General features: G+C 63.7%; 198 protein-coding genes and 1 tRNA gene (1 of these 199 cut by a window edge). 76 read left to right on the forward strand and 123 right to left on the reverse strand.

Annotation, left to right across the window (positions count from 1 at the left end; all coding sequences use genetic code 11):
• Positions 1 to 99: 99 nt before the first annotated feature.
• The 6 genes from glf to NX775_RS05690 form a co-directional block, all read right to left on the reverse strand.
• On the reverse strand, positions 100 to 1,254 hold the full coding sequence (gene glf, locus NX775_RS05665) for a UDP-galactopyranose mutase (protein WP_183555481.1): 1,155 nt from the start codon (positions 1,252 to 1,254) through the stop codon (positions 100 to 102).
• A gap of 319 nt (positions 1,255 to 1,573) precedes the next feature.
• Entirely contained in the window at positions 1,574 to 2,731 is a 1,158-nt protein-coding gene (locus NX775_RS05670) for a serine hydrolase domain-containing protein (RefSeq protein ID WP_258835118.1), read from the reverse strand.
• Complete coding sequence (locus NX775_RS05675) at positions 2,728 to 3,207, reverse strand: CYTH domain-containing protein (RefSeq protein ID WP_258835119.1); 480 nt, start codon at positions 3,205 to 3,207, stop codon at positions 2,728 to 2,730. Before NX775_RS05675 ends, NX775_RS05670 begins: the two co-directional genes overlap by 4 nt.
• Before the next feature lie 4 nt (positions 3,208 to 3,211).
• On the reverse strand, positions 3,212 to 4,333 hold the full coding sequence (locus tag NX775_RS05680; RefSeq protein ID WP_258835120.1) for a M14 family metallopeptidase: 1,122 nt from the start codon (positions 4,331 to 4,333) through the stop codon (positions 3,212 to 3,214).
• Between the two features lie 90 nt (positions 4,334 to 4,423).
• Entirely contained in the window at positions 4,424 to 4,828 is a 405-nt protein-coding gene (locus tag NX775_RS05685; RefSeq protein WP_258835121.1) for a hypothetical protein, read from the reverse strand.
• Between the two features lie 152 nt (positions 4,829 to 4,980).
• Positions 4,981 to 5,295, reverse strand: a complete 315-nt coding sequence (locus NX775_RS05690) for a KGG domain-containing protein (protein ID WP_258835122.1) — start codon at positions 5,293 to 5,295, stop codon at positions 4,981 to 4,983.
• Positions 5,296 to 5,632: 337 nt separating this feature from the next.
• On the opposite strand from NX775_RS05690, the gene NX775_RS05695 reads away from it, so the two are divergent.
• From NX775_RS05695 to NX775_RS05705, 3 genes are all read left to right on the forward strand, one after another.
• The gene (locus NX775_RS05695) at positions 5,633 to 6,457 is read left to right on the forward strand and encodes a hypothetical protein (protein ID WP_258835123.1); all 825 of its coding nucleotides are present in this window, start codon (positions 5,633 to 5,635) and stop codon (positions 6,455 to 6,457) included.
• A 78-nt stretch (positions 6,458 to 6,535) separates the two neighbouring features.
• On the forward strand, positions 6,536 to 7,291 hold the full coding sequence (locus NX775_RS05700; RefSeq protein ID WP_258835124.1) for a glycosyltransferase family protein: 756 nt from the start codon (positions 6,536 to 6,538) through the stop codon (positions 7,289 to 7,291).
• 28 nt (positions 7,292 to 7,319) lie between these two features.
• Positions 7,320 to 7,883, forward strand: a complete 564-nt coding sequence (locus NX775_RS05705; protein ID WP_258835125.1) for a D-glycero-alpha-D-manno-heptose-1,7-bisphosphate 7-phosphatase — start codon at positions 7,320 to 7,322, stop codon at positions 7,881 to 7,883.
• On the opposite strand, the gene NX775_RS05710 is transcribed toward NX775_RS05705, so the two are convergent.
• Entirely contained in the window at positions 7,880 to 8,527 is a 648-nt protein-coding gene (locus NX775_RS05710) for a cation efflux transmembrane domain-containing protein (RefSeq protein WP_258835126.1), read from the reverse strand. The genes NX775_RS05705 and NX775_RS05710 overlap by 4 nt on opposite strands.
• 73 nt (positions 8,528 to 8,600) lie before the next feature.
• On the opposite strand from NX775_RS05710, the gene cadR reads away from it, so the two are divergent.
• Positions 8,601 to 9,002 (forward strand): Cd(II)/Pb(II)-responsive transcriptional regulator, encoded by a 402-nt coding sequence (cadR, locus tag NX775_RS05715; protein WP_258835127.1) that lies wholly within the window; start codon positions 8,601 to 8,603, stop codon positions 9,000 to 9,002.
• A gap of 41 nt (positions 9,003 to 9,043) precedes the next feature.
• Here cadR and NX775_RS05720 read toward each other — a convergent pair whose 3' ends face one another.
• Positions 9,044 to 9,283 carry a hypothetical protein gene (locus NX775_RS05720; protein ID WP_258835128.1) on the reverse strand — a complete coding sequence of 80 codons (240 nt, stop codon included), beginning with the start codon at positions 9,281 to 9,283 and terminating at the stop codon, positions 9,044 to 9,046.
• Between the two features lie 231 nt (positions 9,284 to 9,514).
• Here NX775_RS05720 and NX775_RS05725 point away from each other — a divergent pair, with 231 nt between their 5' ends.
• The 6 genes from NX775_RS05725 to NX775_RS05750 all read left to right on the forward strand — a co-directional run bounded on the left by NX775_RS05725 (position 9,515) and on the right by NX775_RS05750 (position 18,356).
• Complete coding sequence (locus tag NX775_RS05725; protein WP_258835129.1) at positions 9,515 to 10,561, forward strand: transporter; 1,047 nt, start codon at positions 9,515 to 9,517, stop codon at positions 10,559 to 10,561.
• Positions 10,562 to 10,639: 78 nt separating this feature from the next.
• Positions 10,640 to 13,471: a hybrid sensor histidine kinase/response regulator gene (locus NX775_RS05730; RefSeq protein ID WP_258835130.1), complete on the forward strand. Its 2,832-nt coding sequence runs from the start codon at positions 10,640 to 10,642 to the stop codon at positions 13,469 to 13,471.
• A gap of 85 nt (positions 13,472 to 13,556) precedes the next feature.
• Positions 13,557 to 14,735 (forward strand): sensor histidine kinase, encoded by a 1,179-nt coding sequence (locus NX775_RS05735; protein WP_258835131.1) that lies wholly within the window; start codon positions 13,557 to 13,559, stop codon positions 14,733 to 14,735.
• 51 nt (positions 14,736 to 14,786) lie between these two features.
• Positions 14,787 to 15,332 carry a GNAT family N-acetyltransferase gene (locus NX775_RS05740; protein ID WP_258835132.1) on the forward strand — a complete coding sequence of 182 codons (546 nt, stop codon included), beginning with the start codon at positions 14,787 to 14,789 and terminating at the stop codon, positions 15,330 to 15,332.
• A 91-nt stretch (positions 15,333 to 15,423) separates the two neighbouring features.
• On the forward strand, positions 15,424 to 16,038 hold the full coding sequence (locus NX775_RS05745; RefSeq protein ID WP_258835133.1) for a response regulator: 615 nt from the start codon (positions 15,424 to 15,426) through the stop codon (positions 16,036 to 16,038).
• 209 nt (positions 16,039 to 16,247) lie between these two features.
• On the forward strand, positions 16,248 to 18,356 hold the full coding sequence (locus NX775_RS05750; RefSeq protein WP_258835134.1) for a hybrid sensor histidine kinase/response regulator: 2,109 nt from the start codon (positions 16,248 to 16,250) through the stop codon (positions 18,354 to 18,356).
• 60 nt (positions 18,357 to 18,416) lie between these two features.
• Here NX775_RS05750 and NX775_RS05755 read toward each other — a convergent pair whose 3' ends face one another.
• Positions 18,417 to 21,623, reverse strand: coding sequence for an ATP-binding protein (locus NX775_RS05755; RefSeq protein ID WP_258835135.1), 3,207 nt, complete (start codon positions 21,621 to 21,623; stop codon positions 18,417 to 18,419).
• A gap of 296 nt (positions 21,624 to 21,919) precedes the next feature.
• On the opposite strand from NX775_RS05755, the gene NX775_RS05760 reads away from it, so the two are divergent.
• The 4 genes from NX775_RS05760 to NX775_RS05775 all read left to right on the forward strand — a co-directional run bounded on the left by NX775_RS05760 (position 21,920) and on the right by NX775_RS05775 (position 26,225).
• On the forward strand, positions 21,920 to 23,584 hold the full coding sequence (locus NX775_RS05760; RefSeq protein WP_258835136.1) for a methyl-accepting chemotaxis protein: 1,665 nt from the start codon (positions 21,920 to 21,922) through the stop codon (positions 23,582 to 23,584).
• The gene (locus NX775_RS05765) at positions 23,581 to 24,141 is read left to right on the forward strand and encodes a DUF3391 domain-containing protein (protein ID WP_258835137.1); all 561 of its coding nucleotides are present in this window, start codon (positions 23,581 to 23,583) and stop codon (positions 24,139 to 24,141) included. Before NX775_RS05760 ends, NX775_RS05765 begins: the two co-directional genes overlap by 4 nt.
• Before the next feature lie 165 nt (positions 24,142 to 24,306).
• Complete coding sequence (locus tag NX775_RS05770) at positions 24,307 to 24,846, forward strand: serine acetyltransferase (protein ID WP_258835138.1); 540 nt, start codon at positions 24,307 to 24,309, stop codon at positions 24,844 to 24,846.
• 779 nt (positions 24,847 to 25,625) lie between these two features.
• A complete protein-coding gene (locus NX775_RS05775; RefSeq protein WP_258835139.1) occupies positions 25,626 to 26,225 on the forward strand; it encodes a DUF4114 domain-containing protein in 600 nt (199 codons plus the stop codon).
• Positions 26,226 to 26,483: 258 nt separating this feature from the next.
• On the opposite strand, the gene NX775_RS05780 is transcribed toward NX775_RS05775, so the two are convergent.
• The 4 genes from NX775_RS05780 to NX775_RS05795 all read right to left on the reverse strand — a co-directional run bounded on the left by NX775_RS05780 (position 26,484) and on the right by NX775_RS05795 (position 31,334).
• Positions 26,484 to 26,560, reverse strand: a tRNA-Pro gene (locus NX775_RS05780).
• A gap of 89 nt (positions 26,561 to 26,649) precedes the next feature.
• Positions 26,650 to 28,536: an MFS transporter gene (locus tag NX775_RS05785; RefSeq protein WP_258835140.1), complete on the reverse strand. Its 1,887-nt coding sequence runs from the start codon at positions 28,534 to 28,536 to the stop codon at positions 26,650 to 26,652.
• 214 nt (positions 28,537 to 28,750) lie between these two features.
• A complete protein-coding gene (locus NX775_RS05790) occupies positions 28,751 to 30,070 on the reverse strand; it encodes a homoserine dehydrogenase (RefSeq protein ID WP_258835141.1) in 1,320 nt (439 codons plus the stop codon).
• Between the two features lie 40 nt (positions 30,071 to 30,110).
• Complete coding sequence (locus NX775_RS05795) at positions 30,111 to 31,334, reverse strand: aminotransferase class I/II-fold pyridoxal phosphate-dependent enzyme (RefSeq protein ID WP_258835142.1); 1,224 nt, start codon at positions 31,332 to 31,334, stop codon at positions 30,111 to 30,113.
• Positions 31,335 to 31,481: 147 nt separating this feature from the next.
• On the opposite strand from NX775_RS05795, the gene NX775_RS05800 reads away from it, so the two are divergent.
• The 5 genes from NX775_RS05800 (at position 31,482) to NX775_RS05820 (ending at position 36,151) form a co-directional block, all read left to right on the forward strand.
• A complete protein-coding gene (locus NX775_RS05800) occupies positions 31,482 to 31,862 on the forward strand; it encodes an Mth938-like domain-containing protein (protein ID WP_258835143.1) in 381 nt (126 codons plus the stop codon).
• 179 nt (positions 31,863 to 32,041) lie between these two features.
• Positions 32,042 to 32,509 carry a redoxin domain-containing protein gene (locus NX775_RS05805; RefSeq protein WP_258835144.1) on the forward strand — a complete coding sequence of 156 codons (468 nt, stop codon included), beginning with the start codon at positions 32,042 to 32,044 and terminating at the stop codon, positions 32,507 to 32,509.
• A 256-nt stretch (positions 32,510 to 32,765) separates the two neighbouring features.
• Entirely contained in the window at positions 32,766 to 34,604 is a 1,839-nt protein-coding gene (locus NX775_RS05810) for a PhoH family protein (RefSeq protein WP_258835145.1), read from the forward strand.
• A gap of 156 nt (positions 34,605 to 34,760) precedes the next feature.
• Positions 34,761 to 35,729 carry an IS1595 family transposase gene (locus NX775_RS05815; protein WP_258835146.1) on the forward strand — a complete coding sequence of 323 codons (969 nt, stop codon included), beginning with the start codon at positions 34,761 to 34,763 and terminating at the stop codon, positions 35,727 to 35,729.
• A 188-nt stretch (positions 35,730 to 35,917) separates the two neighbouring features.
• Positions 35,918 to 36,151, forward strand: a complete 234-nt coding sequence (locus tag NX775_RS05820; RefSeq protein WP_258835147.1) for a hypothetical protein — start codon at positions 35,918 to 35,920, stop codon at positions 36,149 to 36,151.
• A gap of 87 nt (positions 36,152 to 36,238) precedes the next feature.
• On the opposite strand, the gene NX775_RS05825 is transcribed toward NX775_RS05820, so the two are convergent.
• From NX775_RS05825 to rpsF, 7 genes are all read right to left on the reverse strand, one after another.
• Positions 36,239 to 37,249: an inorganic phosphate transporter gene (locus tag NX775_RS05825; protein WP_183555510.1), complete on the reverse strand. Its 1,011-nt coding sequence runs from the start codon at positions 37,247 to 37,249 to the stop codon at positions 36,239 to 36,241.
• A 20-nt stretch (positions 37,250 to 37,269) separates the two neighbouring features.
• On the reverse strand, positions 37,270 to 37,896 hold the full coding sequence (locus tag NX775_RS05830; RefSeq protein WP_183555511.1) for a DUF47 domain-containing protein: 627 nt from the start codon (positions 37,894 to 37,896) through the stop codon (positions 37,270 to 37,272).
• A gap of 113 nt (positions 37,897 to 38,009) precedes the next feature.
• Positions 38,010 to 39,398 carry a replicative DNA helicase gene (locus tag NX775_RS05835; protein ID WP_183555512.1) on the reverse strand — a complete coding sequence of 463 codons (1,389 nt, stop codon included), beginning with the start codon at positions 39,396 to 39,398 and terminating at the stop codon, positions 38,010 to 38,012.
• 119 nt (positions 39,399 to 39,517) lie between these two features.
• A complete protein-coding gene (gene rplI, locus NX775_RS05840) occupies positions 39,518 to 39,970 on the reverse strand; it encodes a 50S ribosomal protein L9 (RefSeq protein ID WP_183555513.1) in 453 nt (150 codons plus the stop codon).
• Positions 39,971 to 40,006: 36 nt separating this feature from the next.
• On the reverse strand, positions 40,007 to 40,297 hold the full coding sequence (gene rpsR, locus NX775_RS05845; RefSeq protein WP_183555514.1) for a 30S ribosomal protein S18: 291 nt from the start codon (positions 40,295 to 40,297) through the stop codon (positions 40,007 to 40,009).
• Positions 40,298 to 40,325: 28 nt separating this feature from the next.
• Entirely contained in the window at positions 40,326 to 40,625 is a 300-nt protein-coding gene (gene priB / locus NX775_RS05850) for a primosomal replication protein N (protein ID WP_258835148.1), read from the reverse strand.
• Between the two features lie 37 nt (positions 40,626 to 40,662).
• On the reverse strand, positions 40,663 to 41,070 hold the full coding sequence (rpsF, locus tag NX775_RS05855; protein WP_183555516.1) for a 30S ribosomal protein S6: 408 nt from the start codon (positions 41,068 to 41,070) through the stop codon (positions 40,663 to 40,665).
• Between the two features lie 223 nt (positions 41,071 to 41,293).
• On the opposite strand from rpsF, the gene NX775_RS05860 reads away from it, so the two are divergent.
• Entirely contained in the window at positions 41,294 to 41,521 is a 228-nt protein-coding gene (locus tag NX775_RS05860; RefSeq protein WP_258835149.1) for a DUF6289 family protein, read from the forward strand.
• A gap of 188 nt (positions 41,522 to 41,709) precedes the next feature.
• On the forward strand, positions 41,710 to 42,339 hold the full coding sequence (lexA, locus tag NX775_RS05865; protein ID WP_183555517.1) for a transcriptional repressor LexA: 630 nt from the start codon (positions 41,710 to 41,712) through the stop codon (positions 42,337 to 42,339).
• Positions 42,340 to 42,401: 62 nt separating this feature from the next.
• On the opposite strand, the gene NX775_RS05870 is transcribed toward lexA, so the two are convergent.
• The 20 genes from NX775_RS05870 to NX775_RS05965 form a co-directional block, all read right to left on the reverse strand.
• The gene (locus NX775_RS05870) at positions 42,402 to 43,106 is read right to left on the reverse strand and encodes a tetratricopeptide repeat protein (protein ID WP_258835150.1); all 705 of its coding nucleotides are present in this window, start codon (positions 43,104 to 43,106) and stop codon (positions 42,402 to 42,404) included.
• Positions 43,107 to 43,243: 137 nt separating this feature from the next.
• Positions 43,244 to 44,485 (reverse strand): cystathionine gamma-synthase family protein, encoded by a 1,242-nt coding sequence (locus tag NX775_RS05875; protein ID WP_258835151.1) that lies wholly within the window; start codon positions 44,483 to 44,485, stop codon positions 43,244 to 43,246.
• A 2-nt stretch (positions 44,486 to 44,487) separates the two neighbouring features.
• Positions 44,488 to 46,008 carry an amidophosphoribosyltransferase gene (gene purF / locus NX775_RS05880; protein WP_183555519.1) on the reverse strand — a complete coding sequence of 507 codons (1,521 nt, stop codon included), beginning with the start codon at positions 46,006 to 46,008 and terminating at the stop codon, positions 44,488 to 44,490.
• 62 nt (positions 46,009 to 46,070) lie between these two features.
• Positions 46,071 to 46,559 (reverse strand): CvpA family protein, encoded by a 489-nt coding sequence (locus NX775_RS05885; RefSeq protein WP_258835152.1) that lies wholly within the window; start codon positions 46,557 to 46,559, stop codon positions 46,071 to 46,073.
• Positions 46,560 to 46,572: 13 nt separating this feature from the next.
• Complete coding sequence (locus tag NX775_RS05890) at positions 46,573 to 47,586, reverse strand: SPOR domain-containing protein (RefSeq protein WP_258835153.1); 1,014 nt, start codon at positions 47,584 to 47,586, stop codon at positions 46,573 to 46,575.
• A 12-nt stretch (positions 47,587 to 47,598) separates the two neighbouring features.
• Positions 47,599 to 48,897, reverse strand: a complete 1,299-nt coding sequence (gene folC, locus NX775_RS05895) for a bifunctional tetrahydrofolate synthase/dihydrofolate synthase (RefSeq protein ID WP_258835154.1) — start codon at positions 48,895 to 48,897, stop codon at positions 47,599 to 47,601.
• A gap of 139 nt (positions 48,898 to 49,036) precedes the next feature.
• Positions 49,037 to 49,909, reverse strand: a complete 873-nt coding sequence (gene accD, locus NX775_RS05900; protein ID WP_183555523.1) for an acetyl-CoA carboxylase, carboxyltransferase subunit beta — start codon at positions 49,907 to 49,909, stop codon at positions 49,037 to 49,039.
• Between the two features lie 386 nt (positions 49,910 to 50,295).
• The gene (locus tag NX775_RS05905; protein WP_258835155.1) at positions 50,296 to 50,580 is read right to left on the reverse strand and encodes a hypothetical protein; all 285 of its coding nucleotides are present in this window, start codon (positions 50,578 to 50,580) and stop codon (positions 50,296 to 50,298) included.
• Between the two features lie 320 nt (positions 50,581 to 50,900).
• On the reverse strand, positions 50,901 to 51,701 hold the full coding sequence (trpA, locus tag NX775_RS05910) for a tryptophan synthase subunit alpha (protein WP_258835156.1): 801 nt from the start codon (positions 51,699 to 51,701) through the stop codon (positions 50,901 to 50,903).
• A 75-nt stretch (positions 51,702 to 51,776) separates the two neighbouring features.
• On the reverse strand, positions 51,777 to 53,030 hold the full coding sequence (gene trpB / locus NX775_RS05915; protein ID WP_258835157.1) for a tryptophan synthase subunit beta: 1,254 nt from the start codon (positions 53,028 to 53,030) through the stop codon (positions 51,777 to 51,779).
• Complete coding sequence (locus NX775_RS05920) at positions 52,999 to 53,706, reverse strand: phosphoribosylanthranilate isomerase (protein WP_258835158.1); 708 nt, start codon at positions 53,704 to 53,706, stop codon at positions 52,999 to 53,001. Before NX775_RS05920 ends, trpB begins: the two co-directional genes overlap by 32 nt.
• A gap of 8 nt (positions 53,707 to 53,714) precedes the next feature.
• Positions 53,715 to 54,515 carry a tRNA pseudouridine(38-40) synthase TruA gene (truA, locus tag NX775_RS05925; protein ID WP_183555528.1) on the reverse strand — a complete coding sequence of 267 codons (801 nt, stop codon included), beginning with the start codon at positions 54,513 to 54,515 and terminating at the stop codon, positions 53,715 to 53,717.
• On the reverse strand, positions 54,512 to 57,583 hold the full coding sequence (locus NX775_RS05930; protein ID WP_307732141.1) for a motility hub landmark protein FimV: 3,072 nt from the start codon (positions 57,581 to 57,583) through the stop codon (positions 54,512 to 54,514). Before NX775_RS05930 ends, truA begins: the two co-directional genes overlap by 4 nt.
• Before the next feature lie 298 nt (positions 57,584 to 57,881).
• A complete protein-coding gene (gene asd, locus NX775_RS05935; RefSeq protein ID WP_258835160.1) occupies positions 57,882 to 59,009 on the reverse strand; it encodes an aspartate-semialdehyde dehydrogenase in 1,128 nt (375 codons plus the stop codon).
• Positions 59,010 to 59,035: 26 nt separating this feature from the next.
• Entirely contained in the window at positions 59,036 to 60,106 is a 1,071-nt protein-coding gene (leuB, locus tag NX775_RS05940; RefSeq protein WP_258835161.1) for a 3-isopropylmalate dehydrogenase, read from the reverse strand.
• Between the two features lie 40 nt (positions 60,107 to 60,146).
• Entirely contained in the window at positions 60,147 to 60,794 is a 648-nt protein-coding gene (gene leuD / locus NX775_RS05945) for a 3-isopropylmalate dehydratase small subunit (protein ID WP_183555532.1), read from the reverse strand.
• A gap of 10 nt (positions 60,795 to 60,804) precedes the next feature.
• The gene (locus tag NX775_RS05950; RefSeq protein WP_258835162.1) at positions 60,805 to 60,927 is read right to left on the reverse strand and encodes a hypothetical protein; all 123 of its coding nucleotides are present in this window, start codon (positions 60,925 to 60,927) and stop codon (positions 60,805 to 60,807) included.
• 66 nt (positions 60,928 to 60,993) lie between these two features.
• Positions 60,994 to 62,394, reverse strand: coding sequence for a 3-isopropylmalate dehydratase large subunit (gene leuC, locus NX775_RS05955; protein WP_258835163.1), 1,401 nt, complete (start codon positions 62,392 to 62,394; stop codon positions 60,994 to 60,996).
• A gap of 260 nt (positions 62,395 to 62,654) precedes the next feature.
• Positions 62,655 to 64,568 carry a chemotaxis protein CheA gene (locus tag NX775_RS05960; RefSeq protein WP_258835164.1) on the reverse strand — a complete coding sequence of 638 codons (1,914 nt, stop codon included), beginning with the start codon at positions 64,566 to 64,568 and terminating at the stop codon, positions 62,655 to 62,657.
• On the reverse strand, positions 64,568 to 65,461 hold the full coding sequence (locus NX775_RS05965; RefSeq protein ID WP_258835165.1) for a protein phosphatase CheZ: 894 nt from the start codon (positions 65,459 to 65,461) through the stop codon (positions 64,568 to 64,570). The genes NX775_RS05960 and NX775_RS05965 overlap by 1 nt, the downstream gene beginning before the upstream one ends.
• Positions 65,462 to 65,616: 155 nt before the next feature.
• Between NX775_RS05965 and NX775_RS05970 the strand changes: the two genes are divergently transcribed.
• The 4 genes from NX775_RS05970 to NX775_RS05985 all read left to right on the forward strand — a co-directional run bounded on the left by NX775_RS05970 (position 65,617) and on the right by NX775_RS05985 (position 68,314).
• Positions 65,617 to 65,835, forward strand: a complete 219-nt coding sequence (locus NX775_RS05970) for a hypothetical protein (protein ID WP_258835166.1) — start codon at positions 65,617 to 65,619, stop codon at positions 65,833 to 65,835.
• Positions 65,836 to 65,846: 11 nt separating this feature from the next.
• Positions 65,847 to 66,311 (forward strand): universal stress protein, encoded by a 465-nt coding sequence (locus NX775_RS05975; protein ID WP_258835167.1) that lies wholly within the window; start codon positions 65,847 to 65,849, stop codon positions 66,309 to 66,311.
• A 141-nt stretch (positions 66,312 to 66,452) separates the two neighbouring features.
• Positions 66,453 to 67,097, forward strand: a complete 645-nt coding sequence (locus NX775_RS05980) for a response regulator (RefSeq protein WP_183555538.1) — start codon at positions 66,453 to 66,455, stop codon at positions 67,095 to 67,097.
• Between the two features lie 422 nt (positions 67,098 to 67,519).
• Positions 67,520 to 68,314, forward strand: coding sequence for a Crp/Fnr family transcriptional regulator (locus tag NX775_RS05985; RefSeq protein ID WP_258835976.1), 795 nt, complete (start codon positions 67,520 to 67,522; stop codon positions 68,312 to 68,314).
• A gap of 69 nt (positions 68,315 to 68,383) precedes the next feature.
• Here NX775_RS05985 and NX775_RS05990 read toward each other — a convergent pair whose 3' ends face one another.
• The 20 genes from NX775_RS05990 to NX775_RS06085 form a co-directional block, all read right to left on the reverse strand.
• Entirely contained in the window at positions 68,384 to 69,136 is a 753-nt protein-coding gene (locus tag NX775_RS05990; RefSeq protein ID WP_258835168.1) for a hypothetical protein, read from the reverse strand.
• Between the two features lie 83 nt (positions 69,137 to 69,219).
• Complete coding sequence (gene pdeM, locus NX775_RS05995) at positions 69,220 to 69,870, reverse strand: ligase-associated DNA damage response endonuclease PdeM (RefSeq protein WP_258835169.1); 651 nt, start codon at positions 69,868 to 69,870, stop codon at positions 69,220 to 69,222.
• Entirely contained in the window at positions 69,867 to 72,326 is a 2,460-nt protein-coding gene (locus NX775_RS06000) for a ligase-associated DNA damage response DEXH box helicase (protein WP_258835170.1), read from the reverse strand. Before NX775_RS06000 ends, pdeM begins: the two co-directional genes overlap by 4 nt.
• Positions 72,323 to 73,957 (reverse strand): ATP-dependent DNA ligase, encoded by a 1,635-nt coding sequence (locus tag NX775_RS06005; RefSeq protein WP_258835171.1) that lies wholly within the window; start codon positions 73,955 to 73,957, stop codon positions 72,323 to 72,325. The genes NX775_RS06000 and NX775_RS06005 overlap by 4 nt, the downstream gene beginning before the upstream one ends.
• Positions 73,950 to 75,026: a ligase-associated DNA damage response exonuclease gene (locus NX775_RS06010; RefSeq protein WP_258835172.1), complete on the reverse strand. Its 1,077-nt coding sequence runs from the start codon at positions 75,024 to 75,026 to the stop codon at positions 73,950 to 73,952. Before NX775_RS06010 ends, NX775_RS06005 begins: the two co-directional genes overlap by 8 nt.
• An 8-nt stretch (positions 75,027 to 75,034) precedes the next feature.
• A complete protein-coding gene (locus NX775_RS06015) occupies positions 75,035 to 76,741 on the reverse strand; it encodes a RecQ family ATP-dependent DNA helicase (protein WP_258835173.1) in 1,707 nt (568 codons plus the stop codon).
• 463 nt (positions 76,742 to 77,204) lie between these two features.
• Entirely contained in the window at positions 77,205 to 78,779 is a 1,575-nt protein-coding gene (ahpF, locus tag NX775_RS06020) for an alkyl hydroperoxide reductase subunit F (RefSeq protein ID WP_258835174.1), read from the reverse strand.
• Positions 78,780 to 78,879: 100 nt separating this feature from the next.
• Positions 78,880 to 79,443, reverse strand: a complete 564-nt coding sequence (ahpC, locus tag NX775_RS06025) for an alkyl hydroperoxide reductase subunit C (RefSeq protein WP_258835175.1) — start codon at positions 79,441 to 79,443, stop codon at positions 78,880 to 78,882.
• Positions 79,444 to 79,590: 147 nt separating this feature from the next.
• On the reverse strand, positions 79,591 to 80,793 hold the full coding sequence (locus NX775_RS06030) for a hybrid sensor histidine kinase/response regulator (RefSeq protein ID WP_258835176.1): 1,203 nt from the start codon (positions 80,791 to 80,793) through the stop codon (positions 79,591 to 79,593).
• Positions 80,790 to 81,395, reverse strand: a complete 606-nt coding sequence (locus NX775_RS06035) for a chemotaxis protein CheB (protein WP_258835177.1) — start codon at positions 81,393 to 81,395, stop codon at positions 80,790 to 80,792. Before NX775_RS06035 ends, NX775_RS06030 begins: the two co-directional genes overlap by 4 nt.
• Positions 81,392 to 82,183: a CheR family methyltransferase gene (locus tag NX775_RS06040; protein WP_258835977.1), complete on the reverse strand. Its 792-nt coding sequence runs from the start codon at positions 82,181 to 82,183 to the stop codon at positions 81,392 to 81,394. Before NX775_RS06040 ends, NX775_RS06035 begins: the two co-directional genes overlap by 4 nt.
• Before the next feature lie 35 nt (positions 82,184 to 82,218).
• Complete coding sequence (locus NX775_RS06045; protein ID WP_258835178.1) at positions 82,219 to 85,731, reverse strand: response regulator; 3,513 nt, start codon at positions 85,729 to 85,731, stop codon at positions 82,219 to 82,221.
• 154 nt (positions 85,732 to 85,885) lie between these two features.
• On the reverse strand, positions 85,886 to 88,429 hold the full coding sequence (gene uvrA / locus NX775_RS06050; RefSeq protein ID WP_258835179.1) for an excinuclease ABC subunit UvrA: 2,544 nt from the start codon (positions 88,427 to 88,429) through the stop codon (positions 85,886 to 85,888).
• Between the two features lie 95 nt (positions 88,430 to 88,524).
• On the reverse strand, positions 88,525 to 89,436 hold the full coding sequence (locus NX775_RS06055; protein ID WP_258835180.1) for a phytanoyl-CoA dioxygenase family protein: 912 nt from the start codon (positions 89,434 to 89,436) through the stop codon (positions 88,525 to 88,527).
• Positions 89,387 to 90,556: a TIGR03088 family PEP-CTERM/XrtA system glycosyltransferase gene (locus tag NX775_RS06060; RefSeq protein WP_258835181.1), complete on the reverse strand. Its 1,170-nt coding sequence runs from the start codon at positions 90,554 to 90,556 to the stop codon at positions 89,387 to 89,389. The genes NX775_RS06055 and NX775_RS06060 overlap by 50 nt, the downstream gene beginning before the upstream one ends.
• The gene (locus NX775_RS06065) at positions 90,543 to 91,769 is read right to left on the reverse strand and encodes a glycosyltransferase family 4 protein (RefSeq protein ID WP_258835182.1); all 1,227 of its coding nucleotides are present in this window, start codon (positions 91,767 to 91,769) and stop codon (positions 90,543 to 90,545) included. Before NX775_RS06065 ends, NX775_RS06060 begins: the two co-directional genes overlap by 14 nt.
• 116 nt (positions 91,770 to 91,885) lie before the next feature.
• On the reverse strand, positions 91,886 to 93,148 hold the full coding sequence (locus tag NX775_RS06070) for a glycosyltransferase (protein WP_258835183.1): 1,263 nt from the start codon (positions 93,146 to 93,148) through the stop codon (positions 91,886 to 91,888).
• 19 nt (positions 93,149 to 93,167) lie between these two features.
• Entirely contained in the window at positions 93,168 to 93,704 is a 537-nt protein-coding gene (locus tag NX775_RS06075) for a pyridoxamine 5'-phosphate oxidase family protein (RefSeq protein WP_183555553.1), read from the reverse strand.
• A gap of 135 nt (positions 93,705 to 93,839) precedes the next feature.
• Positions 93,840 to 94,322, reverse strand: a complete 483-nt coding sequence (locus NX775_RS06080; RefSeq protein ID WP_370660561.1) for a cyanophycin metabolism-associated DUF1854 family protein — start codon at positions 94,320 to 94,322, stop codon at positions 93,840 to 93,842.
• The gene (locus tag NX775_RS06085; protein ID WP_258835184.1) at positions 94,319 to 96,598 is read right to left on the reverse strand and encodes a cyanophycin metabolism-associated ABC transporter; all 2,280 of its coding nucleotides are present in this window, start codon (positions 96,596 to 96,598) and stop codon (positions 94,319 to 94,321) included. The genes NX775_RS06080 and NX775_RS06085 overlap by 4 nt, the downstream gene beginning before the upstream one ends.
• A gap of 300 nt (positions 96,599 to 96,898) precedes the next feature.
• On the opposite strand from NX775_RS06085, the gene NX775_RS06090 reads away from it, so the two are divergent.
• The 6 genes from NX775_RS06090 to NX775_RS06115 all read left to right on the forward strand — a co-directional run bounded on the left by NX775_RS06090 (position 96,899) and on the right by NX775_RS06115 (position 107,426).
• Entirely contained in the window at positions 96,899 to 99,076 is a 2,178-nt protein-coding gene (locus NX775_RS06090) for a cyanophycin synthetase (protein ID WP_258835185.1), read from the forward strand.
• Between the two features lie 87 nt (positions 99,077 to 99,163).
• Positions 99,164 to 101,737, forward strand: a complete 2,574-nt coding sequence (cphA, locus tag NX775_RS06095; protein ID WP_258835186.1) for a cyanophycin synthetase — start codon at positions 99,164 to 99,166, stop codon at positions 101,735 to 101,737.
• A gap of 51 nt (positions 101,738 to 101,788) precedes the next feature.
• Entirely contained in the window at positions 101,789 to 102,640 is an 852-nt protein-coding gene (locus tag NX775_RS06100) for a MaoC family dehydratase (RefSeq protein ID WP_258835187.1), read from the forward strand.
• A gap of 337 nt (positions 102,641 to 102,977) precedes the next feature.
• On the forward strand, positions 102,978 to 103,493 hold the full coding sequence (locus NX775_RS06105) for a helix-turn-helix domain-containing protein (RefSeq protein ID WP_258835188.1): 516 nt from the start codon (positions 102,978 to 102,980) through the stop codon (positions 103,491 to 103,493).
• A 298-nt stretch (positions 103,494 to 103,791) separates the two neighbouring features.
• Positions 103,792 to 106,461 carry a DNA mismatch repair protein MutS gene (gene mutS / locus NX775_RS06110; protein WP_258835189.1) on the forward strand — a complete coding sequence of 890 codons (2,670 nt, stop codon included), beginning with the start codon at positions 103,792 to 103,794 and terminating at the stop codon, positions 106,459 to 106,461.
• Positions 106,461 to 107,426 carry a hypothetical protein gene (locus NX775_RS06115; RefSeq protein WP_258835190.1) on the forward strand — a complete coding sequence of 322 codons (966 nt, stop codon included), beginning with the start codon at positions 106,461 to 106,463 and terminating at the stop codon, positions 107,424 to 107,426. The genes mutS and NX775_RS06115 overlap by 1 nt, the downstream gene beginning before the upstream one ends.
• Positions 107,427 to 107,484: 58 nt before the next feature.
• On the opposite strand, the gene NX775_RS06120 is transcribed toward NX775_RS06115, so the two are convergent.
• On the reverse strand, positions 107,485 to 108,018 hold the full coding sequence (locus tag NX775_RS06120) for an FKBP-type peptidyl-prolyl cis-trans isomerase (protein ID WP_183555563.1): 534 nt from the start codon (positions 108,016 to 108,018) through the stop codon (positions 107,485 to 107,487).
• 77 nt (positions 108,019 to 108,095) lie between these two features.
• Between NX775_RS06120 and NX775_RS06125 the strand changes: the two genes are divergently transcribed.
• The 3 genes from NX775_RS06125 (at position 108,096) to NX775_RS06135 (ending at position 110,271) form a co-directional block, all read left to right on the forward strand.
• On the forward strand, positions 108,096 to 109,217 hold the full coding sequence (locus NX775_RS06125) for a cupin domain-containing protein (protein WP_258835191.1): 1,122 nt from the start codon (positions 108,096 to 108,098) through the stop codon (positions 109,215 to 109,217).
• A 2-nt stretch (positions 109,218 to 109,219) separates the two neighbouring features.
• The gene (locus NX775_RS06130; protein ID WP_258835192.1) at positions 109,220 to 109,696 is read left to right on the forward strand and encodes a DUF7931 domain-containing protein; all 477 of its coding nucleotides are present in this window, start codon (positions 109,220 to 109,222) and stop codon (positions 109,694 to 109,696) included.
• 293 nt (positions 109,697 to 109,989) lie between these two features.
• Positions 109,990 to 110,271, forward strand: a complete 282-nt coding sequence (locus NX775_RS06135) for a hypothetical protein (RefSeq protein ID WP_183555566.1) — start codon at positions 109,990 to 109,992, stop codon at positions 110,269 to 110,271.
• Between the two features lie 255 nt (positions 110,272 to 110,526).
• Here NX775_RS06135 and bamC read toward each other — a convergent pair whose 3' ends face one another.
• The 10 genes from bamC to NX775_RS06185 form a co-directional block, all read right to left on the reverse strand.
• On the reverse strand, positions 110,527 to 111,720 hold the full coding sequence (gene bamC / locus NX775_RS06140; protein WP_258835193.1) for an NlpB/DapX family lipoprotein: 1,194 nt from the start codon (positions 111,718 to 111,720) through the stop codon (positions 110,527 to 110,529).
• 40 nt (positions 111,721 to 111,760) lie between these two features.
• Positions 111,761 to 112,645 (reverse strand): 4-hydroxy-tetrahydrodipicolinate synthase, encoded by an 885-nt coding sequence (dapA, locus tag NX775_RS06145; protein WP_258835194.1) that lies wholly within the window; start codon positions 112,643 to 112,645, stop codon positions 111,761 to 111,763.
• A gap of 55 nt (positions 112,646 to 112,700) precedes the next feature.
• Complete coding sequence (locus tag NX775_RS06150; protein WP_258835195.1) at positions 112,701 to 113,288, reverse strand: class I SAM-dependent methyltransferase; 588 nt, start codon at positions 113,286 to 113,288, stop codon at positions 112,701 to 112,703.
• 4 nt (positions 113,289 to 113,292) lie between these two features.
• Positions 113,293 to 113,946, reverse strand: coding sequence for a site-2 protease family protein (locus tag NX775_RS06155; RefSeq protein ID WP_258835196.1), 654 nt, complete (start codon positions 113,944 to 113,946; stop codon positions 113,293 to 113,295).
• Between the two features lie 81 nt (positions 113,947 to 114,027).
• Positions 114,028 to 114,651: an L-threonylcarbamoyladenylate synthase gene (locus tag NX775_RS06160; RefSeq protein WP_183555570.1), complete on the reverse strand. Its 624-nt coding sequence runs from the start codon at positions 114,649 to 114,651 to the stop codon at positions 114,028 to 114,030.
• Between the two features lie 14 nt (positions 114,652 to 114,665).
• The gene (gene htpX / locus NX775_RS06165; RefSeq protein ID WP_258835197.1) at positions 114,666 to 115,547 is read right to left on the reverse strand and encodes a protease HtpX; all 882 of its coding nucleotides are present in this window, start codon (positions 115,545 to 115,547) and stop codon (positions 114,666 to 114,668) included.
• An 88-nt stretch (positions 115,548 to 115,635) separates the two neighbouring features.
• The gene (locus NX775_RS06170; protein ID WP_258835198.1) at positions 115,636 to 116,769 is read right to left on the reverse strand and encodes an extracellular catalytic domain type 1 short-chain-length polyhydroxyalkanoate depolymerase; all 1,134 of its coding nucleotides are present in this window, start codon (positions 116,767 to 116,769) and stop codon (positions 115,636 to 115,638) included.
• Positions 116,770 to 116,810: 41 nt separating this feature from the next.
• Complete coding sequence (locus NX775_RS06175; RefSeq protein ID WP_229424778.1) at positions 116,811 to 117,227, reverse strand: ribbon-helix-helix domain-containing protein; 417 nt, start codon at positions 117,225 to 117,227, stop codon at positions 116,811 to 116,813.
• 153 nt (positions 117,228 to 117,380) lie between these two features.
• Complete coding sequence (locus NX775_RS06180; RefSeq protein ID WP_258835199.1) at positions 117,381 to 118,214, reverse strand: 3',5'-nucleoside bisphosphate phosphatase; 834 nt, start codon at positions 118,212 to 118,214, stop codon at positions 117,381 to 117,383.
• Positions 118,215 to 118,256: 42 nt separating this feature from the next.
• A complete protein-coding gene (locus NX775_RS06185) occupies positions 118,257 to 119,144 on the reverse strand; it encodes an alpha/beta fold hydrolase (RefSeq protein ID WP_258835200.1) in 888 nt (295 codons plus the stop codon).
• A gap of 163 nt (positions 119,145 to 119,307) precedes the next feature.
• Between NX775_RS06185 and NX775_RS06190 the strand changes: the two genes are divergently transcribed.
• Entirely contained in the window at positions 119,308 to 119,832 is a 525-nt protein-coding gene (locus NX775_RS06190) for a gamma carbonic anhydrase family protein (protein WP_258835201.1), read from the forward strand.
• Between the two features lie 3 nt (positions 119,833 to 119,835).
• A complete protein-coding gene (gene hslO / locus NX775_RS06195; protein ID WP_258835202.1) occupies positions 119,836 to 120,816 on the forward strand; it encodes an Hsp33 family molecular chaperone HslO in 981 nt (326 codons plus the stop codon).
• A gap of 27 nt (positions 120,817 to 120,843) precedes the next feature.
• Here hslO and NX775_RS06200 read toward each other — a convergent pair whose 3' ends face one another.
• Positions 120,844 to 121,242, reverse strand: a complete 399-nt coding sequence (locus NX775_RS06200; RefSeq protein WP_258835203.1) for a VOC family protein — start codon at positions 121,240 to 121,242, stop codon at positions 120,844 to 120,846.
• 236 nt (positions 121,243 to 121,478) lie between these two features.
• Between NX775_RS06200 and NX775_RS06205 the strand changes: the two genes are divergently transcribed.
• Entirely contained in the window at positions 121,479 to 121,994 is a 516-nt protein-coding gene (locus NX775_RS06205) for a Dps family protein (protein ID WP_183555578.1), read from the forward strand.
• Positions 121,995 to 122,182: 188 nt separating this feature from the next.
• On the opposite strand, the gene NX775_RS06210 is transcribed toward NX775_RS06205, so the two are convergent.
• The 5 genes from NX775_RS06210 to pyrG form a co-directional block, all read right to left on the reverse strand.
• Positions 122,183 to 122,458 carry a helix-turn-helix domain-containing transcriptional regulator gene (locus NX775_RS06210; protein WP_258835204.1) on the reverse strand — a complete coding sequence of 92 codons (276 nt, stop codon included), beginning with the start codon at positions 122,456 to 122,458 and terminating at the stop codon, positions 122,183 to 122,185.
• Positions 122,459 to 122,468: 10 nt separating this feature from the next.
• Positions 122,469 to 122,828: a cell division protein FtsB gene (gene ftsB, locus NX775_RS06215; protein WP_258835205.1), complete on the reverse strand. Its 360-nt coding sequence runs from the start codon at positions 122,826 to 122,828 to the stop codon at positions 122,469 to 122,471.
• A gap of 74 nt (positions 122,829 to 122,902) precedes the next feature.
• Positions 122,903 to 124,189 carry a phosphopyruvate hydratase gene (eno, locus tag NX775_RS06220; protein ID WP_258835206.1) on the reverse strand — a complete coding sequence of 429 codons (1,287 nt, stop codon included), beginning with the start codon at positions 124,187 to 124,189 and terminating at the stop codon, positions 122,903 to 122,905.
• Between the two features lie 97 nt (positions 124,190 to 124,286).
• Entirely contained in the window at positions 124,287 to 125,141 is an 855-nt protein-coding gene (kdsA, locus tag NX775_RS06225; protein WP_183555582.1) for a 3-deoxy-8-phosphooctulonate synthase, read from the reverse strand.
• The gene (pyrG, locus tag NX775_RS06230; protein ID WP_258835207.1) at positions 125,138 to 126,835 is read right to left on the reverse strand and encodes a CTP synthase; all 1,698 of its coding nucleotides are present in this window, start codon (positions 126,833 to 126,835) and stop codon (positions 125,138 to 125,140) included. The genes kdsA and pyrG overlap by 4 nt, the downstream gene beginning before the upstream one ends.
• A gap of 286 nt (positions 126,836 to 127,121) precedes the next feature.
• Here pyrG and NX775_RS06235 point away from each other — a divergent pair, with 286 nt between their 5' ends.
• Both NX775_RS06235 and NX775_RS06240 read left to right on the forward strand, forming a co-directional pair.
• Entirely contained in the window at positions 127,122 to 128,933 is a 1,812-nt protein-coding gene (locus NX775_RS06235) for a methyl-accepting chemotaxis protein (protein ID WP_258835208.1), read from the forward strand.
• A gap of 359 nt (positions 128,934 to 129,292) precedes the next feature.
• Positions 129,293 to 130,630, forward strand: coding sequence for an MFS transporter (locus NX775_RS06240; RefSeq protein ID WP_258835209.1), 1,338 nt, complete (start codon positions 129,293 to 129,295; stop codon positions 130,628 to 130,630).
• A gap of 21 nt (positions 130,631 to 130,651) precedes the next feature.
• On the opposite strand, the gene NX775_RS06245 is transcribed toward NX775_RS06240, so the two are convergent.
• The gene (locus NX775_RS06245) at positions 130,652 to 131,944 is read right to left on the reverse strand and encodes a DUF2254 domain-containing protein (protein ID WP_258835210.1); all 1,293 of its coding nucleotides are present in this window, start codon (positions 131,942 to 131,944) and stop codon (positions 130,652 to 130,654) included.
• A 235-nt stretch (positions 131,945 to 132,179) separates the two neighbouring features.
• On the opposite strand from NX775_RS06245, the gene NX775_RS06250 reads away from it, so the two are divergent.
• Positions 132,180 to 133,556 (forward strand): MFS transporter, encoded by a 1,377-nt coding sequence (locus NX775_RS06250; RefSeq protein ID WP_258835211.1) that lies wholly within the window; start codon positions 132,180 to 132,182, stop codon positions 133,554 to 133,556.
• Positions 133,553 to 135,922 carry a GH36-type glycosyl hydrolase domain-containing protein gene (locus tag NX775_RS06255; RefSeq protein WP_258835212.1) on the forward strand — a complete coding sequence of 790 codons (2,370 nt, stop codon included), beginning with the start codon at positions 133,553 to 133,555 and terminating at the stop codon, positions 135,920 to 135,922. Before NX775_RS06250 ends, NX775_RS06255 begins: the two co-directional genes overlap by 4 nt.
• A gap of 1 nt (position 135,923) precedes the next feature.
• Here the strand turns inward: NX775_RS06255 and NX775_RS06260 are convergent, their stop codons facing one another.
• Both NX775_RS06260 and NX775_RS06265 read right to left on the reverse strand, forming a co-directional pair.
• Positions 135,924 to 137,705: a glycoside hydrolase family 16 protein gene (locus NX775_RS06260; RefSeq protein ID WP_258835213.1), complete on the reverse strand. Its 1,782-nt coding sequence runs from the start codon at positions 137,703 to 137,705 to the stop codon at positions 135,924 to 135,926.
• 301 nt (positions 137,706 to 138,006) lie between these two features.
• A complete protein-coding gene (locus NX775_RS06265; protein ID WP_258835214.1) occupies positions 138,007 to 138,519 on the reverse strand; it encodes a gluconokinase in 513 nt (170 codons plus the stop codon).
• A 234-nt stretch (positions 138,520 to 138,753) separates the two neighbouring features.
• On the opposite strand from NX775_RS06265, the gene cynS reads away from it, so the two are divergent.
• Positions 138,754 to 139,203, forward strand: coding sequence for a cyanase (gene cynS / locus NX775_RS06270; RefSeq protein ID WP_258835215.1), 450 nt, complete (start codon positions 138,754 to 138,756; stop codon positions 139,201 to 139,203).
• 6 nt (positions 139,204 to 139,209) lie between these two features.
• On the opposite strand, the gene gntR is transcribed toward cynS, so the two are convergent.
• Both gntR and NX775_RS06280 read right to left on the reverse strand, forming a co-directional pair.
• Positions 139,210 to 140,238: an HTH-type transcriptional regulator GntR gene (gene gntR / locus NX775_RS06275; RefSeq protein WP_258835216.1), complete on the reverse strand. Its 1,029-nt coding sequence runs from the start codon at positions 140,236 to 140,238 to the stop codon at positions 139,210 to 139,212.
• Positions 140,239 to 140,523: 285 nt separating this feature from the next.
• Entirely contained in the window at positions 140,524 to 143,715 is a 3,192-nt protein-coding gene (locus NX775_RS06280) for an error-prone DNA polymerase (protein WP_258835217.1), read from the reverse strand.
• A gap of 208 nt (positions 143,716 to 143,923) precedes the next feature.
• On the opposite strand from NX775_RS06280, the gene NX775_RS06285 reads away from it, so the two are divergent.
• Both NX775_RS06285 and NX775_RS06290 read left to right on the forward strand, forming a co-directional pair.
• The gene (locus NX775_RS06285; protein ID WP_258835218.1) at positions 143,924 to 146,329 is read left to right on the forward strand and encodes a TonB-dependent receptor plug domain-containing protein; all 2,406 of its coding nucleotides are present in this window, start codon (positions 143,924 to 143,926) and stop codon (positions 146,327 to 146,329) included.
• A 126-nt stretch (positions 146,330 to 146,455) separates the two neighbouring features.
• Complete coding sequence (locus tag NX775_RS06290; protein WP_258835219.1) at positions 146,456 to 147,190, forward strand: hypothetical protein; 735 nt, start codon at positions 146,456 to 146,458, stop codon at positions 147,188 to 147,190.
• Positions 147,191 to 147,216: 26 nt separating this feature from the next.
• On the opposite strand, the gene NX775_RS06295 is transcribed toward NX775_RS06290, so the two are convergent.
• The 5 genes from NX775_RS06295 to NX775_RS06315 all read right to left on the reverse strand — a co-directional run bounded on the left by NX775_RS06295 (position 147,217) and on the right by NX775_RS06315 (position 152,724).
• Entirely contained in the window at positions 147,217 to 148,347 is a 1,131-nt protein-coding gene (locus NX775_RS06295; RefSeq protein ID WP_258835220.1) for a branched-chain amino acid ABC transporter substrate-binding protein, read from the reverse strand.
• Between the two features lie 62 nt (positions 148,348 to 148,409).
• Positions 148,410 to 149,762, reverse strand: coding sequence for an ATP-binding protein (locus tag NX775_RS06300; protein ID WP_258835221.1), 1,353 nt, complete (start codon positions 149,760 to 149,762; stop codon positions 148,410 to 148,412).
• On the reverse strand, positions 149,759 to 150,421 hold the full coding sequence (locus NX775_RS06305; protein WP_258835222.1) for a response regulator: 663 nt from the start codon (positions 150,419 to 150,421) through the stop codon (positions 149,759 to 149,761). The genes NX775_RS06300 and NX775_RS06305 overlap by 4 nt, the downstream gene beginning before the upstream one ends.
• Before the next feature lie 52 nt (positions 150,422 to 150,473).
• Positions 150,474 to 152,024, reverse strand: coding sequence for a Do family serine endopeptidase (locus NX775_RS06310; RefSeq protein ID WP_258835223.1), 1,551 nt, complete (start codon positions 152,022 to 152,024; stop codon positions 150,474 to 150,476).
• 229 nt (positions 152,025 to 152,253) lie between these two features.
• Positions 152,254 to 152,724: an Hsp20 family protein gene (locus NX775_RS06315; RefSeq protein WP_183555607.1), complete on the reverse strand. Its 471-nt coding sequence runs from the start codon at positions 152,722 to 152,724 to the stop codon at positions 152,254 to 152,256.
• Between the two features lie 211 nt (positions 152,725 to 152,935).
• Here NX775_RS06315 and NX775_RS06320 point away from each other — a divergent pair, with 211 nt between their 5' ends.
• The 3 genes from NX775_RS06320 (at position 152,936) to NX775_RS06330 (ending at position 156,422) form a co-directional block, all read left to right on the forward strand.
• Positions 152,936 to 154,843 (forward strand): M61 family metallopeptidase, encoded by a 1,908-nt coding sequence (locus NX775_RS06320; protein WP_258835224.1) that lies wholly within the window; start codon positions 152,936 to 152,938, stop codon positions 154,841 to 154,843.
• 235 nt (positions 154,844 to 155,078) lie between these two features.
• The gene (locus NX775_RS06325; protein WP_258835225.1) at positions 155,079 to 155,615 is read left to right on the forward strand and encodes an REP-associated tyrosine transposase; all 537 of its coding nucleotides are present in this window, start codon (positions 155,079 to 155,081) and stop codon (positions 155,613 to 155,615) included.
• A gap of 162 nt (positions 155,616 to 155,777) precedes the next feature.
• Entirely contained in the window at positions 155,778 to 156,422 is a 645-nt protein-coding gene (locus NX775_RS06330; RefSeq protein ID WP_343828989.1) for an AAA family ATPase, read from the forward strand.
• 55 nt (positions 156,423 to 156,477) lie between these two features.
• Here NX775_RS06330 and NX775_RS06335 read toward each other — a convergent pair whose 3' ends face one another.
• The 11 genes from NX775_RS06335 to imuA form a co-directional block, all read right to left on the reverse strand.
• Positions 156,478 to 156,840: a hypothetical protein gene (locus NX775_RS06335; RefSeq protein ID WP_258835226.1), complete on the reverse strand. Its 363-nt coding sequence runs from the start codon at positions 156,838 to 156,840 to the stop codon at positions 156,478 to 156,480.
• 131 nt (positions 156,841 to 156,971) lie between these two features.
• Positions 156,972 to 157,292, reverse strand: coding sequence for a monovalent cation/H(+) antiporter subunit G (locus NX775_RS06340; protein WP_258835227.1), 321 nt, complete (start codon positions 157,290 to 157,292; stop codon positions 156,972 to 156,974).
• On the reverse strand, positions 157,289 to 157,555 hold the full coding sequence (locus tag NX775_RS06345; RefSeq protein ID WP_258835228.1) for an MrpF/PhaF family protein: 267 nt from the start codon (positions 157,553 to 157,555) through the stop codon (positions 157,289 to 157,291). The genes NX775_RS06340 and NX775_RS06345 overlap by 4 nt, the downstream gene beginning before the upstream one ends.
• On the reverse strand, positions 157,552 to 157,899 hold the full coding sequence (locus NX775_RS06350) for a Na+/H+ antiporter subunit E (RefSeq protein WP_258835229.1): 348 nt from the start codon (positions 157,897 to 157,899) through the stop codon (positions 157,552 to 157,554). The genes NX775_RS06345 and NX775_RS06350 overlap by 4 nt, the downstream gene beginning before the upstream one ends.
• Complete coding sequence (locus tag NX775_RS06355) at positions 157,896 to 159,365, reverse strand: proton-conducting transporter transmembrane domain-containing protein (protein ID WP_258835230.1); 1,470 nt, start codon at positions 159,363 to 159,365, stop codon at positions 157,896 to 157,898. Before NX775_RS06355 ends, NX775_RS06350 begins: the two co-directional genes overlap by 4 nt.
• Positions 159,362 to 159,748, reverse strand: coding sequence for an NADH-quinone oxidoreductase subunit K (locus tag NX775_RS06360; RefSeq protein WP_258835231.1), 387 nt, complete (start codon positions 159,746 to 159,748; stop codon positions 159,362 to 159,364). Before NX775_RS06360 ends, NX775_RS06355 begins: the two co-directional genes overlap by 4 nt.
• Complete coding sequence (locus NX775_RS06365) at positions 159,745 to 160,170, reverse strand: MnhB domain-containing protein (RefSeq protein ID WP_258835232.1); 426 nt, start codon at positions 160,168 to 160,170, stop codon at positions 159,745 to 159,747. The genes NX775_RS06360 and NX775_RS06365 overlap by 4 nt, the downstream gene beginning before the upstream one ends.
• On the reverse strand, positions 160,167 to 162,419 hold the full coding sequence (gene mbhE, locus NX775_RS06370) for a hydrogen gas-evolving membrane-bound hydrogenase subunit E (RefSeq protein ID WP_258835233.1): 2,253 nt from the start codon (positions 162,417 to 162,419) through the stop codon (positions 160,167 to 160,169). The genes NX775_RS06365 and mbhE overlap by 4 nt, the downstream gene beginning before the upstream one ends.
• Positions 162,420 to 162,428: 9 nt before the next feature.
• Positions 162,429 to 163,529, reverse strand: a complete 1,101-nt coding sequence (locus NX775_RS06375) for a calcium/sodium antiporter (protein WP_258835234.1) — start codon at positions 163,527 to 163,529, stop codon at positions 162,429 to 162,431.
• 369 nt (positions 163,530 to 163,898) lie between these two features.
• Positions 163,899 to 165,440 (reverse strand): Y-family DNA polymerase, encoded by a 1,542-nt coding sequence (locus NX775_RS06380; RefSeq protein ID WP_258835235.1) that lies wholly within the window; start codon positions 165,438 to 165,440, stop codon positions 163,899 to 163,901.
• Complete coding sequence (gene imuA, locus NX775_RS06385; protein WP_183555614.1) at positions 165,370 to 166,077, reverse strand: translesion DNA synthesis-associated protein ImuA; 708 nt, start codon at positions 166,075 to 166,077, stop codon at positions 165,370 to 165,372. The genes NX775_RS06380 and imuA overlap by 71 nt, the downstream gene beginning before the upstream one ends.
• 213 nt (positions 166,078 to 166,290) lie before the next feature.
• On the opposite strand from imuA, the gene hepT reads away from it, so the two are divergent.
• The 4 genes from hepT to NX775_RS06405 all read left to right on the forward strand — a co-directional run bounded on the left by hepT (position 166,291) and on the right by NX775_RS06405 (position 172,166).
• Entirely contained in the window at positions 166,291 to 166,734 is a 444-nt protein-coding gene (gene hepT, locus NX775_RS06390; RefSeq protein ID WP_258835236.1) for a type VII toxin-antitoxin system HepT family RNase toxin, read from the forward strand.
• 121 nt (positions 166,735 to 166,855) lie between these two features.
• Positions 166,856 to 167,446, forward strand: a complete 591-nt coding sequence (locus NX775_RS06395; protein WP_183555618.1) for a DUF2760 domain-containing protein — start codon at positions 166,856 to 166,858, stop codon at positions 167,444 to 167,446.
• A 5-nt stretch (positions 167,447 to 167,451) separates the two neighbouring features.
• On the forward strand, positions 167,452 to 169,347 hold the full coding sequence (locus NX775_RS06400; RefSeq protein WP_258835980.1) for an Hsp70 family protein: 1,896 nt from the start codon (positions 167,452 to 167,454) through the stop codon (positions 169,345 to 169,347).
• Complete coding sequence (locus NX775_RS06405) at positions 169,344 to 172,166, forward strand: Hsp70 family protein (RefSeq protein ID WP_258835237.1); 2,823 nt, start codon at positions 169,344 to 169,346, stop codon at positions 172,164 to 172,166. Before NX775_RS06400 ends, NX775_RS06405 begins: the two co-directional genes overlap by 4 nt.
• Before the next feature lie 18 nt (positions 172,167 to 172,184).
• Here the strand turns inward: NX775_RS06405 and NX775_RS06410 are convergent, their stop codons facing one another.
• Complete coding sequence (locus NX775_RS06410; protein WP_258835238.1) at positions 172,185 to 172,856, reverse strand: class I SAM-dependent methyltransferase; 672 nt, start codon at positions 172,854 to 172,856, stop codon at positions 172,185 to 172,187.
• Positions 172,857 to 172,978: 122 nt separating this feature from the next.
• On the opposite strand from NX775_RS06410, the gene NX775_RS06415 reads away from it, so the two are divergent.
• Together NX775_RS06415 and NX775_RS06420 are read left to right on the forward strand one after the other, a co-directional pair.
• Entirely contained in the window at positions 172,979 to 173,635 is a 657-nt protein-coding gene (locus NX775_RS06415; protein WP_258835239.1) for a DUF4230 domain-containing protein, read from the forward strand.
• A gap of 129 nt (positions 173,636 to 173,764) precedes the next feature.
• Complete coding sequence (locus NX775_RS06420) at positions 173,765 to 174,742, forward strand: Bug family tripartite tricarboxylate transporter substrate binding protein (RefSeq protein ID WP_258835240.1); 978 nt, start codon at positions 173,765 to 173,767, stop codon at positions 174,740 to 174,742.
• Between the two features lie 98 nt (positions 174,743 to 174,840).
• Here the strand turns inward: NX775_RS06420 and NX775_RS06425 are convergent, their stop codons facing one another.
• The 5 genes from NX775_RS06425 to NX775_RS06440 all read right to left on the reverse strand — a co-directional run bounded on the left by NX775_RS06425 (position 174,841) and on the right by NX775_RS06440 (position 177,718).
• The gene (locus NX775_RS06425; RefSeq protein WP_258835241.1) at positions 174,841 to 175,737 is read right to left on the reverse strand and encodes a KfrB domain-containing protein; all 897 of its coding nucleotides are present in this window, start codon (positions 175,735 to 175,737) and stop codon (positions 174,841 to 174,843) included.
• A 10-nt stretch (positions 175,738 to 175,747) separates the two neighbouring features.
• Positions 175,748 to 176,236 carry a hypothetical protein gene (locus NX775_RS06430; protein ID WP_258835242.1) on the reverse strand — a complete coding sequence of 163 codons (489 nt, stop codon included), beginning with the start codon at positions 176,234 to 176,236 and terminating at the stop codon, positions 175,748 to 175,750.
• 33 nt (positions 176,237 to 176,269) lie between these two features.
• Positions 176,270 to 176,878: a hypothetical protein gene (locus NX775_RS06435; RefSeq protein WP_258835243.1), complete on the reverse strand. Its 609-nt coding sequence runs from the start codon at positions 176,876 to 176,878 to the stop codon at positions 176,270 to 176,272.
• Positions 176,875 to 177,108, reverse strand: a complete 234-nt coding sequence (locus tag NX775_RS24150) for a TrbM/KikA/MpfK family conjugal transfer protein (protein WP_370660562.1) — start codon at positions 177,106 to 177,108, stop codon at positions 176,875 to 176,877. The genes NX775_RS06435 and NX775_RS24150 overlap by 4 nt, the downstream gene beginning before the upstream one ends.
• Before the next feature lie 133 nt (positions 177,109 to 177,241).
• Positions 177,242 to 177,718, reverse strand: coding sequence for a hypothetical protein (locus NX775_RS06440; RefSeq protein WP_258835244.1), 477 nt, complete (start codon positions 177,716 to 177,718; stop codon positions 177,242 to 177,244).
• 822 nt (positions 177,719 to 178,540) lie between these two features.
• Between NX775_RS06440 and NX775_RS06445 the strand changes: the two genes are divergently transcribed.
• The gene (locus NX775_RS06445) at positions 178,541 to 179,581 is read left to right on the forward strand and encodes an SDR family oxidoreductase (protein ID WP_183555629.1); all 1,041 of its coding nucleotides are present in this window, start codon (positions 178,541 to 178,543) and stop codon (positions 179,579 to 179,581) included.
• A 279-nt stretch (positions 179,582 to 179,860) separates the two neighbouring features.
• Here NX775_RS06445 and NX775_RS06450 read toward each other — a convergent pair whose 3' ends face one another.
• Positions 179,861 to 181,702, reverse strand: coding sequence for a DEAD/DEAH box helicase (locus tag NX775_RS06450; protein ID WP_258835245.1), 1,842 nt, complete (start codon positions 181,700 to 181,702; stop codon positions 179,861 to 179,863).
• A gap of 243 nt (positions 181,703 to 181,945) precedes the next feature.
• Between NX775_RS06450 and NX775_RS06455 the strand changes: the two genes are divergently transcribed.
• Positions 181,946 to 182,620, forward strand: coding sequence for a PRC-barrel domain-containing protein (locus tag NX775_RS06455; protein ID WP_258835246.1), 675 nt, complete (start codon positions 181,946 to 181,948; stop codon positions 182,618 to 182,620).
• A 54-nt stretch (positions 182,621 to 182,674) separates the two neighbouring features.
• Here NX775_RS06455 and hrpA read toward each other — a convergent pair whose 3' ends face one another.
• Positions 182,675 to 186,802, reverse strand: a complete 4,128-nt coding sequence (hrpA, locus tag NX775_RS06460) for an ATP-dependent RNA helicase HrpA (protein ID WP_258835247.1) — start codon at positions 186,800 to 186,802, stop codon at positions 182,675 to 182,677.
• A gap of 54 nt (positions 186,803 to 186,856) precedes the next feature.
• On the opposite strand from hrpA, the gene argA reads away from it, so the two are divergent.
• Both argA and NX775_RS06470 read left to right on the forward strand, forming a co-directional pair.
• On the forward strand, positions 186,857 to 188,170 hold the full coding sequence (gene argA / locus NX775_RS06465; RefSeq protein ID WP_258835248.1) for an amino-acid N-acetyltransferase: 1,314 nt from the start codon (positions 186,857 to 186,859) through the stop codon (positions 188,168 to 188,170).
• Between the two features lie 48 nt (positions 188,171 to 188,218).
• Positions 188,219 to 188,491, forward strand: coding sequence for an oxidative damage protection protein (locus tag NX775_RS06470; RefSeq protein WP_183555634.1), 273 nt, complete (start codon positions 188,219 to 188,221; stop codon positions 188,489 to 188,491).
• A 76-nt stretch (positions 188,492 to 188,567) separates the two neighbouring features.
• Here NX775_RS06470 and NX775_RS06475 read toward each other — a convergent pair whose 3' ends face one another.
• Both NX775_RS06475 and rpiA read right to left on the reverse strand, forming a co-directional pair.
• Positions 188,568 to 188,894 carry a hypothetical protein gene (locus tag NX775_RS06475; RefSeq protein ID WP_258835249.1) on the reverse strand — a complete coding sequence of 109 codons (327 nt, stop codon included), beginning with the start codon at positions 188,892 to 188,894 and terminating at the stop codon, positions 188,568 to 188,570.
• A gap of 13 nt (positions 188,895 to 188,907) precedes the next feature.
• Positions 188,908 to 189,585, reverse strand: a complete 678-nt coding sequence (rpiA, locus tag NX775_RS06480) for a ribose-5-phosphate isomerase RpiA (RefSeq protein ID WP_258835250.1) — start codon at positions 189,583 to 189,585, stop codon at positions 188,908 to 188,910.
• Positions 189,586 to 189,757: 172 nt separating this feature from the next.
• Between rpiA and NX775_RS06485 the strand changes: the two genes are divergently transcribed.
• The 3 genes from NX775_RS06485 to NX775_RS06495 are packed head-to-tail and all read left to right on the forward strand — an operon-like array spanning position 189,758 to position 192,920.
• Positions 189,758 to 190,969: an efflux RND transporter periplasmic adaptor subunit gene (locus NX775_RS06485; RefSeq protein ID WP_258835251.1), complete on the forward strand. Its 1,212-nt coding sequence runs from the start codon at positions 189,758 to 189,760 to the stop codon at positions 190,967 to 190,969.
• A complete protein-coding gene (locus NX775_RS06490) occupies positions 190,966 to 191,700 on the forward strand; it encodes an ABC transporter ATP-binding protein (RefSeq protein ID WP_258835252.1) in 735 nt (244 codons plus the stop codon). The genes NX775_RS06485 and NX775_RS06490 overlap by 4 nt, the downstream gene beginning before the upstream one ends.
• Entirely contained in the window at positions 191,697 to 192,920 is a 1,224-nt protein-coding gene (locus NX775_RS06495) for an ABC transporter permease (protein ID WP_258835253.1), read from the forward strand. Before NX775_RS06490 ends, NX775_RS06495 begins: the two co-directional genes overlap by 4 nt.
• A 29-nt stretch (positions 192,921 to 192,949) precedes the next feature.
• Here NX775_RS06495 and NX775_RS06500 read toward each other — a convergent pair whose 3' ends face one another.
• Positions 192,950 to 193,423: an RES family NAD+ phosphorylase gene (locus NX775_RS06500; protein WP_258835254.1), complete on the reverse strand. Its 474-nt coding sequence runs from the start codon at positions 193,421 to 193,423 to the stop codon at positions 192,950 to 192,952.
• Positions 193,420 to 193,959 carry an Xre family toxin-antitoxin system antitoxin gene (locus tag NX775_RS06505; protein ID WP_258835255.1) on the reverse strand — a complete coding sequence of 180 codons (540 nt, stop codon included), beginning with the start codon at positions 193,957 to 193,959 and terminating at the stop codon, positions 193,420 to 193,422. The genes NX775_RS06500 and NX775_RS06505 overlap by 4 nt, the downstream gene beginning before the upstream one ends.
• 348 nt (positions 193,960 to 194,307) lie before the next feature.
• Here NX775_RS06505 and NX775_RS06510 point away from each other — a divergent pair, with 348 nt between their 5' ends.
• A complete protein-coding gene (locus NX775_RS06510) occupies positions 194,308 to 195,984 on the forward strand; it encodes a methyl-accepting chemotaxis protein (RefSeq protein ID WP_258835256.1) in 1,677 nt (558 codons plus the stop codon).
• A gap of 260 nt (positions 195,985 to 196,244) precedes the next feature.
• Complete coding sequence (locus NX775_RS06515; protein WP_258835257.1) at positions 196,245 to 197,909, forward strand: methyl-accepting chemotaxis protein; 1,665 nt, start codon at positions 196,245 to 196,247, stop codon at positions 197,907 to 197,909.
• A 45-nt stretch (positions 197,910 to 197,954) separates the two neighbouring features.
• Here the strand turns inward: NX775_RS06515 and NX775_RS06520 are convergent, their stop codons facing one another.
• Entirely contained in the window at positions 197,955 to 198,896 is a 942-nt protein-coding gene (locus NX775_RS06520) for a LysR family transcriptional regulator (protein WP_258835258.1), read from the reverse strand.
• Between the two features lie 129 nt (positions 198,897 to 199,025).
• Here NX775_RS06520 and NX775_RS06525 point away from each other — a divergent pair, with 129 nt between their 5' ends.
• From NX775_RS06525 to NX775_RS06540, 4 genes are read left to right on the forward strand one after another with little or no spacing between them, the layout of a single operon-like run.
• Positions 199,026 to 200,345, forward strand: a complete 1,320-nt coding sequence (locus NX775_RS06525; protein WP_258835259.1) for a CitMHS family transporter — start codon at positions 199,026 to 199,028, stop codon at positions 200,343 to 200,345.
• Between the two features lie 32 nt (positions 200,346 to 200,377).
• Positions 200,378 to 201,715: an acyclic terpene utilization AtuA family protein gene (locus NX775_RS06530; protein WP_258835260.1), complete on the forward strand. Its 1,338-nt coding sequence runs from the start codon at positions 200,378 to 200,380 to the stop codon at positions 201,713 to 201,715.
• A 1-nt stretch (position 201,716) separates the two neighbouring features.
• A complete protein-coding gene (locus NX775_RS06535; protein ID WP_258835261.1) occupies positions 201,717 to 202,019 on the forward strand; it encodes an AtuA-related protein in 303 nt (100 codons plus the stop codon).
• Positions 202,020 to 202,065: 46 nt separating this feature from the next.
• Positions 202,066 to 203,142 carry a porin gene (locus NX775_RS06540; protein ID WP_258835262.1) on the forward strand — a complete coding sequence of 359 codons (1,077 nt, stop codon included), beginning with the start codon at positions 202,066 to 202,068 and terminating at the stop codon, positions 203,140 to 203,142.
• A gap of 61 nt (positions 203,143 to 203,203) precedes the next feature.
• On the opposite strand, the gene NX775_RS06545 is transcribed toward NX775_RS06540, so the two are convergent.
• The 4 genes from NX775_RS06545 to edd all read right to left on the reverse strand — a co-directional run bounded on the left by NX775_RS06545 (position 203,204) and on the right by edd (position 206,974).
• A complete protein-coding gene (locus tag NX775_RS06545) occupies positions 203,204 to 203,881 on the reverse strand; it encodes a penicillin-insensitive murein endopeptidase (protein WP_258835263.1) in 678 nt (225 codons plus the stop codon).
• Positions 203,878 to 204,372 (reverse strand): Rhs element Vgr protein, encoded by a 495-nt coding sequence (locus tag NX775_RS06550; RefSeq protein WP_258835264.1) that lies wholly within the window; start codon positions 204,370 to 204,372, stop codon positions 203,878 to 203,880. The genes NX775_RS06545 and NX775_RS06550 overlap by 4 nt, the downstream gene beginning before the upstream one ends.
• Before the next feature lie 62 nt (positions 204,373 to 204,434).
• Entirely contained in the window at positions 204,435 to 205,058 is a 624-nt protein-coding gene (gene eda, locus NX775_RS06555) for a bifunctional 4-hydroxy-2-oxoglutarate aldolase/2-dehydro-3-deoxy-phosphogluconate aldolase (RefSeq protein ID WP_183555656.1), read from the reverse strand.
• On the reverse strand, positions 205,055 to 206,974 hold the full coding sequence (gene edd, locus NX775_RS06560) for a phosphogluconate dehydratase (RefSeq protein ID WP_258835265.1): 1,920 nt from the start codon (positions 206,972 to 206,974) through the stop codon (positions 205,055 to 205,057). The genes eda and edd overlap by 4 nt, the downstream gene beginning before the upstream one ends.
• Before the next feature lie 230 nt (positions 206,975 to 207,204).
• Between edd and pgi the strand changes: the two genes are divergently transcribed.
• Together pgi and NX775_RS06570 are read left to right on the forward strand one after the other, a co-directional pair.
• The gene (gene pgi, locus NX775_RS06565; protein WP_258835266.1) at positions 207,205 to 208,848 is read left to right on the forward strand and encodes a glucose-6-phosphate isomerase; all 1,644 of its coding nucleotides are present in this window, start codon (positions 207,205 to 207,207) and stop codon (positions 208,846 to 208,848) included.
• A 24-nt stretch (positions 208,849 to 208,872) separates the two neighbouring features.
• Positions 208,873 to 209,769, forward strand: coding sequence for an SMP-30/gluconolactonase/LRE family protein (locus tag NX775_RS06570; RefSeq protein ID WP_258835267.1), 897 nt, complete (start codon positions 208,873 to 208,875; stop codon positions 209,767 to 209,769).
• 53 nt (positions 209,770 to 209,822) lie between these two features.
• On the opposite strand, the gene NX775_RS06575 is transcribed toward NX775_RS06570, so the two are convergent.
• Positions 209,823 to 212,231, reverse strand: a complete 2,409-nt coding sequence (locus tag NX775_RS06575) for a TonB-dependent receptor plug domain-containing protein (RefSeq protein ID WP_258835268.1) — start codon at positions 212,229 to 212,231, stop codon at positions 209,823 to 209,825.
• Positions 212,232 to 212,385: 154 nt separating this feature from the next.
• Entirely contained in the window at positions 212,386 to 213,819 is a 1,434-nt protein-coding gene (locus NX775_RS06580) for a methyl-accepting chemotaxis protein (protein WP_258835269.1), read from the reverse strand.
• Positions 213,820 to 214,078: 259 nt separating this feature from the next.
• Here NX775_RS06580 and zwf point away from each other — a divergent pair, with 259 nt between their 5' ends.
• From zwf to tal, 4 genes are read left to right on the forward strand one after another with little or no spacing between them, the layout of a single operon-like run.
• Positions 214,079 to 215,548: a glucose-6-phosphate dehydrogenase gene (gene zwf / locus NX775_RS06585; protein WP_258835270.1), complete on the forward strand. Its 1,470-nt coding sequence runs from the start codon at positions 214,079 to 214,081 to the stop codon at positions 215,546 to 215,548.
• A gap of 9 nt (positions 215,549 to 215,557) precedes the next feature.
• Positions 215,558 to 216,412, forward strand: a complete 855-nt coding sequence (locus tag NX775_RS06590; RefSeq protein WP_258835271.1) for an SIS domain-containing protein — start codon at positions 215,558 to 215,560, stop codon at positions 216,410 to 216,412.
• A gap of 35 nt (positions 216,413 to 216,447) precedes the next feature.
• A complete protein-coding gene (gene msrC, locus NX775_RS06595) occupies positions 216,448 to 216,945 on the forward strand; it encodes a free L-methionine (R)-S-oxide reductase MsrC (protein WP_258835272.1) in 498 nt (165 codons plus the stop codon).
• A 19-nt stretch (positions 216,946 to 216,964) separates the two neighbouring features.
• The gene (tal, locus tag NX775_RS06600; protein WP_258835273.1) at positions 216,965 to 217,894 is read left to right on the forward strand and encodes a transaldolase; all 930 of its coding nucleotides are present in this window, start codon (positions 216,965 to 216,967) and stop codon (positions 217,892 to 217,894) included.
• Positions 217,895 to 218,253: 359 nt separating this feature from the next.
• On the opposite strand, the gene NX775_RS06605 is transcribed toward tal, so the two are convergent.
• Entirely contained in the window at positions 218,254 to 218,910 is a 657-nt protein-coding gene (locus NX775_RS06605; RefSeq protein WP_307732143.1) for a TetR family transcriptional regulator, read from the reverse strand.
• A 125-nt stretch (positions 218,911 to 219,035) separates the two neighbouring features.
• Here NX775_RS06605 and NX775_RS06610 point away from each other — a divergent pair, with 125 nt between their 5' ends.
• The 4 genes from NX775_RS06610 (at position 219,036) to NX775_RS06625 (ending at position 226,054) form a co-directional block, all read left to right on the forward strand.
• On the forward strand, positions 219,036 to 220,358 hold the full coding sequence (locus NX775_RS06610; RefSeq protein WP_258835275.1) for an efflux RND transporter periplasmic adaptor subunit: 1,323 nt from the start codon (positions 219,036 to 219,038) through the stop codon (positions 220,356 to 220,358).
• Positions 220,359 to 220,382: 24 nt separating this feature from the next.
• Positions 220,383 to 223,571, forward strand: coding sequence for an efflux RND transporter permease subunit (locus NX775_RS06615; protein WP_258835276.1), 3,189 nt, complete (start codon positions 220,383 to 220,385; stop codon positions 223,569 to 223,571).
• The gene (locus tag NX775_RS06620; protein ID WP_258835277.1) at positions 223,568 to 225,016 is read left to right on the forward strand and encodes an efflux transporter outer membrane subunit; all 1,449 of its coding nucleotides are present in this window, start codon (positions 223,568 to 223,570) and stop codon (positions 225,014 to 225,016) included. Before NX775_RS06615 ends, NX775_RS06620 begins: the two co-directional genes overlap by 4 nt.
• Before the next feature lie 210 nt (positions 225,017 to 225,226).
• On the forward strand, positions 225,227 to 226,054 hold the full coding sequence (locus NX775_RS06625) for a zinc-binding metallopeptidase family protein (protein WP_258835278.1): 828 nt from the start codon (positions 225,227 to 225,229) through the stop codon (positions 226,052 to 226,054).
• A 15-nt stretch (positions 226,055 to 226,069) separates the two neighbouring features.
• Here the strand turns inward: NX775_RS06625 and hemW are convergent, their stop codons facing one another.
• The 5 genes from hemW to NX775_RS06650 all read right to left on the reverse strand — a co-directional run.
• Positions 226,070 to 227,320 carry a radical SAM family heme chaperone HemW gene (gene hemW / locus NX775_RS06630; protein ID WP_258835279.1) on the reverse strand — a complete coding sequence of 417 codons (1,251 nt, stop codon included), beginning with the start codon at positions 227,318 to 227,320 and terminating at the stop codon, positions 226,070 to 226,072.
• A 1-nt stretch (position 227,321) separates the two neighbouring features.
• Positions 227,322 to 227,912: an RdgB/HAM1 family non-canonical purine NTP pyrophosphatase gene (gene rdgB / locus NX775_RS06635; protein WP_258835981.1), complete on the reverse strand. Its 591-nt coding sequence runs from the start codon at positions 227,910 to 227,912 to the stop codon at positions 227,322 to 227,324.
• 80 nt (positions 227,913 to 227,992) lie between these two features.
• Positions 227,993 to 228,724 carry a ribonuclease PH gene (gene rph / locus NX775_RS06640; protein ID WP_258835280.1) on the reverse strand — a complete coding sequence of 244 codons (732 nt, stop codon included), beginning with the start codon at positions 228,722 to 228,724 and terminating at the stop codon, positions 227,993 to 227,995.
• An 11-nt stretch (positions 228,725 to 228,735) separates the two neighbouring features.
• Complete coding sequence (locus NX775_RS06645; protein ID WP_258835281.1) at positions 228,736 to 229,665, reverse strand: PP2C family protein-serine/threonine phosphatase; 930 nt, start codon at positions 229,663 to 229,665, stop codon at positions 228,736 to 228,738.
• Between the two features lie 8 nt (positions 229,666 to 229,673).
• Positions 229,674 to 230,686, reverse strand: partial view of a serine/threonine-protein kinase gene (locus NX775_RS06650; protein ID WP_258835282.1) — the 3' portion only. Its footprint extends 1 nt past the window's final position; 1,013 of the gene's 1,014 nt are visible here — the last part of the coding sequence; only part of the start codon is in view: it crosses the right edge, with 2 bases visible at positions 230,685 to 230,686; the stop codon is at positions 229,674 to 229,676.

Consider the following 230,686-nt stretch of genomic DNA (forward strand, 5'->3'; position numbering starts at 1 on the left):
TTTCACGCTGGTGGGATGTTTAAACGGCGCTGTGCATTAGCGCAAAAAAGGCCGGCCACGTTGATCGTGGCCGGCCTTTTTTACGACTGCACTAGCGCATTACGCCATTGGGTCGATGGTGAATGCTGGCATGCGCGCGTTGGTGCGGGCGCTTTCCAGGAACTTGTCGGACGTGGCCAGTGCTTCGGCGATCGTGACGTCCATGTCCAGATAGCGGTAGGTGCCGAGGCGGCCGACGAACGTGACGTTCGGTTCGTTCTGCGCCTTGTTCACGTACAGCTCGAGCATGGCCTTTTCGCGGTTCTGGCGGATCGGATAGTACGGGATATCCTTTTCTTCGCACTGACGGCTGTACTCGGCGTAGCAGATCGTCTTTTCGTGCTTTTCCCACGGCGAGAAGTGCTTGTGCTCGGTGATGCGGGTGTATTTCTTTTCGTTGTCGCAGTAATTGATGACAGCGTTACCCTGGAAGTCGCCGTCGGCGCGGAAGACTTCGAAGTCCAGCGTGCGGTAAGGCAGGCGGCCTTCAGTGTGCTTGAACCACGCATCGATCGGGCCGCTGTAGAACACGTGCTCGTACTCGCCCTTGGTGGCCGGATCGAACGTGGTGTTCAGGTGCACCGTCACGCCCGGCGTGTCGATGATGTTCTGCACCAGCTGCGTGTAGCCTTCAGCCGGCATGCCCTGGTATTTGTGGTTGAAGTAGTTGTCGTCGTAGTTGAAACGCACTGGCAGGCGCTTGAGGATGCTCGCCGGCAGTTCGCTTGGCTCCAGGCCCCACTGCTTGATCGTGTACGTCTTGAAGAACGCTTCGTACAGGTCGCGGCCCACGAAGCGCAGTGCCTGCTCTTCGAAGGTGGTCGGGTTTTCGATCGTCTTGTCGCCCAGGTTCGCGAGGAACTCCTGTGCTTCGGCCGGGCCCATCGTCTTGTTGAAGAACTGGTTGATGGTCAACAGGTTGATCGGCAGGGTGAAGACTTTGCCGTCGGTGATGGCCTTGACGCGATTGACGTATGGCTTGAATTCGGCGAAGCGGTTGACGAATTCCCACGCGCGCTCGTTGTCGGTATGGAAAATGTGCGGGCCGTAGACGTGCACCATGACGCCGGTCTCGGCATCACGCTCGGAATAGCAATTGCCGGCCACGTGCGGGCGCGACTCGAAAACGTCGACGGTATAGCCGGCCTGTGCCAGCTGGTTGGCGATCACTGCCCCGGAGAAGCCTGCGCCAACGATGGCGATGTTCTTTTTCATTCCTGTGTCCTGGTGATATTGGCAATGCCGGGGGGAGGCTTGAGCTTGACTGGAACGGAAGATGACATCATCGCCTTCACATCACAGCCGGTACACGCGTCGCCGCATCGCGATTGTAATTAGTGGCAAAAGAATATCACTCAAACCCCCTTTTGCCCCGCACAATTGGACAACGGTGTTTGTACGAAAAGACGGATGCAGCCATGCGGTTGAAGGACCTCCGCATGACTGCCGGGTTACTGCTGGGTTACTGCTGGGTTACTGCTGATTCATTACCAACTTCATGCTGATTTGCTGTTGGCCAGCGGCCGGCGAACGTCTATTTGCGGATCGCCCCCACCACGCGCGTGGCGAACTCGGCGGCATTGCCCGCATGCCAGCGCCAGACGATGACCAGGTCGTGCTCGGGCGAAACGACGATGTCGTTGCTGCCCGCACCCAGCGCGGCAAACGTCGTAGCCGGCATGCCCGGCAGATTCTTGCCCTTGGTATTGAGCCACCACAGGTAGCCATAGTCCGGGCCATTCGCGCTCGGCGTGAGCGCCGCCGTGACGTAGGCCGGCGGCAGGATCTGCTTGCCGGCCCAGTTGCCCTGGCGCAGCCACAGGTAACCGAAGCGCGCCATGTCCCAGCTGTCGATCCACATGCCGCCACCCCAGCGCGTGCCGCCGCTGACCGAGGCCACCTGCTTGCCGTTCAGTTCGACGTAGCTGTTGTGGTACGGGACCCATTTCCAGGTCGACGAGGCGCCGATCGGGTCCATGACCTGCTGCTGGAACACGTCCGGCACCGACTGCCCAAACACGCGCAGCAGCGATAGCGCCAGGCGGTTCACGCGGGTGTCGTTGTACTCATAGAAGGTGCCCGGCGTCCTGATGGCGCGCGGCTTCTTTTCACCCTTGCCGAAGGCAGCCTTGCCAATGAAGTTGCTGTGCTTGCCCCACAGCTCGCCGTCCCATTCGGACTCTTGCTGCAGATGCTGTTTCCACGTCACTACCGCGTTGTGCGGCGTCGCGTAGCCGCCGTCGGTGACGCGCTGCGCCACCGGCTCGTCGACCTGCAGGCGCCCTTCCCGCACGGCCACGCCCGCCACGGTGGCCAGCATGCTCTTGGCCACCGAGTAGGTCGGATCGACAAAGCGCGTGTCGCCGAACTCGGCCACGACATAGCCCTTGTAGATCACCACGCCATTGGTCGCGGCGCGTTTGGTCGGCATCGAGCCCAGGCGCGTGCCGAAAATAGCTTCCTGGTCGGACAGGTCGAGCGGCCGCTCGGTCTCGCGCGATTGTGCGAACGCGATGGCGGCGGCGAGCGCCACCGGATCCATGCCGAGCGCGGCGGGATCCTTGCGGGCCCACTCCCCGGCAGGCGGGAAGTAAGCGGCGTCGGCTGCAAGCGCCAGCGTGGCCGGCAGCGCCAGGCTCAACGCGGTGACAATGGAGAGTGCGAGAACGCTGCGGCGCGCGCGATGGGTCATGTCGGGGTATCGGTCCAGGTGGAATATGGCGCCTTGATCAGGCTCGAGTTGTAATAGCGTTTTTCGCCAGTGACTTCCTGACCGATCCAGTCGGGCTTGTCGAACACGGCGTCCTCTGACGGCAGTTCGATTTCGGCCACGACCAGGCCCGCGTTCTCGCCCAGGAATTCATCGACTTCCCAGGTAAAACCGGCGTGCTCGATGCGGCGCCGGGTCTTTTCGACCAGCGGCCGCTCGCACAGGCGCTCGAGCAGTTCGGCAGCCTCGGCCGGCGGGATCGGATACTCCCACTCGCCGCGCGAAGCGCCTTCGCTCTTGCTCTTGATGGTCAGGACGCCCTGCTCGCCTTCGATGCGTACACGCACGGTGCGCGTCGGGTCGGCGCACAGATAACCCTGGCGCAGCAGCGTGGCCGTACCCAGCGTGCGCCAGCCGTCGCCTGCCAGCAGGAACTTGCGTTCGATCTCGATGCCCATCGCGTCAGCCCAGCGCTTGCAGGATCGGCTGCAGCATGGCGGCGCCCAGGCCCGCGCTGCGCGCGCCGTTCCAGCCGGTGTGCGCGTCGGGCAGGTTGGCGTTGTCCTTGAACGGCATTTCCAGCGTCAGGGACAGGCATTTGTAGTGGTGGCCGACATACTTCGACGCGAGCGTGAGCAGTTCGTCGTTGTACTTGCTGGCGGCGTAGCCGAATTCTTTCTGGAAGTCCGGGCTGCAGGCGATGTAGCGGTCGATGAAGGCGGTTTGCTCCATTGCCCGCTCGGCCGTGAAATCGGCCAGCATTTCGCAGCCGGCCACGAAGTTGTACGGCAGCGCTTCGTCGCCATGGATGTCGAAGAACATGTCGATGCCGACTTCTTCGATCTTCTGCTTCACGCACAGGACTTCGGGGCTGCGCTCGAGCGATGGGTTCATCCATTCGCGGTTCAGGTTGGCGCCGGCGGCATTCGTGCGCAGGTTGCCGCGCACCGAGCCGTCCGGGTTCATGTTCGGCACGATGTAGAACACGGCGCGCTGCAGCAGCGTGCGCGCCACCGGGTTGGCGCTGTCGAGCAGCGCATCCATCATGCCTTCGACGAACCATTCGGCCATCGATTCGCCCGGGTGCTGGCGCGCGATGACCCAGATCTTTTTCTCGGCCTGCGGATTGCCGATCACGACCAGGTTCATGTCGCGCCCTTCGACCGTGCTGCCAAGGTCGACCACGCGTGCGATCGGGTTCTCGGCCACTTCGCCCAGCAGGCGCAGATGGCGCTCCCAGCTGTATGGCTCGAAGTAGGCGTAGTAGATGCTGTCCGATTCCGGCGTGTGCTCGATCGTCATCACCTGGCCATCGAACGTGGTCGGCACGCGGAACCAGTTGTCGAGGTCATAGCTGGCCACTGCCTGGTAATCCTCGAACCCCTTCGGGTACGTGGCCTGGCCGGCGTTCAAGAAGCGCATCGTCACCGCCTGGTCACGCGCGCCCTGCAGGCGAAAATGAAACCACTGGTGGATGTCGGCGTGCGAGTCGGCGCGCAGGTTCAGGTCGATCCGGGACGGATGCTCGGCATTGACGACATCGATCGATCCGGCGTCGAACATCGTGCTGATCTTGATGGACATGGTGATCCTTTCATGGCCCGCCGTGGAAGGCGGCGCTGGGTGACGGAGCGCCGGGCGCCAGCCCGGCAAGACCCCCGGACAGATGATTGTTTACTGCGCGTCGAGGTCGATCAGGTCCTTCGTGTACATCGCCATGATCTGACGCATCAGCTCGACATTGCCGCGATCGAGCACGACGGTCAGGTCCGGCTTGGTCTCCAGCGCAAAAGTCATGCGGATCATGCCTGGCAGCTCTTTGCAATTGACGTACTGGACGCGCGGCGTGTTCGGGTTTTGCCAGTCGGCCTCACCGATCACCGGGCCGGCCGGGGGCGCCTTGAGTTGCGGATCCTTGTTGACCGGCAGGTGTTTGAGCAGCCAGAACACGACGTTGGCCGGAATGTGGACGGCGACATCGCTCGCACCGATGGTGGAGAACTTGGTCAGCAACAGGTTACCAACCCGGTCGCAGGACATGGACAGGCTCTTGACTTGACGAATGACCGCTGGTTTCACGACGTTGATCCTTGGGGGAAGGTTGAAAAAGGCGCTGCGATTCTACCGCATCCCCCCGGCCTTTTGGGCAGTTTGCACCACCGGACAGCAAAACGGGGAGCATGAGGCTCCCCGTCGATGACTGCGCCGGCGCGCTGCCGGCAACCTGCCGATTATTCCTTGGCGCCGCCGCTGCGGCTGCCGCTCCCGGCGCTCTGGCGGTTGCCGCTTCTGGAAGAGCTACGCACCATATCGCTGGCGCTGGCCGACTGGCGGTTGCCATGGCTCAGGCTCCCTGCGCGGCGGGCTTCTTCGGACGTGAATTCGTGCGCCGTCCCTTTGGCATGGGCGGCCTTGCCACCCTGGCTGGCGATTTCGCGCTGGCGTGCCGGATCCATCGATGCGAAGCCACGGTTGCGCGTACCACCGGCGCTCTGACTATTGCCGGCCGCGCCCGATTGCTTGTTTCCTTGATTGTTTGAGGCCATGATGAGGTTGCTCCCATACTTACACGGTTGGAAACCGCCGCGTCCTGCGGCAGGCTGAGGCCTACCGACACCAGAGTGGCGACGACGATGAGCCCAAATCCCATATTAGGCACGCAATTTGACAACCGCTATAGGAGTAGTCCAGATGACTTTGTAGGACAACGCGTGAGAATTAGTGCAGTTACGAAATTAAAGTTTCGGTAGTAAATTTCACAGTTAGCATGAGTCCTACACGCACCCCCTACGTCTTCCTATTCTGTGTGGCCTTCGATGCGCGCATGATGGGCCCATGCGGCAGGCATCGACCTGCCAGTTCACCAATGCACAGGAGACGACCATGGATGCGAACCAGCGTAGCGAAGTGAATAACCAGACCAACAACGGCGCCAACGAAAAATGGAATCCGGACGCCAAGGGCGACACGCGCGACGGTGCCAGCGAACAGCGCGCGCCATCGGGCACCGGCATGGCGCAGCCTGACCTGCCGAGCGCATCGCAAGGCCAGCTTGCCAGCACCGGCGCACAGCAGGGCACGACCGACAGCCACCAGCGCGCGATGGAAGCGCATTCCGGTGAGTGGGGTCAGTTGAACGAGCCCGTGGGCAATCGCCAGGGCGAGACACGCACTGCCGATAACGTGAATGCGCCTGCTTCGGTCCAGCCGGCACATGCTGGCGGCACCACCATTGGCACGGGCGTGGACACCGGCATCCTCTCCGGCACCGCCACCGAAGATCGTCATGCACGTGGCACCGAAGCCGGCGTGCCTGGCGTGCAACATGGCGATATCTATGGCAACCGCCAGAGCGTGGACAATGCCAACGGCGAAAACCGCGCCGATACCCAGGACGCCAGCTCGAGCAAGATTCAGGAAAGCACCGACCGCCAGGGCTCGCAAACGGGCGAGACCCGTCGCGAGGTGCCGGCCGATGAGTTCCACCAGTCCAACGATCTGGCTGGCGGCCTGCCGCGCAGCGGCGGCAACAGCGGCCCGCGCACCGAGGACGAGGGTTACCAGACCGGCGGCAGCATGAACGCCGAACCGAACCCGGTGCATGAATCGAACGATGCGGCAGGCGGCTATCCGCGCAGCCCGGGCGGCGCCAACAAGCTTGCTGGCGACCGCAAGATGGATGACGACACGGGCTTTTCGCGCCAGTGATCGCGCCCGTAATCCTTTGAAAGCAGGTCAGTAACACCTAACGGGGCGCCATTGGTGCCCCGTTCTGCATTGCGCTTGATGCAGCTCCAAGCCCCCCTGCCCGGCTGGAACCGGCCATCCAAACAGCAGTCGAACCGCTCGCCATCGCCACCCTTGCGCGGTGGCGCACCACCTGCGGAGACCTGCCATGTCAGCGATGCACGACGCTTCCTGCCTGCCGCCGTGCCACGCTTTGGCGCGCGCATGACGCTGCATCCCTTTGACAATGACACGGGGCGCGACCTCGCGCGGCGCCAGTTGGCCATCCGTGACACATGCTTTGTTGTGCTCGCCCTTACGCTGGATACGCGGCGCCTCACGCCATGCGCCGGCATCGATACCGTGATCCGGGGCGCTGCCCGGCTGCGCCAGCGGCATGGTGTCGATGCGATGCTGCTCGTCGCCGCGGGCGCCGTGGGCGATGGCGATGTCGATGTCGATGCAGAGGCCGAGCTGGCGCGGCTGCACGAACTGGTGCGCGCGCTGGCCATGACACCCCACGTACGCTTCCTGACCGCCGCGTCGATGAACGTCCTGCGCGACTGCCATGCGGCGGCCAATGTGCTGGTCAGCACGCCGTGGCGCGCGGCAGATGCCGGCAGTGCCGTCGGCAACGGCTGCACAGCGATATGCAGCCCCTGCACCGGCGCCGTCCTCCCGCCACATGATGCAGAGGCGCTGGCGGCGTGCCTGGCCCGGTTGCAACGCCTTCCGCGCCTGGCGCAGGCAACGGCCCACGCCGCTTGCATGCACCTTGCCGACCTGCCGGCGCGACACAAGCCGGCCTTCCAATGACCATTACCGCACCGTGAAAGGCGCCCGCATGAAAGCCATCTTCCTCGACAACGACGGTACGCTGGTCGACGACATGCCCTTTGCTGCAGAGCCGCGCCGTAATCGCCTGGTGAATGGCGCCGGACCTGCGCTGCGGTTGCTGTCTGGCCTGGACTACCGATTATTCGTGGTCGCCAACCAGTCCGGCATCGCGCACGGCTGCTTTGGCGAAGACGCGATGACACCGATGTCCGACCGCTTGCGCGACCTGCTGTTTCGCGAGCAGCTCACGCTCGACGGTTTTTACTATTGCCCGCACCATCCGCTGGGCACCGTCAGCAACTATGCCCACGCCTGCACCTGTCGCAAGCCGTCACCGGGCATGCTGCTGCGCGCTGCGCACGAGCATGACATCGACCTGCGCGCTTCATGGATGATCGGCGACATCCTGCACGATGTCGAAGCCGGCAACCGCGCCGGTTGCCGCACACTGCTGATCGACAACGGCAACGAAACCGAGTGGCGCCTGGGCCCGCGCCGGCTGCCCACGCGCATCGCGCCCGACCTGTACCACGCGGCCATGCTGATCGCCGGACATGGCGACCCGTGCTAGCGGGTGGGCACGCCAGCGCGAGCGTCCGAGCGCTGGCGCAACTCGCCCCGCGCCTGCAGGATGATGTCGCGCGCCGCATGCAGCCCCAGCAGCGCCATGATCGACGCCACCACGATGTCGGGCCAGCCGGCCCCGGTGCCGAACACACCAAGGGCCGCGAGCATGACAGCCACGTTGCCGATCATGTCGTTGCGCGTGCACAGCCAGACCGAGCGCATGTTCGCGTCGCCGTTGCGGAACGCATACAGCAGCGCCGCTACCGCGCCATTGGCCGCGAACGCCACCACGCTGACCACGCCCATGGTCTGGGCATGCGGCACCTGCTCACCCGTGCCAAGCCACAATGCCCGGCCCAGTACCAAAAGGCCAAATGCGCCCATCACGAGACCCTTGGCGTACGCCGCGCGCGAGCGCCAGACGACCGCCAGGCCCAGCACGAACAGCGAGACGCCGTAGTTGGCGGCGTCGCCCAGAAAATCGACCGAGTCCGCCAGCAGCGACACCGAGCCGGCCGCCAGGCTGCTGACGATCTCGACGCCGAACATGGCGAAGTTGATGACAAGCGCCGCCCACAGCACCTTGCGGTAGCGCCCGTCGGGCGGCGGGGCAGCAGAACTGCACGATCCTGAACAGCATGACGACATACGCACCTCCAAAGACGATGGATGCATTAGAATCCCTGTAGTAACTACAAGGTCAATGCAAACGTCAAGGTGGATGAAGATGCGAATTGGTGAACTGGCGAAACTGACGGGGTGTCAGTCCGAAACGGTGCGGTTCTATGAACTGAAGGGTCTGTTGCCGCCGCCGGTGCGTTCGCAGGCGAACTACCGGGTCTACGATGCGGGCCACGCCGAGCGGCTGCATTTCATCCGCCGTTGCCGGGCGCTGGGCATGTCTCTGGCGGAAATCGCCACGCTGCTGGGTTACCAGGACCAGCCGGAGCGCTCATGCAGCGGCGTCAATGCGCTGGTCGACCATCAGTTGTCCGAAATCGATCGCCAGATCACCGAATTGCAGCAGCTGCGCACCGCCCTGTCGACCGTGCGCGCGCGCTGCGACTCGGTGCAGACCGCCGGCCAGTGCGCGATCCTGCGCGAGCTGACCGACCCCGCCTGAGAGGGCGCCGGCGGTCGCCACCGTCCATCGTCCATCGTCAATCACATGCGTGGATTCTCGATCACGAGCTGGTCGTCCATGCGCACGTGCTCGCCCATCAGCACGCGGTGGATCACCGCGCCATGCACGCCATGCTGCTTGAGAAATTCGACGGCACTGAGGGTGCCCAGGCTGGCCTGGATCTGCATGCCCTGGCGCACGATGTGAGTGGCGTCCGCGTACGGGTTCGACTGCATGTACGGCAGGCCTGCGTAGCGGCGATTGATCTGTGAAGCTTGCATCTGATTTCTTTCGTTGGGCACCAGCACAAAAAACTCCGTCGACATCAACGCCGACGGAACAACGCAAAATCCTTCGGGATCACGCGAGAGAGAGACACAGCGCCGATCTTAGCGGCCCTGTATTTCAGCTTGATGACATCGCAGCACCACGCCCGCATGGCGCCGGATGTTCCACCGGGCGCACGCCGATGGCTCTACAATTGCCCATCGTTGATTCAACCTGGACAGCAGATGGCAGTATCCGGCGCGGCATCTGGCTTCAATTACGGCTCCGACAATTCGGGCCTGGTGTGGGGATTCCTGATCGACCCGGGCGCAACCGCCGCGCCTGGCGCCGTGCCTACCGCTGTGCCCATCGGCGCAGCCGACGCCCTGCGCTGGATGGCCGCGCCGCAGCCGGGCCAGTTCATCTGGCTGCACTTCAACCTGTCGAACACGGCCAGCGAGCGCTGGTTGCGCCAGCACGCCGGCCTGGCCGACGAGTTCTATGCCACGCTGCACCAGGGTTCGCGCTCGACCCGTATCGAGATCGCCGATAACGCGCTGATCGCCGTCGTCAACGATGTGCTGCATGGCTTTTCGCTCGACAGTGCCGAGATCTCGACCCTGTGGGCCCACGTCACGCCGCATGCTGTCATCAGCGCCCGCCGCAAGCCGCTGGCGTCGATCGAGCGTCTGCGCCAGGACGTCTTGCAGGGCGCGCCGCTGCGCTCGTCGAGCGAGCTGCTCGTGCACCTGCTGCGCGACCAGGCCGACGTGCTGGTGAACATCGTGCGCGATGCAGTGGCACGCGTCGACACCATCGAAGACCGCCTGCTGGCCGGACGCCTGACACGTCAGCGCGAAGACCTGGGCGCCTTGCGGCGCGTGCTGGTGCGGCTGCAGCGCCTGCTGGCGCCGGAACCGGCCGCGCTGTTCCGGCTGCTGCAGCGCCCGCCGGTCTGGGTCGATGGCGACGATCGGCAAGACCTGCGTCAGGCCACCGAAGAATTCACCGTGGTGCTGAGCGACCTGGCCGCGCTGCAGGAACGCATCAAGCTGCTGCAGGAAGAAATTGCCGCGCGCGTCAACGAAGACAACGCGCGCAGCCTGTACCTGCTCACGATCGTCACGGTGATGGCGCTGCCGATCAATCTGATCGCGGGCCTGCTCGGCATGAACGTGGGCGGCGTGCCGCTGGCCGAAAACGGTCATGGGTTCTGGATCGTGTGCGGTCTGATCGCGACCTTCACCACGGTGGCGGCCTGGTTGCTGCTGCGCCTGCAACGCAACACATGATTGCCGCGCGCCATTGGTCTTGCGCATGGTACAGCCAGCCCGTATCGTGTCTGTTCGTACATGCCACCATCGAACCCCTTGAATTCACCTTTCAGCTTCCTGGTCGGCGGCGGCGAGATGGGCGCCCTCATGCGCGCCTACGACTGGCAAGCCACCCCGCTGGGGCCGCCCGACACCTGGCCCATGGCGCTCAGGACCATCGTCCGGCTCATGTTGTCCAGCAATCACCCGATGCTCATCTGGTGGGGCGACGAGCTGATCCAGCTCTACAACGACAGCTACCGCCAGACCCTCGGTCATGAACGCCATCCGTCCGCGCTGGGCCAGCCTGGCCGGGTCTGCTGGGCCGAAGCCTGGGACCTGATCGGCGCCGAGATCGAGCACATCATGTCTGGCGGGCGCGGCGCCTGGCACGACGACCGGCTGATTCCCCTCACCCGCCATGGCCGGCGCGAAGACCTCTGGTGGACCTATGGCTGCAGCCCGATCGAGGACGAGGACGGCGTGCGCGGCGTGCTTGTCATCGTCAATGACGTCACGCACAACCATTTGCTGCGCCAGCGCCTCGAGCAAACCCACCACGTGCTGTTCGACACGATGGACGAAGGCTTCGGCATGATCGAGATGATCGACGATGCCAACGGCAAGGCAGTTGATTATCTGTTCGTCGAAGCCAACCCCGCGTTTGCCCGCCACACGGGTCTGGTCGACAGTGTCGGCCAGACCGCGCGCGAGCTGGTGCCCGGCATCGAACAAAGCTGGATCGACATCTACGACGACATCGCCCGCAGCGGCGTGCCACGCCGCTTCGAGCAGGGCTCCGAAGCGATGGGGCGCTGGTTCACCGTCTACGCCAGCCGCATTGCGCACCCGACCCGGCGCCGTGTGGCGCTGCTGTTTACCGACATCAGCAACCAGAAGAACGCCGAGCGCGCCCTGCAGGCAAGCGAAGCGGCCGCGCGCACCGCCCTCGCCCAGGCCGAGGCCGACCGGCGGCGCCTCGATGCGCTGCTCAGCTCCGCACCCGTGGGGATTGTCTACGCCGACGCCCGGGGCGCGCTCTCGTCGGCCAACCCGATGATGCACGTGCTGTGGGGCGAGCACCCGATGACCACCAGCCCCGAAGGTTACGCCGACTGGCGCGGCTGGTGGGCCGACGGTTCGCAGCGCCATGGCCAGCAGGTCCAGGCCCGCGACTGGTCGCTGGTGCGCGCGCTGCGCGGCGAGCAGGTCGATGCCGACTTTGTCGAGATCGAACCGTTCGGCCGGCCGCATGAGCGGCATACCCTGCTCACCCGGGCCGCACCAATTCTCGACGATGCCGGCAATATCACCGGCGCCGTGGCCGTGTCGATGGACATGACGGCGCAGGTGCAGGTCCAGCGCGCGCTGCGCGAGAGCGAAAACAAGTTCCGCACGATGACCGAAGCGATGCCGCAGATGGTGTGGTCGGGCCTGCCCGATGGCACCAATGATTACGCAAACGGGCGCTGGTGCGAATTCACGGGGATGTCGAGCCAGGCGCTGGCCGGCAGCGGCTGGACCCGCGCCATCCATCCCGACGACTTGTCGGCGCTGCGGGCGCAGTGGATGGCCAGCCTGGCCAGCGGCGCGCTGTTCGAGATCGAGCACCGGCTGCGCCACCACAACGGCGACTACCGGTGGGTGCTCAACCGCGCGTTGCCGGTGCGCGACGAGGCCGGCGCCATCATCCGCTGGATGGGCACGGTCACCGACATGCACGACCACCGGCTGGCCGCTGAAGAGCTCAAGGCGGCCAATGCACGCAAGGATGAGTTCCTGGCGATGCTTGCGCATGAGCTGCGCAATCCGCTCGCGCCGATCAGCACCGCCGCCCAGATGCTCAAGCTCTCGGGTGTCGATCCGAAACGCACGGCGCATGCGGCCGACGTGATCGGCCGCCAGGTGCGGCACATGGTTGAACTGGTGGACGATCTGCTCGACGTCTCGCGCGTCACGCGCGGCCTGGTCGAACTCGAGCGCCTGCCGGTCGATCTCAAGACTGTCATCCACAGCGCCATCGAACAGGCGCGCCCGCTCATCGAAAAAAAGGGCCACACGCTCGCCACGCGCCTGGGCGCGGCAAACGTCACCGTCACGGGCGACCGCAAGCGGCTGGTGCAGGTCATGACCAACCTATTGGGCAACGCGGCCAAGTACACGCCGGATGGCGGCGAGATCACCGTGTTTGCCCAAGCCGACGCTGCTACCGATTGCGTGACCCTGTCGGTCAGGGACAACGGGATCGGCATCGACGCCAGCCTGCTGCCCGACATCTTCGAGCTGTTCACGCAGGCCCGGCGCACGCCCGACCGGGCGCAGGGCGGACTGGGCCTGGGGCTGGCCCTGGTGCGCAGCATGGTGACGCTGCACGGCGGCAGGGTCGAGGCGCACAGCGACGGCCCCGGCCAGGGCAGCTGCTTTGCCGTCACCTTGCCGCTCGGCCCGGGCGGGGCCGGCCCCGCCGCCGCCACGCGCGAAGACCGCGCGCTGGCTTCGCACACGGCGCTGCGCGTCATGATTGTCGACGACAACCGCGACGCTGCCGAGTCGCTGGGCATGGTGCTCGCGGCCGTGGGCCACACGGTGCAGGTCGAGGAGTCGCCGCAGGGCGCTCTGCGGCGGGCCGAATCTGCGGCATTCGATGTCTGCCTGCTCGATATCGGCCTGCCCGACATGGACGGCTACCAGCTTGCGCGCCGGCTGCGGGCCGCGCCGCGCCTGGCAGACGCAGTCTTGGTGGCACTCAGCGGCTATGGGCAACCGCAGGACCTGGCTGCGTCGCAGGCTGCCGGGTTTTCGCGGCATCTGGTCAAGCCGGTCGACATTCCCTACCTGCTGGCGCTGCTCGACACACTGGCGCCGGACCCGGGAGCCATGCCGGCTTGACCACAATCGTACGGCATGTGTCCGTGCCCCGGCGTAAGATGGCCGGACGTCAAGACACACGCCACCATCGAAGGGACAGCATCCAGTGAGTTTCGCCACCGACCAGCAAGCCGGTTCCGACCACCTGTCGGCCAATGCACAGCGGATGCTGGGCCTGCGCGGGGCCGTTTTCGCGACATGGGAAGCACGCGTGCGCGAACGCGTCGCTCAGGCGCGCAATGTGCAGCATCCGATCCTGATCGATACGCTGCCGCTGTTCTACGACAACATCGTCCAGAGCATCAGCCCCGACTACCCGCGCACCTCCGCCGTCGACGGCACCACGGTCGCGGCCGAGCATGGCGGCGAGCGCGCGCGCATCACGTCGTACGATCACACGGCGCTGATCGAGGAGTACCAGATCTTCCGCTGGGCGATCTTCGATGTGGTCCACCGCGAACAGGTCATGCTCGATCACCGCGAAGTCCACACGATCCATTCATCGATCGATTCCGGCATCCAGGAAGCCGTGGAAGCGTTCTCGCTGGTGCACAGCGGCTTCCGGGAACGCTTCGCTGCAGCGCTGACACACGATATGCGCGGCCCGCTGGGCGCCACGGTCACTGCGCTCGAACTCATCCTGCGCAGCAACGACCTTGACCAGATCAAGAAGGTGGCCGGCAAGGCGCTGGCCAATACCCGGCGCATGAGCAGCATGGTCGACGAATTGCTCGATACGATGGCGTTTCACAGTGGCGAGACCATTCCGCTGACCATCACGACCTTTCCGATGGACGAACTCGTGGCCGAGGTGCTGGCCGACGCACGGACCGCGCACGGGTCGCGTTTCGAGCTGCACGCGCATCCTGTCGATGGCTGGTGGGATCGCCAGGTGTTCAGGCGGGCGATCGAGAATCTGGTGTCCAATGCCGTGAAATACGGGGCGCCTGACACGCCGATCAGCATCAAGGTCGACCAGCTCCACGAACGCCTGCTGGTGTCGGTACACAACGACGGTCCGCCGATTCCGCCACACGAGCAGGAATGCATTTTCCAGATGTACCGCCGTGCCGAGCTGGCCCAGCGCGGCGATCCGCAAGGCTGGGGCATCGGCCTGCCCTATGTGCGCGCCGTGGCCGAAAGCCATGGCGGCAGTATCGGCCTGGACAGTAGCAATGACCGTGGGACGACGTTCTTCATCAATATCCCGATTGATGGACGACCCCATGCCGGGTCACGTACACTGGTTGCCGGACAGGCGCCGGGAGCAGCGACGATCGACTGAATCATTGCCGGGCCTGGCCGGCACGTCACAACCATCTCCAGGAGAACCCGCATGCCTCATGACATCACGCTGCGCACCCTTTCGCATGCCGACGTCCGCGCCTGCAGCGGGCAACTGGCCGATGTCCTGATCGATTGCGTCGAAGGCGGCGCATCGGTCAGCTTCATGCTGCCGCTGTCTCGCACGACAGCGCTGGACTACTGGCATGACATAGCAGGCGGCGTGGAGCGCGGCGAGCGTACGCTGATCGTGGCGCAGGACAGGGCTGGCATTCTTGGCACCGTCCAGCTGATCACCGCCATGCCGGACAACCAGCAACATCGTGCTGATGTGGCCAAGCTGCTGGTGCGGCGCCAGGCACGCGGCGTGGGCATCGGCCGACGGTTGATGGAGGCAGTCGAAAAAGCTGCGCGTACGCAAGGGCGCAGCGTGCTGGTACTCGACACGGCTGACAGCACGGCCGAACGCCTGTATGCACGGTCGGGCTGGCAGCGCGTCGGTAGCGTCCCTGATTTCGCCTGTTTGCCCGACGGCCCGCTGTGTGCAACCACCTTCTTCTACAAGCACTGCGGGCCTGCCAGCGCGATTGAGCGCTGATCCGTCGTGCGCCGGTACGATACAATACGAGCAATTAAAACGAATTCAATGAATTCTCATTGAGGCGACGGATAGTGCGGGAGCGGTTCAGGTGGTAACCAAGCAAAGTGCAGTAACGTCCGACGAGGTATGCACCACGCAGGTGGCGGCGCAGATGCTCGGCGTCTCGGTGTCGCTGGTGCAGCAGCTGGTGGAAACAGGCGTGCTGGATGCCTGGAAGACCCAAGGCGGGCACCGCCGGATTCCGATCAAGGCTGTACTGGACTACAAGCACAAGCTGGCGGGCAGCATGGGGCGTGACGCCGGCGGACGCGCGACTATCCTCGTGATCGAGGATAACGCCATCCAGCGCGCCCTGTACCAGCGCCAGTTTGCTGCGTGGGACTTGCCAGCGGACTTTATCTTTTGCGAAAACGGCTACCAGGCGCTCCTGCAGATCGCCCGCCGCCCGCCTGACATCCTGCTGGCCGATATCGTCATGGAAGGCATCGACGGCTTCGAAGTGGTGCGCACCGTCATGACCGACCCGGAACTGGCGGACGTCAGCATTGCCATTCTGTCGGGGCTGCCTGCCGACGAGCTCGCCGCCCGCGGCGGCGTCCCGGAGGGTGTCGTGTTCTTCCCCAAACCGATCAATTATGACGAGCTGCGCGGCTACCTGCGGGCGAGCGTCGCGCAGCGCGCCCGCAAGCCCGGGCCAATGTAGCGCTCCCCTGCCGCGCCAGCAATCACCATATTCAATACTTTAATTTCAAATAAATTAAATTAACGAATTTAAAGGTTTTGATGTAGACTCATTGCCTGCCAGACGAGCCGGCTCGAGTGCGTCATCCGCCGTCCCCATGCCATACGCCGATCCCCTCGCAGGCTACCGACCAATTCCAACGGAGGGTGCGGGTGAGCGCGGATACATTGATGAACGACGTGCCACGGTGGCAGCACCTGCAGCGTCTGCAGCGTCTGGACACGCGCACCGTCAGCGCCATGATCTGCGCGGGCCTGGTGCTGCTGCTCACACTCGCGCTGGCCGGTTCAGCCTGGGTATTGCACTTTCGCGAGATCGACGACTGGGCCAGCGATCTCGACAACCTGACGCTGGCGCTGGCCGAAAGCACGGCGCAATCGATGGCCTCGTCCAGCCTGGCGCTCGACAGCATCCTCGCTGCGCTGCCGGCCGACGACGGCGATCCGGCGCTGGGGAGCGAGGCGCTCCATCGCACCATGAGCGACAAGATCAGCGGCCTGCCCCAGGTGGCCGTGGCCAGCATCATCGGCGCCGACGGCGCGCTGCTCAGTTCCACACGCGTCTGGCCAACGCCCGCCATCAACTTGGCCGAGCGCGATTATTTCGTCTATCACCGCGCGCACCGCGACCCCGCCCCCTACGTCAGCCGTCCGGTACGCAACAAGATCAACGGGGCCTGGACGTTTTACCTGAGCCGCCGTCGCGAAACGCCCGATGGCCGCTTCGCGGGCGTGGCGGTGGTGGGCATCTCGTGCGCCTCGTTCACCGACTTCTTTCGCTCCGTCAGCCCGAACCAGCAGGCGGCGATCTCGCTGTTGTCGAGCGAGAAGGTTCTGCTGGCCTCCTGGCCGCAGCGTGACGCCTTGATGGGACTGCCGCCGGCCGACGCTGCCACGAATGCCGAGGCACGCATGGTGGCGCAGCGCCCCGTACGCAATTACCCGCTGGTCATCGAAGCATCCGTGCCCCAGGCGCTGCTGACCGGCGACTGGTGGCGCAATCTGCGTCCACTGGGCGCCATTGCGATGACCGGCATGCTGGGCGTGGCGCTGGCCTTTGCCACGGTGCTGCGCATCGTCCGCCAGCGCGAACGGGATGCGGTCGAGGCGCTTGCGCTCAAGGCCCAGGCCGATGCGGCCAACCAGGCAAAGTCGCGTTTCCTGGCGATGATGAGCCACGAGATCCGCACCCCGATGAACGGGATCGTCGGCATGTCCGAACTGCTGTTCGGCGCCGGGCTGCCGGCGCCGCTGGACACGTATGCACGCACCGTCCACCAGAGCGTGCTCGAACTGCTGCGCACCATCAACGATATCCTCGACTTCTCGAAGGTCGAGTCCGGCAACCTGGAACTGCTGCCGCAGGCGTTCGATCCAATGCGCCATGCCGCGCAGCGGGTCGACTCGTACCGCATGAGCGCAGAACGCAAGCGCCTGGCGATCGTGCTGCGTTCGGGCGTGCTGCCACCGGCCGTCATGGCCGACCCCGACCGCATCGGCCAGGTGCTGGGCAATTTGCTCAGCAACGCAATCAAGTTCACCCCGGTTGGCGGCGGCCCGGTCGAACTGACCGTGGTGGCGCGGCGAGATCCAGATACGCGCGGCGGGTGGCTGCTGCTGTACCAGGTGAGCGATCACGGCATCGGCATCGATCCGGCTGCGCAGGCACGCCTGTTCCAGCCATTCAGCCAGGCCGACAACACCATCAGCCGCGTGTACGGCGGCACCGGCCTGGGACTGGCTATCTGCCGCCGCCTGGCCGACCTGATGGGTGGCAGTATCGACCTGGTCCCGCGCACCGGGGCCGGCGCCTGTTTTCGTCTGGTCGTCCCGTGCAGCCTGGCGCCGGCGCCGGCGCCCGACACCGTCGGCGCATCGGGTCTGCGGGTGACCGTGGGAACGCCGCGCGTGCTCGTCGTCGAGGACACCGAGATCAACCGCGAACTGCTGCGCATCCTGCTTGAAAAACTTGGTTGCCGGGTCGACGAAGCGGTGAATGGTGCGGTCGCGCTGGCAGCGCTGGAGACCAGCACTTATGATTTGGTGCTGATGGACTGCATGATGCCGGTACTCGACGGCTACGAAGCCTGCCGCCAGCTGCGCCAGCGTGAACAAGCCACCGGCGCCCCGCGCATGGCCGTGGTGGCGCTCACTGCCAGTGCCATCGACGGCGACCGTGAACGCTGCCTGGCAGCCGGCATGGACGATTACCTGAGCAAGCCGTTCACGGCGGAGCAGCTTGGCGACCTCGTGCGGCGCTGGACACAGCCGGTCCGCTGACGGGGCGCGGCCAGACGCTGCCCGCCCTGCCCGGCTTGTCGACGGCCAGCGGCCCGGTGATTAGGAGGTTGCCGGCACGGCCGCCGTCAACAGGCGCACGGCGGCCTCGGCGGCGCGGAAATCGAAGCGCCGCAGCGGGTTCCACACCCGATCGAGTGTCACCGCCGGCAGCAGCGGCGCCAGTGCGGCAAGGCATGCTTCGGCCTGTTCCAGCGCCCCGGCGTCGAGCGCTTCGAGCAGACTCGTCAGGTGCGCTTGCAGCACCGCCGGCGACGCTGCCACGGGCAAGGCTGCCGGCGCCAGCGCAGGCGCCGGCCCAAGGTACTGCTCGATCGCGCGCCGCGCCTGTGCCAGCACCTGCGTCAATGGCCCCAGGTCGACCGCGACGCCGTCGGCGCCCGGCTCGCGCATGGCGGCGTACAGCATCCGCTCGGCCTCGTGCGCGGCAACGCGTGTGGCAGGCAGGGCCAGGCTGGCGGCCACGCCGGCCAGTTTGTGCGCCAGTGCGGCCGCTTCGCCGGGCTGACCGGCAGCCAGACTGGCGCCGATCAGCGCCGCGCTATCGGCATGCAGGTCAAGGAACTGGGCCAGATACTGGCGATAAGCCGCGCCGTCCAGCCACAGGGCGAGTCCGGCAGCCACGTCGAGCGCGTCTTCATCGACCTGTGCCGGCGCCGGGACGGCCAGGGTGCCCGCGCTGCCGCCCCCGCTGTCACTGCCACTGCCGCTCCCGCTTCCGCTCCCGCACAAGCGTGCAATCAGCGCGAGCATTGCCGGCACATCGAATGGCTTGCTCAGCACATGGCACATGCCGGCCTCCAGCGCCGCCTCCTGCTGTTCCTTGAACGCCCCGGCAGTCAGCGCAATGACCGGCAGGCCGTCGAACTGCGGCATGCGGCGCAGCTGCCGGGTCGCCTCGATGCCGTCCATGACCGGCATCTGCACGTCCATCAACACGACGTCGGCCTGCTCAAGATGCGCCAGCAGCCAGTCCAGCGCCTGCCGGCCGTCGCCGACACAGACGGTCTCGGCGCCCTGGTCGCGCAAGATACGCTGCACCACCTCGCGGTTGATGTCGCTGTCGTCGACAACCAGCACGCACACATCGCGCAGCGCTTGGGCCGAGGGCGCGGCGGCCGCGCAGACGGCGGTGGCGCCCGCTTCGGTGGACGCCTGCAGCGGCAGGCTGAAGCTGAACACGCTGCCGCGTCCGGGCGCGCTGTCCACGACCAGCGCGCCGCCCATCAGCGCGACCAGCTGGCGGCAGATGGTCAGCCCCAGACCCGTGCCACCGAAGCGCCGCGTGGTGGAACTGTCGGCCTGGGTGAATGGCGAGAAGATCGCCTCCTGGGCGGCCGGGTCGATGCCGATGCCGGTGTCGTGCACGCTGAACCGGAGCACCAGGGCGTCGCCGTCGCGCCGCTCCAGCGTGCAGCGCAGCGCGACCTGGCCGTTTGGTGTGAACTTGACCGCATTGCCGGTGAGATTGAGCAGCACCTGCTCCAGCCGCAACGCATCCCCCAGCAGGATGCCGACGCCGGCCGGCGGCGTGTCGACGACCAGTTGCAGGTCCTTGCCAGCGGCGCCGATGCGCATGCTGGTGGCGACCTTCTCCAGTAACTCGCCCAGGCAGAACGGCGCGGCCTCGATGAGCATGTGTCCGGCCTCGATCTTCGACACGTCGAGGATGTCATTGACGATCGCCAGCAGCGATTGGCCGGACACGCGGATATTGCGCACCATGCTGCGGGCGTCGGCGTCGATCGCGCGCTGCTCGAGCAGATAGGCGAAACCCAGCACGGCGTTGAGCGGCGAGCGGATCTCGTGGCTCATATTGGCCAGAAACTCGGCCTTGCTGCGGCTGGCCGCCTCGGCCGCATCGCGGGCCAGGAGCATCTCGGCCTCGGCGCTCTTTTGCGCCGAGATATCCTGCGCGAAGACCAGAGTCGCCGGCCCGTCCGCCAGCCGGACCTGGGCGGTGGCCTTGTAGACCGGCACGGAAGTGCCCCACTTGCCCAGGCCGATCGCCTCGAAATGCTGCTCGGCCGGGGTATCGGCCTCGATCAGGGCCTCCTGCTGCGCGAGCCCGGCCAACGATGACGCAGCGATCATGGCGCGCCAGCGCAAGCCGGTCAGGTCGTCCGCCGCCGCGTAGCCATGCAAGGCCCGGTAGCGCGGGTTGGAATAGATGAAGCGGCCGTGCCGCAGGATGGCAACGGCCAGCGGCGCGTCCTCGATCAGCGTGCGAAACCGCGCTTCGCTGTCATACACGCCCTGCATGGCGGCGCGTGCACGGGCCTGCTCCGCATCCTGGCACGCCCACTGCGCGCGCTTGCGCTGCACCACCGCCAGCGCCCCGCAGGCGCCGGTTGCCAGCACGATGAACAGCACCGCCAGCGTCAATCCCTGACGCCGCAGTGGTGCAGCAACCGCGCTCACGTCGCGGCTCAGGCCAATCACGAGCGGATAGTCCATCGCCAGCGCCGCTGGCGCAATCGTGGCCATGGCCATGACCCGCTCTTCGCCGGTGGTGTAGACCCGGCCTTCGAGTACCCCGGCCACCCGGCCGCTGCTGCGGTGGCGCTGGTAGAACGTGCCCGCGCGCGCCAGGTTGGTGCCGTCGATCTTTCCTTTCGGCGGATAGTTCAGCAATTGCCTTCCGCCACCGTGGATAACCAGTGCCCAGACGTCGGGCGCATACATCGCTGTGCGGAACTGGCCGGTGAAATATTCGGGATCGAGGGTGGCGAGCACCATTCCCGCGAAACGGCCGGCTGCGTCCGGCACCATGCGCGCAACCGTCACCACCTGGTCGCCGCGGATCGAACGGAACGGCTCGGCCACGTACAGGGTGCGGCTGCTGGGCGCACGGCGCACTGCAGTCACATAGTCGCGCCTGGAAAAATCGCGCCCGTACAAGTCGTGTTGGCTCGCAGCACGCACTCGCCCGTCGCGGTCGAACACCATCACCGTGCGCAGGCCGGGCATCGCGCCGACCAGCGCCGACAGACGCCCCGCCAATTCTGCCTCGGCAACGACGCCATCCGGAGCGCTCAGGTAATCGCGCACCACGCCCTCGAGCGCCACATTGGTGGCCACGAGATCGGTCTGGATATTGCTGGCCAACAGCGTGGTCAGCGACAGCAACCGGGCCCGCTCGCTGCTCTCGAGGCGCCCGACCTCGGTCAGCTGCAGATAAGCGAGACTGGCGCCGATGAAGACCAGCGCTGTTGCCAGCATGGCGAACTCGATATATCGACGCCGCATGGTGGTTCCGGTGGGTAGGCGGATCATTTTTCTCATGCTACACCTGGCTGGCAAAAATACGACGGATGCGTCCATGGATTGCAGCGAAAGCGCCACTGTCCCGATGCATTCCTCCATGTTGCATCACAGAAGGCAACCAGCGATACACATCGTGACAAATCACAACACTGAATCAAAAATAAATCGATTTATTCGTTTTATTTGAGTTTTTCGTTTTTTGGTGACATAGAATTGTTGCTGGTACGAATTAAACAGGGGCCCGCCATGCCCGCCACACCTTCCAGCAGGAGTGTTTCATGCGCAATAATTTTCCGGTTACCGATGTCGAAATCGAACTGAGTGACACCGAAACGATCGTCTCGACCACGGATTTGCAGGGCAACATCACGTACGCGAACACGTACTTCATCGCCATCAGCGGCTATACCGAGGAGGAGCTGATCGGCGCGCCCCAGAACATCCTGCGCCATCCCGATATGCCGGCCGAGGCGTTTGCCGATATGTGGGCCACGATCCGCGCGGGACGATCCTGGACTGGGATGGTCAAGAACCGTTGCAAGAACGGCGATGCCTACTGGGTGATGGCCAACGCCACCCCGGTCATGGAAAACGGCAAGGCCGTCGGCTACATGTCGGTGCGCACGAAGCCGACGCGGGCCCAGATCACGGCGGCTGCCGAACTGTATCGGAATCTCAAGGCGGGTACCGCCGGTAATATCCGTCTTCAGCAAGGCGTGGTGCGCGCGACCGGATTGCGCGGTTGGCTGGCGGCCGCAGCCCATATGACGCTGCGCGGCCGCATCGCGCTGAATTTGACGGGCCAGTGCGCGATGCTGCTGGTGCTGATGGGCTTTCACCTCCTCGACGGTGCAGTCCGGTTTCCCCACCTCGAAACACCGCTCGGCATACTGACCGGAGTCGCTGGCGTGTCGTTGCTCTACTTCTGGTACGCGTTACACGCGACGCTGCTGCGGCCAATGGAGGTATCGCGCCAGGCTTGCCAGACCATGGCGGGCGGCGACCTGAGCGTCGAATTCAGCAGCAGCCGGCAAGATGAAATGGGGCAGTTGATGCGGGCCATGCATCAGCTACGCGTCAACCTGCAGTCCATCGTGGGCGACGTGCGCACCAACTTCCAGCAGATCAGCGTAGCGACTGCGGAGATCGCGACCGGCAATATGGATCTGTCGGGACGTACCGAGTCCCAGGCCTCGGCGCTCGAAGAAACCGCGTCCAGCATGGAAGAGCTGGCCTCGACCGTCCAGCAAAACAGCGCCAGCGTCGGCCAGGCCAGCACCATGGCCGAGGCCGCTGATGGCACAGCCGTGAGCGGTGGACTCATCGTCGGCGAAGTCATTGCCACGATGGACGAGATCTCGGAGGCGTCGCGCAAGATCGGCGACATCATCGGCATCATCGAAGGCATCGCCTTCCAGACCAATATCCTGGCCCTGAATGCCGCCGTCGAAGCGGCCCGCGCCGGCGAACAGGGGCGCGGGTTTGCCGTCGTCGCCAGCGAAGTGCGCAATCTGGCACAGCGCAGTAATACCTCGGCGCAGGAAATCAAGCGGCTGATCGCCGCCTCGATCAGCAAGGTCGAGGCCGGCGCCGCCCTGGCCGTGCGCGCCGGGGAAACCACGCAGCAGGTGCAGGCAGCCGTGCGCAAGGTCAGCGGCCTGATGAACGAAATCGCCTCCGCTTCGCGCAAACAGGTCGCGGGCATTGGCCAGGTCAATGACGCCGTCACGCAAATGGATGGCGTGACCCAGCAGAACGCCGCCCTGGTGGAGCAATCGGCCGCTGCTGCTGCTGCCCTGCAGGAACAGACGCTCAAGGTTGTCCAGGCGCTGGCCGTGTTCAAGCTGGCCCGCAGTGCAGCGCCAGCGTCCATGCCAGCGACACCGCCCCGCCGTTCTGCGGGCGTCAACCGCGCCACCGCACTGCAGCTGGCCCTGCCATGATCTGGAACGGTCGGCAAGCCGCGCCGGCCGCGCGTGCCGGTCTGAAGAAAGTCGCCGTCAAGCAGCTACGGCCAGGAATGTATGTGGAACAACTATGCTGCGCGTGGATCGACACGCCATTCTGGCAATCGTCCTTCCTGATCGAATCGGCAGCGCAACTCGAGCGCATTGCGACCAGTCGCGCTGTCGAAGCCTGGATCGACACCGGGCGTGGACTCGATGTCGAACCCGCGCCGGAGACGAACGCCACGGCGCCGGCCACAGCGCGCGCTGCAGACGACACCGCCTTTCGCTTCCGCCCTGCCCCGCGCGCCATGATGGCGGACGAACTCGGCCGCGCCGCCGTGCTGCTCGACCAGTCGAAGCGCGCCCTGTTCGACATGTTCAACGAGGCGCGCATGGGCTGCGCGGTCGAGGTGCGCGATGCCATGCCGATGGTCGAATCCATCGCCGCCTCGGTGCTGCGCAACTCCGGCGCACTGTCTGGGCGCGCCGGACGCGCGCGATGCCATTGTTGGATGCGAGAACGCTGCCGAGTGGGGCTTGCGGGACATTGACGGGTACCGGCTTGGGGATGGCGTCGCGAAGGCGCCGTGAATGGTATCAAACCATATCAAGCGTAACAACTGAAACGACATTCCCGGCTGATGTAATTCGATAGATTCTCAGGAGTAAACGTTAGTTATAATTTAACTAATACGAATAATGATTCTGGGGACGAAATGAATGATTGGCAATGTGATTTGGTTCGGTACGGTATGCGGCGACCATTCCTGAAGGAACAATCGATTTGGGCGGTGTGGCTGTATCGTCAAGGACGCCGCATTGACCTCCGGTCTGCAGGCCCCAGCAAAAAGTTTCAGACGACGCTGTACTGGCTGGCCTTTCGTGTGGTCGAGACGACGACGGGCGTCAGCCTGCCGAAATCTGCCAAGATTGGTCCAGGCCTGCGGATCTGGCACTTCGGCAGTATTTTTATTCATCCCGATACGAAGATCGGCGCAAATTGTACGCTGCGCCAAGGGGTCACGATTGGTAACCGCCATGTCGATGGTCCCGTGCCCATTCTTGGTGATGATGTCGAGATCGGCGCGTATGCGCAAATATTGGGTAGCGTCAAAATTGGCAACAACTGCCGCATCGGTGCCATGTCAGTCGTCCTGACGGATATGCCGGATGGCAGTACTGCAGTGGGCGCACCTGCGCGCCTGGTTTTCCAGCCTCAGGTGGACGTCCCGGCAAAGCCAGCCATTCCGGCTTGATCGCGCAGGGTCAGGTCCATGCATTCTTCCTGAAGTTCAATCGGCACTCGTCACGTGTCACGCGCATAAAAAACTGCACCCAGGCATTGGTTGTCCGGTGACGAGCTGGGCTTGTACGCGCGCATGGGCGCGGTCTGCGATGTGTACAACGCCATCACGTCGAACCACCCCTGCAAAGAGGGCTGGTGCCCGACCAATTCGCTGCGGCATGGCCGAATGGGCCCGCGCCGGGCAATTCAACGAGGCCGTGTTTGCTGGCTCGTCAAATGTCTGGGCATCTATCCCGTGAGCACGCTGGTACACCTGCAATCGGGCGCCTCGGCGTCGCGGAACAGCCCTGCGGCAAATCACTGCTGCTGCCCAGGATCACAGTGTTTTTCTCGCCACGGGGCACAGGCTTGAACAGGAAGCGCAAATGACTCATCGATGAGAATCGTCAGCCACCTTAGATAAGATAGATAAACAAGTAGTTAGTACGGCCACCATAGCGAAAAATACTCGATGCTATGCGGGAATATCATTCCGCGCAAAATAATTTCTATCCTTAAAATTAAATTTCCTTATATTACTTAGCGCGATATCTGAAAAATTAAAAAGATGCATTAAATTAACTATGGTTCACCAAGTGAAATAAATCTTCTTTGATTTTGTCGGTAAAATTTACACAAGTACGCATCGGAAACGCGCTGTATTTACAAACCATTGTAAATAAAGGATTTCATTCATGTGGCTCAGTTATTGCATACTAAAAAAGCTCATCCAACAACTGGGGAACAGTAATGAAACACTTGTTTGCTAAACTGTCAGTGGCAGCTGCTTTGGTAACGTGCGGTATTGCTCAGGCTGCGCCAATCCCGTATTCACCAGTCGGCACGCAAAACGCCGCAGTGTATACATTTACTGCAGCATCAACCGGCAGTGTGACAGGCTATTTTGCCGGGGCGGGAGCAGCGACCTATACGAATGAAGTGTCCATGCTTGTCAATGGTGTAGCAACCGGGCTATACGGACTGAACAATCAGACATCGACATATGGTCAGTCATTCGACTTCGGGCCTGTTGTTCAAGGCGACGTCCTGGTATTCGTTCTCAGAAATCTTGTACCGGGCAATGTTGGCCCTTGGTATTCCCAAACCAACCTGAATAGCGACTTTGTCAACCATGTCTACTCGTCTTACTACGCTGGTGATGCAAATATGATCGCCGGGACGTACGTCGCGTTCGAAGATCTGAATAATGGGGGTGACTTTAATTACAATGATGTAAGTTTTGTTTTCGCCAATGTCTCGGAAGTTCCTGAGCCTGCATCCGTCGCCTTGCTCGGGCTCGGTTTACTGGGTCTCGGGACGAGCCGTCGCAAGAAACAGCGCAGTGTGTAATTAACGATTGTTATATACCGTCTAGCGGCTGCGAATAGCGCTGTCATGATTTATTTCTTAAGGCTGCTCATCGTCGAGCAGCCTTTTCCGCTTTCGTTAACCCTGGATCATCATACTCACACCGGCTCTTCCTGCACTGGCCGGTGCCAGCGCTGCGTCATGACAGTTGAGTGATGCGCAAAAGTATTTCTAAGGGATATAAAAGCTTCAGAAACGAAAAAGGCCAACCTTTCGGCTGGCCTGACTCGTTGAATCTATTGGTCGGGGCGAGAGGATTCGAACCTCCGACCCCGTGCACCCCATGCACGTACGCTACCAGGCTGCGCTACGCCCCGACTAGTCAATAATTATATCAGAGCCACAAAAAAAATCTTGCGATTTTGCCATACCCATCGCGGCGGTATGGCCCGGCGCTGACTTGCGCTTACTTCCACTCGCCGCGCAACGTCATGACCTGCTGCTGCAGATACTCCGGCGTCGCCAGCTCCGGCGCCACCGGTGTGCCCACTGCCAGCGACAGTTGCGAGCGCATGCCGCGCGCGACGCGCCGGCCGAACAGATTGCCCTGGTCGCGCGTGAACCAGCTACCCCACAGGCCGCGTAGCGCCATCGGAATCACCGGCACCTTGTTGCGCTCGACGATCTTGGTGATGCCGCTTCGGAACTCGCTCATCTCGCCCGTCTTGGTCAGGCGCCCTTCCGGGAAGATGCAGACCAGCTCGCCATCATGCAGTGCATGGGCGATGTCGACGAAGGCCTTTTCCATCGTCCACGGGTCTTCCTTGGCCGGCGCAATCGGGATCGCATTGACCGCGCGGAAAATCCAGCGCAGGAACGGCGTCTTGAAGATGCGGTGGTCCATCACGAAGCGGATCGGGCGCGGGCTGGCCGCGTTGATGACGATCGCGTCGACGTAGCTCACGTGATTGCAGACCAGTACCGCCGGGCCGTCGGCCGGGATGTGCGAGGTGTCGATCATGCGCACCCGGTAGACGGTGTGGATCAGGATCCAGGCTAAAAAGCGCATCAGGAATTCCGGCACCAGCGAGAAGATGTAAATCGCCACCACCGCATTGAGAAGCGCCGTGGTCAGGAACAGTTCCGGAATCGTGAAGCCCTGCCCCAGCAGCAGGATCGCCACACCGGCCGAGGCCACCATGAAGATCGCATTCAGGATGTTCATGCCGGCAATCGTGCGCGAGACATGTTTCTGGTCGCAGCGCGTCTGGATCAGCGCGAACAGCGGCACGATGAAGAGGCCCCCGAACACGCCGATCATCACCAGGTCGAACAGGATGCGCAAGGCGCCCGGCTGGCCCAGCAGCGCCAGCCAGTCGACGATCGCCGTGCCCGCCGTGAAGCTCGAGCTGGCGAAATACAGGTCGATGCCAAACATCGACAGGCCAATCGAGCCGAACGGCACCAGACCGATCTCGACCTTGTGGCCCGACAGGCGTTCGCACAGCAGCGAGCCGGCGCCGATGCCAAGCGAAAACACGGTCAGCAGCAGCACGAACACGCTGTGGTCGCCGCGCAGGTAATCCTTGGAAAACACGGGAAACTGGGCCAGCAACAGCGCGCCATAGAACCAGAACCACGAGTTGCCGAGCATCGACAGGAACACGGTGCGGTTCTTGCGTGAGTACGCCAGGTTGCGCCACGATTCGGCAATGATGTTGCGGCTGATGCGCAGCTCGGGCACTGGCGCCGGCGATGGCGGGATGCGCCAGCTGGCCAGCAGGCCCAGCACGGCGAACAGCACCGTCGCGCCAGCCACGAGCATGATACCGTTCGGCCGGCCAACGAGCACCGCGCCGGCCACTTCGCCCAGCAGGATGCCGACGAACGTCCCCATCTCGACGACGCCATTGCCGCCGACCAGTTCATCCGGTTTCAGATTCTGCGGCAGGTAGGCGTATTTGACAGGCCCGAACAGCGTCGAGTGCATGCCCATGCCGATCACGGCCGCGATCAAGAGCCACAAGTTGTGCGTCATCCAGCCAATACCGGCCACCAGCATGATCGCGATTTCGGCGATCTTGACGATGCGCGCGAGCCGGGCCTTGTCGAACTTGTCGGCGAGCTGGCCGGCCGTGGCGGAGAACACCACGTACGGCAGGATGAACAGGCCGGGAATCAGGTTGTTGATGAGCGAGGGGTCGAGCGTGGTCCAGTTCAGCGCGTCATAGGTCATCACGACCAGGAGCGCCGTCTTGAACAGGTTGTCGTTGAACGCGCCCAGGAACTGGGTCCAGAAAAAGGGGGCGAAACGGCGCTGGGTCAGCAGGGAAAATTGGCTCGGTTGGCGCATGCTGGAGGGCTCGGGTGACTAGGATGCCGTAATGTACAACGGCAAGCACGGCCGAACAAAGCATGTTTCTCATATTCATGCTTGCGTATTCGCATCTGATACCGGAGGTCGTGGCCGGCGATACGAAACAGCCTGGAAGAATCACGCAGCACTACCCTGCCCGCATGATGCGGGTGACCCCAAGCAAAGCGGCCACCCGATGGTGCTGCGCTGCTTAGCCCAGCGACTCCAGGCGAATCCGCGTGACCTTGCCGATCACGGCCGGCATCGCCTCGATCCTGGCAATCGCCGCATCGATGCTCTTCTCCTGCGTCTGGTGCGTGAGCATGATGATGTCGATATCGGTCTGGTTGCCCGGCTCTTTCTGCAGCACGGCGTCGATCGAGATATTGCCGTCGGCCAGGATGCGCGTCAGGTCGGCCATCACGCCCAGCTGATCCTGCACGTGCACGCGCAGGTAGTAGCTGGTCGTGATGTCGGCCATCGGCATGATCGCCACGTCGCTCATCTGGTTTGGCTGGAACGCCAGGTGCGGCACGCGGCCCGATGGGTCGACGGTGGCCAGGCGCGTCACGTCGACCAGGTCGGCGATCACGGCCGATGCGGTCGGCTCTGCGCCGGCGCCCTTGCCGTAGTACAGCGTGACGCCCAGGGCATCAGCATGCACCAGCACGGCATTCATCGCACCCTCGACATTGGCGATCAGGCGCGCGGCCGGGATCAGCGTCGGGTGAACGCGCAGCTCGATGCCTTCGCCGGCGGCAGTCGTCGTGCGGCGGGTGATGCCTAGCAGCTTGATACGGTAGCCCAGCTGTTCGGCGTAGCGGATGTCCACTGCCTGCAACTGGCTGATGCCTTCCACGTAGGCCTTGTCGAACTGCACCGGGATGCCGAAGGCAATCGCCGACATGATGGTCAGCTTGTGCGCGGCATCCACGCCTTCGATGTCAAAGGTCGGATCGGCCTCGGCGTAGCCCAGCGCCTGCGCCTGCGCCAGCACGGTGGCAAAGTCCAGGCCCTTGTCGCGCATCTCGGACAGGATGAAGTTGGTGGTGCCGTTGATGATGCCGGCCACCGATTCGATGCGGTTGGCAGTCAGGCCTTCGCGCAGTGCCTTGATGATCGGGATGCCGCCGGCCACGGCCGCCTCGAACGCGACGATCACGCCCTTCTCTTGCGCGGCGGCGAAAATCTCGTTGCCGTGCAGCGCCACCAGCGCCTTGTTGGCGGTGACCACATGCTTGCCGTTGGCAATGGCTTGCAGCACCAGTTCGCGCGACAGCTCGTAGCCGCCGATCAGCTCGACGACGATGTCGATATCGGGATGGTTCACCACGGCGAACGGATCGCTGACGACTTCCACACCATCGCCGGTGACCGTGCGTGCGCGCTCGGTATTGCGCGCGGCAACCATCGTCACTTCGATGCCGCGGCCGGCGCGGCGGCGGATGTCTTCCTGATTGCGCTTGAGTACGTTAAAGGTACCGGCACCAACGGTGCCGATGCCCAGCAGGCCAACTTGAATCGGTTTCATAAAATCTGTTTCTCGTGAGGTCTGGGCGCGACGCGCTGGATCAGGCGTGACGCCGTCGGTAACCGTCGAGGAAGCGCGCAATGCGTCCGCAAGCGTCGGTCAGGTCGTCGGAATTAGGCAGGAACACCAGCCGGAAATGGTCCGGGGCGATCCAGTTGAAGCCGGTGCCTTGCACCAGCAGCACTTTTTCCTCGGTCAGCAGTTCGCAAATGAACTGCTGGTCGTCCGTGATCGGGTACATCTTCGGATCGAGGCGCGGGAACATGTAGAGCGCAGCTTTTGGCTTCACGCAGGACACGCCCGGTATATCGGTAAGCAATTTATAGGCAAGATCGCGCTGCCGGAGCAGACGCCCGCCCGGGCCCACCAGGTCGTTAATGCTCTGGTGGCCGCCCAGCGCGGTCTGGATCGCGAACTGGCCCGGCGCGTTGGCGCACAGGCGCATCGAGGCCAGCATGTTGAGGCCGTCGATATAGCCTTTGGCATGGCGCTTTTCGCCCGAGACCACCATCCAGCCGGCGCGGTAGCCGCACGAACGGTAGTTCTTCGACAGGCCATTGAGGGTCACGAACAGCACGTCGTCGGCCAGCGAGGCCATCGAGACGTGCTCGGCCATGTCATACAGCGTCTTGTCGTAGATTTCGTCAGCGTAGATGATCAGCTGATGCTGGCGCGCCAGCTCAATGATCTCGAGCAGCACTTCGCGCGGATACAGCGCGCCCGTTGGGTTGTTCGGATTGATGACGACGATGGCGCGCGTGTTTGGCGTGATCTTGCTGCGCATGTCGGCGATGTCGGGCATCCAGCCGGCGCCTTCGTCGCAGATATAGTGGCGCGGCGCGCCGCCGGCCAGGCTCACGGCAGCGGTCCACAGTGGATAATCGGGCGCCGGCACCAGCACCTCGTCGCCATTGTTCAGCAAACCCTGCATCGACATGACGATGAGTTCCGACGCCCCGTTGCCCAGGTAGATGTCGTCGATCGTCACGCCGGTGATGTTTTTCTCTTGCGTGTAGTGCATGACCGCCTTGCGCGGCGCGAACATGCCTTTAGAGTCCGTATAGCCGGCCGCGCCGTGCATATTGCGGATCATGTCGCTGACGATCTCGTCCGGCGCATCGAAGCCGAACACGGCGAGGTTGCCGATATTGAGCTTGATGATTTTCTGGCCGTCTTCTTCCATCTGGCGCGCCTGCTCCAGGGCCGGTCCGCGGATCTCGTAGCAGACGTCGTCGAGCTTGTTCGATTTGGCAATCGGTCGCACAGTATCCCCTGGAAAAACGCCTGCACTGTTGCAGTGCGCAAAAATACCCATTCTGCCCAAAGCGCACGGTTTAGGCAACCTTGCCGATCCGGTTACAATGGGCATCCGCACAGTCACCGCTTACCAGCGTCCACTTCGCCTATCGCCATGAAGCTCCATTCCGACAATACCCAGCAATACCAGACCGTCACCGGCGTCGATGCCAGCGGCGTCGAGATCAACGCCCAGCGTTACGACTACAGCCTGACGCTGCTGCCCGAGGTCCCGCCGCGCCCGTGGAACGTCACCGATTTCGACCAGCTTACCGCCGCCCACTTCGATGAACTGGCGCAGGATGCGCCGGACGTCGTCATCCTCGGCACCGGCGCGCGCCAGCGCTTCGTGCATCCGCGCCTGGTCACCAGCCTGTCGAGCCGGCACATCGGTGTGGAAAGCATGGACAACGGCGCCGCCTGCCGCACCTACAACGTGCTGATGGGCGAAGGCCGCAAGGTCACGCTTGCCCTGATCCTCGAACGCACCGCCTGAATCGCTACAAGAGCGGTTCAAGGGGGCCGCAAACGTTTCAATCCGGTTAAATATTGCGATTCTGCCCACAAGAGTACTAGCGGCGGATAGCGCCGACGGATTATCATGGGGTGCCGCTCCCCGCCATGGCGCGCCGGGAGGGTCACCTGCAGCTGCGCTGCGACCGTCAGGAGAAACCCGTGGCCGAGAGCCAACTTGCAACCTTTGCCCCATTCACCGCCCCGATGACGGGCGAGAAACCGTTCGAACTGCTCGGCCGTCCCGCCAAGTACACGGTGCTGTACTTTTACCCGAAGGACAATACCCCTGGCTGCACCACCGAGAGCATCGCCTTTCGCGAAGCGTATCCCGAGTTCCAGGCACTGGGCGCCGACATCTACGGCTTGTCCCGCGATTCGCTGCGCTCGCACGAGAATTTCAAATCCAAGCTCGGCCTGCCGTTCGAGCTGATCTCGGACGCCGATGAAGCCGTGTGCACGCAGTTCGACGTCATGAAGATGAAGAACATGTATGGCAAGAAAGTACGGGGGGTCGAGCGCAGTACGTTTGTCATTGACGCTCAAGGCCGATTGGTGAAAGAATGGCGTGGCGTGAAGGTCAGTGACCATGTGACTGAAGTGCTGGAATTTCTGAAGAGCCAGCCCTGACAATGGATGGCTCCAGTTTGTTCAACCTGCTGGATCGCTGCCACTTATTTTGAGTCGACCTGTAATTCAACCTGTCCTGCATCTGCACTACCCCCACCCGGTTGCCCGCCGGGCCGGCGCATTTCCCGGCTCGGCCGTGTTGCAACAGTTCAACCGCAATTCCCCTTATCCCTGTTTAGTCGCGTCATCTCGTGCGCCAGCGCCATGTGGCCCGCGCGCGCACGGTCTTCCAGACTTTTTTTAGATTGAGAACCTGATGCCACTGCCAAAAATACCGAATGAGCCAGCAACCATGTTGCTGATCAAAGATTACCCCAAGGCCGAACCTGGTCGTTCGCCGGTGCGTTCGATCTCGGCCAAGCCCGATCCTGAAGTCGATGACCTGATCAGCGGTCAAGCCGTGCCAACGCCGAAGTCGCGTGCACGCCGTAAAGCCGAAGACACCCTCGCCGCCGCGCAAGCGCCCGTGCGTGCTGCGCCGGTTGCCGAAGCAAAGCCGCAGGCTGCTCCCGAAGCTGCACCAAAAGCTGCCCCTCAAGCTGCACCCCAAGCTGCACCTCAGGCACCGAACGTTGCCCCGATCTCGGCCAAGCTGCGCGATCAGGATGCCGAACAGCTGCATTCCGCCAAGCAGAAGCCCGTGGAAGCGCCAGTCAAGTCGTCCACCAGCCGCAAGGCCGACCGTTCGGGCCTGACCAAGGTGTTCGTGCTGGATACCAACGTGCTGATGCATGACCCAAGCTCGCTGTTCCGGTTCGAGGAGCACGACGTCTATCTGCCAATGATGACGCTCGAGGAACTCGACAACCACAAGAAGGGCATGTCCGAAGTGGCGCGCAATGCACGCCAGGTGTCGCGCACGCTCGACGCGCTGATCGCCAACGTCGACGACGACGCGATCGAGTCCGGCATTCCGCTGTCCAAGCTGGGCAACAAGGATGCCAAGGGACGCCTCTTGTTCCAGACCCGCCTGACAAGCGCGCCGCTGCCGGAAGGCCTGCCGGAAGGCAAAGCCGACAACCAGATCCTGGGCGTCGTGCGCGCACTCGAACAGCAGCAGGCGGGCCGCGCGATCGTGCTGGTGTCGAAAGACATCAATATGCGCATCAAGGCGCGCGCCATCGGCTTGCCGGCTGAAGACTACTTCAACGACCACGTGCTGGAAGACAGTGACCTGCTGTACTCGGGCATCGTCCAGCTGCCGGACAATTTCTGGGACACGCACGGCAAGGACGTCGAATCGTGGCAGGAAAACAAGAACGGCAACTCGGCGACCTATTACCGCGTGACCGGTCCCTTGATTCCGACCCTGCTGGCGAACCAGTTCGTCTACATGGAGCCGAAGGATGGCCAGTCGCCGCTGTACGCCCAGGTCAAGCAGATCGACGGCAAGACCGCCGTACTGCAAACCCTGCGTGACTATAGCCACAACAAGAACAATGTGTGGGGCATCACGGCGCGCAACCGCGAGCAGAACTTCGCACTGAACCTGTTGATGAATCCGGAGTGCGACTTCGTCACGCTGCTGGGCCAGGCCGGTACCGGCAAGACCCTGCTGGCCCTGGCCGCCGGCCTGGCACAAGTGCTCGAAACCAAGCTCTACAACGAGATCATCGTCACCCGCGTGACGGTGCCGGTCGGTGAAGACATCGGCTTCCTGCCAGGCACCGAGGAAGAAAAAATGTCGCCATGGATGGGTGCATTCGACGACAACCTCGAAGTGCTGATGAAGTCTGATGGCGACGCTGGCGACTGGGGTCGCGCGGCAACGCAGGACCTGATCCGCTCGCGCATCAAGATCAAGTCGCTCAACTTCATGCGCGGCCGCACTTTCGTCAACAAGTTCCTCATCATCGACGAAGCGCAGAACCTGACGCCCAAGCAGATGAAAACGCTGGTCACGCGCGCCGGTCCTGGCACCAAGATCCTGTGCCTGGGTAATATCGCGCAGATCGACACGCCATACCTCACCGAAGGCTCGAGCGGCCTGACCTATGTGGTCGACCGCTTCAAGGGCTGGAACCACGGTGGCCATGTCACGCTGGCACGCGGCGAACGCTCGCGCCTGGCCGATCACGCCAGCGACGTGCTGTAATCGTTTTGCCGCCTGCCTCGTGCAGGCGCTGTCCCGCAACGCCCGCCCTCACCGGCGGGCGTTTTTTTTGGCGCAGTCAGCGTTAAATAGAGACTCGCTTTGAACTGACGAGCAGTCCAGTGGTCCAACCCCTGTCCTCAGCGTCAGGAGTCGATCATGAAAGCGCCACGTTTCAAGGGCTGGTTTGCAAAACTGCTTTTGCTGAACCAGCCGCAACGCCGGCAAGTGCTCGACGCCCTGCATCCTGCAGCCGGACTTGATCAAGTGATCGCGCTCATCAGCGAGGTCAGAGCGCCAGGCCGCTGCTGCCCCAGATGCGGCAACGAGCGCTGCTACCGGCACGGGTTCGCGAATGATTTGCAGCGCTACCGCTGCTGTGCCTGCGGCCGCACCTTCAACGACCTGACCGGCACGCCGCTGGCACGGCTCAGACTCAAGGCCAAATGGCTCGCGTATTCGCAGGTGATGCTCGATTCACTCCCCGTCCGCAAGGCCGCAGATCGGGTCGGCGTACACCGCAACACCGCCTATCGCTGGCGCCACCGCTTCCTGCATTGGGTCAAGCTCGACCGGCCCGCAGTCCTCAACGGCATCGTCGAGGCTGACGAAACATTCCTGCTTGAATCACAAAAGGGTTCGCGCACGCTCGATCGGCCACCGCGCCACCGTGGCGGCCATGCGGTCAAACGGGGCATTTCCAGCGAACTCGACTGCATCCTAGTCGCGCGCGACCGCGAGGGACGCACGGTCGACGCCGTCACTGGCCGCGGCGCACTCACCGCTGCGCAACTCGCCCGTGACTTGCTGCCCAGGCTCAACAGGCAGGCCTTGCTGGTCAGTGACAGCCATGCCGCCTACCGCGCCTTTGCACGAAAGCACAGGATCGCGCACGAGACGGTCAATCTGCGCGCAGGTATGCGTGTGCGGCGTCTGGGCAGTCTTGCCATCCATGTGCAGAACGTGAACGCTTACCACCACCGCTTCAAGGCCTGGTTACAGGGCTTTCATGGCGTGGCATCGCGCTACCTGCCCAATTACCTGGGCTGGTGCCGGGCGCTGGATGGCCAGCGGATCATTTCGCCAGCACAATTGCTCCGCATTGCTATCAGCGTCATCAACAGATAATGCTGACTGCGCCTTTTTTTTGGCAACATGTCTGCGTTATGCCGGTAACACGACCTGTCGGCGTGTGTGTCTCCCACCATTACCTGTCATTTCTGCGAGGATCGCACAGGTCGTGGCCGGCGTAGAATTGGATGCGGCTGTCGATATGGAACAGCCATCTTCCCGAGCCTCTTGCCATGACTTTTCGATTGACTTCAATCTTTACACTCTCCGCTGCCGCGCTGTTGCTGGCAGGCTGCGCCAGTACCACCCCTGACGGCGAACGCACAGCGAAGGCACAGGAAGAGCGCTACACCCCGATCGGCACCTACCTGCCGCGCAAGAAGGGTCAGACGGCCAACAATGCCGGCACTGTCAGCGAAGTCGAGCGCGAGAACATGAAAAATTCCAGCGTCGGCACTGGCGCAATGACACAGCACTGAGGCAGCACTGTGGCAGCACTGAGGCGCGGCATCAGCAAAAAGAAAACGGCGCCAACGGCGCCGTTTTCAATGGTGATCAAGCCACGATTACATGATCTTGGTGCCGATCCACCAGGCCACTGCCGCCATGAACGCCGACGCCGGAATGGTGAAGATCCATGCCCACACGATATTGCCTGCCACGCCCCAGCGCACGGCCGAGGTCTTGCGCGCAGCGCCCACGCCGACGATGGCGCCGGTGATCGTGTGCGTCGTCGACACCGGAATGCCGAACGCGCTCGACAGCAGCAGCGTCACCGCGCCGCCGGTTTCAGCGCAGAAACCGCCGACCGGCTTGAGCTTGGTGATCTTCTGGCCCATGGTCTTGACGATGCGCCAGCCGCCGAACAGCGTGCCGAACGCGATCGCCGCGTAGCACGAGATGATCACCCAGGCCGGCGGATATTCGGCCGTCGCGCTCGTATAACCGGCGGCAATCAGGAGCATCCAGATGATGCCCATCGTCTTTTGCGCGTCGTTGCCGCCGTGGCCCAGCGAATAGGCCGCCGCCGACACCAGTTGCAACTTGCGGAACAGGTTGTCGACCTTTCTGGGCGTGGACTTCACGAAGATCCAGGCCACCATCAGCATGATGATCGAGCCCAGCACAAAGCCCAGCAGTGGTGCGACGACGATGAACGCCACGGTCTTGATCAGGCCACCCGAGATCAGCGAGCCAGTGCCCGCCTTGGCCACGGCCGCGCCCACCAGGCCGCCGATCAGCGCGTGCGACGACGACGAGGGAATGCCGTAGTACCAGGTGATGACGTTCCACGAGATCGCCCCGACCAGGGCGCCAAAGATCACGTAATGGTCGACCACGTGCGGGTCGATCGTGCCCTTGCCGATGGTTTGGGCAACCTTCATGTTGACCACGAAGATCGCGATGAAGTTGAAGAATGCCGCCATTGCGACGGCGTGCTGGGGTTTCAGGACCCCGGTCGAGACCACGGTGGCAATCGAGTTTGCCGAATCGTGAAAACCGTTCATGAAGTCGAATACCAGTGCCAGGAGCACGAGCATTCCCAGCACGTAGATGCTGATGTTGAGATTATCCATGGTTATGCAGGCCGCGACGCTTACGCGTTCTCGACGATGATGCCTTCGATGATGTTGGCCACGTCTTCGCAGCGATCGGTGACGGTTTCGAGAATCTCGTAGATGGCCTTCATCTTGATCAGGTTGCGCACGTCCGGCTCGTCGCGGAACAGCTTGGACATCGCCGCGCGCATCACGTGGTCAGCGTCCGATTCCAGGCGGTCGATCTCTTCGCACAGCGCGACCATCTTGGCGGCATTGTCCATATTGTGCAGCAGCGAGACGGCTTCCTGCACCTTCAGACAGCAGGCCAGGCACAGCTCGGCCAGGCGTTTGGCTTCCGGCGTCACGGCTTGCAGGTCGTACAGCGAAATCGTCTGGGCAGCGTCTTCCATCATGTCCAGAATGTCGTCCATGCGCGTGATCAGCTTGTGGATGTCGTCGCGGTCGATTGGCGTGATGAAGCTCTTGTGCAGCAGGTCCACCGTGGCATAGGTGATCTTGTCAGCCTGCTTTTCGATCGTCTCGATTGCATGGGTGCGGGTTTCGAGGTCGTCGAAATTGGTCATCAGGCTGACCATTTCCTGCGCCCCTTTGACGCACAAGGCGGCGTGCTGATTGAAAAGATCGAAAAACTTGCCCTCGGTGGGCATGAAACGTCCAAACATAGATTCTCCGTATTGACTCTCTGGGATTACGCGGTCGCGCCGAAAATGCGGCCACGCGTAAAGGCGGCCATTAAAACATCAATGGCCGCCTTGGTGTTACTACAAATGGTTATTTAGTCACCCTGATACACAGACAGGTTGCCGCTGTAATTGCCGAACTTGGTGTACTGACCGATCCAGGTCAGACGGATGGCGCCAATCGGGCCGTTACGCTGCTTGCCGATAATGATTTCGGCCGTGCCCTTGTCGGGCGAATCGGGGTTGTAGACCTCGTCGCGGTACAGGAAGATAATGACGTCGGCATCCTGCTCGATTGCGCCGGATTCGCGCAAGTCGGACATCACGGGGCGCTTGTTCGGCCGTTGCTCCAGCGAGCGGTTCAGCTGCGACAGCGCCACTACCGGGCACTGCAGCTCCTTGGCCAGGCCCTTGAGCGAACGCGAAATTTCCGAGATTTCGGCGGTACGGTTGTCGCCCGGCTGGCTACCCTGCATCAGCTGCAGGTAGTCGACGATGATCAGGCCCAGCTTGCCGCACTGGCGCGCCAGGCGCCGCGCGCGTGCGCGCATTTCGATCGGGTTCAGCGCCGGGGTTTCGTCGATGTACAGCTGGGCGTCGTTCATCTTCTGGATGGCGTGCGTCAGGCGCGGCCAATCCTCGTCGTTCAGGCGGCCTGTACGCAGGCGGTGCTGGTCAAGCTGGCCGACCGAGCCCAGCATACGCATTGCCAGCTGGGTGCCGCCCATCTCCATCGAGAAGATCGCCACCGGCAAACCGGCCTCGATCGCGACGTTCTCGCCGATATTGACCGAGAACGCCGTCTTGCCCATCGATGGACGACCGGCGACGATGACGAGGTCGCCTGGCTGCAGGCCCGACGTCATGCGGTCGAGGTCGATGAAGCCGGTTGGCACGCCGGTGATCTCACCCTGGTTCTCGCGGCTGTAGAGCTCGTCGATACGTTCGACGACTTGCGTCAGCAGCGGCTGGATCGGATTCCAGCCCTGCTGGCCGCGCGAGCCGGATTCGGCGATGGCAAAGATCTTGGACTCCGCCTCATCAAGCATCTGCTTGACCTCTTTGCCCTGCGGGTTGAACGCATTGCCCGAGATTTCATCGGCCACCGTGATCAGCTTGCGCAGGATCCCGCGGTCACGCACGATCTCGGCGTAGCGCCGGATATTCGCGGCAGACGGCGTGTTCTGCGCCATCGCGTTCAGGTACTGCAAACCACCGACGTCATCGGCCTTGCCGAGCTGGTTGCAGGCTTCGTAGACGGTAATGACGTCGGCCGGTTTGCCGCCGTTGATCAGGCGCACCATCTGTTCGAAGATGATGCGGTGGTCGTAGCGGTAGAAGTCTTCCGCGTTCATGAAGTCGGCGATACGGTCCCACGCGGCGTTATCGCGCAGCAGGCCGCCAATGACGGATTGCTCGGCTTCGATGGAGTGCGGGGGGATGCGCAGGGCGTCGAGTTGCGGATCTGGAGATGCTGCGTTCATGGGCGGGATTATACCTTTTCCAGTCCTGTGACTGACATGGTTGGAAAGCCGAAAAGCAAAAAAGCCGGGCGAACCCGGCTTTTTCAGAACTGCGTGCTCAGCACATGTACGGCGTGTGCTTAGGCAGCTTCGCCCACAACGGCGACGGTGATTTCCGACACGACGTCGGTGTGCAGAGCGACTGCAACCGGGAATTCGCCGGTGGTTTTCAAAGGGCCGGTCGGCAGGCGCACTTGCGACTTCTCGACAGCGAAACCTTGCTTGGTCAGCGCTTCGGCGATGTCGAAGTTGGTGACCGAACCGAACAGACGGCCATCAACGCCGGCCTTCTGACCGATGGTGACGGTCATGCCGCTCAGCTTGTCGCCTTCGGCCTGGGCAGCCGACAGCTTTTCAGCTGCTGCTTTTTCCAGTTCAGCGCGCTTGGCTTCGAACTCGGCAACGGCGCCGGCGGTAGCGCGGCGGGCCATTTTTTGTGGGATCAGGAAGTTACGTGCGTAACCGTCCTTGACCTTGACGACGTCGCCCAGGTTGCCGACGTTGACTACTTTTTCCAACAGAATGATTTGCATAGTGATCTCCAGATGTCTGACTGTCGTGACCGACGATTAACCGTGGTGCAGGTCGGTGTACGGCAGCAGCGCAAGGTAGCGTGCGCGCTTGATCGCGGTGTCGACCTGACGCTGGTAGTGCGCCTTGGTGCCGGTCAGACGTGCTGGCATGATCTTGCCGTTTTCCTGGACGAAGTCCTTCAGGGTGTCGACGTCCTTGTAGTCCACCTGCTCAACGCCAGCGGCGGTGAAGCGGCAGAATTTCTTGCGCTTGAACAGCGGGTTTTGCTGTTTGCGCTTCTCTTTGAGTTTCGCTTTGTTTTTGTCGAACTTTTTACCGAATGCCATTTGAGGCTCCTGTATCTAAATTGCCGGGTTAAGCGGCACTGAAATCAATGATGTGAAACACCAGGGCTTTGCTGTTGCGATTTTTCCGTGCAAGAAATCCGTTGAACCTGTAGCTGGCGCCCAATTCGGCGCTGGCAAACCTGCCCGAAATCTCGCCCGCGGCGAATGCGGGGACTTCGAACGCGACCGACCTTTCGACTCCGGCCTCTTCCTGCTGCGATTCGTGCATCAGAACGGCTGAAACGATTGGCACACCGGCCGGGGTGTAACGCAGTACGTCGCGCTCGGCGATGGTCGCCATGAGCTGGAGGTGGTTTGCGTTATGCACCCGGTGTTACTGGTTACTACGAATAACTGGGAAAAACTTAAGCAGCAGCAGGCGCTGGCGCAGCGGCTGGAGCGGCTGCTGGCGCAGCGGCTTCGGCACGGTGGCTCTTGGCTGCGTCTTCGCGCTGCACCGATTTCATCATCGGCGACGGTGCGGTTTCAGCTTTTTTCAGCTTGACGGTCAGGTGACGCAGAACCGCATCATTGAACTTGAATGCAGTTTCCAGCTCGACCAGGGTCTCGTTGTCGCATTCGATGTTCAGGCAGATGTAGTGTGCTTTTGGCAGCTTCTGGATCTGGTACGCCATCTGGCGGCGGCCCCAGTCTTCAACGCGATGGATGTTACCGCCGCGGCTGGTCACCGTGGTCTTGTAACGCTCGATCATCGCCGGGACTTGTTCGCTCTGGTCCGGATGGACGATAAAAACGATTTCATAATGACGCATGCATTACTCCTTGAGGACGTTTAACAAATGCCCACCTCGGCGTCAAGACGAGTGTGGGAAGGGAAAGCCGGCAATTATAACCCGTCCAGGCGTTGATGGCAACTATCAGGACAGGTCTACAGGACCGGTGGCGGTCGCCATATGATGGTCCATGCAGCGACCTTCGCCGTCAGTGTCCGCCGCACCAGGAGCGTTGTTCAATCCAAATTTATTGAGGAGTTCCATGAAACGTCATCTCGCCTCTCTCGCCGTCGTTGCCGCACTGGCCATGTCGAGCGCAATTACCACGCCTGTGATCGCTGGTCCGGGAGTCAGCACGACCTGGACGTATTATTCCGACGACACATACACTCAAGAAGTTGGCTGGAGGCAGTTTACCTGCCAAGGCCGAACGATCAAATCCGGCATCCAGACGCAGTATGTCGTGACTACCGCAGAAGACTACTGCTAAGCATCGGACTCTGAGCAGCACGTAATTCACGCCAATACACGCAGCCGCGACACCGATTTGCGCCTTTTACAGGTGCTTGCCGTGATGTCGCGGTTTTTTTTGCGATTTTTTTGGAATACACCTTGCGCGCGCGAGAATACTGTACAAAAATACAGGTTACATACATAACCGGTTGCTGTAACACATTTATGCTAAAGCTCACTGCACGGCAAGAACAGATCCTGAACCTGATCAAGGAAGCGATCGAGAACACCGGTTTCCCCCCAACCCGGGCTGAAATCGCTTCTGAATTGGGTTTTCGTTCGGCCAATGCGGCTGAAGAACATTTGCAAGCACTGGCGCGCAAGGGCGCCATCGAAATTTCGCCGGGCACGTCGCGCGGCATCCGCCTGATCGGCGCGAGCGTCGAGGCGATCCCGATGCCGCCGCCGTCGTTCATGTCGCTGCCGCTGGTCGGGCGCGTCGCGGCGGGCAATCCGATCCTGGCGCAAGAGCACGTCGAAGCCACTTACAACGTCGACGCGGCCATGTTCGCGGCGCGGCCGGATTTTCTGCTGAAGGTCAAAGGCTGGTCGATGCGCGACGCCGGCATCATGGATGGCGACTTTTTGGCGGTCAAGAAAATCGACAGCGCCAAGAACGGGCAGATCGTTGTTGCGCGCCTGGGCGACGAAGTCACGGTCAAGCGTTATCGCAAGACGGGCGATCTGGTCGAACTGCTGCCGGAGAACCCCGACTTCGACATCATTGCCGTCTCGCCGGACGAAGAATTCGCGCTCGAAGGCCTGGCTGTCGGCCTGATGCGTAGCTGGAACTGATGTAACGGCGCCGGCCTCCCCGGCCGGCGCCTGCTGTACCCTGCCCTGTCCTGCCTACCCCCTCAGTTCGACGCCTTCTTCACCACCGCATTGTGCTGGTTGATGAATGCCTCAGTGGCAGTGCGCCACGCTGCAAAATCCGCCAGGATCATCTTTGAATTGACCTTTGCGCCTTCCGCGATATTCTGCCGCACCTGTTCCAGGTAGGTTGCCGAGGCGTCCGCTTCCTGCTTGTTCATCAGCTTGGCGATATCGGCCGGGATCTTCTTGGTCAGCGGCGACTGCGCATTCAGATTCGTCACCATCTTGTTGTAGCAATCCTGCCAGCCGGTCACCAGCTTGTTGACGCGATCGATCTCGTCGTTCACCTTCGATACCGCCGGGATGCGCGGTGACGGGCAGCGGTATTCGCCCGACTGCAACTCGGCGCCGTCATAGCCCTTGATCCAGTAATCGATCTCGGCGCGTTTGGTCACGCGCTGCTGCATGACGACCAGCGATTCGGCCGCGACCTTGTTGCCCTTGGCCGCCGACTTCTCGAACAATGCCCTGGCCGCCGCCTCGTCGACGGTGCCCGCTTCGCCATACCAGTACATCTGGCCCAGCTGCTGCTGCGCTTGCGGGTTGCCGGCGTTGGCCAGCTTGGTGTAGAGCTTGAGCGCGCCCGCGTAATCCTTCTTTTCGAACAGCGCGTTGGCGTCTTCCAGCTCGCCCGCATAGGCGGTGCTGGCAATAGTCAGAGAAAGGCAGAGCAGGAAACGTTTCATGGGCATCCGAAGAAAATGACAAGCTGACGATGGGGCATCATAGCCCCCTTTTACAGCAGGACTCAACCGTAAAAATGACAAGGCCGGCATCGCGCCGGCCTTCTTTGCATGGCTTTACGCCATGCGGTAACACCGCCTTACGCGTCCAGCGCCTGACGGAAGTCTTTGACCAGGTCGTCGGTGTCCTCGATGCCCACCGACACGCGGATCAACGACTCGGCAATGCCCATGCTGGCGCGGCGCTCGGCGCCCATTTCGAAGAAGATCGTGTGCGCTACAGGAATGACGAGCGTGCGGTTGTCGCCCAGGTTCGAGGCAGGAATCGCCAGCCGCAGGCGGTTGAGGTAATCGAACGGATCGATGGCCTCGTGCAGCTCGAAACTGAGCAGCGAACCACCGGCGCGGAACAGCGACGTGACGATGCCGTGCTGTGGATGCGACGCCAGGCCCGGATAGTGAACCTTCGCTACACGCTCGTCCGCCTCGAGCATCGTGGCCAGCGCGAGTGCATTGGCGCAGGTACGGGTCATGCGCAGCGCCAGTGTCTCGGCGCCAACGGCGATGTGATGCGCTGCTTCTGGCCCAAGCGAGGCGCCGAAGTCGCGCAGCGCCTTTGCACGCAGCTGCGCCATGCCCTGGGCCTGCGCCGGCTGCTTGCGAAAGTTCGGTGCGATGTTCGGGTAAGCGCTCCAGTCGAACAGACCGGTATCGGTCAGCGCGCCGCCCAGCGCAATGCCGTGGCCGCCAATCGACTTGGTCAGCGAATTGACCACCAGCCCGGCACCCACGCTTTTCGGGCGGAACAGCCATGGCGAGGTCATCGTGTTGTCGACCACGTACAGGATGCCCCGCTCACGGCACAGCTCACCGATGCGGGCCAGGTCCGCCACTTGCGTGCGCGGATTGGCGATCGTCTCGACAAACACCATGCGCGTGTTCGGCGTCAAGGCCGCTTCGACCTGGGTCACGTCGGTCGCATCGACAAAGGCGACATCGACGCCCTGCCCCGCCACCGTCTGCCACAGGCTGTTCGTGTTACCGAACAGGAAGCTCGACGAAACGATGGCGTCGCCTGCTTTGAGCAGCGCCTGGAACAGCGCGCCGATGGCCGCCATGCCGGTGCCGAAGCACAGCGTGGCGACGCCATCTTCCATCTTGCTGACCTTGTCTTCGAGCGCGCTGATAGTGGGATTGCCCTGGCGACCATAACGGAAGCCCGGCTCCTTGCCCTGGAACACGGAGGCCAGCTGACGCGCATCCGTGTAGCCGAACGCGACCGACGTGTGGATTGGCTTGTGCAGCGAACCGTGCTCGATCGGCTTGTGCCGGTCGTTGTGCAGGATCGTCGTGGTAAAGCCGTAGGTCTTTTTCTCGCTCATGCTTACTCGGCTGGAACGGCAGGGTTCAGATTCAGTTGGGTACGGACCTGGTCTTCATCCTTGGCAGCAGGATTGTGACGCGCCGTTTCCTGGCGATCGAGGTATTCCGGGGTCACGTCGCCCGTCACGTAGATGCCGTCGAAGCACGATGCCTCGAAGTTCTTCAGTGCCGGATTGACGTCCGAGATCGAACGCTTGAGGGCGTCGATGTCCTGGTAGATCACGCGGTCGGCGGTGATCTCGCGGCAGACTTCTTCGGTCGTGCGGCCGTAGGCGATCAGCTCGTCGCGGGTCGGCATGTCGATGCCGTACACGTTCGGGTACAGCACCGGTGGCGCGGCCGACGCGAAGTACACCTTGCGCGCGCCGGCTTCACGGGCCATCTGCACGATCTCGCGGCTGGTGGTGCCGCGCACGATCGAGTCGTCGACCAGCAGCACGTTCTTGTCCTTGAATTCGGAAATGATCGCGTTGAGCTTCTGGCGTACCGACTTCTTGCGCATGCCCTGGCCCGGCATGATGAAGGTGCGGCCGATGTAGCGGTTCTTGATGAAGCCTTCACGGTATTCCACGCCCAGTTTCAACGCCAGCTGGATGGCAGCCGGACGTGACGAATCGGGAATCGGCATGACGACGTCGATGTCTTCGACCGGGATTTCACTGAGCACCTTGTCGGCCAGGTATTCACCCATGCGCAGGCGCGTGGCGTAGACCGAGGCGCCGTCGATCACCGAGTCCGGACGGGCCAGGTAGACGAATTCGAACGCGCACGGGTTCAGCGACGGGTTCTCGGCGCACTGGCGCTCGGACAGCTTGCCATCGTTGGTAATGAAGACCGCTTCGCCCGGCGCAATGTCGCGCATGAACCGGAAGCCCAGGCCCTCGAGAGCAACCGACTCGCTGGCTACCAGGTATTCGTTGCCGTTTTCGGTTTCGTTCACGCCCAGGCACAGCGGACGGATGCCGAACGGATCGCGGAAGGCCAGCATGCCATGGCCGGCGATCTGCGCAACGACAGCGTAGGCGCCACGCACGCGGCGGTGTACGACAGCGACCGCTTTGAAGATCGCGTCGGCGTCGAGCGAGAAGCCATCGGCCGCTTCCTGGATTTCGTGGGCCAGCACGTTGAGCAGCACCTCGGAATCGGAATCGGTGTTGATGTGGCGGCGGTCGTTGCGGAACAGCTCATCCCTGAGCTGGGCTTGGTTGGTCAGGTTGCCGTTGTGCGCGAGCGTGATGCCGAATGGCGCGTTGACGTAGAACGGTTGCGCCTCTTCTTCGCTCGACGAACCTGCGGTCGGATAGCGGCAGTGGCCGATTCCGGTGTTGCCCTGCAGCGAACGCATGTTCCGAGTACGGAAAACGTCACGTACCAGGCCGTTAGCCTTGAACATCGAGAACATGCTGCTGTGATTGGTCGCAATGCCCGCAGCGTCCTGGCCGCGGTGCTGCAGGAGCAGCAATGCATCGTACAGAAGCTGGTTGACGGGAGACTGCGAAACGACGCCGACGATGCCACACATGAGGTGCTCCTAAAAGCTTGGGTGCAAAATGACAGAAAACTGCGAATACAGCGACTACTGATTCAGTAATTAATATGCTCCGCGAAGGCAGCGGGCAAGAATGGTTTGACGGTGCGCGCGCCGGTCTCGGCAATGGGCGACAACAGCGCATCGCGCCAGAACGCCTGCTGCGGGATTGCCGTCATCCCGCACAATATGACGCCGGCCAGCACGATCACAATGCCCCGCGCCAGGCCGAACAGGCCGCCCAGGCCCCGGTCCGCCAGCGACAGGCCGGTGGCGGCAACCACCGCACCGATTGCCATCGACAGCAGACCCATCAGGATTCGTACGCCCAGGAACAGCACGATGAAGGCCGCCATCAGGCGCGCGGACCCGCCCGGAATGACCTCGGGCAGCAAGGGGGCGAGCTGGGCGCCGTAGACATTGGCCACCACGAAGGCGACGACCCAGCCCACCAGCGACAGGATTTCCTTCACCAGGCCGCGCAGCGTGCTGATCACGACGGAGGCGATCAGCACGAACAGCACCAGGTAATCGAAAATCGTCACGCGGCAGCGAGGATCAGAGTGGCACCATCGAGCCGGACAGACCGATGCCGCTCAGTTTGGCGCGCACTTTCTCTGCTTCTTCCTTGCTGAACGGGCCGACCCGCACGCGGATCAGTTCGCCAGACTTCTGGGTAAACGATGCAACGCCGGCAGCGCGCAGGCGGCTTTGCAACTCGGTGACTTTTTCCTGGCTGGCCAGCGCGGCAACCTGCACCACGAAGCGCGGCGCCGGGCCTTCGGCCTTGACCGTCTTCGGCTCGGGCTTGTCGGCCGGCTTGTCCTCGAGAATCGCGATGGCGCGGGCGGCGTCGTCCGGACGGGCCGGCTTGTTGACGTGCTCGGCTTTCGGATGCGACTCGGCGGCTTTTTCGGCGACCTTGACCGGCTTTTTCTCTGGCTCGGGCTTTTTCTCTGGCTCGGGCTTGCGCTCGGCCTTGACCGGTTCAGGCTTCGTCACCGGTTTGGCTTCAGGTTCTGCCTTTGGCTTGGCTTCGGGCTTCGGCTTGACGGTTTCGACTGGCTTGACGGTCTCGACCGGCTTGGCTGGCTCGAGCATGCGCATCGGTGGCACCTCACTGGCGGCTGGCGCTGCGGCCACGGCGACCGGCGGCGTGCGCGTGCCGGCCGGTGGCGCCGGGACCGGATCGATGATCTCTTCGTCGCTGTCGACGCTGGCGGTTGGCGCGACCTGCTCGGACGGCACCGGCAGCGGCGCAGCCTTGTCCTTGTCGGGAATGTGGATCGCGATGTCGGTGGCCAGCGGCTTGGGCTCGGAATCGAGCAGCATCGGCAGAGCCACGACGGCGGCCAGGACCAGCGCAATGGCGCCGACCAGGCGGCGGCGCGCGCGTTTTTTCTCGGGCAGGATCGGATCGCCACGGCTCGAGCGGCGACCGCCCTCACCGGCCGAGCTGGCGCGCTTGGAGCGTGCGCGCTCGGTGTAGGCGGCCTCGTCGTCCTTGACGAAGTGACCGCTGTCGCGAACAGTTTCTTGCTTGTTTTTACTGCCGAACGAGAACAAGCCCATGCGATTGAGGTATCAGTGTAGTGAGGATTTACGGGCCGCCATCACGCCGGCAACCGTGTAGAACGAACCAAAGACCACAATTCTATCATTCTCCTCAACCCGGCTCAGCGCATTCGCGTAAGCGTCGGCGGGCGAATCGAAGGTAGTCACTGAAAAATCGCCCGCTTTCGCACCCGCTGGCTTCAATTCAGTGATCTTGTCGGCCAGCGCTGCGGGGTTGGCCGAGCGCGGCGAATCGAGGCGCGTGACGCACCAGTGATCGATCACTGAGGCCATCGGCGCAATCACGGCGTCGATGTCCTTGTCGTCCATGATGCCAAACACCGCGTACGTGAAGCGGTGAAAGCCCATATTGCCGAGGTTCTGAGCGAGCGTCGCGGCGGCGTGCGGATTGTGGGCCACGTCCAGCACCTGGGTCGGGCGGCCGGCCAGCACCTGGAAGCGCCCCGGCAGCTCGACCAAAGCGAGGCCGGCGCGGGTTTCCTGGGCGCCACACGGCAAGGTCATGCGCAGCGCTTCGAGGGCCGCCAGCGCCGCCGACGCATTGAGCAACTGGTTGGCGCCGCGCAGGGCCGGATAGGCCAGTGAATTGCGGCGCCCGGTGCGGCCGGCAAAGCTCCACTGCTGCTGGTCGCCCTGGTAGTTGAAGTCGCGCCCGAGCAGCCGCAGGTCGGCGCCGATGCTGGTGGCATGGTCGATCAGCGACTGGGGCGGCACCGGGTCGCTGCAGATTGCAGTTTTTCCGGCGCGGAAGATGCCGGCTTTTTCGAAGCCGATTTTTTCGCGCGTGTCGCCCAGATAGGCCGTGTGGTCGATGTCGATGCTGGTGACGATCGATACATCGGCGTCGATCACGTTGACGGCGTCGAGCCGCCCGCCGAGGCCGACTTCGAGGATGGCGACATCGATCTCGCTCGTCGACAGCAGATGGGCAATGGCCAGCGTGGTGAATTCGAAGTACGTGAGGTCAATCTCCCCGCGCGCGGCTTCGACAGCGTTGAAGGCGGCGATGAGGACATCATCGGACGCCATCTCGCCATTGATGCGGGCGCGCTCGTTGAAGTCCAGAAAGTGCGGCTTGATGTAGAGGCCGACGCGGTAGCCGGACTGCAGCAACACTGACTCGAGCATCGCGCAGGTCGAGCCCTTGCCATTGGTGCCGGCCACCATGATCACGGGGCATGAAAACGCGAGTTGCAGGCGTTCCTTGACGGCGCGGACGCGGTCCAGGCCCATGTCGATATGGGTTTCGGCATGGCGCGATTCGAGCAGCGCCAGCCAGTCGGGCAAGGTAGTCGGAAGTGGGGACATGGTGCTCAGAAAAGGAAAAGTCGGCGGGCAGTGCGGGAAATGTAAAAGGCGACCGCGGGGGCCGCCGTGTGGCATGCCCGCGCCGGTCGCCGCTGGCGATCATGTTCGCGGGTTGCCCTCGCGGCGGCCTGTGAATCGATCAGGCCAGGACTTCGGTCGCCTGGTTTTGCAGCAGGGCCAGCAGGCGCGCAATTTCTTCGCGCATCTTGCGGCGGTCGACGATCATGTCGACAGCACCCTTCTGGACCAGGAACTCGGCGCGCTGGAAGCCTTCTGGCAATTTCTCACGCACCGTGTTCTCGATGACGCGCGGACCGGCAAAGCCGATCAGGGCCTTAGGCTCGGCGATGACGACGTCGCCCATGAAGGCGAACGAGGCCGAAACACCGCCCATCGTCGGATCGGTCAACACGCTAATGAACGGCAGCTTCTTCTCGGACAGCTTGGTCAGCATCGCCGTGGTCTTGGCCATCTGCATCAGCGACAACAGACCTTCTTGCATGCGCGCGCCACCAGTGGCGGTAATGCAAATGAACGGCACCTTCTGCTCCAGCGCAACCTGCGCGCCGCGCACGAAACGCTCACCGACCACCGAGCCCATCGAGCCACCCATGAATTCGAATTCGAAGCAGGCCACAACGACCGGCAAGCTCATGATCGAACCACCCTGGACGATCAGCGCATCGGTCTCCCCTGTGGCTTCCATCGCAGCCTTGAGGCGGTCCGGATACTTCTTGCTGTCCTTGAACTTCAGGGTATCGACTGGCAACGTCTCCTGGCCAATGTCGTAGCGACCGCCTTCGTCGAGCAGCGAATCCAGACGCGCACGGGCGCGGATGCGCATGTGATGCGAGCACTTCGGGCACACGTGCAGGTTGGACTCGATATCCGCCCGGTACAGCACCGACTCGCACGACGGACACTTGACCCAGAGGCCCTCGGGCATGGTCTTGCGGTTAGCGGCATCGGAGCGCTGGATCCGAGGGGGCAGCAGTTTTTCCAACCAACTCATATTCTCTCCTTTGCGGCAAATCTTACAGTGGGGCGTAGTGTAGCCGCTCGGAGGCAGCTTGTCGAATCGTAGCAAGCCACCAATATTGCCAAAAATACATCACTCTTCGCCAGCACCCCGCGGCCCCGGCCACCACCACCAAACAATGAGGGTCAGAGTCGAATTGTTTGACAACTTTCGACAATTTCCCAATAAATAGAACCGATCCTCGGCTGAATGAACCCCAAGTTTGATCTCCAAAGCAAAATGAGGGGCAGAGTCACGTTGATGAGCTAAATAATCAATTTCCCAACAATTAGGGTCAGAGTAGACTTATTGGGCAATTCCTCAAAGTTGTCAAACAATTCGACTCTGACCCTAATTTATTTATGCGGCAATGTTGGCGATTATTTTGCTGGCGACGCGATTTCGTTGACCGTGTATTCAATACCACCGAGGCGGGCAGCGACGACGTTGTATATCCAGGCACTGAGCATTCCGGACAGGTACCCGATGACGATATACGCAACGGCCACCATAACGACGACACCGACACCTATGGACGGCATATCCAAGCCCGTCAGGAAAGCCAGGAGAACGATCGCCAGGATGGGTAGCGAGATAACGAAATAAATTGCCGCCAACATTTTCCCAAATTGAGCAACTGCAATGTGCTTGACACGCTTTTTCATTGGACACTCCCTCAGGTTGCGCTACGGAGAGATCAATTTACTGAGGAAAAATGAAAAAGCTTTAAGCTGGCGCAACTAGCAGGGGAGACGTGGCAATATGCCTGTGAAAAACCCATCGGCCATAACCATCGCAATGGGATATTAAAAGATTCGCCGGGCAATCACCAAAAGTTGTCAAACAATTCGACTCTGACCCTAATTGGGTTGCAAGAGCTTGGAGGCAATCACAATAAGGGTCAGAGTCGAATTAAGTGACAACATTTTCCGGAGAAATTGCTCAATAATTCGACTCTGACCCTAATTGATATGACGGCGGCGGATCAGCGCGCGTCGAGGGCGGTGCGGATGGTGGTGGTGAAGGTGCGGACGGCTTCGACGGCCTGGTCTGGCGGGCTGTTTTCGATTTCCTGGATGATGCGGCTGCCGATCACGACGGCGTCGGCCACTTCGGCGACGGCTCTCGCCGTGGCGCCGTCGCGGATGCCGAAGCCAACGCCGATCGGCAGTTTAACGTGTTCGCGGATCGCGGCCACACGGCGGGCGACGTCAGCGGTGTCGATTGTGCCGGCGCCCGTCACGCCTTTCAGCGAGACGTAATAGCTGAAGCCGCCGCCGTACTGGGCCACTTGCTTGACGCGCTCCGTGGTCGACGTTGGCGCGAGCAGGAAGATCAGGTCCAGACCGTTATCACGCATCTCGGTCGCGAACGCGGCGCATTCTTCGGGCGGGTAGTCGACGACGATGGCGCCATCGGCACCGGCTTCTTTGGCGCAGCGGATGAATTCGGTCTGGCCGATGCGTTCGATCGGGTTGGCGTAGCCCATCAGGACCACCGGCGTGTCGGGGTCGTTCTTGCGAAATTCGCGCACGAAGCCGAACACGTCTTTCAGGCCGACGTTGAATTTCAGGGCGCGCTCGCAGGCACGCTGGATGACCGGGCCTTCGGCCATCGGGTCCGAAAACGGCACGCCCAGTTCGAGGACGTTGGCGCCGCCCTCCACCAGTGCGTGCATCAGCGGGACGGTCAGTTCCGGGCCGGGATCACCTGCCGTGATGAAGGTAACGAGCGCGGTCTTGTTGTCCGCTTTAAGTGCGGTAAAAGTCTGTGCGATGCGGGACATGCTGGGTTCCTCTGAGAATCGGAAAAGGCGAATGCCCCGGCTGGCCGGGGCACGATGAGATGGTTGATGCCGGCATCAGCCGAAATCAAGCCCCATCCGCTGCGCCACCGTGTGCATGTCCTTGTCGCCGCGGCCCGACAGATTGACCAGGATGATCTGGTCCTTCGGCAGCGTTGCCGCCAGCTTCACCGCATACGCGATCGCGTGCGACGATTCCAGTGCCGGGATGATGCCTTCGATGCGGCAGCAATCGTGGAAGGCCTGCAGCGCTTCATCGTCCGTGATCGACACGTACTCGGCGCGCAGCGTGTCCTTCAGCCACGCGTGCTCGGGCCCGACGCCCGGGTAATCCAGACCCGCCGACACCGAATGCGTCTCGATGATCTGCCCGTTCTCGTCCTGCAGCAGATAGGTACGGTTACCGTGCAGCACACCCGGCAGGCCGGACGTCAGCGAGGCCGAGTGCTTGCCCGAATCCAGGCCCTCCCCTGCCGCCTCGACACCCACCAGCTTGACGCCCGGCTCGCCGATATACGGATAGAAGATGCCCATCGCGTTCGAGCCGCCACCGATGCAGGCGAGGACGTAGTCGGGCTGGCGCCCCGTCATCGCGGGCATCTGCACGCGGCACTCTTCGCCGATCACCGCCTGGAAGTCGCGCACCATCATCGGATACGGGTGCGGGCCGGCCACGGTGCCGATGATGTAGAAGGTGTTTTCGATGTTCGTGACCCAGTCGCGCATCGCTTCGTTGAGCGCATCCTTGAGCGTCTTCGAGCCCGATTCCACCGGCACCACGGTCGCGCCCAGGAGCTTCATGCGGTACACGTTCTGCGCCTGGCGCTTGACGTCTTCGCTGCCCATGTAGATCACGCATTCCAGGCCGAAGCGCGCGCAGATGGTGGCCGTGGCCACGCCGTGCTGGCCGGCGCCGGTTTCGGCGATGATGCGCGGCTTGCCCATGCGCCGCGCCAGCAGCGCCTGGCCGATCACGTTGTTGATCTTGTGCGCGCCAGTGTGGTTCAGGTCTTCGCGCTTGAGGTAGATCTGCGCGCCGCCGGCCATTTCGGACCAGCGCCGCGCGTGGTACACAGGCGACGGGCGGCCGACGAAGTGGGCCAGCTCGTAGCGGTACTCTTCGAGGAATTCGGGGTCTTGCGCGTACTTCGCGTAGGCTTCGCTCAGCTCGGCCAGCGCGTGCGTCAGGGTCTCGGCGACGAACGAGCCGCCGTAGGGGCCGAAGTGCCCCTGCGCGTTTGGCAGGGCGTAATCGGGGGTCTTGAACAGCGGCGTGGCGTTAGGCGCTGCCTTGAATGGGGTGTTCTGCATGGTATGTCTCGCTTTGAATAGTGGCATCGGCTGCCCGCACGGCCGCGACAAACGCGGCCATCTTGCGGGCGTCCTTGATACCTTTTGCGGCTTCGACACCACTGCTGATGTCGACGGCAAAAGGCCGAACGCGTACGACACCGTCAGTGGTGTTGTGTACGTTCAAGCCACCACTCAAAACGACCCGAGGCGCGAGCTCTTTTGGGATGAGAGACCAATCGAAGACCTTTCCTGCGCCGCCATAAGCGTCCACGTAGGTGTCAAGCAGAAGGCTTGAGAACCATGGACTGGCGGTGCGGTATGCAAGCTCACATTCTAGCAGCGTGCCAGGGATCGTGTCAGGCTTGACCCGAAACGCGCGCATGAACGGGCGCTGGACCACCGCCGCAATCGCTGCGCACTGCTCGACCGTCTCATCGCCATGGAACTGGATCAGCGCGAGCGGCATCGCCGCCGCGACTTCCTGCACCTCGGCCAGTGTGGGATTGACGAACAGCGCGACACCGCTGACAAACGGCGGCAGGCCGGCGCACAGGGCGCCCGCGCGCGCCGGCGTGACGTAGCGTGGACTCTTCGGGTAGAACACGAAGCCCAGGGCGTCGGCGCCCACGGCGACAGCGGCGCTCAGGTCTTCTTCGCGGGTGATACCGCAGATTTTGATACGGGTACGGTACATGAAAATCCTTACAGCCAGGGGAGCGGCGCGACCGCTTCCTGCGGCAGCTTCCAGATCGGATCGTACTCGATCTTCGCGAAATACAGGCCGTCGGGCATGAAGGTCGGCGCGGCCACGTCGCGCGAGCGGCTCTCGAGCACCTCGTGCATCCAGTCCGGCTCTTGCCGTCCCAGCCCGACATACACGAGCGAGCCGACGATATTACGGACCATGTGATGCAGGAATGCGCTGGCGCGCAGCGTGAAGACGATGATGTCGCCATGGCGCTCGATGCGCACTTCGTGCATGTCCTTGACCGGGGTCTTGGCCTGGCAGCTCGACGCGCGAAACGCCGAGAAGTCGTGCGTGCCGATCAGGTGGCGCGCGGCGTCGATCATGCGCTCGACATCGAGTGGCCGGAACATCCAGCCGGCGCGGTTCGACAGCAGCGCCGATGGCGTTGGATGGTTGTACAGCACGTAGTGATAGGTACGCGAGCGGGCCGAAAAGCGCGCATGGAATTCCAGCCCGTCCTCGCCCAGCGGCACCTCTTTGGCCCAGCGCACGACGATGGAATCGGGCAGGAAGGTGTTCACGCCGCGCACCCAGGCCTGCGTCGGGCGCACGAGATCCGTGTCGAAATGGACCACCTGCTCGATCGCGTGCACGCCGGTGTCGGTCCGGCCGGCACACGTGGTGGCCAGCGGCGTGCAGGCGAACTTCTCGAGCGCCATCTCAAGACGGTCCTGGACCGTATTGCGCTCCGGCTGTTTTTGGTAGCCGTTCCAACCGGTGCCGATGTACTGGACACCCAGAACAATACGCGTCACGCCAGCAGCTCTCGCATCGCGCTGGCACGGCCAACCTGCTCGCTGCTGCCGCCCTTGATGACTTCATCGAGCAGCTCGCGCGCGCCTTCCTTGTCGCCGATCTCCTGGTATGCAACGGCCAGATCGAGCTTGGTTTCCATTTCCATATGCTCGGGCGAGAGCGGCGCCGGCTCTGCAGCCATGTTGTCGACCCGGTCAGCATCGAATGCCGCTGGCGTCGGCGCATCGGCCGTCGCCGATGCCGGCAGATCCAGATCGAAGTCGAGCGCGTCGAGCGAGTTGCGCTGCAGCACCGGTGCATCATTGACCGGGGGCGCCGATAATTCTTCGGGCGCCGGCACGGGCGCCGGGGTGTCCGGCAGATCGAACATGTTGAACGGATCGTCCTGGCGCGCTGCGAAGTCTTTCGGCTCGGCGCCGCCCGATGCACGTGGCTCGGCCGGCACACCAAAGTCCATCGCGTCCAGATCGAACAGCGGATCTTCTGACGCACTCGCGTTCGACGAGGCGCGCACGGCAGGCAGCGGATCGTTCACGGGCGCTGGCGTGGCCGGTGTGACCGGTGCGCCGAAGTCCATCGAGTCGAGGTCGAACAGCGGATCGCTTGGCGCCGCAGTGGCGTCCGCCGATTGCGCCGGGCTGGCCGGCAGCGACGGCAAGCCGTCGAAGTCCTTGGCCAGACCGGCCATGTCGACCGGAGTGGCCTGCACTTGCGGCTGCGGCGTCAGGTCGAGCGAGAAGTCGTCACGCGCATCGGCCGGAGTGACTGCGGTAGACTGGACCGGCTGTCCGGCAGGCGGCGCATCGAAGTCCATGTCGAATTCGAGATCATTGACGTCGGTCGACAGCGTGGATTCGGGCTTGCCTGCCGCCGCTGCCGGCGGCAGCATGTCGAAGTCGAAATCCGGCACGGCCGTCGCATCCGGGTCGGGCCGGCTTGCAGGCGCCGAGGTTGGCGCAGGCTCCGTGCGTTCGGCGTCGGTCACCGGCTCGAACGTCAGCCCGCCGAGGTCGAAGTCGAGCGTGTTGTCAACAAGGGCTGACGCAGCCACCGGTTCGGCTTGCGGCGCCGCGGTGCGGTCCGCATCGTCCTTCGACAGCGAGAGCGCAGACGCACCGGCGATGGCGCCGGCAGCGGCCGCGCCGGCGATGGCGCCCGCACTGCTGTCGGTGCCGGCTGCCGGCTCGTCAGCGCGCAGCGCATCCTGGTACTGCTGCGACAGGATGGCCTGCTGGCTGCGTTCCTGCGCCGACGGCGTGTGCGCCGGGGCTGGCGCGGCGTTCGCGTACAGCGGATTTTGCGGATCGATCCCCAGGCCCAGCGCCGCAGCGTGCGCCCAGTCGTCGCCCTGGCCGTTCGTGAGCGCATGCAGCTCACGCGCCTGCAGTTCGAACGCGCGGGCGTCCTTGCGCGTGGCGTAGATCTCGAGCAGTTTCAACCGCACCGGATGACGGTCCGGATGCGTGCGCAGCGCCTCCTTCAGGATTTCCTCGGCCTGCGCATCGCGGCCATAGGCGATGTACACGTCGGCTTCGGCGACCGGATCGACTTCATTCGTATCTAGCTGGCTGGCCGATGGCGCGAAGCTCGAATTGAAGACGCTGTTGTTGGTGTCGACGCTCTGGCCGCCGCTTTCGGCGAACAGCGACTGGGCGCTGGCGCCCGGCGCGCCCAGCACCGACGGTTCGGTCGGCACCGGTTTCACTGGCGGGGCATTGCGCTTGCGGCGCTGCGCGATGCCAAACAGGATCAAGAGCAGCACCAGGAGGGCTGCAGCGATGTACAGCATATTGTCCAGCAGCGTGTCGACCAGGCCTTTTTCTGGCTCCGGCGCCGGCGCCGGCTTTTTCAGGCGTGGATGCGTGACCGGCTTGGCCGGCGTCGCCACGACGGGCGCTGCTACGGCGGCCTGCTCGGCTTCGGCGCCTGCGCGGCTCGGCACCGTCATCAGGTTTTCCAGTTCGCCGACGTTCTTTTCAAGTTCCTTGACACGGGCCTCGGCCTGTTCGAGTTCGCGCTGCTTGGCCAGCGTGTCTTCGACGCTGGCGGTGCCGGTCTGCGGCGTGCCGGCGGCGCCTGCCGTGGCCTTCGACAGGCGCAGCTTGTCCTGCGCCTCGTTGGCAGCGGTCGGTTGTTCTTCGACGCGCGCGGTCACGCGTCCGGTTGCGCTCTGGCCACCCTGCGGCGCGCTGGCCGGGGTGCTGGCGGCCACCTGGCCGGCGAGCTTGTTGCGGTAGGCGTCAAAGTCAGCCGCATGCGCCACGACCACGCCGCGCGCTTCGCTCTGGCTCGCGCCGCCACGCAGCGCGTCGCTATCGGGCACGCTCAGGATCTGGCCCGACTTCAGGCGGTTCATGTTATTGCCGATGAAGGCCTCGGGATTGGCGCGGTACAGCGCCACGAGCATCATGTCGAGCGAGATCTCGGCCGGCTTCACGCGGGTGGCGATGCCACTGAGCGTATCACCGCGACGCACTCGGTAGGTGCTCTCGGCCGCTGCCGCATCGCGCTGCGTCGCCTGGCGCTGGGCGCCTTCGCGTGCGGCGGCGATGCGGGCCCGCTCGGCCGCGTCGGCGGCCGGTGCAGCTGCAGCAGCGGCAGCGGCCGACGCCGCAACGGCTGGCTGCGACGCCGCGCGTGGCGCCGGCGTGCTGGCGACCTGCGCCGGCTGCGTCGTGCGCAGTTCGGCCGGATCGAGCAGGAACGTGTACTCGCGCACCAGGCGCCCGTTATTCCAGGTCAGCTCGAGCAGCATGTCGACGAACGGTTCGTTCAGCGGCTGGCTGGAATTGACCCGGATGATCTGGCGGCCACCGCGCTGCTCGACGGCGAAACGCAGCGACAGCAGCGCCGGATTGAAGTCGATGTTTGCACTGCGGAAGGCTTCGGGCGTGGCCAGCTTGACGGCCATGCTGGCCGGGTCTTCACCGGCGCTGGTCGTCAGTTCGATCTCGGCGCGCAGTGGCTGGCCAAGTGCCGACAACACGGTCAATTTTCCAAGCCCGGCCGCACTGGCGGCGGAAGTGACGAACACTGCACTGGCAATCGCCGCAGTGAGGGTTTTCAACGCAGGTGCCATGAGCTGAGATTGTTCCGAAAAATGCATAGTGAGCAGCGAGTAAGTTGGCCGAGGGAAAGACGGTTTCCCGGAGTCTCAACATAACATCATGCTCTAGGGCACGCAAGCGATGCGCACGTTTACAGCAGGAGGAACGGGGTGTTTTGTGGCCTGCGAGACATGCCTTTACGGGGTTCGATAACCACCAGACATGGTAGTTGCAAGGAATGCAACCGGCGATGACGAACTGGAAATAACGGGCCGGCCGCGGGGTAGCCGGCCCAAGGTATTGCAGCAGCGCAGTCGCTTAGCGCTCGAGTACGATGCGCAGCATGCGGCGCAGCGGCTCGGCCGCGCCCCACAGCAGCTGGTCGCCAACCGTGAACGCCGACAGGTAATCGTCACCCATCGACATCTTGCGCAGGCGGCCCACCGGGATGGTCAAGCCACCCGTGACAGCAGCCGGCGACAGGTCGCGCATCGATGCTTCGCGGTTGTTTGGCACGACCTTCGTCCACGCGTTGTGCGAGTCGATGATGTCGCTGATTTCGTCCAGCGGCACGTCCTTCGTCAGCTTGATCGTCAGCGCCTGCGAGTGGCAGCGCATCGCGCCGATACGCACGCACAGGCCATCGACCGGAATGGGCTTGGCATCGAAGCCCGCACCGCGACCGAGGATCTTGTTGGTCTCGGCGCCGGCCTTCCACTCTTCTTTCGACTGGCCGTTGCCCAGGTCCTTGTCGATCCACGGGATCAGGTTGCCGGCCAGCGGCACGCCGAATTGCTTCGTTTCGTCAGCCGACAAACCATGCTGCGTGGCCAGCACGGTGCGGTCGATTTCCAGGATGGCCGATGCCGGGTTGTCCAGCAGCGGCTTGATCGCGCTGTTGATCGTGCCGAACTGCGTGAGCAGTTCGCGCATGTGCTGCGCGCCGCCGCCCGATGCCGCCTGGTAGGTCATCGACGTCATCCACTCGACCAGGCCTGCCTCGAACAGGCCGCCCAGCCCGATCAGCATGCACGACACGGTGCAGTTGCCGCCGATGTAGTTCTTCACGCCGCGCGACAGCGCCGCGTCGATCACGGCGCGGTTGACCGGGTCGAGCACGATGACCGCGTCGTCGTTCATGCGCAGCGTGGATGCGGCGTCGATCCAGTAGCCGTTCCAGCCGGCTGCGCGCAGTTGCGGGAACACTTCGCTGGTGTAGTCGCCGCCCTGGCAGGAAATGATGATCTCGCATTTGGAGAGCTCGGCGATGTCGCTCGCGCTCTTCAGGGTGGTTTCATTCTTCGCCATCGCCGGCGCGGCGCCGCCCGGATTCGACGTCGTGAAGAACACCGGCTCGATGTGGTCGAAATCGCCCTCTTCCTGCATGCGCTGCATCAGGACCGAGCCAACCATGCCGCGCCAACCTACCAGACCAACTAATTTCATCGTCTTCTTTCAGTGTGATTACAGTGTTATCCGAGCGCCGCGACGACCGCGTTGCCCATCTCTTCGGTGCCCACGCGGGTGGACCCTGCTTCGTGAATGTCCGGCGTGCGCAGGCCCTGCGCCAGCACGTGCTTGACGGCGTTGTCGATGCGGTCGGCCTGCTCCGTGAGGCCAAAGGTAAAGCGCAGCATCATCGCGGCCGACAGGATCGTCGCCAGAGGATTGGCCACGCCCTGCCCCGCGATGTCCGGCGCCGAACCGTGCGACGGCTCGTACAGGCCCTTGTTGTTCGCATCGAGCGAGGCCGATGGCAGCATGCCGATCGAACCGGTCAGCATCGCAGCGGCGTCCGACAGGATATCGCCGAACATGTTGCCGGTCACGAGCACATCGAATTTTTTCGGCGCCCGGACCAGTTGCATGGCGGCGTTATCGACGTACATGTGATCGAGTTCGACGCCGGCGTATTCCTTGTGGACGTCGGTGACGATATCGCGCCAGAACTGGCCCGTTTCGAGCACATTGGCCTTGTCGACGCTGGTCACGCGCTTGTCGCGTTTCAGCGCGGCCTGGAATGCCACGTGGGCGATGCGGCGGATCTCTCCTTCGGCGTAGCGCATCGTGTCGAAGCCTTCGCGCTGGCCCTTGAACGGGCCGTCCGGGCATTCGCGCACGCCGCGCGGCTTGCCGAAGTAGATGTCGCCCGTCAGTTCGCGGATGATCAGGATATCCAGGCCCGACACGACCTCGGGCTTCAGGGTCGAGGCGCCAGCCAGCTCGGGGTACAGAATGGCCGGACGCAGGTTGGCGAACAGGCCCAGTTCGCGGCGCAGGCCAAGAATCGCCTGCTCGGGGCGCAGCGCGCGCTCGAGCCCATCGTATTTGTAGTCGCCCACGGCGCCAAACAGCACCGCGTCGGCGTCCTTGGCCAGCTTGAGCGTGCTGTCCGGCAGCGGGTGGCCGTGCGCGGCGTAGCCGGCGCCGCCCACTTCTGCGGTGTCCATCTCGAACCGCTCGCCGAGCGCGTTGAGTACCTTGACCGCCTGGGCGGTGATCTCCGGGCCGATGCCGTCACCCGGCAGGATCGCAATCTTCATGCTCGTCTTTCTTGTCTTGGTTTCTTGTCCTGGCCCGCGATCAGATCGCGTTGGCCAGCCATGGCTGGGCCGCAATATGGCGTTGTTCGAAGGCGCGGATCTCGTCCGCATGGCGCAGCGTCAGGCCGATATCGTCCAGGCCATTCAACAGGCAGTACTTGCGGAAGTCGTCGATGGCAAAGCCGAACGACAGGCTGCCGTCATGCGTGCCGATGCGCTGCTGCTCAAGGTCGATCGTCAGCTGGAAGCCCGGCTGGCGCTCGACCGCCTGGAACAATGCTTCGACTTCGTCTTCGGTCAACGCGATGGGCAACAGGCCGATCTTGAAGCAGTTGTTGAAGAAGATGTCGGCAAAGCTCGGCGCGACGACGGCGCGAAAACCGAACTGCTGCAGCGCCCACGGCGCGTGCTCGCGCGACGAGCCGCAGCCGAAGTTCTTGCGCGTCAGGAGGATCGAGGCGCCCGCAAACTGCGGCTGGTTCAGCACGAAGTCGGGATTGAGCGGCCGCGCGCTGTTGTCCTGCCCCGGTTCGCCGTGATCCAGATAACGCCATTCGTCGAACAGGTTCGGGCCAAAACCGGTGCGCCGGATCGATTTGAGGAACTGCTTCGGGATGATGGCGTCGGTGTCGACGTTGGCGCGGTCGAGCGGCGCCACCAGGCCTTCGTGTACGGTGAACTTATCCATCTTGTCGGCCTTATTTGCCGCCGGCGCCGGTCACGACCTGGCCGACTTTCGAGACATCGCGGCCGATGCCCGAGACGGTGTTGCAGCCGGCCAGCAGGATGGCGACGAGGGAGAGTGCGAGAGCTTTTTTCATGATGTCCTGAACGAGAAAATGGTCGTGGAATTGGTCGTGGAATCGATCGCGATACGCCTTAACGCATCAGAGCGCGCGTACGTCGACAAAGTGCCCCGCAATCCCTGCGGCGGCGGCCATTGCGGGCGACACCAGGTGCGTGCGGCCACCCTGGCCCTGGCGGCCTTCGAAGTTGCGGTTCGACGTCGACGCGCAGCGCTCGCCCGGTTCCAGGCGGTCGGCGTTCATCGCCAGGCACATCGAGCAGCCCGGCTCGCGCCATTCAAAACCGGCGGCCAGAAAGATCTGGTCGAGGCCTTCGCGCTCGGCCTGTTCCTTGACCAGGCCCGATCCCGGCACGACCATCGCCAGCTTGACGTTGGGCGCGCGCTGGCGGCCGCGCACGACATCGGCGGCGGCGCGCAGGTCTTCGATGCGCGAGTTGGTGCACGAGCCGATGAACACCTTGTCGATCGCCACTTCGTCGATCGGCGTGCCCGCCGCCAGGTCCATATAGACCAGCGCTTTTTCGATGGCGCCGCGGCGCACCGGATCGTGTTCATCGAGCGGGTTTGGCACGCGGCCATCGATCGCGATGACCATCTCGGGCGAGGTGCCCCAGGTAACCTGCGGCTGGATGTCGTGTGCATCGAGTTGGACGACGGTGTCGAACACGGCGCCGTCGTCGCTGTGCAGCGTGCGCCAGTAGGCGACGGCTTGCTCCCACTGGTCGGCCGTGGGCGAGAGCGGCCGGTCCTTGACGTAGGCGATCGTGGTGTCGTCGACCGCCACCATGCCGGCGCGCGCGCCCGCTTCGATCGCCATATTACAGACCGTCATGCGGCCTTCCATCGACAGCGCGCGGATCGTGGAGCCACCGAACTCAATGGCGTAGCCGGTACCGCCGGCCGTACCGATGCGGCCGATCACGGCCAGCACAATGTCCTTGGCCGTCACGCCCGGGCGCAGGGCGCCTTCGACCTTGACCAGCATCGCCTTGGATTTTTTGGCCAGCAGCGTTTGCGTGGCCAGCACGTGCTCGACTTCCGACGTGCCGATGCCGTGGGCCAGGCAGCCGAACGCGCCGTGGGTCGACGTGTGCGAATCGCCGCAAACGACCGTCATGCCGGGCAGCGTGGCGCCCTGCTCCGGCCCGATCACGTGCACGATGCCCTGGCGCCGGTCGTTCATGTTGAAGTACGTGAGGCCGAACGCCTTGGTATTGGCGTCGAGCGTTTCGACCTGCAGGCGCGAGGTGGGATCGGCGATGCCCTGGGCGCGATCGGTGGTTGGCACGTTATGGTCGGCCACGGCCAGCGTGCTCGATGTCCGCCATAGTCCGCGGCCCGCATCGCGCAAGCCATCGAAGGCCTGCGGGCTGGTCACTTCGTGTACCAGGTGCCGGTCGATATACAGGACGGTGGTGCCATCGGCGTCGGCACGCACGACATGGGAATCCCAGAGTTTGTCGTAGAGCGTTTTTTGCATGGTCAGTCCATTGATGCGGTGTGAGGGCGCACAGGGGGTGCGCGCGGTCGCCGGGACAGGGTGCCCGGCAGCCGGGTTTTCGATTATGCCATAGTTGTGCTGTGGTGCACCATGCCGGGGCAGCGCATGTTTATGCCAAGGACCATAACATGTGGCAAATTAAGTTTGCAAGGGGCTTGCCATGCACAAATAAAAAAAGCCCGGATCAGTGACCCGGGCTTTTCTCTGCGCTTTTGCCGGCGCGCGGCATTGGCGTTACTTTATGCTGCCAGGCGCACGCTGCTGCGGCAGCCGTCCATCAGGAACGACAGGCCCACGACCAGCACCAGCTCACCCTCGGCCGAACGCGCCGTGCCGGTGATGCCTTCCACCGACAATGCGGTCATCGGCTTGATGACCAGATCGGCCGTGCCATCGACCGCTTCCATCGCCAGGATGTACGGTTGTGGTGCATTGATGACGATGCCAACCTTTTCGGAACCGGCCTCGTAGCCCAGCGCCAGCGCCAGCGAACGCACCGGCAGCGGACGGCCCTGGTCTTTCAGCACCGGGGCGCCGCCGACACAGGCGAATTCGTCCGGCAGTTCGACGACGCGCTCGACGACGGCCATCGGCAGCGCCAGTTGCGCGCCCGAGGTCGACACCAGCATCGTCGGCACGATCGACAGTTCGATCGGCAGGCGGATTGCAAAGCGCGTGCCCTTGCCCATCTGCGATTCGATGCGGATGGCGCCGCGGTTTTTTTCCACCGCCGTCTTGACCACGTCCATGCCCACGCCGCGGCCCGAGACCGAGGAAGCGACTTCCTTGGTCGAGAAGCCCGGCAGGAACACCAGCTGGTAGGCGTCTTCGTCGCTCTGCGCGCCGTTTTCGCCGATCAGGCCCTTGTCCATGGCGATCTTGCGCAGGCGGCTCGGGTCCATGCCCTTGCCGTCGTCCTGCAGCACGATCATGACGCTGTTGGCTTCCTGCCAGGCTTTCAGCAGGATGAACGCCTTGGCCGGCTTGCCGTTGGCGACGCGGTCGGCAGGCGACTCGACACCGTGGTCCAGGGCATTCCTCAGCATGTGCACCAGCGGATCGTACAGGCTGTCCACGACGACGCGGTCGACTTCGGTCTCGGCGCCTTCGATGGTCAGTTCGACGTCCTTGCCCAGGTCTTTGGCCAGCTCGCGCACGAGGCGCGGGAATTTCTGGAACAGACGGCCCACCGGCTGCATGCGGGTGGCCAGCGTGGCGCGCTGCAGTTCGGCCGAATAGCGCGATGCGCGTTCCAGCGTTTCGGCCAGCGTGGCGATGAGGGTCGCAGCCTGGCCTTCGAACTTGAACTGCTGCAGACGTTCGAGCAGCACGGCAGCCTGGTTCGCGGCCTGGACCGATTCACCGGCCACTTCGAGCAGCGCGTCGAGCTTGACCGCATCGATGCGGATGCTTTCGTCCTTGGCCGGCGCATTGGCGACCGGCTTGGCGTCGTTGCGGCGTTCGGTGCCATCCCAGCCCTTGCCGCCGGCGACAGGGGCCGTCGTGGTGGCGACTGCCGTAGAAGGGGCGGCGGCTGCAGGTGCGGCTTGCGCAACCGCCGGGGCAGTCGTCGCAACTGCGGTGGTAGCAGCAGCAACAACGGCAGGTGCGCCGGCGATGGCGCTGGCAGCCGGAACCACGGTGTTGTACATGCCAACCCAGTCCAGGCCATCGTCGCCGACGACCGGTGCGACGGCTGCCGCAACCGGCGCGGCTGCAACGGGCGCTGCTACCACCGGTGCAGCGACTGGCGCCGGCGCGCTGTTGCCCTTGCCTTCGATCGCGTCCATCAGGATGCGTTCGAGGTCGGCCGGCATCTGCGCCAGGCCTTCCGGCGGCGTGCCGTTGTTCAGGTCACCCAGCTGGTCGGCCACGAAGCCCGATGCCTGCAGCGCTGCTTCGATCGCGATCGGCGTGACCGGCGCGGCGCCGGTGCGCAGCGCGTCGAACAGGTTCTCGGTCAGGTGGCAGGCTGCGACGAGCGCGGGCAGGCCCATGAAGCCGGCGCCGCCCTTGATCGTGTGGAACGACCGGAACACTGCGTTCAGGGTTTCCTTGTTGTCGGGATCGCGTTCGAGGCGCAGCAGGTGCTCTTCGACGTTGACCGCCAGATCCATCGCCTCGACGACGAAATCCTTCAGCATATCGTCCATTAGAATCCCAGATCGGCAAGAAGATCGTCAACGTTGTCCTGGTTCAGCGCCGCTTGCGGCACTGACGGGCCTTGCATCAGTGGTTCTGGTACTGCCTGCTTCTGCGCCAGCTTTTCCTTGAGGTCAGGCGGTGCGTTGTCGCGCAGCAGCTGGGCCAGCTCGCCCTCGACGGCCTGCGTGATCTTGACCACTTTCTTGATCAGCTGGCCAGTGATGTCCTGGAAGTCCTGGGCCATCATGATTTCGAGCAGGCGCGCTTTTTCGGCTTCGGTGGCGGCCGTCACGCTGGTGGCGAACTGGCGCGAATCGCCGGCCAGCGCCTTGAATTCGTCCAGGCTCAGCTTGCCGTCGAACAGGTCGCCCCAGCGCAGTTCCATGTCCTTCGACTGCTTCGACAGCACGTCCTGGGCCGGCATGCCTTCGTCGAGCGTGTTCAGGACCTTGTTGGCAGCCTGTTCAGTCAGCGTGGCAACGTACTCGAGGCGGTCCTGTGCATCGACGATCTGCGACGAGGCTTCATTGAGCGCCTTGTCGTAGCCCAGCTCGCGCAGCGAGTCGTGCAGCAGGCGCACGATGCCGCCGAGGCGCTCGAACATGCCACCGTTTTCGCTGCCTTCGTCGCCGGCAGCGGCGTTTGCCGGTGCGGCTGCTACTGCTGCTACTGCTGGTGCGGCAGGCGCAGCCGGTGCGGTGGCCGCAGCGGGGGCCGATGTGGCGGTGGCGGACACCTGGTCGAACAGCGAGTCGAGGTCGTCTTCGTCGTTGCTGGCAGCGGCTGCCGGGGCAGGCGCTGCGGCCACGGGGGCCGCGGAAGCAGGACTTGGCGAAGCGCTGGTGCGCTGCGCCGCCACTTCCTCGAATAGTGCGTCGAAATCGTCAGCGGCGTTGGTCATAATCCCTGCTTCTCCATAATATAAATTCGCAATCAGCTCTGCAATACTGGGGGTGTTGCGTCCACCGGGCCGGTCGTTTCCGCGCCCATCAGTGGGACTAGTGTTGCCTGCGAGTGTATCAGCGTGGTTGCCGTAGGTAAATCTAAGAGAAGGCAATGCAACAAAATGGACGTGAAAACTTAGTTCCGCGACAATTAAAACGTGCAATTCCTGATCGTTTTTATATGCTTGGTGTTGTATTTTGTGATCGTGCTGTTGTTTTCCGTGAGAAAGTGTCGCATCCGGACGGTGACTCGACGTTTGAGCGAACTCAACACTTTGCGTTTTCAACACTGGCCATTCGGCATATGGTTGTCAGAATGGAGATGCCCTGAGGAGAATCATCATGTATCGAAAAATTTTGATTACAACCGACGGGTCCGCCGTCTCCCAGCACACCGCCTGCGCGGGCGTCAAGTTTGCCCAGCAGCTGGGCGCCGAGGTCCTGGCCCTGTTCGTCGCGCCCGAATACCAGTACCCGGTGTACGTCGAAATCATCCCGCCCTCGTATCCCAGCGAAGAAGAATACGCAGCCCAGATGCGCCGGATGGGCGAGGAATACATGGGCAGGATCACGCGCTCCTGCGCATCGGCCAATCTTGCGCACCGCTGCCTGACGGCGTTTTCAGATACGGCAGCGCTCAAGATCGTTGAAGTCGCCGAGCAGGAAGGCTGCGACCTGATCTTCATGGGCTCGCATGGCCGCAGCGGCTGGAACCAGTTATTGCTGGGCAGTGTCACCAACAAGGTGCTGTCGCATACCGCCAAGCCGGTGCTGGTCCACCGGCTGATCGCCGAGCCGGCAGCCTGAACGAGACGAAACGGTCTGCACTTCGCACAAAGCATGTTGGGCAACCCGCAGTATTGATAGCAGGACTTACCCACGAGAACGTGTTTAACTGAACAACGGTTTTTTCGGGGTAGGAAACCTCTTAATGTATGAGGAATCGACATGGTCAGAATTGTCATCGCGGACGATCACACGATCATGCGCGAAGGTCTCAAACGTATCCTGGAGGGCGCCGAAGAAGTTGACATTGTCGGCGAAGCAACTAATGGGTTCGAGGTGCTGGCACTGGTACGCCAGGGCGGCTTCGACCTGTTGCTGCTCGACCTGTCGATGCCCGGGCGCAGCGGCGTCGACCTGATCCGCCAGGTGCGCAGCGAGGCGCCCAAGCTGGCGATTCTCATCCTCACGATGCACGAGGAAGAACAGTACGCCGTGCGCGCGATCCGGGCTGGCGCCCAGGGCTATCTGACGAAGGAAAGCGCGGGCACACAGTTGGTGGGCGCCATCCGCAAGGTGGCTTCCGGGCGCCCCTATATCAGTACCGAGGTTGCAGAGCAATTGGCCCTGAATATCATGGCGCCAAGCGAGCAATTGCTCCACAAGCAGTTATCCGACCGCGAATTTGAGGTATTTTCCCATCTCGTGGGTGGGAAATCGATTACCGAGATCGCCAATGGCCTGCATCTGTCCGTGAAGACCGTAAGCACCCACAAAACCCGCATCATGCAGAAAATGGGGATGAGTTCGCTCTCGGAAATGGTGCAATACGCCGTAGCGCACCGCCTGCTCTCGCCGATGAAAGCCTGAGTATGGCGGTCGGTGACGTCACACCGACTCCCCAATCCGATGTTGCGCAACAACTGCACCCACGAACAAGTTTGTTCAAAAACAAAGGTCTGACCTTCCTGTTTCACCCTTCCGCCAGTCGGGCAACGCCGCTTGCCAGTAGGAATTGTCCTACAAACCTACCATCTGTCCTACCTACATATTCAGGCAACGCTGATAGTCGTGCCGGGCTCGTGTTGGCATACTGAATTCGCCGCATTGACTTGCTCGCGATCCAAGTCACAGCGTCAGCCGCTAGCAATCAATGGCATGGCAGATGTACGTCAACTTCGGCTGTGCCGCCGGGGTCGCCTCAAACCCTGAGTTTCTTACCGGAGAAGAGCATGCAGTCTCAGCCACCGTCAGAACCACGCAATGCCAACCAGCCGACCCTGCATTCCCCGATGGAGGCCGGTCGCCAGCGCCAGGGCCGACTCTGGTCCAACCTCAAGGAAGTCTGCGACCTGCTGCGTATCCAGGCCAGCGTCTCGGTAAGCTCCGAAGAACTGTTGTTCCAGCACGTTCAGTTCAAGACCGGCCAGCGCGTTCACACGATCGGGCAGGCCTTCGACACGCTGTACATCGTCAACTCGGGCTTTCTCAAGACCGTGCTGATCGACGAGTTCGGCAACGAGCAGGTGCTCAGCTTCCCGATGAAGGGCGACATGCTCGGTGTCGACGGCATCCACACGCGCCACTATGCGTCAGAGGCGGTGGCCCTGTCCGATTGCGACCTGATCCTGCTGCCATTCAAGAAACTGACGGCGCTGGGCCGCGTGCACAACGAACTCGAAAACATGATGTACGGCGTCATGAGCCGCGAGCTGGTGCGTGAACAAACGATGATCGGCATGCTCGGCGCCCTGTCGGCCGAGGCGCGGGTGGCACGCTTTCTCGTGTCGCTGGCCGACCGCTTCGCCGCGATGGGCTACTCGAGTAAACTCTTCAACCTGCGCATGACCCGCCACGAGATCGGCAGCTACCTCGGCCTCACGCTGGAAACCGTCAGCCGCACGCTGTCGGCCTTCAACGAGATCGGCATGATCACCGTCGACCAGCGCACCATCGGCATCAAGGACGCCGAATCGCTCAAGACACTGCGCCGCCTGCCCCCATCGCGTTCACGCACGAAGGCAAGCGCCAAGCAAAAGGCCGAGCTCGATCAATCGGGCGACGATCAGGTGCTGGCCACGGCCTGAAACCCGTCCGCTTAACGACCAACGCCCGCCAGTGATGGCGGGCGTTGTCATTGGTGCATACGGCCTGGATTACTCTTGCTTGTCGAGCGTCAGCACGCCGTCGCTGACGCGTACCCGGTCGCCGGTCCGGTAGCCGGGATTGTTGGCAAATTCCAGCACCTGAGTGGTGTCGGTCGTATTCATGCGCACCGTCACGCGGAAGTATTGGCGCGCGGTGGCGTCACTGGCCAATGGCCGTGGATTAGGCAAGGCGCCCTGCACGGTTTCCACTTTCTCGATGATGCCGCAGCTGGTGCAGTAACGGGCCACCCGCGGGCGCTCGGTCGTGCGCGGGGCCGGTGGTGGCGCCGCGCCGGGCGCGGCGGCGGCGATGCGCGAATCCTTGGTGGCCAGCTGGCGCGTGTCGTCCGCGGGCTGCGCCACATCACCCCGCACGAGCGATTCACGCAACACGCTCGTGGCGACCTCGTTCCCCATGCGCAGCTCGGCGGTCACGCGGCTGTCGGCCTTCAGGCGATCACGCGTGCCGATCACGTACGAACCCGTGTACTGGCCAGGTTCGACTTCGGTCAGATGCAGCGCACGGTTTGCACCATCCAGGTTCAGCGTGGCGTTGCCGCCCGGCGTGCCGTACAGGTCGAACTGCAGGCGCACACCCTGGTCGAGCCGCGCGACTTCTTCGACATTGAAACCATTGATTGCTGGCGTGGCGGTGCGGCTTTGCGGCACAGGCTGCGCCAGAGCAGTGCCGCTGGCGGTCAACAGTACCGTGGCTGGCGCCATAGCGGCGGCGATGGTGCACATCATGAGGCGTAGTTTCATTGGCGTTCTCCTGGCATCAGCGGGTCAATGGCCGACCTTACGCCTCCGATCGCCCCGGGTCGGTACGCTGACGTACGAAGCTGCTAGCCGACGCCGTGCACCATGTCGCCCGAGGTCACGTAGATCCGGTCGCCCGGCCCCGGTTTGACGGCATGACCACCCGTGAAGGACCCGAACGATGGCAAGAGAAGGCCCTGCGTGCCCACGACAAAGCACGGCAGGCGCAGCGCATCGAAGCGCGTGGCGAGCACGTACACCGGGTGAACGTGGCCCGCCAGGCCATAGCCCGCCGCATCGACGCCCGGATGGTGGCAGAACGCAAACGGGCCGATCGCATGCGGCTCGTCGACCAGTTCGATGCCCAGCGCCTCGGACGGATCACCCGCATGCAGGTCGTGATTGCCGCGCACGAGCGTCAAGGCCAGGTCGGGATGGCGCCCGCGCCAGGCCAGCATCGCGAGCTGGGTCGAACTGGCATGGGCCGCGCGCGCATGCAGGAAGTCGCCAAGAAACGCAACGTGGCGCGCGTCGTGCTGCGCGACCAGCGCGTCCAGGCCGGCCAGGTTTTCTGACGTGGTCCCGCGCGGCACCGGCACGCCCAGCGAACGAAACGCTGCCGCCTTGCCGAAGTGGATATCCGCCACGATCAGCATGCGCTGGGCCGGCCAGTAGACGGCCTTCTCGGGTAACAGCAGCAGCGTCTCGCCCGCCACCTGAATGGTTGCATGGGTCATGCGGCCGCCTTCTCGAGTTCGCGCACCATGCGCGCGACGCGGTCGCTCAGTTTCTCGGTGCTGACCTTTTCGCGGAAGCGCTCGACCATCAGCGCGAAGCCGAACGGCGTGGCGCGCTTGACCTCGCGGTAGGCCACGCGGCGCGCGTGCAATTCGAGCAGCGTGTCGCGCAGGCGCGTCAGTTCCAGCTCCTGCTCCATCACTTCGCGCTCGGCCTGCGTGAGCAGCAGATTGCCGGCGTCGTGCTTGCGAAACACCTCGAAGAACAGCGACGACGATGCCTGCAACTGCCGGTTCGATTTCGGCTGGCCAGGATAGCCCTGGAACACGAGCCCCGCGATGCGCGCCACTTCACGAAAGCGCTGCTGCGACAGCTGCGTGGCATTCAGGCTGTCGATCACGTCTTCGAGCAGGCGCTCGGTATCGAACAGCGTCACGCCCGCCCCGGTGGACGCGGCGAACATGCCCGCCCAGTCCACCGGCTCGGGCGACATCAGCTCGAAGCCATAGTCGTTGATCGCAATCGAGAACGTGATCGGCTGCACGCGCCCGACGCGAAACGCCATCAGCGAGGCCAGTCCCATGTGTACCGAGCGCCCCGCGAACGGGTACACGAACAGGTGATACCCTTCGCGGCTCTTCATCGATTCGAGCACCAGCGTTTCGCTGGTGGGCAGCGCCGACCAGCGCTGCTGGATCTCGATCAGCGGCGCAATCGCCCGCATCTCGGGGCCGTCGAACACGCCCGCGTCGGCCAGCCGCAGTTCTTCCAGCGCGGCGTGCGCCAGTTCGTTCGACATCGGCATCTTGGCGCCCTGCCAGCGCGCGATGGCGCCGCGCGTGCCAGTGGCGCGCCGCACGAACGCCGTCAGCTCGTGCACGCGCACGAATTCGAGGATGCGCCCGCCGAACAGGAAGCGGTCGCCCGGTTTGAGGCGCGAGATGAACGATTCTTCGACGCTGCCAATGCGCCCGCCCGACATGTACTTCACCTGGATCGTCGCATCGGACATGATGGTGCCAATGCTCATCCGGTGCCGGCGGCCGATGGCGGCATCGGGGACGCGGTACACGCCCTCTTCGTCCGGCAGCACACGGCGGTATTCGGGATACACGGTCAGGCTCTGGCCGCCGCGCGCGACAAAGTCGAGCGCCCACTGCCATTCTTCCAGCGTCAGGTGCCGGTACGACCAGGCCTGGCGCACCTCCTCATACAGTTCTTCGGAGCGAAAGCCGCCACCCAGCGCCACCGTCACGATGTGCTGGACCAGCACGTCGAATGGCTTGTTGGGCACGTAGCGCCCCTCGATGCGGCGCGCCGCCACCGCCTTGCGCGCGCCCGCAGCTTCGAGCAATTCGAGGCTGTTGGTCGGGACCAGCGTCACACGCGAAACGCGCCCCGGCGCGTGGCCGCTGCGGCCCGCGCGTTGCAAGAGGCGCGCCACGCCCTTGGCGCTGCCGATCTGCAGCACGCGCTCGACCGGCAAAAAATCTACACCCAGATCCAGGCTCGCGGTACAGATGACGGCCTTGAGGATGCCGCTTTTCAGACCCAGTTCGACCCACTCGCGCACCTCGCGATCGAGCGAACCGTGGTGCAGCGCGATCACGCCGGCCCAGTCGGGCCGCGCCTCGAGGATGTTCTGGTACCAGATCTCGGACTGCGAGCGGGTGTTGGTAAACACGAGCGTCGCCTCGTGTTTTTCGATCTCGTCGATCACGGGCTGCAGCATCTGCAGGCCCAGATGGCCACCCCACGGAAAGCGCGATACGTTCTCGGGGATCAGGCTATCGACAACGATCTTCTTGCGCGTGTCGCCCTCGACCAAGACGCCCGCATCCGCGCCCAGCAACACCTGGCGCGCCAGGTCAAGGTTGCCCATTGTCGCCGACACGCCCCAGACCAGGAGCTCGGGCCGCCAGCGCCGCAGCCGCGCCAGCGCCAACTGCACCTGCACGCCGCGCTTGCTGCCCATCAGTTCATGCCACTCGTCGACGATGATCATGTCGAGGTTGCGGAACTGCTCGAGCGCCGCCGCATTGCTGATCATGAGCGTCAGGCTTTCGGGCGTCGTCACGAGGGTGGCGGGCATGCTGCGCGTCTGGCGCGCCCTTTCGCTGGCTTTCGTGTCGCCCGTGCGCGCGCCGATGCGCCACTCGGGCATCAGCTCGGCGGCGGAGTCTTCCAGCGCGCGTTGGGTGTCCGCCGCCAGCGCCCGCATTGGCGTAATCCACAGGACCCGCAAGCCGGCCTTGTTGCGGCCCGATGCAAGCCCCGCGCGCTGCAGCGCCGCGAACCAGACGGCGAAGGTCTTGCCGGCGCCGGTATTCGCATGCAGCAGGCCCGATTCGCCCTTGAGCGCCGCTTTCCAGACATTGCGCTGGAACGGGAACACCGTCCAGCCACGCCCGGCGAACCACGCGTCGACCCGGTCCTTGACTTCGTTGCGACTCATGCGGTGGCCGCCTCCAGCAAACCCTTGAGCGTGTCGAGCGTGTCGGCTTCCTCGACGGGTTTGTCGGTGCGCCGGCGCAGGATGCGGGGAAAGCGCACCGCGATGCCGGCCTTGTGCCGCGGCGAGAGCGCGATGCCCTCGAAGCCGATCTCGAACACCATCGTCGGCTTCACCGACCGTACCGGCCCGAATTTCTCGATCGTCGTGCGCCGGATGACATTGTCGACCTGCCCGATCTCGGCATCGGTCAGGCCCGAATACGCTTTCGCGAACGGCACCAGCTTGCGCTCCTCGCCCTCTCCGTCCCACACGGCGAACGTGTAGTCGGTGTACAGCGACGCGCGCCGCCCGCTGCCTGGCTGCGCATACAGCAGCACCGCATCGATGGCGTACGGATCGATTTTCCACTTCCACCAGGTGCCGACATCCTTCGTGCGTCCGACGCCATACTGCGCCGTGCGCGCCTTGAGCATCATGCCCTCGACGCTGCGCGCACGCGAGCCGGCGCGCAGCTCGGCCAGCGCTTCCCAGCTCTCTGCCTCCACCACCGGCGACAGCCGCAACTGGCGCCCATCGAGCTTGGCCACTTCGACTTCCAGCAGCGCGCGCCGCTCGTGCTGCGGCAAGCCGCGCAGGTCGACACCATCCAGTTCGAGCAGGTCATAACAGCACAGCACCGCAGGCAGTTCGGCCAGCAGCTTGGCGGACAAGGTCTTGCGGCCGATGCGTTTTTGCAGATCGGCGAACGGCGACGGCATTGCCGCATCGGGCTGCCAGATCAGCACTTCGCCATCGAGCACCATGCCGTCCGGCAGACGCGCTGCCGCCAGTTCAGGGAACCGCTCGGTGATCAGATCTTCGCCGCGCGACCACAGGAAACTCTGGCCGTCGCGCCGCACGAGTTGCGCGCGGATGCCGTCGTACTTCCATTCGACAATCCAGTCGGCTGGCTCGCCCAGAGTCGCCGGTTCGGCGGCCAGTTGATGCGACAGGAAGAACGGGTACGGCTGGCCGCCGCGCAGCTTGTGTTCTTCGGCCGACTGCTCGGCGATCAGCTGCAGGAAGCCGGCCGCCGTCGGTTTCACGCGGCCATCGGTCCAGCCCATCAGGCGCTGGGCAATGAGTTTGCTGTCCACTGCCGCAATCGCCGCCAGCGCACGCGTGACGAGCAAGCGCGAGACGCCCACGCGGAAACCGCCGCCAATCAGTTTGACGAGCAGGAAGCGCTCGCGCCAGTCGAGCTCATTCCAGTAGCCGAACAACGCTTCGCGAATGCGGCCCGGATCGGCGCCGCGCAACGGGCCGATGCGCTCTTCCATCCACTCGGCCAGGCCAACGTCGGAGCGTTCGGTCGGTGGTGGCAGGATGTGCGCGATGGTTTCGGCGAAGTCGCCTACGGCCGCATACGACTCGTCGAACAGCCACTCGTCCAGCACGGCGTACTCGATGGCGTACTGGCGCAGCAGTTTGGTCGGCACCGCCTGGCGCGGTTTGCCGCCGGCCAGAAAGTACACGGCCCACGCGGCATTCTCGGGCGCGGCATTGGAAAAATACGCCTGCAGTGCTTCGAGCTTGCGGGTGGTCGATGTGGTTTCATCGAGATCGGCGTACAGGCGGGCGAATTCACGCATCGGCGGCTCCTGCTGTCTTCTCTGGCGCCACCGTTTCTTCGGGCGCAGCCGATTCCTTTGGTGCACCATCCGATGCGGCCTCGCCTGCCTCCTCGTCGCCGTATTCAGTCTCGAAGCCCGACGCCTCCAGCCCGTTCTGGTTCAACCAGCGCACAAGCGTGGGAATCGAGCCGTGCGTGACGATCACGCGCTCGGCCTCCGTGGCCTTGATGGCGCTCATCAGCCCTGGCCAGTCGGCGTGATCGGACAGCACGAAGCCGCGATCGACGCCGCGCCGGCGCCGCGCGCCGCGCAGCAGCATCCAGCCGCTGGCGAAGGCATCGCTGTAATCGCCGAAGCGCTTCATCCAAGTGGAGCCACTGGCCGATGGTGGCGCGATCACCATCGCGCGCCGCAGCAGTGCCTTCTCGACCTCAGTGACGAGCACGGTCGGTGGAATGTCGACACCTTCAGCGCGGTACGCCCGGTTAAGCGGCTCGACCGAACCGTGGCAGACGATCGTGCCAATGCTCGCGTCGAGCCCCGCCAGGATGCGCTGCGCCTTGCCGAACGAGTACGCGAACACGACGCTGCAGCGGCCCTCGTCGGCATTCTTGCGCCACCAGGCGTTGATCTCTGCCATCAGCTCGGCCTCGGGCTGCCAGCGATAGATCGGCAGGCCAAAGGTCGATTCGGTGATGAACGTGTCGCAGCGCACCGGTTCGAACGGTGCGCAGGTTTTGTCGGGCTCAACCTTGTAGTCGCCCGATGCGACCCAGACTTCGCCGCCGCATTCCATGCGCACCTGCGCCGAGCCCAGCACGTGGCCCGCCGGATGCAGCGAAATCTTCACGCCGTTGTGCGTGACCGACTGGCCATACTCCATCGCATCGACCGTGATGTCGCCCAGGCGCGACTTGAGTACGCCGATACCGGGCGCCGCGGCCAGGTAGTGGCCGTGACCGACGCGCGCATGGTCGCCGTGCGCGTGCGTGATCACGGCGCGCGGCACCGGGCGCCATGGATCGATATAGAAATCACCCGGTACGCAGTACAGGCCCTCCTTGCGGACAACGACCATGTCTCCCATTTCCATCCTTACGCCAGGGTGAGGAAGTCGACCATGAAGGTCCGGCTTTCTCCATCGGCAAAATCGAGCGTGATCTGGTCGCCGGCGACGGCAGTCACGACACCTTCGCCATACTTGGCCGAGCAGGCACGCGCGCCGACGGCAAACTTCGGCGCCGGTACCTCGGCCACTGGCTCGTGGTCGAACTCATCGTCACGAATTTCAATGCCTTCGGTCAGCGACAGCGCAGGGGGATTGAGGCAGTTGTCGCACTTGCAGCAGTTCTGGAAGCCGGCCACTTTGTCGTCGAAATAGTCGAGGATCAGCTTCCAGCGGCAGAAACCGCTGACGGCGTAGCTGACCATCTGTTCGAGCGCGTGCTTGTCGTGTTCCTGCTTCTGGACGTAGACGGCAGCGAGCTTGTCGAAGATGCCATGCTTCGGTTCGGCGCTGGCGGCAGTGTATTCGAGCTTGCGGTTCTGGCGAATCAGCTTGGCATCCTTGAGCAGCTTGATGCAGACCTTGATGCTCGAGTCAGCCAGGTCGGCCAGCGCTTCGTCCAGGCGCGCCGAAGTGACGGGACCGGTATCGCCCAGTCCACGCACGGTGCAATGCACGAGTTGCAGCTCCTGCGCGCACGGGTAGTGCTTCATCAGGAAGAACTGCTGCAGGCGCTTGTCGTCCCGCAGGTACAGCAGCGTGCAGGTGGCGTCCAGCCCGTCACGCCCGGCGCGGCCGGACTCCTGGTAATACGATTCGAGATTGGGCGGAATCTGCAGGTGGATCACGAAGCGCGTGTCGCACTTGTCGATGCCCATGCCGAACGCGTTGGTCGCGACCATCACGCGACGCTCGCCGTCCATGAACAGGTCCTGATTCTGCTTGCGCTCGGCGGCAGGCAGTTTGCCGTGGTAAATCGTGACCGACTCGCCCGCTTCTTCGAGCACGGCCAGCATGTCCTCTGCCGCCTTGACGGTGGCCGCGTAGACGATGCCGACGCCTTCGGACGCCTGCACCAGGCGCAGCGCAGCCTGGTATTTCTCGGCCACGCTCGTGACCTGCTGGACCGCATAGTGCAGGTTCGGGCGGTACACGCCGGTGTTGATGACATTGAGCTTGCGGCCCAGCTGCTTGTTGATGTCGGCGACCACTTCGTCAGTGGCAGTGGCCGTCAGTGCCAGCACTGGCGGGCGGCCGATCGCTTCGATGGCAGCGCCCAGACCGATATAGGCCGGGCGGAAATCGTGGCCCCACTGCGAGATGCAGTGCGCCTCGTCGATGACGACGATGTCGAGCTTGACCTTCTGCAGCGTCGCGATGAACTCGGGCGAGACCATGCGCTCTGGCGTGCAGAACACGATCTCGCAGGTTTCCTGCTCGATGGCCGCGATTGCCGCATGTTCTTCTTCGGCGTTCAGGCAGCTGTTGACCTGCACTGCGCGCACGCCGATTTCTTCGAGCTTCTCGAGCTGGTCCTTCATCAGCGAGATCAGCGGCGAGACGACGACCGTGATCCCTTCCAGCATCTTGGCCGGTATCTGGTAGCACAGCGATTTGCCGCCACCCGTGGGCATGATCGCCAGCGTGTCCTTGCCATCAAGGACGCTGTCGATCACGCGTTGCTGGCCGTCGCGCAGCTTGGCGATGCCGAAGACACCGTCGAGAAGGCGCTGGATGGAGTGGCGACGCACGGCCATGAGGCCGCGGTGCATGAGGGTGGGGTCGTGTCGTGTCATGGTGATATCGACTGTAGGTTGACCGCCCCGCCTCGACTATAGGACGCCACCTACTTTGGGCGTAGGAGCGCCACCTTCTGAAAATATTGTCGATTAGATCTCAATTGTGCGACACAAATTCTCAAGAAGGTTTAGTCCTACAGCACGACGGAGTATTTACCGATGCCCAGGGCGCAATTGGCGACTTAAGATGTGATCCACATTCACAGTACTGTCACCACCCAGGAGATTCACCATGCGCCGCCACCCAATGACCTGGACTGCTGTCCATCTGGCCCTCGCCAGCGCTGCCACCTGGTTCTTGCTGGAGTCGGGCGCCATCGCCTCGACGGTACTGTTCTCGCTGCACTAAATAAAAAAACGCCATCTTCCACTGGGAAGACGGCGTTCATTGTCATTGCGAGCAAGCCTTTCGGCTCGCTCCAACTTTTTTGCAGGGCAGGCCTCTCGGCCCGCCCTCACATCATGCAGCTTTCTGTTCGTCCTCTTCCAGTTCCACCGGCTGGCGGATCAGGTAATCAAACGCTGCCAGCGATGCTTTCGCACCCTCACCCACTGCAATCACGATCTGCTTGAACGGCACCGTAGTCACGTCGCCAGCGGCAAACACGCCTGGCATCGAGGTGTGGCCACGGGCATCGACTTCGATTTCGCCGTGCGCCGACAGATCGATCGAACCCTTCAGGAATTCCGAGTTCGGGATCAGGCCGATCTGCACGAACACGCCTTCCAGATCGATGCGGTGGATCGCGCCGGTGTTGCGATCCTTGTAGCTCAGGCCATTGACGATCTTGCCGTCACCGTGGATCTCGGTGGTCTGCGCCGACTTGATCACTTTCACGTTCGGCAGCGAGGTCAGCTTGCGCTGCAGGACCGCATCAGCGCGCAATTCATTACCGAATTCGATCAGCGTGACTTCCTTGACCAGACCAGCCAGGTCGATCGCCGCTTCCACGCCCGAGTTACCGCCACCGATCACCGACACGCGCTTGCCCTTGAACAGCGGACCGTCGCAGTGCGGGCAGTACGCCACGCCGTGGTTCTTGTACTCTTTTTCGCCCGGCACATTGATCTCGCGCCAGCGGGCGCCCGTCGCAATGATCACCGACTTCGATTTCAACACCGCACCGCTCTCGGTGTGCACTTCGATCAGGCTGCCGCCCACCACTTTGCTGGCGCGCTGCGTGTTCATGATGTCGACGTCGTAATCCTTGACGTGCTCTTCCAGCGCGACGGCGAATTTCGGGCCATCGGTCGCCTTCAGCGACACGTAGTTCTCGATCGCCAGCGTATCGAGCACCTGGCCGCCGAAACGGTCGGCCAGCACGCCGGTACGGATGCCTTTACGGGCGGCATAGATTGCCGCAGCCGCGCCGGCAGGGCCACCGCCAACGATCAGCACATCAAACGCTTCTTTCTCGCTCAGTGCCGCGGCTTTTTTCGCGCCGCCGCTCACGTCGATCTTCGAGAGGATCTCTTCGACGCTGGTGCGGCCCTGGCCGAAATGCTGGCCATTCAGGAACATCATCGGCACGGCAAGGATCTGCTTGCTCTCAACTTCCTGCTTGAAGACACCGCCATCGATCGTCACGACCTTGATGCGCGGGTTAATCACCGACATCGTGTTCAGTGCCTGCACGACTTCCGGGCAGTTGTGGCACGACAGCGAGATGTAGGTTTCAAAGACATAGTCACCATCCAGGGCAGCGATCTGGTCGATGACCGCCTGCTCCAGCTTGATGGTGTGGCCGCCCACGTGCAGCAGTGCCAGCACGAGGGAGGTAAATTCATGGCCCAGCGGGATGCCGGCGAAACGCACGCCGATATCGGTGCCGACGCGGTTGATCGCGAACGACGGGGTGCGCTCATTGGCTTCCTGGCGCACGGTGATCTTGTTGCTCAGCTCTGCGATTTCACGCAGCAGCTCGTCCATTTCGCGCGCTTTCGGCGAATCATCCAAGGATGCAACCAGCTCGATCGGCTGCACCACTTTTTCCAGATAGGCTTGCAACTGTTTCTTGAGGGTCGCGTCAAGCATGATGGTTTCCTTAAACTCTTTGAATCAATAAATGGAGGGCGGTAAAAGCACCGGGCCGCCGCAGCGGCCCGGTCAGGGGGCTACCAGACTACCGCGTTACTTAGATCTTGCCGACCAGGTCCAGCGATGGGGTCAGGGTCTCAGCGCCTTCGGTCCACTTGGCTGGGCAGACTTCGCCTGGGTGAGCAGCGACGTACTGGGCAGCTTTGACTTTGCGCATCAGTTCCGATGCATCGCGGCCGATGCCGTTGTCATGCACTTCCATGACCTTGATCTGACCTTCTGGATTGATGACGAAGGTACCGCGCAGTGCCATGCCTTCTTCTTCGATCATGACTTCAAAGTTGCGCGACAGGGTGCCGGTCGGGTCGCCGATCAGCGGGTAGTTCACTTTCTTGATCGCGTCCGAGGTGTCGTGCCATGCCTTGTGAGCGAAATGGCTGTCGGTCGAGACGCCGTACACGTTCACGCCCAGCTTTTCGAATTCAGGCTGGAACGAGGCCAGATCTTCCAGTTCAGTTGGGCAGACGAAGGTGAAGTCGGCCGGGTAGAACATCACCACCGACCAGGTACCCTTGAAGTTTTCTTCGGTCAGGTCGATGAATTTGCCATTCGCGTAGGCGGTGGCTTTGAACGGCTTGATCTGGGTGTTGATAAGGGACATGTAAGCTCCTGTTTTGTGGTTGATGAAACGTATGACAAGCAGTGTACCGCTCAGCTCGTCTTTTGGGAAATTGATTGATTGGATACTGTTGATTGATTTTGACTATGATGCAGACGGCAGCATGCCGGTTGGCCCACGGCTATGCCGTCAGGCACAAACCGGCACGGCGGTGCACGGCAGCATCAGGCTGAATGTCGAGCCTTCACCGGGGCTGCTCGTGACCCGCAGCTCGCCGCTGTGCGAGATCGCCAGCTGGCGCGAAATATACAGGCCCAGCCCCAGGCCCTTCGGCTCGCCATTGCGGGCGCCCCGCTCGTACGGCTCGAAGATGCGCTCGAGGTCGCCCGGTGCGATGCCCTTGCCGCCGTCGCGCACGTCGATGCGCACGCACTCCCCCATCTGCTCGACACTCACCTGCACCGGCTGGCCGCCGCCGTAGCGCAGCGCATTGGTCAGCAGGTTGACGATTACCTGCTCGACGCGGAACTCGTCCCAGCAGCCACTCACGGGATCGTGCGGCTGCAAGGTCAGCGAACTGCCCGTCGTGGCCGCCTGCAGCGACAGATCGCTGACGATCCGTTCCAGCAAACTCATCAACTGCACCTGCGTCGGGCGGATCGACAGCTTGCCGCTGCGCATGCGCGACACATCCAGCATGTCGTCAATCAGACGGATCATCGACTTGATCTGGCGCTCGTCGCGCTGGACCATCGCTTCCATCTGCTGCGGCGCGAACGCGGCCGCATTACCACGCTTGATCTGCAGGCTGCGCATCTGGGTTTCCAGGAACAGCGTATTGAGCGGCGTGCGCAGCTCATGGGCGACGAGCGACATGAATTCGTCGCGCATCTTGAGCGAGCGCTGCAGCTCCTGCTGGGTCTGGTTCAGCTCGCGCAGCAGCGTTTCCTGTTCCTGCCGGCTGCGCTCGAGCGCCAGCATCTGGCGCCGCGTTTCACGGCGTTGCTGGTCGAGCGCGACGAACACGGCGACCTTGCTGCGCACCGCGCCCGGATCGATCGGTTTATAGAGAAAATCGACCGCGCCGTTTTCATAGCCCTTGAAGGCGTAGTCGAGCTCGCGCCCGGCCGCCGAAACAAAGACGATCGGGATATGGCGCGTGCGCGACGTCGAGCGCATCACTTCGGCCAGTTCAAAGCCGTTCATGCCCGGCATCTGCACGTCGAGGATGGCCAGCGCGAATTCGTGCTCGAGCAGCAAGGCCAGCGCAGCGTCGCCGGAATTGGCCTGGTGAATCACGCGCTGGTCGTGGCGCAGCAGCGCCTCGAGGGCCTGCAGGTTCTCGGGCAAGTCGTCGACGATCAGGATTTTGCTTAATTCATGGGCGCTCATGGGGTCTCCAACAGGGGCAGCGCGGCGCGAATATCGGCCAGCGGCAACACCAGGTGTGGTGCGCAGCGCCGGATGGCTTCTCTCGGCATCGTACTGGCGTGCGCTTCTTCAGGATCCTGGACAATGGTCAGCCCGCCGTGTTCGCGGATACTGCACATCCCTTCGGCGCCATCAAAGTTGGCGCCGGTCAATAGTATACCTGTCATTGCCGGCCCATACACGCTGGCGGTCGATTCCATCAGGACATCGATCGACGGCCGGGCGTACTGGACAGGCGCTTCGCAGCTGAGCGAAAAACTGCGGTCCTGCTCGATCGACAGATGGTACCCCGAGCCGGCGAAATACACGACGCCCGGTTCGATCGGGGCCTTGTCGCGTGCTTCGCGCACCGGGAGCATCACGCGCGCATCGAACAGTTCGGCCAGCCGGCTTTCACGGTCGCCCGGCACATGCAGGATGCAGACCACGGCTGGCGTATAGCCTGGCTGCAGCGACGGCAGCAAGCTCAGCAGCGCATCCACGCCGCCGGCCGAGCCGCCAATCAACACCAGCTCGATGTGCCGCTTGCCCAGTGCCGCCGCCACCTGTTCGTTCAGGTTCATGGCACGGCCTTGCGATACACCCGCTCCCGCCGCGCCAGCGGCTCGAAGCGTCCGGCGTAGCTGGAAAAGTCGATGCTTTCCTTGCTGCCCAGGCCCAGAAAGCCCCGGTAGCACAGCGATTCATGGAACAGCCCGAACACGCGGTCCTGCAGCGTGCGGTTAAAGTAGATCAGCACATTACGGCAGCTGACGAAGTGCGTTTCCGAAAACACGGTGTCGGTCGACAGGCTGTGATCGGCAAAGGTTACGTTCTCGATCAGGCTGCGCTCGAACAGCGCGCCCCCATAGGCCGCCGTGTAATAGTCCGAGAACGCGGCCTTGCCGCCGGACTTCTGGTAATTCTCGGTGTACAGGCGCATGCGGTCGATCGGGTACACGCCGCGCCGGGCCGTTTCGAGCGACTTCGGATTGATGTCGGTCGCGTAAATGATGCTGCGCTCCAGCAGCCCTTCTTCTTTCAGCAGGATCGCCAGCGAATAGACTTCTTCGCCCGTGCTGCAGCCGGCCACCCAGATCTTGAGCGACGGGTAGGTCTTGAGGAACGGCGCCACCTGCTCGCGCACGGCCCTGAAGTACTCCGGGTCGCGGAACATTTCGGTGACGGGAATCGTCAGGTATTGCAGCAGCTGGGCAAAGCCGTTCGGATCGTGCAGCACGCGCGATTGCAGCTCCGAGACGGTATTGCACCCCATCTCGCGCATGGCCACCAGCACGCGGCGCTTTTGCGAGGCGCCGGTGTAGTCGCGGAAGTCATAGTTGTATTTCAGGTAGACGGCTTCGACGAGCATCCGCAGCTCGATGTCGAAGTCGCTCGGCGTATGGCTCAAATGCGCTCCAGGGTCGGCATCCAGACCCGCAACAGGGAATACAGGCGGGACAGGTCAATCGGCTTGGCCAGGTAATCGTTGGCGCCGGCGGCCAGGCATTGTTCCTGGTCGTCCTTCATCGCCTTGGCCGTGATGGCGATGATCGGGAGGCGGTCGAAGCGGCCGTCGGCGCGAATGCGGCGCGTCGCTTCCATGCCGTCCATCCCGGGCATCATGATGTCCATCAGCACCAGGTCGATGCCCGGCACTTCATCGAGTTTTGCGATCGCTTCAAAGCCATTGCGGCCCACTTCGACCTTCGCGCCGCGCTGCTCGAGCGCCGCGGTCAGTGCGAACACATTACGCACGTCGTCGTCCACCAGCAGGATCGTGCGGCCTTCAAACACGCGATCGCGCCCGCGCACGGCCTTGAGCATGCTCTGGCGCTCGGTCGACAGTTCTGATTCGACCTTGTGCAGGAACAGCGTGACTTCGTCGAGCAGGCGCTCGGGCGAACGGGCGCCCTTGATGATGATCGAGCGCGAGTAGCGCAGCAGCTGCGCTTCTTCGTCGCGGGTCAGGTTGCGACCCGTGTAGACAATCACGGGCGGGAACGAGCACAGCTCTTCATGCGACATGCGCTCGAGCAGCTCGCCACCCTGCATGTCGGGCAGCTTCAGGTCGATGACCATGCAGTCAAAGATCTCGGCGCGCAGCAGATTGAGCGCTTCGTTGGCCGTGCCCACCGCCGAGATCTGCACGTCGTCGTCGGCGATCAGCGCCACGACGCTTTCGCGCTGGCGTTCGTCGTCCTCGACCAGTAGCACGCGCTTGATCTTCTGCGCCGACTTCTCTTGCAGCTTGCGGAACACTTCTTCGAGTTCTTCGCGGCTTGCAGGCTTGAGCGCATAACCGATCGCGCCCAGGTGCAGCGCCTCGCCGCCGTTCTCGATGCTGGAAATGATGTGCACCGGGATGTGGCGCGTGGCCGGGTTGTCCTTCAGTTGCTGCAGCACGGTCAGGCCCGATCGGTCGGGCAGGCGCACGTCGAGCAGCACGGCGTCGGGCCGCTGGCTGATGGCCAGCGCCAGGCCTTCTTCAGCGCTCATCGCCACCAGGCAGCGGTAATCGAGCTCGCGCGCCAGGTCGTACAGGATGCGCGCGAACGCCATCTCGTCCTCGACCACCAGCACGCTTCGGCGGCCATCGGCCGGACGCTCGCGGTCATCCGGGAAGCTTTCGTAGTGGTCGGTCACGACCGGCGCGGGCGCCGGTGCAGGCACCGGGGCAGGCGCGGCCGCGCGGACGACCGGGGCCGGCGCGTAGTGCGGCTGCGTGCTGGTCACCACAGGCGCCGACATCGACGAGGCCGAAGGGATCGGTGAATCCGGCAAGCCACGCGGCAGCGTCAGCGTAAACACACTGCCCTCGTTCGGCGCGCTCGAGACGGAAATGCCGCCGCCGAGCAGGCGCGTGAGGTCGCGCGAAATCGACAGGCCCAGGCCCGTGCCGCCGAAGCGTCGGCTGGTGGTGCCATCGGCCTGGTGGAAGGCGTCGAAAATCTTGTCCTGCTGGTCGGGCGCGATGCCGATGCCGCTGTCCTGCACGCGGAACGCGACGGCGCCATCGGTGGTGGTAAGCACCGACAACGTGACGGCGCCGGCATCGGTGAACTTGACGGCGTTGGAGAGCAGGTTCTTGAGGATCTGCTCCATGCGCTGGCGGTCGGTGTTGATCGCTGCCGGCACGTCGGGCGCCACGTCGATGCGGAACTCGAGCGACTTCTGGCGCGCGAGCGGCTCGAACGTGCGCGCCAGGCCTTCGACGACGCGCCGCACGGGCACGTCTTCGGGCACCAGTTCGAGCTTGCCCGCTTCGACCTTCGAGATATCGAGAATGTCGTTGATCAGGTGCAGCAGGTCATTGCCGGCCGAATAGATGGTTTGTGCGAAGCGCACCTGCTCGTCGCTCAGGTTGCCCGGCGTATTGTCGGACAGCAGCTTGGCCAGAATCAGCGAGCTGTTCAGTGGCGTGCGCAGTTCGTGCGACATATTGGCCAGGAACTCGGACTTGTAGCGGCTGGCGCTTTCCAGTTCTACGGCGCGCTGCTGCAACTGCTCCTGCGCCGACTGCAGCGCCGAATTCTTCATGTCCAGGCTCAAGGCCTGTTCGGCCAGCTGGTCGTTGGTGGTGCGTAGCTCGGCCTGCTGATTTTCGAGCGCTGACTGCGATTCTTCGAGGGCGCGCGACTGCTCTTCGAGCTCTTCGTTGGCGGTGCGCAGCTCTTCCTGCTGGACTTGCAGTTCTTCGTTGAGGGTCTGGCTTTCTTCGAGCGAATCCTGCAGGCGCTGACGGTACAGTACGGCGGCCATCGCCGCCCCCACCGCCTGCGCGATGAAGCCGAGGAATTCGCGGTCGCGTAGCTCCACCGGGCGCAGGAAGGCGATTTCGAACACGCCCTTGACCTTGCCGTGGTTGTAGAACGGCGCGATGATCAGCGCGCGCGGCTGGGTCTCGCCCAGGCTCGAGCCGACCTTCATGTAACCGGGCGGCAGTTCGTCCAGCACCATCAGGCGGTTTTCCTGCGCCGCCTGGCTGGCCAGCGACGCGCCGGGCTGGATGAATTCGGCGCGTTCGGACGGGGTGTGGTTGAAGCCATACGCGCCAATGCGGCGCAGGACGCCGTCTTCGCTGCGCACGTACATGGCGCCCACGACGCCGTCGAGATACTTGACGACGTACGGCAGCACCGCATCGGCCAGCGGCTCGAGGTGGTGGATGCCGGCGCTGCGCACGGTCAGTTCGTTCTGACCGGTGCGCAGCCACTCCTGGTGGCGCAGTTTCTCATTGTGCTCGGCTTCGTGGCCCAGCACTTCGTTATAGGTATTGGACAGGGTCATCAACTGGCGCCGGCCAAAGATGGCCAGACCGCCGCCCACCAGCGCCGAGAGCAGCAGGAACAGCGCCACCGACCAGAAGGTCGTGCTGCGCGCGTTGTCGCTGCGCTCCTGCAGCAGCCGGGCCTCCGCCGCCAGCACCAGGTCGAAGTTGCGGCGCATCTCGTCGGTGAGCAAGCGGCCGCGGCCGCTTCTGACTGCATCGATGTAGTTCAGGTCATTGGCCCGGCGCCGCGCGATCATCTCGTCGGCAAACGCTTCCCATTGCTTCTGGACCTGCGCAATGCGCGTGATGCGCTCGGCCTGCGCGCCATTGTCCTTGACCAGTTCACCCAGCGTATCGAGGCTGCTGCCCATCCGCTGCGCCGACAACAGGTAGGGCGTCAGGAACTCTTCGTCGCCCGCCAGCAGGTAGCCGCGCATGCCGGCTTCCATTTCCGCCGACAGCTTGCGGATCTCGTGCGCATTGCCGATCACCTTCTGGGAATGCTCGACCCAGGTCAGATTATTGATCAGGTAGGCGATGATGCCAACGAACACGACCGCACTGACAATGCTCATGCCTAAGGGCAGCGCGACATTGCGGGAAAGGATGCGGCGAAACGCACTGTTGTCGATGGTTGGACCGGGCATGCCTGTTGTTCTGTTAGAAAAAAAATATCCCAAGTGTAACGCAAATGTCAAATCGCGCCCACACGAAATGCGCACGGCCGTGCCAAAGCGCGACCGTGCGTAACACCCGCAATCTTAGCAAAATGCATACGCGCCGGGCGCACCGCTACGCGTGCTACCTGGCCTCGCCCAGATGCGGCTTCAGGTACTGCGCGGTGCGGCTTTTCTTGTTGCGCGCGACATCCTGCGGCGGTCCGGCGACCACGATGTTGCCGCCAAGATCGCCCGCACCGGGGCCGACATCGATCACCCAGTCGCTGCCGGCGACCACGCGCATCGTGTGTTCGACCACGATTACCGTGTTGCCGGCATCGACGAGCCGGTTCAGCTGCACCATCAGGCGGTCGGCATCGACCGGATGCAGGCCGGTGGTCGGCTCGTCCAGCACATACAGCGCATTGCCGCGCGTGGCGCGCTGCAACTCGGACGCCAGCTTGATGCGCTGCGCCTCGCCGCCCGACAGCTCGGTGGCCGGCTGGCCCAGGCGCAGGTAATCCAATCCCACTTCGTTCAGCACTTCCAGAGAGCGCTCGACCAGCGCTTCATCCTTGAAGAAGGTGATCGCCTCGCCCACCGTCATGCCCAGGACCTCGGCGATGTTCTTGCCGCGGTAGGTCACTTCGAGCGTCTGCGCGTTGTAGCGCGCGCCGTCGCAGGTCGGGCATGGCGCGTACACGCTTGGCAGGAACAGCAGCTCGACCATCACGAAGCCTTCGCCAGCGCAGTGCTCGCAGCGGCCCTTGGCGACGTTGAACGAGAAGCGGCCGGCGTCGAAACGGCGCTTTTTCGCATCCGGCGTGGCCGCAAACAGTTTGCGCACCTGGTCGAACAGGCCAGTATAGGTGGCCAGGTTCGAGCGCGGCGTGCGCCCGATCGGCTTCTGGTCGACCCGCACCAGGCGCCGCACGCCCTCCATGCCAGCCACGATGCGCCCTTCCAGCGGCAAGGCTTCGTCGCGTTCCAGGTCCGGTTCATCGGACTGCTCTTCGGCCACCGCACTGCCCTGCCCCAGGGCTGCGCTGACCAGTTCGACCAGCACCTGGCTGACGAGGCTCGATTTACCGGAGCCAGACACGCCCGTGACGCTCGTCAGCACGCCGAGCGGGAACGCGACGGCGAGATCCTGCAGATTGTTGCGGCGTACTCCCTCGAGCTTGAGCCAGCCGGTCGGTTCGCGCGGCGTGCGCGGGCCCAAGGCTGCTTCGCCAAACAGGTAGCGCCGCGTTTGCGATGCTTCCACGTCGCGCAAGCCTTCCGGCACGCCGCTGTACAGCACCTGACCACCACGCTCGCCGGCCAATGGTCCGACGTCGACGATCCAGTCCGCCTGGCGAATCACGTCCAGCGCATGCTCAACGACGAACAGCGAATTGCCGGCGGCTTTCAATTGCGCCAGCGCGTCGAGCAGCGCTTCGGCATCGGCCGGATGCAGGCCGGCCGACGGTTCATCGAGCACGTAGACGACGCCGAACAGGCTGGAACGTACTTGCGTGGCCAGGCGCAGGCGCTGCAGTTCGCCCGGCGACAGGCTCGGCGTGCTGCGGTCGAGCGCCAGGTAGCCGAGACCCAGCGCCAGCAGCACCTCGATGCGCGCCGACAGGTCGTCGGCAATGCGTCGGCGCACGATCAGCTGCTCGGCGTGCAAGCCTTTCTCGACCTTGCTCGTCGCGCGGGTGTACGGCGCCAGCAGTTCGGCCAGGCGCGCCAGTGGCAGGCGCGAGAGTTCGGCGATGTCCATGCCGGCAAACGTCACCGACAGCGACTCGCGCCGCAGGCGCTTGCCTTCGCACTCCGGACACGCGGTGCTGACCATATAGCGCGCCACGCGCTTTTTCATCGACGCGCTTTCGGTATTGGCAAAGGTCTGCATCACGTAGCGGCGCACGCCGGTGAACGTGCCCTGGTAGCTGGGCGTGTCCTTGCGCTTGAGCGCGGCGCGGGTTTCTGCAGGCGTGAGGCCGCCGTACACAGGCACGCTCGGGCTTTCTTCGGTATACAGAATCCAGTCGCGGTCTTTCTTCGGCAGGTCGCGCCACGGGGTGTCGACGTCGTAACCCAGCGTCACCAGAATGTCGCGCAGGTTCTGGCCGTGCCAGGCCGGCGGCCAGGCGGCAATCGCCCGTTCGCGAATGGTCAGGCTATCGTCCGGGACCATGGATTGCTCGGTCACCTCGAACACGCGCCCCATGCCCGAACAGCGCGGGCACGCGCCCTGCGGCGTATTCGGCGAAAAGGATTCGGCGTACAGCAGCTCTTGCCCGGCCGGATAATCGCCGGCGCGCGAATACAGCATGCGCAGCGAATTGGACAACGTGCTGACGCTGCCGACCGACGAGCGGGCCGTGGGCGTACCGCGCTGCTGCTGCAGGGCGACGGCTGGCGGCAAGCCTTCGATCGTATCGACCTCGGGCACCGGCATCTGGTGGAACAGGCGCCGTGCATAGGGCGAGACCGATTCGAGGTAGCGGCGCTGCGCCTCGGCGTACAGCGTGCCAAAAGCAAGCGACGATTTACCTGAGCCCGACACGCCAGTAAATACGACGAGTTGTCCGCGCGGGATGTCGAGGCTGACGTTTTTCAGATTGTGTTCGCGGGCGCCGCGGACATGGACGAAGCCGTCTTCGGCAGCGTTCTGGGGGGTGGTTTTCTTGCTGGGCATCTGCCCTCCGGCGTGAATAGCGATCACGCATTGAACGACGGCACGCAGACGGTGTCGGTGCGCTTGTCAACAATTGACGGGCGAATGGCGCGCGATCAGGCCCGTGGCGGCGTGCGCACAGTCGGAAACAGCCGGTGCGCCGCACGCGCGCCGGTGTCTTTCAGCCGCTGCAGGCGCGTCGGCGGCGTCAGCCGGTCCAGTCGCCGGGCAAAATGACTGATCCCGGGCAGTTCCACACCGAACAGTTGCTGGCGCTGCGGGGACGCGGCGAACTGCGTCAGATTGGCCGGCGCCGCATTCCTATGCGACTTCATCCAGAAATGTCCGTAGGTATAGATCAGAGACGTACGTACATGCGGGGACCGGTTGTCCTCGGCCATGTGGAGCACGTGCGTGTTGAACAGCACGGCGTCGCCAGCGCGGGGCACAATCCGGGCAACGGCGGCCGATCCGGACAGTGTCGCCCGGTGCGGATTGACGTGGTGCGGGGGAAAGTGCTGGCTGCCGGGGATGAATGCCAGGCAGCCCTGGTCGGGCGTCAAGTCCTCGAAAAACACATGCAGCTTGACCAGCAAATTCGGTGTGTGGGCATGATTCACGCCGAGCACATTGGCCAGATCGGAGTGAAACGGGCTGGTGAAGGTCGGCCCCGGATAGAACAGCCGCGCACTGGTTTCGTTGAGCGCCAGGTCTTCCCCCACGGTCATGCGCAGCAGCGGCAGCAAGGCCGGCAGATCTACCAGATCGACAAAGACCGGATCGGCATCGAGAATGCCCGGCAGGTCGACAAAACGGGCGCCGTCAGCGCGCTGTTGTTCGATGAATGCGCTGCTGCGCTCGCGCGCACCGGCGAACGCACCGCGCACGCGTTCGGTCATCGACGGCTCGAGAAGACCGGGCAGATGAACGAAGCCCTGCGTGTCGAATTGCAGTTTTAAATCAAGAAGATGGTCAGCGCTATACATGGGTCTGGTGTGAAGAAGGAAGCGGCCGTCGGTGCCGGCCATACAGGGTGTCGTACTGCGTCACCATCGTATCGACGCAAAAATGTGCCTGGACACGCGCGCGGCCCGCCGCGCCATGGCGCCCGGCGAGTGCCGGATCGGCGATATAGGCGCCGATGGCGCCCGCGAGCGAGTGCAGATCGGCCGGATCGGACAACAGGCCGGTCTGCCCGTCCAGCACCAGTTGCGGCACCCCGCCGACCCTGCTTGCGACCACCGGCAACCCGGTCGCCATCGCCTCCATGATCGTCACCGGCGTGCCTTCGGACAGCGAAGGCAGCACGAACACGGAAAAGCTGCGCATGATCTGCGCCACATCGTCGCGTGCGCCGGGCAGCCAGACCTGGTGCCCCCACGCCTCGCGGGCGACGCGTTCGCGCAGGGCCGGGAGCAGCGGGCCATCGCCGACGATGGCCAGGCGCAGGTCGGCCTGTTGCATCGGGAACGCGGCCAGCAGCAAGGCAAAAGCATCGAGCAAACCGTTATGGTTTTTGATGCGGTCAATCCGGCCAACCGTGCCGACCCAGATCGTTGCGAGCGCGCCTGGGTGAACTGCTTGCGCCGGGCCAGGCGTGAAGTGCGTCGTGTCCACGCCATTGGCGATCATGCGGATCTTGTGCTGCGGCACACCGACGGTATGACGCAGCCAGGCGCCCAGGTCGGCCGACACCGGGACGAATGCGTCGACGAACGGCGCGAGCAGCCGCCGGAGCATGTTGTACTTGCGATGCCTGCCGCTCATTTCAATGCTGTCGCGGCCGTGCTCGGCGTGGATGCGAAGCGGCACGCCGGCCAGCCAGGCGGTCAGGCCATACTCGATCGTGCTGATGTTGTAAGTGTGCAGGACGGCGGGACGCAGCCGGCGCAGCAGCGTCCACAGTGCCCGGTGCGACGGGAAGCTCTGCCCCGGCTGCTTGTCGAGCGTATGGAACTGGACGTCCGGCCTGTGCACGAGGTTGGCATAGGCCGTATGGCCTGCCAGGCAAATCACCGCGTGCCGGTAGTGCTGCGCCGGCATGCGGTTGATGCATTGCGCCAGCAGCGTCTGCAGCCCGCCGACCTCGAAGCGGTACAGCACATGGACGACGAGCGGGACCGTTGAATCGACGTCAGTGCAGGTCACGAATGGCATCCGTTTTGCAGGCCGCCGGACGCGTCTGCGGCAATGGGCGCATGGCCGCATTGTGGAACAAACGGATCTGGCCGCGCGTCGTCTCGCCCCAGCCGAAGTCTTGCGCATAGGCGCGCGTGGCCGCATGGTCCGGGTAATTGGCGCGCAAGCGTCGTACGCCATCGGCCACGCCCTGCGCTGTCAGCGTGTCCATCAGCACGCCGGCCGCCGGCGCGCGTACGGCCTCCGGCGTACCCCAGACATTGCTGGCGACCACAGGGGTACCGCACGCCATGGCTTCAAGCAGGACGTTGGCCCATCCTTCGCGGCTCGACGCCAGGACGAGCGCGTCCGCCGCACCGTAATACTGGCGCAGGACATCCTGGGTCAATGGCCCGAGAAAAGTAACCTGCTGCGCAACGCCAACCGCCCTCGCGAGCGCTTCCAGCCTGCCCCGCTCTGGCCCGCTGCCAGCGATCATCAGGCGCACGCCGGCCAGTTGCGGCAGCGCCTGAATGACGAGGTCATGCCCCTTGCGGGGATCGAGGTAACCGACCGACAGCAGGGTGAAGCCTTCCATGCCCAGGTCCCGGCGTGTTTCTTCGCGGCTGACGGGCTTGAACAACTGCAGGTCGACGCCGTTGCGCAAGGTCGTGATGCGCCGGCCATCGGCACCGCACCTGATCATCTCGGCTCTGAGCGCTTCACAGACGGTGATAACCTCTGCCGCCTGCGCGGCCGCCCATAGGATCATGCGCCGGGGGATGGGATAACGGAGAATCAGATTGATGTCGGTGCCCAGCGCCGAGATGACGACCGGCTTGTTGAAATACTTGCCGAGCAACGCAGCGGCGACACCGTCAGGATAAAAATAGTGGGCATCGATGACATCGAAGTCATACCCTTCGTCGAGCATACGGCCGATGACGCCTTCGGCCGCGCAGGCAAGGCTCATCGGCGCAAGATGCATGCCGATCTTGGGCAGCACGGCGAAGCGCGGGTGGTGCACGTCCACGCCAATGCGCGTTTCGGTCTTCGGCGCCCTGGCCAGCACGCTGTAGCCGCCAAACACATCGCTGCTGAACGGAAACCAGGGAACCGGCGCCACGACCTTCGCGGTGATCTGTCCCGTCTCGAGCTGATGCCGTAACGTCGTTTCGGTAAAAATCCCGTGGTGTGGCTTGGCTGCGTTGGGAAACAGTGTGCTGAAGGTCAGGATTTTCATGATCACGGATTCGGCACCAGCGCAGGACAGCTGATGCAACGGCAATCACGAATCTTCTCACCCGCTCAGGATTGTTTCAATAATTATATTTACTTTTTATAAATTTTTTAAAGTAACTATCCATGCACGTGGGATGGATGCGACAACAGGGTTTCCAGCGCTGCACACAAACCATCGATTCCAGGCCCTTGCGCCTGAGACATTGCAATCTCGGCGCACCGCCGGGTGTACTCTGCATCGTTGATCAGTGTCGAGAGTGCATCTGCCATCCGGCGTGCTGTCACCTTCGTCGCATGCAGGCTCACGCCCGCCCCCAGCGCCACTACCCGCGCCGCGTTATCGAACTGATCGTGCGCGAGCGGCACCACCAGTTGTGGCGTGCCGGCGCGCAGCGCTTCGGCCGTCGTCCCGATGCCGCCGTGGTGCACCAGCGCCGCGACATGCGGCAGCAAGGCCTTGAGCGGCACATAGTCTTGCCAGCAAATGGATGGTGGCAGCGCGCCGGGCAGCTGCTCACGGTGCGGCGTCAGGAAAATCGCCCGCAGGCCCAGCTGCGCGACCGCTTGCGCCGCGGCTTCGAAATAGCGCCCCGCCTGCCGGTTGCCGGTGCCTGGCGTGAACACGACCGGCGGCGCGCCGGCGGCGAGAAATGCCCGCAGCGTGGCGCTCGGCGCAGCGTCGGGGTCGGGATCGTAGAGGGGAAAGCCGGCCTGAACCAGCGGATGCGGCCAGTCCGGCACGGGCGCGGCAAACCAGTCGGGAAACAGCGCCAGCGACAGGTTGGGAATGGTCTGGATGTAGTCGATCAGGCTGCGCACGCGGGGCAATCCCCGCTCATCACGCGCCGCGTTCAGGCCGGGCAAGGCGACCGGATCGATGAAGCGTGCAGCGAGCGTGCGCCATAACCAGCGACGCACGCCATGCGGCACCCAGGTCGGCACGGGCCAAGGCCCCAGCAGCAGCGGATCATGCACGGTAGGAAGGTTTGACGGCGCCAGCCAGGTCGCTGCAATGCGCAGGCCAGGCCGGTTGTGACGGCACAGGTCAGCTTCGGGCAGAGCCAGCGGGTGAACGAGCAGCAAGGTGTCTTTGCCGCTGTCGAGCGCCGCCACCATGGCAGGCAATTGCGCCATCGCCGGCCGCGTTGCGTCCCACACCACGGCCAGGCCACGGGTGGGATGCCACAGGTCGGGATGGTCGAGCACGGCCGGATCGGCCGGCAACCCGTGAAAGGTCAGGCCAGCCGCATCGACGTACAGCGCATGCAACTCGGGGCCGAGAAAATCGACGCGGTGCCCGCGCTCGCGCAGGGCCCGCCCGATCCACAGGAACGGGAACAGGTCCCCGGCCGAGCCCATCGTCACCAGGATTACATGCATGGGCCCGCCCTTCCTGAAATTAGAAGGTCAGCGTGCCTTCAATGGAATCGTCCAGCGTCTTGCCGAGCACGGCGCCGATCGCCATTTTTGCACCGGCGACGATACCGCCGTGCTTGTTGTCCCAATAATAACCGGACTTCGGGGTCACCTTGATCACGATGATGCGCGGGTCGTCCTCGCCTTCGGTGAACCAGGTTTTCAGCAGCGGCTCCCACAGTTGCTTGATGCGCGCCTTGTCCTGCGAGACTTCGGCGTGGCCGTCGAGTTCGAGAAATGCGGCGTTTTCGCCTGACTGGAAGAACAGTTTGACGGTCGGATTGGCTTGCAGTTCCTGGTTCGTGTGGCTGTCGATCGCGCCCAGGTACCAGATGGCGCCGTTGTCGTCGGTCTCGCGCACACTCATCGGGCGCACGCCGCGGCTGTCGCCGGTGCCGCCGCCGGTAATGAAGAAGCCGGTCTCGGCATCGTCAATGATGTCCTTGATGCGTTCAATGGCTTCAGCGCCTGCCAGATCGCGGCGGTTTTCTTCGGGCTGGTTGCGGTTAATGGAATCCATAGTCGTCTCCTGTTAGCGAAGGCCGTGTGGCCGATGAGACAACTGTAACGTCATCTGCACTGGCGGTATGTTGGGCGACGAACGGATGGAGCCACATGTCCCCGCTGACGGGTCAAAGCGGGGACGCCCTTTGGATCACAGGAAACGGTCGAGAATCTTGCGGCTGTGCTTGTCGATCTTGAACATGTCGCGCACCAAAAAGTTGATGCCGTGGCTGTCGGCCACCAGCAGCGACGCTTCGCCGATGCGGCGGATATCCTCGTCGAGCTTGAGCACGAACTCGGTGTCGCCACGGTCAGTCGTCACATACCACGTGCACGGCGTGGCAAAGCTCGACACATCCTTGATATTGATGATCTCGGGAATGAACTCGCGTCCGCCGATTTCGTCACTGATGAGCGTACGGATATCCTCGGGCATGGTGGCCAGGTCGTCGATCCAGGCGACCTCTTTGCCGCCGTCGCGCACGAGCGAAATGCCCTTGGTCGGCGCCTGGATCGGGAAGGCACGCACGGGCGTGATGCCCACGTATTCTTCGCCAGTCTCGAGGGTGATCACCAGCTTGCCGAAAGAGTCGCGCCGCAGCTGGAACGGGGTTGTCGAAACAGTACTCATCATGCGTCCTTGTCGTCCAGGTCCTGGTCCACGTTGCGCGCTTGCGCTTCGTACAGGCGGTGATAGGCGCCTTCGCGCGCCATCAGGTCATCGTGGCTGCCCTCTTCCACCACCACGCCGCGGTCGAGCACGATCAGGCGGTCGGCGCGGTGCAGCGTCGACAGGCGGTGGGCAATGGCAATGGTCGTGCGGCCTTGCACCAGATTGTCGAGCGCTTTCTGGATTTCCTTCTCGGTCTCCGAGTCCACCGACGAGGTGGCCTCGTCCATGATCAGGATCGGCGGATCGATCAGCAGTGCGCGCGCAATCGAAATGCGCTGGCGCTCACCGCCCGACAGGCCCTGGCCGCGCTCGCCGACCATCGAATCGTAGCCCTGCGGCAGGCGCAGGATGAATTCGTGCGCATGCGCGGCCCTGGCCGAGGCGATGATGTCTTCGCGCGATGCATCCGGTTTGCCATACGCAATGTTCTCGGCAATGGTGCCGAAGAACAGGAACGGTTCCTGCAGCACCAGGCCGATATTGCGGCGGTAATCGGCGACGGCAAACGAGCGGATGTCCTTGCCGTCGAGCAGAATCGCGCCTTCGGACACGTCGTAGAAGCGGCAGATCAGATTGACCAGCGTGCTCTTGCCTGAGCCGCTGTGGCCAACCAGGCCCACCATCTCGCCAGCCTTGATGTTCAGCGAAATGCCGCGATTGACCGCGCGGTTGCCATAGCGGAAACCGACTTCGCGCAGCTCGATATTGCCTTCGACCTTGGTGACCTGCACCGGGTTGACCGGATCGGGCACGCTCGAGACGTGATCGAGGATGTCGAAGATGCGCTTGGCGGCCGAGGCCGATTTTTGCGTGACCGACACGATGCGGCTCATCGAATCGAGACGCACATAGAAGCGGCCGCTGTAGGCGATGAATGCGGTCAGCGTACCGACCGTGATGTCGCCGCGCGAGACTTGCCAGATGCCGAAGCACCAGATCACCAGCAGGCCCAGCTCGGTCAGGAACGACACGCTCGGCGAAAACAGCGACCACACGCGGTTGAGCTTATCGTTGACGTTCAGGTTGTGGCGATTGGCTTCGCGGAAACGGGCCGCTTCGCGCTTTTCCTGTGCAAATGCTTTCACGACGCGGATACCCGGAATCGTGTCAGCCAGCACATTGGTCACTTCGCCCCACACGCGGTCGATCTTTTCAAAGCCGGTACGCAGTTTGTCGCGCACCAGATGGATCATCCAGGCGATGAATGGCAGCGGCGCAAGCGTCACGAGGGCCAGCCACGGATTGATCGAAAACAGGATCACGCCCGTCATGATGATCATCAGGACGTCGGACAGGAAATCCAGCAGGTGCAGCGACAGGAACACGCAGATGCGGTCGGAGCCACTGCCGATGCGCGCCATCAGGTCGCCCGTGCGCTTGCCGCCGAAAAATTCGAGCGACAGGCGCATCAGGTGTTCGTAGGTAGTCGAGCGCAGGTCGGCGCCGATGCGCTCGGACGCCAGCGCCAGCACATAAGTCTTGGCCCAGCCCAGCGCCCAGGCCAGCACGGCCGAGGCCAGCAAGCCGCCCATATACATATACACGAGGCTCGTGTCGATCTGCTGCCCGTTCTGGTACGGAATCAGCACGTTGTCCATCAGCGGCATCGTCAGGTACGGCGGAATCATGTGCGCGCCGGTCGAGCCCAGCATCAGCAGGAAGCCCAGGAACAGCTGCCCTTGATACGGCTTGGCGAAGCGCCACAGGCGAAACAGCGTCCACGTCGACGGCGGCGTGTGCAGGACTTTTTCGCAGATCGGGCAATCGTCCTGGTCGGCATCAAGAGGCGCCTTGCAACTTGGACAAGTGTGCTGCTCGGGCGACTGGATGGCCACGCCCGTCAGCGCGCTTTCCATCTGATCCTGGAACTGGTCGGCCACGCGCACGGCATGCAGGTTCTGGCCCAGCGTGAAGCGCCAGCTTGCCAGAAGCCCGTGTGCATCGGTCAGTTCGAGATGCCCGACGCCCGCGTGGTCGTGATGGCGCAGCGCGAGTCCTTCGCGGTACGGCCAGTCGCGCCATGCCGTTTCGCCCGGCGCGCGGGCCAGCAGACGCCGGTCGGTAACGAGAACTAATCCTTTTGAGAAATGTAATTTCGCATCGAGGTCAACCTCCACGCTGCTTAAAACGTTTTCCCCTGGTGCAAGCTGTTTCGCAACATCATTTTGCCAGTGATCAGGCAAGAAATTAGCGGCTACTGCCAGCGAAGACGGACTGGCAAATTGTTGTGTTGTCATGGTTTGCGCCCGAAACGGGCTTTAATTCGGCAAAGATTCGGTATGGGTAAAGCGTGTGGCTATTGTTTTTATGCCAAGCAGCAAACGCTCTACAGAGCGCTAGAACGTTTTTGGGCAGCGTTTGGATGACACGAAATGTGTTTTGGTGAAAATATTGCGGCTAAGTAAAAGCCGCAACTGGATCAGATCAGCGCGTGATGTGCGCTGCGATTGGCGGCCTTTCGCTAACGTAGTGACACCTCAGGCATACAAGGATAAGTCGCCGGTGTGGGAGTAGCGCCAGGTGACCAACGTATTTACATGACGAAAAAGAACGACATCAAATTCCTGCGCATCAATTATCTGGCGGGACCAAACATCTGGACCTATCGTCCCGTGATCGAGGCCTGGCTCGACATCGGCGAACTGGAAGACTATCCCTCGAATCTGCTCCCCGGGTTCACGACGCGCCTGACCACCTGGCTGCCGGGCCTGGTCGAGCACCACTGCGGCGTCGGCTACCACGGCGGCTTCATCGAGCGCCTGAACGAAGGCACCTGGGCCGGCCACATCCTCGAACACGTCGTGCTCGAAGTGCAGAGCCTGGCCGGCATGAAGACCGGCTTCGGCAAGACCCGCTCCACCGGCGAACATGGCGTCTACAAGATGGCCTTCCGCACGCGCGACAACGTCGTCGGCCGCGCCGCGCTCGACGTCAGCCATCGCCTGCTGATGGCCGCCATCAACGACGAGCCGTTCGATCTGCCCACCGCCATTGCGCGCCTGACCGACATGGTCGACCGCCTGTGCCTGGGCCCGTCGACCGCGCACATCGTGGACGCCGCCACCGACCGCCGCATCCCGTCGATCCGCCTGACCGACGGCAATCTGGTGCAACTGGGTTACGGCGCCGCGCAGCGCCGCATCTGGACCGCCGAGACCGACCGCACCAGCGCGATTGCCGAAGGCATCGCCAGCGACAAGGACATGACCAAGAACCTGCTCGCCTCGTGCGGCGTCCCAGTGCCCGAAGGCGCCATCGCGCGCAGCGCCGACGCGGCCTGGGAAGAAGCGGCCGACATCGGCCTGCCCGTGGTCGTCAAGCCGATCGACGCCAATCACGGCCGCGGCGTGTCGCTGAACCTGAATACCGAAGCCGAAGTGCGCGCCGCTTACGTGATCGCATCCGAAGAAGGCGACAGCCGCTCGGTGCTGGTCGAACGCTTCATCACGGGCAGCGAACACCGCCTGCTGGTCGTCGGCCGCAAGGTCGTCGCCGTCGCGCGCGGCGAATCGCTGTGGGTGACGGGCGACGGCCGCCAGAACGTGGCCGAGCTGTGCGACAGCCAGATCAATATCGACCCGCGCCGCGGCGAAAGCGAAGAATTCCCGCTCAGCCCCGTCGAGCCGCGCAAGAGTGAAGAAAACCAGTTGCAGCTCAAGCGCCAGGGCCTCACGCCCGACACGGTGCCGCCTGCCGGCCAGAAGGTGCTGATCCAGATGAACGGCAACGTCGCCGACGACGTCACCGACCAGCTCCACCCGGAGGTCGCGCATGCCGCAGCGCTGGCCGCGCGCATTGTCGGCCTGGACATCGCCGGCATCGACCTGGTGTGCGAAGACATCAGCCGCCCGCTGGCGGAGCAGCGCGGCGCGATCATTGAAGTCAATGCCAGCCCGGGCCTGCTGGCCCACACCAAGCCGGCCAGCGGCACCGCCCGCAACGTCGGCAAGGACATCATCGAGCACCTGTTCGCGCCAAACGACACAGCGCGCATCCCGGTGGTGGGCGTCACCGGCTCTCTCGGCTGCAGCCTGATCACGCGCCTGATCGGCTGCCTGGTCAACATCACCGGCAAAGAGGTCGGCGTGGCCAACGGCGAAGGCCTGTACCTGAATGCGCGCGTGATCTCGAACCGCGACAGTACGGGCGTCGAAGCCGGCCAGCGCATCCTGATCAACCGTAACGTGCAGACGGCGGTGTTCGAATCGAACGCCCGCTCGATCCTGCAGGACGGCTTGCCGTACGACCGCTGCACCGTGGGCGTCGTGACCGACATGGCGGGTCTGGCCGACCTGGCAGAATTCCATATCCACGACGACGACGCCCTGCGCAACGTGATCCGCACCCAGGTCGACGTGATCCTGCCGGACGGCGTGGCCGTGCTCAACGCCGCCAACGAGCAGGTCGCGGCGCTGGCCGAATTGTGCGATGGCGGCGTGATCTTCTACGCCTTCGACGAACATCATGCGGTGCTGGCGGCGCACCGCGCGGCCGGCGAGCGCATCGTGTTCGTCCGTGACGGTCGCATCATGCTGGCCGAAGGCGACACCGAGACGCGCCTGAACACGCTGGACACGATGAAGCTGTCCACCGTGAAGTACCCCGAAAACGTGCTGGCGGCAGTGGCGGCGGCGTGGGCGCTTGGCGTGCCGAGCGACCTGCTGTGCGGCGGCCTGCGCGCCTTCGACGCGACACCAAAACAAACGACACATTGAATGACACTGCCCGGCAATCTGCCGGGCCTGGCGCCCGCCCCCGCGCATGTGCGCGCGGCGCGCGGCCCGCGAAAGGAATGACGGTTTATGGAAGTATCTCGCGTACGGGCCCTGCGTGGCCCCAATCTCTGGAGCCACCACACCTCGGTCGAGGCGATCGTGACGTGCACGCCTGAGGAAGAATCGATCGGCGAACTGCCCGGTTTCGAATCGCGCCTGCGCGTGCGCTTCCCGCAGATCGGCGGCCTGCAGCCGTTCGGCCACTATGAAACGATCCCGCTGGCCCACGTGCTCGAACTGGTCGCGCTGCACCTGCAGGCCGAAGCCGGCTGCCCGGTAACGTTCAGCCGCACCACCGCCACGCTGGAAACCGGCACCTACCAGGTGGTCGTCGAATACAGCGAAGAAGACGTCGGCCGCCAGGCCCTCGAACTGGCGCAGCAGCTGATCGAAGCCGCCCGCAACGACACCCCGTTCGACGTGCCCGCCGCGCTGGCGCAACTGCGCGCGACCGACGAAGACGTGCGCCTGGGCCCATCGACCGGGTCGATCGTGCAGGCCGCCGTGGCCCGCAATATCCCGTTCCGCCGCCTGACCGAAGGCAGCATGGTCATGTTCGGGTGGGGCAGCCGCGCGCGCCGCATCCAGGCCGCCGAGATCGACGCCACCGGCGCGATTGCCGAATCAATCGCGCAAGACAAGGAACTGACCAAGAAGCTGCTCGACGCGGCCGGTGTGCCGGTGCCGCAGGGCCGTGGCGTCTCCGACCCTGATGACGCGTGGGCCGCCGCGATGGAAATCGGCCTGCCGGTCGTGATCAAGCCAAAGGACGGCAACCAGGGCAAGGGCGTGACGGTCAACGTCACCACCCGCGAACAACTGGACGCCGGCTTCAAGGCCGCCAGCGAATTCCGCGACGACATCCTGGTCGAACGCTACCTGCCGGGCCATGACTACCGCCTGCTGGTGGTGGGCGACAAGCTCGTTGCCGCCGCGCGCCGCGAACCGCCGCAGGTGGTGGGCGACGGCGAGCGCAGCGTGCGCGAACTGGTCGAACAGGTCAATCTGGACCCGCGCCGCGGCGATGGCCACGGCACGTCGCTGACCAAGATCCGCTTCGACGACATCGCCATCGGCACGCTGGCCCAGAACGGCTTGACGCCGGACTCGGTGCCGGCCATCGGCCAGCGCGTTGTCCTGCGCAATAACGCGAACCTGTCCACCGGCGGCTCGGCCACCGACGTCACCGACGACGTGCACCCCGAAGTCGCAGCGCGCGCCGTCGCTGCTGCCCACATGATCGGCCTGGATATCTGCGGCGTCGACCTGGTCTGCGACAGCGTCCTCAAACCGATTGAAGACCAGAACGGCGGCATCGTCGAAGTCAACGCCGCACCGGGCCTGCGCATGCACCTGGCGCCATCGTTCGGCAAACCGCGCCCGATCGGCGAAGCCATCGTCGACACGCTGTTCAAGGACGGCGACGATGGCCGCATCCCGATCGTGGCCGTCACCGGCACGAACGGCAAGACGACCACCGTGCGCCTGATCGCACACCTGCTCACCGCTTCCGGCCTGCGCACCGGCATGACCAACACCGACGGCGTCTACATCGAAGGCCGCCGCATCGAAAGCGGCGACTGCAGCGGCCCGCGCAGCGCGCGCAACGTGCTGCTGCACCCTGACGTCGACGCCGCCGTGTTCGAAACCGCGCGCGGCGGCCTGCTGCGCGAAGGCCTGGCCTACGACAAGTGCCAGGTCGCCGTGGTGACCAATATCGGCTCGGGCGACCACCTCGGCCTGAACTACATCACCACGCTCGAAGACCTGGCGGTGCTCAAGCGTGTGATCGTGCAGAACGTGGCCGTCGGCGGCATGGCGGTGCTCAACGCCGCCGATCCGACCGTGGCCGCGATGGCCGAAAGGACACGCGGCGACGTCACCTTCTTTGCGCAGGACGTGGGCAATCCGGTCATGGCGATGCACCGCGCCCAGGGCCGCCGTGTCGTCTTCGTCGAAGAAGGCTATCTGGTGGCAGCGCAGGAGTCGTTCGTCGAACGCATCGACCTGAAGGAAGTGCCGATCACGCGCGGTGGCGTGGTGGGCTTCCAGGTCGAAAACGTGATGGCGTCGGTGGCCGCCGCGTGGGGCGTGGGGACATCGTGGGATGCGATCCGCCTGGGCCTGAAAACCTTTGTCGGCGAGAGCGACAATGCGCCGGGGCGCTTCAACGTGTTCGATTACAAGGGCGCGACCGTGATCGCCGACTACGGCCACAACCCGGATGCGATCGCTGCGCTTGTCAATGCGGTCGAGAGCATGCCTGCCAAGCGCCGCTCGGTGGTGATCAGCGGCGCCGGCGACCGGCGCGACCAGGACATCACGCAGCAGACCGAAATCCTGGGCGCGGCGTTCGACGACGTGCTGTTGTATCAGGACCAGTGCCAGCGTGGCCGCGCCGATGGCGAAGTCATCGCGCTGCTGCGCGCGGGGCTGAGCAACGCGACGCGCACGGGCCACGTCGAAGAAATCAATGGCGAGTTCGTGGCGATTGATCGGGCGCTCTCGCGCTTGGGCGATGGGGACTTGTGCCTGATCCTGATCGATCAGGTTGACGAAGCGCTGGCGCATATTACGGCGCGGGTCAAGGCAGCGAGCTGAGTATCGTTGCTGTGTTACCGGGGGCGGGCGACGACGCGGTATGCTGCGTCGATGAATAGCCCGTCCCCGTCATCTCTCCCTGCCCTGCCCAGGGCCAGTGCCTGGCCGCTGCTGCGGGCATTGTTCAAGCAGCCCGCGCGGGTGTCAGCGGGATTGATCCAGGCCAGCTACCGGCTGGACCGGCTCGATATCGATCACGTGCGGCGCTACAGCAACGCATTCGGCTACCCACCCGGCGCAGTGCCGCTGACCTACCTCTACCTGCTAGCGCAGCGCGCGCAACTGGCCACAATGCTTGATCGGGCGATTCCGTTTCGGATTGTCGGGTTGATTCATGTCGCGAACTCACTGACCATGCATTGTGAGGTTCGGCTCGAAGCACCACTGACGCTGGTGACAACGCTGTCAATGCCGGAACCTCGGCCCAACGGCGCGGTCGAATGTCTGCTGGAAACGAATGCCACGGACGGCGAACAGTTGGTGTTCACATGTACCAGTCGGTATCTGATCAAACGCGGACAACGAACCAGGCGCACAGCACCGTCGCCGATCGTCGCGCCCATGGGCAAAGCCGACGAACAATGGGTCGTGCAAGCCGATGCGGGGCGACGCTATGCGGCGCTGTCGGGTGACTGGAACCCGATTCATCTGTGGGCATGGAGCGCGCGACTGATGGGAATGAAGCAGCCCATCATTCACGGCATGCACACCGTTGCCATGGCCTGCTCATTGCGCCAGCGGTCGACAGGCCAGGTGCCGGTGACAATCGATTGTCATTTTCTTAGCACTGTTCCGCTCCGATCGATGGTCTCGCTGTCGCTGTCGGAGGCTAGCGACCCGGCGGCATTTGCTGTCATCTGCAGGCAGCGGGTCGCGGTAGAAGGAACCATGGGTTTTATCTAGCACTTGGCACATTTCCAGACCAGTGCCAGATGGCGCATCAGAACTCGACGCAATATCACGAGAAGGTGATAATTGACTCCGAAGTACAAGGGCCATCGGCTCAGAGTGCCATTCAGTTTGCGGACTGTAGGGTGGGCGGCTATACCGCCCACGCGTTCAAACTAAGCTGATTTCGCGGCGCACTAAGGTTCAACGAACGCGTGGATGGGGAATCCATCTAACAGTACGGTGCGTAACTGATCTGCACAGAAGACCATAAGTTGAATCAATGAAAACGAGTCAGCCACGGTCCACGCGCAGGCCAAGTACGTCGGTCCGCAAAAAATAGGAGATGCAAATGGGAAGAACTCTGAACGAAGTCATCGACAAACTGCCACCGGATCGGCAAGCCCGCATTGCTTCACTTGCCGAGAAGAAAATGGATGAGATGATTGCCCATGCCACAACGCTGACCGACTTTCGCAAAGCTGTTGGCAAGACCCAGGTGGAAGTGGCGAAAGAACTGGGAATAAAACAAAACGCTGTATCACAACTTGAACAACGTTCCGATACCTACGTCTCAACCTTGCGTCGTTTCTTGCAATCTCTCGGTTTGACGTTGGAGCTTTCCGTCGTTTCTAAAAATGGTACGCGGATTAACCTTCCGAACTTCCATCCATGGGAAGAGGCAGATCCGGATGTATCTGCTGCAAGGCCGGATAACGTTGCTATGGCATCTCCCGTGATGTCTGGGGATTCAACCATCAAACAGCCTCGTAAAGCGTCTACTGAAAAACAGACACGCTCAATATCGAAACTGCCGTCATCTGACCAAAAAGCTCCCACGCTCAAGAAACAGCGCGCGCGGATTTGAGCGCTCTGTCCTTCCCATGACAAGTAGTGCAAAATCACTCGGATGCAATAAGCAGTGCGTCATATTGAATCCTTCGATTCAATCGATGATGACCAAGTCAAGACGCGTAGACAGACCAGCGCCCGCTCTAGCTGCTGATTAGACGTGATGCTCCCCGTTCTTTGACGGAGCAGCAACCCTTAGCACATGCGAGAAGGCTTAGCACATGCGTTGCAGTCCTTGCCGCGCGCGCAACATCAATCGCGGTAAAATACGCAGCTCTGGCCAGCCTCTGCCTCGCCGTACCCAATCCGAAGAAATGACCACCGTTCCCACTGAAATCAACGCCGCAGCCGTCAAGAACAGCGCGACCGACAAGCACACCCCGATGATGCAGCAATACCTGCGCATCAAGGCCGACTACCCCGACATGCTGGTGTTCTACCGCATGGGCGACTTCTACGAACTGTTCTTCGACGACGCCGAAAAAGCCTCGCGCGTGCTGGGCATCACGCTGACCGCGCGCGGCAAGTCCGAGGGCAATCCGATCAAGATGGCGGGTGTGCCGTTCCACTCGCTCGATGGCTATCTGGCCAAGCTGGTGAAACTGGGCGAATCATGCGCGATCTGCGAGCAGATTGGCGACCCTGCGCTGTCCAAAGGCCCGGTCGAACGCAAGGTCATGCGCGTGGTCACGCCCGGTACGTTGACCGATTCCGACCTGCTACCCGAAAAAGCCGAGCGTCCGCTCCTGGCCCTGTGCCTGCAAACACAGCGCAAGACCGTCACTGCGGGTCTGGCCTGGCTGTCGCTGGCCAGCGGCAATCTGCGCCTGATGGAATTTTCAGGTGACGCGCGCTCCATCGAAGCGCGTCTGGCGCATGAACTCGAGCGCATCGCGCCGGCCGAAATCCTGCGCGCCGATTGCGGCGACATGTTCGACGACGGCGCATCCACCGTGCACACCCAGCGCGTGCCGGAATGGCACTTCGACGTGGTCAAGGGCCACGGCGCGCTGCTCGAACAACTGAAGGTTGCCACGCTCACCGGCTTTGGCGCCGATGGCCTGGGCGCCGCGTTCGGCGCGGCCGGCGCGCTGCTGCGCTATGCCCAGTCCACGCAAGGCCGCGGGCTGCAGCATGTGCGCGGCCTGGCGTGCGAAAACGAGAACGAATACATCGGCCTCGACGCCGCCACGCGCCGCAATCTGGAGCTGACCGAAACCATTCGCGGGCAAGAGTCGCCGACCTTGTTTTCGCTGCTCGACGGCTGCCGCACGGCGATGGGTTCACGCATGCTGCGCCACTGGCTGCACCACGCGCGCCGCGACCAGTCGATCGCGCGCAGCCGTCACCAGTCGATCGCTGCGCTGCTGCAGGCGGACGCCATCGACAATCTGTCGCCGACGCTGGCGCAGGTGCCGGACATCGAGCGCATCACCACGCGTGTGGCCCTGCTCAGTGCGCGGCCGCGCGACCTGGCGAGCCTGCGCGATGGACTCAAGGCCTTGCCGATGCTGCGCGAGCTGGTGGCGCGCTGCTTCGTGCCGGGCGATACGTCGCTGCTGCGCGAGCTGCATGACGACCTGGCCACGCCCGCCGACTGCCTCGACCTGCTCGTGCGCGCCGTGCTCGAAGAGCCGAGCGCGATGATCCGCGATGGCGGCGTGTTCGCGCGCGGCTACGACGCCGAACTCGATGAGCTGCAGGCGCTGTCCGAAAATGCCGGCCAGTTCCTCGTCGATCTCGAAACACGCGAGCGCGCCCGCACCGGCATCGCCAACCTGCGCGTCGAGTACAACCGCGTGCACGGCTTCTACATCGAAGTCACCAACGGTCAGGCGACCAAGGTGCCGGACGATTACCGCCGCCGCCAGACGCTGAAGAACTGCGAACGCTACATCACGCCCGAACTCAAGGCCTACGAAGACAAGGCGCTGTCGGCGCAAGACCGCGCGCTGGCGCGCGAGAAAATCCTGTACGACGACTTGCTGGCCCAGCTCGCGCCGCACATCGGCGTCCTGCAGACGATCGCGCGCGCGATTGCGCAGGTCGACGTGCTGGTGGCGCTGGCCAGCCACGCGCTGCGCCACGGCTGGTGCGCGCCGCAGCTGGTCGATGCGCCCTGCCTGAACATCGTCGAAGGCCGCCATCCGGTAGTAGAGAATCAGATCGAGCGCTTCATCGCCAACGATTGCCGCTTCTCCAACGAGCGCCGCCTGCTCCTGATCACCGGTCCGAACATGGGCGGTAAGTCGACCTTCATGCGCCAGGTGGCGCTGATCACGCTGCTGGCCTATGTCGGCAGTTATGTGCCGGCCGCTGAAGCGACGCTGGGCCCGATCGACCGCATCTTCACGCGCATCGGCGCCAGCGACGACCTGGCCAACGGGCGCTCGACCTTCATGGTCGAGATGACTGAATCGGCCGCGATTCTCAACGGCGCCACCGAGCATTCGCTGGTGCTGATGGATGAAGTCGGGCGCGGCACGTCGACCTTCGATGGCCTGGCGCTGGCGTGGGCCATCGCGCGCCACCTGATCGACACGAGCCGCAGCTTCACGCTGTTCGCGACGCATTATTTCGAGCTGACCCAGTTGCCGGAGTCGTACCCGAGCGCGTACAACGTGCACCTGTCGGCGGTTGAGCATAAGGACAGCATCGTGTTCCTGCACGCGGTGCAGGATGGCCCGGCGTCGCAAAGCTACGGCTTGCAGGTGGCGCAACTGGCCGGCGTGCCGCAGCCGGTGATCAAGGCCGCGCGCAAGCACCTGGCGCGCCTGGAAGCGCAGGCCGCAGGTGGTACGCCGCAGCGCGACCTGTTCGCCGCGCCCCTGCCCGAGCACGATCTCGACGACACCCCGGCGCCAGTCGTGGCCGAGGTCCAGGATGACGGCTTGCGCGATGCACTGGACGCCATCGATCCGGACGCGTTGACGCCGCGCGAAGCGCTCGAGCGGCTGTACGAGCTGAAACGGCTGGCTGCCTGATGTCGATCCCGCGTCCGGTCATTGCCTGCGCCGCACTGCTGGCCACTGCGCTTGCTTGCGCGCCGCTGGTCGGCCATGCAAAGGACAAGGACAAGGAAGCGCGCCCCACGCACCGCTTCGCCGTGGTCGGCAACGACGCGCGCGCCGACAGTGACGCGCGCCTGAAGCAGGCGCTGGCCGATTCGTCCGAAAAATCGGTGTCGTTCGTGGTCCTCACGGGCATCAAGGGCGAGAACGAAAGCTGCGGCGACAAGCTGTACCTGCAGCGGCGCGACCTGTTCGAGCACGCGAAGCGGCCCGTGATCGTGTCGCTGTCCGGCAGCGACTGGACCGGCTGCCGCAACTCGGCCAAGCGCACCAATGCGATCGAACGCCTGAACCGCTTGCGCGAACTGCTCTACGGCGAGCCCGAATCGCTTGGCGCAACCAAGATCCACCTGACGCAGCTCTCAGCCAGTCCGCGTTTTCGCAGCTATGCCGAAAACGCACACTGGAAGGTGGACAAGGTGCTGTACGCCACCATCAATCTGCCAGCTGCGAATAACCATTTCCTGCCGGCGGCGGGCCGCAACAGCGAATACGAAGACCGCGCGGTGGCCAACCGCTTCTGGCTGAACCGCCTGTTCGCGATGGCGCGCAGCGACAAGGCACAGGCGCTGGTGCTGTTCTCGGAAGGCGCCGTGCGCCCGTTCCATCTCGATCAGCCGGCGGGCCTGCGCGGCTTGCTGCGGCGTGCGCCGGTCGAGCGCGACGGATTCGAGGCGGCGCGGCGTCAGATTCAGGCGCAGGCCGTCAAGTTCGATGGGAAGGTGCTGCTGGTCGACAGTGACGCGCCGGGTGGCCACAAGCCGCAGATCGCATGGAAAGGCAATCTGGGACAGCTGTCAGTGGGAACCAGGGCGGTCGAGGTGAATGTAATGCTGGGGAAAGATGCGGCGTTCACGGTGGTGGACGCGAAGCAGTAGAACAGGAGCTCAATACAGCGCGGCCACCGCGTGATGCGGTGGCCGCGCACCAACCGGATTACTGCAGCGGCTGGGTACGGAAGTGATCGCCATCATCGCTGTCATCGATCTCGTGATGATGACCGCCAGCGCCGTGCACGTGACCGTGCTGGATTTCTTCGGCGGTTGCAGCGCGCACGTCGACAACGGACAGGTCGAAACGCAGTGCCATGCCGGCCAGTGGATGGTTGCCATCCAGCACGACCTTGTCGTCAGCGATTTCGGTCACGGTGAAAATCACCGGCTCGTCGTCGCCGTTTTCGGCCACGCCTTCGAACTGCATGCCGACTTCGATCGGTTCCGGCAGGCGCGAACGCTCTTCAACCTTGACCAGCTCTGGCTCGTAGTCGCCGAACGCGTCGTCTGGTTCCACCTGGATCGTCGAGGCGTAGCCGGTTTCTTTGCCGTCCAGCTCTTCTTCGATCTTCGGCAGGGTATTCTCGTAGCCGCCGTGCAGGTACACCATCGGCTGGGAGCCCTCCTCGATCAGATTGTTCTGGGCATCCGACAGTTTGTAATTAACCGTCACGACTGTGTCTTTAGCAATCTTCATCGTCCATCCTTTCATTGTGAGCTGCGGATTATACTCTCGATGGGTCTAGGCCCCGCTTCGGCTGGTTATAATGTCGCATGAAAAAATTACCGCTTTTGGGGAATCTTTCCCCCGCAGAATTCCTGCGCGATTACTGGCACAAGAAACCGCTGCTGATCCGTGGCGCCATCCCCGGCTTCAAGCCACTGCTCAAGTTCGAGAAGCTGGCCGAGCTGGCCGCGCTGAACCACGTCGAATCACGCCTGGTCTCGATGCGCGACGGCGAGTGGGACATGCAGCACGGCCCCCTCACCGAATTGCCGGCCCGCACCGAGCCGAACTGGACGATGCTGGTCCAGGGCGTGAACCTGCATGACGAGCGCGCCGACGAGCTGCTGCGCCAGTTCCGCTTCGTGCCGGACGCCCGCCTGGACGACCTGATGGTGAGCTTCGCCACCGATGGCGCCGGCGTCGGCCCCCATTACGACTCGTACGACGTGTTCCTGCTGCAGGCGCACGGCAAGCGCCGCTGGCGCATCGGCGCGCAGCAGGACCTGACGATCATCGAAGGCTTGCCGCTCAAGATCCTGGCCAATTTCGAGGCCGAAGAAGAGTTCGTGCTCGAGCCAGGTGACATGCTGTACCTGCCGCCACAGTACGCGCACGACGGCATCGCCGAAGGCGAATGCATGACCTATTCAATCGGTTTCCGTTCGCCGTCGTTCCAGGAACTGGGCGAATCGTTCCTGCAATTCATGGCCGATTCGATCGACCTGCCGGGCCGCTACGCCGATCCCGAATTGCAAGAAGCAAAGAACCCGGCCGAGATCCCGAAGCACATGCTCGCCACCGTTACCGAAGAACTCAACAAGGTGCGTTGGGACGAAGAAGACGTCACCATCTTCCTCGGCGAGCACATGTCCGAGCCGAAGCACAATGTGTTCTTCACGCCGCCTGCCAAGCCGCTGACTTTCGGCCGCTTCATGGAAACGGCGGCCAAGCGCGGCATCAAGCTCTCGAGCAAGACGCTGATGCTGTACCGCGGCAAGAACGTGTTCATCAATGGTGAATCGCTGGCCGCTGGCCGCGCCGACAAGGTGGTGCTGGACGTGCTGGCCAACGACCGCCGCATCGACGGCGCCACGCTCGGCAAGGCCACCGACGACGTCACCGAATCCCTGTACGCCTGGTACCAGGACGGCTGGGTCGAGCTGGGCTGACCATGGATGCGCGCGCCATCCCGTTCGACACCCGGCGCGACTGCGAGGCGCAGTTTCTCGCCGTCGTGGCGGCGGCGCAGCACAGTCTGCGCCTGTTCGATCCGGATGGGGCGGTATTTGCGCTGGGCACCGTCCAGGTGGATGCCGCGCTGCGCGCCTTCATGCAACGGGGCGGCACCTTGCGTCTGGCCCTGCACGAGCCGGGCCACATCGAGCGCCACTGTCCGCGCTTTTTGCGTCTGCTGCGTGACTACGGCCACGCCTGCGAATGCCGTCAGAGTCCGAAGAACCTGCGCCAGCTGACCGACTCGTTCTGCATCGCCGATGATCAGCACGTGGTACGCCGCTTTCACAGCGACCACATGCGCGGCGAAGCCAGCTTCGACGATCCGCGCGCCGTCGATGTTCCCCACCATCGGTTCGAAGCGATCTGGGAAGCTTCCCGACCAACGCTGCATCCAACCACCACCGGCTTGTAAGCCAGCAAGAAAAGCACGATTAGTTGCCCAAGGGTTAATTCCTAGGTGTTTCGCTATTTGCGTAGCATCTTGTAACAATATGAAGCTTATCAAAGCGGAAAATTCTTACACCAGAGCATGTGTTAGCTATTGCGAAACTGTAAAATTGTCTATAATATCAATCAGGAAGGTTCCGTTGCGCCCGTGGCAGTCTTGCTATTTGTGAAGGCACGAGAATTCCATCGAGAAATAATTACCGGTAATTATTATTCGTATCAAGTAGTTCTACTTTTGTAAATACTAAGGAAAAAACCATGAAAAAATCCCTGCTGATCGCTTCCCTGTTCGCTGTTACCCTGGCTGCTTGCGCTAAGAAAGAAGAAGCACCAGTCGCACCAGTGACCGAAACCCCAGCTGCTGTCGTCGCTCCTGCTGACGCAACCATGCCAGCTGCTGACGCAACCGCTCCAGCTGCTGCTGCTGCTGACGCTGCTGCAACCGACGCAGCTGCTGCTGCTTCGACCGCAACCGACGCTGCTGCCGCTGCTCAGACCTCGGCTACCCAAGCTGCTGACGCTGCTGCTACCACCAAGTAATTCGTTACTCGGTATGAAGAAACCGGCCTGCGGGCCGGTTTTTTTACGCCTGTCGCTTTCGTAGGGTGGACGGCTATGCCGTCCACGCGTTCGAATCAACCAAATCTGGTGGTACATCAACGTTCGTTGAACGCGTGGGCGGGATACCCGCCCACCCTACGCCGGGGCAGTTAGCCGGTTTTTTGGTGAACGAACAACCCGCACGCGCATAAAAAAACCGGCCACTTAGCCGGTTTCTTGTTGCTGCAGCGAGGGTTACTTCAGCTCGTTGTTCAGCAGCGTCAGGATCTTGGTCGTCGTCGGCGACGTTTCCGCTTTGCCGTCGTTGGTCTGCACCGACACTTCACTCACGTTCGCACCCTGTGCAGCCTTGACCAGAACTCGGTAGCGCTGGGCTTCCTTGGCGGCGTCTTCCGACTTGCCGAACGTGAACAGGCGCTTGAAGAAGCCATCCTTGGTCTCGATGGCATCCTGATCGACGTAGCGCACGAAGTAGATGCCCTGCACGCGGTCGCGGTCTTCGACAGTGAAGCCGACGCGATCCAGTGCCAGGCCAACACGGCGCCATGCTCGGTCGAAGCCTTCATCGACCTCGACCTTGTCACCCACCAGCTTGGCGTGCTGCGGCGCTAGTGGCGCGTTGGCGACCATGGCTTCCGCCGGCGCGACTTCTTTCGCGCCCGTCAGCAGAGCGACGATGCGGCTCAGGTATTGCGACTCCAGGCCCGGATCGTTGGGACGCACGGTCCAGGTCGTGGTTTCGCTTTGCGGGCCGGTCAGGACTTCTTCGGCGCCGCGGTGGCTGACCCAGATTTCGGTCGAGCCGTCAGGCAGGCGCTCGAGGCGTGTGCGGTACTTGTCACGCTCGCCGGTCGAGTAGGCGCTGTCGAATACACGGCCGATGGCGCGGCGCACGAAGTCTTGCGGGATCTTCGAACGGTTCTCGACCCAGGCGGTTTCCATGGTGCCGGTGGTGGCCGACTCGGTCTCGAGTGCAAAGCCCTGCTCTTCCCAGAACTGGCGCAGTTGCGGCCACAGCTGTTCAGGCGTTTGCTTGACCACCAGCCAGCGCTGGTCGCCGTTGCGCTGGACGCTGACGGCGTCGGTCGAGATCGGGCCGATCGGCTGGCCGGATGCCGAAACACCGGCCACCGCAGGCACGCCGCCGGCAGCTGCCGCAGCCTGGCCTTGCTGGAATTCAGACGCCGTCGCGACGCCACGGCCATCCGGGATCGCGTAGCGGTTGTCGCGCTGCAGCTTGGTCAGGTCGGGCGGCACGTCCAGCGGTGCGGCCTTCTTGGCGCCCTTGTAGTCGACTTTGTCGCCACCGAAAATCGTGGTGCAGGCTGCCAGGCTGAACGCGAGGACCGTGAGCGAGAGCACACGGGCGGCGGCAGGAGCGTTGATCAGGGATGCGCCGTTTGAATTCTTAGTCTTGCGAATAGTCATGTCGTTCGATATCAGGTCAGTAACCCGAACCCTTGCGGGTTCAGGATGGGGAATGAACGCCGGCTTCCACCAGGGCGGCACGTACGATCTCGTGGTATTGGGAGGACAGCGGCGCGAGCGGCAGGCGCAGGCCCGCCGGCATCTTGCCCATCTCGGCCAGCGCCCATTTGACGGGCACCGGATTCGGTTCGACGAACAGCCTGGCGTGCAGGCCGAGCACGCGGTTGTTGATCTCGAGCGCGCGCGTGATGTCGCCGCTCATTGCAGCCACGCACAGCTCGTGCATCGCGCGCGGCGCCACGTTGGCGGTCACCGAAATATTGCCGGCGCCGCCGCAGAACATCAGCGCCATCGCGGTCGGATCGTCGCCCGAGTACACGGCAAATGATTTGTCGACCATGCTCAAGAGTTCGATGCCGCGCCCGATATTGCCGGTGGCGTCCTTGATGCCGACGATGTTCTCGATCGGCGCCAGGCGCGCGACGGTCTCGTTGGCCATGTCGGCCACGGTACGGCCCGGCACGTTGTACAGGATGATCGGCAGGTCGACGGCTTCGGCAATCGTGCGGAAGTGGCGGTACATGCCCTCTTGCGTCGGCCGGTTGTAGTACGGCACGACTTGCAGGGACGCATCCGCGCCGACGCTCTTCGCGTGACGGGTCAGCGCGATGGCTTCCACGGTCGAATTGCCGCCAGTGCCGGCGATGACAGGGATGCGGCCAGCAACGTGGTCGACGGCCAGCTTGACGAGTTCGCAATGCTCTTCCGGCGACAAGGTCGCCGATTCGCCGGTCGTGCCCACGATGACGATCGCGTCGGTACCTTCGGCGATGTGCCAGTCGATCAGCGAGCGCAGGGAATCGCGATCGACGGTGCCATCTTCGAACATCGGGGTGACGATTGCTACGATACTGCCCTTAATCATAATCTTTGGACCGTGCCATTCATTTAAAAATCTGATTGTAGCGGATAGCCCGCCCCTATGGTTCATTCCCGACCACAATATGGTCGAGCCAGGCCTCGGTTTTGCGGTACGCATGACCGGCGGCGCACAGGCGCTGCACCTGCGCCGGATGGGGCCGCTCAACGTGGCCGTCCTCGTACGCCAGCACCTGCAGGCCGCCATCCTGGGCCAGCGCCAGCAGTTCGCCGGGCGCGAGCAGGAACGCCGGATTCGACGGTTTGCCATACACCTCGTTCCCTTGCGCGAAGGTTTCGTAGATCAGGATACCGTCGGGCCGCAGGCTGGCCGTGATCTGTGCGAACAGCGGCCGGTGCAGGTAATTGGTAACGACGATGACGGCAAAGCGCCCGGCCTCGAATGGCCAGCTTGCGCCATCGGCTTCCAGATCGCAGGCCAGTGTCGTCACGCCCTCGCCTGCGCTGGCGGCCAGCGCGGCCGGATTGCGATCAACGGCCAGCACCTGTAGACCTTGCGCCGCGAGCAGGCGCGTGTGGCGCCCGTTGCCGCACGCCAGATCGAGCGCTTCGCCCGGCCGCGCCAGGGGCGCAAAGCGCGCTACCCAGGGCGACGCGGGCAAGGCCGCCATGTGTGTGCCAGTGGTCATCGGCTCAGAGCAGGAAGAACGTGAATGGCGTGGCTGCCAGCTGCACCAGGTAGCCACCCAGCGCCATTACCGGCGTGAGCCAGTAGCCGACGACCCGGAGCATGACCAGCGCCAGCACAATAAAGAAGCCGTAGGGCTCGATGCGGGCGAACGCATACGCGGCGCGGTGCGGCAGCATCGCCGTGACGACCCGGCCACCATCGAGCGGCGGGATCGGCAGCAGGTTGAACGCCATGATCAGCAGGTTGGTGACGATGCCGGCCTGCGCCACTTTGTGCGGGAATTCTTCGCCAACCTGGAAGAACACGAGCAGCACACCCAGGATCAGCCACAGCACGGCCATGATGAAATTGGCCAGTGGACCGGCAAGCGCCACCCACGCCATGTCGCGCTTCGGATTGCGCAGGCGGCCGAATTCCACGGGCACCGGCTTGGCGTAGCCGAACACGAAACCGCTGAACAGGAACATCACAATCGGGATCACGATCGTGCCCCAGATATCGACGTGCACCAGCGGGTTGAGGCTCATGCGCCCCTGCGAATAGGCGGTGTTGTCGCCAAAGTACTTGGCGGCGTACGCGTGGGCGGCTTCGTGCAGCGTGATTGCAAACAGGACCGGCAGCGCATACACCGCGATGGTGCGAATCGTTTCTTCCATGGGGGCTGATTCTATCAGAGCGCGGCGGGTACCTGACCGGTGGAATACTTAAGGCAACCTTGAAGGCACCAGCCCGGCTGATTACAGCCCGAACGCCGCCGGGTCGCCCCGGCCCTCGCGAATCAGCACCGGCTCGGGGCCGGTCAGGTCGATCACGGTGGTGGCTTCCAGCATGCCGGCGCCGCCATCGATGATCAGTTCGATCTGCTTTTCAAGGCGCTCGCGCACTTCATCGGGATCCGACAGCATGTGCTCGTCGCCTGGCAACTGCAGCGTGGTACCGATCAGCGGCTCGCCCAGCTCTTCGAGCAGCGCCAGCGTGATACGGTTCTCGGGCACGCGCAGGCCGATCGTCTTGCGCGACGGGTGCGACAGGCGCCGCGGCAACTCGCGCGTGGCCTCCAGGATCACCGTGTACGGGCCTGGCATCGTGGCCTTGAGCAGGCGGTATTGCGTGTTGTCCACGCGCGCATACTGCGCCACTTCGGACAGGTCGCGCACCAGCAGCGTCAGGTGGTGCTTGTCGTCAACGCCACGGATGCGGCGCAGCTTCTCGACCGCGTTCTTGTCGTCCAGCCGGCAGACGAGTGCGTACGCGGAATCGGTCGGCAGCGCGACGATGCCGCCGGCGCTGACTATCTGCGCGGCCTGCTTGATCAGGCGCGCTTGCGGGTTTTCAGGGTGAATCTGGAAAAACTGGCCCATGGATGGTGTCCTTGTTATTGGTTAGGCAGCGACTGGAGCGCGGCGATACGCTGCTCCATCGGCGGATGGGTCGAGAACAGCGCGCCCCAACCGCCGCCGCTGCCGGAAATGCCCGATGCCGACATCGCTTTCGGCAACGCACCCGGCGCGAAGCCGCCCAGGCGGGCCAGCGCGTGCTGCATCGGCACCGGGCTGCCCATCAGTTTGGCAGCGCCGGCGTCGGCGCGAAATTCGCGCTGGCGCGAGAACCAGGCCACGATGATCGAGGCGAGCAGGCCGAACAGGATTTCGCAGACCATCACGGTCGCGTAATAGCCGATGCCGGGCGCGTCACCTTCTTTGCGGAACAGCACCTTGTCGACAAAGAAGCCGACCACGCGCGCGAAGAACACGACGAAGGTATTGACGACACCCTGGATCAGCGTGAGCGTGACCATGTCGCCATTGGCGATGTGAGCGACTTCGTGGCCCAGGACGGCTTCGACTTCGTCCTGGTTCATGCTCTGCAGCAGGCCGGTAGACACAGCAACCAGCGCCGAATTCTTGAAGGCACCGGTAGCAAATGCATTCGGCTCGCCATCGTAGACGGCAACCTCGGGCATGCCGATGCCGGCGCGCTCGGCCAGGCGGCGCACGGTGTCCACCAGCCACTGCTCGGTGGAGTTGGCCGGTTGTTCGATCACGCGCGCGCCGGTCGACCATTTGGCCATCGGTTTGCTGATCAGCAGCGAGATGAACGAACCGGTAAAGCCGATGACGAGCGACATCACGGCCAGCGAAGCGAAGTCGATGCCCTGCGCCGAGACGGCGCGGCCAAGACCGAGCACGTTCATAACCAGCGACAGCACCAGGACGACAGCGAGATTGGTGGCGAGGAAAAGAACAATGCGCTTCATGGCGGACAACTCCCGAATTAGTGACAGGATGCCAATATTGGGCTTCCTGTCGGAAAATTCAAGGGCACGGCCCCGCGTGCGTGCCGTATCAGCGTTTGGCGCCCAGGAAGAAGCGCAGCATCTCCTTTGACGCCGACGGCCCCGCCGCGTCGGTGTGCGATCCTGCCGCATTGCCGCCGGCCCAGGCATGTCCTGCGCCCTGCACCACCCACTGCTCGGCCATCGCCCGGCCCGCATCATCGCGCCAGACACTGCGGCGGCAACGGCGCCCACCGTGGGCGGCATCGTCGTGGCGCACGCTCAGCGGCGTGGCGTGCAGACCGGCGTGAACACCCACATACTGTTGCAGCACGGCGTCGCCATTGGCTGGCGCCACCACATGATCGGTGCTGCCATGGAACACGATGACAGGCACCGCCTCGCGCAAGGTGCGCCCCTTGGCCGGCTTTTTCATGGCCTGCAAGCCGGTAATCATGTCGCGCCCACTACCAGCTGGTAAGCCGGAGTGCACGCCTACTGCCGCGAACAGGTCCGGATACTCGGCGCCCAGTACGGCCGCCATCGCCCCGCCCGCCGACATGCCGGCCACGAACACCTGCGCCGGATCAGCGCCGTGCTCCTTGACGATCTGCCGCGTCAGCCCGGCGATGATGCCCGGCTCGCCCGCATCGCGCGCCTGGTGGCCTGACTCGAACCAGTTCCAGCACTGCGTGCGGTTCGACGCGCTGTCCTGCTCCGGATACAGCACGAGGCAGTTGGCTTCTTCGGCCAGGCGGTTCATGCCGGTGCCGAGCGCGAAATCGTCGGGATTCTGCGTGCAGCCGTGCAGCATGACGATCAGCGGACGCGGCGTGGTCGACGGCTGCGACGGAATGTACAGCTTGTAGCGGCGGCGGCCGGCGGCGTTTGAAAAGACGCCTGCCGTGAAAGTGCCACCGGCGACGTCGTCCATGACCGCCACATCGTCATCTTGAGGCACGCCAAGGCCGACACCGACGCCGGCGGCGCGCATGGCGGCCTGACCCTTGCGCAGCTGCGCTTGCCAATCGGGCGCCGGGTTGATGTCCACAAAAGCCGTGGCGTCCTTGCTGGCGGGCGCGGTGCTCTGTCCCTGTCCCTGTCCCTGCCCCGGCATCAGGCCGGCCTGCGCCAGCGCTTGCTGGATCGTGGCGGTGGCCGAGGCCACATCCTTGTTCTGCACGAGGCGGGCAGAGGTCATCATCTTGTTTATGAATTGGTCGAGCGATTTCATAGCGTTCCAGTCTAGGTAAGGGTGCGATCTGCCAGCGCGGCGCGCACGGCAGGTGATGCAACGAATGCGCCCAGGACCTGGATCGAAGCGATCGCATTCCGGGCAAGTTCAGGTGATACGTTGTCTTCGATGACCGCCAGACCCAGCACATGGATATCCAGTTGCTGACCCTCTGCCACCAGTTGCTCGAGTTCCTGCACCGAGTAGCGGTACAGGCCCATCACATAGCGCTTGCGCACAATGGTCTGGCGGATCACGTCGGCATGCTGCGTGAGCAGATTGCGAATGGCCGTGCGCACCAGATCGGTACGGTTGGAATAGAACCCTTCCTCAACGAGCAGGTCCACCTGGGCCAGGTCGACCAGGCCGACATTGACCGTGACCTTGTCGCTGTCAGGAAGTTTCTGTTGGGGTAAAACTGCTTTCATCGTGCTCTCCATACGCTGAATATACTCCAATTGGAGTATAAAACTGCTTTTACAAGAGCTGATGGGCAAATTCTTTATAAAAACAGGAAAGCAACAGGCGTGACGCGGCCAGCCGCAGAAGCGGCTGGCCGTACAGTCAAGCGCAAGGGAGGGTTAGAACCAGTCGTGCCAGACCGGCGTCACGCCGGATGGCAATGGAGGCAGTTCGGCGAACTCGACCCGCGATTCGCCGGGGGCGTGGAAGTCGGTGCCGCGCGATGCCAGAAAACCATAACGGCGCGCGACTTCGGCGTAGGTGCCGTACTGGTCCGGCGTGTGGCTGCCGGTGACCACCTCGATGGCGGTGCCGCCCAGCTGGCGGAATTCATCGAACAGTGCACCCTGGGCCGTGTCGCTAAACCGGTAGCGCCCCGGGTGCGCGATGACGGCGATGCCGCCCGCGCCCTGGATCCAGCCCATTGCTTCGCCAAGCGTGGCCCAGCGATGCGGCACATAGCCCGGCTTGCCTTCGGTGAGGAAGCGGCGGAACACGTCGGAGGTTGTCGTGCAGACGCCGATCTCGCACAGGTAGCGCGCAAAGTGGGTGCGCGACATCAGGTCGGGATTGGCGACGTAGCGCAGCGCACCTTCATACGGTGTGGGAATGCCGGCCTGTTCGAGCTGCGCCGCCATTTCGCGGGCCCGTTTTTCCCGCCCGTTACGGGTTGCTCCCAGGCCGGCGATCAGCGCAGGGTTGTTTTCATCGACCTGCAGGCCAACGACGTGCACCGTCTCGTTGGCCCAGGTGACCGAAATCTCGACGCCCGCCACGAAACGCATGCCCAGCGCCGTGGCCGCCTGCCGCGCCGCCTTCACGCCGCTGATTTCATCATGATCGGTCAGCGCCCATACGTTCACACCGCTCTTGCCGGCGTAAGCGGCAACGTCCGCTGGCGCAAGGACGCCGTCGGAGACATTGGAGTGGCAGTGCAGGTCGACTTTCAGCATGGGATATTCAGCAGGCGGGATGGACGCTCCATTGTACGCGCATCAATCTGCCGGCGCAGCGAGGAAGTCTTCGATCATGCGCGTCAGCAATTCCGGCTGGTCGTGGTGCAGCATGTGGCCCGCCTGCGGCACCATGCGCGCCGTGACGTGCTTCAGATAGCCCATGCGGCGGTCGACCTCGGCGCGCGCCTGCTCCTTCGCGCCCATCCAGCGCCACATATCGGTGTCCTCGGCCTCGACCCACAGCACCGGTGCGGTGATGGCCGACCACGCCGCCATCATTTCGTCGACGTGGTACAGCAGCGGGCCCGTCATCTTGTGCGCCGGATCGCCCAGAATGCGCCACTGGCCATCGCGGTCCTGCTCGGACCAGTGGGCAGCGAGAAAGCTCGAACGCTCATACGACAGGCGCGGATTGGTCTTGCGCAGGCGCGCCGCCACTTCGTCGAGGCTCGCATAGCCGCGCATCTCGGGTGGCGCGCGCAATTCGTCGAGCCAGTTGGCCAGCCGTTTCGGATACTGGGCCGCCTTCGTGCCCGGCAGGCCGAAACCTTCCAGATTGATCAGCTTGCCGACGCGGTGGGGCCGCACGCCAGCGTACAGGCCGGCGATATTGCCGCCCATGCTGTGCCCGAGCAGGTTCACGGCCTGGTCCGGGGCAAACCGGTCGAGCAGCGCATCGAGGTCAGCCACGTAATCCGGGAACCAGTAGGTATCGGCGCCCGAACGGTCGCTGTGCCCGAAGCCGCGCCAGTCGGGTGCGATCACGTGCCAGTCGCCCGCCAGGGCATCGACAACGAACTGGAACGAGGCCGCCACGTCCATCCAGCCGTGCAGCATGAACAGCTTGGGCGCACCCTCGTTCCCCCAATGGCGCACGTGAAGGCGCAGGCCGCGCACGGTGACAAATTCTGAACGTGAAAGTTTCATGAGGCCTCGAAAAAAGTACGATCGTTCAGGCAATTATATCGCCGGCCCGTTGAATTCGCGCAGCGTGGCCCCATCTGCCGGTCTTCGGGCGATGGCGAAGCCGGCGCTGCCCGGGGCATGGGGCGGTAAAATAGCGCCATTCCAACCTTCTGCGAGCGCATCCATGGCCATTTACCAGCTGGGCGAACATGCACCCGAGATCGATCCGTCGGCGTTTGTCGCCGATTCGGCCACGCTGATCGGCAAGGTCACGCTGGCGGCCAACACGTCGGTGTGGTTCGGGGCCACGCTGCGGGGCGACAACGAACGCATCACCATTGGCGAAAACAGCAATGTGCAGGAAGGCACGGTGATGCATACCGATATGGGCTATCCGCTCGACATCGGCCAGGGCGTGACGATCGGCCACCAGGCCATGCTGCACGGTTGCATGGTCGGCGACGGCTCGCTGATCGGCATCGGCGCGGTGATCCTCAACGGCGCCCGCATCGGCAAGGGTTGCCTGGTCGGCGCCGGCGCGCTGGTCACCGAGAACAAGACATTTCCCGATCACTCACTGATCCTGGGTTCGCCCGCGAAAGTGGTGCGGACACTGACACAAGAAGACCTGCTGCGCCTGCAGGGCAATGCCGCGAGCTATGTCGCGCGAGGCCAGCTATTCAATACACAGCTAAAGAGAATCGGATAAAGAATGACGACACCAGACACCACGCTTGACATCACGAGCACCACCGGCGACACGCTGCAAAAATTCATCTTCGACAACGCCGCCGTGCGCGGCGAGCTGGTCGAAATTTCCGACACCTGGCGCGAGATCCAGGCCCGTCACGGCTATCCGAAAGCGGTGCGCTCGGTGCTGGGCGAAATGGTGGCCGCCTGCGCCCTGCTGTCGGCCAACCTCAAGTTCAACGGCTCGATCGTGATGCAGATTCACGGCGATGGCCCGGTGCGCCTGCTCGTCGTCGAATGCGACGCCGACCTGCGCATGCGCGCCACGGCCAAGCTGGCGCCGGACGTCGACGTCACCGACGACGCGACACTCGGCCAGCTGGTCAATGTGCAAGGCACGGGCCGCTTCGTGATCACGCTCGACCCGCTCGAAAAGATGCCGGGCCAGCAGCCTTACCAGGGCATCGTGCCGCTGGACGGCGACGACGTCGCCACCGTCATCGAAAACTACATGCTGCGCTCGGAACAGCTCGACACGCGCCTGTGGGTCGCGGCCGACGACAAGGTGGCGCGCGGCATGCTGCTGCAAAAGCTGCCACGTCACAGCGGCGCCGAAGACCAGACCAAGCAGGCATCCGAAGCGGAAGACCTGGAAACCTGGAACCGCGCTGCCGCGCTGGGCGGCACGCTCAAGCACGAAGAGCTGCTGTCGACCGACATCTCGACGCTGCTGCACCGCCTGTTCTGGGAAGAGACGATCCGCGTGTTCGATCCGATGCACCCGCAGTTCCACTGCAGCTGCAACCGCGAAAAGGTCGGCAACATGCTCAAGATGCTGGGCCAGCAGGAGGTGGAAACGGCGCTGGACGAGCTGGGCGAACTGGGCATCAACTGCGATTTCTGCGGCAAGCACTACTCGTTCGACAAGGTCGATTGCGCGCAGCTGTTTGCCGTCGATACCGCAGCCCAGACCTTGATTCCGCCGAGCGGCAGCACGCACTAAAGCAATGTCCTGAAGCGCCGTAGTCCATCAGGGCTGCGGCGCCATCCACACCAGATTCCACAGATGACCATCGAGGTCTTCGAATCCCTGGTCGACCATGAAACCGTGGTCTTCCAGCGGATGCGGAATACGGGCGCCCGCAGCGCGCGCCCGGGCGATCAGTCCTTCGAGTTCTTCGCGGCTCTCGCAACTCAGGCAAATAATCACCTCGTTGGCCTGATGCGCCGACGCCACGGGTTTATCGATCAGCGAAGCGAAGAAGGCCTCGGTCATCAGCATGGCGTGGATGCAGTCGTCGACGACGACCATGTAGGCCGTGTTGTCGCTACTGTATTGCGGCTTGAAGTGAAAGCCAAGGCCGGCAAAGAATGCCTTGGACCGGTCCAGATCGCTGACCGCAAGGTTGAAGATGACCTGATTGTTCATGATGGCTCCAGTCTGACAAACGATGGGATCACGCATCCATGCCACGCACCGTGGCGCACTTTCATCGACACACCCTCGAAGGTAGCAGCGTTGCGCGCCCCTGTATTGCCCCGATTTCAGGAATTCATGCGGACTTCGACTTTTTGCGCGAAGTGATAAGCTGATGTTTGTTTGATACTGTTGCATTTTCAGACAGTGGCACCAAATACATCTCACTGACTAATGGAGAAATACACATGAACATCGATATTGGCATCAACACCGAAGACCGCGCAAAAATCGTCGAATCGCTCTCGACCGTCCTGGCCGACAGCTACATGCTGTACCTGAAGACCCACAACTTCCACTGGAACGTGACCGGTCCGATGTTCCAGACCCTGCACGTGATGTTCCAGGAGCAGTACACCGAACTGTGGACCGCACTGGACGATATCGCCGAGCGTATCCGCGCACTGGGCCACTTCGCACCAGGCACCTACAAGCGTTATGTGGAACTGTCGACCATCACCGAAGAAACCGACGTGCCGTCGGCCAAAGAGATGATCCGTCAACTGGTCGAAGGCCAGGAAGCCGTGATCCGCACCGCGCGCGCTGCCGTGCGTATTGCTGACGAAATCGACGATTTCCCGACCGCCGACATGCTGTCGACCCGCATGGAAGTGCACGAGAAAAATGCATGGATGCTGCGCGCATTCCTGGAGCAAGGCGCAGGCCACGAGCAGGGCGACGCATCGTCGCAGTCGAAAGAGTAAGCATTAACGCGGCCTTTGCAGGCCGCTGTAGTCGCGCTCAATGAGTTAGCGTAGAAACGTCGTTCCAGCGAAGGCTGGAACCCAAGCACGTCGCGCAGCCGGTAACCTTAAAAGTAACTGGTCTGCATGCAAACTTGGGTTCCCGCCTTCGCGGGAACGACGTTTTTTTGTGTGCGTGGCGAAGCGTCTTACTTCCCGCCACTCATGTGCAGGTCGACGACCTTCATGATCTCGAGCGTGAGATCCATATCGAACTCCCCTGCCGTCATTGCCGCCTGCAGCGCGTCGCGCGGCATGCCCACGCTGGCAGCCAGTTCGCCCAGGGCGGGCGCTTGCGCCACTGCCTGCAGGGCTGCGGTAATCACGGCGCCATCGCCATCTTCGAACGCTTCGGCCAGGCAGTCTGCGATCGCGTCGAGCGAATCGAGGCTGGCGGGATCGATCGGGGTAGTTTCTTCGGTCATGTTGATAGGTTCAGTGTGCGGCAGCGCCGGTGGGCTTGGCGCCCGGTTTCGGCGGCGGTGGTGGTGGCGGCACGGTCATCGATTCGACCGGGATTTCATTCTTGCGCAGCACCTGCACGAAAATCTCGTTCTGCTTGATCATGCCCAGGTCGTAGCGCGCACGCTCTTCGACGGCGCCCGTACCTTCGGTCAGGTCATCGACTTCGGAATCGAGCTTGCTGTTGCGCGCGGCGAGCTGCTCGGTCTTGATGCGCGTGGTTTCAACCTGGTTCTGCATGTCGGCCACGGACAGCCAGCCGCCTTTGCCAAGCCAGAGGGGATACTGGATCAGCACGAGCAGAACGGCCAGGGCAATCGTGATCAGGCGCATGGTGAAAAACGAAGGAGATGAAAAAGCCGACGCGCGGGTGGGATGGTCCCATCCCGCGCGCCGGCCCCAGGGGATTACTTCAGGTTGTAGAACGCGTCACGGCCCGGGTAGCTGGCGATGTCGCCCAGGTCTTCCTCGATGCGCAGCAACTGGTTGTACTTGGCCATGCGGTCCGAACGCGACAGCGAACCGGTCTTGATCTGCAGCGCGTTCAGGCCCACCGCGATATCGGCGATGGTCGAATCTTCGGTTTCGCCCGAGCGGTGCGAGATCACGGCGGTGTAGCCGGCGCGCTTGGCCATCTCGATGGCGGCGAACGTTTCGGTCAGGGTGCCGATCTGGTTGATCTTGATGAGGATCGAGTTGGCGATGCCCTTCTGGATGCCCTCTTTCAGGATCTTGGTGTTGGTGACGAACAGGTCGTCGCCCACCAGCTGGACCTTCTTTCCCAGTGCGGCGGTCAGGGTAGCCCAGCCTTCCCAGTCGCCTTCGTGCATCGCGTCTTCGATCGAGATGATCGGGTACTTGTCGCACCAGGTCGCGAGCATGTTGGTGAAGTCGGCTGCCGACAGGCTCAGGCCGCCTTCGCCTTCCAGCACGTAACGGCCATCCTTGTAGAACTCGCTGGCGGCGCAATCGAGGCCCAGTGCGATATCCTGGCCGGCGACGTAGCCGGCCTGTTCGATCGCTTCCATGATCAGCTTGATGGCTTCTTCATGGTTGGCCACCGACGGGGCGAAACCGCCTTCGTCGCCGACTGCCGTGTTCAGGCCGCGCGCATGCAGGATTTTCTTGAGCGTGTGGAACACCTCGGCGCCGTAGCGGATGGCTTCCTTGAACGATGGGGCGCCGATCGGGATGATCATGAACTCCTGGATATCCAGGTTGTTGTCGGCGTGCGCGCCACCGTTGATGACGTTCATCATCGGCACCGGCATCTGCATCGCGCCCGAACCGCCGAAGTAGCGGTACAGCGGCAGGCCTGCTTCTTCAGCGGCGGCCTTGGCCACGGCCATCGACACGGCCAGCATGGCGTTGGCGCCCAGGCGGCTCTTGTTTTCGGTGCCGTCGAGATCGATCAGGGTGCGGTCCAGGAACGCTTGCTCGTTCGCGTCCAGGCCCATGATCGCTTCGGAGATCTCGGTGTTGATATTTTCGCAGGCTTGCAGCACGCCTTTGCCGAAGTAGCGCTTCGGATCGCCGTCACGCAGTTCGATCGCTTCGCGCGAGCCGGTCGATGCGCCTGACGGCACTGCCGCGCGGCCCATCACGCCCGATTCGAGCAGGACGTCGCATTCAACGGTAGGGTTACCGCGGGAATCCAGGATTTCGCGGCCGATGATATCAACGATAGCACTCATGTTTCTCAGTCTCCAGAAGGTAGGTAATCTTGGGGGGACCACCGTGCTCCGGGTCCCTCAGGGATACCCGCAACACGGTGCATCCAAACCTGAACGGTTACTTGAAGTCGAATTCCAGGAACGGCGACTTCTTGACGACGCGGTCGATCTCGACCAGGGTCGTCAGGAGCTCTTTCATGCGCGCCAGCGGCACCGCGTTCGGGCCATCCGACATCGCATTGGCCGGATCCGGGTGCGTTTCCATGAACAGGCCGGCAATGCCCGACGCCACGGCGGCGCGCGACAGCACAGGGATGTGCTCGCGCTGGCCGCCCGACGACGTGCCCTGCCCGCCCGGCAGCTGCACCGAGTGGGTCGCATCGAACACCACCGGGCAGTTCGATTCGCGCATGATGGCCAGGCCACGCATGTCCGACACCAGGTTGTTGTAGCCGAACGAGGCGCCGCGCTCGCAGGCCATGAAATTGTCTTCTTCGAGGCCGGCGTCGCGCGCAGCGGCGCGCGCCTTGTCGATGACGTTCTTCATGTCGCCCGGGGCCAGGAACTGGCCCTTCTTGATATTGACCGGCTTGCCCGAACGCGCGCAGGCGTTGATGAAGTCGGTCTGGCGGCACAGGAACGCCGGCGTTTGCAGCACGTCGACGATGCTCGCGACATGCGGGATCATCTCGGCATCGTGCACGTCGGTCAGCACCGGCACGCCGATTTCGCGGCGCACGTCGGCCAGGATCTCGAGGCCTTTCTCGATGCCGGGACCACGGAACGATTTGCCCGACGAGCGATTGGCCTTGTCGAACGACGATTTGTAGATGAACGGAATACCCAGTGCCGCGGTGATTTCCTTGAGCGTGCCCGCCGTGTCCATCGCCATCTGGCGCGATTCGATCACGCAGGTGCCGGCGATCAGAAAGATCGGGTGCTCGAGGCCGACGTCGAATCCGGCGAGTTTCATGCTGCGTCTCCTTGGAGTGCTGGTGCGGCCAGTTCAACGTTGGCGGCAGTGTTGGTGTTCGATGCCTGGTGCGCCAGGGCGGCCTTGATGAACGACGTGAACAGCGGGTGGCCGTTACGCGGCGTCGACTTGAACTCCGGGTGGAACTGCACGCCCATATACCATGGGTGCGAGTTCGCGCCGGTGCGTGGCAGTTCCATGATTTCGCACAGGTCTTCGTTCGGCGTACGTGCCGACACGGTCAGGCCAGCAGCCTCGACCTTTGGCAGGTAGTGGTTGTTGCCTTCGTAGCGGTGACGGTGACGCTCGGTGACGACGTTGCCGTAGATTTCGGCGGCCAGCGTACCCGGGTTGACAGCGCAGGTCTGCGCGCCCAGGCGCATCGTGCCGCCCAGGTTCGAGTTGGTGTCGCGCTTTTCGACCTTGCCGTCGTGGTTCTGCCACTCGGTGATCAGGGCCACGACCGGCTGGTCGGTTTCCGGATCGAATTCGGTCGAGTTGGCGTTGGCCAGGCCCGCCATATTGCGTGCGTACTCGATCAGCGCGACCTGCATACCGAGGCAAATGCCCAGGTACGGGATCTTGTTTTCGCGGGCATAGCGGGCAGCGGCGATCTTGCCTTCGACGCCGCGCTTGCCGAAGCCGCCCGGCACCAGGATCGCATCGTACTTGGCCAGGTGGTCGCAGCCACGGGTTTCGATTTCTTCGGAGTCGAGGTACTCGATGTTGACGCGGCTTTCGGTGTGGATGCCGGCGTGGCGCAGCGCTTCGGTCAGCGACTTGTACGACTCGATCAGGTCGACGTACTTGCCGACCATGCCGATCGTGACTTCGTGCTTCGGATTCTCGAGCGTGTGAATCAGCTTGGTCCACATCGACAGGTCGGCTTTTGGTGCTTCCAGGCCGAGTGCTTCGAGGATGATGTCATCCAGGCCTTGGTCGCACAGCACTTGCGGCACTTTGTAGATGGTGTCGACGTCCCACACCGAAATGACGGCCTGCTCTTCGACGTTGGCGAACAGCGAAATCTTGGCGCGTTCGTCGTCCGGGATCGGGCGGTCGGCGCGGCACAGCAGCGCGTTAGGCGAGATGCCGATTTCGCGCAGCTTCTGCACGCTGTGCTGGGTCGGCTTGGTCTTGAGTTCGCCGGCCGAGGCGATGAACGGCACGAGCGTCAGGTGCACGAAGGCGGCGCCCTTGCGGCCCGAACGCAGCGACAGCTGGCGGGCGGCTTCAAGGAACGGCAGCGACTCGATGTCGCCCACGGTGCCGCCGATTTCGACCAGCGCCACGTCGACGCCTTCGGCGCCGCGACGGATGTAATCCTGGATCTCGTTGGTGATGTGCGGGATCACCTGCACGGTCTTGCCGAGGTATTCGCCACGACGTTCCTTGCGGATCACCGATTCATAGATCTGACCCGTGGTGAAATTATTCACCTTTTTCATGCGGGTGCTGATGAAACGCTCGTAGTGGCCAAGGTCGAGGTCAGTCTCGGCGCCGTCGTCGGTGACGAACACTTCGCCGTGCTGGGTTGGACTCATGGTGCCCGGATCGACGTTGATGTACGGATCGAGCTTGAGCATGGTGACTTTGAGACCGCGGCTCTCGAGGATTGCGGCGAGGGAGGCGGCTGCAATCCCTTTGCCCAGGGAAGAGACGACGCCGCCAGTGACGAATACGAATTTGGTCATTGTGCTGATGGTGCCGAACGGCACACGCGGGAAATAGAAATTATACCTTAAAGCGGCAAATATCGCCTCATATCAAGGCGTTAACTTCTCTGGCAAGACTGTCGCTGGCCGATCACAAAATCACGAATAACCACCCATTCTGAGTGCTTTTTTGTTTCAGTTGGGCAATAATCGGAGCCAGTAACGTCAAGCTTCAAGTCAATGGCATACCGGTCAACATAGCCGCTTGTTACCTTTTCGCCGGTGCCGGACAGCACCACATTCACACATTTCACGCAGATCACACATGGGCAACTTTATCAAACTCAATATCGGCACGCGACTGGCAGCCGGGTTCGCGCTGACCCTCATGATGACGGTCATTATCGCGACCGTCGGCGTCTGGCGGCTGAACCAGGTCGCGCAGGAAACGCAAATCATTCTGGCCGAGCCACTGGCGAAAGAACGCATGATCGCCGAGTGGTACACGCAGATTTTTGCCGCCGTGCGCCGCACCGCCGCCATCGTCAAGAGCAGCGATGGCTCGCTGACCGCCTACTTCAAGGAAGACGCGGCCGCCACCGGCAAGCTGTCGGCCGATCTGGTCAAGAAGATCGAACCGTTGATCAGCGGTGACGAAGAAACGGCCCTGTTCAAGTCGGTGATGGAGCACCGCACCGCTTACAGCAAGGCGCGCGACGGCGCCATCAAGGCCAAGGCCGATGGCAATACCGAACTGGCTGAACAGATCCTGAACCAGCAATTCACGCCGGCCGCCAAGGCGTATGAAGAGCGCGTCCATGACCTAGTCAACCTGCAACAGAAACATATCAGCGACAGCGCGGCAATGATTGCCGGCACTGCCGCACGTGGCAAGGTCGTCATCGGCTCGCTGGCAGCCGGCGCCCTGCTGCTGGGTGGCGTCTTCGCCTGGCTGCTGACCCGTTCGATCACCCGGCCGCTGCGCCGCGCCGTGCAGGCTGCCGAACAAGTCGCCGCTGGCGACCTGACCGTACGCATCGACAGCAGCGCCAGCGATGAAACCGGCGCCCTGCTGCGCGCGCTGGGCAATATGAATGCCAGCCTGGCCAAGATCGTCGACGAAGTGCGTACCGGCACCCAGACCATCAGCGGCGCCTCAGGCGAAATCGCCGCCGGCAGTTTCGACCTGTCGAGCCGCACCGAACAGCAGGCCGCCGCGCTGGAAGAAACCGCCGCCTCGATGGAAGAACTGACGGGCACCGTGCGCCAGAACGCCGACAATGCGCGCCAGGCCAACCAGCTGGCGATCGCCGCCTCGAGCGTCGCGACGCAGGCCGGCGCCTCGGTCGACCAGGTCGTCGCCACGATGGGCTCGATCAACGAGTCGTCGCGCAAAATCGTCGACATCATCAGCGTCATCGACGGCATCGCGTTCCAGACCAATATTCTGGCCCTGAACGCTGCCGTTGAAGCAGCGCGCGCCGGCGAGCAGGGCCGTGGCTTTGCCGTCGTGGCGTCCGAAGTGCGCACGCTGGCGCAGCGTTCGGCGGCGGCGGCCAAGGAAATCAAGGGCCTCATTGGCGACTCGGTCGACAAAGTCGACACCGGCACCAAACTGGTCGACCAGACCGGCGCGACGATGCGCGAAGTGGTGGACTCGATCCGCCGCGTGACGGACATCATGGGCGAGATCTCGTCGGCCAGCCAGGAGCAGATCACCGGCATCGACCAGGTCAACCAGGCCATGGGCCAGATGGACAACGCGACCCAGCAGAACGCCGCACTGGTCGAAGAAGCCACTGCCGCCACCGCGTCGCTGCAGGATCAGGCCAAGCGCCTGGCGCAGGTGGTCGATGTGTTCAAGCTCGATGCCGCGCACACGACCCCGGTCGTGGTGAGCGCGCCCGTCAAGCGTCCGCCACCGGCACGCCCGGCGCTGAGCAAGCCGGTGCCGCGTGCGGCGGCCAAGCCTGCTGTGGTGTCTGCTGCGGTGCCTGCTGCTACGCCTGCCGAAGAGCCAGTCAGCAAGTCCGCTAAAAAGCAGGCAACGAAACCAGCCAGCAAGCCGACCGTCAAGCCAACGAGCAAGCCGGTCGCCACGACCAAGATGAATGAAGCGGAATGGGAAGAGTTTTAAGCTTCCAGCTGCTGCCAGCAAAAACCGCCGTCCCCGCTCCGGGCACGGCGGTTTTTTGCATTCTGATCGTATCTTTCAACAACGTCGCACATCCGCACGAAATTCACTAACAAGTTAACACATTTGTGCAAATGTGATACTATTTGACAAGATCAACTCCGGTCTTACGCAATGGCGCGGTCACGTGTCGCTGCTTGCCGTTCCCACGGCATGTCACGGGCATCCTTGCCCTGAGTTCCTCTCCGGAACTGCCCAATTACGCGCCCCCGCTGCGCGCACTTCGCCCCTTCCGGGTCGCCCATCGCGTTCACGAACGCCACGATTTTGCAGGTGCTAATTTGTCTCCAACAAAAAACCGCATGCCAACGGCATCGCCACATCTCCCCTCTTCCCAACCGGACATCCTCGACAGGCTGTGCGACAAGCTCGGGATTCCCCGCTCACTGCTGTGGGGCTTCGTCGGCCTGCTGGTCTTCATGATCGGCGATGGCGTCGAGCTTGGTTATCTGGCGCCTTACCTGGCCCAGAAAAACATGGTTGAAGCCGACATTGCGGTCCTGTTCACCGTGTATGGCGTGACGGTGGCAATCGGTTCCTGGTGTGCCGGTGCGCTGTCGAATATCTGGGGGCCGAAGAAAGTCATGCTGATCGGCGCCGGTATCTGGGTCGTGTTCCAGGTGGTGTTCCTGACATTCGGCGTCGGCCAGATGAGCTATCCGATGATGTTGGCCGGCTACGCTCTGCGCGGCTTCGGCTATCCGCTGTTTGCCTACGGCTTCCTGGTCTGGATCGTGGCCGCCACGCCGGCCAAGAAGCTGGGCCTGGCGATGGGCTGGTTCTGGGTGGCCTATGCGGCTGGCCTGCCGACCCTCGGCGCTTTAGTCGCCAGTTTCTCGGTACCGCTGATCGGCGCGCTGGCCACGTTCTGGCTGTCGCTGGTTCTGGTGATTGCCGGCGCCGCGCTGGCCCTGCTGTGCGTGAAGGATGCCGCTGGCACGAAGCGCCTGGCGCCAGTCGGTGAAAAACCATTGACGTCACTGATGGGCAGCGTCTCGATCATGTGGGAAGAACCGAAGACCTCGCTCAGCGGCGTGGTGCGCACTATCAATACCGCATCGATGTTCGGTTTCTTCATCGTGCTGCCGGGCTTCTTCATGGAGGTGATCGGCTTCACGCTGGAGCAGTGGCTGCGCCTGGTCACCGTCATCTTTGTCGCCAATATTGCCGGCAACATCATCTCGAGCCGCCTGGCCACCCGCTTTGGCCTCCGCAACACGGTGATCTGGATGGGCGCCGTCGGCAGCGCCATCACGACGCCGCTGTTCTTCTACATGCCGCAGCTGTTCATCGGTAACTTCTACATCGCCGCGCTGTTCGGTGCGATGTACGGCATGACGCTGGGCGGCTTCGTGCCCCTGTCAGCGCTGATGCCGCTCTTGGTGCCAAAAAACCGCGCCGCCGCTTTGTCGGTGCTGAGCCTGGGCGCGGGTGCATCGACCTGGGTCGGGCCGGCCATTGTTGCCATCTTCAGCGCGTCGCTGGGCGTGGCGGGGATCATCTGGATCTTTGCCGGGCTGTATGCGCTTAGTGCGTTCCTGATGATTCCGCTGCGCGATCCGGAAGAACTGCGTGACGAGAAGACCGCCAAACGCGCGGCGACGCAGGTGGCATCGGTTTCAGCCGCACCCGCGCACTGACAGGATCAGACCCCAACGCGGTCAGGCATTACTGGCCGCGTTCTCATACCGCGCGAATTCGGCATGGTGAGCTACATGCTGTGCATCAAACGGTTCCCAGTAGTCGGCGTGCCGGCGGCGCAGTTGCGCCAGGTCCGGCGCAAAATCCAGGGCAGCCGCCGACCGCGCCAGGGCCTCGTCAGCCTGGCGCTGCGCCACGGCGCGCAGATGCGGATCGCCGCAGCGACCCAGCTCGCCGCACACCCACTGCAGGTGCAGCGCAATTTCCAGCACTCCGGCGCCATCGCGGGCCAGCGGCGGGAAGATATCGTTGAACATGTCGTCCAGCGACAGCGGCGGCACCTCGACGCGGTCATGGTCCGGCTCTACGCCGAAATCGGGATGGGTCCATGCATCGAAGATCCGGTAGACCGCGTTGAGCACGACGATGGCGGTGCCCGGATCGTTGATACCGGGGGACAGCGCGCGGCTGCCGATTTCGGTCAGCACGACCAGCCCGAAGCCCGGGTCTTCGTCGAACTGGCGCAGGGGTCCGATGGTAAATGCCTTGGCGATCAGGTCCGGTTCGATCGTGCCAGCGTCTTGCCCATCGGGCAGCACGTAACCGATGGGGCGCGAGCAGACGATCAGCGCGCCGGGTGCAACCGCCAGCGTGATGCGCAGCTTGCGTTCGGCGGCAATGCGCTGCAGGGCATCCATGTCCACCCGCTGCAGGTAGCCGCTCGCCAAGCTGTGAAAGGCCAGGCCGGCCGGTGGCCCGAAGGCCACCATGCCGCCCATGCAAGGCAGCCGGGTGCGGCGCGCCATCGCTTCGGCGGCCGCACGTTCGACCCTGGCAATGACGGCGCCCAGGCGCCCCAGGCGGGCGATGCTGTCGACCCAGCGCACGAACACGAGCACGACGATCACCAGCGTGAGCAGGGTCAACACGAACAGGGTGAAGCGGCCTGGCTTGCCAAAGTAATCGTTGGTCGTTGCACTCAGGCCGATGATGGCGAAGATGAAGGCGCCGACAAAGATCGACAGCGCGTTCTGCGAAACGTCATCGGCGATCACGAGCGGAAACGCGCGCTCGGTGGCCGACTGCCCGGTCGACGCATACGCGGCCACCATCGACGCGACGGCAAACGTCGCGACGCCCAGCATGCTGGCGGCGATCACCTTGAGCAGGTCGACGATCGAGCCTTGCGCGATTTCCGGCACCTTCCAGTCGATCGGGATGCTGTCGACCAGGTGCGCCAGCGCCACGCCGGCAACGGATAAAACGCAGGCGATCATGGGCTTGACCCACAGGCGCTCGCGCAGGCGGTTCATCAGAAATTGCATTCGGGCCGGCAGGATCATGGTGGTCAGTCAACTCCTCTAGTCAAAGCGTGTCGTCGCAGGTTGCCCCGGCAGTGTAGAGCAATGATCAAAACCACCATATTTCAGTACGGCTCGTTGGCACGTTGCGGTGTGTTGACACGCCATCAAGGCAGCGCCATACTTGCCCGATGTTAGCGTTATCACTTAATGCTGGCATCACTATAAAAATATCTGGAGACAATCAATGTTCAAGCGCGGGCCTGAGACACCTGTGGCGACGGGCGGCAACCTCGCCTGGCGAGAAAAGATCAGCTATGGCGTGGCCGACATGGGCTTCAATTTTTATTGGGCCAATATCGCCACCTTCCTGCTGATCTTTTATACCGACACTTTCGGGATCTCGGCGGCGCAGGCGGCCACCCTGCTCGCCTCGATCAAGCTGATCAACGCCTTCACCGACCCCGTGATCGGCGCCTTTGCCGACCGCACCAATACCCGCTTCGGCAAGTTCCGCCCCTACCTGATCTGGATGTCGATCCCCCTTGGCGCAGCAGCCGTGCTTACCTACACCACGCCCGACCTGGACGCCAACGGCAAGCTGCTGTGGGCCTACGGCAGTTATCTGGCGATGATGGTCTGTTACACCTGCGTGAACATTCCCTACAACGCGCTCTCCGGCGTGATCTCGAACGACCCGCAGGAGCGCTCGACGATCAACGGCCTGCGCTTCATCTTTGCCTTCGCCGGCAGCACGCTCGTCACAGCCGCCACACCGGCGATGGTGGCATGGCTCGGCGCCGGTGACGACGTGCGTGGCTGGCAGCTGACCATGCTTGCATGGAGCGTGGCGGCATCGGTCATGTTCCTGATTACCTTTCTCAATACCCGTGAGCGCGTGCTGCCCCCGCCCGGCCAGAAGAACGACGTCTGGCGCGACATCCGCGACCTGGCGTCCAACCGGCCCTGGGTCGTGCTGTTCGTGCTGGCCCTGGTGATCATGGTGACGATCACGCTGCGCACCACGACCTCGGCCTACTACTTCAAGTACGTCGTGGGCCGCCCCGAGCTGATGGCGACTTTCGTGCCGACCTATATGGTGTTTGCCGCCGTCGGCGCGGCCTGCACGCCGCTGCTTACGCGCTTCATCGACAAGAAGCTGTTGATGATCCTGTTGATGAGCTGCACCGCCGTGCTGTCGTCGCTGTTCTTCCTGATCCCGGCCGACCGGATCGACCTGATGTTCGTGCTGCAGGCGGGCCTGGGCTTCGTGCTCGGGCCCAAGTCGCCGCTGGCGTTCTCGATGTATGCCGATACCGCCGACTACAACGAATGGCGCACCGGCCGGCGCGCCACCGCGATGACCTTCGCCGCCGCGACCTTCTCGCAAAAGCTCGGCACCGCGGTGGCGGTCAGCGTCATCGGCGCCGTCTTTACCTGGCTCGGCTACGTGCCCAACGCGGCGCAGAGCGTCGGCTCGCAGGCCGGCATCGTCTGGCTGATGTCGTTCGTGCCGGCCGCCTTTGCGCTGGTGGCCGTGCTGGTGATGTGCTTGTATAACCTCGACGCCAAGGCCCTGGCGCGCATGGGCGCCGAACTGGCCGCGCGCAAGGCGGCGCCATGATTCCAATGGAGATTGCCCCGATGCTGTACCCGCAAGACGACCGCTATGTGCTCACCAGCCCGACCGCCATGCCGCAGGCAGGCGGCTTCCTGTGGAACCGCAGGATGATGATCCAGACGACCTGCCGCGGCTACGCCACCGCGCAGTTCATGCAGCCCGAACCCGGCAAGTACTCGCACGGCCCGAACATGGAAGCAAAATCGTTCATGCAGCCGGAGCAGAATTACTATGCCCACCATCCGGGCCGCTTCGTGTACGTGAAGGACGAAGACACGGGCGAGCTGTTCTCGGCGCCGTATGAACCGGTGCGCGGCGGCCTTGATCGCTATGCGTTCTCGGTCGGGCGCACCGACCTGCAATGGACGATCGAAAAGCTCGGCATCCGCATCGATCTGACGCTCGCGCTGCCGGTCGACGACGTGGCCGAACTGTGGACCGTGGCCGTCACCAATTTGTCGGAGCGCCCGCGCCGCATCAGCATCTACCCGTACTTCACGGTCGGCTACATGTCGTGGATGAACCAGTCGGCCGAGTACCGGCACGACCTGGGCGGCATCGTCGCAACCTGCATCACGCCGTACCAGAAGCTGGATGACTTTTTCAAGAACCGCCTGCTGAAAGACCGCACGGTGCTGCTGTGCGAGCAAGCACCCGATGCCTGGGAAACCGGGCAAAAAGTGTTCGAAGGCGAAGGCGGCCTGCATGCGCCATCGACGCTGACGCCCGCGCTGCTGCCCTGCGGCGACGCGCGCTACGAAACGCCAGCCGCCGTCGTCCAGTACCGCCTGACCCTGGAGCCCGGCGAGGCTGCCACGCGCCGCTTGCTGTTTGGCCCGGCGTTCGATGACGCCGAGATTGCCCAGCTGCGCCAGCGCTACCTGAGCGAAGAAGGCTTCGCCAGCGCCGCCCGCGACTACGCCGCCTACATCGCCGAGGGCGACGGTGTGCTGCAGATCGCCACGCCTGACCCCGAGCTGGATAATTTCGTCAACACGTGGCTGGCGCGCCAGGTGTATTACCACGGCGACGTCAATCGTCTCAGCACCGACCCGCAGACCCGCAACTACCTGCAGGACAATATGGGCATGGTGTTCGTCAAGCCGGCCGCTGCCCGTGCTGCCTTCCTGCACGCGCTGAGCCAGCAGGAAGAAAATGGCGCCATGCCGGACGGTATCCTGCTGTTCGAAGGCGCTGAACTCAAATACATCAACCAGATCCCGCACACCGACCACTGCGTCTGGCTGCCGGTATGCCTGCAAGCCTATCTCGATGAAACAGGCGACGCGGCCATCCTTGACATGCCGGTCCCCGCGCACGGCGGCGACGTCAAATCTGCGTTCGAGCGCATCTGCCTGGCGATGGACTGGCTGCTGGAGCGCCGCGATGCACGGGGCCTCTCCTACATCGAACAGGGCGACTGGTGCGATCCGATGAACATGGTCGGCTACAAGGGCCGCGGTGTCTCGGGCTGGCTGACTGTGGCGGCAGCGTACGCGCTGAACCTGTGGGCCGATGTCTGCGCCGCGCGCGATGATGAGGCGATGCAGGCGCGCTACCGCGATGGCGCAGCGGCCATGAACGCCTCTGCCAACGCGCACCTGTGGGATGGCAGCTGGTTCGCACGCGGCATCACCGACGACGACGTCAAGTTTGGCGTCGCGGCCGATACCGAAGGCCGCATCTACCTGAACCCGCAAAGCTGGGCATTTTTGTCGGGCGCCGCAAACGACGCGCAGCGCGCACAGATGCTGCCCGAGATCGACGCACAACTGAAGACACCCTACGGCGTGCAAATGTTCGCCCCGCCCTACAGCGCCATGCGCGAAGACATCGGCCGCGTCACGCAAAAGCATCCCGGCTCGGCCGAGAATGGTGCAGTCTACAACCACGCCGCCGTGTTCTACATCTTCAGCCTGTACACGATCGGCGAGTCCGACCGCGCCTTCGACGCGCTGCGCAAGATGATTCCCGGCCCGGACCTGGCCGACTATCTGCAGCGCGGCCAGTTGCCGGTATTCATCCCCAACTACTACCGCGGCGCGTACCACGAGTACCCGCGCACCGCCGGGCGCTCGAGCCAGTTGTTCAACACGGGCACCGTGGCCTGGGTGTATCGCTGCCTGATCGAAGGCCTGTGTGGCTTGAAGGGTGATGCGAATGGCTTGACGGTCAATCCGCAACTGCCATCCGGCTGGCCCGGCATGACGGTCACGCGGCGCTTCCGCGGTGCGACGTTCGAGGTGGATATCCGGCGCGGCGCGGTCGATCGCGTGACGGTGACGTGCGACGGCGTCGAACTGGCTGCGGCCCGCATCGACAAGATCGACGCGGGCCGCAGGTATCGCCTGCAGGTGCTGGTGCCCTAGATCACTGCATCGTGTAGGTCTGCTGCGTCGTATCGACGGCAGCGTTGCGCGCCGTGTCCCAGTACGTGACGGTGTAGCGCACCACGTTGCCGATCGCCAGACCGCCCGCCGTGAAGGTGTTCACGCCATTGGCCAGCTGCATGCGCACGTTCTGCTGCGGCCCGTTGTTGACCGTGTAGTGCACGTCGGCCCAGCTGCCGGTGGTGGTGCGGAACTGCAGCATCGTCGATGACGTCTGGCTCACCGATGTCGGCCCGGTCTGCGCTGGCGGCGTCGTGGTGCCGCCACCGCCCGACTCCCAGACGATATCGTCGAGCGCGAACTGGAAGCTGGATGTGGGCAGACTGCCGTCGATACTCGAGATCATGAAGATGTCGTACAGCGACTGCGCCGCCACCAGGGGCCCGAGCAGCGTCGACACCGGGATCGATGCCTGCGCCCACCCACCGTTGCGCACGAGGCCATAGGCAGTGGTGTTGGCCGGGAAGTTCACCCAGTTCTGGTTGGTGAACGTGTCGCCCACCCCGATCCGGAAGCCCACGTTGGCGGGGATCTTGATGCGAAACTTGACCGTGCCGTTGGTGCGGTAGTTCGACAGGTCGCGCACCTGACGCGCCTGGATGCCGCCGCCGAACCACTGGCCGGGCGCCGTGTAGTTCCAGGCGATGACGTTGCTGCCTTCGTACGGCGCCGTGTTGCCGGCGCCGCTGGACGCGGCATTCCACAGGAAGATGTCGGAACTGGTGCCCGCTACCAGCTTGGCAGTGACCGCCGTGTTATCGGTGAAGATGCCGAACTTGCCCGCCACTTCGGGCGCGCTCTGGTTGCCCAGCTTGACCTGCCCCTTGCCATCGAGCTGGTACACGCGCACATAGTCGACATACATCGTGCCCGGCAGCGGCGCCGTGACCTGGCTGGCATTGGCCGCATCGGTGAAGTTGCCGCCCACGGCCATGTTCAGCAGCAGGTAGAACGGCGCCTGCAGCGCGCTCGAATTGACCGGCAGCGGCGCGTTGTACAGATTGTGTTCGACGCCGTTGTCGACGACCGAGAAGCGCATTTCGCTCTCGGTCCAGTAGAAGCGGTAGGTGACGAAACGGTTTGCCAGCGACGTGGTCGGCACGTGCCAGTTATCGGTCTGCCACGCGGTCGATGCGGCGCAGCTCTCGTTGCCGGACACGCAGGCAGCCTGCTGCCAGGTGATCACGTTGGCACCGACGAAGTGGTTGGACGACGGCGCCCCGCCTTCGGCCCGCGCCGCGGCCTTGTGTCCCATCTCCATCATGTCGATCTCGCCGTTGCGCGGCCAGGTCTGCGGGCTCACGCCCAGCAGCCAGGCAGCGGGCCACAGGCCGGTGCCCAGGTTCGGCGTGGCCATGCGCACCTCGATCATCCCGTACTGCACCTGCACCTTGTTGCGCGAGTCGAGCCGCGCCGACGTGAACAGATTGCTGCCCACGGTCTGGCTGCGCGCCTGGATCGCCAGCGCGCGCGTGCCCGATTCGAACGGCACGTTGGCGATGGTGGCGTTGTTGGGGCTGTAGTACTGCAGCTCGGCGTTGCCGTAGCCGCACAGGCCGATCTGGCAACCGTTCCCGTCCTGCAGGTTCCAGACGCCGGTATTCACGCTGGTGCCATTGAACTCTTCGGACCACAGCAGCTGGCCGATGACGGGGTTGGTAACGCTGGCGGTGGCTTGCGCGCTCCACGACAGCGCGAGGCCGGCGACAAGCATCTGGAAAGGCTTCCATTTGGAGCGGTATTGCTGGTGTAGGTGACTCACGTTGACTCCTCTTTTCTCACGACAAGAAAATGTGGCCGTGCCGGATTGCCGTGCCACACGCCGCCAACTTTGCGTTGGTCTCGAATGGTTTTGATGCGGGATACCGAGTTGGAAACCTTTCCAATATCGTGTGAAAAATATAGTCCGATTTTTGGGGTGCGTCAAACAGATCTGCATGGCACGCAGAGATTACCCGGTGCGCATACTTTTGCTGGTTAGACGGTGACGTACGTGGTGATGGTGAAGACAGGTAACCGGCGCCCAAGCGGCGCCAGTGATGGACGAGCGTGTGCCTGTTCGCCTAGGCGCGGGCGAGAATCTGCGACACCAGCTGCGCCGGGGTATCGCGGATGTCGAGCGTGATGCCCGCTTCGTCCGGCTGCAGGGGTTCGAGCGTTGCCAGCTGGCTGTCGAGCAGCGATGGCGGCATGTAGTGGCCGGGGCGGTTGCTGACGCGCTCGGCCAGCAGGCTGCGCTCGCCGGCCAGGTGCACGAAGCGTACGTCGCCGCCGGCGCCCCGCAGCAGGTCGCGGTAGCTGCGCTTGAGCGACGAGCATGACAGCACCGCCCCGCCCTCACGCCTGGCCAGCAGGTCACGCAGCGTCACGAGCCAGTCGTGGCGGTCGTCGTCGGTCAGCGGCGTACCAGCCGACATCCGGGCGATGTTCACGTCGGAGTGGTAGGCATCGCCCTCGATGAATTCCACGCCGAGCTGGTTGCCCAGGCGCGCGCCGATCTGGCTCTTGCCGCAGCCACTCACGCCCATGATGACCCAGGCCGTTCCCTTGTTATCGCTCGTTGGTTCTGTCGTCATTGCCTTATGTTACCGCTAACAAATATACCGCGATTGTGCGCTCGCGGCCTGGAAATGTAAACCCGCCGGCCGTGCACCCAATTCGAGCGGCTGCGCCTGCGCGGTGCGTATTTCGCCGGCTCGGTACAAACTTCTTGCTGGTCGGTCTGCTTCTTCATCGACTTCGTGCATGGCACGCGCCTTGCTGAAGTAATGCGTGAACGTAGATTCCCACCACTTTCTGGAGCAGCCAACATGATTTCATGCCGTGAAGATGTCACCAAACTGATCGTATCCGCGAAAGTCCGCAAGGGCATCAAATGGCGCGACGTGACCGAGGCCACGGGCCTGTCGAAGGAATGGACCACCGCCGCCTGCCTGGGCCAGATGACGCTGACCAAGCTACAGGCCGAAGCAGTCGGCAAGCTGTTCGAACTGTCCGACGAAGCGATCGCCTGGCTGCAGATCGTGCCGTACAAAGGCTCGCTGCCGACAGCCGTGCCGACCGATCCGCTGATCTACCGCTGGTATGAGCTCGTCAGCGTGTACGGCACCACGATCAAGGAACTGATCCACGAAGAATTCGGCGACGGCATCATGAGCGCCATCGATTTTTCGATGGATATCCAGCGCACCGAAGACCCGAAAGGCGACCGCGTGAACGTGGTCTTGTCGGGCAAATTCCTGCCCTATAAATCCTACTGATCCCGCTTATGCGCTCTCGCGGTCGCGCAGCGTGAAGCCAAGGTCGATGCGCCGCTCGGCCGGCTCTTCGCCCTTGATCACCTGCAGCAGCAGGCCGGCGGCTTCGAAGCCGATCTGGTAGCGCGGCGTGTCGACCGTCGTCAGTGACGGCATCATCCAGGCCGATGCGGGCAAGTCATTGAAGCCGCATACCGCGATGTCCTGCGGGATGCGGATGCCTTGCCGCTGGCAGTGGAACACGGCGCCGTGGGCCAAGTCATCGTTGCAGCAAAAGACGGCGTCGCAGTCGGGCCGCAGCGCCATCAGTTGCGCCATCAGGCCGGCGCCCAGCGCGATCGTCGAGCGTTCCGGCACCATCAACTCCAGGCCAGGATCGGCCAGGCCCGCCGTCGCCATCGCGGCGCGGTAGCCATCGGCGCGGCGCAGCGTGCGCTCGTCGAGCTGCGCGCCGATGAAGCCGATGCGTGTGTAGCCCTTGGCGATCAGGTGGCGCGTCATGGCCATGCCGGCCTCGTACTGCGAAAAGCCGACCGACAGCACGGCCGGGTCATCGGACAGGTCCATCATGGCGACCGCCGGCACCTTCGATGCCGCCAGCATCTTGGCCACGGCGGGGCTGCGCACCTGGCTCGAGAACAGGATGCCGTCGGGGTTCGACTGCAGATAGGTGCGCAGCAGCTTTTCTTCTTCGAGCTGCGAATAATAGGTATTGCCGATCAGGAGCTGGTACTGGCCGGGCGCGACGGCGTCGTGGATGCCCTCGAGGACGGCAGTGAACACGGCATTCGACAGCGACGGCACCAGCACCACGATCACGTGCGACTGCGACGAGGCCAGCGCCCGCGCGGCGCGATTGGGCACGTAACCCAGTTCGGCCACGGCTTGCTCGACCTTGATGCGCGTGGCCTCGGACACCAGCTTCGGCTGGCTCAGTGCGCGCGAGGCCGTCATGATCGACACGCCAGCCATGCCCGCAACCTGCTCGAGCGTCGCGCGCCCCGTCCCCCTGCCCCGGCTTCGGCTTGTCTTGTCCATGCTGTTCCCGTGATATTTACGCAATGACCATTCTATCAATGCAGCGGCCTGCCGCTACAGGAAAGTTGGCGACCAGAGAAAAAGCCGGGGTCAGGTCTGACATTCGGACACGATCTCGACAGTCGAGTAGTCCAAACTAGCTGACACAGGGCCATGCTAATACTAGGCAAGACACTTTGGACGTGACTAAGGCTGAGGCCGTGTCCGAATGTCATACCTGACCCCGGCTAGAAGTGACTAAGGCTGAGGCCGTGTCCGAATGTCAGACCTGACCCCGGCTGTGCGTCAACAAAAATCCCTGCTGCGCGTATCGAGTCCACCCAGCAGGTGCGACAGATCCACCAGCCGCTTGGCGACCAGGTGGCGCACTTCGCCCTCGCGCTGCCAGACCCCGTAGACGCCGAGCAGCGGCGCGCTTAGCACCTCGCGCCGCTGCTGCTCTACCAGCGATGGCCACACGATCACGTTGACGTTGCCGGTTTCGTCTTCCAGCGTCAGGAACAGCACGCCCTTGGCGGTGCCGGGGCGCTGGCGCACCGTCACCAGGCCGCAGCCGCGCGCCAGTTGGCCGTTCTGGAAATCCATCAGCGTCGCCGCGGGCAGGAAACGCTGCGCCAGCAAACGCTCGCGCAGCAGCGCCAGCGGATGGCGGCCCAGCGTGAGGCCCTGCGCGCGGTAGTCGCCCACGATCTCTTCGCCTTCGCTTGGCGCAGCCAGCACGGGCGCTTCTTCGCGCGGCACCGTCGGACGCAGCAGGTCCTTGTCGGGCGCGGCGCCGGATGCTTCCCACAATGCTTCGCGCCGGTGCCCGGCCAGCGATTGCAGCGCGCCGGCCGCCGCCAGCACCTGCAGGTCGCTGCGGTCCAGGCCCGCGCGGCGCGCCAGGTCGGCCACATCGGCAAACGGCCGCACGGCGCGCGCCTGCTCGATGCGCTCGGCCGCATCGACCTTCATCCCGCGCTGCAGCGACAGGCCGAGACGCACCGCCGGCTGGCGCGTGCGCTCGTGCGGATCGTATTCTTCGAGCGCCGAATCCCAGCCGCTGACGGCGACATCGACTGGCCGCACCTCGATGCCATGGCGGCGCGCGTCCTGCACCAGTTGCGACGGGCTGTAAAAGCCCATCGGCTGGCTGTTGAGCAGCGCGCACAGGAAGGCGGCCGGCTCGTGGCACTTGAGCCACGAACTGGCGTACGCCAGCAGCGCGAAGCTCGCGGCATGCGACTCGGGAAAGCCGTATTCACCGAAGCCCTGGATCTGACTGAAGATCGCTTCGGCAAATTCAAGCGTGTAGCCGCGTTCGAGCATGCCGGTCGTGATGCGCTCGTGATAGTGTTCGAGCCCGCCCTTGCGCTTCCAGGCCGCCATCGCGCGGCGCAGCTGGTCGGCCTCGCCCGGTGTGAAGCCCGCACCCAGGATCGCCACCTGCATCACCTGCTCCTGGAAGATCGGCACGCCCAACGTGCGCTCGAGCGCCACTTTCATTTCGGCGCTCGGATACACAACCGGCTCGAAGCCCTGACGGCGCCGCAGATAGGGATGGACCATGCCGCCCTGGATCGGGCCGGGGCGCACCACCGCCACCTCGATCACCAGGTCGTAGAAGACGCGCGGGCGCATCCGCGGCAGCATGCTCATTTGCGCGCGCGACTCGATCTGGAACACGCCCACCGTGTCGGCCTGGCAGATCATGTCGTAGGTGGCCGTATCGTCGGCCGGGATGTCCTGCATCTCGAACACGTTGCCATAGCGCTGGCCGACCAGCTCCAGCCCGCGCCGCATCATCGACAGCATGCCCAGCGCCAGCACGTCGACCTTCATCAGCCCCAGTTCCTCAAGGTCGTTCTTGTCCCACTGGATGACGCTGCGGTCGGCCATCGCGGCGTTCTCGATCGGCACCAGGCGCGAGAGCTTGCCGCGCGCGATGACGAAGCCCCCCGGATGCTGCGACAGGTGACGCGGGAAGTTGAGCAGCGACTGCGCGAGCGTGGCCCACTGGCGCGACAGCGGCGCCTCGGGATCCAGGCCGCTCTCGGCCAGGCGGCCCAGCAGGTCGGCGCGGCTGTCGAACCAGTGGTGGGTCTTGGCGACCTTTTCGACGATGCCAAGGTCGATGCCCAGCGCGCGGCCGCTGTCGCGCAGCGCACTCTTGGGGCGGTAGCTGATCACCACCGCCGCCAACGCTGCCCGATCGCGCCCGTATTTGTTGTAGATGTACTGGATGACTTCTTCGCGCCGCTGGTGCTCGAAGTCGACGTCGATGTCGGGCGGCTCGTTGCGCTCGCGCGAGATGAAGCGCTCGAACAGCAGGCTGGCGCGGGCCGGATCGACCTCGGTGATACCGAGGCAATAGCAGACGGCTGAATTGGCCGCCGAACCGCGGCCCTGGCACAGGATGTGCTGCGAGCGGGCGAAGCGCACGATGTCGTATACCGTCAAAAAGTAGTGTTCGTAGCGCATCTCGGAAATCAGCGCCAGCTCGTGCTCGATCTGCGCCTGCACCTTGGCCGGTATGCCGTCGCGAAAACGCCGGTGCGCGCCGATCCAGGTTTCGGCGCGCAAAAAGCTCGCCGCCGTGTGGCCAGGCGGGACCACTTCGTCCGGGTATTCGTAGCGCAGTTCGTCGAGCGAGAAGGTGCACAGGCGCGCCACGCGCACCGTCTCGGCCAGCACCTGGGGCGTGTACAGGTTGGCCAGGCGCAGGCGCGAGCGCAGGTGCTGCTCGGCGTTCTGCGCCAGCCCGTAGCCGCAGTCGGCCACCGCCTTGTTCAGGCGCGTGGCGGTGAGCGTGTCCTGCAGCGGTTTGCGCGAGCGCACGTGCATGCACACGTGGCCCAGTGCCACGATCGGCAAGCCATGCTGCCAGCCGACTTCTTCGACCGTGGCGCGGTGCGCATCGTCGAACGCGCGGTGCAGCGACGTCAGGCCGAGCCAGGCGCGGCCCGGAAAGGTAGTCGCCATCCACGCCGCCTGCGCGTGCAGGCGGTCGACATCCTGCGCCTCGTGTCCCGGATACGGCGGCAGCAGGATCGCCAGGCAATCGGGCATGTGGCGCAGGTGCGCGTTCTCCGGCGCCGGGTCGGCCAGATCATCGGGGGTCAAGAGGTACGTGCCCTTCTCAGCACGCGTGCGCCCGAGCGTGATGAATTCGGACAGGTTGCCGTAACCCTCGCGGTTCTGCGCCAGGAGGATCAGCGACGGCGCCGGGCTGCCATCGAGATTCTGCAAATGGAAGTGGGCGCCGATGATGAGCGGCAGGCCTGCCTCCTTGGCCTCGGCATGTGCGCGCACGACGCCGGCCAGTGAGCATTCGTCGGTGATCCCCAGCGCGAAGTACCCGAGCTGCACCGCGCGCAGCACCAGCTCCTCGGCATGCGACGCCCCTTGCAGGAACGAGAAGTTCGACAGGCAGAACAACTCGGCATACGGCGGCAGAGTCGGAGCTGCGGGAGGCTGGTTGGTCGGAGGCTGTATCACGCCGGGCTCATGTCAAATGACAAATACTGTATAAAAACACAGTATAGCCGACCTTTTTGGCCTCACGCGCATTATTTACCGCAGGAAATTAGTTATGCACCCAACTTGATAATACAAAGTTATACAATCAGAACGTTGTGTTAATGCCACATTGCAACGGTAATCGAAGGATCCATTGATAGTATCCGAACATCCTTCGGAGAAACCAGTGCTCAAACTCAAAATCATGCCCCGTTCCGTGTTGGCCAGTCTGTATGGCAGCACCATTCTTGCTTCCCTTGCCCTCGCCCCTGGCATCGGCCAGGCGCAAACCGCACCCGCCATCACCACTGACGCCGTCGTGCCAAGCGTGAGCGTCGTCGGCTCGCGCCGCGTCGGCGCCGCGTCCAGCACCGATACCCCGGTGGCCATCGACTTCATCCCGATGACGAAAGCAGCCGAACAGAGTGGCCAGTTCGACCTAGCCCAGGTGCTGAGCAACCTGTCGCCGTCGTTCAACTCGACGCGCCAGACGGGCGCCGACGGCGCCGACCTGATCGACTCGGCCGCCCTGCGCGGCCTGGGTTCGGACCAGACCCTGGTGCTCGTCAACGGCAAGCGCCGCCACACGGTCGCGCTGGTGAACCTGTTCGGCGCGCGCAACCGCGGCAACACCGGCACCGACATGAACGGCATCCCCGTGATGGCGATCCGCGAAGTGCAGGTGCTGCGCGATGGCGCCGCCGCCCAATACGGCTCGGACGCGATTGCCGGCGTGATCAACATCGACCTGAAGAAAAGCCTGGGCTGCGAATCGGTGGCCGGCTACGGCCAGTACACCGAGGGCGATGGCGAGAACTGGCAGGCATCGGCCTACTGCGGCGTGGCCCTCGGTGGCGGCGTGCTGGGCATCACCGGCGAATACTCGGACCGCGGCCGCTCGAACCGTTCCGAGCCTGGTAACCCGCGCATCATCGGCGACACCAAAGCCGACAACCAGACCATTTACCTGAACGGCGAATTCCCGGCCGGCGCGGGCGGCAAGTTCTACTTCACCGCCGGCGTGCAGCAGCGCGACGCGTCGTCGGCTGCATTCGGCCGCGAAGGCCTGGGCTCCGAAGACATCCCGTCGCGCAATTCGGCCGCGATGTACCCGGACGGCTTCGTACCGTTCATCAACGGCAAGGTCGATGACCGCTGGGGCACCGTCGGCTACCGCTGGACGGCTGGCGAATGGAATGCCGACCTGTCGCAGACCTACGGCTACAACCGCCTGAAGTACGACATCGCCAACACGCTCAACGCCTCGATCGCCAACCTCGATCTGCTGGGCGGTGGCCAGGGCCGCAGCGCCGACCGTTTCTATGCGGGCGCGTTCTCGTTCCGCCAGGCGACCACCAACGCCGACATCAGCCGCTTCTACAGCGATGTGTTCAAGGGCATGAACGTCGCGTTCGGCCTCGAGCACCGCCGCGAGAACTACAAGATCTTCGCCGGCGAAGCCGGTTCGTACATCGACGCTGACGGCGTGGGCATCGGGGGCAACGCCGGCAGCCAGGGCTTCCCGGGCTTCCAGCCGGGCGACGAAACCGACACCGACCGTCACAGCAACGCGGCCTACGTCGACATCGAAACGGACCTCACCGACCGCCTCAAGATCCAGACCGCACTGCGCTACGAGCGCTACTCGGACTTCGGCTCGACCACCACCGGCAAGCTCGCCGCCGCCTACCGCCTGGCGCCGGACCTGCTGCTGCGCGGCTCGGCCAGCACGGGCTTCCGCGCACCGTCGCTGCAGCAGGCGTACTTCTCGTCGACCTTCACCGACTTCGTCAGCGGCCAGCCGCTGGACGTCGTGCTGGCGCCGAATGGTGGCCGCGTGGCTGCTGCCGCCGGCATCCCGCAACTGAAGGACGAAGAATCGAAGAGCTACACGCTGGGCCTGACCTGGTCGCCAACGCAGGCACTGTCGGTCACGGCCGACCTGTATCGCATCGACATCGATGACCGCATCGTGCTGTCGGGCCGCTTTGACGCCGACAACTACCCGGCGCTGGGCGCGACGCTGCAGCAGCTGGGCGTGGGCCAGGCGCAGTTCTTCGTCAACTCGGTCGACACCAAGACGCAGGGCCTGGACCTGACGGTCTCGCACCGCGCCAACGTGGCCGCGGGCCGCCTGACAACGTTCCTGGCCGCGAACTTCAGCAAGACCGAAGTGCAGCGCGTGAAAGCGCCAGCCGCACTGGCAGGCTTCGAAGACGTGCTGCTGTCCGAGCGCGAGCGTCTGTTCATCGAAGAAGGCGCGCCGCGCCGCAAGGCCACGCTGGGCTTCGACTACGTCCAGGGCAAGCTGGAAACAGCGCTACGCGTGATCCACTTCGGTCCGCAGACGCTGGGCACGTTCTCGGGTCCACCGGTGCCGAACCAGAAGTACGAAGCCAAGACGTCGGCCGACCTGGCCTTCACGTGGGCCTTCACCGAGAAGACCCGCCTGACGGTTGGCGGTACCAACATCTTCGACGTCAAGCCAACCGTGCAGGATGCGAACGAGACCGACAACGGCTTCAAGTACGAGAGCGTGCAGTTCGGCCTGAATGGCGCGGCGCTGTTTGCGCGCCTGGCGCACCGGTTCTGATCTGGGCCTGAGAGCGGTGAAACAACGGCCTGCAAGCGATTGCAGGCCGTTTTTTATTGACGCCGGCCGGGCGGCTGCGCTGTGTCAGAATGGCGCCTGTCGTCCAAGCCCCCACCTGAAAGCACCATGCACAAACTGATTGCCGAATTGATGCGGCTGTATCTTCCCGCCGATGTGCTGCCGTCCGACATCCTCGCACTGCCGGTCAGCCTGACGGGTGGCGACGGCCAGACGCGGGCCATGATGATCCCGTTTCGCAAGACCAAAGGCGCCGACAGCGAAGCACACTGGACGCGGCTGTGCGAAGTAGCCAATGCGCTGCAGACGACGCTCAAGCTGCCCGCGCCCGCAGTGAGCATCTCGGGCGGCGACGCGTATTATTTGTGGCTGTCGCTTGCGACGCCGGTGCCGGCCGAGCGCGCGCAGGCTTTTCTCGAACGCCTGCGCGATGCGTACTTCCCCGAGGTCGAGCTGGCGCCGGACGCAGTGCGCGCGCCGGTCGCCCTGCCGCCCTGCCTGCACCCGCGCACCGGCAAGTGGGCCGCCTTCATCCACCCGGGCATGGGGGCATCGTTTGCCGACGAACCGGGGCTGGACATGCAGCCGCCGCCGAACGGGCAGGTTGGATTCCTGGAGGGGTTGGAGAGTATCGATGCGGCGCAGTTCGAGCATGCGTGGCGCCTGCTCGAACCGGCCGCGGTGAGTGCGCCGGTGCCTGCACCCGCGCCCGTGCCTGCGGCTTCGTCTACACCTGCGCCGCCGGCAGGCCTGCTGCTGAAAGACGCGACGCTGGAAGACATCGTGCGCCATCTGCATGCGAAGAATATCGAGCCGACTTTCCGGCACCTGATGACTGGTTAAACGCGTGGACGGCGCAGCCGTCCACGCTACTTGGTCACCGTGATCAAGGAGCGCTTGCCGCCTTTGAACCCGTACAAGGTGATCGTCCCGTCACGCACATCGCCGCGCGCATCGAACGCCACCGGCCCGGTCACGCCCTTGTAATTGGCTTTGGCCAGGAATGGCAGGTATTTCGCAGGGACGGCCGATCCGGCCTTGACCATCGCGTCGGCCATGACCATCGTCGCGTCGTACGCATACGGCGCGTTGATCTGCACATCGATGCCGAAACGCTTCTTGTAGTCGGCGCGGAACTTGTCCATGCCGGCCTTGCCTTCACCGCGCACGCCGCCCGCTTCCGCGCACACGACCTGGCCGTCGGCCATGGTGCCGCCGGAGAGCTTGAAGATCTCGTCCGAGCAGATGCCGTCGCCGCCCATCATGCGCACGTTCATGCCCAGCTGCTTCATCTGGCGCAGCATCGGGCCGGCCGTGGCGCTCAGGCCACCGAAGAAGACCATGTCCGGCTTGGTGGCGCGGATGCGGGTGACGATGGCGCTGAAGTCGGTCGCCTTGTCGTTGGTGAATTCGCGCGCGACGATCGTGCCGCCCTGCTGTTGCAGGCTTCTGGAAAACTCCATCACCAGGCCCTGGCCGTAGGCCGTGCGGTCATCGACAACGGCCACGCGGCGCACCTTCATGGCGCCGGTCGCGTAGCGGCCCAGGGCCTGGCCCAGCTGCACGTCGTTCGCGATCGTGCGAAACGCCGTATTGAAGCCCTGCTGCGTGTATTTCGGGCTGGTGCTCGATGGTGAAATCTGCGGGATGCCGCCGGTGTGATAGATCTTCGACGCGGGAATCGTGGTGCCCGATGTCTGGTGCCCGATCACGCCATTGACCTTGGCGTCCACCAGCTTCTGCGCCACGCTGGTGGCCTGTTTCGGGTCGCCCGCGTCGTCTTCGGCCACCAGCTGAAACGTCACCTTGCGGCCGGCGATCGTGGTGCCGCGCGCGTTGAGGTGTTCGATCGCCATGCGCGTAGCGTTCTCAGTGTCCTTGCCAAAGTAGGCCACCGGCCCGGTGATCCCGGCCACGTGGCCGATCTTGACGATGTCCTGGCTTGACGCCAGGCCGGCCGTTGCCGCCAGTACGCTGGCGACCAATATGTTTTTGTTCATGGGTTCCCCGGTATGCAAACAGGCGGACAAAAAGCCGCCAAACCGGCTATTTTACCGTGCGCTCAGGCAGCTGTCTGCACAGGGGTCTTGAACGTGACGGTCGCCATCAGACCACCCAAGCGCTCGGACGAACCCAGCGTCAGCACCGCGCCATGGCGCTCGGCGATCGCCTTGATGATGGCCAGGCCCAGGCCACTGCCGGCGGCTTCGCTGCCGGCCACGCGGTAGAAGCGGTCGAACACGCGTTCGCGTTCGTCCGGCGGAATGCCGGGGCCGCTGTCTTCCACTTGCACCGCCACCGTCCCGGCGCCGCTGAGCACCGAGATGTCGACGGTGCCCCCGCCCGGGGTGTACTTGACTGCGTTGTCGACCAGGTTGCGCAGCAGGATCTGCAGCGCGTCGGGCTGGCCGTCGACGCTAGCCGGGTCGGCCTGCTGCAGGCCCAGGTCGACGCCCTTGGCAGCAGCCACGCTGGCCAGGTCGGCGGCCGTGCGGCGCGCCAGGTCGGCCAGGTCCACCGGCCGGGTCTTGGCAGCCGTGCCTTCGGCGGCGGTGGCTTCCTGCCGCGCCAGGATGAGGAGCTGCTCGACCAGGCGCGTGGCGCGGTCGATGCCGGCCGTCAGGCGGCCCACCGCGACCTGGCGCGCCTCAGGCGTGTCGGCGCGGTCGAGGCTTTGCGCCTGCAGGCGCAGCGCCGCGAGCGGCGTGCGCAGTTCGTGCGCGGCGTCGGCCACGAAATGCTGCTGGGCCTCGAACGCAGTGCGCACGCGGCCAAACAACAGGTTCAGCTCTTGCACCAGCGGACGCACTTCGTCGGGCAAGCCGGTATCGGAGACCGGCGACAGATCGTCGGCCTGGCGCGACGCCACCTGCGAGCGCACGCGCGCCACCGGTTGCAGCGAGCCGCTCACGACCCACCACACGACCAGCATCAGGATCGGCATCATGACCGCGATGGGCCCCAGCGTGCGCAGGGCCAGGTTACCGGCCATATTGCGGCGCACGGCCAGGTCCTGCGCGACCTGCACGGTTTGATTCGAGGTCTGGATCGAGAACACACGGTAGGTCGTGCTGTTGGCGCGCACGTTCGAAAAGCCCAGCACCGCGCGCTGCGGCAGGCGCGCACGCGAAACGCTGTGGAACATCTGGGCGCCGTCGGGGGACCACATCTGCACCACCATGTCGTCGTTGCCGCCAGCGCTTTCGGCTTCCTGCCGCGCGCGCGCTTCGTCGTTCGACAGCGGTGTGCTCGAGCGCAGCGACAGGGCCATCTGCTGCATGTGGTAGTCGAAGATCTGGTCGGCGTCGTGCAGCGCGGTACGGTAGGCGATCGTCGCCTGCGCCACCGCCGCGATCGTGATCGCCGCGAGCAGGAACCAGAGCAGGCGCCCGCGCAGCGAGTGCGTCATCTTCATGCTTTCGGCACCATGTAGCCGACGCCGCGCACGTTCTGGATCAGGTCACTGCCCAGTTTCTTGCGCAGGCCGTGGATGTACACTTCCACCGCGTTGCTCGAGACTTCGTCGCGCCAGCTGTACAGCTTTTCTTCGAGCTGCGCGCGCGAGAGCACGGCGCCGGGCCGCGCCACCAGCGCTTCGAGCACGGCCCACTCGCGCGCCGACAGCGACACCTGGGTGCCGTCGACCATGATTTCGCGCGTGACCGGATTGATCGTGATGTTGCGGTATTCGAAAATCGGCTCGGCGCGGCCAGCAGCGCGCCGCAGCAGCGCGCGCAGGCGCGCCAGCAGTTCGTCGAGATCGTAGGGTTTGAGGACGTAGTCGTCGGCGCCGGCATCCAGGCCCGCGATGCGCTGGGCCACCGAGTCGCGCGCGGTGGCAACCAGCACCGGCGTGCGGTCCTTGCGCGCACGCATCGAGCGCAGAACTTCGAGGCCGTCCTTGCGCGGCAGCCCCAGGTCGAGCAGCACCAGGTCGTAGTTCTGGTTCTGCAGCAGGGCCGTGTCGGCCATTTCGCCGTCCTTGACCCAGTCGACTGCGTAGTGCTCGGCCCTGAGCAGGTCGAGCACCACTTCGCCGATCATCGTATCGTCTTCCACCAGCAGCAGCCGCATACATCCCCCGTTGTAAAAGTGCGACCCGAGGACGCTACGCTATCTTAACCAATTAACCGATCCGCACCGGGATGAAGATCTTGTCGCTGCCGCGCTGGATCAGCAGGGCCACCGACTTGCTGGCCTTGCCCACCATCTCGCGCACCTGCGCCACCGAGTTCACCGGCCGGCCGTTGACCGAGATGAGCACGTCGCCCGGTTCGATACCCGCGATCTCGGCGGCGCCCGATGCATCTTCGATCAACAGGCCAGTCGCGATGCCGCTCTGGCGACGCTCGATCGGCTCCAGCGGCCGCAACGACAGGCCCAGCTTCGCGCTGTTGTCGACAGTGCCGGCCACGTCTTCCACCTGGCCGCGGCGTGGTTTGTCGGCAGCGTCGGCCAGCGTCGCATCGATGCGCACCAGCTTGCCGTCGCGCCAGACGTCCATGGCGATCTTGTCGCCGGGTTTGGCCATCGTCATCATGGCCGGCAGGTCGCCCGACGAGACGATCGGCGTGCCGTTGGCCGTGCGAATCACGTCGCCGGATTTCAGGCCCGCACGTTCGGCCGGGCTGCCACGCTCGACGTTACTCACAAGCGCGCCTTCCACCGATTCGAGCTTGAACGAATCGGCGAAACTCTGGCCGACTTCCTGCACGCCCACACCGAGCTTGGCATGCTGCACCTTGCCGGTGGCGACGATCTGGTCCTTGATGCGCACCGCGAGATCGATCGGGATCGAGAACGACAGACCCTGGTAGCCGCCGGTCTGGCTGTAGATCTGCGAATTGATGCCAACCACTTCACCGCGGGTGTTGAACAGCGGGCCACCCGAGTTGCCCGGGTTAACCGCAACGTCGGTCTGGATGAACGGCACGCTGCCGTCCGAGATGGAGCGACCGGTGGCGCTGACCACGCCGGCGGTGACGGTGCTCTCAAGGCCATACGGCGAACCGATGGCCAGCACCCACTCGCCCACCAGCACCGATTTGGATTTGCCGATCGGCGCCACGGGCAAGCCCTTGGCATCGATTTTCAACACAGCCACGTCGGTACGCGGGTCGGAGCCCAGGACCTTGGCGCGAAACTCGCGGCGATCCTGCAGCTTGACCGTGACTTCGTCAGCGCCCTGCACGACGTGTGCGTTGGTAAGGATGACGCCGTCCGGGCTTACGATGAAGCCCGATCCAGCGCCGAAAACGGGCGCTTCACGACCACCGCGCTCGCCACCGGAGCGCGGGTCCTGAAACTGCTTGAAAAACTCATACAACGGATGGCCCGGGTCGAGGCTTGGCATGCCGCCAGCACCGCCGCCACCACGGGCGGCCGTCTTGGTGCCGCCAACGACGCGGATATTGACCACTGCCTTGCCCTGCTGCGCAGCGATACGCGTGAAGTCGGGCAGCGCCACGGTCGACGACGGTGCGCCCACGGCAGCAGCCGGTGCAGCGCCAGGGGCGGCCGCGACGACAGCCGGCACGCTTGGCGCGGCGGCATTGGCAGTAGCGTTATTGTGATTGACAGCGATGGCACCGACCGCGCCGCCGATGACGCCCGCGGCACACAGGGCCAGCGTCAGGCGTTTGGCAGTGATGGCAGTAACGGCACTTGGGTTCGACATGGATGTGCTCCTGATGAAAATTCGGTAAATCGATGATCGAGATTCGATGAGGCTAGTGTCGCGCAGCCGTCTTAGACCATACTTAAGTTGACAGGCAACACTCCTTAGACACGGCTTAATGCACACGGCTTGCGGCTGCGCAGCACACAAGGCCCGCCAGATAGGCTAAGGGCGCCCCGATGCTGCAGGCGCCCTCCGTTCAAACCGTTACTGCATCATCTGCGCCAATTCAGGCAGCGCGTTGTTCCAGTGCCTGGACATTGTCGCCGCTGATCGTGGTGCCGGCAGCATCGCCGATGGCGATCTTGCGCGGCTTGAGCGCCTCTGGCACTTCACGCACCAATTCGATGGTGAGCATGCCGTTGTCGAACGACGCCGTGGTGACCTTCACATGGTTGGCCAGCTGGAAGCGCTGCTCGAAATCGCGCGCTGCGATGCCACGGTGCAGGAAGGTGCGCTGGGCGTCATCCTTCTGTTTGCGGCCGGTGACGTGCAGGCTGTCACGCTCGGTGATGATCTCGACTTCGTCGCGGGTGAAGCCAGCCAGCGCCATCACGATGCGGTATTGGTCTTCGCTCACCAGTTCGATGTTGTACGGCGGGTAGCTTGGCTGCGACTCGGCGCGTTGCTCGAGCAGGCTGGCCAGGCGATCGAAACCGATAGCGGAACGGTAGAGAGGGGTCAGGTCGTAAGTACGCATGATGTCTATCCTTGTAAAGTTAAGCGATAAGGGTGCGGACCTCAGTTGAGCATCCGCTGGTACCAATCTAATGCCATCGATCGCGAAATCAAGACAAGCAAAATACGGAATTTAAAATATTTTTCCAAATTTTGTTTGCATGATGTATCAGGGAAAATCCAGCCCGACGGGCGGTGCTACACTGCCCGGCTTCCCTTCCCTGCCTTTTCCCATGACCGCATCCCGCACCTTCTTCGCACGCGCTGCCCGTCCGGCGCGCGCTTTGGCCCTGACTCTGGCCCTGCCTGCCTCGGCCCAGCTTCCCGCCGTCGGCGACGCGCCGTATCCCGGCACGATCGCGCTGCATGTCGACGCGAGCAACTTGTCGCAGCAAGTCTTCAGGATGCGCCTGTCGATGCCCGTGCAGGCTGGCCCGATGACGCTGCTGTATCCGCAGTGGGCGCCGGGGAACCACGGCCCGAACATCCCGCTGACCCAGCTCGCCGGCCTGAAATTCCGCGCCGGCGGCAAGCCGGTCGAGTGGAAGCGCGACCCGGTCAACGTGTATGCGTTCCACGTCGTGGTGCCGGAAGGCGCAACCACGCTGGAAGCCGAATACCAGTTCCTGTCGCCGCTCGATACGACGCAGGGCCGCATCACGATGACCGACGACATCCTCGGCGTGCAGTGGCAGTCGGTGGCGCTGTACCCGGCCGGCTACCAGGCGCGCCGCATCACCGTGCAGCCGACGCTGCGCCTGCCCGCTGGCTGGCAGTTCGCCAGCTCACTGGCGGTCGAAGCGCGCACCGGCGACGAAGTGCGCTTCAAGCCGCATGATCTCGACACGCTGGTCGATTCGCCGCTGTTCGCGGGCCGCTACTTCAAGCGCATCGACCTGGCGCCGGGCGCGAAGCAACCGGTGATGCTCAATGTGGTGGCCGACAATCCCGAAAACCTCGAGGCCAAACCGGACCAGATCAAGCTGCACCGCGCGATGGTCGACCAGGCGCTCAAGCTGTTCGGTTCGCACCACTATCGCCAGTACGATTTTCTGTTTGCGATCTCGGACGAATTCGGCGGCATCGGCCGCGAGCACCAGCAGTCGAGCGAGAACGGCGTCAAGCTCGGTTACTTCACCGAGTGGAACCGCAACGAGGCCGGGCGCGAACTGCTGCCGCACGAATTCGTCCACTCGTGGAACGGCAAATTCCGCCGACCTGCGGGCCAGGATGTCGCCAACTTCAACACGCCGCTGCAGAACGAGCTGCTGTGGCTGTACGAAGGCCAGACCCAGTTCTGGGGCAAGGTGCTCGCCGCGCGTTCGGGCCTGGTCTCGCAAACCCACGCGCGCGATGCGCTGGCGGCCGACGCGGCGCGCTACGACGCCACCCAGGGCCGCGACTGGCGCGCAGTGCAGGACACCGTCAACGACCCGATCATCAACGGGCGCCGCCCGATCGGCTGGGGTAACTGGCAGCGCAGCGAGGATTACTACACCGAGGGCATGCTGATCTGGCTCGACGTCGACACGATGATCCGCGAGATGTCGGGCGAGCAGCGCGGCCTGCAGGACTTCGCGCGCGCCTTTTTCGGCATCGACAACGGCAGCACCCAGACCACCTACTACACGTTCGACGACGTGGTGGCTGCGCTGAACAAGGTGCAGAAATACGACTGGGCGCCGTTCCTGCGTGCGCGCCTGGACGGCCACGGCCCGGGCGCCCCGCTCGATGGCCTCAAGCGCGCCGGCTGGAAGCTGGTCTACGGCGACACGCCGAGCGACGCGGCGCGTGGCGCAGAAGATCGCAACAAGACCACCGACTTCACATACTCGCTGGGCTTCCAGGTGCGCGCCGACGGCGGCATCACCGGCGTGATCTGGGACGGCGTGGGCTTCCGCGCCGGCCTGGCGGCCAACACGACGATCGTTGCCGTCAACAACCGCGTCTACAAGGGCGACGTGCTCAAGGCAGCAGTGCGCGCCGCCAAGGATGGCAAGGCGCCGCTCGAACTTCTGGTACGCAAGGGGAACAACCTGCGCACGATCTCGCTCGATTACCGCGACGGCCTGCGCTATCCGCGCCTGGAACGCATTCCGGGTACGAAGGATCGGCTCGAGGTGCTGTTCAAGGCGCTGTAGGGTGGATGGCTGTGCCATCCACGCGTTCAAGGATCGGCCGATCCGAGGCGCACGTTCAAGTAGGGTGGATGGCTCCGCCATCCACGCGCTCAAGGATCGGCTGATCCGAGGCGCACGTTCAAGTAGGGTGGATGGCTCCGCCATCCACGCGTCCAACCGCCGGCAAATCCAACGCGCACGTCACGCTTGACGTGCGACATCCCATTACCCCCTGCTGCCGCATACGCTCGCCAGCATGTCCCATTTTCGCCGCGTCCGCTCTGGCCGGACTTATTTCTTCACACTGGTCGCCTTTCGTCGTCGCCCCATCCTGTGTGACGATGCGATCCGCTTATCCTTGCGCGTTGCACTCGACCGGACGCGCCTGCGGCGTCCCTTCATTATCGACGCCATCGTGTTAATGCCGGACCATCTGCATTGCATCTGGACACTGCCGGATGGCGACACCGACATCTCGACGCGATGGGCACAGATCAAGCACCATGTTTCATTTTCCTGTCGCGATCAATATGACGACATCCTGTCTACCGAGTCACGCCGCCGCCGTGGTGAAGCCGCGATCTGGCAACGTCGTTTCTGGGAGCATCAGATCAGGGATGACGACGACATGACGCGCCATGTCGATTACATTCATTACAACCCGGTCAGGCATGGTCATGTCACCAGTGCAGTGCAGTGGCCGTATTCATCGTTTGGACGGTTTGTGAAGAGTGGGCTATATCTTCCTGATTGGGGTGGCACCGAGGCAGCGCGGACAATGATGCTGGAGTAAGGTGGTGCAGGTTTTTCACCGCTTGGGCATGTGCAATGAATTTTCCGCCAACGATCACCGCGTGGACGGCGTAGCCGTCCACCCTACAGGGGAGCATCGGCCATCCACGCATCGTGCAGCAACGAGGTCGGCTTCGATGACTTCCCGTTCAACATTCCTGCCGTGCGCGAACTGCAATCGATTGAGTTCCACGCTGACGTGACCTTCTTCGTTGGTGAAAATGGCAGCGGCAAGTCGACCATGCTGGAAGCGATCGCACTGGCACTGGGCTTTGGCATCGAAGGCGGCACGCTGAACAACCGCTTGCTGAACACGTCCGGCGAGCACACCCGGCTGGCGGATCACATTCGGATGTCGCGCAGCACGCGCAAGCCCAGGGACGGCTATTTTCTTCGGGCCGAGAGCTTCTACAATCTCGCGACCTACCTCGACGGGATGCCGGAGACCACCGGCTATGGCGGCAAGCAGCTGCATGCGCGCTCGCATGGCGAAGCATTCATGAGTGTGCTGCTCGACAAATTCAGAGGCAATGGCTTGTACCTGCTCGACGAACCCGAGGCGGCGCTCTCGCCCAATCGCCAGCTGGCCGCATTGCGGGCGATTCACATGCTGGTGCAGGAACAGTCGCAGTTCATCATCGTGACGCACTCGCCGATTCTGCTTGTGTACCCTGGCGCGAAGATCCTGGCATTTGACGGCGCCGGCATTGCCGAGATCGCGTATGAGTACACGGAACATTACGCCGTAACGCGCGACTTTTTGAATCACTATCCGCGCCGGCTGGAACAGTTGCTGGCGCCGGATTGAGCATGGTGATTTAACCGGGCGACGCTATTCTCGGTTCATCGAGTGCGGGCCAGGACTACTTCCATTCGCCCCGCTGGTTCACCAGCGTTTTCTTGCCTTCGGTGACCACCAGCCGGCCATCGGCGAACACGGTGTAGTTCACGCGGCCCGAGCGAAATACATAGCCCTGGAAAGCACCGGGCGTGACGCCATCGGCTGCCATTGAATGCATGGTCTTGCCACGCAGCTTGATCGCCTTGCCGGTTTTCTTGCTGGTGCCGGTATAGCGCACGTTGTCGCAGGTGACGTTGCCCTCTTCGCACTGCTGCACGATCCTGACGGTAAAGCCGGACGTTTCCAGCGTCTGCTGCGTGGCGGCGTGGGCCGCGCCAGCGAATGTCATTGCGGCCAGAACAGCGAGGTGGATGGATCGTTTCATGGGTTCCCCTGTCGAGTGTGGACAGCGCAATGATGCCCGATCGGGCTAACCGTACCGTTCGCTGGCGCGCTTTGGGGGCGCAGAGTTTCTTTGAACAATCCATGCAGCGCCGTTGATGACGGCGTCGCGGATCAGTCCGGCGCTGAAGCATCCGGTGTTGAAGCATCCGACCTTGAGGCGTCCGGCCGGGACGCCGCGGCGCGCGCCAGCGCGTGCGACGCAATCGGCACGGTTGCGGCGAGTACTGTCACCAGCGCGCCGATCCTGATCCACCAGGCCGATCCCGGTTGCAGCACGGCGAGGCCGGCCAGCATGAGGCCAAGCGCCAACGTTGCCGCCTTGGTTGCCGCATGCTGCCGCGACAGGGCGTCCGGCAGCCTGTGCAGGCCCAACGCCGCCACTGCGAGAAGTGCTGCGCCGAGAATCATGAGCGCCCAACCCAGGGCCGTCATGGCGCGTCCCGCCCGGGCGCCTCGGCGCGCAGCGCGTTGGCCCAGCAAACGGTGGCGAGAAACGCGATCAGGGCGAAGCCGAGCGCAACGTCCAGGAAAGCCGTATGCCCGGTACGCGCAGCGGCCAGTATGCATGCCGCAAGGGCGCAGGCGCTGAGAACATCGATGACCACCAACCGGTTTGCAGCTCCAGGCAGGCGGCGCAAGGCCGCCAGGACCAGCCACAGTGTCAGCCCAAGAAACACCTCGACCAGTATTGTCATGACATCTCCTCTTGAGCAAAGAGCACCCGCACGGCAACTTCAAACAGATGACGGATTTCCTGCAGCGCCGCCTCATCGGCGCCGTTACCGGTGTCGAGCATATGCAGGCGGATTCGTCCGGCGACGGCGTCGACGTCCACCGCCGTAGTCCCCGGCGTGAGGCAGATCAGGCAGGCCAGTACGGTCGTTGCCCAAGGTTGCATCGGCTGGAACCGGTAGTCGACGAAACCGGGGGCAAAATCATGCGGACCACGCAGGATGCGCCACGAAATTTGCCAACCTGAACGCGCAATGGAGGCAAACAGGTGCCACACGATCAGGAGGCCGGCGGCGATGCGTTTCATGGTGCGGGCCTGGCCACCGGTGGCGCCATCGTGCCGGCGGCCGCCACCAGGAAATCGATGAGCGGCCCCGGCATCAGGCCCATGGCCAGGGCCAGCAACGACAGCGCCCCGCAGCTGGCCCACGCGCCCGCCGGAAGGGGCGCACCCGGCGTGGTGGTGGGCGCCGGGTGCGGTTTCCAGAACGCCTCGATCCAGATCTTGGCCATCGACAGCAGGGTCAGCCCCCCGGTGCATACGGCCACCGCCATCCACAGGTAATGTTCCTGGGCAAACCCTTCACGCAGGATCAGCAGCTTGGCCCAGAAGCCGGACAGCGGCGGCATCCCGACCAGCGCCACCGCGTTCAGCCCAAACAGGCCGGCGAGCGCTCGCTCACTGCGCGCCAGGGCGCCGATTTTGCGCAGGTCGTAGTGCCCTGCCCTGCGGGCGATCATGCCTGCGATCAGGTACAGGTTGGCCTTGACCAGGATGTGGTGGATGCTGAAGAACAGCGCCGCAGCGATCCCGGCGGCGCCGCCAAGCGCCGCCGCCAACAGGATATAGCCCATCTGGCTCACGCTATGGAAGGCCAGTATCCGGCGCAGGTCGTAGTGATACACCGCGCCCATCACGCCCGCAATCATGGTGGCACAGGCAAGCCAGCCCAGGACGGGGGTATAGGCTGGCGCGCCGGCCGGGAAGACTTCATGGAGAACGCGCAGCAAGGCGTAGGCCCCGACCTTGGTGGTCAGGGCCGTAAACAGCGCCAGTACCGGCGGCGACAGTACCGGGTAGGCGGCCGGCAGCCAGAACAAAAAGGGAAAGGCGCTGGCCTTGATGAGCAGCGCAATGATCAACAGCGCGCCCAGCAGCAAGGCCAGCGGATCGTCGCCGCGCCCGGCCAGCGCCATCCCGAGTGCGTGGTAGTCGAGCTGGCCGGTCAGGCCGTACAGGCCCGCCACAGCGGCCAGCAGGACGACCGTGCCGAACAGGTTCAGGACCAGGTACTTCAGACCAGCCTCCAGCTGCGCCGGTGTGCGGCCGGCAACGATCAGTCCGAGGGCCGCGATCAGCATCACCTCGAACCAGACGTACAGGTTGAACAGGTCAGCCGTGGCATAGGCCCCGCACGCGCCGGCCAGCAAGCTATGCACCAGCGGTGGGCCGAACGGCGTGGCCAGCGCGCTGCCCCGGCTGGGCCAGACCAGCACGGCCATGGCCAGCACGGCATTGATGGTCAGCATGAGGGCGGCGGCGCGGTCGATACGAAAGACGATCGCGAAAGGCGCGGCCCAGGCGCCGAACTGCGTTACCACCACCGCGCCGCCGGCAGCGCCATCCAGCAATGCCGCGCAGCACAGCAGCAGGATCAACGCCCCGCCCAGACTGGCGGCACGCTGGCGGCGCGGGCGCCGGGCCAGCGCAACCGTCAGCGCTGCCGTGAACAGCGGCACCAGCACCGGCGCGGCCGCTAGTAGACCACTCATGGCAGTTCCCCGGGGTCACCATCAGGCCTCGGGGGCGGTTCGGCTTGTTCGAGCGCATCGGCATCGGCGCGGTCGTCGTGAGCGGCCAGCGCCAGGGCCAGGGCGATGCCGAAACAGGCAAAGGTGAAACCGATCACGATGGCCGTCAGTACCAGTGCCTGCGGTACCGGGTTGGCCACCGCCGCCAGGGGCGCAACCGCGCCTGGCGCAATTAACGGCGGCGCTGCCTGGCCAAGGCGGCCGGCTGCGAACACGAACAGGTTCACCGCTGCACCGAGCAAGGCCAGCCCCACCGAGATTGCCACCAGGTCGCGCGAGCTGGCCAGGTACAGGCCGGCGGCAGCCACCAGGGTCACGCTCGCCGCCATTGCCCACTCGATCATCGCATGCTCCCCAGCAGCCGCAGGCAGAATCCGCTCAGCGCCCCCCAAACGCACAGCGCCACGCCAAGGTCGAACAGCATCACCGTGGAAAGCTTGAGCGCCACGGCGCCGGCGCCGAGTTCACCCCACAAGTGGGTGAGGAAAGGCTGGCCGAGCGCCAGCGCCGGCAGGCCGCTGGCCGCGGCCAGCGCCAGGCCGAGGGCGCTCAGGCTCAGTGGTCCGAGCGGTAGCCGCGCGCGGGCGGCCGCCGTGCCCCGCACGAGCGCATGGGCGACCGTCGCCGCCACCGCCACCAGCGCGGCAACGAAGCCGCCGCCGGGCGCATTGTGCCCGCGCAGCAGCAGCCATACGGCGGCGGCCAGCATGATCCAGTAAAGGAAGGACACCGTGGTCTCCAGCACGATCGCGCGCCCGGTATTCATCGGCTTGTTCTCCTGGCAGGAAGCGGGCGTGCCAGCGGCCACGTCGCCAGCGCCGCAAGCATGACCACGGCAATCTCGCCAAGCGTGTCAAGGGCGCGAAAGTCGACGATGATGACGTTGACCACGTTGCGTCCGTGCGCATTGGGCACGCTCTGCGCGAGGAAATAATCGGCCATGGCGGCGTCGAACGGCCGGCCGGACAGCGCCAGCAGCACGGCGCCGAGCAGCAGGCCGAACGCCAGTGCGACGCCGGCCCGCCAGGCATCGGCACGTTCTTCGCCCGCCCCGACGCCCTGCCGCTGGTGGTAGCGGCGCAATGCCACCGCTGCCACCACCACGAAGACGGTTTCCACGGCAAGCTGGGTCAGGGCCAGGTCGGGCGCGCCCTGGAACAGGAACACGATCGCGCTGCCGGTGCCGACCGCGCCCGCACCGAGCAATCGGCCGAGCGTGTCCCGGGCCCGCACGGCCAGCGCGGCCCCGAGGATGACGGTAGCGCACCCGACCAGTACGCCGGCAGCGTCGGGGGTGATGGCGGTGAATGGCGCAACGTCCAGGTCGAATGCCCAGGGCACGCAGAGCAGCACCGTGGCGGCGACCGTTGCGACCATGTAGCGACTCAGGCGCCGCGCCTGCAGGGCGCGTGCCAGCACGCCGGCGAGGTGTTTCAGGCCGCGCAGCGCGGCGCCATACGCGGCAGCCGAGCCGGCGCGGTCGAGAAAGCGCAGTCGGTCAAGCCCCCGGTAGAGGTGGTTCCATCCGGCATACACGAGCGCCCCGACCGCCCAGACAATGGCAAAGCTCTCGATGCGAAGCAGCCATTCGGTGTCGAGCGAGACATCGGCGCGTGTCAGCGTGGGGGAGATCAGCCGGGCGGCATCGATCAGCAGCGGTTCGGCCAGTGCAGGAAACAAGCCGAGCACGATGCCGATGCCGGCAAGCGCCAGCGGCGGGACCGTGAGCCGCCATCCACCCTCGTGTGGCGCATGGTCTGCGGGATGGGTTGGCGGGCCAAAAAAGATGCGCACGGTCGCCACGCTGGCGACCGCCACGCCGACGGTGCTCACCAGCAGGCTGGTGCCTTCGACCACCCACAAGACGTCGCTGATCTCCTTGGCGGCCTTCATGCTGTCCTTGGCAACGAAGCCGACCGTAGCCGGCAGACCGGCCATCGACACGCCGGCCAGCAACGCTACCAGCGCAGTGACCGGCATCGCGTGGCGCATCCCGCGCAGCCGGTCGACCAGGCGCGTTCCGGTCGCATGGTCGATATTGCCGGCCACGAAAAAAAGGGGCGCCTTGTACAGCGCATGGGCCAGCAGAAAGGCGACAAAGGCCAGCGCGCCCAGGTCGTTGGGCAAGCCGATGAGCACGGTCAGCATGCCCAGCGCGGAGACGGTCGACCACGCCAGGATGCGTTTCAGGTCGCGCTCGCGGGGCGCGAGCACGGCGCCCCACAAGGCGGTGAGTGTGCCGATCGACAGAAGCGTTCCTTCCCACCATGCAACCGCCCCCATCGCTTCGTCGAAGCGGGCCATCACATACACCCCGAGGTTGACCATCGTCGCCGAGTGCAGATAGGCCGAGACCGGGGTCGGCGCGGCCATTGCGCCCGGCAGCCAGAAGTGAAACGGGAACTGGGCCGACTTGGTCATGGCACCAGCGAGCACCAGCGCCACCCCCGCCTGGAAGCGCGGCTCGGCAAGCACAGCAGGATCGAGGTGCGCCAGGTCGCTCAGCCGCAGTCCGGGCGCAGCCAGCAGGATCAGGACGATCCCGGCAAGCAGCGCCAGCCCGCCGGCGCCGGTGATCAGCAGCGCCTGGCGCGCGCTTTCACGACTGTCGTGGCTGTCATGCTCGAAACCCACCAGCAGGAAGGACAGCACACTGGTCGCCTCCCAGAACAGCAACAGCAACAACAAGTCATCGGAAAGAATTGCCCCGGCCATGGCCAGCGTGAACGCGATGAGCAGGCCCATCAATTGGCCCAGGCGGGCATGGCCGCGCAGATAGCCGGGCGTATACGCGAGCACCGCCGCGCCGACGGCGCACACCAGGAGCAGGAACAGGCGCGCCAGGCCATCGGCGGCAAACCCCAGGCGGATGCCAAGCGGCGCCACCCAGGAAACCGACCAGCTTGCTGGTTCGGCTGGCAGGCCGGCCACCACCGGCAGCAATGCCAGTGGCAACAGCCAGGCCCCGCGGAGCCAGAGCGCCTGCGATGCCACAGGGAGCGCTGTCTGCACCATGGCGGGCGCCTAGCGGGATGACCTATCCTGGTGCATGCGCCGCCCCTGCCACTCGCGCCATGCAACGACCGCCAGTGTGATGGCGACCAGGGGTAATACCGCCATCGCCATGACGGTGCTGTATGGCTGCAATGCATCATGCTGCTGGGCCGCCAGCAACACGTAAGCCATGTAGGCCGCGTACAACCCCAGGAACAGCCCGCCTTCCCAACGAGCAATCAGATTGCCTGTGAAGAAGATGGGCAGGCAAGCGATTGCCACCGCGATCATGACCGGCAGGTCAAATGCGAGCACCGAAGGGGCAACCTCTATCCCCAACGACGTCACCAGCGACGGCAGCCCCAGCACGCCCAGGATATTGAATACATTGCTGCCTACCACATTGCCGACCGCAATATCGCGCTGGCCCCGCAGCGCCGCGATGATCGAGGTGGCCACCTCGGGCAGCGACGTGCCGGCCGCAACGATGGTCAGGCCAATGACGAGCTCGCTAACGCCGAGGTACTGCGCGAAGCTGACGGCCGAGTCCACCAGCCAGGTGGCGCCCAGCACCAGCAGGCCGAGTCCGGCGACAATGAGCAGCAGTTGCATTGCCGGGTGGCTGTCCCAGCCTTTGGACGGGCCGGGCACGCCGTCTGGAAGGCTGGCGTCGTCGGGCCGATGCTGGCGCCGCGACTGGTAGACCAGGAAGGCGGTGTAGCCGATCAGCAGACCCAGCAGCAGGGCGCCATCGCCACGACCGATGCGCCCGTCCAGCGCCAGTGCGAGCAGTAGCAGCGAGATGCCGATCATGAACGGCACTTCCTGGCGCACGACCTGCTGCGCCACGAGCAGCGGTGCAATCAGGGCCGATATACCAAGGATGAACAGGACGTTGAAGATATTGCTGCCTACGACGTTGCCCAGCGCCAGGTCAGCGCTGCCGGACACAGCCGATTGCAGGCTGACGGCCAGCTCCGGGGCACTGGTACCGAACGCGACGACGGTGAGCCCGATCACGAGTGGCGACATGCCGACCGACAGTGCCAGAAGGGAAGCACCGCGCACCAGCGCCTCGGCGCCGGCGACAAGCAGAATGAGTCCGAACAAGAACAAGAGCACGTCCATCATTGGCGCCTCCTTCTCACGTAACACCGGCAATGCTCCTGGCAAAACAAGGCAAAGCAAGGCTTGCCGCTGACGACTCGACGTCGCCGGACCAGCTCGCTTGCTGACTCGCCTGGAGCAGCTTTGCCGCCAATTATAGGACGCTTTGAAGCAGGACGGCACGCACACCCGAATCGATTTTACTACCCACAGCACGACTGTTGCACGGGCCCCGCGCGAGCACAAACGGCCTCACCGTGGCAGCGCGACGCGCCGGCGCGTCAGCCCCGCCGGCCGATGCCAGGCATGGTTTCCCACACCCACAGTGCGGCAAGAATTTGCATGAACCTCGCCCAGAAAGGCGTCCAACCGCGCCTGATATACAAGCAGACCTCACCCGAACAAGCCATGCAGGAACCAGCGCGGCGCCGCATCCTCGCCCGAACCGTTGATGCGCTCGCGGTAGATCCAGTACAGCGCGTGGTCCTTGCCTTCGGCGATGAAATAATCGCGCGTTTGCGTCTGGCTCCACCAACCAGCCTCGATGCGTTCGGGATTGGATGCCACCCGCAACGGCGAGCCATAGAACGGCCGGTGGTCGCGCATAAGCAGCGCGAGCGGCTTGGCCAGCAGCCAGCTTGGCCGGGGCAGGCTTTGCACATCGGGCGGCATCTGCGCGGCGCGCGCCGCCGCGCTCATTTTCTCGTGCACCGGCACCCAGGCGTTGGCGATCTCGGGCCGGTAATCGGCATGCGGCAGCGCCTGCAGCACATTGTCGGTGCCCAGGCGCGCAACCAGCAGTTCGATCATGCGCATGCGGTCTTCTTCGCTGCCACCAGGATCGGGAAACAGCGAGTCGGTCGGCGGCGCCATCGCCTGCAACTGCTGCGCTTCGAGCCGGATGCCGATCACGGGCGCGACAAGTTCGAGCTTGGCCAAGCGTTCGCGCAGCAGCCGCATCAGGTGTTCGTCGCGCCACGTGGGTTCGGCCAGCGCCACTTCGACCGCCGTGGGCGGACAGGCCACCCTGCCCCGCTCGTGCTCGAGCAGCAGCAGGATGCGTTCGACCGCCAGTTGGCGCGCGCACAGCCAGCCCGTCATTTGCAATACCAGGTGGTGGGCGCCGGCCAGCAGCAGGTCGGCATGTTCGAGCCGGTCGAACAGTTCGAGCCGGGCCTGGAACCGTTCGGGCGGCTCGATCCATTGCAAGAGTTCGGGGCTGTGGCCATACGCGGCGTCGAGCATGTCGAGCAGCGCGCGCCCGCAGCGCCGTTGCAGACCGGGCCGGGGCAGGCGCTGCAATTCGTCCAGCCAGCGGCAACCGAGGCCATCGAACCAGGCCGCGAACGGCCGCGCCGGTGGTAGCAGGCTCACCGGCAGGCGATTGAGCCGCCGCACGAGCGAGTCCATCTTGACCGCGCGCCCCGCATTGCGGCGCGCCAGCAACCAGGCGCCGCGCGCGGTGGGCGCGCAGGCAATGCAGCCCGTAAAGCCGAGTGTGCGCAGGTTGGCGCGCACGCGCTCGCACAACTGCCGGATGCCGCCGAACAGGCGCAGGCTGGCGCCGATGTCGAGCAGCAGCGTGGCTTCTTCGGCCAGCGCCACTTGCGGCGTGTACTGCAGCATCGCCATCGCCACTGCCTGCAAGGCCTCGGCCTCGCGCTCGTGGCTGCGCTGGACGATGCGCGCGTCGGGCATCAGCATCAGCACGCCACCACGCCGCATGCCGGGCAGCACGCCTTCGATGTGCGCCGCCTTCGACAAGGCCATCACCCGCTCCTGTTCCAGAACCACGATGCCGGGATCAACCGCAGCACTAGCATCGGCAGCATCGGCGCCATCGGCACCGCCGCCATTGCTGCTGCTATTGCACCAGCGTGGGCTGAAGACTTCGAGCGGTAGCTGGGGCAAATACAGGCCGATCCAGAGGCGCATGGCGTTGCAGTAGTGAAGAACCAAGGGGCAGGAACAGCGGCGCGTCGCGCTGCGGTCCCCGGCGTTTGATGAAGTCGACCGTCATGCCGCCGGCGGCCGGGCGCAGCGCAAGGCGCAGCGGCGCGGGCGACGCATCTTGCGCAGCAGACAGGGGACGGAGCATGAAGAACAGGGTTTCGCCACCCTGCGCCGCCAGGTGCAGGCGGCGCAGGCTGTCACTGCGCACGTGGTTGGCCCAGAACAGCAGCGCACCGCAACTGCCGCTGCGCAAGACCTGCTCGGCCGCCCACAGCGCATCGGCGCTGCGCGTCGAGCGCAGCCACAGCAATTGGGATGGATCGAGGCCCAGCGCGGCCAGCGCCAGCGCCTGGGGTGGATGGGGTGGTTGCAGCAGCACGATGCGGCGCGATGCGCAGGCGGCCAGCGCCGGGCGCAGCAGCCGCATTTCGCCGATGCCGGGTTGTTGCAGCAACAGGTCGACCAGGGTGCCACCGGGCCAGCCGCCGCCCGGCAACTGGCCCGACAAGGTAGCGTGACCCGTGTCGATGCAGCGCGTGTCGGCATGCGCCAGCTGCGAGGCGCGCCACAGCGATGGGTGCAATGCCTCTGGTGCAGCAAAGATGGAAGAAGGATTCATGATAGTGATAACAATGCAAGTACTGTATAAACGTACAGTACTCGTTGAAACGGGGCTTGGCAAGAGCTTTTCATTTTGTCTACATCAAGTCGCTTAGCTGGATTTATGGAGATTAAATGCCGTGCAAAGCGCCCTACGCCCGTAGCAGCACCTTGTAGACCGGCTTTCTGGCGCCATATATATTCTTCGTGTGCCCCGACCATGGAGTTGTCAATGAGCAACGTAATGAGCACCAATACCGATCTTCTGCTCAAAAAAGCCGGCATCATCGAACGCTGCTGCAACCGCGCCCGCGAAGAATACGAGCGCGATCCCACGACGTTCACCGACGACATCACGCGCCAGGATGCGGCCACCCTCAACGTGATCCGGGCCTGGGAAGCGGCGATCGAGATGGGTGACTACGTGATCGGCTGCGCGCGCCTGGGACCAGCGCAGGACGAGCGCGAGGTCATCACGCTGCTGGCCGGGCATGGCTGGATCGCGCCGGTCGTGGCCGAAAACCTCAAGCGCACCGGCGAATTCTGCCGCGCCGAATGGGATTACCAGGCCGCGCCCCTGCCCGCCCTCGTCACGATCATCAAGCGCGGCCTTGGCGATTTCACCGAATACGCAGCAGCGCTGACGAGCGGCGCGCGCGCGATCGGCCAACCCTGACCATGTCTTGTCAGTGCGCCAACGGTGCGCCTGCTGGTATCATGCGCCTCTTTTGGGAGCGGGATTCCCTGGCGCCGGATGCGCCGGGTCGCCGCTTTCGCACTGACCAATCAAAACAACCATGACCCAACAGACCAATTTGCCCGGCTTCTTCAGCCGCTTGTCGATCGCCTTCGGCGCCCTGTTCAAATCACTCGGCGATGCCGAATTCGCCGCGCGCGTGCGCGATGACGGCGTCGGCCCGACCGCTGCTCCGGCACCAGTGCCAGCCCCGGCGCCGGCGCCTGCACCTGTCGTGAAACCAGCGCCAGCACCGACGCCCCTGCGCGCGCCGACGCCCGATTCGGCCCTGCAGCTGCTGAGCCTCTTCCAGCGCGAAGCGCGCCTGATCGACTTCGCCCACGAAAACCTCACCAGCTATTCGGACGCCGACATCGGCGCCGCCGCACGCGTCGTGCACGAAGGCTGCGCGCGCGTGCTGCGCGAGCACTTCACGATCGAGCCGGTGCGCAGCGAAGCCGAGGGTGCACGCATCACGCTGAACGAAGGCTTCGATGCCGCCAGCGTGCGCCTGACCGGCAACGTGGTCGGCACGGCGCCGTTCAACGGCACCCTGAGCCATCGCGGCTGGCGCGCTGCCAGCGTCACGCTGCCGCAACTGGCCGAGCGCCACGATGCGCGCGTGCTGGCCCCGGCGGAGGTGGAACTGTGAACGACATCGTGAACAATCCGTTGAATGACTCGTTGAGCGACCCGTTGAACAACGCGGCCGAGCCGCGCTACGCCATCGGCATCGACCTGGGCACCACCCACAGCGCGCTGTCGTATGTCGACCTGCAGGCCAGTGACGGCGAACAGGCCGTCGACGCCGTGCTGCCCATCCCGCAACTGACCGCGCCCGGCACGATCGAAGCGCTGCCGCTGCTGCCATCGTTCCTGTACCTGCCGCACCCGGACGAACTGCCGGCCGGCGAACGCGCGCTGCCGTGGAGCGACACCGAAGAAACTGCGATCGCCGGTGAGATGGCGCGCAACCGCGGCGCGACCACGCCGATCCGCCTGGTCTCGTCGGCCAAGAGCTGGCTGTGCCACCCGGGCGTGGACCGCCGCGCCGCGATCCTGCCAACGGACGCGCCGGACGAAGTCACCCGTGTGTCGCCACTGGATGCATCGACCCACTACCTGCGCCACCTGCGCCAGGCCTGGAACGCTGCGCACCCCGAAGCACCGTTCGACCAGCAATCGGTCACGGTCACCATTCCCGCCTCGTTCGATCCGGGAGCACGCGAGCTGACGCTGGACGCCGCGCGCCTGGCCGGCTTCACGCCGACCCTGCTCGAAGAGCCGCAAGCGGCGCTGTACAGCTGGATCCAGGGCAGCGGCGGTCGCTGGCGCAAGCAGGTCGCACCGGGCGACATCATCCTGGTGGTCGACGTCGGCGGCGGCACCAGCGACTTTTCGCTGATCGCGATCCTCGAACGTGATGGCAAGCTCGAACCGCACCGTGTGGCCGTGGGCGACCATATCCTGCTGGGCGGCGACAATATGGACCTGGCGCTGGCCCACTTCGTGGCCCGCAAACTCGCGGCCAACGGCACGCAGCTCGACGCCTGGCAGATGCGCGCACTGACCTACGGCTGCCGCAGCGCGAAAGAAGCGCTGCTGGCCGACGCCAATGCGACGACGCACCCGATCGTGGTGCCAAGCCGCGGCTCGAAACTCATTGGCGGCTCGATCCGTACTGAACTCACGCGCGACGAAGTCACCGCCTTCATCACCGACGGCTTCTTCCCGCGCGTGGAAGCCTCGGCGCGGCCGACCGTGCGCGCCCGCGCCGGCCTGACCCAGCTTGGCCTGCCGTATGCGCAAGATGCCGCGATCACGCGCCACCTGGCCGCGTTCCTCGCGCGCCAGGCCGGCGCCACCGCCGAACTCGAAGGTTTCACTGGCCGCGTCACGGCCGACCACACCTTCCTGCACCCAAGCGCAGTGTTGTTCAACGGCGGCGTGTTCAAGTCGGGCATCCTGGCCCAGCGCGTGATGGACACCATCAACGACTGGCTGTACATGGAAGGCGCCGAACCGGCCCGCATGCTCGAAGGCGCCGATCTCGATCTGGCCGTCGCGCGCGGCGCAGCCTACTTCAGCTACGCGCGGCGTGGCGGTGGCGTACGCATTCGCGGCGGCACGGCGCGCTCGTACTACGTCGGTGTGGAGTCGTCGATGCCGGCCATCCCGGGCATGGAGCCGCCACTCGAAGCCCTGTGCGTGGCGCCATTCGGCATGGAGGAAGGCAGCGAACTCGAACTGCCGGGCCAGGAATTTGGCCTGGTGATCGGCGAGCCGGTGACGTTCCGCTTCTTCGGCTCGACCACGCGCCGCCAGGATCGCATCGGCGACGTGCTCGAATTCTGGGGCCCGGACGAGCTGCACGAAATGAACGAGATCCAGGCCACGCTGCCGGCCGATGGCCGCGCAGCAGGTGATGTTGTGCAGGTAAAACTGCATGCGCTGGCGACGGACGCCGGCACGCTCGAACTGCTGGCGGTGGCGCGTGACGGCCAGCGCTGGAAGATCGAGTTCGACGTGCGTACGGCGGCCGGGGTCCAGTGACCTGGCTCGTCGGCATCGATCTGGGCACCACGAACACGGTGCTGGCCTACGGCCGCAATGGCCCGGGCGGCATCGAGTTATTCCAGATCGATCAGTTGGTGGCGCCCGGCGAAGTGGCCGGCGCACCGCTGCTGCCGTCGATGCGTTACCACCCGGGGCCGGACGAACTCGCGCCCGGTGCCCTGCAACTGCCCTGGCAGCAGCCGGACGTCGCCGGCGTCAAGCGCGTTGCGCTGGGACGCCTGGCGCGTGTGCTCGGTGCGGCCACGCCGGGCCGGCTCGTCACGAGCGCCAAGAGCTGGCTGTCGCACGACGGCGTCGACCGCATGGCGCCGATCCTGCCGTGGGGTGTCGACAACGACGTGCCCAAGGTCTCGCCGGTGGCCGCCAGCGCCAGCTACCTTGCACACCTGCGCGCCGCATGGAATGCACGCTTTCCCAAACAACCCCTTGAACGCCAGCAGATCGTGCTCACGGTGCCGGCGTCGTTCGACGAAGGCGCCCGCGCGCTGACGCTCGAAGCGGCCAGGCTGGCCGGCCTGCCACAGGTCGCGCTGCTGGAAGAACCGCAAGCCGCGCTGTACGACTGGCTGTACCGCCATCGCGCCAGCCTGGCCGACGATCTGGGCGATGCGCGGCTGGTGCTGGTGGCCGACGTGGGCGGTGGCACCACCGATTTCAGCCTGGTCAAGGTCGATACCAAGGATGGCGAGCCGCACCTGACGCGCATCGGCGTGGGCAACCACCTGATCCTGGGTGGCGACAATATGGACCTCGCGCTGGCGCACCTGATCGAAGCGCGCATGGCCGGCGCAGACAATGACAATGCACGCACGCGCCTGTCGGCCGCGCGCCTGGCCCAGCTCACGGAACGCTGCCGCGCCGCCAAGGAACAACTGCTGGCCGACGACGCACCCGAGTCGGTCGCCGTCACGCTGCTCGGCGCCGGCAGCCGCCTGATTGGCGCCGCTCGCAAGGCCGACCTGCTGCGCAGCGACATCGAGCGCATCGTGCTCGATGGCTTCCTGCCGCTGAACGCCGCGCAGGACGAACCGACGCGTGCGCGCGCCGGCATCGTCGAATTCGGCCTGCCGTATGCGAGCGACCCGGCCATCACGCGGCATCTGGCGAGCTTTTTGCGCCAGCATGCCGCGGCGTCGCGGGAGGCGCTCGGCCTGGAAGGCGGCGTGACCCCGATTCCGGATACGGTGCTGCTCAACGGCGGCGTGTTCAGGGGCGCAGCGCTGGCCAGGCGCCTGGTCGACACGCTGAGCGGCTGGCGTGGCGCGCCAGTACGCGTGCTGCACAACGAGAATCCCGATATCGCCGTCGCCCGTGGCGGCGTCGCCTACGCGCTGGCGCGCCAGGGTCTGGCGCCGGCGATCGACAGCGGCGCGGCCCGTAACTATTACCTGCTCCTGGACGGCGAAGCACGCGCCGGCCTGCTGCGCGCCGTCTGCCTGCTGCCACGCGGCACGCCGGCCGCCACGGACGTCACGCTGGCAAACCGCAGCTTCGCGCTGCGCGTCGGCCGGCCGGTGCGCTTTCACCTGGTCTCGACGATTGCCGATGCCGGCGCGGCGCCACAGGCCGGTGACCTGGTCGATCTCGACCTGGCCGACGTGGTGCGCCTGCCGCCGATTGCGACAGTACTGCGCGCCTCGAGGTCCAGCACAACAGCCGAGATTCCCGTGCATCTGGTGACGACGCTGAGCGAAACCGGTTCGCTCGAAGTGCATTGCGTCGCCGAAGACGGCGGCGGGCGCTGGCAACTGGCGTTCCAGTTGCGTGGCAATAGCGATGATGACGGCGATATCGACGCACAGGACGAGGCCCTGCCCGCGAACCTGGACGCGGCGATCGACAAGATCGAGCGCGTGTTCGGCGCCCGCTCGAAACAGGTCGAGCCGAAGGAGGTCAAGCAACTGCGCGCTGGCCTCGAACACCTGCTCGGCCCACGCGAAAGCTGGACCACGCCGCTGCTGCGCCGCCTGTTCGACGCCCTGATGGCGCGCGCAAAAGGCCGGCGCCGCTCGGTCGAGCACGAGCGCGCGTGGCTGAACCTGGCCGGCTACAGCCTGCGCCCCGGCTTCGGCCACCCGCTCGACGAGTGGCGCATGGAGGGGCTATGGGCCCTGTTCGAAGCGGGCGTGCAGCACCACAAGGACAGCCAGGTGCGCGCCGAATGGTGGACGCTGTGGCGCCGCGTGGCCGGCGGCCTGTCGCTCGACGCGCAACTGCGCGTGCTGGACGATTTCGCCTTCAACCTGCAGGCCGATGCCGCCGAGCGTGGCCGGCGCCCCGTCACGCTGGTCGACGGCAGCGAAGAAGACCTGCTGCGCGTGGGCGCGTCGCTCGAACGCATCCCGTCGGCCTACAAGGCCGAGATCGGGGAATGGCTGTTCAAGCAGATCGCCGACATCCCCGCCGGCGGCAAGCTCGATGCCCGCGCCAGCGCGCGCTACGGCCGCTATCTGTGGGCGCTGGGCCGCGTGGGTGCGCGCCAGTCGTTCCAGTCGAGCGCGCACGAGGTAGCGCCGCCCGACGTGGCCGAGGGCTGGCTGCGCCAGCTCCTGCTGCTCGACTGGCGCAAGGTGGAGCCGGCCGGCTTTGCCGCCGCCCACATCGCGCGCATGACGGGCGACCGTTCGCGCGACATCGATGACGCGGTGCGCGGCGACGTGCTGCGCCGCCTGGCCGCCAGCGGCGCGCCAGCGGCGTGGATGGCGATGGTGCGCGAGGTCGTGGAACTGGATCAGGCCAGCGAAGCGCGCATGCTGGGCGATGCGCTTCCGCCGGGGCTCAAGCTGCTGCGCTGAACGCGGTCGATCGACGCATCACGCTTCCAGCTGCCCGATCAGGATCAGTGAGACCGGCTTGCCGGTACGTGGATGCAGCGGCTCGCGCATGGCGGTGACCCGCAGCCCGTTTGCTGCGAACAGCGCGACCCAGCTTGCGATTGTGCGGAAGTACCACGGCGGCGCATCGGCGAAGTCGCTGGAAAACCCAGCCCAGCTGCCGGCGCGCCAGCCGTCGACATACGGCGCATCGCCGCACGCCATGAGGGGATGCACCGTCTGCACGACCAGCGAGCCGCCCTCGCGCAGATAGGTCGGCGCCGCGCGCAGCAGGCCATCGACCGCCTCGTTGCCGATCAACGAGAAATTGCAGACCGCGACATCGACCGCCAGCGCCAGCCTGCCCCGCGCGATCTGTTCGAACGACAGCACGCAAAAGTCGCCGCCGCCAGCGGCATTGGCTTTCTCGACCAGTGCGGCAATCGCATCGACACCGACCATCGCCACGCCAGGCAGCGCGCGCACCAGCCAGCCTTCGCCGCAACCGAGATCGATGCCGGTGGCCGGATCGAGGCTGCGCACTGCATCGACGATGGCGGCGTTGGTGACCAGCGTGCGGGTTTCAATCTCACCGCCGCGCACGGCGGTGGTCCAGGGGTCGACGTTGCGCGACCACGCGTCAAGAACAGCAGCATCGGTAAGACCTGGCATCGGCTCCTCCTGTCATGACACCATTATGCCGCAGGTAATCATGGCACACGGTGAACGACAGCCATCCACAGGATCGGATAGACTGGCCGCCGACTCCGCCAACGCACCCGCCCCTGCCGCCCATGAAACCATCGCAACACCTGCCCATCCTGCTCGTCGCCGTCCTCGCTGCCGCCATTACCTTCGCGCTCATCAAGCGTCCGGCTGACGAAGCGCCCACACCGCCGCCGCTGGTGTCGCTCGAGAAGATGGGGCATCTGGTGTCGCTCAAGATGAATTATTCGGACGTGATCGAATTCACGCAGCCGAATGCCGTGGACATCCCGTGGTCGCAATGGGAAGTCCGGCTTGGCAGTACCCGCGTGCTGCTGGTGGCGCGCGGCGATTGCACGCTGGCCACCGATCTGCGCCAGGCGCGCTACGAAGACATCGACAACACGGCGCGCACGCTGACGGTCGTGCTGCCGGCGCCCTCGCCGCTCCAGGCGCGCATCAACCACGAACCGCGCGACAAGGGTGGCTCGTACTTCTATGCGATCACCGACCAGGGCTTGCAGGCGTTCATTCCATCGGCGCAAACGCGCACCACGGCCATGAACAACGTACTGGCCACGGCGCAGAAAGCGGTGCAGGCCGCATGCAGCCAGCCAACGATACTGAATACCGCGAGGGACAACGCCGCCACCGTGATGCAGGCCACGCTGCTGGCCACCGGCTGGACGCCGACGGTCGTGTGGGAGGCAAGCACCGGGCAGGCAAAGCCCGTTACGACGCCATAATCTGTTGTAAAAAATTCCCACTTAGAAACAAAAGATTACACCTGCGATGACGCAACCGGCCTGACCCTTCGTGTAAAATCGTCTGAGCAGGTTATCGGAACAAATCAACTATATAGAGGTGACAACACCATGCGCGTCTTCCCATCCAGCGGAAAAACCCTTGTCTTTGCTCTCGCGGCAACCGTTCTTTCCACCAGCGTCTTCGCCCAAACCTGGCCAAGCGACACCGTGACCGTCGTCGTGCCATGGCCGGCAGGCGGCCCGTCGGACATCGCGGCGCGCCCGCTGGCCAAAGGCTTGACGACCGCACTGGGCAAGTCGTTCGTCATCGATAACCGCGGCGGCGGCGGCGGCAATATCGGTTCGGCAGCGGTCACCCGCGCCAAGGCCGATGGCCAGACCATGCTGATCACCTCGAGCGCACCAATCGTGATCAACCCGAGCCTGTACAAGAAAATGGCGTTCAACCCGGCGACCGACCTGATCCCGGTCACCAACCTGCTGCGCGCGCCGCTGGTGCTGGTTGCCCACCCATCGGTCCCGGCCAAGAACGTCAAGGAACTGCTGGCACTGATCAAGTCGAAGAACGGCCAGTTCTCGTATGCATCGGCAGGTAACGGTACCCCGCAACACCTGACCGGTGAAATTTTCCGCGGCGTGACCAAGCTCGACATGGTCCACGTGCCCTACAAGGGTTCGGCACCGGCGATTTCCGACCTGCTGGGCGGCCACATCCCGATCATGTTCGACAGCACCATCGCGATCATGCCGCACATCAAGAGCGGCAAGGTCAAGCCAATCGCCATTTCGGGAAACAAGCGTTCGCCGCTGCTGCCGGACGTACCAACCTTCGCCGAAGCCGGCCTGCCGATCGAATCGTATGCGTGGTACGGCATGTTCGTGCCAGCCAAGACGCCGAAGGCCGTGGTCGACAAGATCAACGCCGAAACGCAGAAGGTCATGAAGTCGCCTGACTTCCAGCGCGTGCTGGCCGATACCGGCACCGAATACGTTGGCGACACGCCTGAGAACTTCGCCAAGTTCGTCCAGGCTGAGACCACCAAATGGTCGAAAGTCGTGAAAGACAGCGGCGCAACCGTCGACTGATTGTCAGCGATTGGGTAGCGCCCTGAAACGGGTGATGCGGCTTTGCCGGGTCACCCGTTTTTTTGTGTCAGATATAGCGCTTGACGACGACATTGGCGTTATTTTTCTAACGCTCGCTCGTGGCCTACGACATGCCCAGCACCTCGTATGTAGTCAACCTTTGTCGTCGCACCAATCTCGGGCGCACTTTTAAAAAGTGCCAGGTCATGCCGTACGATGCTCGCTTTTTCTCTTTGATTATCCTGTAACTGATACACATGCTTTTTATCGGTGTGCAATATAGTCCCTTCAAACGACTTGGAACTCGCTGACTTCGCAGGCCGTTCCGCTGCTGTAAGGTCGTATGAACCTTCTGGTAAATTTTTACTTGGACCAGCAGATCGTGATGTCCAGGCACCATCGACAACCTTGTCCAGCACTCTCTTTCCGTTAGCGACTACTAATACTTCGTGCCCTTCGGGCTTCAGAGATCTGTCCACGAGCACAATTTCGGGAATGCTTTTGCCTGAAAATTTCAGCATGATCGTAGCGTCGCCCGGCTCTAGTGGTAAACGTCCTGTTGGCTCGGCTCGCTCGATAATAGCGCGTTCCTCGACCGATCGATAAAACCACTTGTGCTGTGTGGAATCATGTATAACGCTTTTCTCTGGCTCGGGCGGGACTTGAATTTTAACAATGGCATCATGACCGATCGTCTTGTTAAGATAATCCGCCATCAAATTGAAATTGCGCGCTGGCAATCCGTTGAGCAAATACCCCCCACCAATATCACTATGCGCCCCTGCGGTGGTTACGCCAAGGAAGCGACCATCTTCTGATTTTCCTTGTGCAATGATGGTAGTCGAAGGAAACTTGGTACGGTACTCATCACCTGCGGTAATCTGAATGCCCGAAACGACTGACGGTGGAGGGCGCCTGTCATTACGTGAGGGAGTACCGGTCGCAACAGGGTCATATAAGCCAAGGGCCTGCGGGGTCGTTCCCGGAGCACGCAATACCTGTTTTTCATTCTCTACAGACCGGATATCGCGCTCGTGGAGAAGCCTGGAAAAACCGGCGGCCTGTCCCCCCCTGGCTGAACCCTACTGATAACACCTTAATATTGACATCAGGATCTTCTTCCAGCCAAATAGCTGTACGTTCTGCAAGCTTCTGATACATAAAGTCAATACGCTCTTGGTATGTGCGACCCATGGCACCATCGAGCACCCCCTTTACCCCACCCCGAGTACTTGGCCCCTCTTTGTAAAAACCACTGATGGTGGGGTCGTCTCGTTCATTCTCCTCGATTTGTTCTTTCAACAAGCCGACATTGGAAGCATGTAGCGGGTCTTTGACAACATCATTTTCCATGCCATCAAACAGCGCGACAAACAGCCGCGAATGCGGGTCTGCACGTGTGTCGTGAAGCTGCGGCGATTCAAATTGACTTACTTCTTTAGGAGCTTTGTCATAGCTTGCCAATTTTTCTGCCGAAGCTACGGCTACATCCACGCCATAGATTGAACCCTTTTTTATGACTGACCCTTAAAGAGTTTTTGAATAGGCGCGGGTAAAGTGGGTGCTGCGATCGCGCCCCGTGTCAGTCGGATCAGCGCGCACCAGTTGCAAACTGACTTTCATATAGACACTAACTGTGCGGTCATTGACTTCGACAATGATCGTAGGCTCACCACCCGAAATGGGTTTGGCTTTATAAATGCGGGCCGAGTCGGCGGTATGAAGCACCACCCTATCCTTGAATACCTCATCCAGGTCGATAGTATGAGTCAGATGTGTTCCGTCACGTGCATTCCATTCCATCTCGACCGGTCCTGCAAAAGTAGGATAAGAGCCCGATAAAAAACCCGGCACTCTTTTCTCATCAGACGGTAGTTTCTCGCGCCCTGGAGTATCGAAGCATAATTCATGCGAAGAGCCCGCATATACCAGCTCCAAGTTTGTGATCCCTCCATAGCACAATATTCCAAAATCATGCGTGCTGAATTTCAAAACTTTATTCATGTCCATTGCCCTAACCTCTAAGTTTGTAAGTGAAAAAATTGCCAAAAAAAGCGCTGACAAAATCCGTATTGCATATCGAAGATTGATAATAAAACGGTTCGCTTTGTGATACTGATTTTTTTGCAATTTCATGGATACAGAAAGGAATTTCTGTCAACACTGGTCCGTGCTGTTTGCCGCATCTTCGTTGGTGACATTTTGGCTTTACTCTGCCAAATAGCATCATATTCACTAGCAGAAATAGCATTGGCAAGGGCAGCCATTTCCAGATCTCGCATAGCAGTCGGGTAATTTTTCAAAAACTTCTTTCGTCTTTTAATAGTATTTCTCATCTTGCGAGCGCTAATTCCAAGATATTTCATTGGAGCTGGCTGGGAGCACGGCAAAAGCCAAACTAACTTACTTCATTGCCCGCTTTTTCGTAGCTCGTAAATTTTCTGCTAAACCAATCGCTACATCCATGCCATCGATTGCCCCCTTCTTCATGACCGATCTTCAAAGAGTTTTTGAGTAGGCACGGGTAAAATAAATGCTGTGATCGCGCCCCGTATCAGTCGGATCAGCGCGCACCAATATCAAACCGACTTCCATATAGACATTAACCGTACGGTCATTGACCTCAACAACGATCGTGGGCTGGCCACTTGAAATCGGATTGTCTTTATAAACAAGCGCCGGGTCAGCAGTGTGGAGCACTATTCTGTCCTTGAAAACCTCATCCAAGTCTATGGTATGAGTCAAATTTTTTCCGTCACGCGCATTCCATTCCATCTCTACCGGTCCTGCAAACGCGTGATAAGAGCCCGATAAAAAACCCGGCCCTCGTTTCTCATCGGATGGCAGTTTCTCGCGCCCCGGAGACTTAGTACATAATTTATGCGGAGAGCCTGCATACACTAATTTTAGATTGGTAATACCCCCATAACACAATATGCCAAAATCATGCGTGCTGAACTTCAAACCTTTATTCATGCCTATTGTCCCACTATGTATGTTTGTCATTGAAAGAATTGCCAAAAGAATCGCTGATATGATGTGCATTAAATATCGAGAATAATTGCCCTTTTCTTAACCATATCAATTTTTTTAGCTTGGCCCGAAATCTTAAGTTTGTTCCGACCGGTACAACTCAGCAAGAAGCGTTGACTTCTCTACTTCACGCGATGACACTCACAACAATTTTCTCACATGTCGAACCTGTTTCGGAAAATCACAACAAGCGTGCACGGATGGCGCTTTCGCGCTGTCTTCAGTTATCTTGCCGTTTGTAGCAAGCGTTAAAGGCTTCGGAGATAAGATGGTTTGGCATGCAAAAACCAGTCCGAGGATTGGACTGCCAACATTCAACATCGTGAATGAAATGTGCAAGCCAGGGGAAGGAGCAAGAATGGAACGGTACCTTGTCAGCCGACTGTCGTGCAGCAGCGCTGCATTGACTTGCCATTCGCGACGACGGCCGCGCGCCGATTGAGGCTGCCCTGCGCCTGCGGGATCGCTATAGCCAACATCGGCCGAGGATGGTCAAGCAACGCGAGAGGCGGCCCGATTTCAAGAAACTGAAGAATGTGCCGGTACCCTTACACGCCACGATTGCAGTTCAACACATGCTTACCCCACTTCAGTACTCATCAGCGCGATGAAGACCCCAGCCTGCCCTGCTTCAGGCGCCATCCACGCCCCTTCCAAGACATTGCCGCACCGCTACCGAACACCATGGCTTTTCGATAACGACTAACATCTTTATCAACGTCGTGACCGCTACCGGCACCCTGCCACCACATCCAAGGAGCAAGCATGCATTCGGAAGACAAGAAGGTCGAGAACCAGACCACGCAAGACATGGCGCCATCGCGCCGCCGGTTCGTCGGCACCGTGGCCGCCGGCGTTGCCGCTTCGGCCGCCGCCGTGCCAGCCCTGGCCCAGCAAGCCGCGGGCGGCAACCAGCCAGCCGCCGGCGCCGCGCGCGAAGCGGCCAAGCGCTATCCGCGCCCGCCGTTCCCGAATCAGGATCAGCCATGGCCAGCACTAGCCAGCAAGATGACACCGCGCCCTGACCATGGCGAAACCACCTATCGCGGCAGTGGCCGCCTGGCCGGCCGCAAGGCACTGATCACGGGCGGCGACTCGGGCATCGGCCGCGCCGCCGCGATCGCGTACGCGCGCGAAGGCGCGGACGTGGCGATCGGCTACCTGCCAGCCGAAGAGCCGGATGCACGTGAAGTGATGCAATTGATCCGCGATGCCGGCCGCAAGGCCGTAGCTGTACCGGGCGATATTCGCGATGAAGCGTTCTGCAAGAAGATGGTGGAAACGGCCGTGCGCGAACTCGGTGGCCTGGACATCCTGGTCAACAATGCCGCGCGCCAGCAGAACCACGATTCGATCCTCGACATCACCAGCGAACAGTTCGACTGGACGATCAAGACCAATGTGTATGCGGTGTTCTGGATCACCAAGGCAGCGATTCCGCACATGAAGCCAGGCAGCGTGATCATCAACACGTCGTCGCAGACGGCCTACGATCCGCCGGAAAAACTGCTCGACTATGCGTCGACCAAGGCGTTCGAAGTGGCATTCACCAAGTCGCTGGCCAAGCAGATGGCCTCAAAAGGGATTCGGGTCAATGCGGTGGCGCCGGGGCCAGTGTGGACACCGCTGCAACTGGCGGGCGGCAATTCACCGGAGGGCCGTGCAAAGTTCGGGGAAGACACGCCGATGAAGCGTCCAGGCCAGCCAGCCGAACTGGCGGCGACCTACGTCACGCTGGCGTCGGATGAATCGAGCTACACCACCGGCCATGTATATGGCGTGGCAGGTGGCGGCGGGCAGCCGTAAGCAGTCAACAGTATGTCCGCCCGGTCTTGCCGGGTGGACTAGTCAACCTGCGTGCTCAGCGGCGACGCAGCAGACGCACCAGCAACGCCGCGAACGGGCGGGTCGGGATCCGGCGGCCCAGCGGTCCGGCGTTGCTGCAGCGTGAGGTGACGGTCATGATTGTTCTCCAAAGTATTGCTTTGCAGATTAACCATTGCCATCCAGCTCTTCTGTACGCTGGTTCGCATAGTCTTACCTGCTGGCATCAAGTCGCTTCATGGCCGTGCGATTACGCAACACTCACATTGTTTCCAGCACCGTCATTGCGCGTTTGAGCTTGTCTGTATGGGCTGTGATGCCATCGCAGGTCATCACCAGCTCGTGTGTAGCGCGGGTCATGGCCACATACAGCAGGCGCGCCTCGTCTTCGACGACATCCTCATCCTTGAACTCTGCGCCAAGGCCAGGAATGCCTACCAGTGAAAACTCCAGCCCCTTGCTGCTGTGCATGGTGATCAGCTTGACGCTGTCGTGTACCGGCGAATATGCCGCACCTTTTACCTGCGGCCACTGAAACGGAATGTCGCGGCGCTTCAGCACCTCGGCCAGTACTTTAGCGACGCCATAACGCCGATAGATCAGCGCCATCTCGCCCCATGGCGTGCCGGTCTTGCTGGCCGCAGCGAGTTTATCGGCCAGAAATTCAGCTTCTTTCTGCAGACTCGGCAGTTGCACCAGAATCGGCTTCGGACCATGCCGGCCCGTGCTCATCGGCTGGACCGTCGGCGCTTCGTCGTCCTCGGTATTGTGGGCGGTGAGCAGCTCGGCGGCAAAGGCGCGCGCCACCGCCAGGATTTCGGCGGTGTTCCGATAATTGAGTTTCAGGATGGTGGTGCGCCCTGCTGCCTGCACGCCGACACTCGAGAACGAGAATTTCAGCTTCTTTGCCGTGTGATAAATCGACTGCGCATCGTCGTACAAGACCAGCAGCGACTTGGTTTCAGGATTGACCATCTGAACGATCAGCTTGAACCAGGCCGGTTTGAAGTCATGTCCCTCGTCGATCAGTACGGCGTCGTACTGCCCCCGGGGAATCAGATCGCTGTCCACGCCCCGGATCACGCTATCGATGCACGCCTCGAAATAAGCATCCAGATCGGCTGTCTTGGCGGGCTTGTCGACGTGATAGGTGTCAAGTTGACGCATGCACCATGCGTGGAAATTGATGGCCACGATTTTATCGCCCAGCCCCTTTTGCTCGATCATGGCGGCCAGCTTGGCTGCCAGGGTCTTGTTGTAGCAAAGGATCGCAATCGGCCGCTGGCTCAGCTTTGCGAGATGCTCGGCGCGATAACCCAGGATCAGCGTTTTGCCCGAACCCGCCACGCCGTGAATCACGCGATGCCCTTCACCCAGACTGCGCGCCAGCTGCTCTTGCTGCAGGTCCATGACACGGATGAGGTCAGGGATTTCCGTACTAATCTGGCCATGTTCTTCGCACTGATCGGCCTGAACGCCAATACGCACTTCAGGAAACATATGCCAGCGCACACGGTCAATTTGCGGCAATGACGGCTTCATCTTGAACTTGATGGGGAACATCCCCCATAACCGCGCCTGAAACGCTTCGTCGTCCACACTCTCCGTCATCTCGTCCTGACAAATAACGAGGTGCGCCGGAAGAACCTCGCCCAACGCGCCATCGTCAAATTGCTTGCGCGTGATATTGCTCAGCACGACCCCACAACCATAGGGAAAGAAAAACTTCCCTTTCAAGCTACCCGATGGCCAGATCAGCATCGGATCGCCCTCGAGTTTGTTGGTGACGGCATACAGATACTGGCGCGCCTGCTCCAGTGGATTCAAGACCTGCTTGGTACCGGCATCGGTCACGATCACGGCGTGCTGCTTGTCGATACTGACCAGGGTGCCGAGACGCCAGTCCTTTACTTCCAGCACCAGCAAGCCTCGTGCAGGATGAAACACGATGAAGTCGGGATGCTGATTGCGCGCGCCGATGCTCACGTCATACCAGCACAGGTAGTCATCTTCGAGTTTGTCTTCGAGGCGCACAGCGAAGCGCCGTTCACCAGAGGTCATGCGCGCCGTGCTGGCACTGAGTGATGGGATGAGAATTGCCATTAACGTATTCCTGTCGATCCATCAATGTAGCCGATCAGTGCAAGGGAAACCGGTAAAAATAGTATTTCTGTAATGCATTAGTATTGTTTGTTGCATTTTGCCGTCGCCAGAGAATGCACCCGGCCCGAAGCGCTGGCGCGCGCGCCCCAATCCAATAGCGTCCTACCATGGCGTGACAGGGCGACGGTTGGTCCAGATCGGGTTGGCCGCGGGCACTGTTCACAACGTTACATGGAGGAACATATGGGCTACGCAGATCGCGACAAATATGGCATGTACAAGGACAGCTCCATCGCAGGTCCGGGACCATCGCTGATGGGGGCTGACACTTTGATTGGCGAAAATGTTGTCAATGCCAACGAAGAAGACCTTGGTGAGATCAAGGAAATCATGCTCGACATGCAGACCGGTCAGGTTGCTTACGCCGTGCTGGCCTTCGGCGGCTTTTTGGGCATGGGCGAGAAACTGTTCGCCGTGCCATGGCAGGCGCTGCACCTCGACACGGTCAACAAGCGTTTCGTGCTGGGCGTCGAAAAAGATCGCCTGAAATCCGCGCCGGGTTTCGACAAGGACGCGTGGCCCGACATGGCCGACACCACCTGGGCCGGCGACGTCCACGATTTCTATGGCACCGACCCGCAACGTTCGGGCGCACCGTCCATGGGACCTGGCGTCCCGACGGCTGGCATGGGCGGCGCGGGCACCGGCAGCAGCACCTACGCCGGCGGCGCAATGGGCTCGAACATGGGTTCGAGCATGGGCGCAGGCTCGGCGGGTTCGGCCAGCGTGGCCGGATCGGGCAGCAGCATGAGCGACTCGTCGCTCAATCAGGGCTCGGGCGCGAGTCTGGATCCACGCGCCGGCAACCTGGGCGACGACGACGATCTGAGCCGGATCCGGGGCAGCAATATCGGCTGATTGAACGGCGACTTTCCAATGGCTGGCGGCGCCGCCGTCAGCCATGCACCGTCATTACCGCTGCATCGACTCCCACACCTTCTGCAAACGCTTGGCCGACACCGGCATCGGTGTTCTCAACTCCTGCGCGAACAGCGACACCCGCAGTTCTTCGAGCATCCAGCGGAACTCGATCATGCGCGGATCGTTGTTCTTCGACCCCATGTTCTTGAGCGTGCGCTGGAACTGCGCCGCCGCCGACTGCCACTCCGCCATCAATTGCGCATCGCGCGTCGGATTGCCGCGCAGCTTCTCCAGCCGCACGTTGATCCCCTTCAGATAGCGCGGGAAGTGCGCCAGCTGGCTGTACTCGTTGTCCGCGATGAAGCGCTTGTGCACGAGCGCCTGCAACTGGCCCATGATGTCCGCCGACACCGCCTGCGGCAGCGTTTGCACCCGCTTGGGCATGCCGTGGAATTCGGCCAGCACCTGGCCCGCCAGGCGCGCCACCTCGTTGATCAAGAGGCCAATGCGGCCCTTGCCCTGGTCACGGCGCGCGTTGAACTGCGCTGCATTGAGTGGCAGCGGATCCTGCAGGCAGGCGATGTCGATCGCCTTGGCCACGATCTGGTCACGCAGGTCTTCCTGCGAACCCAGGCTCATGAACTGCATGCCCATGCCCTGCAGGCCGGGGATATTCTTCTCGGCGAACTTGAGCTGCTCCTTGAACTGCAGCGCGAACAGGCGGCGCAGGCCCACGCGGTGCGTGCGCGCCGCCACGTTCGGGTCATCAAATACTTCCAGATCGCAGTGCGTGATCTTGTCCACCAGCGCCGGGAAGCCGATCAGCGTCAGCTTGCCCTGGTTGATCTCCAAAAGCTCCGGCAGGTCACCAAACGTCCACGCGGTCAGGCCCGTGTGCTGGCTGCTGGTCGATGCCCCTTTGGCCGAGGCCACCGCCGGCGCGGCCGGCTGGGCGCCCTTGCCCTTGGCCGCCGGCGCCGCGGCGGGTGCAGCAGCAGCGCCAGCAGCTGCGCCGGAACCGACTGCACCAGGCCGCGCCAGCCGCGCGAGCGAGCTGCTCGATGCCGGCGCCGACTCGGCCATCTTCTGGAAACTCTCGCGCGCCTGCCCGCCCAGTTCGGCCTGCAGCGTGGCCAGGTTGCGGCCCATGTCCAGCTGGCGACTGTGCTCGTCGATCACCTTGAAGTTCATGAACATGTGCGCCGGCAGCGTTTCGATCTTGAAGTCGGCCGTCAGCACCAGCGTGCCGGTCTGCGCGCGCACGTCCGCGATCAGCACGTCGATCAGGTCGCCCCGTCCGAACGTGCCGGCCGCGTGGATGCGCTCGACGAACTTGGCCGCGTAATCCGGCAGCGGCACGCAGTGGCGGCGCAGCTTTTGCGGCAGTGACTTAAGCAGCAGGTGCACCTTTTCCTTGATCATCCCTGGCACTAGCCACGCCGCGCGCTCCTGCGGAATCTGGTTCAGCGCGAACAGCGGCACGGCGAGCGTGACGCCATCGCGCACGCTGCCCGGCTCGAAGTGGTACGACAGCCCCATCTCGATGCCGGTGACGGTCATCGTCTTCGGGAACAACTCGGTGGTGATGCCAGCCGCTTCGTGCCGCATCAGTTCTTCGCGGTTCAGGTACAGCAGCTTCGGATTCTCGCGCGCGACGTCCTTGTACCACTTCTCGAAACCGGCACCATTGACGATGTCGCGCGGGATCTCGCTGTCGTAGAAGGCTGCGATCAGCTGGTCGTCCACCAGCACGTCCTGGCGGCGCGACTTGTGCTCGAGGTTCTCGATGTCCTTCACCAGCTTGTGGTTGTGGATGTAAAACGGCAGGCGCGTTTCATAGTCGCCCGCAACCAGCGCGTCGCGGATGAAGATCTCGCGCGCTTCGGTTGGATTGCGCTGGCCGTAATTGATGCGGCGCGCGCCGTAGATGACGATGCCGTGCAGCGTCGCGCGTTCGAGCGCCGTGACCTGTGCCTGCTTCTTCTCCCAGCGCGGCTCGCCCCACGATTTTTTCAGCAGGTGCGCGCCGACCTTCTCGACCCACTCCGGCTGGATCTGCGCGATCGTGCGCGCATACAGGCGCGTGGTCTCGACCAGTTCGGCCGCCATGATCCAGCGCCCTGCCTTCTTGCCCAGCGTCGAGCCGGGCCAGATGTGGAACTTGATGCCGCGCGCGCCCAGGTAGATGCCGGCTTGCTCGTCCTCGGCCTTGAAGCCGATATTGCCCAGCAAACCGGTGAGCAGCGAGATGTGCAGCTGTTCGTACGTCGCCGGCGACTCGTTCAGGCGCCAGCCCTGCTCGCGCACGATGGTCAAAAGCTGTGAATGCACATCGCGCCACTCGCGCAGGCGCACCTGCGACAGGAAGTTGGCGCGGCAGTTTTCCTGCAACTGGCGATTGGTTTTCTTGTGCTCGATCGCGTCTTCGAACCAGGCCCAGATCTTCAGGTAGCTGAGGAATTCCGAGCGCTCGTCGGCGAATTTCTTGTGCTTCTCGTCGGCCTGCTGCTGGTACTCGATGGGGCGGTCGCGCGGATCCTGCGTGGACAGGGCCGAGGCCACGATCAGCATCTCGGTCAGGCAGCCGTTGTCGAGCGCCGCGAGGATCATGCGGCCCACGCGCGGGTCGAGCGGCAGCTTGGCCAGCTTGCGGCCCAGCGGCGTGAGTTCATTGGTGTCGTCGACCGCGCCAACCTCTTGCAGCAGCTGGTAGCCGTCGGCGATCGCGCGGCCCTGCGGCGCCTCGATGAACGGGAACGTCTCCACGTCCGTCAGGCGCAGCGCCTTCATGCGCAGGATGACGGCGGCCAGCGACGAGCGCAGGATTTCGGGTTCGGTAAACTTGGGGCGCTTGAGGAAATCGTCTTCTTCGAACAGGCGGATGCAGACGCCATCGGCCACGCGGCCGCAACGGCCGGCGCGCTGATTGGCGGCCGACTGCGCGATCGGCTCGACCTGCAACTGCTCGACCTTGTTCCTGAAGCTGTAACGCTTCACGCGCGCCAGGCCGGTGTCGACCACGTAGCGGATGCCCGGCACGGTCAGCGACGTCTCAGCCACGTTGGTCGACAACACGATGCGGCGCGCATTCGTCGTGCGGAACACGCGATCCTGTTCTTCGACCGACAGGCGCGCGAACAGCGGCAGGATCTCGACATGCGGCGGATGGTGCTTGCGCAGCGCCTCGGCGCAATCGCGGATTTCGCGCTCGCCCGGCAAGAACACGAGCACGTCGCCCTGCCCCAAACGGCACACTTCATCGACGCCATCGACCACGGCATCCATCAGGTCGCGTTTGTCGCGCGCGGCTTGCGCTCTCGGCGCGAGGTTCGGTGCAGCATCGGAGGCCTGCGCAGGCTTGGGCGTATTGACGCCCGCGACCGGATCACGATCGACCGCGCGATAACGCACCTCCACCGCGTACAGGCGGCCCGACACCTCGATCACCGGCGCCGGTTTCAGGTCCGCCCCATCGCCCTTGCCGAAGTGGCGCGCGAAGCGCTCGGCGTCGATCGTCGCCGACGTGATGATGATCTTCAAGTCCGGCCGGCGCGGCATCAGCTGCTTCAGATAGCCGAGCAAAAAGTCGATGTTCAGGCTGCGCTCGTGCGCCTCGTCGATGATGATCGTGTCGTAGTTGCGCAGCAGCGGATCGGTCTGCGTTTCGGCCAGCAGGATACCGTCGGTCATCAGCTTGACCGACGCGCCCTTTTGCAGCGTGTCGTTGAAGCGCACCTTGAAGCCCACGTGCTCGCCCAGCGGCGTGCCCAGCTCCTGCGCGATGCGCTTGGCGGTGGACGACGCGGCGATCCGGCGCGGCTGCGTGTGGCCGATCAGGCCCTTACTGCCGCGGCCCAGTTCCAGGCAGATCTTCGGCAGCTGGGTGGTCTTGCCCGAACCGGTTTCGCCCGAGACGATGACGACCTGGTTCTCCTGGATCGCCTTGGCGATTTCGGCGCGCCGGCCCGAGACCGGCAAGTCTTCGGGGAAGGTAATCGGCGGCAGCGGATTGCGCTCGCGGGGAACATCCTCGCGGGGCGGGCGCTCCTGGCGTGGCTGCCCCTCGCCACGCGCGCGGCGTGGACGTGGCTGGGCAGGTGCAGGGGCCGCAGTGGCGTTGGAGGTGGCGTCTACGGCGCGCGCCGGTCGTTGCGAAGGCTTGTTACTCTGTTCAGACATTGATTTTTACAAGGTTTTGGTGCGCACATCGCGCAGCGAATTATAATGCGGCAAATGGAAACTCCTACCCAATTCGTCCAGTGGCTGCGCTCGGTCGCGCCGTACATTCACGCATTCGGCGGCAAGACCTTCGTGGTCGCCTTCCCCGGCGAGCTCGTTGCTGCCGGCGCGCTACCGGTACTGGCGCAGGACTTGTCACTCCTGGTTGGCCTGGGCATCCGGATCGTGCTGGTGCACGGCTCGCGTCCACAGGTGGCCGAACAGCTCGATCTGCGTAACGTCGAGGGGCGCTTTCACAACGGCGTGCGCGTCACCGACACTGCCGCCCTCGAATGCGCGAAAGAAGCCGCCGGCGAACTGCGCCTCGATATCGAAGCCGCCTTCAGCCAGGGCCTGCCCAACACGCCGATGTCCAACGCCCAGATCAGCATCGTCTCGGGCAACTTCGTCGTCGCCCGCCCGCTTGGCGTGATCGACGGCGTCGACTTCGAACTCACGGGCGTCACGCGCAAGATCGCCGCCGAAAAAATCCACCCGATCCTGCAGACCGAAGACAACCTGGTGCTGCTCTCGCCGCTGGGTTTCTCGCCCACCGGTGAAATCTTCAACCTCACGCTGGAAGACGTCGCCGCATCGGCCGCCATTGCGCTGCACGCCGACAAGCTGATCTTCATTACCGAAACGCCGATGATCGTCGACGCGGCCGGCACCGAGATCCGCGAGCTGTCGTCGCACATGGCCGAAGCCGTGCTGCAGGCGGGCTTCCTGTCCGACTCGGCCGCGTTCTACATGCAGCACGCGATCAAGGCCTGCAATGCCGGTGTCGATCGCGCCCACATCATTCCATTCGAGATGGACGGCTCGGCGCTGCTCGAGGTCTTCACGCACGATGGCGTGGGTACCATGATCAGCCACGAGAACCTCGAAAGCCTGCGTCAGGCCACAATTGAGGACGTTGGCGGAATTATCAAGCTCATCGAGCCACTCGAAGCCGACGGCACGCTGGTGTATCGCGGCCGCGAGCTGATCGAACGCGAGATCGACCAGTTCTCGGTGATTGACCACGATGGCGTGATCTTCGGCTGCGCCGCGCTGTATCCGTTCCCCGAATCGAAGATGGGCGAGATGGCCTGCCTGACCGTGAGCCAGGATGCGCAGACGCAGGGCGACGGTGAGCGCATCCTCAAGCACATGGAAAACCGCGCCCGCGCGGCCGGCCTGACCAAGCTGTTCGTGCTGACCACGCGCACGTCGCACTGGTTCAAGAAGCGCGGCTTCGTGCCGGCCACGGTGGACGACCTGCCGAAAGACAGGCAGCACATGTACAACTGGCAGCGCCGCTCACAGGTCTTGATCAAGACTTTATAATACGCGTCTTACATGACCGAATCACCGAACGAATAACAGGAGTACTCGATGGCCCGCACCGTCCACTGCATCAAACTGAACAAGGAAGCCGAAGGCCTGGATTACCCACCGGTCCCTGGCGAAATGGGCAAGAAGCTGTACCTGCAGGTGTCGAAAGAAGCCTGGCAGGCATGGCTCAAGCACCAGACCATGCTGATCAACGAAAACCGCCTGAACCTGGCCGACGACCGCGCGCGCAAATACCTGGCGACGCAGCTGGAGAAGCACTTCTTCGGCGAAGGCGCCGATCAGGCAATGGGCTACGTGCCGCCACCGGTGTAAGCACGCCGCGCTGTGCGCATAAAAAAAATCCCGCTCGGGGCACTGGCCGCGAGCGGGATTTTTTACGCCTGGTGTCTTACATCCGTTTGCACTGGCGCAGCTCGCAGCGCGCCATGAACACCTGGCCATTCTGGCACTGCATCCGGTAGACCTCGATCGGCCCCGGCTCGGTCACCAGCCCCGCGCCCTGCATGCTGGTGCAGGCCTGCGCCTTAGCCAGCTTCTCGACCGTGTGCGACGATTCGCCGACCTTGAACGGCGTGCGCTGGATCGCAGTCACGTCGGTCGATGCAACTGGCGCGGCAACGGCAGGCTCGGACAGATCGATCGAACTGCCAAAGACTGAACACCCTGCCAGCAAGGCAGCGAGCGAAGAAGCGGACAGCAGCAGCGCACGATTCATGGTCGGGTTCCGGTTACAGCGACAGGGTCTTGACGCCGTCCGCCGTGCCGAGCAGGCAGACATCGGCGCCGGCTTTGGCGAACAGGCCAACGGCGATCACGCCGACGATCTGGTTGATTTTTTCTTCCAGCGCCACCGGATCGGTAATCTTCAGGCCCGCCACATCGATCAGTTCACCGCCGTTGTCGGTGATGAACGCCTGATCGGTCCCCGGCTTGAGGCGCAGCTTCGGCTGGCCACCCAGCGCCGCCAGCTGGCGCATCACCGAAGCGCGCGCCATCGGGATCACTTCGACCGGCAGCGCGAATGCGCCCAGTGTCTCGACCAGCTTGGAACCGTCGGCGATGCAGACAAATTTCTTTGCCACCGACGCGACGATCTTTTCGCGCGTGAGCGCCGCGCCACCGCCCTTGATCATCGCGCCCTGCGCGTTGATTTCGTCGGCGCCGTCGATGTAGACGGCCATCGATTCGACGTCGTTCAGGTCGAACACGGGGATGCCGTGGCCGCGCAGGCGGCTTGCCGTGGCTTCGGACGACGCGACGGTGCCCTTGATGCGGTCCTTGATCTTTGCCAGTTCGTCGATGAAGAAGTTGGCGGTCGAGCCGGTGCCCACACCGATGATTTCACCTTCGACCACGTAATCGATGGCGGCGCGCGCTACGGCTTGTTTCAGTTCGTCTTGAGTCATGATGCTTCGGTAAAAAGGAAATACGCCATTCTAGCGGATCGGCGCCGCCCTTTTTCCAAAATTGGCGGGCCTTCGGCGCCGATTTCAGGCCTGCCAATGCGCCATGCATTGCCATTCGCGCACGGGTGCATCAAACTCGGCCTTTATTTGGTATTTATCTGGCATACATACAATGAACATCTTCACCAGGAAGCGCGTTGTCATCGCCGTTGCCGTCCTCGCCGCCGCCGCCGTCGCCGTTGCCGTCGTCAAGCGCAAGGACGACACCGTACCACCATCGAAATACCGCAGCACCGTCGTCGACCGCGGCGCCATCAACCAGACCGTGACCGCCACCGGCACCATTAATCCGGTCGCGCTGATCAATGTCGGCTCGCAGGTGTCGGGCACCGTGGCCGAACTGAACGCCGACTTCAACGACCGCGTGAAAAAAGGCCAGGTGCTGCTCAAGCTCGAGCCGACCATCTTCAACGCGCAGGTGCGCCAGGCCGAAGCGAACATCGCGTCGGCGCGCGCCAGCCTGCGCCTGGCCCAGGCCACGTTCGAGCGCAACGAGCAGCTGGTGGCGCAGAACTTCCTGTCCGGCCTCGCGCTCGACCAGTCCAAGCGCGAGATGCAGGTCGCGCAGGCGAATCTGACGCTGGCACAGGCGCAGCACGACCGCGCCAGGGCGGACCTGAACAACAGCGTGATTCGCTCGCCGATCGACGGCGTCGTGATCAAGCGCACGATCGACCTGGGCCAGACCGTGGCGGCGTCGTTCAACACGCCGAACCTGTTCCAGATCGCGCAAGACCTGACCAAGATGCAGATCGATACCAGCGTGTCCGAAGCCGACGTCGGCCAGCTCAAGGACGGCCTGCCGGCGCGCTTCGTCGTCGATGCCTATCCCGACCGCGAATTTGCCGCCACGATGCGCCAGTTCCGCCTCGCGCCGAACGTCGTGCAGAACGTCGTCACGTACAACGTGGTGCTCGACGTCGACAACGTCGACGAACTGCTCAAGCCCGGCATGACGGCGCAGGTGCGGCTGGTGGTGGCGAATCGTCCGGACGTGCTGCGCATCCCGACCACTGCGCTGCGCTTCCGCCTGTCGGAAGAAGAGCAGGAGGCCGAGCGCAAGCGCAACAAGGACGCCAAACCGGGCGCTGTCGCTGCTCCCCCGCCACCGGTGCCGGTCAAGGACGACGACATCGCGTTTCGCAACGCGAGCGACACCACGCGCATCTTCAAGATTTACAAGCTGGACGCAATGAACCACCCGCAACCGGTCGATATCCGCGCCGGCCTGTCGAACTTCCGCTATACCGAAGTCGTCTCGGGCGACATCACGCCGGGCGACCGCGTCGTCACCCGCTCACTGGCCACGCCGGAGAATCCATGACAGGGCCGCTGATCGACATCCGCGGCGTGGTGAAGACTTACCTGAGCGGCGCGGTTGAAACCCCGGTGCTGCATGGTGTCGACCTGCGCGTGGAGCACGGCGACTTCGTCTCGGTCATGGGCCAGTCGGGTTCTGGCAAATCGACACTGATGAACATCCTCGGTTGCCTCGACCAGGCGACCGGCGGCACCTACCTGCTCAATGGCGTCGACACGCGCACGCTGGGCCGCGCCGAACTGGCCGACATCCGCAACCGCACGATCGGCTTCGTATTCCAGAGCTTTAATCTCATCAAGCGCATGAGCGTGGCGGAGAACGTCGCCCTGCCCCTGATCTATGGTGGCATGGGCCGCGCGAAGGCGCAGGCGCGCGCGGTACAGGAACTCGAGCGCGTGGGCCTGGGCGAATTTGCCAGACGCACCCCGAGCCAGCTGTCGGGCGGCCAGCAGCAGCGTGTGGCGATCGCACGCGCGCTGGTGACCGATCCGCCGCTGCTGCTGGCCGATGAACCCACCGGTAACCTCGACACCCACACGAGCGACGATATCATGACCAGCTTCGGCACCCTGAACCGCGAGCGCGGCATCACGATCGTGCTGGTGACGCACGAACCCGATGTCGCCGCTTACAGCCGGCGCCTGGTGCGCCTGAAGGATGGCCGCGTGCTGTACGACGGCCCGGCAGCCGAAGGCCTGCAACTGGCGAACAGCCAGGCGGGAGTCGCGCGATGAACCTGGTCCAGGTCCTGATCGAGTCGTTCCGTTCAATGGCGGCCAACCGGCTGCGCACTGCCCTGACGATGCTGGGCATCGTGATCGGCATCGCATCGGTCGTGCTGCTGCTGGCACTGGGCGACAGCATGCAGCGCTTCATCGGCAAGCAGTTGCAGATGCTGGGCACGAACATGGTCTACGTGATGCCGGGGGGCGACCGCACGGCCGCCCAGCGCGCCCGCGAAGGCAAGGTCGCGGTGCTCACGCTGGACGATGCCGAAGCACTCAACGCGCTGCCCAGCCTGACCGGCGCCGCGCCGGCGCTGCAGGGCAGCTTCAAGGTCACGGCCGGCAACGAGAACGCCAGCAGCATGGTCATCGGCGTGACGCCGGCGATGTTCACGATCCGTAACTGGAAGGTCGACCAGGGCACACTGTTCAGCGAAAGCGACGTGCGCGCCAGCGCGCGCCTGGTGGTGATCGGCCAGAAGGTGGCGGACCAGTTCTTTTACCGCGCCGACCCACTCGGAAAGCTCCTGCGCATCGAGAACGTCGCGTTCCAGGTGGTGGGCGTGCTGGCCGGCGAAGGCCGCCAGACCGACGGCACCGACCTGGCCGAACAGATCCTGGTGCCGATCACGGCGGCCAGCGCCAACCTGGTCAAGTCGCCGTTTCCGCAGAATGTCCACTACATCAATGCGCAGGGCCGGCCCGGGGTGGCGATGACGGATGCGATCGAGGACATCAAGGAAGTCATCCGCAGCCGGCACCGGATCCGCGTCGACGATCCCGACGACTTCCGGGTACAGAACCTCAATACCATCGCCGAGACGGCCAACAAGATCACGGCCGGCGTGGCGCTGCTGCTTGGTCTGATCGGCGCGATCTCGCTGCTGGTTGGCGGCATCGGCATCATGAACATCATGCTGGTGTCGGTGACCGAGCGCACGCGCGAGATCGGCATCCGCATGGCCATCGGCGCGCGGCCCAACGACGTGCTGATGCAGTTCCTGGCCGAGGCGGTGGTGATCTGCCTGGCCGGTGGCCTGGTCGGCATTGCCATTGCCGCCGGCGGCGCGGCGCTGATCACGAAGTTTGCCGATTTTGAGGTCTATCTCACCATCAGCGCGGTGATGGTGGCGTGCGGGTTTGCCACGGCGGTGGGCGTGTTCTTCGGCTTTTATCCGGCCCGGCGCGCCTCGCGTCTGCTGCCGGTGGATTGCCTGCGCTATGAATGACATCCTCCCGGAACAACAGGAGTCCGGGATCAGGAAAAGAAGCGCGGGTCGTACGTCCAGCGCTTGAGGGTCGTTGCGACGATCGTTCCGGCATCGCCGTGGTGCGGATTGATCAGCACATTGTATTCGTCCGGCACGATGACGGAAGGGACAAGCAGGAGCGCCGAGTCGCCCGATGCAATCCAGGCGTCGCCAGTGGTCCGGGCGGCCAGGCCTGCCGGAATCGCATCCCAACCGCCGGGCAGCGGATCGAGCACCCGACGCGCATCCCACACCCGGTCCGGAATGTCGATCCGCACCAGATAGCGATTGAACGGCAGGCCGCCGCTACGCAGGTAATGTACGGTTTCGAGCGTGGCCAGCGCGATATTCATGGCGCAGTACACGACGGGTGTTCCTTTGCTGTTCCAGCGCCCGCCCGTCATCTTGGCGCCGGTGCCATTCAGATCATTGGCGGCATAGGTCGGCGCTTCGACTGCAATGCGCCACACCGCCACGGTCACGCGTACGCCCCGCTCTGGCTCATGGACAGCAGTTCGGCGACGAGTTTCTGCCCCTCGAATGTATCCATGTAGCTGGCCGGAGTTGCGCCGGCCAGCGCCGGCAGTGGACTGGTCAGCCAGTCGGAAACCCAGCGGGCTGCATTAAATCCGGCCGGATCGCCGGACTGCTCGACCATGGTCTGCACCATGCCAATCAGGGCTTCGACGCCCAGTACCCGTTCAGACTCGTCGCTGGACAGCAGCGTCGCGTCTTTTTCCTTGCGACTGATGGTGGCACGGGACAGCCCGAGGCTGGACAACAGATACTCTTTGCTCATGCCCATGCGCGCCGACAGGCTGCTGATCGTTGCGGCAGAGATACCCTGGCGGATGACCGCAATGCGTGCCTGAGGATCGAGGCGATAGACTTGCACGCCGTCGCTGACTGTGGCGTTGCGGGCAACCGTTTGCGGCTGAACGCGCTTCACCATGCTGGCGCCGGCACGGGCTTTGCGAGGTGCCGGGGCGACTTCTGCCAATACCTTGGGATTTGACATGATCGTCTCCTTTAAGACGGAAGTATAGATCAAATGAGTCAAAATGCAAATGCCGGGCGGTCTGGGCTGCGTGTTGAATAGATCCACCTTCCATAGCCCCGCGTTATGGCCGATCCATTCTCCGGCATTGGTTCGTCGATAACTCAGATATGCAATCGTTATCGAATAATAACAACCAAGTATCATATTGTTTCGCACAAGCAACAATTATCGATATTACCGGATTTATTGATGTCCAACCGGCGTGCCTGCGTTTACGCTTGCCGCTGTGCACCTGCGTTCCCGGCACGATGCACACCCCGGCTTCATCAGATTGTCGGGGCATCACTTGCTACCTGAACGGATACTATGAAAATCAATGATCTTAAAATCGGCGTTCGCCTTGGCGGCGCTTTTGCCGCCGTTCTCGCCCTGATGGTCCTGATGCTGGGCGTCGCCTTCTGGCAGCTCGAGCGGATCGCCGACGCCAAGCAGACCATGGCGCAAACGTCCTACCGCGCCAAGCTGGCCAAGGAGTGGAGCCAGGGCACCGTCACCAACAGCGTCAGCACCGTTGCCAAGTACAAGAGTGTCGATCCGGTCGACGAGAAGTACCACGACGCGCAGATGAAAGTCATCAGCGACAAGGCAGGCAAGCTGCAGAAAGAACTCGAATCCCTGATCCAGAGCGAACAGGGCAAGGCGCTGCTGGCGGAAATCGCAACCGAACGCGCCAAGTATTCGGTCATGCGCAACGAGGGCTTCAAGATGAAGAGCGCGCTTGGCGCCGACAACGCCGAGGTCAAGGCGTTCTTCGAGACCAAGGTCATTCCCGAAATGCGCATCTACGTTGCCACCATCGAGAAACTTGCGGCCTACCAAGAGCAATTGTTCACTGATGCGGACACCAGCATCGACGCCATCGTCGTGTCGGCAACGCGCATCCTGATCGGCCTGGGCATCGCTGCGCTGGCCATCGGTGCAGCCTGCGGCTGGCTGCTCACGCGCAGCATCACGCGTCCGTTGGCGCATGCAGTGGGCCTGGCGCGCCAGGTGGCCTCGGGCGACCTGACAGCGGATATCCGCGCCGAATCGCGCGACGAAGTGGGCGACCTGGTGCTGGCGCTCAAGACCATGAACGACAACCTGCTCAAGACCGTGACTGAAGTGCGCGCCGGCACCGAGACCATCGTCACCGCATCGCAGCAGATCGCCTCGGGCAATCTCGACCTGTCGTCGCGTACCGAGCAGCAGGCCAGCTCGCTCGAAGAGACGGCGTCGTCAATGGAAGAACTGACCAGCACCGTGCGTCAGAACGCCGACAATGCACGCCAGGCCAATGTGCTGGCCAAGAATGCATCGCAGATCGCCGCGCATGGCGGTGAAGTCGTGTCGCAGGTGGTATCCACGATGGCGTCGATCAACGCGTCGTCGAAAAAGATCGGCGACATCATCGCCGTCATCGACGGCATCGCGTTCCAGACGAATATCCTGGCCCTGAATGCAGCAGTGGAAGCCGCGCGCGCCGGTGAACAGGGCCGCGGCTTTGCCGTGGTGGCGAGCGAGGTGCGCAACCTCGCGCAGCGCTCGGCCGCGGCGGCAAAGGAAATTCGCGGCCTGATCAGCGACTCGGTCACGAAGGTCGAGGCCGGTGGCCGCCTGGTCGATGAAGCCGGTGTGACGATGCAGGAAATCGTGCAGGGCATCGGGCGCGTGACTGAGATCATGGCGGACATCACGTTGGCCAGCGCCGAACAGTCAACAGGCATCGAGCAGGTCAACGAAGCGATCACGCAGATGGATGGCGTGACGCAGCAGAATGCGGCGCTGGTGGAAGAAGCCGCGGCGGCCGCCGCATCGCTGCAGGAACAGGCGACGACACTGGCGCAGTTGGTCAGCGTGTTCAATGTCGGTCATGGCAGGCCGGGTGCTATGCGCCAGGCTGCGCAGCCGACCGTGGCCGGGCGTTCGCTGGCCGTGCGCAGCGCAGCACCATCGCGCACCAATGTCGAGCGAGTCGAGGACGAAGAAGACGCCATCGCCTGATGCTGTCTGCTACAACGGGCCGCGCCGGCCCGTTATGGCGCCTGAAATAACCATCTTTACAACGTTATTATGCGCGTTACCTGCCCAAGGTAATGTTCACATATTATTTCGTTTACTCCCAGCAACACATTCAACGAATTTTTCATTCCCACTGTCAATACGCCTCGATCAGGGATTATTCTGAAACAAGGATTGCCTGTAAGTACAATTATCTGAAGGCATCCACGATCGTCTCCCCCATTGTCAGGAATGGAATAGAAATGAATATCAAGGACCTCAAGATTGGCACCCGCCTGGGTGCGACGCTCGCCATTATCGTGGGCCTCATGGCCCTCATGGCAGGCAACGCACTATGGCAACTCTTCCAGATTTCAAATGCGAAGACAGAGATGTCGGAGGCCTCTGAAAAATTCATGCTGGCCACGGAATGGCGCCAGGGTGTGGCAGTCAACCGCGTCAGCACCATCGCCCGCTTCAAGAGTACGTCCCCCGAAGACGAGACCTACCACGAGAAGGAAATGAAGGCGGTCAGCGCCAACGTGAGCAAGGTACAGGACGAGCTGGAATCGCTGATAAAAAGTGACGAAGGCAAGGCATTGATCGCCACCGTGGCGACCCGCCGCACGACCTACATTGACGCGCGCAACACGGCTTACAAGCTCAAGCGGGAACTGGGTCTGGACAATCAGCAGGTCCAGTCACACTTTGAACAAAAAGTAATCCCGGCGATGCTCGCCTACACCGAGAGCGTCAATAAAGTCGCGGCCTTTCAGCAGACGCTGTTCAAGAATGCCAATGATCATATCGAGGTTCTTGACCAGTCTGCACGACGCTCGCTGATCGTACTGGCAGTGGTCGGGCTGGTCGTCAGTATCGTGCTCGGGATGATGCTGGCCCGCAGCATCACCACGCCACTCAAACGCGCCGTGAGCCTGGCGCGTCAGGTTGCTTCCGGCGACCTGACAACTGAAATCCGCGCCGAATCGCGTGACGAAGTCGGCGACTTGCTCGATGCGCTCAAGACGATGAGCACGAGCCTGCGCAAGACCGTGACCGAAGTGCGTACCGGGACTGAAAACATCGTCACTGCGTCGCGTCAGATTTCGTCGGGCAATCTGGATTTGTCTTCCCGCACCGAGGAGCAGGCCAGCTCGCTCGAAGAAACCGCGTCCTCGATGGAAGAGTTCACCAGCACCGTGCGCCAGAACTCCGACAATGCGCGTGAGGCCAATGTCCTGGCCAAGAACGCATCCCAGATCGCGGCGCATGGTGGTCAGGTGGTGTCGCAGGTGGTCTCGACGATGGCGTCGATCAATGCTTCGTCGAAGAAGATCGGCGACATCATCGCCGTCATCGACGGCATCGCGTTCCAGACCAATATTCTGGCCCTGAATGCCGCGGTCGAAGCGGCGCGTGCTGGCGAACAGGGTCGTGGCTTCGCGGTGGTGGCAAGCGAAGTGCGCAACCTCGCGCAGCGCTCGGCCGCTGCAGCGAAAGAAATCCGGGGCCTGATCAGCGACTCGGTCACGAAGGTCGAGGCCGGTGGGCACCTGGTGGACGAAGCCGGCGTGACGATGCAGGAAATCGTGCAGGGCATCGGGCGCGTGACCGACATCATGGCCGACATCGCGTCGGCCAGTGCCGAGCAGACCACGGGCATCGAACAGGTCAACGAAGCCATTACGCAGATGGATGGCGTCACGCAGCAGAATGCGGCGCTGGTCGAAGAGGCAGCAGCGGCGGCGGCGGCGTTGCAGGAGCAGGCGACAGCGCTGGCGCAACTGGTCAGCGTGTTCAATGTGGGGCATGGCGAAGCGCCGCGCGCTGGTGGTAGCCGCTCGTTGGTCGTGCGCGCGCCGGCGCCGGCACGCGCCAGTACACGGCAAGCCGGACCGGTCAGGCTTGCAGAAGAAGCGCTCGCCTGACGGGCTGTGCTCCTGCCCTGCAGGCGCACGCGTGATACGGGTTGCCTAGAGTCGCAACCCCGCATCGACCGGCTTCGCACCACGCTGCCTGCCATTGGCCGACAGCCGCGCCTCGATCAATTCGAGCATGCCCTGCGCGGCGTGCGATAACGCCCGGTCCTTGCGCTGGACGATCAGGATCGGGCGCACTACGGCATCCGCATCGAGCGGGATGGCAATCAGGTCCAGGCTGCGGAACTGGAACAGCGTCAGCTCCGGTACGAGGCTCACCCCGAGTCCCTGCCCGATCAGGCCCGCCACCGTGGCCAGGTGCTCCACCTCAAGCCCGGAATGGCGTACGTCGAGCCCCCGCGTGAGCTGGTCGACGTGCTGGCGCACGCTGGTCGATGGCGCAAGGTGAATCAGTTCGCAGCCCACCAGATCGGGCATCCGGATTTTGCGCTTGCGCGCCAGCGGATGGTCGCGCCGGCAGACAAAGAAAAACGGATCGCTGCACAGCGTACGGGTTGAAAATTCAGCCAGATTCGCCCCGGGCGCCGTCAGCGCCAGATCGACCCTGCCCTGGCGCAGCAGGTGCAGGCATTGGTCCGACAGCGCGTCGAACAGCTGCACCGTGATGCCGGGATAGGTGGCCTTGTAGTGTGCGATGACCTCGGGTATGCCGTTGGCCGCCAGCGATGGCAGCACGGCCAGCGCCACCCTGCCCTTGCGCCGCGCGATGAAGTCGCCCATGTCGGTGAAGGCCGCATCAAGGTCGGCCAGCAATGCGCGCGCCACTTCCACGAACAGTTCGCCTTCGGTGGTCAGGGTGACGTTGCGCGTGTCGCGCTGGACCAGCTTGGCGCCGACGGTAGCCTCGAGCTTCTGGATCACGGCGCTGAACGCCGATTGCGACAGATGGCAGCGCTCGGCCGCCTGGGTGAAATGCCGGTGCTGCTCCAGCGCCAGGAACGCCTGCAACTGCTTGGTGGAGATATTCGGAAGCATCGCGCCTGCCACTTATCGAAAAAGCCGCACAATCAATCGGAAAAATCCATTTTACAACAAAAAGCAAGGCCCCCCAGAATGGCCTCAAGTGCTGCATCGATCAGCACATACAATAAATTGGAGACTTTCATGCTGGCCTTCCTCGGCTTTTTGACTATTTTCGCCCTGCTGTTCGTTATCCTTGGCAGGAAGATGTCTGCGCTTGTCGCGCTGATTGCGATTCCCGCACTGACTGCACTGATTGGCGGCTTCGGCGCCGAGATCGGCACCTTCATCACCGACGGCATCAAGGCGATCGCACCGGTGGCCGGCATGCTGCTGTTTGCCATTCTGTTCTTCGGGATTCTGACCGACGCCGGCATGCTCGACCCGATCGTCAACCGCATCCTGAAAATCGTCGGCACCCACCCGGCCCGCATCACCCTTGGCACTGCGGTGCTGGCGGCGATCGTCCACCTCGACGGTTCCGGCGCAGTGACCTTTCTCGTCACCGTGCCGGCGATGCTGCCGCTGTATATCAAGCTGAAGATGGACAAGCGCATCCTGGCCTGCATCGTCGCCATGTCGGCCGGTGTGGCCAACGCGCTGCCATGGGGCGGCCCGACGCTGCGCGCGTCGGCCGCGCTGCATATTCCGATGACCGAGCTGTATCTGCCGATGGTGCCGGTGCAGATCGCCGGGATGCTGTTCGTGTTTGCCTGTGCCTGGATGATGGGCGTGCGGGAACAGCGTCGTCTCGGCCTCACCGGGGCCGCGCTTGCCGGCGCCGGTGGCAGCATGGGAAGCCATCACGTCCCCGAGATCGACGAGGCACAACAAAAGCTGCGCCGGCCCGGGCGCTTCATTCCCAACCTGCTTCTGGTGGTGATCGTGCTGGCAACGATGATCAGCAATGTGCTCAATCCGGTCGCCTGCTTCATGTTCGGCACCGTGCTGGCCCTGATGATGAACTACCCGGATGTCGCCGAACAGCGCGCCCGCGTCGATGCGCATGCCAAGGCCGCCCTGATGATGGCGAGCATCCTGTTTGCCGCCGGTGTCTTCACCGGCATCATGAAAGGCAGCGGCATGCTGACCGCAATGGCCCAGGTGCTCGCGGCCAGTATCCCGGTCAGCCTGGCGAGCCACCTGCCGTTCGTCACCGGCGTGGTGTCCATGCCGCTCAGTTTGGTGTTCGACCCGGATTCGTTCTATTTCGGCGTACTGCCGGTGCTGGCCGAGGCCGGCAATACCCTCGGCGTGCCGCAGGTGCAGCTGGCCCAGGCCGCGCTGCTTGGCCAGATGACGACCGGCTTTGCCGTCAGCCCGCTGACACCGGCCACGTTCCTGCTGGTCGGACTGGTGGGCATCGACCTGGGTGAACACCAGCGCTTCACGATTCCGTATCTGCTCGCCACCACGGTATTCATGACCTGCGTCGCCGCGCTGATCGGGCTGTTCCCGTTCTGACGCACCCATTGACCCTTTCGAAAGACTGCACCATGAAAACCCTACGCATCGGCTGCGGCGCCGGCTATTCGGGCGACCGCATCGAACCGGCGCTCGAACTGGCCGAGCATGGCGACCTCGATTACCTCGTGTTCGAATGCTTGGCCGAACGCACCATCGCCCTGGCCCAGCAAGCCCGGATGAAAGACCCGGCGCTCGGTTACGACCCGCTGCTCGAAGCGCGCATGCTGGCAGTGCTGAAGCCCTGTGCCGACAGGGGCATCAAGATCATCACGAACATGGGCGCCGCGAATCCGCTCGCGGCGGCCGCCAAAACCAGACAGATCGCGGTCTCACTCGGCCTTGGCCACCTGAAGATCGCCGCCATCACGGGCGACGACGTCCTCGAGCAGCTGCGCCAGGGCGACTACCTCGACGACACGGGCGAGCCGGTGGCGGCCTTGGGCAGCCGGCTGCTGTCGGCCAATGCCTATCTGGGCGCGCAGCCGCTGGTCGACGCGCTGGCGCAAGGCGCCGACATCGTCATCACCGGCCGTATCGCCGATCCGGCGCTGGTGCTAGCGCCGGCCATCCACGCCTTCGGCTGGGCGATGGACGACTGGCAGCGCCTGGGCCAGGGCACGCTGGCCGGACACCTGCTCGAATGCGCCGGCCAGGTGTGCGGCGGCTACTTCGCCGATCCCGGCGTCAAGGACGTACCAAGCCTGGCGCGGCTGGGTTTCCCGCTCGCCGTGATCGGCGAGGACGGCAGCGTCGAGATCACCAAGGTGGCCGGTTCGGGCGGCTACGTGACCCGCGCCACCTGCACCGAGCAGCTGCTGTACGAAATCCATGACCCGGCCGCCTACCAGACGCCGGACGTCGTGGCCGATTTCTCGGCGGTGACGATGACCGAGTGCGCACCGGACCGCGTCAGCCTGCAAGGCGCCAGCGGCCATCCGTGCAGCGGCCTGCTGAAAGTATCGATCGGCTACATCGACAGCTACATCGGCGAAGGCCAGATCTCGTACGCCGGACCCGGCGCGCTGGCGCGCGCGCGCCTGGCGCAGGCGATCGTCGCCGAACGGTTCGCACTGACGGGCGTCGCACTGACCGAGGTGCGCTATGACCTGATGGGCGTGAATGCGCTGCATGGCGACCGTGAGGTGCCGGGCGAGGCCGAGCCGCGCGAGGTGCGGCTGCGCGTCATCGGCCGCACCACAAGCCTGCAAGAAGCGATCCGCATCGGCAACGAAGTGGAAACCCTGTACACCTGCGGGCCGGCGGGCGGCGGCGGCGCCACCCGATCGGCGCGCGAAGTGATCGCGATCCGCTCCACGCTGCTGCCTGCCGCGCAAGTCAGCGCGACGATCCATTTCGAGGAAACCTGACATGAAACTTCGCGACATCGCGCATTCGCGCGCCGGCGACAAGGGCGACATCTCCAACCTGTCCCTGATCGCGTTTCACGCGGCCGATTATGCGCTGCTGGAACAGCAGGTCACCGCCGAACGGGTGCGCCTGCATTTCGCCGGCATCGTGCACGGCGAGGTAGCCCGCTACCTGCTGCCGCAACTGGGCGCCATGAACTTCGTCATGCAGCAGGCACTGGGCGGCGGCGTGACGCGCTCGCTGGCCCTGGACGCCCATGGCAAATCGCTCAGCTCGATGCTGCTCGATATGGAACTCGACTAAGTCGACATTCCATCACGCTGTACCCCATAAAAATACGGAGACAAACATGAAACCATTCGCGGCGATTCCGATCGTCATGCTGCTTGCTGCCAGCGGCGCAGCCACGGCCCAATCCAATATCACGATCTATGGCATCGCCGACGCCGGCATCGTTTCAGAACGCGGCGGCGCAGCCGGCAACGTTACCAAAGTCAGCAGCGGCGTCGCATCCGCCTCGCGCCTGGGATTCAAGGGATCGGAAGAACTGGGCGCGGGCGTCTCGGCGCTGTTCGTGCTCGAGGCCGGGATTTCGATCGACACCGGTGCGTTGGCCTCGTCCGGCCAGGCCTTCAACCGCCAGTCTTTCGTGGGGCTGGCCAGCAAGGACGCCGGCAGTCTGACGGTCGGGCGCCAGTACACCCTGACCTACAATGCCCTCGGTCAGGTCGGCGATCCATTCGGCAGCGGCCTGTCGGGCAGCGCCAAGAACTTGTTCCCGGTCGCGGGCGCCAATCTACGCGCGAACAATTCGATCATCTACACGACGCCCGTGAAGAATGGCTTCAGCGCAGGATTGCTGTACTCGCTGGGCGAGACCGCCGGCGACAGCGAAGCCGGAAGCCAGTACAACGTCAGCATCAACTATGCCAAGGGACCGGTCAACGCCCGGCTGGCGCACAACCATCGCAACAACGACAGCGCCACCCTCACCGGTACCGACAGCGGGCGCAACACGCTGTTCGTGGCCAACGTCGACTTCAAGGTGGTCAAGGTGTTCTTCGCCTACAGCAACGACAAGGGGCTCAACAGCGCGCCACTGAACAATGCAACGCCACTACCCTACGGCAAGGTGTTCAGACCGAGCCTGCGCGGCGACGACACGCTGGTCGGCGTCACCATCCCGGTCGGCCCGGCCGGCACCATCATGACCTCGTACATTCGCAAGAATGACAAGACCGCGCTGAACCAGGATGCGGCCCAGTATGCGGTGGGCTACGTGCATGCGCTGTCCAAGCGCACTAGTGCCTATACCTCGTACGGCATGATCGACAACCGGAATGGGGCTGGTTATACGGTGGGTAACAATGCCGAGGCGGGTTCGGGCGACCGGGCTTTCAATATCGGGTTGCGGCATACGTTCTGAACGAGGCATGCTGGCGAGCGGTTCGATGGCGCAACTGGCAACGGTCGCTCTCGCCGCCGATCTACCTGACGCACTTGACCGCGAAATCGACGTGGTAATGCTCGTCATGCCGAACCCAGGGCCTGGTCTTCATGAACGACAGCGATTTGATTGGCTGGCCTGCCGGTGTCGCGAGAACCTTCGGAATGTACTCTGGTGCCAGAATGACGCGCGCGATACCGAACCCATGGCGCCGCGCCTCTACATCCAGCTGCGCCAGATGCGCGGCAATGGCGGCGAAGTCGATGCGCAAGTCGGCAAGCCGGCCTGCACTGTCGAATTCCAGATCGTACCCGTAGTGGTTTTGCGCGGTGCGCGGCAACGGCGCCGGCTGGCTATCCCGGCCGCGCACCGGCACCATGAAATCCACCGATGTCCCGTTCTCGTGCGTGCGATGGGGCGGCATCGGGCCGCCGGTGCGCAGGCCCGTCTCGCCATAGACGTACTGCACGTCTGGCGTGGTGCGGGCCAGTGTCGCATACGCGCCCAGCACGACGTCGCGCACCTGCGCATGAACGTAGGTGCGGCCAAGCTTGAGACCGAGTTCCGAGTAGGCCGCGAAGTTGGCGCCCGCAAGCGGCAGGGCAACCGCGCCTTCGATGCGCCCGCTCCCGCTATTACCGAAGCAGGTGCTGGCCAGCGCGGGCGCGCACAGGACCGTGGCGGCCAGCATCGCGCCCACGGAAAACGGGCGCATCATGCGGCCAGCCAGCGCGCTGGCCCACGGGGCAGACTGGCGCGGCTGCCAGGGTCTCCCAGGAACAGCGCCAGTACCTTCTCGTACAACGCCAGGCTGTCGCGATAGCGCTGCTGGCGCATCGCCTCCGGCCGGCGCAAGTGCTTGAGCACGAAATAATCCGCCAGCAAATCGCCCTGTGCTTCCATATTGAAATCCTCCAGCGTCGAATCTTCGGTCAGCGTGTAGCCATAGGATAGCCCGATCCGGAACGCGCCGCGCAGACGCACCGGATACCCGAGCTGATGCTGCCAGACGTGCACCATCTCGTGCATGAACCAGTGGATCGCGGGCGGATCGCCGCGTGCATAGTCGGGGAGAAAACAGGAATGGTGAAAATACATGCTGCCGTTTGGCGTCATGCAGCAGTTCCGTGGCTGGAACGGCATGTAGCGGCGGTTGTGGATCCGCACGCGCGAATAATCGATGGCGTCGCCGAACAGCAGCGACGCCAATCTGATTTCACTTTCGCTCAGTGGGCGAAAGGACGAGCGCACGATGTGTCGCCCGTCGCCAGTCAGCTGGCGCGCAGCGCCGCAGCGGCTTTGGCCAGCGCGGTGATGTGGGCCCAGTCGCCGGCCTCGATCGCGTCCTTCGGCGTGAGCCACGAACCGCCGACGCAGGCGACGTTCTTGCAGGCCAGGAAGGCCGGTGCGGTCTCGATCGTGATGCCGCCGGTCGGGCAGAACGTCATGTCCGACAGCGGGCCGCGGATCGCATTAAGCATGCCCACGCCGCCTGCCTGCATGGCCGGGAACAGCTTGACCTGGCGGAAGCCCGCTTCGCGCGCGGCCATCACTTCGGATGGCGTCATCACGCCTGGCAGCAGCGGCAGGCCGCTTGATTTGGCGGCGGCGATCAGCGCTGGCGTCAGGCCCGGCGAGACGCCGAACACGGCGCCGGCGTCGCGCGAGGCGACGAATTCTTCGGGCGACGTCAGGGTGCCGACGCCGACGATGGCGCCTTCGACTTCGCTCATGGCGCGGATCGCGCCCAGGCCGTGCTCCGTGCGCAGCGTGACTTCAAGCACGCGGATGCCGCCGGCGACCAGCGCCTTCGCCAGTGGCACGGCGTGCGCCGGATCGTCGATGGCGATGACAGGGATCACGCTCGCCGAGCGCATAATTTCAAGTAAGGTCATTTCTGCGTCCTAAAGAGAAAGTCTTCGTCTGAACCCGGCACGACTTCATTGGCGTCCAGGCCTTCGTGCAGCGGCACGATGGTGGGGATCGGCGACGGCAGCGGGAACGTCGCCGCGCCCTGCTCCGCGGCGCTGATCGAGGCGCGGAACATCGTAAACAGTTCGCGGCCCATGCCGATGTGGCTCTTGCTCAGGTCGGTCGTGGCCTGCTTGCGCGCGGCCCATTCTTCGGCCGGCACCAGCGCCTGCAGCGTGCCGGTGGTAGCGTCGACGCGGATGATGTCGCCGTCGCGCACGAGACCCAGCGGGCCGCCGGCCAGGATTTCAGGCGACACGTGGATCGCGGCCGGCACCTTGCCCGACGCGCCCGACATGCGCCCGTCGGTGACCATCGCCACCTTGAAGCCGGCATCCTGCAGGTTTGACAGCGCTGGTGTCAGGGCGTGCAGTTCCGGCATGCCGTTGGCACGCGGGCCCTGGAAGCGGACCACCGCCACGAAATCGCGATTGAGCTGGCCGGCCTTGTAAGCGCCCATGAAATCTTCCTGCGAATCGAACGTGATCGCCGGTGCTTCGATCACGTGGTAATCGTGCTTGACGGCCGAGATCTTCATCACGGCGCGGCCCAGGTTACCCTGCACCAGCACCATGCCGCCGTTGGGGCTGAACGGGTTCGATGCCGGGCGCAGCACGGTTTCGTCGCCGCTCTGGGCCGGCGTGTCGCGCCAGATGGTCTTGCCATCTTCGCCCAGGAACGGCTCCTTGCAGTGGGCGCGCAGGCCGTGGCCCAGGACCGTGTTGACGTCTTCGTGCGCCAGGCCAGCGTCCAGCAGTTCGCGGATGATGAAGCCCGGGCCGCCGGCGGCCTGGAAGTGGTTCACGTCCGCTTCGCCGTTCGGGTAGATGCGCGTGAGCAGCGGCACGACCTTCGACAGCTGGTCGAAGTCGTCCCAGTCGATCACGATGCCGGCCGCGCGCGCGATCGCCACCAGGTGCAGCGTGTGGTTGGTCGAGCCGCCCGTCGCGTGCAGCGCGGCGATGGCGTTGACGATGCATTTCTCGTCGACGATGCGGCCGATCGGCATATAGGTGCCGCCCTGCTGCGATATCGCCACTGCCTGGCGCGCTGCGCTTTTGGTCAACGCGTCACGCAGTTCGGTGCCAGGCGTGATGAACGCGGCGCCCGGCAAGTGCAGGCCCATCACTTCCATCAGCATCTGGTTGCTGTTGGCGGTGCCGTAGAAGGTACAGGTGCCGGCGTCGTGGTACGACGCGGCTTCGCATTCCATCAGTTCTTCGCGCGTGGCCTTGCCCTGCGCGTAGAGCTGGCGCACGCGCGCTTTCTCTTTGTTCGACAGGCCCGACGTCATCGGGCCGCCCGGCACGAAGATGCCCGGGATGTGGCCGAAGTGCAGCGCGCCGATCAGGAGGCCCGGCACGATCTTGTCGCAGATACCCAGGTACAGGCTGGCGTCGAACATATTGTGCGACAGGCCGACGGCGGTGGCCATGGCGATGGTGTCGCGCGAGAACAGCGACAGTTCCATGCCAGGCTGGCCCTGCGTGACGCCATCGCACATGGCGGGCACGCCGCCGGCGAACTGGGCCACGGCGCCGATCTCGCGCACGGCGTCCTTGATGATCTTTGGATAGCCCTCGAACGGCTGGTGCGCCGACAGCATGTCGTTGTAGGAAGAAACGATGGCCACCGACGGCTGCTTGACTTCGCGCAGCTTCAGTTTGTCGTTGGCGGGGAACGCGGCGAACCCGTGGGCGAGGTTCGTGCACGACAGCGCGCCGCGCTGCACGCCCTGGATACGGGCGGCCTCGAGGTGCGCCAGATAGGCAGCGCGCGACGGGCCGCTGCGCTTGATGATGCGGTTGGTAACCTGTTCGACTACGGGGTGGAGCGCCATGTTCGTTCCTTCCTGAATTTAGTATCTGAAATTTTACTACAAATCGGACCATTGCGCTCTTTAGCGACTCCCGATGCTGTATGGATGAGCGTGAACGCGCGTCACGAAATGCGCCGGTCCTTGGTATCCTGGGGGCGCACACGCGCTTTTATGTAGTGAATTTACGCGCAGATAATTGTATTATTCGATAATCTGTTAACGACAACATTGTGCCACGCACCCCGGACCCCATGCGCCAGCCATCCTTGACCAGTACCGCCAGCTTCCAGGCCCTCGCCCAGCACGCCGACATCGCCACCACGTGGCAGATGCGCGATCTGTTTGCCGCCGACCCGCAGCGCTTCGAGCGATTCAGTGACGAGGCTGCAGGCCTGTTCCTAGACTATTCAAAAAATCGCCTCGACGGGCGCACGCTTGAACTGCTGATGCAGCTGGCGCGCGAGCGCGGCGTCGAAGCGAGGCGCGATGCGATGTTCCTGGGCGCGCGCATCAACAACACCGAAGGCCGCGCCGTGCTGCACACCGCCCTGCGCGCCCCGCGCGGTGCGTCGCACGTCGTCGACGGCGTGGACATCAACGCCGACATCCACGCCGTGCTCGATCGCATCAAGACCTTTACCGATGCGGTGCGCAGCGGCGAATGGCTGGGCTACACCGGCAAGCCGATCACGGACATCGTCAACATCGGCATCGGCGGCTCGGACCTGGGCCCGAAGATGGTCGTGCTGGCCCTGCGCCACTACGCGCATCCGCGCCTGCGCATGCACTTTGTCTCGAACGTCGATGGCCATGACATGGACGCCGCCCTCGGTCAGGTCGATCCCGAAACGACGCTCTTCATCGTCGCTTCCAAGACCTTCACCACCACCGAGACGATGATGAACGCGCAGACCGCGCGCCGTTGGTTCCTGGCGCACGCGCCAGAAGAGGCGTTGGCGAAGCACTTCGTTGCCGCATCGACCAACACCGAAGCAATCAAGGCCTTCGGCATCGACCCGGCCAATATGTTCCCGTTCTGGGACTGGGTTGGCGGGCGCTATTCGGTCTGGTCGGCGATCGGCCTGCCGGTCGCGCTGGCCGTGGGCTTTGGCTACTTCAAGGACTTCCTGGCCGGCGCGCACGAGATGGATGAACATTTCCGCAGCGCGCCGCTCGAGCAGAACCTGCCGGCGCTGCTGGGCCTGATCGGCTTCTGGAACCGCCAGTTCCTCGAGTGCAGCTCGGTCTCGATCGCGCCGTACCACCAGGACCTGAACCGCTTCCCGGCCTATCTGCAGCAGCTCGACATGGAAAGCAACGGCAAGCGCGTCACGCGCGACGGCCAGCCAGTCGACACGCCAACCTGCCCGGCAATCTGGGGTGAGTGCGGCACCAACGGCCAGCACGCCTACTTCCAGCTGCTGCACCAGGGCACCGACGTAACGCCGATGGACTTCATCGCCGCCCTGCGCCCGGCGCACGAGATGGACCACCACCACACTGCCCTGCTGGCGAACTGCTTCGCGCAGTCGGAAGCCTTCATGAAGGGCAAGACCGCCGACGAAGTACGCACCGACCTGACGGCGCAAGGCTTGCCGGCGGACGAAGTCGAGCGCCTCACGCCGCACAAGACCTTCCCCGGCAACCGCCCGAGCAACACGATCCTGATGGAGCGCCTGACGCCCACCACGCTGGGCGCCCTGATCGCGCTGTACGAGCACAAGACGTTCGTCCAGGGCGTGCTGTGGGACGTGAACAGTTTTGATCAGTGGGGCGTCGAGCTGGGCAAGGTATTGGCCAAGAAGATCGAGGCCGAGCTGGCAGGTGAGCCGGCGCCTAACCTGCACGACAGTTCCACCAACGGCTTGATCGCGCGCGCGAAAGCCGCCGTCTGATCCCGAACTTGCGAGACCGAGACTATGGCAACCGAAAAATTTGAAGTGGTACACGATGCGCCGATGCTGGTGGGCGAATCGGCGATCTGGCACGAAGTCGAATCGGCCCTGTACTGGGTCGACATCGAAGGCCTGACCGTCAACCGCCTGCACGCGGCCAGCGGCAAATTCAGCTCATGGAAGATGGGCTCGAACCCGTCGGCGCTGGCCATCGACGACAACAATTTCCTGGTCGTGGCCACGCGCGACAAGCTGCTGCGCCTGAACACGACCGACGGTGCGGAAACCCCGATCGCCGACGCGCCCTACGATACGTCGAAGGTGCGCTTCAATGATGGCCGCGTCGACCCGGCGGGCCGGTTCTGGATCGGCACCATGTACGAGCCGCGCGACCAGCCGGCCGCCGAGATGTACGTGCTCGCGCGCGACAACCTGCGCTGCGCCTGGCGCGGCGGCATGACCAACTCGAACGGCCTGGCCTGGAGCCTGGACGGCCGCACGATGTTCCATGCCGATACCACCACGCACCGCATCGACTGCTACGACTTCGATGTGGCCACCGGTGAGCACAGCAACCGCCGCACGATCCTCACCTTCCCGACCGATAAAACGGCGCCGGACTACGGCGGGCGGCCCGATGGCGCAACGATGGATTCTGAAGGCATGTACTGGGTCGCGATGTTCGAAGGCGGGCGCGTGCTGCGCATCTCGCCAACGGGCGAGATCCTGCGCGAGATCAAACTGCCGGTACGCTGCCCGACGTCGGTCTGCTTCGGCGGGCCCGACCTGCGCACGCTGTACATCACCAGCGCCAGCCAGGGCCGGTCGAGCGAAGAAATCGCGCAGTATCCGCACACCGGCAAGGTGCTGTCGGTGCGGCTCGATGTCGCCGGCCGCGAAGAGCCCGAGTACGCGATCTGAACCCGGAGCGCGATCTGAGGCCCGGGTCGCGCTGAACCCGGGCCCGCACCTGCTTACCAGGTGTAGCCGGCCTTCACATAGAAGTAGCGGCCATTGAAGCCGTTCGGCGCCCACACGCTGTATGGCTGGGTGCCGTTCACGTTCAGGTTGGCCCGCGACGTGACCTGCGCAGGATAGCGATTGGTCACGTTGTCGATGCCGGCCGTCAGGCGCCACTGGTTCAGGCGCACGCTCGCTGCCAGATCGAGCACCCACTGCGGGTCGTAGTTCTGGTCCAGCGCCGGATCGTTCTGCGGCACCGTGAATTCACCGTAACGCGTCACGACGGCGCGGCCATTCCACGCACCCTTTGTAAAGTCACCCGTCAGACCGAGCTTGTCCTTCGGCGAACCCACCGTCAGGCGGTTGATGCTCTGGCGGTCCACCAGCGACAATCCCTGCCCCGACAGCACCGCCGGCGACGCCGCCACACCTTGCACCTCGTTGTCGTTATGGTTGTAGGCCAGCGTCAGGTCGGCGCGCGCGCCCTGCGCGAAGTTCAGGCGGTACGTGCTGACCACGTCGACACCCTTGGTGCGCGTGTCGACTGCATTGGTGAAGTAGCGCGCCGCGCCGACGAACACGCCCTGGGCCGCAAGCGCGCGTGACAGCGCCGGTGCATTGGCCAGTTGCAGGTTCGACGAGAACACGATGCGATCGTCGATATCGATGCGGTACAGATCGACCGTCGTGGTCCAGTTGCGCGTTGGCTGCCACTGCGCACCGATGCTCAGGTTGCGCGCCTTTTCGGCCTTGAGCGGCTGCGCGCCCAGCGCACGGGCGGCGGCGCTGCCGACCGGGAACGTGCCCGTCTCCACCAGCGCGCTGGCGCCGTTCACGAGCAGCGTGTTGGTGGTGGTGATCGTGTAGAACGACTGGGCCAGCGACGGCGCCCGGAAACCGTTCGAGGCCGTGCCGCGCAGCGCGAACGTTGGCGTGAATGCATAGCGCGCCGATGCCTTGGCCGAGTTCGTGCTGCCAAAGTCGCTGTAGCGTTCATGGCGCAGCGCCAGGGCGCCCGACAGTGCGCTCGTGATGTCGCCTTCCAGATTCAGGTACACCGATTTGTTGTTGCGGCTATTTTCGCCTGCATTCTCAGGACGGAAGCCCGAATAGCCCTGGGCGCCGGAACCGAAGTACGAACCGGCTTCGCCCGCGCCGATCTCGTAGGATTCATGGCGCGCTTCCAGACCCAGCGCCACCGTCAGCGGGCCGCTCATGAACGACACGGGAATCTCGCGCGCCACGTCCAGGTTGGCCAGACTTTGCTTCGAGGTCAGTTCGCCCGCATAGAAGCTGGTCGGGCTGGCTGCGCCCAGGCTGTAGTTGACCGTATCGTTGACGTCGAGCGTGAAGCGGTTGCGGCCGTGGTTCAGGCTCGCATCCCAGCGCCAGCCGGCGGCCACGCCGCGCAGGCCCGTCACGATCGAGGCATCGACCGAGGTGCTGCCCAGCAGCGGCTGGAAGCCTTCCGGATACAGCGGCGAGCGCAGCGTGGTGCGGTTGTTGTCGGTGAACGCGGTGCGGAAGGTCGCCGCCGACGAGGTGTCGCGCTCGCCGTAGCTCGCAAAGGCGTACCAGTCGACGTCGTCGTTGATGCGCACTTCGCTGTTGACGAACAGCGTGCGCGGGCGGCTGTCCGGGTCACCGTAGCGCTGGGTGATCAGGCCCTGGCGTGGGCCGGCGGACGGGCGCGGGTCGGCAAACGAGCGATTGGTGGCGTTGCGCTCGGCCGCTTCGACGGCGATGCGCACCCAGCCATCCTGGCCCAGGTTGAAGCCCGCCGAGCCGCGCACGGTGCCCTGCTCGCCGTCGCCCGCGTCATACTGGCCGTACACCACTTCCGCTTCGCCGCCCTTGGCGCCGCGCTTGAGGATGATGTTGACCACACCGGCGATGGCGTCCGAGCCGTATTGGGCTGCGGCGCCGTCGCGCAGCACTTCGATACGCTCGATCGCTGCCAGCGGAATCGCATTCAGGTCAACCGGGGCCGAGCCGCGGCCCAGCGTGCCGTTGACGTTGACGACGGCCGACGTGTGACGGCGCTTGCCGTTGACCAGCACCAGCGTCTGGTCGGGCGACAGGCCGCGCAGCTGCGCCGGACGCACCGCGTCGCTGGCGTCAGCGCCGCTCGGACGCGGGAAATTCATCGATGGCAACAGGCGCGACAGCACGGTGGCCAGCTCGCCCGAGCCGGTACTAAGCAGTTCCTTGTTGCCGATGACATCGACGGGCGACTCCGAATCCAGCGTGCGGCGGTTCAGTGAACGGGTGCCGGTGACGACGATCGTCTGCACGTCCTGGGCGACCGGCGCCGGTGGCGGCGTCTCCTGGGCCAGCGCGGCGGTCGGGGCCAGGGTTGCGATCAGGCTCAGGATCAGGACCGCGCGATGCGGGTTGGCGTGATGGTGCTTGCAGCTCATGGGGACTTCTCTTCTTCTGGTCGGTGACGGCGGTACCTCGACCGCCGAAGGGACGCGAAGCTTAACAGGCCTCCAATTGCGTTGCCAATATCGATTTTGCCTATGCTTATATCGGGAACCGGCAGATAGGAGCAGATGACAGCAGATGCCCCGCTCAGCCCATCATCCGGGCCGAATCGTAGCCGATCCGCACCGCGCCCCAGTGCTTCCCGTCGATCACGATGGGCATCGACAGATCGTTGATCACCTCACCGGTATCGCGCAGATAGGTCTGCAGCAGGAACGGCTCGCGGTTCTTCGCCAGCCGGATGCCCACCGGATCGTCGAAGATCCGCTTGTTGCGGCAATACACCAGGTCGTGCTCGCGCTGCCCGTTGGGCGGGCGCGAAAACTTGGTGTTGTGGGTCGGCGCAAAGCCGCGGTTGTCCACGGCCAGCGCGTAGGCAGCGCCCGGCAAATCGGTCAGCACGCGGTCGAACAGGATTTGCAGGTCGCGCTCGACGATGCGGTCGTAGGACGTGGTAAAGCGCGGCGGATCGGATTGTGCGATCGGCTGGTAATTCTGATCGAACACGTTGGCGCCACTCCCGGCATGCCGCTTCAGGCAAGCCAGCACCTCTTCGCGCAGCACGGTGGTTGCGTCGACCAGCGCGTCGAACGGCGTGCCGCCGGTGCGAAAACCCGCCAGCACGCCTTGCAGCTCCTCGGTGGCCAGCCGCACCTCGTCGACCCGGCGCGACGCATCCTGCATCGTTGCCGCCGCCCCCGATGCATTGCTCGCCACCTCGCCGACGCGCGCCCCGATCTGCTGATTGACGCCGTCGAGCGACTGCATCGCCAGCGCCATCTGGTCCACGGTCGCGGTCATGCGCTCGAAATCCGCCACGAACGTCGTCAGGTGGCTCGCCGCGCTGCCGGCTTCGCGCGCCGAGACGTTCACGCCATCGAGGATACTGGCCGTCGCGCTGGAGGTCGATGCCACCAGCCCGCGCATCGCACTGCTGGCGGTCGCGATCTTCACGGCTTCCGTGTTGACCACCTGCGACAGGCGCCGCACTTCTGACGCCACCACGGCGAACCCGCGTCCGGCCGGGCCGGCGCGCGCCGCCTCGATCGCGGCATTGATCGCCAGCAGATTGGTCTGGTTGGCGACGTTTTCGATGACGGTGCCGAATTCGCCGATCTCGTGCAGGTGCCCGACCAGTTGCGAGACGGTGTCCGAAAAACCGTGCACCTGCGCCTCGATGGTGCGCATGCGCGCTTCGAGGCGCGTCAGTTCATCCATCGATTCGCGCGCCGTATGCAGGTTGCGCGCGGCCGTGTCGGCGATGCGCAGCGTACCGGCATTGACGTCGGCCGACAGCTCGGTGACTTCGCGCGCGGCAGCGGCCAGCGCGCCGGCCGCCTGGTGCTGGCTCACGGCCTGGGCCTGTGCCTGGCCGACTTCCTTACGCAGGCGTGCGGCATTGATCGCCGTGCGGATACTGCCATCGCGCGCCTTGACCACCAGCGCGCGCATGCTGCCGCCCACGGCCCCGCCACCGAACGGCGACAGCGCCCGTCCCCAACTTTGCATCCAGCCCATCATGTCTCCCTCGTCTTCGCAGCTCGCACGGCTACGATATTTACGTGTGGAAACTATAGTCCTGATCCCCTGCCCTGTCATGTTCCAATGTCTGGTCGTCGCATTCCCACCACTTGGGGCGCGCCGGTGCGTCCTCAACTATGTCAACATACACTGCGGCACCGGCCTTTCGTAGTATATTTTCTTGTAAGGCGCCAGTTTATGTAGTAAATTTACATACAATCTCTTCCTGTTTTCATTCTCTTCACGTACCCGGCTCATCATGGCGATTCCCGATTTCGACCTCGTATTCTTTGGCGGCAGTGGCGACCTTGCGATGCGCAAGCTGTTGCCTGCCATGTTCGCGCGCGACGTGGCCGGCGACCTGCCGGCCAGCGCCCGCATCATCTGCGTCGGGCGCGACGACGCCACGCAGGAAGAATTCCTGCACATGGTCGAGACCAACTCGAAGCCGCACATCAAGGAAGCGCCCTCTAGCGTCAACTGGGACAAATTCCTCGGCCGCATCACCTATGTGGCACTAAACGCCACCGATGCGGGCACCTTCGGCGACCTGGTCGCGGCCCTGCGCGCCGATGATTCGCTCACGCGCGTGTACTACCTGGCCACGCCGCCGCAGATCTTCGCCAAGATCTGTGACAACCTGGCCGCCACGGGCCTGGCCACGCCTAATTCGCGCGTGGTGCTCGAAAAGCCGCTGGGCCGCGACCTGGCCTCGGCCAAGCAGATCAACCTGGACGTCGGCAAAGTCTTCGCCGAATCGCAGATCTACCGCATCGACCACTACCTGGGCAAGGAGACCGTGCAGAACCTGCTGGCCCTGCGCTTCGGGAACATCCTGTTCGAGCCGCTGTGGCGCCGCGAATGGATTTCGGACGTGCAGATCACCATCGCCGAGAAGATCGGCGTGGGCAACCGCATGGGCTACTACGACAACTCGGGCGCGCTGCGCGACATGCTGCAAAACCACCTGCTGCAACTGCTGTGCATCGTGGCGATGGAGCCGCCGGCCTCGATCGCGCCGGACGCCGTGCGCGACGCCAAGCTGCAGGTGCTGCGCTCGCTGAAACGCTTCACCCCGACGACGCTGACCCACAATATCGTGCGCGGCCAGTACCGCTCGGGCTATATCGATGGCCAGCCGGTCCCCGGCTACCGCGATGAACCGGATGCGCCAAAGAGTTCGCGCACCGAGACCTTCGTGGCGATGAAGGCCGAAATCGACACCTGGCGCTGGGCCGGCGTGCCGTTCTATCTGCGCACCGGCAAGCGCATGTCCGACCGCCTGGCCGAAATCGTCGTGCGCTTCAAGCCGATCCCGCATTCGATCTTCAACCAGCCGACGTCGAGCTTCCAGCCCAATAGCCTGGTGATCCGCCTGCAGCCCGATGAAGGGCTGTCGATGAACCTGATGGCCAAGACGCCGGGCGACTCGATGCGCCTGAAACAGGCCGAACTCGAACTCGATTTCCGCGAGCAGTTCACGTCGCCGCGCATGGAAGCGTACGAGCGCCTGCTGCTCGACGTGCTGCGCGGCCAACTGACGCTGTTCATGCGCGGCGACGAGCTGGAAGCGGCGTGGGAATGGGTCGAGCCAATCCTGGAACACTGGGAACAGGACGACAGCTCGCCCGCCCCGTACACGTCCGGCACCTGGGGGCCGGCCGCGGCCAGCGCCCTGATCGGGCGCGACGGTTTGCAGTGGCGCGAAGAATCGCTGCCCGAAGACTAAGGCTGACCCATGCTGCTCGACTCGATCCGCACCCAGCTCGACACGCTCTCCAAATCGGAGCGCAAGGTGGCGCTCGCGGTGCTGGCCGCGCCGTCCGGCACCGTGAGCCAGAACATCACGGCGCTCGCGCGCAACGCGGGCGTGTCGGAACCGACCGTCGTGCGCTTTTGCCGCACGCTGGGTTACGACGGCTGGCACGAGTTCAAGCTGAAAATGGCGCAAGGTCTGGCGCTGGCCCTGCCCGGCGCGAACGAGGCGCCGCACCAGGACGACCTGGCGTCGGACCTGATCAACAAGATCTGCAGCCGCTCGATCAACACGCTGCTCGACCTGCGCAACAACCTCAAGCCGGAGCTGGTTCAGCAGGCCCTTGAGATCCTCGCGCGCGCCAACAAGATCGAGTTCTACGGCCAGGGCACGTCCGGCTTCGTGGCGGCCGACGCGCAGCACAAGTTCTTCCGCTCGGGCGTGCCGACGGTGGCCTATACCGACCCGGCGATCCACTCGATCGCCGCGGCCCTGCTGCGCGAAGGCGATGCGGTGGTGGCCATTTCGCAGCGCGGCAACAACCCCGCGCTGACCCGTTCGGCCAAGCTGGCCAAGGCGGGCGGCGCGCAGGTGATCGTGCTGGCGCCATCGGGCACGCCACTGGCCGAGATGGCCACGCTGCTGATCCCGATCGACCTGGTGTTTGCGACCGACCCCTACACGCCCATCTCGGCGCGCCTGGCCTACCTGGTCGTGATCGACGTGCTGGCGGTGGGCCTGGCGCTGCGGCGCGGGCCGGAGTTTCGCAAGAAAATGCAGAACGCGCAGAAGGCGCTGCAGGAGTTCGACATGCAGTTCGATTCGTTCATCGGCTAAAATAGTTTTTTTATTGACCGCCAAATGGCAACGCCATGCACATCAACCCAGAACGCAGCGACCGCCCCGATTACGACCTGCTGGTACGCCAGGTCACGAGCATCCTCGAAGGTGAACGCGACCTGACGGCCAATGCGTCGCAGTTCTCGGCCCTTGTCTACGACACCATCGCCGACCTGAACTGGGCTGGCTTCTACTTCACCGTGCCGTCCAAAAAAGGCGAAGGCAACGATCTGCTGGTCGGCCCGTTCCAGGGCAAGCCCGCCTGCGCGCGCATCCCGTTCGGGCGCGGCGTGTGCGGTGCCACTGCCGTCAAGCGCGAGACCATCGTCGTCGCCGACGTGCATGCGTTCCCGGGCCATATCGCCTGCGATTCGGCGTCGGCCTCCGAGATCGTGATCCCGGTGCTCAAGGACGACCGGTTGATCGGCGTGTTCGATATCGACAGCCCGAAGCTCGAGCGCTTCAGCAACGAAGACCGCGCCGGCCTGGAAGCCATGCTGGCCGCGTTTGTCGCGGGCACCGATTTCTAAGAATATTCAAGAGACCACCATGAACCAACTCGAACAGCTCAAGCAATTCACCACCGTCGTTGCCGACACCGGCGACTTCCAGTCGATCAAGGCGTACACACCGCAGGACGCGACCACCAACCCGTCGCTGATCCTGAAGGCCGTGCAAAAGCCCGAGTACCGTCCGCTGCTTGAAAAAGCCATTGCCAATGCGCCCGACGCATCGATCGACGGCATCATCGACAGCCTGTTGATCGCCTTCGGCGTGGAAATCCTCAAGTTCGTGCCAGGCCGCGTGTCGACCGAGATCGATGCCGCGCTGTCGTTCGATACCGAGGCCACGGTGGCCAAGGGCCGCGAACTGATCGCGCTGTACGAAGCGGCCGGCGTGTCGCGCGAGCGTGTGCTGATCAAGATCGCCTCGACCTGGGAAGGCATCCGCGCCGCCGAGATCCTGGAAAAAGACGGCATCCACTGCAATCTGACGCTGCTGTTCTCGCTGTGCCAGGCAGTGGCTTGCGCCGAAGCGGGCGTCAAGCTGATTTCGCCGTTCGTCGGCCGCATCTACGACTGGTACAAGAAGTCGACCGGCACCGAATACCAGGGCGCCGAGGATCCGGGCGTGCAGTCGGTCAAGGGCATCTACCAGTACTACCGCAAGTTCGGCTACGCCACCGAAGTGATGGGCGCGAGCTTCCGCAACACGTCGCAGATCCTCGAGCTGGCCGGTTGCGACCTGCTCACGATCTCGCCGGACCTGCTGCAAAAGCTGGCCGACAGCGACGCGCCATTCGAGCGCAAGCTGGTCAAGGACGACAGCGCCGATATCGAGAAGATCGCGATCGACGAAAAGACGTTCCGCTTCATGCTCAATGAAGATGCAATGGCGACCGAAAAGCTGGCCGAAGGCATCCGCGCGTTCGTGGCCGATTCGATCAAGCTGAAAGTAATGATCGAAGGCATGCGTTAAGCGCACCAGTTGCGCAAACGACAAACCCGGCTGCGGCCGGGTTTTTTGTTGTTTCTACATCTGTACAACCAGACGTCTCACAGCCGGGGTCAGGTCTGACATTCAGACACGACCTCAGCCTTAGCTACTATCAACGGCGTCTTGCCCGATACCAACATCGTCCGATGCCAGCTAATCCCGGCTGCCCGACTGTCGAGATCGTGTCCGAATGTCAGACCTGACCCTCGCTTTTTTGATCGACTGTCGAGATCGTGTCCAAATGTCAGACCTGATCCTCGCTTTTTTGATCGACTGTTGAGATCGTGTCCAAATGTCAGACCTGACCCCCGCTTTTTTTTTTACGTTTGTAAAACCAGGGCTCAGCGGGCGCGCAAGCCTGCCATGTAGGTATCGATCAGCTCGGCTCCCAGGTCGACCAGCTCGAATGCCCCTGGCTCGAAGATCCAGTTGCGGATCAGCCCGTCGAGCATCACCCAGACCGACATCGACGCCTTGCGCGGATCGACCGTGGCCGGCAGCGTGCCGTCGGCCATGGCCTGCGTGAACTGCTCCTGCAGCCGGCCGCGCCAGCGCGCCACGGATTCGCGCTTGTGCGCGCGCGCCGAATCGACCTCGTCGGTAAATTCGGTCTTGAGCGTGGCGATCTCGAACACGCGGCGCGCCTTTTCGTCGCCCTCCACGATCTGCAGCACGGCCAGCATTTCGTTGCGCAGGCTTTGCAGCGGATCGGTGTCCGCGCGTTCGCCTGCCAGCTTCACGGCGGCATCCATCGGCATCGTGGCGCGTTGCATCATGGCGCTGAACACGGCGCCCTTGTCGACAAAATGCCAATAAATCGCACCGCGCGTCACGCCCGCCGCGGTAGCGATATGCTGTAAAGTCGTTCTTGAAACGCCATTTTTTGCGAACAAAATTTCTGCTGCGTCAAGGATGCTGTCGCGTGTTGCGGCGGCTTCTTCTTTCGTCCTGCGGACCATATTCGGGGGATACTCCAAAATTCCAAGGGGGCAAAACATTTTACATACAGTCGTGATAGTATATAAAACTATTTGCAAAAGCCAGTGTTGATATCACCCTCCGCCATATTTGCATGACGGGCGTGTGACGTCGACGCGTTACTAACTAGAAGGAAGCACACGTAATGCGCCCTGCCCAATCCTCGTCCCCGTCCCTGACCCGGGTCGCTGCCGCCACTCTGGCAGCCCTGGTTCTGTTGTCCGCCTGCGGCAAGAAAGATGCAGCCCCAGCCGGCGCCGCCCCTGGCGGCCAGCAAGCTCCAGCCGTCCAGGCCGGTGTCATCACCACCAAGATCGAAACCGTCGCATTGCAGACCGAGCTGCCAGCCCGCGTCGAGGCAATCCGCACCGCCCAGGTTCGCGCCCGCGTCGATGGCAACGTCCAGAAACGCCTGTTCACCGAGGGCAGCATGGTCAAGCAGGGCCAGGCGCTGTATCAGATCGACGCTGCGCCGTACCAGGCCCAGGTCGCTTCCGCCCAGGCTGACCTGGCACGCGCCCAGGCCAATCTGGTCGCGGCCAAGTCGATTGCCGATCGCTACAAGCCGCTGGTCGAAGCCGCTGCTGTCAGCAAACAGGAATTCGACAACGCCGTCGCGGCGCAACGCCAGGGTGAAGCCGAAGTGGCCGCCGCCCGCGCGCAGGTCCGCGTGGCGCAGATCAATCTGGGCTACACCAACGTCAATGCGCCGATCTCCGGCCGTATCGGCCGTTCGCTGGTGACCGAAGGTGCGCTGGTCTCGGCGACCCAGTCGACCGAACTGGCCCTGATCCAGCAGACCGACCGCATGTACCTGAACATCACGCAATCGGCCAACGATCTGCAGCGCCTGCGCAAGCAGGCCGGCGGCAAGATCGATGCCGAGCTGCCCGTCACGGTCGTGCTCGACGACGGTACTGTGCTGCCACGCAAGGGCAAGCTGCTGTTCTCGGACGTGACTGTCGACGAAACCAGTGGCCAGGTCACGCTGCGCGCTGCCATCGACAATCCGGACAACGCCCTGCTGCCAGGCCAGTACGCACGCGTGCGCCTGTCGCAGTCGGAAACGCGCGGCATCCTGGTGCCACAGCAAGCGGTCACCCGTGGCGGCCAGAACGGCGACACCGTGATGGTCATCGGCGCCGACAACAAGCCAGTGTCCCGCACGGTCAAGATCGCGTCGCAGCAAGGCGAGAGCTGGATCGTCATTGACGGCCTGAAAGAAGGCGAACAAGTGATGGTCGACGGCTTCCAGAAGCTGCAGATGCTGCCGCCAGGTACCCCGGTCAAACCGGTGCCATGGACCCCGGCCGGCACCCAGGCGCCGGCCCAGGCAGGCGCTCCGGCGGCTCAGCCAAATGCTGCCGGTGCTCAGGCCGCCGCTGGTGCGAATGCTTCCGGTGCACGCACCCCGAGTTCCGGTTCGCCGGCAGCGGGCGCAACGACCCCGGCCAACAGCAGCCGCTAAGAATAAAACGAACAGGACTTTTCAATGGCACGTTTTTTTATTGACCGCCCAATTTTTGCATGGGTGATCGCGCTGTTCATCATGGTGCTGGGTACTGTTGCGATCAAGCAGTTGCCGATCGCCCAATACCCATCCGTGGCGCCACCCGCGATCGTCGTCAACGTCACCTACCCGGGTGCGTCGGCGCAGACTCTGGAGGATTCCGTCATCTCGATTATCGAACGCGAGATGAACGGTGCCCAGGGCATGATCTACATGGAATCGACCAGCCAGGCCAACGGCACTGGCTCGATTACCATTTCCTTCGAGACCGGCACTGATCCGGAACTGGCCCAGGTTGACGTTCAGAACCGCCTGTCGCGCGCGACCCCGCGTCTGCCGCCGGCGGTGACGCAGCAAGGTGTGCGCGTCGACAAGTCGCGCTCGAACTTCCTGCTGTTTACGATCCTGTCGTCGGATGACCCGAAGATGGACAATATTGCGCTGGGCGACTACGCCTCGCGCAATGTGCTGCCTGAAATTCAGCGTATTACCGGCGTTGGCCAGGCCCAGCTGTTCGGTACCGAGAAGGCAATGCGGATCTGGATCGATCCAACCAAGCTGGTCGGCTACAACCTGTCGCCAGCCGACGTCACGGCTGCGATTTCGCAGCAGAATGCCCAGGTCGCATCGGGCACGATCGGTGACTTGCCGATTGCGCAAGGCCAGCAGATCAGCGCCACCGTCATCGTGACGGGCCAGCTGTCGAACGTTGAACAGTTCGGCAACATCGTGCTGCGCGCCAACCAGGACGGCTCGACCGTGCGCCTGAAGGATGTCGCCCGCATCGAAGTCGGCGGCCAGTCGTACAGCACCACGGCGCGCCTGAACGGCAAGCCATCGGCCGGTATCGGCGTGCAGCTGGCGCCATCCGGTAACGCTCTTGAAACCGCGGAACTGATCAAGGCCCGCATGGCAGAGCTGCAGAAGCTCTTCCCGAACGGTATCAAGTACTCGATTCCTTACGACTCCACCACCTTCATCTCGATTTCGATCGAACAAGTGGTCCACACACTGATCGAAGCGATCGTGCTGGTGTTCCTGGTGATGTACCTGTTCCTGCAGAACTTCCGCTACACGCTGATTCCAACCATCGTGGTGCCAATCGCACTGCTGGGCTCGTTCGCCTGCCTGCTGGCGATGGGCTTCTCGATCAACGTGCTGACCATGTTCGGCATGGTGCTGGTGATTGGTATCGTCGTCGATGATGCCATTGTGGTGGTCGAGAACGTCGAGCGCATCATGAGCGAAGAAGGCTTGCCGCCGCTGGAAGCCACGCGCAAGGCAATGGGCCAGATTTCGGGCGCCATTATCGGCGTGACCGTCGTCCTGATCGCGGTGTTCGTCCCGCTGGCGTTCTTCGCCGGCGCGGTCGGTAACATTTACCGCCAGTTCTCGGTCGTCATGGTCACCTCGATCGCCTTCTCGGCGTTCCTGGCACTGTCGCTGACCCCGGCGCTGTGCGCGCACCTGCTCAAACCTATCGAAGCCGGCCACAATCACACCAAGAAGGGCTTCTTCGGCTGGTTCAACCGCAAGTTCACCACCGGCGCCAAGAAATATGAAGGCTTCGTCGGCGCCCTGATGAAGCGTGCCGGCCGCTGGATGGTCGTGTTTGCCGTGCTGGTCGTCGTAGTCGGCGTGCTGTTTACGCGCCTGCCGAATTCGTTCCTGCCGAACGAAGACCAGGGCTACGTGATCGCCAACGTCCAGCTGCCGCCAGGCGCGACTGCCGAACGTACCGGCGCCGTCCTGCGTTCGATGGAAGAGTTCGTGATGAAGCAGCCGGAAACGGCCAACATCGTGGCGATTACCGGCTTCTCGTTCTCGGGCCAGGGCCAGAACATGGGTCTGGCGTTCATCCCGATGAAAGCATGGGACGAGCGCAAGGGTGACGGCCAGGACGCGCAATCGTTCGCCGGCCGCATCACCGGCCACATGGGCGCGCTGCGCGACTCGTTCATCTTCGTGGTGAGCCCGCCGCCGATTCCGGAACTGGGTACCGGCACCGGCTTCTCGTTCCGCCTGCAGGATCGTGCCGGCAACGGCCACGCTGCCCTGCTGGCCGCGCGTAACCAGATGCTGGGCATGGCGTCGCAGAGCAAGATCCTGACGGGCATGCGTCCGGAGGGTCTGGAAGATGCACCGCAGCTCAAGCTGAACATCGACCGCGACAAGGCGCAAGCCCTGGGCGTGACCTTCGCCGCGATCAACACGGCGCTGTCGACATCGATGGGTTCGTCGTACGTGAACGACTTCCCGAACGGTGGCCGCCTGCAGCGCGTGATTGTGCAGGCCGATGCGCCCCAGCGTATGCAGCCGGACGATTTGCTGCGCATCAATGCGATGAATACCCAGGGCCAGCCGGTGCCGATGTCGTCGTTCGCGACGACCGAATGGACCACCGGCCCGATGCAGACCAACCGCTATAACGGCTACCCTGCAATGAAGCTGACCGGTGAACCGGCGCCTGGTTACTCGAGCGGCGAAGCGCTGGACGAAATGCAGCGCCTGGCCGAGCGCCTGCCGCCTGGCTTCTCGTATGAGTGGACCGGCCAGTCGCGCGAGGAACTGCTGTCGGGTTCGACCGTGTTCATCCTGATCGGCTTCGCGCTGCTCGCGGTGTTCCTGGCCCTGGCCGCACTGTATGAAAGCTGGACCATCCCGGTGGCGGTCATGCTGGTGGTGCCGCTGGGTATTCTCGGCTCGCTGCTGGCAGCCAATATGCGGGGCTTGTCCAACGACGTCTACTTCAAGGTCGGTCTGATTACCATTATTGGTCTGGCGGCGAAGAACGCGATTCTGATTGTCGAATTCGCCAAGGACCTGCAAGCCGAAGGTAAATCACCGTTCGATGCGGCACTCGAAGCGGCCCACCTGCGCTTCCGTCCGATCATCATGACCTCGCTCGCCTTCATCCTGGGCGTGCTGCCACTGGTGATCGCCAGCGGCGCCGGTTCGGCATCGCAGCGCGCCATCGGTACCGGCGTGATGGGCGGTATGATTACGGCAACCGTGCTGGGCGTGATCTTCGTGCCCGTGTTCTTCGTCGTTGTCCGTACGCTCTTCAAGGGCAGCGAGCGCCAGAACAAGATGTACGCCCATGCGCAGGAAAAGCAGCATGAGCTCGAGAAACAGGAACGCCAGGCCGCAGAAGAAGGGAAAAAAGTATGATCAAGCACATCAAACTGATCGTCACGCCACTGGCGCTGTCGATGGCACTCGCTGGCTGCATGTCGCTGGCGCCGGACTATGAGCGCCCTGCTGCCCCGGTGGCAAGCGCCTTCCCGGCCGTGCCACAGGCCGCCACGGCATCGACCAGCCCGGTGATCAACCAGGCGCCTGCCACGCTTGCCTGGCAGCAGTTCTTTGCCGATGCGCGCCTGCGTCAGCTGATCGACCAGTCACTGGTCAACAACCGTGACCTGCGCATCGCGATTGCCAACATCGAGCAGGCGCGCGCCCAGTACCGCATCACGCGCGCCGATCGCCTGCCATCGGTGGGCCTGGGTGTTAGCGGCAACCGCCAGACCGTCGGTGAAGATCAGCCAATCAACAGCACCTACCAGGCCGGCCTGCAAGTCTCGTCGTTCGAGCTGGACTTGTTTGGCCGGGTGCGCAACCTGAGCGAAGCCGCGCTGGCGCAATACCTGGCCACCGAAGAAGCGCGCAAGACCACGCAGATCAGCCTGATCGCGTCGGTTGCCAACGCGTATCTGCAATTGCTGGCCGACGAAGAGCTGCTGCGCATCACGCAAGATACGCTCAAGACGCGCCAGGATTCGGATCGCCTGACGCAGCTGCGTTTCGAGAACGGCGTCGCGTCGCGCCTGGACATCCAGCAATCGCGTTCGCTCGTTGAAACGGCCCTGGCCACGCTGGCGCAGCAACAGCGCTTCCGCGCCCAGGACATCAACCTGCTGACGCTGCTCGTCGGCCAGCCACTGCCGGCCGACGTCTCGACCGGCGCCACACTGGCCAAGACCGAGCTGCCCGACCTGCCGGCCGGCCTGCCATCGGACCTGCTGGCCAACCGTCCGGACATCCGCGCGGCCGAGCAAGATCTGATCGCGGCCAATGCCAATATCGGTGCAGCGCGCGCGAACTTCTTCCCGCGCATCTCGCTGACGGCCAGCGCCGGCAGCGCTAGTAGCGAGCTGTCGGGCCTGTTCGAGAGCGGCACCTGGGGCTGGTCGTTCGCACCGCAGGCGATCCTGCCGATCTTCGACTACGGCCGCAACACCGCCGCGCTGGGCGCCGCCCGTGCCCAGCGCGACATCGCCGTGGCGCGCTACGAGCAATCGATCCAGACTGCGTTCCGCGAAGTGGCGGACGCCCTGGCCGGCCAGGCGACGTACAGCGAACAGCTGCGCGCGCAAGCAGCCGTGACCCAAGCCGAAGCCGACCGCTTCAACCTGTCCGACCTGCGCTTCCGCAGCGGCGCCGCCAGCCAGCTCGACCTGCTCGATGCACAGCGCTCGCTGTTCCAGTCGCAGCAGTTGTCGGTGCAGGCCAATCTGCTGCGTCTGCAGAACCAGGTCGCGTTGTATCGCGTGCTGGGCGGCGGCTGGGTGGAACCGGCGGCGCAAGCTGACGGGACGCCGGTGGCGGCGAGGTAAGTTGTGACGCTGCTGCTGAAGTGAATGAGAACCGGGCCTGCGTGGCCCGGTTTTTTTTCGTGTGAGCGGTCATCCTTCCCGCTGTGGCATCCACGCCGCAGTACGTTGTAGCGCGGCATTGCCCTCCGCTGGCGCCGCAGATATTGGCGGGATTGGCTACACTGGCTGCATCGATTGCCGACGACGCGCCGCAAGGCGCCGTGTGACGCCATGAGACATTTCTTCAGATCGCACTGGAAAGTCATCCTCGCGATATTGCTTGCGATCGTGCTGGCAACGCTGACCGTTGAGACCCGGTCCGACGCCACGCCGTTGGCGGCACGCCTGCAAGTCCATGCCCGGGCTCTGGCGCCGAGCGCGCCAAGCAGCCCCATGCAATACGTCGACACATCGCTGCGCCGGTATGGCTATGTGCTGCACAGGCAGCAGATCGACGGCGACAGCGCCAGCCATCCCGCCCACAGCATCGAAACAACGCTTGCAAACGTGATGCCAGGCGCCATGCCAGAACGCACATTCGTGATCGGCGCCCGCGTCGGGCCAGGCGGCGATGTCGGCGCAGCGGCCGTGCTCGAACTGGCGCGCACCGTCAAGGATCTGCAGCCCGCACCCGGGACGGAGATCCGCTTCGTGTTCTTTATGGGGTCTGAGGAGTCAGGCGCGGAGGAGACTGGCGCCGGCAACTTCATTGCATTCACCGGCACGCCCGATGCGGCGCAGCGCGTGCATCAGGCCTTTGCAGCACTGCGCAGCGACCCGCAGCTGATGCACCATGGACTGGCGACCTCGGCCCACGTGATGGGCTTGACGCTCTCGCGCGGTGGCAATAGCGATGACGATGCCGATGGCAGCCCAGCCACGACTACTCTCTTGATCACCGGCAGCGACTTTCTCGGCTACCCCTATTTCTACACCGCGCCGTTGCCCGCCGATGAAACCGACGAGGCGCAGCAGCCCGGTGAATTCGACGGCCTGGCGCGCGTCGTGGCCGGCCTCACACGCACGCTCACCGCGATGGCAGGCGTCGTGCAGGCCTGAACAAACGGCCGCATCCTACTCGGCCAAAAACATTTCCTGCAAATCGTTCAGAAAACGCTGGCCCAGTTCCGTTGGCTTGATCAGCTTGTGATCGCGGTAGATCAGCCCCTTGGCCTCGGCCTCGTTGAGGGACTTCGTGATCGTGTTGATGCTCATCCCGGTGCGCTCGCCGAACAGGTTCGGATCGAAGCCACCGGTCAGGCGCAGCGTGTTGAGCATGAACTCGAAGCCCATGTCGTTGCGGCCGATCTCGTGCTCTTCCTGCACCGGGTTGCCGCGCTTGGCTGCTTCGATGAACGATGCCGGCTGCTTGTAGCGGGCCTGGCGCAGGATGCGGTGCGGGAACGAGATCTTCGAATGGGCGCCGGCGCCGATGCCCAGGTAGTCGCCGAACTGCCAGTAATTCAGGTTGTGGCGCGCGCGCCGGCCGGCCCGGGCGTAGGCCGACACTTCGTAGTGATCGTAGCCTGCAGCCCCCGTCACCTCGGCGATCATGTCCTGCATGTCGGCGCTCAGGTCGTCGTCCGGCAGTGATGGCGGGTACTTCGCGAAGACCGTGTTCGGTTCCATCGTCAGGTGGTACAGCGACAGGTGCGGCGGCGCGAACGCGAGCGCCGTTTCCAGATCGTGACGCGCCTCGGCCAGTGTCTGCGACGGCAGCGCGTACATCAGGTCGAGATTGAAATTGTCGAACGTGTTCTTCGCGATTTCGACTGCGCGCAGCGCTTCGTCGCCGTCGTGGATGCGGCCCAGCGCCTTCAGGTGCGCCGGGTTGAAACTCTGGATGCCGATCGACAGGCGGTTGATGCCGCTCTCGCGATAACTCTTGAAGCGCTCGGCCTCAAAGGTACCGGGATTGGCTTCCATCGTGATCTCGGCGTCGAGTTCCAGTGGCAGGAGGGTGCGCAAGTCGGACATCAGGCGATCCAGCCCCGCCGCCGACATCAGGCTCGGCGTGCCGCCGCCGATGAAGACGGTGTGGATCTTGCGGCCCCAGATCAGCGGCAGCGACTGTTCCAGGTCGAGGCGCAGCGCGTCCAGGTAATCCTTCTCGGGCAGCTCGCCCTTGCCTTCGTGCGAATTGAAATCGCAGTACGGGCATTTGCGCACGCACCACGGCCAGTGCACGTACAGCGACAGCGGCGGCAGCGCCGTCAGGTTCAGCGCGCCCGGCTGCAGGTATTGCAGCGCGGCCGTCGCGGGCGAACGGGGCTCGCCGGCCAACGGTTGCGGCACGTTCTCGCCGACGAATTTAATGGGGATCATGTCAGGTGTTTTTCAGTTTCTCGACCAGCGCGCGCAGCGCCTGGCCACGGTGCGACAGCGCATTCTTTTCGTCCGGTGCCAGTTCGGCCGTGGTCTTGCCCAGCGACGGAATCAAGAAGTACGGGTCGTAGCCGAAGCCGTTCTCGCCGCGCGGCATGGCGATGATTTCGCCATGCCAGCGGCCATCGGCGATGATCGGCTGCGGGTCTTCCGGGTGGCGCACATAGACCAGCACGCAGTAGTAATAGGCCGACTTGTCGCTGAGCGTGGCCAGATCGGCGACGAGCTTGCGGCTGTTGTTGGCGTCGGACTTCGGTTCTCCAGCGTAGCGGGCCGAATACACACCGGGCGCGCCGCCAAGGGCATTGACGCAGACGCCCGAATCGTCGGCCAGCGCCGGCAAGCCGGTCAGGCGCGACGCGTGACGCGCCTTGGCCAGCGCGTTTTCAACGAAGGTGCCGAACGGCTCTTCTGCTTCCGGGACGTCGAATTCGCCCTGCGGATGCAGGTCGAGGCCGATGGGGCCGAGCAGCTGGGCGAACTCCTTGAGTTTGCCGGCGTTGTTGGAGGCGAGGATCAGGCGCTGGGTCATGGTGGTCACGGTGCTGGTGAGGGAAACCGGTCATTTTACCGGCTTCGCGCGACCACCGCGCAGGAACCGGGCAACCGCAGTCAGCCCACCCGCAGCGCCTGCTTCTGCAAATGGATCAGGTCGGCGATGCCTGCCTGCGCCAGGTCGAGCAGGCGGTCCATGGCGGCGCGGTCGAACGCCGCGCCTTCGGCCGTGCCCTGCACTTCGATGAAGTGGCCCTGGTCGTTCATCACCACGTTCATGTCGGTGTCGCAGTCCGAATCTTCCGGATAGTCCAGGTCGAGCACTGGCACGCCGTTCACCATGCCGACCGACACGGCCGCGACGAAATGGCGTACCGGCAGCGCCGTGATCGCGCACGACGAGAGCAGCGTGCTGAAGGCATCGTGCGCGGCCACCATCGCGCCCGTGATGGCGGCGGTGCGGGTGCCGCCGTCGGCCTGGATCACGTCGCAATCCAGATGCAGCGTGCGCTCGCCAAACGCATGCAGGTTGAACGCGGCGCGCAGTGAGCGGCCGATCAGGCGCTGGATTTCCTGCGTGCGCCCGCTCTGCTTGCCGCGCGCGGCCTCGCGGTCCATGCGCTTGTGGGTCGAGCGCGGCAGCATCCCGTATTCGGCGGTCAGCCAGCCCTGGCCCTTCCCTTTCAAAAAGGCTGGCACCTTGTCCTCGATACTGGCCGTGCAGATCACCTTGGTATCGCCAAACTCGATCAGCACCGAGCCTTCGGCGTGCCGCGTGTAGTTGCGGGTAATGACAATCGGGCGCAGCTGGTCTGGCGCGCGGCCGCTCGGGCGCGGTGGGTAGGTCATGGGGTCGGTCCTTACTTGAGCAGCTGGGAGGATTTTTCGATCGCTTCGCGGATCTCGGCGATGGCTTTTTCGATATCGTCTTCGTCGAACGCGTCGCTGCCTTCGGGCAGCGGATCGCCCGCAACGATGGTGGAACTCACGGCATCCTCGGCCAGCATCTGGGTCGAGATCACGTTGAGCGCATCGGCATCGACCGTGCCGGCCGCACCCTGCCAGGCGATGGCCAGCGCGGTCGTGTTGTCGGCCTGCGCTCCACCGATGGCGGCGGCCATCTGCACCAGTTCCGGCACCGCCTGCACGACGCCGCTCGTGGCCAGGCGGTGGACGATCTCGGTTTCGGGCAGGGTCGACCACAAGCCGTCCGAGCACAGCAGCAGCATGTCGCCATGCTGCAGGCTGTGCTGCTGCGACAGCTCGATCTTCGGCGGGCTGGACGCGCCCAGGCAGTTATAGAGCTTGTTGCGGTCGGGGTGCGTGTTGCGCTCGGACGGGTCGGCGCGGCCGCGCTCGAGCAGGTACTCGAAATGCGAATGGTCGCGCGTGCAGGCCAGGACCTGCTTGCGCCGCACCCAGTACAGGCGCGAGTCGCCGACGTGCGCCCACACGGCGCAGTTGTGCTGGATCAGGCAGGCGACGACGGTGGTGCGCGGGATCTCGGGCAGGCCGTGGGTGGCAGCGTAGGCCTGGATATCGTGGTGCGCCTGCAGCAGCGCTTCTTCAAGAAAGCGCTCGGGCTTTTTCACGTACGGGCGCGCCTGCAGGCGGAACATCGCCGACACCGTCTGCAGCGCGATGGTCGCGGCGATCTCGCCGCCCAGGTGGCCACCCATGCCATCGGCCAGCAACAGCAGCAAGGCGTCGCGGGTGTAGCAGTAGCCCATCCGGTCCTGGTTGACCCTGCGTCCGCCAATATGGCTTTGTTGATAGACCGAGAATTGCATGACTTCCTTTAATCGCGCCGGAATGCGCCGAGACGGTCGACCAGGCCACGCCAGCCGCCGCGTGCCTCATGTGCGTCCGCAGCCGCATCCGCGACCTCGGCTGTCGATGGGGCTGTGGCCCGCGACGGCAGCGGCGCGGCCGGCACTGCCTGCAGCACCTTCTGGATCTCGAACACGCTTTGCGGCCGCATCAGGGGATCGAGTGCCAGGCACGCGGCCACCAGTTTGACCAGCTCCGGCGAATAATAGCCTGCCAGGCGCGCCAGGTGGCGCGGCACGTGATCGTCCATGCGGCGCGCATCGACCGGCGGCGGCGTCGAGCGGCTCATGCAGGCAAGCATGGCCGCGCCCAGGCTGTAAATATCGGTCCAGGGGCCGAGCGCCGCGCCGCGTGCATACAGGTCGGGCGCAGCGAAGCCCGGCGTGTACATCGGCGCGAGCATTGGGGCGTCGGTGTGCAGCGTCTGGCGCGCGGCGCCGAAATCGAGCAGCAGCGGCGAGCCGTCGGTACGCAGGTAGATGTTGGCGGGCTTGAGGTCGAGGTGCAGCAGCTTGTTGGCGTGCACTTCGCGCAGGCCACTGCAGACGCCATGGAACACCTGGCGCACGAAGTTTTCGCTCAAGCCATTGCCTTTGGCGGCAGCGCGCGCGATGTGTTCCTGCAGCGAGTGCCCGGACTCGTAGGCCATGACCATGTATACAGTCTCATGGGCGCGGAAGAAATTGAGTACGCGCACCACGTTCGGGTGCACGATGCGCGCCAGGGCGCGGCCTTCTTCGAAAAAACACTTCAGGCCGATGCGAAATACCGCCAGGTGCGGCTTGGCCACCACGGGGATCAATTGACCAGGCTGGCGCAGCGCCAGCGCGCTCGGCAAGTACTCCTTGATGGCTACTGCATTGCCCTCGCTGTCATAGGCAAGATAAACAATACTGAACCCGCCGGACGCAATTTTCTTTACAATGCGGTATCCGGCAATTTCTAGTCCTGCGGGCAGAGGAGCGTTATTCTGTGCAGCCA

The sequence above is a fragment of the Massilia aurea genome (genome assembly GCF_024753205.1).
GTDB classification, from domain to species: Bacteria; Pseudomonadota; Gammaproteobacteria; order Burkholderiales; family Burkholderiaceae_D; genus Telluria; species Telluria aurea.

Coding starts and splice junctions, on each gene's coding strand:
- glf (WP_183555481.1), bottom strand. CDS start 1,254: ATGAAAAAGAACATCGCCATCGTTGGCGCAGGCTTCTCCGGGGCAGTG.
- NX775_RS05670 (WP_258835118.1), bottom strand. CDS start 2,731: ATGACCCATCGCGCGCGCCGCAGCGTTCTCGCACTCTCCATTGTCACC.
- NX775_RS05675 (WP_258835119.1), bottom strand. CDS start 3,207: ATGGGCATCGAGATCGAACGCAAGTTCCTGCTGGCAGGCGACGGCTGG.
- NX775_RS05680 (WP_258835120.1), bottom strand. CDS start 4,333: ATGTCCATCAAGATCAGCACGATGTTCGACGCCGGATCGATCGATGTC.
- NX775_RS05690 (WP_258835122.1), bottom strand. CDS start 5,295: ATGGCCTCAAACAATCAAGGAAACAAGCAATCGGGCGCGGCCGGCAAT.
- NX775_RS05695 (WP_258835123.1), top strand. CDS start 5,633: ATGGATGCGAACCAGCGTAGCGAAGTGAATAACCAGACCAACAACGGC.
- NX775_RS05700 (WP_258835124.1), top strand. CDS start 6,536: ATGCAGCTCCAAGCCCCCCTGCCCGGCTGGAACCGGCCATCCAAACAG.
- NX775_RS05705 (WP_258835125.1), top strand. CDS start 7,320: ATGAAAGCCATCTTCCTCGACAACGACGGTACGCTGGTCGACGACATG.
- NX775_RS05710 (WP_258835126.1), bottom strand. CDS start 8,527: ATGTCGTCATGCTGTTCAGGATCGTGCAGTTCTGCTGCCCCGCCGCCC.
- cadR (WP_258835127.1), top strand. CDS start 8,601: ATGAAGATGCGAATTGGTGAACTGGCGAAACTGACGGGGTGTCAGTCC.
- NX775_RS05720 (WP_258835128.1), bottom strand. CDS start 9,283: ATGCAAGCTTCACAGATCAATCGCCGCTACGCAGGCCTGCCGTACATG.
- NX775_RS05725 (WP_258835129.1), top strand. CDS start 9,515: ATGGCAGTATCCGGCGCGGCATCTGGCTTCAATTACGGCTCCGACAAT.
- NX775_RS05740 (WP_258835132.1), top strand. CDS start 14,787: ATGCCTCATGACATCACGCTGCGCACCCTTTCGCATGCCGACGTCCGC.
- NX775_RS05750 (WP_258835134.1), top strand. CDS start 16,248: ATGAACGACGTGCCACGGTGGCAGCACCTGCAGCGTCTGCAGCGTCTG.
- NX775_RS05755 (WP_258835135.1), bottom strand. CDS start 21,623: ATGCGGCGTCGATATATCGAGTTCGCCATGCTGGCAACAGCGCTGGTC.
- NX775_RS05760 (WP_258835136.1), top strand. CDS start 21,920: ATGCGCAATAATTTTCCGGTTACCGATGTCGAAATCGAACTGAGTGAC.
- NX775_RS05765 (WP_258835137.1), top strand. CDS start 23,581: ATGATCTGGAACGGTCGGCAAGCCGCGCCGGCCGCGCGTGCCGGTCTG.
- NX775_RS05770 (WP_258835138.1), top strand. CDS start 24,307: ATGAATGATTGGCAATGTGATTTGGTTCGGTACGGTATGCGGCGACCA.
- NX775_RS05775 (WP_258835139.1), top strand. CDS start 25,626: ATGAAACACTTGTTTGCTAAACTGTCAGTGGCAGCTGCTTTGGTAACG.
- NX775_RS05785 (WP_258835140.1), bottom strand. CDS start 28,536: ATGCGCCAACCGAGCCAATTTTCCCTGCTGACCCAGCGCCGTTTCGCC.
- NX775_RS05790 (WP_258835141.1), bottom strand. CDS start 30,070: ATGAAACCGATTCAAGTTGGCCTGCTGGGCATCGGCACCGTTGGTGCC.
- NX775_RS05800 (WP_258835143.1), top strand. CDS start 31,482: ATGAAGCTCCATTCCGACAATACCCAGCAATACCAGACCGTCACCGGC.
- NX775_RS05810 (WP_258835145.1), top strand. CDS start 32,766: ATGCCACTGCCAAAAATACCGAATGAGCCAGCAACCATGTTGCTGATC.
- NX775_RS05815 (WP_258835146.1), top strand. CDS start 34,761: ATGAAAGCGCCACGTTTCAAGGGCTGGTTTGCAAAACTGCTTTTGCTG.
- NX775_RS05825 (WP_183555510.1), bottom strand. CDS start 37,249: ATGGATAATCTCAACATCAGCATCTACGTGCTGGGAATGCTCGTGCTC.
- NX775_RS05830 (WP_183555511.1), bottom strand. CDS start 37,896: ATGTTTGGACGTTTCATGCCCACCGAGGGCAAGTTTTTCGATCTTTTC.
- NX775_RS05835 (WP_183555512.1), bottom strand. CDS start 39,398: ATGAACGCAGCATCTCCAGATCCGCAACTCGACGCCCTGCGCATCCCC.
- rplI (WP_183555513.1), bottom strand. CDS start 39,970: ATGCAAATCATTCTGTTGGAAAAAGTAGTCAACGTCGGCAACCTGGGC.
- rpsR (WP_183555514.1), bottom strand. CDS start 40,297: ATGGCATTCGGTAAAAAGTTCGACAAAAACAAAGCGAAACTCAAAGAG.
- rpsF (WP_183555516.1), bottom strand. CDS start 41,070: ATGCGTCATTATGAAATCGTTTTTATCGTCCATCCGGACCAGAGCGAA.
- NX775_RS05860 (WP_258835149.1), top strand. CDS start 41,294: ATGAAACGTCATCTCGCCTCTCTCGCCGTCGTTGCCGCACTGGCCATG.
- lexA (WP_183555517.1), top strand. CDS start 41,710: ATGCTAAAGCTCACTGCACGGCAAGAACAGATCCTGAACCTGATCAAG.
- NX775_RS05870 (WP_258835150.1), bottom strand. CDS start 43,106: ATGAAACGTTTCCTGCTCTGCCTTTCTCTGACTATTGCCAGCACCGCC.
- NX775_RS05875 (WP_258835151.1), bottom strand. CDS start 44,485: ATGAGCGAGAAAAAGACCTACGGCTTTACCACGACGATCCTGCACAAC.
- purF (WP_183555519.1), bottom strand. CDS start 46,008: ATGTGTGGCATCGTCGGCGTCGTTTCGCAGTCTCCCGTCAACCAGCTT.
- NX775_RS05890 (WP_258835153.1), bottom strand. CDS start 47,586: ATGGGCTTGTTCTCGTTCGGCAGTAAAAACAAGCAAGAAACTGTTCGC.
- folC (WP_258835154.1), bottom strand. CDS start 48,897: ATGTCCCCACTTCCGACTACCTTGCCCGACTGGCTGGCGCTGCTCGAA.
- accD (WP_183555523.1), bottom strand. CDS start 49,909: ATGAGTTGGTTGGAAAAACTGCTGCCCCCTCGGATCCAGCGCTCCGAT.
- NX775_RS05905 (WP_258835155.1), bottom strand. CDS start 50,580: ATGAAAAAGCGTGTCAAGCACATTGCAGTTGCTCAATTTGGGAAAATG.
- trpA (WP_258835156.1), bottom strand. CDS start 51,701: ATGTCCCGCATCGCACAGACTTTTACCGCACTTAAAGCGGACAACAAG.
- trpB (WP_258835157.1), bottom strand. CDS start 53,030: ATGCAGAACACCCCATTCAAGGCAGCGCCTAACGCCACGCCGCTGTTC.
- NX775_RS05920 (WP_258835158.1), bottom strand. CDS start 53,706: ATGTACCGTACCCGTATCAAAATCTGCGGTATCACCCGCGAAGAAGAC.
- asd (WP_258835160.1), bottom strand. CDS start 59,009: ATGAAATTAGTTGGTCTGGTAGGTTGGCGCGGCATGGTTGGCTCGGTC.
- leuB (WP_258835161.1), bottom strand. CDS start 60,106: ATGAAGATTGCGATCCTGCCGGGTGACGGCATCGGCCCGGAGATCACC.
- leuD (WP_183555532.1), bottom strand. CDS start 60,794: ATGGATAAGTTCACCGTACACGAAGGCCTGGTGGCGCCGCTCGACCGC.
- NX775_RS05950 (WP_258835162.1), bottom strand. CDS start 60,927: ATGAAAAAAGCTCTCGCACTCTCCCTCGTCGCCATCCTGCTGGCCGGC.
- leuC (WP_258835163.1), bottom strand. CDS start 62,394: ATGCAAAAAACGCTCTACGACAAACTCTGGGATTCCCATGTCGTGCGT.
- NX775_RS05960 (WP_258835164.1), bottom strand. CDS start 64,568: ATGGACGATATGCTGAAGGATTTCGTCGTCGAGGCGATGGATCTGGCG.
- NX775_RS05965 (WP_258835165.1), bottom strand. CDS start 65,461: ATGACCAACGCCGCTGACGATTTCGACGCACTATTCGAGGAAGTGGCG.
- NX775_RS05970 (WP_258835166.1), top strand. CDS start 65,617: ATGCAACAAAATGGACGTGAAAACTTAGTTCCGCGACAATTAAAACGT.
- NX775_RS05975 (WP_258835167.1), top strand. CDS start 65,847: ATGTATCGAAAAATTTTGATTACAACCGACGGGTCCGCCGTCTCCCAG.
- NX775_RS05980 (WP_183555538.1), top strand. CDS start 66,453: ATGGTCAGAATTGTCATCGCGGACGATCACACGATCATGCGCGAAGGT.
- NX775_RS05985 (WP_258835976.1), top strand. CDS start 67,520: ATGGAGGCCGGTCGCCAGCGCCAGGGCCGACTCTGGTCCAACCTCAAG.
- NX775_RS05990 (WP_258835168.1), bottom strand. CDS start 69,136: ATGAAACTACGCCTCATGATGTGCACCATCGCCGCCGCTATGGCGCCA.
- pdeM (WP_258835169.1), bottom strand. CDS start 69,870: ATGACCCATGCAACCATTCAGGTGGCGGGCGAGACGCTGCTGCTGTTA.
- NX775_RS06000 (WP_258835170.1), bottom strand. CDS start 72,326: ATGAGTCGCAACGAAGTCAAGGACCGGGTCGACGCGTGGTTCGCCGGG.
- NX775_RS06005 (WP_258835171.1), bottom strand. CDS start 73,957: ATGCGTGAATTCGCCCGCCTGTACGCCGATCTCGATGAAACCACATCG.
- NX775_RS06010 (WP_258835172.1), bottom strand. CDS start 75,026: ATGGGAGACATGGTCGTTGTCCGCAAGGAGGGCCTGTACTGCGTACCG.
- NX775_RS06015 (WP_258835173.1), bottom strand. CDS start 76,741: ATGACACGACACGACCCCACCCTCATGCACCGCGGCCTCATGGCCGTG.
- ahpF (WP_258835174.1), bottom strand. CDS start 78,779: ATGCTTGACGCGACCCTCAAGAAACAGTTGCAAGCCTATCTGGAAAAA.
- ahpC (WP_258835175.1), bottom strand. CDS start 79,443: ATGTCCCTTATCAACACCCAGATCAAGCCGTTCAAAGCCACCGCCTAC.
- NX775_RS06030 (WP_258835176.1), bottom strand. CDS start 80,793: ATGAGCGCCCATGAATTAAGCAAAATCCTGATCGTCGACGACTTGCCC.
- NX775_RS06035 (WP_258835177.1), bottom strand. CDS start 81,395: ATGAACCTGAACGAACAGGTGGCGGCGGCACTGGGCAAGCGGCACATC.
- NX775_RS06040 (WP_258835977.1), bottom strand. CDS start 82,183: ATGCTCGTCGAAGCCGTCTACCTGAAATACAACTATGACTTCCGCGAC.
- NX775_RS06045 (WP_258835178.1), bottom strand. CDS start 85,731: ATGCCCGGTCCAACCATCGACAACAGTGCGTTTCGCCGCATCCTTTCC.
- uvrA (WP_258835179.1), bottom strand. CDS start 88,429: ATGCCCAGCAAGAAAACCACCCCCCAGAACGCTGCCGAAGACGGCTTC.
- NX775_RS06055 (WP_258835180.1), bottom strand. CDS start 89,436: ATGGCCGGCACCGACGGCCGCTTCCTTCTTCACACCAGACCCATGTAT.
- NX775_RS06065 (WP_258835182.1), bottom strand. CDS start 91,769: ATGAAAATCCTGACCTTCAGCACACTGTTTCCCAACGCAGCCAAGCCA.
- NX775_RS06070 (WP_258835183.1), bottom strand. CDS start 93,148: ATGCATGTAATCCTGGTGACGATGGGCTCGGCCGGGGACCTGTTCCCG.
- NX775_RS06075 (WP_183555553.1), bottom strand. CDS start 93,704: ATGGATTCCATTAACCGCAACCAGCCCGAAGAAAACCGCCGCGATCTG.
- NX775_RS06080 (WP_370660561.1), bottom strand. CDS start 94,322: ATGATGAGTACTGTTTCGACAACCCCGTTCCAGCTGCGGCGCGACTCT.
- NX775_RS06085 (WP_258835184.1), bottom strand. CDS start 96,598: ATGACAACACAACAATTTGCCAGTCCGTCTTCGCTGGCAGTAGCCGCT.
- NX775_RS06090 (WP_258835185.1), top strand. CDS start 96,899: ATGACGAAAAAGAACGACATCAAATTCCTGCGCATCAATTATCTGGCG.
- cphA (WP_258835186.1), top strand. CDS start 99,164: ATGGAAGTATCTCGCGTACGGGCCCTGCGTGGCCCCAATCTCTGGAGC.
- NX775_RS06100 (WP_258835187.1), top strand. CDS start 101,789: ATGAATAGCCCGTCCCCGTCATCTCTCCCTGCCCTGCCCAGGGCCAGT.
- NX775_RS06105 (WP_258835188.1), top strand. CDS start 102,978: ATGGGAAGAACTCTGAACGAAGTCATCGACAAACTGCCACCGGATCGG.
- mutS (WP_258835189.1), top strand. CDS start 103,792: ATGACCACCGTTCCCACTGAAATCAACGCCGCAGCCGTCAAGAACAGC.
- NX775_RS06115 (WP_258835190.1), top strand. CDS start 106,461: ATGTCGATCCCGCGTCCGGTCATTGCCTGCGCCGCACTGCTGGCCACT.
- NX775_RS06120 (WP_183555563.1), bottom strand. CDS start 108,018: ATGAAGATTGCTAAAGACACAGTCGTGACGGTTAATTACAAACTGTCG.
- NX775_RS06125 (WP_258835191.1), top strand. CDS start 108,096: ATGAAAAAATTACCGCTTTTGGGGAATCTTTCCCCCGCAGAATTCCTG.
- NX775_RS06130 (WP_258835192.1), top strand. CDS start 109,220: ATGGATGCGCGCGCCATCCCGTTCGACACCCGGCGCGACTGCGAGGCG.
- NX775_RS06135 (WP_183555566.1), top strand. CDS start 109,990: ATGAAAAAATCCCTGCTGATCGCTTCCCTGTTCGCTGTTACCCTGGCT.
- bamC (WP_258835193.1), bottom strand. CDS start 111,720: ATGACTATTCGCAAGACTAAGAATTCAAACGGCGCATCCCTGATCAAC.
- dapA (WP_258835194.1), bottom strand. CDS start 112,645: ATGATTAAGGGCAGTATCGTAGCAATCGTCACCCCGATGTTCGAAGAT.
- NX775_RS06150 (WP_258835195.1), bottom strand. CDS start 113,288: ATGACCACTGGCACACACATGGCGGCCTTGCCCGCGTCGCCCTGGGTA.
- NX775_RS06155 (WP_258835196.1), bottom strand. CDS start 113,946: ATGGAAGAAACGATTCGCACCATCGCGGTGTATGCGCTGCCGGTCCTG.
- NX775_RS06160 (WP_183555570.1), bottom strand. CDS start 114,651: ATGGGCCAGTTTTTCCAGATTCACCCTGAAAACCCGCAAGCGCGCCTG.
- htpX (WP_258835197.1), bottom strand. CDS start 115,547: ATGAAGCGCATTGTTCTTTTCCTCGCCACCAATCTCGCTGTCGTCCTG.
- NX775_RS06170 (WP_258835198.1), bottom strand. CDS start 116,769: ATGATGACCTCTGCCCGCCTCGTGCAGAACAAGGATGTGGCCTCGGCC.
- NX775_RS06175 (WP_229424778.1), bottom strand. CDS start 117,227: ATGAAAGCAGTTTTACCCCAACAGAAACTTCCTGACAGCGACAAGGTC.
- NX775_RS06180 (WP_258835199.1), bottom strand. CDS start 118,214: ATGCTGAAAGTCGACCTGCACTGCCACTCCAATGTCTCCGACGGCGTC.
- NX775_RS06185 (WP_258835200.1), bottom strand. CDS start 119,144: ATGAAACTTTCACGTTCAGAATTTGTCACCGTGCGCGGCCTGCGCCTT.
- NX775_RS06190 (WP_258835201.1), top strand. CDS start 119,308: ATGGCCATTTACCAGCTGGGCGAACATGCACCCGAGATCGATCCGTCG.
- hslO (WP_258835202.1), top strand. CDS start 119,836: ATGACGACACCAGACACCACGCTTGACATCACGAGCACCACCGGCGAC.
- NX775_RS06200 (WP_258835203.1), bottom strand. CDS start 121,242: ATGAACAATCAGGTCATCTTCAACCTTGCGGTCAGCGATCTGGACCGG.
- NX775_RS06205 (WP_183555578.1), top strand. CDS start 121,479: ATGAACATCGATATTGGCATCAACACCGAAGACCGCGCAAAAATCGTC.
- NX775_RS06210 (WP_258835204.1), bottom strand. CDS start 122,458: ATGACCGAAGAAACTACCCCGATCGATCCCGCCAGCCTCGATTCGCTC.
- ftsB (WP_258835205.1), bottom strand. CDS start 122,828: ATGCGCCTGATCACGATTGCCCTGGCCGTTCTGCTCGTGCTGATCCAG.
- eno (WP_258835206.1), bottom strand. CDS start 124,189: ATGAGTGCTATCGTTGATATCATCGGCCGCGAAATCCTGGATTCCCGC.
- kdsA (WP_183555582.1), bottom strand. CDS start 125,141: ATGAAACTCGCCGGATTCGACGTCGGCCTCGAGCACCCGATCTTTCTG.
- pyrG (WP_258835207.1), bottom strand. CDS start 126,835: ATGACCAAATTCGTATTCGTCACTGGCGGCGTCGTCTCTTCCCTGGGC.
- NX775_RS06235 (WP_258835208.1), top strand. CDS start 127,122: ATGGGCAACTTTATCAAACTCAATATCGGCACGCGACTGGCAGCCGGG.
- NX775_RS06240 (WP_258835209.1), top strand. CDS start 129,293: ATGCCAACGGCATCGCCACATCTCCCCTCTTCCCAACCGGACATCCTC.
- NX775_RS06245 (WP_258835210.1), bottom strand. CDS start 131,944: ATGAACCGCCTGCGCGAGCGCCTGTGGGTCAAGCCCATGATCGCCTGC.
- NX775_RS06250 (WP_258835211.1), top strand. CDS start 132,180: ATGTTCAAGCGCGGGCCTGAGACACCTGTGGCGACGGGCGGCAACCTC.
- NX775_RS06255 (WP_258835212.1), top strand. CDS start 133,553: ATGATTCCAATGGAGATTGCCCCGATGCTGTACCCGCAAGACGACCGC.
- NX775_RS06265 (WP_258835214.1), bottom strand. CDS start 138,519: ATGACGACAGAACCAACGAGCGATAACAAGGGAACGGCCTGGGTCATC.
- cynS (WP_258835215.1), top strand. CDS start 138,754: ATGATTTCATGCCGTGAAGATGTCACCAAACTGATCGTATCCGCGAAA.
- gntR (WP_258835216.1), bottom strand. CDS start 140,238: ATGGACAAGACAAGCCGAAGCCGGGGCAGGGGGACGGGGCGCGCGACG.
- NX775_RS06290 (WP_258835219.1), top strand. CDS start 146,456: ATGCACAAACTGATTGCCGAATTGATGCGGCTGTATCTTCCCGCCGAT.
- NX775_RS06295 (WP_258835220.1), bottom strand. CDS start 148,347: ATGAACAAAAACATATTGGTCGCCAGCGTACTGGCGGCAACGGCCGGC.
- NX775_RS06300 (WP_258835221.1), bottom strand. CDS start 149,762: ATGAAGATGACGCACTCGCTGCGCGGGCGCCTGCTCTGGTTCCTGCTC.
- NX775_RS06305 (WP_258835222.1), bottom strand. CDS start 150,421: ATGCGGCTGCTGCTGGTGGAAGACGATACGATGATCGGCGAAGTGGTG.
- NX775_RS06310 (WP_258835223.1), bottom strand. CDS start 152,024: ATGTCGAACCCAAGTGCCGTTACTGCCATCACTGCCAAACGCCTGACG.
- NX775_RS06315 (WP_183555607.1), bottom strand. CDS start 152,724: ATGCGTACTTACGACCTGACCCCTCTCTACCGTTCCGCTATCGGTTTC.
- NX775_RS06320 (WP_258835224.1), top strand. CDS start 152,936: ATGACCGCATCCCGCACCTTCTTCGCACGCGCTGCCCGTCCGGCGCGC.
- NX775_RS06325 (WP_258835225.1), top strand. CDS start 155,079: ATGTCCCATTTTCGCCGCGTCCGCTCTGGCCGGACTTATTTCTTCACA.
- NX775_RS06335 (WP_258835226.1), bottom strand. CDS start 156,840: ATGAAACGATCCATCCACCTCGCTGTTCTGGCCGCAATGACATTCGCT.
- NX775_RS06340 (WP_258835227.1), bottom strand. CDS start 157,292: ATGACGGCCCTGGGTTGGGCGCTCATGATTCTCGGCGCAGCACTTCTC.
- NX775_RS06345 (WP_258835228.1), bottom strand. CDS start 157,555: ATGACAATACTGGTCGAGGTGTTTCTTGGGCTGACACTGTGGCTGGTC.
- NX775_RS06350 (WP_258835229.1), bottom strand. CDS start 157,899: ATGAAACGCATCGCCGCCGGCCTCCTGATCGTGTGGCACCTGTTTGCC.
- NX775_RS06355 (WP_258835230.1), bottom strand. CDS start 159,365: ATGAGTGGTCTACTAGCGGCCGCGCCGGTGCTGGTGCCGCTGTTCACG.
- NX775_RS06360 (WP_258835231.1), bottom strand. CDS start 159,748: ATGATCGAGTGGGCAATGGCGGCGAGCGTGACCCTGGTGGCTGCCGCC.
- NX775_RS06365 (WP_258835232.1), bottom strand. CDS start 160,170: ATGAATACCGGGCGCGCGATCGTGCTGGAGACCACGGTGTCCTTCCTT.
- mbhE (WP_258835233.1), bottom strand. CDS start 162,419: ATGGTGCAGACAGCGCTCCCTGTGGCATCGCAGGCGCTCTGGCTCCGC.
- NX775_RS06375 (WP_258835234.1), bottom strand. CDS start 163,529: ATGATGGACGTGCTCTTGTTCTTGTTCGGACTCATTCTGCTTGTCGCC.
- NX775_RS06380 (WP_258835235.1), bottom strand. CDS start 165,440: ATGCGCCTCTGGATCGGCCTGTATTTGCCCCAGCTACCGCTCGAAGTC.
- imuA (WP_183555614.1), bottom strand. CDS start 166,077: ATGAATCCTTCTTCCATCTTTGCTGCACCAGAGGCATTGCACCCATCG.
- hepT (WP_258835236.1), top strand. CDS start 166,291: ATGAGCAACGTAATGAGCACCAATACCGATCTTCTGCTCAAAAAAGCC.
- NX775_RS06395 (WP_183555618.1), top strand. CDS start 166,856: ATGACCCAACAGACCAATTTGCCCGGCTTCTTCAGCCGCTTGTCGATC.
- NX775_RS06410 (WP_258835238.1), bottom strand. CDS start 172,856: ATGCCAGGTCTTACCGATGCTGCTGTTCTTGACGCGTGGTCGCGCAAC.
- NX775_RS06415 (WP_258835239.1), top strand. CDS start 172,979: ATGAAACCATCGCAACACCTGCCCATCCTGCTCGTCGCCGTCCTCGCT.
- NX775_RS06420 (WP_258835240.1), top strand. CDS start 173,765: ATGCGCGTCTTCCCATCCAGCGGAAAAACCCTTGTCTTTGCTCTCGCG.
- NX775_RS06435 (WP_258835243.1), bottom strand. CDS start 176,878: ATGAAATTGCAAAAAAATCAGTATCACAAAGCGAACCGTTTTATTATC.
- NX775_RS24150 (WP_370660562.1), bottom strand. CDS start 177,108: ATGAAATATCTTGGAATTAGCGCTCGCAAGATGAGAAATACTATTAAA.
- NX775_RS06440 (WP_258835244.1), bottom strand. CDS start 177,718: ATGAATAAAGGTTTGAAGTTCAGCACGCATGATTTTGGCATATTGTGT.
- NX775_RS06445 (WP_183555629.1), top strand. CDS start 178,541: ATGCATTCGGAAGACAAGAAGGTCGAGAACCAGACCACGCAAGACATG.
- NX775_RS06450 (WP_258835245.1), bottom strand. CDS start 181,702: ATGGCAATTCTCATCCCATCACTCAGTGCCAGCACGGCGCGCATGACC.
- NX775_RS06455 (WP_258835246.1), top strand. CDS start 181,946: ATGGGCTACGCAGATCGCGACAAATATGGCATGTACAAGGACAGCTCC.
- hrpA (WP_258835247.1), bottom strand. CDS start 186,802: ATGTCTGAACAGAGTAACAAGCCTTCGCAACGACCGGCGCGCGCCGTA.
- argA (WP_258835248.1), top strand. CDS start 186,857: ATGGAAACTCCTACCCAATTCGTCCAGTGGCTGCGCTCGGTCGCGCCG.
- NX775_RS06470 (WP_183555634.1), top strand. CDS start 188,219: ATGGCCCGCACCGTCCACTGCATCAAACTGAACAAGGAAGCCGAAGGC.
- NX775_RS06475 (WP_258835249.1), bottom strand. CDS start 188,894: ATGAATCGTGCGCTGCTGCTGTCCGCTTCTTCGCTCGCTGCCTTGCTG.
- rpiA (WP_258835250.1), bottom strand. CDS start 189,585: ATGACTCAAGACGAACTGAAACAAGCCGTAGCGCGCGCCGCCATCGAT.
- NX775_RS06485 (WP_258835251.1), top strand. CDS start 189,758: ATGAACATCTTCACCAGGAAGCGCGTTGTCATCGCCGTTGCCGTCCTC.
- NX775_RS06490 (WP_258835252.1), top strand. CDS start 190,966: ATGACAGGGCCGCTGATCGACATCCGCGGCGTGGTGAAGACTTACCTG.
- NX775_RS06495 (WP_258835253.1), top strand. CDS start 191,697: ATGAACCTGGTCCAGGTCCTGATCGAGTCGTTCCGTTCAATGGCGGCC.
- NX775_RS06505 (WP_258835255.1), bottom strand. CDS start 193,959: ATGTCAAATCCCAAGGTATTGGCAGAAGTCGCCCCGGCACCTCGCAAA.
- NX775_RS06510 (WP_258835256.1), top strand. CDS start 194,308: ATGAAAATCAATGATCTTAAAATCGGCGTTCGCCTTGGCGGCGCTTTT.
- NX775_RS06515 (WP_258835257.1), top strand. CDS start 196,245: ATGAATATCAAGGACCTCAAGATTGGCACCCGCCTGGGTGCGACGCTC.
- NX775_RS06520 (WP_258835258.1), bottom strand. CDS start 198,896: ATGCTTCCGAATATCTCCACCAAGCAGTTGCAGGCGTTCCTGGCGCTG.
- NX775_RS06525 (WP_258835259.1), top strand. CDS start 199,026: ATGCTGGCCTTCCTCGGCTTTTTGACTATTTTCGCCCTGCTGTTCGTT.
- NX775_RS06530 (WP_258835260.1), top strand. CDS start 200,378: ATGAAAACCCTACGCATCGGCTGCGGCGCCGGCTATTCGGGCGACCGC.
- NX775_RS06535 (WP_258835261.1), top strand. CDS start 201,717: ATGAAACTTCGCGACATCGCGCATTCGCGCGCCGGCGACAAGGGCGAC.
- NX775_RS06540 (WP_258835262.1), top strand. CDS start 202,066: ATGAAACCATTCGCGGCGATTCCGATCGTCATGCTGCTTGCTGCCAGC.
- NX775_RS06545 (WP_258835263.1), bottom strand. CDS start 203,881: ATGATGCGCCCGTTTTCCGTGGGCGCGATGCTGGCCGCCACGGTCCTG.
- eda (WP_183555656.1), bottom strand. CDS start 205,058: ATGACCTTACTTGAAATTATGCGCTCGGCGAGCGTGATCCCTGTCATC.
- edd (WP_258835265.1), bottom strand. CDS start 206,974: ATGGCGCTCCACCCCGTAGTCGAACAGGTTACCAACCGCATCATCAAG.
- pgi (WP_258835266.1), top strand. CDS start 207,205: ATGCGCCAGCCATCCTTGACCAGTACCGCCAGCTTCCAGGCCCTCGCC.
- NX775_RS06570 (WP_258835267.1), top strand. CDS start 208,873: ATGGCAACCGAAAAATTTGAAGTGGTACACGATGCGCCGATGCTGGTG.
- NX775_RS06575 (WP_258835268.1), bottom strand. CDS start 212,231: ATGAGCTGCAAGCACCATCACGCCAACCCGCATCGCGCGGTCCTGATC.
- NX775_RS06580 (WP_258835269.1), bottom strand. CDS start 213,819: ATGATGGGCTGGATGCAAAGTTGGGGACGGGCGCTGTCGCCGTTCGGT.
- zwf (WP_258835270.1), top strand. CDS start 214,079: ATGGCGATTCCCGATTTCGACCTCGTATTCTTTGGCGGCAGTGGCGAC.
- NX775_RS06590 (WP_258835271.1), top strand. CDS start 215,558: ATGCTGCTCGACTCGATCCGCACCCAGCTCGACACGCTCTCCAAATCG.
- msrC (WP_258835272.1), top strand. CDS start 216,448: ATGCACATCAACCCAGAACGCAGCGACCGCCCCGATTACGACCTGCTG.
- tal (WP_258835273.1), top strand. CDS start 216,965: ATGAACCAACTCGAACAGCTCAAGCAATTCACCACCGTCGTTGCCGAC.
- NX775_RS06605 (WP_307732143.1), bottom strand. CDS start 218,910: ATGTTTTGCCCCCTTGGAATTTTGGAGTATCCCCCGAATATGGTCCGC.
- NX775_RS06610 (WP_258835275.1), top strand. CDS start 219,036: ATGCGCCCTGCCCAATCCTCGTCCCCGTCCCTGACCCGGGTCGCTGCC.
- NX775_RS06615 (WP_258835276.1), top strand. CDS start 220,383: ATGGCACGTTTTTTTATTGACCGCCCAATTTTTGCATGGGTGATCGCG.
- NX775_RS06620 (WP_258835277.1), top strand. CDS start 223,568: ATGATCAAGCACATCAAACTGATCGTCACGCCACTGGCGCTGTCGATG.
- NX775_RS06625 (WP_258835278.1), top strand. CDS start 225,227: ATGAGACATTTCTTCAGATCGCACTGGAAAGTCATCCTCGCGATATTG.
- hemW (WP_258835279.1), bottom strand. CDS start 227,320: ATGATCCCCATTAAATTCGTCGGCGAGAACGTGCCGCAACCGTTGGCC.
- rdgB (WP_258835981.1), bottom strand. CDS start 227,912: ATGACCCAGCGCCTGATCCTCGCCTCCAACAACGCCGGCAAACTCAAG.
- rph (WP_258835280.1), bottom strand. CDS start 228,724: ATGACCTACCCACCGCGCCCGAGCGGCCGCGCGCCAGACCAGCTGCGC.
- NX775_RS06645 (WP_258835281.1), bottom strand. CDS start 229,665: ATGCAATTCTCGGTCTATCAACAAAGCCATATTGGCGGACGCAGGGTC.